Origin of the sequence: Malacoplasma penetrans HF-2 (genome assembly GCF_000011225.1) — a bacterium.
Classification (GTDB): Bacteria; Bacillota_I; Bacilli_A; order Mycoplasmatales; family Mycoplasmoidaceae; genus Malacoplasma; species Malacoplasma penetrans.
This window is the reverse complement of the sequence record NC_004432.1, coordinates 1,095,758-1,326,443: the sequence shown is the minus strand read 5'-3', so window position 1 is coordinate 1,326,443 and position 230,686 is coordinate 1,095,758. Positions and strand designations below refer to the sequence as shown.

Below are 230,686 nucleotides of genomic sequence, written 5' to 3'. Positions count from 1 at the left end.
AACAAAAACTGATAATGAGTTAGGTAATCTAATCTCTAAACTTAAAATTCAGTTATTAGAAATGAGATTTAAAATAGCTAATGGTGAAGTTGAAGGTCTTCATAAATTTAAAGAAATTAAAAAGACTATAGCAATGGCTATGACAGTTCTTTCTGAAAGAAATGTGAAAATCTCTTTCTCAACATTCAGCACTCAATTAATTAAACAAAAAAATGGGAAACAAGAAATTGTAAGCTTATCTATTGTTGATGAAAGAAAAGATGCTGTTAAATCTCAACCTAAAGCAAAACCAGTTGAGGCTAATAAACCAGCAGTTAGTGAATCTAAAAAAGAAGAACCAAAAAAAGTTGAAACTAACAACAAACCAGTTGCAAAACCTGTTGTTAAAAAAGAACAACCTGTTCAATCAAAACCAGCAGCAAAACCAACTGCAAAACCTGTAGCTAAACCAGTTGCAAAAACAACTGCATCAAACTCTAAACCAGCTACAAGCAAACCGGTTTCAAAACCAACAGGAAAACCTGTTGCAAAACCAGCTGCTTCAAATTCTAAACCAGTAGCTAGCAAGCCAATGGCTAAGCCAGCAGCAAAACCAACAGGAAAACCTGTTGCAAAACCAGCAGCTAAACCAGCTGCTTCAAACTCAAAACCTACTACAAGCAAACCTGCAAGTAAAACAACTGCTAAAGCACCAGTGAAAGGAAAGAAATAATTATGGGTCAAAAAGTTAATCCAAATGGTTTAAGACTTGGAATTAATAGAAACTGAGAATCTAGATGAGTTGCTAAAGACAACAGACAGACAGCTCTATGATTAGTTCAAGATGATAAAATCAGAAAACACATTTTCAAAGTATGTAAAGCTGCACAAGTTTCACATGTTGAAATTGAAAGAACACAAAACAAAGTAGATATCTTTATTCACTGTTCACAACCTGGTATTGTTTTAGGTAAAGAAATGAGTAACTTAAAAGTTCTAAAACAACAATTAAGTTACATAGTAGGTAGAAAAACTAAAGTAAATGTAAATGTTTTACCTTTAGATAAACCAACATTCTCAGCAAGAATAATTGCAAGAGAAATTGCTGATGCAATTGAAAACCGTTTCTCATTTAGAAATGCACAAAAGATTGCAATTAAAAAAGTTTTAGCTTCAGGAGCTAAAGGTATTAAAACAAATGTATCTGGTCGTTTAGGTGGGGTTGAAATGGCTAGAGAAGAAGGATACTCTGAGGGTATTGTTCCACTAACAACTTTAAGAGCAAATATTGATTATGCTTTAGAAGAAGCATGAACAACATATGGTTTAATTGGTGTTAAGGTTTGAATTAACCGTGGTGAATTATTCAAAAAGAATTTCTCTCAAAATACTAAATTTGAGAAAAAACCTATTGAAAAGAAAAGAGAACAACAACCAGTTCAACAACAAAAACCACAACAACCTAAACCTCAACCAAAAGTAGTTAAAGAAGTTAAACAAGAAGAACCTGCAAAACCAGTAAAAGCTGAATCTTTAAAACGTGAACAAGAAGTTTTAAAAGTAGTTGAAGCTAAACCGGCTGAAGGTGCAAAAAAAGGTAAAGTTGAAGAAACAGCAATTATTATGATTTCAACTAAGAAAGAATATGCTGACAACTTATTAAATGAAGACTTAAACAAAAATGTTTTCTTCTATAAAGTAACTCCAGTTAACCCAATTAAAAGAGTTTTAATCTATACAACAACTGGTAAAAAAGGAGTTGTAGGAGAATTTGACTTAGACAAAATTGAAATTCTAGCAGTATCAACAGCTTGAAGAAAATATGGTCAACAATCTTGTATGTCTAAAAAAGATTTTGATGAATATTATAAAGATTCAGAAAAAGCACACATTCTTATATCTAAAGAAGCATTTAGATATAGCAGACCAAAAACTTTAGAATCTTACAACATGAAAAAAGGCCCTAGTGGGTTCCAATACTTAAAATAATTTTAGAAAGGACTAAATATGAGCAGTCAAGTAAATACTACAAGAGATAGTAGAAGAAAAATTTTGCAAGGTATTGTTGTATCTGACAAAATGCAAAAAACTATCGTTGTTCAAGTTGAAAGAAAGTCAAAACATAGACTTTATAAAAAATTAGTAATTACTCACAAAAAATATCATGCACATGATGAAAAAGAAGAGTGTAAAATTGGTGATTTTGTAGAAATTATGGAAACAAGACCACTAAGCGCTACTAAAAGATGAAGATTAAATAAGATCATTCAAAAAGCTAAGTAGTTATTAAATGTTAATGAAGAGGTAAATAATATGATTCAATTTATGACAAAACTAAACGTAGCAGATAACACTGGTGCAAAACAAGTTGGAGTAATTAAAGTATTGGGTGGAACTAAAAGAAGATATGCTTCTGTTGGTGACATTGTTGTAGTTTCAGTTAAAAAAGCTCAACCTGACGGAATTGTTAGAAAAGGGCAAGTGTGCAAAGCTGTAATTGTGCGTGTAAAAAAGAACATCACTAGATCTAGTGGTAACTCATTATCTTTTGATGATAATGCTTGTGTAATTATCAAAGAAGATAAAACACCTAGAGGTTCACGTATATTTGGACCAGTAGCTAGAGAACTTAGAGATAAAGGTTTTTCTAAAATTGTATCTTTAGCTCCAGAAGTATTATAAGGAGACGAGAAAATGCAAAGATTAAAAAAAGGCGACAAAGTTAGAGTTATTTCAGGTTCTGAAAAAGGTAAAGAAGGAATTATTTTACAAGTATTTCCTGAGTTAAACACAGCACAAGTTGAAGGTGTAAATGTTAGAAAAAGACATAAAAAAGCAAATCAAGAAAACCAAGAAGGTGGAATAGTTGATATTGCAGTTCCTTTAAATATGTCTAAGTTAGCTTTGATTGATAACAAAGCAAAAGGAAAAACAACAAGAATTAAATACGGTTTTGATAAAAACAATAAAAAAGTAAGAATTTCAAAAATTTCTAATAGTGAAATAGGAAGTAAGTAGGTAATAGTATGGCAATAAAATCTGTTCTTTACGATAAATACAAAAAAGATGTAACTAAGTCTTTAATGAAAGAATTTAACTATAAATCTACTATGGAAATTCCAAGACTTGAAAAAATTGTAATTAATTCAGGATTAGGAGATGCAACTTCTGATTCAAAAATTGTTGAAATAGGTTTAAAAGAACTTCACTTAATTACTGGTCAAAAACCAATTGCAACAAAATCTAAGAAATCAATTGCTACTTTTAAATTAAGAGAAGGACAAGCAATTGGTGCAAAAGTTACACTAAGAAGAGAAAACATGTGAAACTTTTTAACAAAATTAATCTCAATTGCAATTCCTAGAATTAGAGACTTTAGAGGATTATCAACTAAGTCTTTTGATGGGAATGGAAACTATACATTTGGAATTAAAGAACAAATTATCTTTCCAGAAATTGTGTATGATGATGTTAAAAAACTAAGAGGTTTTGATATTACAATTGTAACTTCAGCTAAAACTGACAAAGAAGCAATGTTTTTATTAAAAGAATTAGGAATGCCTTTTGTAAAAACTAAGGAGGCAAAATAATATGGCAAAAAAATCATTAATTGTTAAACAAAAAAAACACCCTAAATTTAAAGTAAGAGCATACACACGTTGTGAAAGATGTGGAAGACCAAGAGCTGTAATTAGAAAATTTGGTATTTGCCGTTTATGTTTTAGAGACCTTGCTTATAAAGGTGCAATTCCTGGTGTTAAGAAAGCATCATGATAGATAGGAGAAATTAAATATGTACATGGATCCAATTTCAGATTTACTTTTAAGAATTAAAACAGGAACTAAAACAAAAAGAAATTCTGTAGTAGTTAAAACTTCTAAATTAGTTACTAACATTTTAGAAATTTTAAAAAATGAAGGATATATTGAAGGATTTAAAACTGAATCAATTGGTAAAAACAAAAACCAAACAGTTGTAAATTTAAAATATAGAAATAATGTTTCTTCAATTACAGGATTAAAACAAATTTCAAAACCAGGTCTAAGAATTTATAGTGAAGCTCAAAAATTACCAAAAGTTTTAAATGGTTTAGGGATAGCAATTATTTCTACAAGCATGGGATTAATGACTGATAAAAATGCTAAGAAAAACAATGTAGGTGGCGAAGTAATCGCTTACGTTTGATAGGAGATAGATAATGTCAAGAGTTGGAAATAGATTATTATCAATTCCAAGTGGTGTTAATGTAGAGGTTGAAAAATCTCTAGTTAAAATTACTGGAAAACTTGGAACATTATCAGTTCCATTTGATAGCAAAAAATTATCAGTATTAAACAAAGATTCAATGGTAATTGTTAAAAGAGCAAACGATGAAAAAGAAACAAAAATGTTGCATGGAACAACTAATGCAAACATTAACAATGCTCTTATTGGTGTTAATAGTGGACATACTAAAAAACTTAAAATTGTAGGTGTTGGTTATAAAGCTGCTGTTAATGGAAACAAAATCAATTTAAACTTAGGATATTCTCATCCAATTGATTTAGAAATTCCAGCAGGATTAAATGTAACTTGTCCTCAAGCTACAGAAGTTGTTATTACAGGTGCTGATAAAGCAGTTGTAGGACAATTTGCAGCAGTAATTAGAAGCAAAAGACCACCAGAACCTTATAAAGGTAAAGGTGTTGCTTATAGTAATGAAGTGATTATTAGAAAAGTTGGTAAGACTGCTGAAGGTTCTAAAAAATAAGCTAGGAGATAGATTATGAAAAATATTAATCTTAATAGAAAAGAAAAAAGAACTGAACGTCATAAAAAAGTTCTTAGAAAATTTAGAAAAATCGATAATGATTTACCAAGACTTCGTATCACTAAAACTAATCAACATATTTTTGCCCAATTATTGGATGATAATAAAAACATTGTAATTGCTTCAAGTTCTTCAGTGCAACTTAAACTAGCTAATGGAAACATTGAAAATAGTAAAAAAGTTGGAGAAGACATTGCTAAAAAAGCAATCAGTAAAAAAATTAAAGCAATCAATTTTGACTGTGGTGGATCTAAATACCATGGTAGAGTTTCAGCATTAGCAGATGCTGCTAGAAAAACAGGATTAAAATTCTAATTTAGATATTAAGGATAGAAAATGGAAGATATTAAAACAACGACTCCTGAAGTTAAAAATGAAGAAAATAAAACTTCAGAAGTAAAAGAAGGTAAAGCCTTAGAAAAAAACAACAAACCTCATTTTGTAAAAGCAAACTCTTCAAATGTAAAACCTTTTGAAAGAAGATCTAATCCAAATAACAAAAAACCTTTTTCAAAAGATGGTAGTGGAAATAAACCAAACAAAATTGTTAAACAATCAGTTACTGGTTTAGAAGAAAAAATTGTTGGTGTTAAAAAGATTTCTAAAACTACTAAGGGTGGTAGAAATATGAGATTTAGCGCACTAGCAGTAATTGGAGATAGAAAAGGAAATGTTGGTTTTGGTTTAGGAAAATCAATTGAAGTTCCAGTAGCTATTAGAAAAGCTTTAAAAAGTGCAAAGAACAACATGTATAAAGTAAAAATGAACAAAAACTTCACTTTATACCATGAAGTTATTGGTAAACATGGTGCTGGTAAAGTTTTAATTAAACCAGCTCCTAAAGGTACTGGGGTAATTGCTGGTGGTCCAATTAAAGTGGTTCTAGAACTTTGTGGATTCAAAGATGTATATTCTAAAAACTTAGGAAAAAATACTTCTTTAAACATGGTTAGAGCAACTATTAAAGGATTACAAATGCAAAAATCTCCTAAAGAATATGCTACTCTTAGAGATAAAACATTGAAAGATATTTGGGAGTAAAATATGAAATTAGAAAATTTAAAAAGTAAAGAAGGTTCTAGACACAAAACTAAAAGAGTTGGTAGAGGTTTTGGTAGTGGAATCGGAAAAACTTCAACAAGAGGTAGTAAAGGTCAAAAATCTAGAAAATCAGGACACACAAGACCTGGATTTGAAGGTGGACAAACTACTTTATATAGAAGAATACCTAAGATTGGTTTCAATAACAAAAACTTTGCAAATAACTACAATGTTGTAACTTTAAATAATATTGTTAAATTAAATTTAGCTAATGTTGATAAAAAAGTATTAGTTGAAAAAGGTTTGATTGAAGATAACAAATTACCTATTAAGGTAATTGGAACTGCAACTATTAGCAAGCCAATTTCTGTTTCAGCTCACAAATTCTCTAAAGGATCTGTTGCTACTTTAGAAAAAAGTAAGTCTAAATTTGTTGTAATTAAGTAATAATATAGTTTAATATTATTTGTATGAATAATTTATCTACATATCAAAATAAAAAATCTTTTTGAAATGAATTAAAACAAATATTTACTAATAAACAAGTGTTGGTGTCTTTTGTGGCAACACTTGTTTTATTGATTTTATTTAGAATTGGTTCTGCAATTACAATGCCAGGATTAACTATTACTGATAGTCTATCTGATAGTACTCAATCTTCATTTCTTGGAGTTTTAAACCTACTAGGTGGTGGTGGGATTTCTCGGCTTTCTTTTATGGCTATAGGGGTTTCGCCTTACATTACTGCCCAAATTATTGTCCAATTACTTTCCTCTGATTTAATTAAACCTTTAACAAGGTTATCTAAAGCTGGAGAGCGTGGAAAAAGAAAACTTGAAATCATAACTAGACTTATTACAATTCCATTTGCTATTATGCAAGCATATGCAGTACTAAGTCTTGCGGGAACTCAAGGTTTAGTTTCTTCTTTCTTTGGACAATCTGCACTAAGTAGTGTACCAGCTGGTCAAATTATCTTATTACTATTAGGGATGACTGCAGGAACTTATTTAACAATTTTCATTTCAGACATTATCTCTAAAAGAGGGGTTGGTAATGGAGTTACTCTTATTATTCTTTCAGGGATTGTGGCTTCAATTTATCCAAACTTCACAAGTGTTTTCCAAGTATTAACTGGAAGTTCACAAATTTCAAACCAATTATTAAGATACTTTAGTTTTGCAGTATATTTAGTTTTCTTCTTCTTGATCCTATTAGCAACAACATTTGTAAATGGTTCAGTTCGTAAGATTCCTATTCAACAAATTGGGCAAGGTTTATCTAAAGAAGTTGATGAAATGCCTTACTTACCAATTAAGTTAAATGCCGCTGGGGTAATTCCTGTTATTTTTGCCAGTTCAATTATGACTATTGCTCCAACAATATCTCAATTTCTACCTTCTGGTAGTGCAGGGTCAGAATTTATAAATGAATATTTATCAATTGAAAGACCAGTAGGATTAGTTATTTATACTGTGTTGATAGTTTTATTTGGATTCTTTTATTCACACATTCAAGTTAATTCTGAAAAGCTTGCTGAGAACTTTCAAAAATCTGGGAAATTTATTCCTGGAGTAAAAATGGGTGAAGAAACTCAAAAATACATTTCTAAAACTTTAAATAGAGTTAACTGTATTGGTGTTCCTTTCTTAGCTTGTTTAGCAATTGTTCCATATTTAATTACTATGACTACTGGAATTCCTAATGGGATTGCAATTGGTGGTACTGGTGTGATTATTATGGTTACAGGTTCACTAGATTTCTGATCATCACTTAAGAGTGCTCAAACAAACTATACTTATTCTAATTTGACTAAGGGTCTTAAAAAATCTAATGAAGGTCAATTATTAGGAAGTAAAGCTGAAACTGATGATGTAAAAAGATTATGGTAGGTTAAATAAAAATGAAATTAGTTTTATTAGGTGCACCAGGTTGTGGAAAGGGAACAATCTCTGATTACCTTGTTAAAAATTATGGATTAGTACATTTATCAACTGGTGATATTTTTAGACAAACAATTGATCAAAAAGGTCCTTATTGAGAAGAACTTAAAAGTTACATCTCTAAGGGGTTGTTAGTTCCGGATGAATTAACAAATAAAATTTTAAAAAATGCATTAGATAAAAACATGGATAAGTCTTTTATCTTGGATGGATGTATTAGAACAATTGCACAAGCTGATTTTTTATCAACTATCTTAGACATTGATCTTGCATTATATTTAGAAGTTCCTTTTGATGTATTAGAAAAAAGATTAACTGGAAGAAGAATTTGTAGTAAATGTAAAAGAATTTATAACATTCATTATTCTGCTCCAAAAAAGGAAGACATCTGTGATGATGATGGTGAATTCTTAATTCAAAGAAAAGATGACCAAAAAGAAATCATTGATGAAAGAATGAAAGTTTATAGAACAAATTCAGAACCTTTAATTAAGTACTATGAAAAACTTAATAAATTAGTTGCTATTAATTCTGAAAACTTAGATGATTTAGAAAAGAATATTGATGACTTATTTATTAACAAATTTAATTTAAGAAAGATTGCTTAATTATGATTTATTTAAAATCAAATTATGAAATTGAACAAATCAAAAAAGCTTGTAGTGTTTGAAAAAAAGTAAGACAAGCTTTGATTGAAAATGCAGCTGCTGGAAAGTCTCTAATTGAACTAGATGAATTGGCAAAGAAAGTAACAATTGAAAATGATTGTACAACTCCTTTTCATCAATATAGAGGCTTTCCGGGTTATAATTGTATTTCAGTGAATGATGTAGTAATTCACGGAGTCCCAACCAACTACAAATTGAAAGATAAAGATATGGTAACATTTGATGTTGGTGTTGCATATAATGGTTACATATGCGATGCTGCTTTTACAGTGATCATAGGCGAAAATGTAGAAGCTCAAAAAATTAATGATGTTTGCTACAAATCATTAATTGAAGGTATTAAACAAATTAAGCCAGGCAATAGAATTGGTGATATATCAAATGCTATCGAAGAATATGTAGTATCAAATGGATATTACATATTAGAAGATTTTGGAGGTCATGGATGTGGTAGAAAACTGCATGAAGATCCCATTATCTTAAATTATGGAGTTAAAAATAGTGGTCCTATCATTAAACCTAATATGGTTTTATGCATTGAACCCATGATCTTAACAGAAGATGCTTCATATTATATTGATAAAGACAAATGGTCAGTAATAGCTTCTAACCACAAACTATCATGCCATTGAGAACATATGGTGTTGGTTACAAATGAAGGTTATGAAATATTGACTGAATAGAGGTTAAATGTCAAAAGAAGGAAAAATAACATTAAAAGGTAAAGTAGTGACTGCCCTACAAGGTGGTCAATTTAAAGTTTTACTAGAAAATAATGTTGAGATAATAGCTAACGTATCTGGTAAAATCCGTGTTTACAAAATACAGATTTTAAAAGGTGATACTGTAGAAGTTGAGTTAAGTCCATACGACCTAACACGTGGCAGGATTATCTATAGAATATCTTAATTAAATAGAGGTGAAAACAATGAAAGTTAGATCTTCAGTAAAACCTATTTGCAAGGACTGTAAAGTTATTAACAGACACAGTCGTGTAATGGTAATTTGCAAAACTGCTAAGCACAAGCAAAGACAAGGATAATAAATTTTGGAGGAAGAATGGCTCGTATATTAGGGGTTGATATTCCAAATAATAAAAGAGTTGTAATCTCTTTAACTTATATTTTTGGAATTGGAAAATCAAGAAGTCAAGAAATTTTATCAAAAGCTAAAATAGATGAAAATAAAAAAGTTTCTGCTCTTTCTGAAGAAGAGTTAGCAACTATTAGAAAAATAGCTTCTGAATATGTAATCGAAGGTGATTTACGTAGAGAAGTTGCTATGAACATTAAAAGATTAATGGAAATCGGTTCTTATCGTGGTATTAGACATAGAAGAAATTTACCTGTAAGAGGTCAAAGAACTAAGTGTAATGCTAGAACAAGAAAAGGTCCAAGAAAAACTGTAGCAAATAAAAAAATTGAAACTAAATAATAGTTAGGAGAAATTATGGCAAAGAAAAGAAAAAAGAAATTAAGCTCTCCTGAAGGAATTTCTCACATTCATGCATCTGCTAACAATACTATTGTTACTTTAACTAACACTGGTGGGGATGCTATTACTTGATCAAGTTCTGGATCAATTGGTTATAAAGGTTCAAAAAAATCTACACCATATGCAGCTGGTATAGCAGCAGAAACTGCAGCTAAAGTTGCAATTGATTTAGGATTAAAAAAAGTAATTGTAAAAGTGAATGGGACTGGTAGTGGTAAAGATACTGCAATTAGAAGTTTACATGCAGCTGGATTAGAAATATCTGAAATTCACGATGTTACTCCAATTCCACACAATGGATGTAGACCGCCTAAGAAACCAAGATAATACAGGAGAACGAGATGGAAAAATTTTTAAGATATAATATTCAAATTGGTAAAGACCAAAATAAAGATGCAGACTATGGAGTGTTTGTTTTCAAACCTTTAGAAAGAGGATTTGGGCATACATTAGGAAATAGTTTAAGAAGAGTATTATTAAGCAATATCATTGGGCATAGCTTATTTGCTATTAAAATTCCAAATGTTTCACATGAGTTCCAATCAATTAAAGGTGTTAAAGAGGATTTAACTCAAATTATTTTAAACTTGAAAAGACTTGTTGTTAAAATTGACCAAGAAATTTTTGGTGAAGAAGAACAAAAAGAAACGAGTTTAGAAAAATGACCAACACTTAAAATTGATTTCTCAAAAGGTGGAGTTTTAAAAGCTTCTGATATTGAAACACCAGTTGGGTTTGAAATCATTAATAAAGATATGTATATTGCTACAATTGAAAGTGGTGTTAAATTCAAAATGGAACTATTTGTTAAAACTGGAAGAGGTTTTACAACATTTAGTGAAAACAAAGAATTAATCAATGCTATCAATGTAATTGCAGTAGATTCAAACTTCTCTCCTGTACTTAAAGTTGGATATAAAGTTAGTGATATTAAAACTACTAAAAATGAAATTAATGATGTTCTAGAATTAGAAGTAGCAACTAATGGTGCAGTTTCAGCTGCTGAAGCTGTTGCTATGAGTGCAAAGATTCTATTAGAACATTACAAACCAATTGTTACTGAATTATTTGATAACTATAATGACTTAAGAATTATTAATGAAGAAGCTACAGTTTCATCAAGTAAATCTTCATTAGCAATTTCAATTGATGAATTAGAATTATCAGTACGTTCATACAATTGTTTAAAAAGAGCTGGGATTCATACAATTACTCAATTAACTGACAAAACAAAAGGTGAAATTGAAAAAATTAGAAATCTTGGTAAAAAATCATTCAAAGAAATTATTAAAAAGATTCAAGACAGAAACTTGAAATTAAAAGAAGAACAAAACTAGGGAGTATTTTATGTCTTATATTAATAAAAAAGGTAAAACTACTTCTTGAAGATTAATGGTGATTCGTCAACAAGTATCTGAAGTAATAGCTAATAATCAAATTACAACAACTTTGACTAAAGCTAAAGAAACTAGAAAACATGTTGATAGAATTATCACTTTAGCTAAGAAAAATACCTTAGCTTCTAGAAGAGCTGCAGCTGCAATTCTTTTAGATACATCAATTTCAACAAAAGATCAATTAATCCAAAAATTGTTCACAGATTTACAAAAAAAATATACATCTAGAAATGGTGGATATACAAGAATCTTGAAATTGGGTAGACGTAAAGGTGATAATGTTGAAGAAGCCATTCTTCAATTAGTTTAATAACATTAAAATCTATGCATAATGCATAGATTTTTTATTTATAATCAAAATACTTGTTTCCACAATAATTGAAAGGTTTTAATATGATGGACCAAAAAAGAAAAGTAAATCTAGATGAATTGTTTGAATATCAAAAAGAATTATTAAAAGATAGTTCATTTAGAGTAAGTCAAAATGCTTTAGTAAATAATAAATTGGAAGATGTAGCAATTGATTTTGAAAGTTTAAAAAAATACAATGGTGAATACACTAATAACATTAAACCAGCATCTGCAAAAATAACTCATCAAAAAAATTCAGGAAGATGTTGAATTTTTGCTGCATTAAATATGATTAGAGATAAGTTCATTGAAGATAATAATTTAGAGAACTTTGAATTTTCTCAATCTTATTTACACTTCTATGACAAATTAGAAAAAGCTAATGTTTTTTTAAACCACATGGTTGATATGGTAGATGTAGACTCAACTGATAGAGTATTATTTAGTTTATTGTCTGAAGCTACTGGAGATGGTGGTTTCTTTGATTGAGCTAAAAATTTAATTTTAAAATATGGATTAGTACCAAAATCTGAAATGGAAGATAGTTTTTCAAGCTCTAATACTTTAACTATTAATAAATTACTTGATTTAAAGTTAAAGCAAGCTGCTATTGAAATTAGAAAATATAAAGAAGATAAATCACAAATCTTTCAAATTAAAGAAAAGTATTTATATGATGTATACAAAATTTTAGTATCTGCATATGGATTGCCTCCTAAAAAGTTTGATTTGTTTTTAAAAGATAAAAAAGAAAAAACTAAAAATTTTTATGGGTTAACACCACTTACATTCCTTAAAAAAATTAAATTTAATTTTGATGATTATGTAAGTATAGTTTATACACCTTATAGAAAAATAAAACCATTCCAAAGATATGAACTAACTTATGCAAATGCAATGCAAGAAAAAGGTAATGCAGTTTTCACTACAGTTGATCAAGCAACTTTTAGATTAATGGCACTATCAATGATGTATAAGAAAAAATCAATTTGATTTGCTTGTGATGTAGATCACTTCTCTTCTCGTCAAAAAGGAATTTGAGCAACAGATTTATATGATTTTGAAAATTTCTTTAATATTAAATTTAATAAAGACATTTCTCAACATATTGAATATTCTCAAATAGGATCAAACCATGCAATGACATTACAAGGATTTGATTTAAATACTAAATCTTGAGAGAAAGTAAAATCAGATTATTTTGCTAAAAACAAAAGTAAAAAACTTTCAATTGATGATTTTAAATCTTTAGTTAATTTAATTCCTATTAAAAAATGAAATATAGAAAATAGCTGAGGAGAAAAATTTGGAAATAAAGGTATCTTTACAATTTCAGATGATTGATTTAACAACTATGTTTATGAAATTGTTTTAAGTAAATCTTTATTTAAAGAATTTTTAAAAAACCCAGAATTCTTATCTAAAACTGAATTTGCTAAATTTAAATCTAGTTCTAGTCAAAATAAAACAGATTTCTTATATGAACAAATGTTATCTAATGCATTAGCAACTAAACCAATTAAATTAGCTTTATGAGAACCATTTAATAAATTTATGAAAGGAGTTAAATAATATGAGAAGAAATGTTGAATTTGAATTGATTGAAAAATTTGAAAAAAATTTAAATATTAAAGAAGTTAAAAAAGTTTCTAATATTTTATTTAACACATCAATTTACCAAGCAAGTTATAATGCTCAAAAGATCAATAAACTAAATCAAAATTTTTCATTGGATTTAATTGGTTTACCAGTTGAAAACCAACATAAGAGTGGAAGATGTTGATTATTTGCAGCAACTAATTTCATTAGAGAACAAATTGCTAAAAAACTAAATTTAGACAACCTTTCTTTGTCTAATGCTTATTTAGCTTTCTGAGATAAGATTGAACGTTCTAATTTCTTTTTAGAAGCAATGATTGAAAACATCAATAAACCACTAGATGATAGATTGGTAAGACACTTTTTAAGAACTGGTATTGAAGATGGTGGTCAATGAGATATGGCAGTAAACTTAATTGAAAAATATGGAGTTGTGCCATATGATGTAATGAAAGATACTGCACATGCTGCAGACACACAAACTATAAATTATTTACTTAATTGAAAATTAAGAGACTTCACAGCAGAACTAAGAAAAGATATTGATAAATCACCTGAAAATTTATCTAGAAAAAAAGAACAAATGATGAAAGAAATTTTCAAGTTATTACAAACTTTCTATGGTGAAATTCCTCAAACTTTTGATTTTGAATATTCAATTGATTTAGAAAAAGTAAAAGAAGCTGATGATAACTTGTTCTATACAGACAGTTATGACAAATATACTAGAAGATATTTTCTAGATAAAAATTTAACACCTCAAAGTTTTTATCAAAAATATGTAGATATTAAACTTGATGAATTTATAAGTATTATTCATGCTCCGCAAGATACTAAAGATTTCTTTAAATTATATACATTTAAATACTTAAACAATGTAATTGAAGGAAGACCAGTTTTGCATTGCAATGTTCCTTTAGATTTATTTAAATATTTAATTTGAGAACAACTAGAAAAAACAAAACTACCAGTTTGATTTGGTTCTGATGTTAGTTGATTTAGAGATTGAATAAGTGGTACTTGAGATGACCAACTATTTGATATTGAAAATTTATTCAATACTTCTTTCCAATTAAAAAAAGGAGAACAATTAACTTACAGAACTAGCTTTATGACTCATGCAATGGTAATAGTTGGATTAAACTCTAACCAAGAAGAAAACTATAGTTTAGATTTATCTAATTTTAGTAGTTATGAACAATGGTCTCTTGCAGCTAAGAAAATGGATTTCAATAGATGAAAGATTGAAAACAGTTGAGGAGATGATGTAGGTTATTATGGATACTGAACTATTAGTGGTTCATGATTTGATAAATATACTTATCAAGCAGTTGTTTCTAAAAAACTATTAGTTGAAGCTTTAAATAATTTAAACTTACCTTCAATTGAAGAACAAGTTACTGAAAACCTAGATCCATGAGATCCTATAGGAACTTTAGCATAATGAATTTATTTTTTAATTTTAATAATTTGGATACTTGGTTTAAAGATAATTATGATTTTAATAAACATGATTTATTTTTAAAAAATGAAAATAACAACTTCAAATTATTATTAGAAGAAGCTATTAAAAATAACAACATTAGTGAATCAAAGATTAATTCTATTAATGTTGTTATCAGTCTAAATTCTACTGATCCTATAACTCCTACCAATATTTGAAAATTTGGTGAATTTAATAAAGAGTGAAATGTTAAATTTATTGAAACCATTCAACCATTAATAACTTTTTGTAGATTGAATAATAAACTATTTAATATTATTTATATTTATTTGGATCAAGGACCTAAAAATATAGCTAATATTGCAATGGCTCAACTTTTAAAAAGTTTAGTAATTGGGTTAAATCAAGAAACTAAACCTTTTAAATTTAAATCAAAACTTTTTGTTTTAGATAAAGAAAAAAAAGAATATTTAACTAAACTAAATAAATTGTTATCTTCAAAAAGAAAAGTTATTATTTCAAATTCTAAATTATTACAACAGTTAAAATTTAGCTGAATTAGAAAAAACTTACATTATGTCTAATAAAATTGATTCAATAAATAAAGTTGTAGTAATTACAGGGGCATCATCTGGAATTGGATATGCAATAGGAAAATATTTATCTTCTAAACATTACACTGTATATTCTCTTTCTAGACAATTCAAAGAAGATAAATATATAAGATATATTGAGTGTGATATTACCAACTATGAACAAGTAGATGATTGTTTGTATACAATTTTTCAAAAACACAATCATATAGATTTAATTATTAATAACAGTGGTTTTGGAATAACTTCTGCTATTGAAGAATTAGATATTAATAAATATCAAGAAATGCTTAAAGTAAATGTAGATGCTGCTTTAAATTTATCTATACAAGCTATTAATTACTTAAAACAGTCTCATGGAAAGATAATTAATATGGGATCAATTGCATCTGAAATTATTTCTTTATTTGGTACCCACTATTCAATATCTAAACAACTTCTAAAATTATTATCTTATTGTTTATATAATGAATGTAAATATCAAAAGATTGGTATTTGTAATTTAATAATTGGTAAAACCCATTCAGATTTTGAAAAAAATAGAATTATTAATACAAAATCAGATTCTGCATATAGTAGAGATTTGAATAATTATTTAAATGTATTTAATTCTTCTACTAAACATTGAATGCAACCTATAAAGATTGCCAAACAAATTTATAAATTAGATAAGAAAAGAAAAATTCCTATTACTAAAACAATAGGATTAAAAAATAAATTAATGATTTTGTTTTTTAAATCAATATCTACTAATTTATCTAATAAAATTACTTATAACTTTTTTTGTAAAACTAAAAAATAGAATAATTACCTCAATAAGTAATTATTCTATTTTTCTGCCCTATATTCTCCCTATATATAAAAATTGGTGAAGAAAAAAGGAAGAAATTGGAAAGATTTAGTAAAGAATTTGTAAAGATTTAGGAAAGAAAAGATTTTCATAAAACCCATAAAATTACTTATGGATAGTTAACCTATAGATAAAATTGTTAGCTATCCAACCAAAGTATCATGGATAGATACGACTTGTTAGTTAATATAATAAATAATATTAACTACATGACCTCCTATTTGAAATAAGATTTTTTTGAGCAAGAGTATAGGTGTTTTTATATTTTATAATTTTTAGATATTTTAGAAAGGAGCATAGATGAAAAGCAAAAATAATGATATGCTTAAATTAATAGTAGATTTAGCTAAAAAAGTTACAAATGTTGAATTTGATAACCTTCAATTAGATGAAGATAAAAATACAGGTTCAGTTTTTGTAAGATTTGAATTGGAGCAAAACATGAGTGAAAAAATAACTTTAGCTTTAGTTTATAAAGAACTTAAAGAAATGAGAACAGACATCAGTGAATTAAAAACTGATGTTTCTCATCTAAAAACAGATATGGTTGAAGTTAAAGCAGACATTGCTGAACTAAAAACTGATGTTGCTGCAATCAAAGCTTGTCCTACTATTCAAAAAGAACTACTACTTACTAAATAAATAAATTTTAATATATCTTTTTTATTCATTGATTTCAGGAATCAGATTTAATAAATCTGATTCCTTTCTTTTATTTAACCAGTTAGATTTATTAGTGTTATTTAAAGAAGTAAAGCAAAAATAATGATATCCTTAAATTAATAGTAGATTTAGCTAAAAAAGTTACAAATGTTGAATTTGATAACCTTTTATTAGATGAAGATAAAAATACAGGTTCAGTTTTTGTAAGATTTGAATTGGAGCAAAACATGAGTGAAAAAATAACTTTAGCTTTAGTTTATAAAGAGCTTAAAGAAATGAGAACAGATATTAGTGAATTAAAAACTGATGTTTCTCAACTAAAAACTGATGTTGCTGCAATCAAGGCTTGTCCTACTATTCAAAAAGAACTACTACTTGCTAAATAAGTAAGTTTTAATATATCTTTTTTATTTATTCATTTCAGGAATCAGATTTAATAAATCTGATTCCTTTCTTTTATTTAACCAGTTAGATTTATTAGTCTTATTTAAAGAAGTAAAGTAAAAATAATGATATCCTTAAATTAATAGTAGATTTAGCTAAAAAAGTTACAAATGTTGAATTTGATAACCTTTTATTAGATGAAGATAAAAATACAGGTTCAGTTTTTGTAAGATTTGAATTGGAGCAAAACATGAGTGAAAAAATAACTTTAGCTTTAGTTTATAAAGAGCTTAAAGAAATGAGGACAGATATTAGTGAATTAAAAACTGATGTTGCTGTAATCAAGGCTTGTCCTACTATTCAAAAAGAATTAAAACTTATTAACAAGCATAAAGGTTTTTTGTTTATAAGTTGGTGAAAGAATCAGATTTATATAATCTGATTCTTTTCTTTTATTAAATTAATTAAAATTATTAAAGTTATTTAAAGAAGTAAATTAAAAATAATGATATCCTTAAAATAATAGTAGACTTAGCAAAAAAAGTTACAAATAGATTAACAAAACTATCTATAAAAATAACTCTAATATAATAAAAAAATTAAACTAATTAACTTTTAAAAGTAAATAGCAATCATTATAAATGGAACATCAATACAAATAATAAAAAAACACTAGGAATCTATTTAATGTCACTTATGTTATTATCCCCATTATATAAATACTGGTGAAAATAAGTTTTTAATTTTAATATGACACTCACTTTGATTAATTTGAATTATTTTCTTTTATAGGTTTTTCTTATTTTTGCTATTTTTTGAATTAAACTTTTTATTGGTTCTTTTAACAGGTGTTTTAAAAAAAATACTAAATATTTATATTTTATAAATTGAAAAAAGAATTATTCTTAAATTTAAATTTTTATAGAGGTAAAAATGAAAGAGAAATTTAACATACAACCTGAAGCAGGGATTCTGAGTGTATTTTCTAGATTAAACTATAAAGTTTGATATGCTATTGCTGAATTTGTTGATAATTCAACAGCATCTTTTTATGAAAATTACAAAACCATGTCTTCAGAACCATACAATATTACAAAACTTAGTGTGCATGTTACTTATAATGACATTGAAAATACACTAACAATTCAAGACGATGCTTTTGGTATGGATTTAGCAGATTTTAAAAAAGCTATTTTATTAGATCAAAAACCCCAGCAAATTGGAAGAAATGAATTTGGTATGGGATTAAAAACTGCAGCTTCATGGTTTGGAAACACTTGAACAGTAAGTAGTACAAGATTGGGTTCAGATGAAGAATATTTTACAGAAGTCAACATATCAAAAATGAAAACCCAACATTTAAATGAAATAGAAATTGAAACTAAAAAAGTACACAAAAATAAACATGGTACAACAATAACTATTTATGATTTAACTAAAAAAATTAGTGGAACAACTAAAGGTAAAGTTAAAGAAATCTTAAGCAGCATGTATAGAAGAGATATCAAAAATGGGAAAATAAACATTTATTATGATGGAGAAAAACTAGAATTTCATGATTTTGATGTTTTAGAATACCAAGGTAAAGAGTGAAAAAAAGAAATAAATTTTAATTTTGAATTTTCCGGGAACAAATATAATGTTACAGGTTTTGTAGGGATTCTTAGTGATAAAAAAACAGGTAAAGGAAGTTATAAAAATGCAGGGTTTGCATTATTTAGATATGGAAGAATTATATTGGGTGGACCAGATCTTAACTACAAACCAAAAGAAATTTTTCAACAAAGTCAAAGTCAAATATCTATAAAGTTGTTTGGAGAATTGAATATGGAAGATTTTCCAGTTAATCAAGCAAAAGATGGATTCATTTGAGATGATGGATTAGAAGAAGAATTTTTAAAAGAACTTAAACTTAACATATTGGATTATATAAAAATTGCAAAACTTTCAAAATCAGAAAGAATTTCAGATGATTTTATAAGTGATGAAAGTTCAGATGAAATACAAAAAAGTGTACAGAATGTACTGGATAGTGTTTTACTAACAAAGCAAAATGATGATAAAGATTTTCAAAAAGATAATAAAGAAATAGAAGAATTTGAAAAAATGCAAGAAGACTATAATAATTCTGCAGAAGAAACTTTTTCAAAACCTAGATTTTATAATATCCCTATAAATGGTTTAAAAGAAAGTCAAATTTCTGTAATTTGAAAAAATTCTCCAGATAGAGATTTGTTTACTTATGACAGTAAAAAGGAAGAAATATATATAAATCTAAACCATCCCTTTTTTAAACCTTTCTCAACATCTCAAGATTTTAAAGTACTTTTGGATGGTTTTGTTATTTCATACATTTATGCAGAAAAGTTTTCAATATATCCTGAAAAGGAGTATTTGATAAATAAATATGATTTTTTACAAAACTTAAATAGTTTTTTATATAAATTTGGAAGAGGGAAAAAATAGTATGCAAAATTCTGACAAATTTGAAAAACATTATATAGAAGAAGAATCAACATTAGACAATAGTAAAATAAATATTTCTGATTATTCTCAAAGAGTAAGAAACAACCATTCTTTAAAATATGGAGAAAAATCACAAAATAAGACATTTGCAAGAGTTAAAGAAATTTTTCTTGATTCTATTAAACAAATGAAAAAAGAGAATAAAAATGTATTGCTGGTTGGTAAAGTTCAATCTGGAAAAACATCTTTTTTAGAAATGTTTACTGCTTTGGCCTTAGACAATGAATTTCAGTGTGTAATTTTACTGGGCGCAACAGACAACAAATTATTAGGTCAAACAAATGAAAGGTTTATAAACACTTTTACCAAAAACATAAAAGATGTAGATGGAGAACTATATTCTATGGATGTGAAAGATTGGAATAAAAAACCTTATTTTACTTTAGCTGATTCAATTGATAGTACAAATTTTTATTCTCTTGTATCCAATAAAATTCCATTATTTTTTGTGTCCTTAAAAAGTAAAAAACAAATAGACAAAGTGTGTGATTTTATAGAAAAAAACATAGATGGTGAGGGCAATTTTCTTAAAACATTAATTATAGATGATGAGGGGGATCAAGCAAGTCTTAATAATAAATTTACAGAAAATGAAATAACTGCAACTTATGGAGCTATTTCAAGAATGAAGGAACTTTTAAAAGACCATTTATATCTTTCAATAACTGCAACACCTCATGCAAATGTTTTATTAACTGGCACCTCATTAAAACCAGGGATACTACGTCTTATTTATCCTGCTGATGGTTATAATGGTAGCGATACTTTTCACATGGCTGATGATAGTTATTTTATTACTATTCCTAATGATGAAAAAGAAAATATTCAAGAAGGTATTTTAACAAAATCTGTTCTGAATGCTTTTTATTATTTTCAAATAGCAAGTGCTATTCTAAAAATAGAGGGAATATCTGAATATTCTGAAATGATCGTTCATAACGATTTAAAGAAAATTAATCATAAAAACTTACTTAATAGCATTGAAAATAAAACAAATAATTTAAAAGAATATTGTAAAAAAAACAATAAAGAAGCTTTGGAATCACATTTTTTTGAGTTAAAAAGCGTTTATAATAAGAACTATTTTAATGAATCTATTTTAGATAAATATAAATTTAATGATCTAAAGGATGTAATTAAAAAAGTGATTATTGATACTCAGGTTATCTTATTTAATAGTGATGCAAAAGATTTCAGTAATAAAGAGCACATGTTTCATAGAATATATATAGGCGGAAATTTAATGCAAAGGGGCATAACCTTTGATTATTTAATTACAACTTTCTTTACTAGATGGCCTAAAAAAGGAGGGAATATGGACACCACTTTACAAAGGGCCAGATGATTTGGTTATCGTGAAAAATACCTATTTGTATGCAAAATTTTTATGCCGGATTCAGCACAAAAAGAGTTTAGAAATTTGACAGAAACAGATACAGAATTGTGGGAGCAATTTCAATTAGTGCAAACCAATGCTTTATCTTTAGATTCAATAGTTATTAAAACTAATTCTAAAGAATTAAATCCCACTAGAAGAGGGGTAGCACGTTGAATGAAAAATATAGGGTTTATAAAGAAATGAGTTGTGCAAAAATATGGTATCTTTTCAAAAGAAGAGAATCAAAAAAATGTTGAGTTTATTGAAGATTTTTTAAAAAAATTCAGCTTTAATGAATCCTATAAAGGGTGAAGAAAAGAAGAAATAAAGAAGACTACATGCATGTATTCAGAAATTTCAGTTAGTGATGCATTTAATTTATTAGAAAATTTAAATATATTTAATGAGGAACCTTTTGATTCAGTTGAATGAAAAAAAATTTTCTTAGATAAGAAAATTATTTTGCAAAAAATGTTTGACTTTGATAAAGACAAAGACATTATGAAAAGAGGGTTTTATGAGGATAATCAAATAAGGTACTTATTTCAAGGGGAAAATCAAAATTTTTTAGGTCATTCAATGGTTATAGAAGATAAAGATGCTATTACTATCCAAATATATAAAATTAGGCCACATTTTAATCCAAATGAAAGTCTTGATGATTTTGATCAATATATGTTTGCTATTCATGTTCCAGAGGAATGGTATGTTAAAACCTTTTATAAATAATCTAATGTGAGTAGAATATAAAATAATATGAATTTTAAAAAAGAATGTGAAGATATAGTTAATTTAAAAAATTATAATCCAAAAACATTATATTTATTGAAAGTTATAAATGATACTTCAGGTTTTTTATTTCTTGATGGATCTATACTTTTTATATCTAAATCCAAATCTAAACATAGCATCCCAGGATCTACTACAAAATTTTTAGATTTAAAAATACATCAATTTATTAGAACTGAAGAAATAAACCCTTTTTTAAAAAATGATTTTTATGATTTGTTAATTTATAAATCAATTGATGAAGATAAATATTTAAATAGTTTTATTGAACTTTGCAAGCTATATGAACAATCAGATAAGATAATATCATTTGAAGATTTTTTTAATTCATTAACTTTGTTATTTTCTCCAGAAAAAACAGACACCATTGAAGATGTTATAGGTTTATTTGGGGAACTTTATTTAATTTGATATTTAAATAAATATTTTAATTTTTCTATAAAAGAATTTTGACATAATGGATGAGGAACTAATGATCACTATGATTTTGCATTAAATAATTTTAATGTTGAGGTTAAAACAACATTAGGTCAGGATATGAGAATTCTAATTAAACATGAACAAGTGTTTAATTTTAAGAATAATTATATTTGCATAGTTAATGTTAAAAATGATAACTCAGGGGATTCCATATTTGATATCTGTAAAAAAATTAGAGAAAATAGAGAATTCAACAATGATATCCAATTTATGACAAAGTTAGAAAAAGAAATACTTAGAGTGAATAGAGATGACTATAATTCTAAAAAATTTTCAGTTGTTAAATTGAATTTTTACAAAAACAAAGATTTAAAAACATTAGAGAATATTCCGGAGATGATAGATAGCATTAAGTATTATTATGACTTTATTGGGCAACCTAAATTATCTTTAGATGAATTAAAATTGTTATTTAAAAATCATTAATTTTTTAAATTTACATAAAAATAAATATATTTAAAAATAAAAAAATACAAACTTAAAGCATGATTATAATTCTAATTCTTAAATAGTTTGCAAGTGTTAAATATATAATAAGAAGGTTAATTATATGTGTGAATTTATTTTTGAATATCATGTAATTCACAAAAATAATGTTATGGTAAGGGGGACAGTAAGATATGAAAAGCATAAAATTTATAGATTTATTTGCAGGAATAGGCGGTTTCCATAAAGCTCTTGAAAGAGTAGCTAAAAAAAATAATTTTAATATTGAGTGTGTTTTTGTTAGTGAAATTGATAATGAAGCTATAAAAACATATTCTTCAAATTTTTCAGTAGATAAAGAAAAAATTATTAATATTAGGGATTTGGATGAATCTGCATCTCAAGTTCCAGACCATGATTTTTTATTTGCTGGTTTTCCTTGTCAAACTTTTTCTAATGCCGGAAAGAAAAAAGGTTTTTTAGATGAAATTAGAGGTACATTATTTTTTGATATAGCAAAAATTTTGAAAAATAAAAAACCCAAATACATTTTGCTAGAAAATGTAAAGCATTTAGTTAATCATGATAATGGAAAAACATGAGAAATAATTATCAAAACATTGAAAGAAATAGGTTATTTGATACCTAAAGAACCTTTAATTTTGTCACCTCATGAATTTGGAATCCCTCAAGAAAGGTATAGAGTATTTATACCAGGTGTCTTAAGAGAATCAGTAAATATAAATGAAGAATACATAAATTTAGATTTACAAGAATATAAAAAAATAGGATATATAGATTATTCAAATCCCATTGAAACAAAAAATAAAATTAAAAATGATTTTTTATCACAAAGTGTGAATAAAAAATATTTTTTAGATAAAAAAAATGATAAAGATGCTTATTTACTAAGGGTTTTTGATGCATGAGATGAGTTTCTTAAAAAGGTAAAAAAACCAGAAGGAAAAACATTGCCAGTTATTTGAACTTTTGAGTTTGGGCAAAACTATAGTTTGGAAGGTTTGCCAAGTTGAAGAAAAAAATATATAAGTGACATGAGAAGTATTTATGAAAAAAATAAAGGTTTTATAGATGCTTGACTAAAAAAACATAAAGTTAGTGAATGAAACAAAAGAGAACAAAAATTTGAATGACAAGCAGGAAAAGATATAACTAGCTTAAAGGATTCTTTTATTCAGTTGAGACAGTCTGGTATTAGATGTAAAAGACCAATAAAATTTCCAACTTTAGTTGCAATGGTCCAAATACCAATAATTTTTGATTATGATGCTAAAAAGTGAAGACATTTAACACCAAGAGAAACAGCTAATCTACAAAGTTTCCCAGAAGATTTTAAAATCTATAGTGATTTATCTAAGAATAACAATGATTTTTATTCATACAAACAATTTGGTAATTCGATTAATGTAAAAATAGCTTCTTATATCCAAGAATATTTATTGAAGAACTATTAAAAATACAAGGTAAGTTATGAAAGAAAGAAAATATGATTATCTACATATTATAGATGGGAAAATTCAACATACACCAATTGCCCATATGTGTGAAAATGAGAGAGATAAAACATTTTGTATAAAAACTTTAATAGAAGATTTAGGTATTGATAATTATGATGATGTAAGCAACAATAGAAAAAATTTATTTAGAATAAATTTTGATAATTTTTATTGAAACATTTTTATTGAATTTACAGATGGTGGAGGAATGCATACTGGTTATAATAAAAAAATTAAAAAAGTTTCCATACCATTTGGTAACAATGTTGCATTTACAGCATTTATAAATAATTTTGAAAAAGTTTTAATTGTTAATATTTACATTCCTTTAAAAACTAATCTAAAAAAAGATTTGGAACTTGATTGAGAAAATAGAGTCTATGCCATAATAGACCCACGACAGGTCTATAGTTCAAAAGTTGTTAAAAATGAGAAAATGAATCCAACATCTAGATGGATAAATCTTGAAGATGTTTTAGAGGCTAATAATAATAAAAAAATTGAATATATTGAAAATAAGTCTAAAAATGTTTATATAGTTAGTTGAGTGAATATAAAATCTTTTTTTATTAATAAAATAAAACCCCTTTACAAAACAATGATTAATGAGAATTTATATTCTGAATTGGATGAATTGGACATTCAAAATCTTCAAAAAGAAGAAGAAAGATATTCTATTTTTAGAAAAATATTTAGAGATAAATTGATTGCAGAAAGGGGAGTTAAATGTGAGTTTAAGTATTGCTCTGTTAAATTACCAGAACTCCTAATAGCTTCCCATATTGAACCGGTATATTCAATTGTTCAAGATGATAAAATTGATTTAACTAAGAAAATAGAAAAAATCTCTGATTCTAACAATGGGTTTTTACTTTGTAGAAACCATGATGGACTTTTTGATAGGTGTTTAATTACATTTGATAAACACGGTTTTTTAAAATTATCGGAAACAATTAAAAATCATCAAGAAGATTTGAATTTAAAATGTGATATACAAACTATTGATATACCTAATAAAACTGTTATTGAGTATTTAAAATTTCACAATAAACTTTTTAAAAGAAAAAATGTCCCCTTTTAAACTAATTTTGAACTTATCAAAAACAATCAAGAAATAGCTTGTCTAATTTTTTTTCTATAGCAAATAAAATAAGAAAATAATAATTAGTAATCCTAAACTAATTTAGATTTATGTTTTAAGTATGTGATGAATTATCATTGTATAGATAAAATAAATATTCTTTTTTTAAAAAGAACACCATTAATTTTTTGGTGTTCCCTTAATTGAAACATGAAGTGCAACATTAATGTTAGCATAAGAAATTCTGTTACCTCAAAAAAGGGAGCAGAATTTTTTTATTTTATCAGTTTAAAGAATTCATACATTTTTTGTAGTACTGATCACTACTCATATAGTTAAACATTTTTCTAGGCATTCTATTAATTTTGTTTTGGAGATTGTTTATTTCTGCATCACTTAACAAAGAAAAATCTGTACCTTTTTTATACACTCTTCTAATCAATCCATTAACATTTTCATTTGAACCCCTTTGATATGAAGCATAAGGTTCACAATAATAAACTTTACATTTTATTCAATAAGCTGCAATTCCTATTTTTGAGAATTCTATTCCATTATCTATTGTTATTGTCTTTACATGTAAGTTGTTTTTATTAACTAAACTTTTTATTGCTGAGTTAATAGTGAAAGGATTTTTGTTCTCAACTTTAGTAATAAATGAATTTCTAGTTTTTCTTTCTACCATTACCAATAAATTACTATAACCAGATTGTCTTTTTCCTATGACTAAGTCTAGTTCCCAATGACCAAACTCTTTTCTATTAAGTATGTGTTTTGGTCTCATTCAGAAGGGATGTACATACTTTTCATCAAATTTTGAGAACATTCCTTTTTTTCTTTTTCTACCTTTTATATAAGCAGTTCTTAGTTTGTCTGATCTTTTTTTAATTCATTTATTTGTTTGTATTCAGTTATAAATTTGTTTAGTGGAAGGAACTAAAACACATGGATAATTTTCTTTTATATAGTGTCTAGTTAATTCCACACCATGTCATTTGCAATTGTATTTTTCTGCAAATAATTCTGAGAAAGTTTTGTATTTTTGTCATAGAAAAAAGTTTTTATGGTTTCTTCTTTCTATATATTTTTTCTGTGCCTTTTCAGCACTATATCCTTCAACATTATTGTTTCTTCTGATCTCTCTTAAAATTGTGGATCTATGTCTTTTTAATTCTGTTGCTATTTGGTTAATATTTTTCTTTTGAACAAAATACATATGTCCTATTATTTCTCTTTCACCATAAGACAAATGTCTGTATTTGTTAGTATCATTTAGAGTAATTGTAGTGTAAAACATAATTGGTGTTCCTTTGTGCGTTTATATGGGGGCACCTTTTTTTATCCCAATAAATAAAAAATTGAAATGTTAGGTGCTATACAAATTATACTTTGCATGTTGCACTTCACATTTCAATCGGGGGAACACCATTAATTTTTTGGTGTTCTTTTACATTTATCTATACTCTTAAAATATAATTAAACAATGATAAAAGTTTTTCTAAATAATAAGGGAATCTATGGAAAAAGATATTAAGAAAAATGAAATAGAAAACAAGAATAGAGAAAAAGCATTTGAGATTCAAAATGTTTCTTTTAGTTATGACCTTGTTAATAATGTTTTAAATGATGTAAGTTTTGATATTTATGAAAATGAATATGTTTGTATTATTGGTCATAATGGAAGTGGCAAATCTACAATCTCAAAAGTTTTAGTAGGTTTATTAAAGCCGCACCAAGGAAATTTAAAAATCTTTGGAGAAACAATTTCATATCTAAATTTTTTCCATTTAAGAACTAATGTTGGAATTATTTTCCAAAATCCAGATAGTCAATTTATAGGACTATCTGCAAAAGATGATATTGCCTTTGGGTTAGAAAACAGAAAAATCAATCCTTCTGTAATGGATGACATTATAGAAAGTGCTAGTGAGGTTGTAGACATTAAAGAATTATTAGATAAAGATTCTTCTTCACTTTCGGGTGGACAAAAGCAAAGAGTAGCAATTGCATCAGTATTAGCTACTAATCCTAGAATTATTATTTTTGATGAATCTACATCAATGCTAGATCCTAGAGGAAAAATGGAATTAAAAAAAATAATGTTAGATTTAAAAAATAAAGCTAATAAAACTGTAATTTCAATTACTCATGATATGGATGAAGTTTTAAATGCAGATAGAGTTATTGTGTTTAAAAAAGGACAGATTATTAGAACCGGAAAACCTAGTGAAATATTTACAGATGAAGAGTTTTTAGCTAGTTCTGCTTTAGATTTTCCATTTATTCTTAAATTATCTAAAGAATTAAAATCTAAAAATGTAAATGTTAATTTTACAATCAATAAAGAACAATTATTGGATCAAATATGCAAAAAGAAATAATGAGTGAAAATATTAAAAATAATACTAATGTAAATTTATCAAAAGATATCATTATGGAAGTTAATAATTTAACTTGTAAGTTTAATGAAAATCAATCAAATGAAATTACTGCAATTGACGATTTCTCATTTTCTTTTGAAAGAAATAAAATTTACTTTATTATTGGAAATTCTGGAAGTGGTAAATCAACTCTTGTTACTCATTTTAATGGCTTACTTAAATCTAAAAAAGGAACCATTAGAATAGAAGATTTTTATATTAAACCAAAACCAAAAAAAATTAAAAATGCTAAAAAACTTAGAAGATTAGTTAGTATGGTTTTCCAATTCCCGGAATATCAATTATTTAAAACAACAATTGAAAAAGATATTTCTTTTGGTCCAATTGCATTAAAAATACCAAAGATTAGATCTAATGAAATTAATAAAGAAAAATTAGATTATGAATTGTTTTTTAAATATATTTATGAAATTAAACAACAATTTAATATAACAAACTCTGAATATAAAGATTTCAATGATTTTATTTCTCAAAATAATTTATCTTTAAAATACAAAATCTATCCTAAAAAAGATTTTGCTAAAGTTACTATTACTAATAACTCAAATAAATCAAAATGAAAAAAAGTTATTAAATATGAAACTTTAACTGAAGGTGATTTCATTCATGAATTAACTAAAAAACATTTAGTAGGTATGGGATTGGATGAATCATTTTTAGACAGAAGTCCCTTTGGATTATCAGGTGGTCAAAAAAGAAGAGTTGCAATTGCTGGAATTTTAGCTATCCAACCTAAGATTTTGATCTTTGATGAACCAACAGCAGGATTAGATCCAAAAGGGGAACAAATGATGATGGATTTAATTCTAGATTCTAAAAAACAAGGACAAACTGTTATAGTAATTACTCATACAATGGATCAAGTATTGGAAGTTGGTGATTATGCAATTGTAATGGATAGGGGTAAAATCCTAATGCATGGAACTCCTTATGAGATCTTTACCAACAAAGATTTATATACTCTTTCTAAAATGGAAAAACCTAAAATCATTGATTTTATAGATAGCTTATGTGAAAAAGATCCAAAATATAAAGAACTATATAATAAAGAACCTAGAACCATAGAACAACTAAGTGAAGAAATTCAAAAGATAAATTCAGGTTCTGGTTCTAATAAAGCTAAAAGTAGAATAAGCAAAAAATAAATTAGTTTTTATAAAAAAACAACTCAAAAATAGTAAAATTTTTTTAGTATTAAATAACTTAATAAACAAAGATAAGGTAACAAAAATGAATTATAGTGGTTTTACATATAAAAAAAGTGTGATTCATAGAATGAATCCTTCTTTAAAGTTTTTAACTACTGTTTTTGTTGTTGCTTTAATTTTTATTCCTTTTGGTTTCATTTATCAAGCTTTAATCTTAGCTTTTTGTTTAACTTTATTTTTCTTAGCTAAATTACCTATTAAAAAATTATGAAGAATAATTCAATCAGTTTTAATATTAGGAACTATCCTAATATTAATAAATTGGATTACCTATAAAACACCTGGTGCTGTATTTGATTTTACAGACTCATATTCCTTTTTATATAGACCAAGCTTTTTAAATTGAACAAGTCAACATGTAACAATAAGCAGTGATGGTAAATATTTCTTACAAGGTTCTACTTATGGTGGACAAGTTATAACAACTAGTCCTGATCTAACAAATATCAAAAATGTTAATTGAATAGGTAATGGATTCTTCCAAATAACTGTTCCTGCAACTGCAAATAATAAAGATGCAGTTGTAAACACTGCAACTAAAGAAATATTAAATGCTATTCAAAATCAAAATGTAGGATGAAATGTAAAAACAATAACTAGTGGTTTATATCGGGGAGCAAATGGAGAAAGCATTTACTATGCATACTTTTGTTTAACTAAGTGATATTCATTCTCTTCATATGCAATTATTTTAATGTTGTATGTAACTATCAAAATCTTTTTAATGATTTTAATTGTTACTATTCTTACTTCTACTACTTCTTCTATTCAATTAACTTGTGCATTAGAAGATATCTTAAATCCTTTAAGATATCTAAGATTACCTGTAACTGAATGAAGTATGACAATTGCTTTAGTTTTGAGATTTATTCCTTCTTTATTAGATGAATCTAACACTATTTTAAAAGCTCAAGCTTCAAGAGGGTTAGATTTTAAAAATGGAAGTTTAAAAGATAAAGTATTCTCTTTATCATCTTTAGTTGTTCCATTATTCTCAATTGCTTTTAAAAAGGCTGGGGAATTATCAAATGCAATGGAAGCAAGAGGATATAATCCTAGAACTTCTAGAACTAGATATAGAGATTTTGATATAGCTAAAATTGATTGAATTATATTTTTAATACCAGTTTTTTTACTAGGTGTTTTATTAACTTTACTTTTTATAGCTGATAAGAAAATCTTTTTAGCTTTTGGATTCTGAGATATTTTTGCATAGAGTTTTATAAATGACTTATAAACTAAAGATTTCATATGATGGTAGTTTTTTTCGTGGATATGCCAAGCAAAAAGATGAAAACTTAATAACAGTTCAATCAGAACTAGAAAAATATTTATCTTTATTTTTTAATACTAAAATATCTACTTTTGGATCAGGCAGAACTGATAAATATGTACATGCAATTGATCAAACAGTTTCTTTTAAATGTGATTCTGATTATGATCCAAAATCAATTCAAAATTTTTTAAATTCAAAGTTAACAAACATTTATGTTAATAGCATTGAAAAAGTACCAAACTCTTTTCATGCTAGATTTTCTATTAAATCTAAAACTTACATGTATGTAATTAATACTGGTGAATTTGATGTTTTTAAACAAAGATATGAATATCAATATAACAAGAGTATAGATATCAAAAAATGTGAAGATATTATCAACTTATTTATTGGGACAAAAGACTTTTTAAGTTTTAGTACTTCTAAACTGGAAAATACAACTAGAACCATTAGATGAATTAGAATAATTAAAAAAAATAAAAAAATTTATATTTTCATTAATGGAGAAGGATTTTTAAGAAATATGGTAAGAATGATTGTTGGAATTATTCTTACATATTGTGAAAACAAAATAACATATCAAGAAGTATTAGATCTTTTTAAAAATCCTAAAAAAGGATCAGCTGTTATTAAGGTTCCAGGTTGTGGTTTATATTTATATAGAACAATTTATTAAAATTTATTTCTTTAAACTAGAAATTTTAATTAAATGTATGTTAACTCTATGTTTTATACCAATAAACCTTATATAATTAATTCATAAACATTTTTAGGAGATTTTTAAAATGCAAGACAAAACAAGAAAGCATTCAAAAATATCTGAAATTACTTTTTACGTAGGTCTTTTCTTATTTATTTTTGCAATTGTTATTTTTATTTCATTAGCAGCAAAAAATGCATTTGGGCAAACATCATCAGTTATTAATGCATTAATTGGAGTACAAGTGCTTCAATAGTTTTAGGTGTAGGATTTTTAGCAACTTCAGGAGTATTCTTCTGATTAGTTAGAAAAGCTAAATCTATGCCAGAAGCTAAAACTACTAGATCATCTGTATCTAAAGCACCATTAGTTTCAGTTGCTGCAAACTCTGAAGCTAATCCAACTGTTAATCCATCACTTAATACTAATGGTCTTCAACAAGTTAAAGTTAGTCCAACATTAACAGGTAGACCTAGTGCTCAATCAGTTAGACCAAATCCAACTATGGTAGCAAGACCAACTGCTCAACCTGCTAGACCGAACCCTACTATGCCTGCAAGACCAACTGCTCAACCAGTTAGACCAAATCCTGCAGTTAATGGTAGACCAAGTCCAGCTGTACTTAGACCAACACCTACAAGACCAACAGTAATATCACAAAGACCAAATGCTACTTATTCAAGACCTGCTGGTTCTTATTCAGGTAAATAAATAATCATTTTATAAAACAAAAACACAAATTAGATTAAATTCCCCTACTTATTAGTATGGGAATTTTTTATTCACATAGATAATAAAAAAACATTAGATTAATAAATTAATTATCTATAACAGATATTTTTTAAAATCTAATGTGTTTTAAAAGAAATTCAAATAGGATTATTAAAGTGTTTTAAAAATCTATTTCATAATTTAATCATTGTGCTATATCTATTACCTTCACTCCATCTACTATTTCTTGTTGGAATTTAGTTCTAGATAATATGATTTTTGGATAATTGTCTTTGATTTGTAAAAGTGGAGTGATTTCTCTTTTAAATGTTTCATTATTATCTATGTTTGCACCAACTTGAATATAGAATCTATTTCCTAAATAATCAGAAGCTACAAAATCAATTTCTTTTTGATAAAGTTTTCCCACATGTGTTTTATAACCTCTTCTTAACAATTCAATAGCTATTATATTTTCTAAAAGGTTTCCATAGTCTTGTTGTGATTGAAAAAAATTTGTTTCTTTTTGACTGTTAGTTAATAAAGCATATTTAAGAGAATGATCTGCCAAATAATATTTTTCTGTAGTATTTAAAATTTGCTTACCTTTTAGATCAAACCTTTTCATTTCATAAAACATAAATGAATTACAAAGATAGTTAATATATTTTGAAATCGTATTATGATTTTCATTAAAATCTTTTGTTGACAATATATTTGCTATTTTTCTAGATGATGTCAGATTGGAAATATTATCAGCTAAAAAAGTGGCTAAGTTTTTTGTTAGTTTATGATCTCTAATACCAAATTTTTTTATAATGTCCCTATCAATTAAATTGTTAAAAACATTGTTTACATAATCATTTATGGTTTTTTTATCGTTGTAATAATATGAACCTGCAAAACCACCTATTTCTATATATTTATTAAAACCTTCTTGTAAATCAGAATATTCAAAATATTGCATGAATTCATTAAATGAGAAGGGGAAAATTGAAACTTCCATAGTTCTGCCTGTAAAAAAAGTAACTAAATCACTACTTAATAAGAAAGCATTTGAACCTGTTAAATACATATCAAATAGTTTTTTTGAATGTAAGCTATTAATTGTTCTTTCAAAGTTATGGCAATTTTGAATTTCATCTATAAATAGGTAGTTTTTAACATTTTTCTTATGATTGCCTTCTATATAATTATTTAGATTGTGGTAGTCTAGTAAATTTTCATACTCTATTGATGATAAATCTATTGAGATAAAGTTAGCTTTTGGATTTTCTATTTTTAATTTTTCCATAAAACTTTTCAATAGTTCAGATTTACCAGATCTCCTAATGCCGGTAACAACTTTTATGTCTGGGGTATTTTTAACTTTGTCTAAATATTCAATATATTTTTTTCTTTCAACTAGTTTCATATAAATATTTTATTATTTTTTACCAAACTTTAAAAATTTTTATTTTTGGTAAATTTTACCAAACTTTAAAAAAATTCATTTTTGGTAAAAATATAAAAAATAAAAACCATAATAGTTTTTATCTATCATGGTTTTTATAAAGTTAAATTTTTAGTTTTATTTATTCTAGTTTATCATTAAGCATTTTAATACAACCATATAAGGCTGATGCATTTCCATGTTTACTTAAAATAATTTCACAGCTATCAATTAAATGACTTTCAATTAGAATTTTATTTTTAATGTAATTAATAACTTTTAAATTAATTAAATTAGATTCAGACAATCCTCCACCTATTATTAATTTTTGTGGATTGAATAAAGTTATTAGATTTGCTATTCCAATTGATAATCCTTTATATCAATAAGCAACTTCTTTACTATATTGTTTTAAATCATTTTTTAAAATGATTACTGGATCTAAATTATCTATATTTTGGTTTTGTTTTACTAATCTTGATAATCCTGCTGCTGAGAATCATGTACCTCATCTTCTATCTAATACATGCATATATCCAACTTCTCCAGCTGAACCTTTAAAACCTCTATAAACATTTCCATTAATTAGAATTCCACCACCAATATCTGTTCCTAATGTAATTAGGATTGCATTATCAGTGTTTTGTAAAATTCCTTTAGTATGTTCACCTAATATTGCACAGTTTGCATCATTATCTATAGCAATTGGTAATTGAGTATATTGTGATAATGCTTCTTTAATATTTGTCTTTGCATAGTTTTTATGGTTTGGTGCAGAACCTATAATTTCAGTAGTGTTTGTATCAACATCACCTGCTGTTGAAATTCCAATTCCACAAATATCTGGATATTTATTTACAAACTCTACAATTTGTTTACCAATTGCATCCATTAATTCAGTTTTACAATCTCTATTTGCACAATCAAATGCAAATTTGTTTTTTTCTATTATTTGATAATCACTTGTAGCAATAGCTCATTTAATATAAGTTCCACCAATGTCATAAATAATATATTTTTTGCTCATGTATTAAATTACCTCTTTTACAATATTAATTCTTTCACTAAAGTAAATTCTTGCTGTATATCAAATTTTGTCATTTATTTTTATTTCAACAATTGTGTTATCAATAAAAATATCTATTTTATTTTTTTCATCTTCACATTTAATTCTAGATATGTTTTGATATGGATAAAAAGATACATCATTATATCTTTTAATAACTAAGTCTATTCCCACTGCTTTAATTTCCAATCATAAAGATAATAATAGTTTTTCATTATCAAAAATATTAATTCTTTTGTTTTGAAAAATATCAGTAGAGAAATATTTAACAAAAGGATTTTTGCTACAAAGGTATTCACCTTTATATCTACTTATTTCATGAAAAATTAGTGAATTATTTGAATGATTAACACTTATTGTTTTGATCATAGATAACATACCAATTCATCCACAATCAACTTCTTTATATTTTAAATTAGTTGGTAATCCTACTCATCCAACAATTGCTCATTTATCACCTAATTTAAAAGTTTGAGGAGCATAAAATTCTAAACCATAATCAACTTGCTTAAAATCTTGAATTTGGTAATAAAAATCTAATAAGTTAAATAAACTATTGATATCAACATATGAATAAACACAAATATCTGGATTAACTCTTGGATTTCTTTTGCTTAAAGAATCTTGGTATTGTGGGCAATAAATTAAAAATGCTTTTCCATCTATAAAAATAATATTTGGACATTCAATCATTTTGTAGTTGAAGTTTAAATTAATTTGTTTAACTAAAACTGGATTTTCTAAATTATGGTCTAAGATAAACATTAATATTGCACCATAACCATCAACATGCTGTGCACCTAACAATAAATAGTAATTATTAGCAAATTGAAACACATAAGGATCTCTAAAGTGATCTGTATAGTTTGGATAATCTTCATTAGTTATTAATACTTTTTTATTCTTGAATTCTTTTGTATTAACATCAAATTCAGATTTAACAACTGAAGAAGTTCTAATTCAATCTTTGTCTCTTTTATTGCCTGTATAAAAATTAATAATTCTACCTTTGTGGATAATAGAAGAACCCGAATATACTCCATGACTTTCAAAGTCATTTTCAGGTTTATTAACCATATATGTATATTCATAATCTGTAAAGTTGCTAGTTTTTGCTAATGACATTGTTTTTAAACCGTGTAATGTATTAGCTGGATGGTGTTGAAAAAAACAATATAAATTGTCTTGTCATCAAAACACACAATTAGGATCATTAATTAATCCTCTAGTTGGGTAAATATGAAAATCAGGTTTATATGCCTGATTATCATTTCTAATATCTGTTCAATTTAAAAAATCTCTATTATATCTAATTTCTCTATCATTCATAATTTTTCTAGTCCTTATCTAGTTTTAATTGTATTGACTGATCAATTATAAATTTGAGTCAACTGTAGTTATTTTATATATTGGTTGTCCTTGTTTAATTGCACCAGGTTGTGCAATTAACTCAACTATTTGATTTTCTTTAATAGTTTCATTTAGGATTGAACAATAAATATCTTTAGAAGTTGCACCATTATTTACTAATTCATTTAATTGAACATCAACAATTTCATTTTTAATTTTAACTTTACTTAGTATTAATTTTTTAAATTTAAAATATTTTAAATTTTGTAGATCACTTGCATCTTTATTAATTTGTGCAGTTTCTAATCCTATATGCATTAATACTGAAACATTATCTTTATTTGAAATTGTAATTGCATGACCAGTATCAAATATATTAGTAATTGTTCCATCAATTGGACTGTGTAATTGTGAATGTTGAGTTTCATTAGGTCTTATAACAAATGATTTTCCTAATAATTCATTACTAAATACTTGATCACTAACTTCTGTTTTTAAATCTAGTAATTGACCATCAACTGGACTATACACATATTTAGTTTGTTTTTCTTCTATTTTCTTTTTGTAACCTTCTTCTTTATAAATTAGGTTTCCAAATGTTGTTTTAACCATGTCTTGGAATTTTGTAAATGCTAACCCCATAGTTTCAATAAATTTATAGTTTGGGATTCCCTTATTTACTTCTTGTAAATTAAGTCTTCCTTGTTTAGAAAGAGATAATATGAATGCAGCAATAAAAGCTACTAAACCACTAAATGCCATAGCTATTGCTATATTTGCAATTGGTGGTAGATTGAACCCATTCATATATTGTCCTCAAGGAGTTTGATTAGCTACTGTGTCATATCAGTTTTGGATATTAGTTCCAGTTCTTGTGAAATCAAATTGAACTAATCCTAATCAACTAGCACTACCTAAACTGTTTGCTGTAGTTTGAGTCATACCAACTCAATATCCTCCAACTGCACTTCCAATAATTGCAGCTAAAAAGTAATGTCTTACATTTAGGTTAACCCCAAACATTGCAGGTTCTGTAATTCCAAGGTTTGCAGATATTCCGCCTGAATATGCTGTTCCTTTTAATTTATTGTCTTTAATAAATAATGTTGCAGTTAAACATGCAAATCCTTGAGCGATGTTTGAAACACAAGCAATTGGAGTGATTCAACTTTCACCATATTGTGATAGTAGTTGTGCTTCAATTGGTGTGAAACCTTGATGTAATCCTGTAATTACAATAGGAGCATAAATTGCACCTAATATTGCTCCACCTAATCCAAATCCTGGGAAGTTAGTATATACAAATATACCTCTTAAAGCTTCTGCAATTACTAAACTTATTAAATATCCAATTGGACCTATTATTACAAAAGCTAAGATTACTGAAGAAATTACTGTAACTAAAGGAACTGTAATAATAGCAATAGATTCATGAGAAATCTTTTTCATTCCTTTTTCTATTTGAACCATAATAGCAATCACTATTAATGTTGGGATAAATTGAGACTTATAACTAATTAATGGAATACTAAATATTGGGAAATTTCAAACTTTAACACCATTATTTCATAATACTGGTACCACTGCACCATTTGGGTTTGTTGGTGCTGTTGTTCCAAACTGATAATAAATTGTATTGTTATTTAAATCTCCCACACTTGTATTTGCTGTTGTGAATGAAGGGAATACTAAAATCAATCCGATAGCTACACCAAATCATGGATTTCCTCCTCATCTTTTAGCAGCTGTATATCCAATAAATACAGATAGTGATCCCATTACTACTCCACCAATAGTAGTAAATAATTTTGATAAGATTTGAATTGCTAATGCAGAATTAGCAAGATTGCTATTTCCTTCTGCATCTTTTCCAACACTTTGCTCAATAATACTATTGAATGCAAGAGATAACCCTCCAACAATAAATAGAGGGATTAATGGAATAAAAATTGAAGCAAATCCTCTAACTCCAGATCTTGAAATTTGGAAGATATTAGTCTTTATAGAATAATTTTTATTTCATTTAACTTTTTCTTTATTACTTTGTTCTAGATTAGTTTGTTTAATGTTAAACATTGAAGCATATTTATCATAAACTTTATTTACCAATCCAGTACCAAAGATAATTTGTCATTGATTTCCATCTTTTGAAAAACCTTTTGACTTTTCAACTTGATTTAGCTTATCTTTATTTACTTTATTGTCATCTTTTAAAGTTACTCTAAATCTAGTTGCACAGTGAAAAGCTTCATTGATGTTATCAATACCACCTAAAGCTTCAACAAGTTGTTCAACTGTCTGCTTAAAGGTATCAATTTTAACTTTTTTCATCTTTACACCTTAATATAAATAACAAGAAAATTGTAATATCTATTTATTAGGATGTTTTTAACTTTTAGTTATTGTATATACAAGATATTATTAGTTGTTGTACTTTTCAAATAAGTAATATTCAAAATAAATTGGATTGTAGTAGTTTTTAGAATGTTCTATTACATTGTTTTCTACATCAAAAACTAAACAATCATTAAGGATACAAAAATCACTTTTAATTTCTTTTGTTGCTTCATTATCTTTTGATAATACAAATCTTTTTGTTGCATTATTAATTTTGTTATAACTATACTTTTTTAAATAATTTAAAATACCTATTTTGTTTAATAAGTCATCTGAAATATATGATGTATCTACATATTTTTTATAGATTTTAGATTTCTCATAAATGTATAAATTATTTTCATTATATCTTCTAACAATGATTTCAACTTTTGACTCATTTGAAAATACAATTTTGTATTCAGATCTATATTTATTTTTTGTTAAATCTCTAAATGATAAAAGATTAGAATCCACATCTTTTCTTCTAATGATTCTTCCTTTGTTTTTAATAGAGAAAATGTAATTTTCAGTTTCTAGTTTTGAATATATTTTTCTAATAGTTTCTCTAGATACTTTGTATTTAATACATAGTTGTTGTTCGGTTGGTAAAAAACTGTCACCTCTATATGTGCTATCTTCAATCTTATTTTTTATATCTAGATAAATTTCTTCTCATTTGAACACTTTGTTAACCCAAGTACTAATTAAATAATAACAAGTATTTTATTATTACCTGTAACAAATAAACTAACCAATATAGAGTTTAAATAATGCTTTTATATTTTGGGTTTTAAAATAAGGGATTTACTGAGAATAACAACCATTATTAATCTTTTTAAAACAGTAATTAATGAATAATGTCAAACAATTTTATAAAATAAACTTTTTTACAATTAGTAATATGTTTTGGACACTAAAAAACAAAATTACATAAAGTATGAATTAAAAGGGCAAATATAATATAATATACTTTGTTATTTAAATTATTATAAGGAGATTAATATGCCTAAAAAAGCAGAGGCTAAAACTGGATCATCTAGTAAAACAACTAAAAGAACAGTTGCTAAAAAAGATGTAAAAGCAGAAGTAAATGAAACTAATAAAACTGCTGAAAAAGTTTCATCAAAAAAAGTTAATAAGACTGCAAATTCAGTAGATACAAATGAATCTTCTTCAAATTCAACACCAAGTACTGGTTCAAAATTTGAATTAAGTTCATTTAAAGAAAAAGTAGCAGAAATTGAAAATAATATCTTACAAAAAATTAAAGAAAATCCTACTATTACAGGAAAACCTTTTAGAAAATTAGTAAGTGTTAATAAATTAATGGAAACTGGAGCTCATATTGGTTTAACTACTAGAAAATGAAATCCAAAAATGAAGAAGTTTATCTATACTAAAAAAGGTAACAACCACATTATTGATTTATTACATACAGTTATTTCTCTTAATGTTGCTTACAATTTCTTATTAGATTTAGTTAAAGCAAACAGTAATTCTGAAAGTTCACCAGTATTAATTGTTGGAACTAGAGGAAAAACTATTAAGAACCATGTTAAAGAACAAGCTAAAAGATCACATGCTTTCTATATTAATGAAAGATGATTAGGTGGTACTTTAACAAACTTCAGTACAATTACTAAGTCAGTTGCTAAATTCAACAATTTAATTCTGATCCACAAAAATGGAGAAATTAATAAATATACTAAAAAAGAACAAGTTGAATTAAAGAAGAAAACTGAAAAATATGCAAAATACTTCTCAGGAATTAGAACAATGAAAGAATTACCAAAAGTAATTATTCTAACTGACCCTGAAATTAATAAAATTGCTATTAAAGAAGCAAGAAATCTTGGAATCCCAGTAATTGCTATTTGTAACACAAATGCAAACCCAGATTTAGTAGACTATGTAATTCCTGCAAACAACCATTCAATTAAATCAGTTTACTTATTAGTTGGATTACTATGTGATGCAGTTGCAGAAGCTAAAGGATTGCCTAAAGCATTTGCTGAAAAGAAAGATGAAGAAATTCTATTACCTGAAGTAATTAAAAGAAAACCAGAAAATAGAAGACAAAACAATCATTCTTTTAATAAAAATTAATATTATTAATCAAATAAATTATAAAATTCCTACTGTATAGTAGGATTTTTTTATGTCATTAAACCAAAAGAAGAAAGCATGTATATTTCCAGGAACTTTTGAAGTTTTTCATGATGGGCATCTAAATATTTTAAAAAGAGCACTAAAACTATTTGATTTTGTATATATTGTTGTAGCAATTAATAACACTAAAACAAGTAGTGATTTAGAAAAAAGATATCAAAAAGTTGAAGAAAAAATTGACTCATTATCAATCAAAAATGTTGAAGTAATAAAATGAGATTCTAAGATTTCAGATTTTGCAAAAATAAAAACAATCTACTTTATAATAAGAGGTATAAGAGATGTAAATGATTTCAAATTTGAAAAATACATTGCTGATATTTATAAGCAAGAGTGAGATAAATTAGAAGTTGTTTATTTTTTTTCGGAAAAAAAATTAGAAAATATATCATCTCGAAAAATTATAAATTTAAATAAAGGAAAGAACGACTATGAAAACTAGAAAGGTTGTATTAATCGGCTGTGGAGCCGTAGGAACATCATTTTTGTATTCAGCATTAAACCAAGGTTTATTTGATGAATACGTTCTAATTGATGCTTTTGATAACTTATCAAAAGGAAATGCTTGAGATTTTGAAGATGCTAATGCTATTATGTCAACACCAGCTGGCATGATTAAATCTGGAACTTATGAAGATTGTGCAGATGCAGATGTTGTAGTAATTACAGCAGGTGTACCACAAAAACCAGGTGGAGAAACAAGACTTCAATTAGTTGGTAGAAATGCAAAAATTATGGAAGAAATTGCTACTAACGTAAAAGATTCAGGATTTGATGGAATTACAGTTATTGCTTCAAACCCAGTAGATATTATGGGATCTGTATATGCTAAAGTTACAGGTTTTGAACCAAACAAAGTAATTCCTTCAGGAACTATTTTAGACTCAGCAAGATTACAATGAGAAGTTGCTAAAAGAATTAAAATTAACCCAGCTTCATTAGAAGTATATGTAGTTGGAGAACATGGAGACTCTTCTGTTTCTGTTTTCTCACAAGCAAGTGTAGGATCAATTCCATTATCAAAATATAGAAAATTCTCTGATTCTCAAAAAAGAGCAATTCACAAAGATGTAATGAGAAAAGCTTACAAAATTATTAATACAAAAAGAGCAACATTCTACGGAATTGGTGCATGTTTAGCAAGAATTTGTAAAGCAGTATTAAGAGACGAAAATGTAATTTTACCAGTATCTATTAAGAAAAATGCTGACAGTGATATTTACATTGGATGACCAGCAGTTGTTGGTAAAGATGGATGACATAGTCCATTAAAATTAACTTTATTAGCTGAAGAAAAAAGAGGATTCCAAAAATCTTACAACTCATTAAAAAAAGTATTTGAAGTTACTTGAAGTGAATTAGGAAGAAGTGAATACTAATTCTTTATAAAATTAATTTTTAAAGAAGTGATTGAACTTATCAATTACTTCTTTTTTATTTTTTTAAAAATTTTGATAGTAAATATAAAAAAATAAAACTTTATATATAAATTTTTGAATATATGTAATATTTTTTTAAAAGTGCAAAAAATATTATCTATTTGCAGTTAGGCTAAATTTAGAATCAACATATAAAGAATTTATTAAAAGAAGAAAGATTATTTTATGAATAGTTTAATTAATGACCAATATCTAAATCAAGATATTTTAATTATTAAAAAATTCCAGCAAATAAAATTCCCTTTGTGAATTTTGCTTTCACCAATTTTTGGAACTTTTGTTTTTATAACTTTTTTTAGATCGTTTTTTAAAGTCTTAAGTGAGAGAGAATTTGTTCATACTTTATTTTTGAAAATTTATATTCGAAAAATGGTTGTATTGAATAGTGTAATCATTTTTATAATGGGAGTTTATTGCTTTTTAGGAATTTATGAAAATGAGTATGAATCAATTTTTATATGATTTCTAATATCTCTAGCTATTTGTTCATTAATTTTTCTATACATTTATCAATATTACACAACCAAGTGAATTGTTAAAAATATAGATAGTGAATTTCAAAAATATTATTGAGAAAAATATGGACAAGAAATTAAGGTGGATATTGATATAAATACCTCATTAGATATTGATATTAATGAAATTTTTTATCAGTTTAAATTTAAGTGGTACTGTAGCAAATTTTGGATAAACTCCATTTAGGAAATATTAAGATATTACTAACTGGAGTTTTTATTATGGCAAAAAAAGAAAAATCATCAACTGAAAAATTATTAGAAAAATTAGGTGTTGAAAACAAAGAAGATTTTGACAACCTTTTAAAAGAATTAACCAAATCATTTATAGAAAAAAGTTTAGATGTAGAAATGGATGGCCATTTAGGATATGAAAAATGAGATCAGAATTCTAGAGAGTTTTCTAATAACTACCGAAAAGGAAAAACCAAAAAAACTTTAAATACTAAATATGGAAAATTGGATGTAGAAATTCCAAGAGATGTTAATTCTACATTTGAACCACAATTAGTAAGAAAACATCAAAGAAATTTAAATGACATAGAACACAATATTATTAAACTTTATTCTAAAGGAATGTCTACTAGAGAAATACAAGATGTTTTCCTAGACATGTATGGTGTAGGAGTAGATAAAGATTTAGTATCAAGAGTTACTGACAAAATTCTTCCTGAAATACTTACATGACAGTCTAGACCTTTAGAAGATATATATCCTATTATCTTTGTTGATGGAATTAGATTTAAAGTTAGAGATGACTCTCAATTTTTAGAAAAATCAGTTTATATAATTCTTGGAGTTAATTTAGAAGGAATTAAGGAAATATTAGGTTTTTGAATAGGTGAAACAGAATCTGCTAAACAATGATTAAGTATTTTTAATGATTTAAAGAGCCGTGGTGTTAAAAAAGTATTTATTTCTTGTTCTGATAATCTAACTGGAATTAGTGATGCTTTTAAAAGTGCTTTCCCAGAAACTTACATTCAAAAATGTATTGTTCATCAAGTAAGAAACTCTACAAAATTTGTTAGATATGATCACTTAAAAGAATTTACTGCAGATATGAAAAAAATCTATCAAGCACCAAATTTTGATGTATCTATGAAAGCTTTAAAAATATTTACTGAAAAGTGATCTTCTAAATATGGCTATGCAACTAAATCTTGAAATAATAATATTGAAGAGTTAACCACTTTCTTTCAATTTCCTGCAGAAATTAGAAGACTAATTTACACTACAAATTTAATTGAAAATGTTAATAGAAATATTAGGAAGATAACAAAAGCAAAAGGTGGAATTACATCTGTTAATGCATTATCTAAATTAATTTATTTAAGATTGATTAATATTTCAGAAAATTGGAAATCAAGAGTTGCTAATTGGGGATTAATATTACAACAATTAAAAATCCTGTTTGAAAATGAAATATAGGTTATTTCAAAAACGAACAGGATATGATATAAATTAAATCACTATAAACATTAGAAATGTTTAAAACCTAAATTGGACTTTATCCAAAAATCAGTACATTACCATTTAAGTTATCAAAAATTTTTAAAAATGATTTCATCTATAAAAAATCAATTTATTTAGACCCTATAAAACACTTTCCTTTAGAAGATGCTTACCAAGCAGGGCTATTTAACCATCTTAATATTAAGAAAAATGTAATAGTGAGTTTTTCAAATTTTTGATATTTAGGAATGATTGTTTTATTAAATTCATTGAGTCCTATTTTAGATATAAAAAAATTAAAACAATTTTTATTTATTATCCACCTAAAAAATTTATTTTTTGGTGTTTTATATATACTTAATTATTTATTCATTTTGTTAATATTCATTTTTAAAGCTTTTCAAATAAATGGATTAATTAACATAATGAATCCTATTTTTCCAATATTAGTATCTGTAGGTAGTTTCTTAGTCATACTTCTTTTACATGCTTTTATTTCTAGAATAATAAATTTATTTATTAAAAAAATAGTTTTGAAAGACATTGATTAAAAAATCATTAGTACTTAAATGCTATTTTGAAAAATAAATTCAAATTAATAGAAGCAAGATAATTACCAGTCAGACAATATTGGATGTAATCACAACTTTAAATCTTTACTTTAATAAATTATAAGGATAACCTATGATCACTAATTACATGGACCAGTCATTGAAACAAGATATTTTAATTATTAAAAAATTTCAACAAATAAAACTACCTTTATGACTATTGCTTTCACCCATTTTTGGAACAATGGTTTTTATTACTTTTTTTAGATCATTTTTTAAAGCATTAAGTGAAAGAGAATTTGCTCACATGTTTTTCTTAAAGATACACTTTTATAAAACAATTGTGATGAATCTAAATCTTCTTTTATTAATATTTATATTTTCTTTATTAGGCCTTTTTACTAATGATATAGTTTATGTTTCTGTTACTATTCCTTTAATTATTATTTCAATAATTTTTCAATATATTTATCAATACAAAATGACTAAATGGGTTATTAAAAATATTGATGTAAAATTTAAAAATTATTATTTAAAAAAATATCATCAAGAAATTAATATGGATATTGATATAGACACACCATTGGATATTGATATTAATCAAATTTTTTATGAATTTAAATACAAGCTATGGCATATTTCTAAGACTGATTTTATTTATAAAAAACCCATAACTTTTGATTACACAAAATATTTTCATCAAGAATCTGCTTATAAAACTTATATAGGATTTCATCAATATTTCTATGTTACAAAAAATTTCCGAGCAAGTTTTTCTAATATTTGATATTTAGGAATGATGTATTTATTGAATTTGTTAAATCCTGTAATAGATGCAAACAAGATTAAAAAATTCTTAATTTTAGTTTATATAAAAAATTTCTTTTTCTACCTTTTGTATTTAGCTAATTATTTATTTATAGTTCTAGCTTTTCTTTTGCATATTTGAGAATTAGACTGAATCAATATAACAAATGCACTAGCTTATTCTTATCTTTTTCTTATTTTTAATTTTGCAGCAATATTTTTAGTTCATTGTTTAGTTTCTAAATTGATTAATTTAATAATTAAAAAAATAATTTTAAAAGATATTAAAAATAATCCATTGAATTAAGATTTTTAAATTTTTTAGATTTAAAAAAGGAAAGAATGAATAAATTTTTTATCAGTAAATTATTATTAAAATTTACTAAAGAGATTCATATTGATTTTAAATTTCAAACTTCTTCTTTTTAAGATTCATCTAACTATTTAATAATTAATTGTGAAAATCATATAAAATAATATAAGGTTTTAAACATTTTAAATAAAAAGGAATTTTAATTATGAGTATTAGTGCTGATAAAATTAAAGAACTAAGAAGTAGAACTCAAGCTGGTTTTATGGATTGTAAAAAAGCTTTAGAAGAATCTGATAATGATATTGAAAAAGCAATTGCTTGATTAAGAGAAAAAGGAATTTCAAAAGCTGCTAAAAAAGCAAGTGCTATTGCAGCTGAAGGACAAACAACAGTTGTTGAAAAAGGTGATAACTGTGTTGTTTTAGAAGTCAATTCTCAAACTGATTTTGTTAGTAAAAATGCAGATTTTGTTAAATTTGTTAAAGATGTAGCTGAAGTTATTTTAAAAAATAAATCAGCTGACAATGTTGATTCATTAGTTTTACCTAATAAAAAAACAGTTGCAGATACTGCAATTGATTTAACTGCTACAATTGGAGAAAAAATTTCAGTTAGAAGAGCTCAATTATTAACAAAGAAAAAAGGACAAAGTTTTGGTGTTTACCAACACTTTAACGGAAGAATATCAGCAGCTGTTTTAATTGATGGTGAAGTTAGTAGTGAAGTAGGTAAAGATGTTGCTATGCAAGTTGCATCAATGAATCCTAAATTTGTTAACAGCAGTCAAGTAGACAAAAAATGAAAAGATGAAGAAGAAAAATTATTAATTCAAAAAACAATTGAAGAAGGTAAACCTAAAGAATTTGCTGAAAAAATTGTTGCAGGTAGAATGGTTAAAATGCTTGCTGAAGTATGTTTAGAAGAACAACCTTTTATTAAAGACAACGGAATTACAATTATTAAATACCTTAAACAAAATAAGGCTAACAAAGTTCTTGAAATGGTAAGATTTGAAGTTGGTGAAGGTATTGAAAAACAAGAAGCAAACTTTGCTGATGAAGTAAAAGCACAAATGAAAAAATAGAAATATTTTTTCATTTTTACTATATATTTTCAAAAATAAAAAAGTGGGAGATTATGAACAAAGAATTAGTCATATTAAAAATTAGTGGAGCTTCTTTAAAAGGTAAAAATGATATTATTGATTTGGACTTTTTAAGAGAAATTGGTAGACAAATTAAAGTATTATCCAATAACTATAAAGTTGCAATTGTATTGGGTGGCGGAAACATTTGAAGAGGTAACATAGCAAAAGAAATTGGTATGCAAAGATATAAAGCAGACCAAATGGGGATGTTAGCTACTGTAATGAATTCATTAGCACTTCAATCTTTACTTACAAACATTAATGTCAAATCTAGAATTTTCTCTACTATTGAAATGGAAAAAATTGCAGACAGTTACATTATTAGGAATTTAGAAGAATCATTAAATAATAATGAAATTGCCATCTTATCTTGTGGAACAGGTCGTCCTTATTTCACAACAGACACTGGTGTTGCAGTTTCAGCTGCAGAGCTTGGTGCTTCATATATTATGATGGGGAAAAATAATGTAGATGGTGTATATGATAGTGATCCAAATAAAAATCCCAATGCTAAATTTTATAAACATTTAACTTATAGTAAGGCAATTGAATTGGGTTTAGAAGTGATGGATATTACAGCTGCAACTATTTGTAAACAATCAAATATAAAAACAATTGTTTTTAAGATGAATGAAAAAAATGGAATTCTTAATGCTTTTGAAAATAAGTCTAAATTTACTTTAGTATCAGAAGATGAAAAAGATTTAGATGCTTTTAAATTTGGTATAAAAAATATCAAAAACAATAGTGAAAAAAGTTCAAATAATTGAGATAATAAAGTTATTGATATTAAAACAATTAAAGAAGAAAATAGTTTAAATATTGATGATATTTTTGAAAATTCTATTGAAGAATTACAGAAGTTAAAAGAAGATGATATTCAAAAAAATCAAAAAAAATTAAATGAAATCATTAAAAGTTTTTATCAAGACAACAAAGAATAAATTATAAGAATAGGATATTTAATTAATTATGGAATGAAAAATTTATAAAGAAGAATTTGATAAAAAAGCAGAAGTTAAATTAGAATGATTAGATTCTGAATTTAATAAAATTAAATCTGGTAGACCTAATCCAAAAATCTTAGACCATGTAATGGTTGAAGCTTATGGTGATAAATCAAAATTATTTGAAATTGCAAATATGCAAGTAGTTGAAGGAAAACAAATTGTTGTTAAACCATATGACAAAACATTATTACATGATATTAACAGTGCTATTCAAAAAGAAAATTTAGGATTATCTGTTCAAGTAGATGCTGACTCTTTAAGAATTATTTTCCCTTCACCAACTGAAGAAACTAGAAAAGCATCAGTAAAAAAAGTTAAAGAATTTAGTGAACAAGTAAAAGTTGAAATTAGAAATATCAGAAAAGATGTTCATCACAAAATTAAAGATGATAAAGAACTTAGAGAAGATGAACTTAAATGATATGAAGAAGATCTAGATAAATTAACTAGAGAATGAAATGCAAAAGTAGATAAAGCTTTTGCTGAAAAAGAAAAAGAATTAATGACTATATAAAATGAATAAACTAAAACATATTGCATTCATAATGGATGGAAATGGTAGATGAGCAAAAGTTAGAAATAAGTCTAGAACTTATGGTCACTCCCAAGGAATTAAAAACTTATTAGAAATTGTGCAATGTTGTATAGAAAAGGAGATTGAACAAGTTTCCTTTTTTGCTTTCAGCATGGAAAATTGAAAAAGAGGAAAAGAAGAAGTTAATTTTTTATTAAATTTACTATTAAAAAATTTAAATGGTAAATTACTAAATAAAATGGAAGATTTAGGGATTGTTGGTAAGTGAATAGGGTTTGAAAATAATTTACCTAGAACTTTAGTTACCACACTAAAAAAGATAGAATCACAATCTTCAAAATTTGAAAAGAAAATCCAAGTTAATTTATTTTTTAATTACAGTGGTACTCTTGAAATTTTAGAAGCTCTTAAAGATGCACAATTAGATAAAGAAAAAATGAAGCCAGTTGAAGAATATTTAATTACACATTCTTTACTTCCAATAGATTTGTTAATTAGAACAAGTGGAGAACAAAGACTAAGTAACTTTTGTTTATTTAATTTAGCTTATAGTGAAATTATTTTTGAACCAAAATATTGACCTGATTACAATAGAGAAACATTATTAGATAATATAGAGCAATACTATCAAAGAGATAGAAGATTTGGTAAAGCATAAAAAAATTAATTAGGTACAATAGATACACTAATTAATTTTTTTTAAATATAAATAATATAATATGTAAATGTATTTTTATTTATGAAGATGTTATTAAAAAATAAAGAAAAATCATTGGTTATTTCAGATGTTGAAACCAAACCTTTAATTAATAAATTAGATAGTAATAAAAAGAAAAATCTTAAAAATAGAACTGTTATTTCTGTATTTATCTTTTTATATTATTTAATTATTTTAGCTTTTGCTTTTTTATCTGATAAATCTGATTATCCTGAATTTGCTTGAATACCTTCATTAAGTGAAAAGATTACTGGTATTTTTGCTATCTTATTATTTTTTATGGTTTTAATTCCTTTTGAACTAGCAGTATTTGAATCATTAAAATTGATTTTTCATAAACATGAAAAAATACCAATAATCATCATAATGATCTTATGTTCAATAGTTTATATAATTCCATTACTTGTTTATTTAATAGCTCAGTACTTTACAACTTTTCTAATGCCTAGTAATCAAGAAGGAGAAACTGTTAGTATTCAAAAATCTTATTACCTAATAGTTTTAAGTTCTGTAGGTTCACTAATTGTATTAATAGTTGCTTTAAATATCATTTTAAAAATATATAAAAAAGATAGTTTTAAAAATGTAATTACAATTAATGTTTTATTACTAGTAATTGTTTTTGGTTTCATTGGTTTTGTATTTGTTGCTTTATCAAAAGGATGAACAGTGCTATTGTTCATAATGATAAGTGTAATGTGTACAGATGTAATGTGTTACCTTTGAGGAATGTTTTTTGGAAAACATAAAATGGCTAAAGTTATTAGCCCAAATAAAACTTGAGAAGGAGCAATATTAGGAACAATAACTACTGTTGCTTTACTTCTTGTTTATTGTGGTTTATGACAATTAGATACCAAAACTTATACTGTACCTATTTTGAATTGATCTTTCACAAGAGGAAGTTATGTATTAGAAACTATCATTAGTTTTGCTACTGTTAATGACTATAGTTCATGATTAATACTTTGTTTTTTATCAGTGCTATTAGTTATCTTTTCAATATTAGGTGATTTGCTATTTAGTTATGTAAAAAGAAAGTTTGATATCAAAGACTTTAGTAACTTATTAAAAAGTCATGGTGGAATTTTAGATAGAGTAGATTCATTGCTAATGACTTCACTAGTTTACTTTTTCTATTCACTAATTGCTACTTCAACTTTTTTATTTTCAGAACTTATATAAAAAAACTATCTTGGATTTTTCTAAGATAGTTTTTTTATATTACTCAAGCTCATTGTGGATGTATAAAAACACCTTTCATTTTTTTATTAAGTCTAAGTTATCCATAAATTTTTCATTATCTACATTAATTTTAGAATATAGATTCATATATCCATTTGTAAACATAATGGAGTTTAATGGGAAGACATTAATAAATTCAGCACATAAGTTATTTATTCTTACTAGTTTATGAAAATCTGCTTCACTAATAATGATTGTTTTATCTCTTGTTGAAATAATATATTTTTTTAAGCAAGAAATTAACTCATCTTGGTAATTGTCATAATCAAAATTTTTATTTTTAACATCATACTTAAAACTTCAATTTCTTTTAATCTCAGTATTTGAAACCTCTAATACATCAAGTCCAGATAATATTTGCTTTTTTGTTTCAAAATAATCTGATAACTCAAAGTTAGGTTTTATGAAACAATATCCTTGTTTATTACTATCAATATTGTTTATTGTTAATGCAGCTTTATTAGCTTTGTTTTGGTTAGTATTAATTCTTTTAAGACCTTTTGTGTTTAGTTTATATATATCTTTAACAATGTTCTCTTCTGTTCTTTTTTGTCACTCACAAAATATTTGATATAAAACAAAAGCATCATAGTATGCATCATGTAATTCTTTTTCATTAACTTCAACATTTAAAAAATTAGCTAATTTATTTAGGGCTCAAACTTCTTTAGTCATTGAGATTTTTCTTCACTCTTCTTGAAGGTCAATATATGTAACATTAAGTTTCTTTTTGATAATCCTTTTACACATATTGTTTAAAAAGTTGTAATCAAAAGCACCATATGAAATTAAGACTGAATTGTTTAAATACTTATGAATCTTTTCAGTGATTCTAATGTGAGACATTCCTTTATCAATTTTTTTTATGTTTCTAGAAACAATCTTATATATGTGTGGAGTGATTTTACACTTAGGATTGCAAAATCAATTTTTTTTATCAATGTCACCATTTTTTTTAATTTTTATAGCACCAAATTGCAAAATTCTTTTTGGCTTATCATTTGCTTCTATATCTACAAAAACTATTTCTTTATCTTTAGGAAAATCAAACATAATTTAAACTTTATTTCTAATATATTAAATTTAAGTATTTATTCGCACTGTTAATAATTATAACAACAAGAATAATAATATCAAAAGTTACTAAGCAATTAATATTTAAATTATAATTATTTAATGATAGATAAATAAATATTAATTCAAGGTTCATATAAATCATGTCAATTACAATTAAATCATGTAAAAATTACAAAAAGATTGCGAAAGAAGTCAAAAAAATTTTAAAGCAACAATTACAATCTAAACCAAATTCACTTATAGGGATGGAGTGAAAAGATGAATTTTTAAAGGTTACTAATAATCTAAAAAAAATACTTAAATTAGATTGATTTAGCAGCTACATTTTTCCTTTAGCTACTTATCTTGAAAAACAAAATAATCAATTAGATAAAGATTTAGTTGAAAATTTTGTAAATAAAATTAATATCCCTTTTTCTCACTATGAAGATATTCATAAATTAGCAGTTAAGTATTATTTAGAAAATAGAGTTAATGATCTTTTTTTATTTGATTCACAAGGTGGAGTGGATCTTTTAATTTTTTTCATTGATTCTAGAGGTAACTTTGTTTTTAATGATTATGAATCTAAAAAGACATATTTGAATAAAGCTAACAATGGAATGGAATTAGTTTCAATTGGGATTAAGTCTATTTTAAATGCAAAAAAAATTATTTGTTTCTGCACTGAAGAAGCTTCTAAAGATGTTATTTTCAAATTAAACAAAAAAGTAATAGATGTTGATGATGTATTAACTTATTTACATTTACACAATGATGTAACGTTGTTTACTTTAAATGAAATTATTAATAAACATGAAATTAATAATGACCCAATGACTCAAGATAAATTTCAATTTATTAGAGAGTTAGACAATGCTGATGAAAATATTGATTTATCAGAAATTGTTGATAAACAAAATAAAATAGAAAATGAGCTTGAAAACACTTCATCAAATAATATTGAAAACATTGATTTAGATGATTTCAATAAGAATAAAGATAACTTAGATGAACAACTATTAGAAACATTACATGAAGAACAAGAATCAGTTGATTTAATTGAAGGTGAAAATGATAATTTACCATTTGAAGAAGAAATCAAAGAAGAAGATTTATTTGAAGATGAATTGCAACCAAGTGAATTTGTTGAAGAAACAGAAGAACAATTAGATGAAGAATTAGAACAAGAACTAGTTGATGATGAAGTTGATCATTTAAAAGATGAAGTAGAGTATAAATCTGATTATATTTATCTAGAACCAAATCAATTTGATTTTGATAAATCTACAGAAACTGCAGATAAGAAACATCAAGAATTATTAAAGAAACAAATAGAAGAATTAAAAGAAAAGCTTGAAAAAATTGAGCAAGAAAAACAAGCTATTTTGGAAAGAGCTTATAGTGAAAGTTTAGAAAACAAATTAGAACAAGAAGCTTTAGAAATAGAATCAAATGTTAAAGATGAACTTGATGATACTAACTTGTTATTAAATGATGATGAAGACTTAGATGAAATTGATTCATTATTAAATGGTGATAATGATGACCTAGATGAAATTGATTCATTATTAAGTGATGATGAACACTTTGAAAATTTAGTAATTAATTCTAATTTAGAGATTGCTGAAGATGATTTAGCTTTAGTTGATATCACAAGTGGATTAGAAGAAGAAAGTAATAAAGTAGAAGAAGAACCATATGATCCAACTAAACATATTGGGGAAGATCTTCCGAATAATAAGGATGATATCTTTAGATATATCCAAATTAAAAGCGACACTTTAAGTCATGTTGAAAAACTTTTATTAAATAATAAGTTAGCAAAAATGAAATATGACTTGATTCAAAAACATCTAGAAAACAACGAAAACAATATTGATAAAAAAATAGCAAATCATACAGCTATCAAATTCATTGATGAAAACAGACATTTAATTGATAAATCTAGTAACTTTAATTTAGAAAAATACAAACTAATTTATTTATCAGGTTTTAGACCTGTTCCAATGTTAATGGTTTGACATGACATTAATAAAAATTTCTACAACAGTATTGTAAAAGAAATGAAAGAAAACCTTAATATTGAATTTAAAAATGATGTTTTTGATGAACAAGTACAACATGTTTGAAATGATGGATGTTATTTAATTTATGATGAATCAACTTTTATGATTAGAGCACTTGCATTTAGTTCATTAGATAGATTAATATTCTTATTAAGATATGTTAATAAAAATTTGTGAATGCAATTTAATGATGAAAAAATATATAACATCTTATTAGATTTATTCCAAGAACATACTGAAGAAATAAAAGTGGAAAGAATCTAGTTATATGAAAAATATTTTTAAAAATTTATTTAATAATTCAAACAATAAAGAAAAAGCTCAACCAAATAAAACTTTTGAATCTAATAGTTTGATTAACCAAAAACAAAAATCTGAATTTGTCAGAAATCAAAACAATGAATATGACAATATGAAAATGCTAAATGATCTTTCATTAAATGAAAAAAATTATTTAGAAAGAGAATTAGATTTTAAATATGATTGCACAGATTATAAGTTACTAGAAATTATTAGAACTGATCATAATAGTTTTGAAGCAACTTGTGAAATTATGGTTGATGGTCAAAAACAAATTGTTAAAGAAAAAATTTTATATGAAGATATAAAAGACAAAAATGAGGAATTATAAATAAATAGAAAAAGACTCAAACTTGAAAAAATGTTTGAGTCTTTTTTATTATTTAAATTTATCTTCTGATTTCTGGAAACTTAGAAAAAATTTCTTCTGCAGTGCTTGGATCATGATGGTGTTTTGAAACAGTTTTATTTTGGTTGATAGTTTTTATTAAATCCATATCATCATCTGAGATTTCAAAATCAAATATATCCATATTTTCTTTCAATCTTGATTCTGTAACAGTTTTTGGAATAACAACAATGTTTTGTTGAATCAATCATCTCAATATAATTTGAGGAACAGTTTTATTATATTTTTCTGCAAGTGAAACTAAAATTGGGTTTTCCATAATTTCACTAGTTGCTCTTCCAAAACTAGCTCATGATTCTACTGCTACCCCATATTTATTATTTCAGTGAAGATCTTCAATTCTTTGACGTAAAGGATGCAATTCAATTTGATTAATTACAGGTTTAACATCTACATGTAAACAAAAATCAACTAACCTATCTGCTTCAAAATTAGAAACACCAATTGCTTTGACAATCCCTTTTTTATACAAAACCTCTAATGCTTTTCAAGCGCTATAATAATCTCCAAATGGTTGATGTAACAATACTAAATCTATATAGTTAGTTTGCAATTTTTTAAGGGATTTAGAAATTGAATACATTGTGTTGTTATATCCATAGTTAGAGATTCAAACTTTTGTAGTAATAAAGATATCTTCTCTTTTAATTTTTGTTTGTTTAATTGCATTACCGACAAATTCTTCATTAAAGTAAACTTGAGCAGTGTCTATCATCCTATAACCATAATCATCTATTGCTTTAATAATTGTGTTTTCACAGTTTTCACCCTCTGCTTTATAAACACCTAGACCAATTATTGGCATATGCAATCCATTTGCTAATTTTATGTATTTCATATTTTTCCTTTCAAAGTTAAATACAAAATAATATTAAGTATAAAAAAGTTAAAAAAAGTAAAAATATACAAAATTAGCATAAAAGAGTTGAGAGTGCTAAAATATATGCTATTATATATATTGTATTTAAAATCAATTGTTAAAATATTGAGGAGATTAAATAATATGGCAGGAAGTAATATTATTATTGGTATCGATTTAGGTACTACCAATTCTTGTGTTGCTGTTATGGAAAATGGCAAATCTAAAATATTAGAAACACCAGAAGGAAAAAGAACTATTCCATCTGTTGTTGCTTTTAAGGATAATGAAATAATTGTAGGTGATGTAGCTAAAAGACAAATGGTTACTAATAAAAACACTATTAGTTCAATCAAACGTTTAATGGGTACAGACAAAACTGTAGAAGTTAATGGTAAAAAATATACACCTGAACAAATCTCTGCTCAAATTCTAAGTTATATCAAAAAATGTGCAGAAGAAAAATTGGGTCAAACTATTACAAAAGCAGTAATTACTGTTCCAGCATACTTTAATGATGCTGAAAGAAATGCTACTAAAAATGCAGGTAAAATTGCAGGGTTAGAAGTAGAAAGAATTATTAATGAACCAACTGCTGCTGCATTAGCTTATGGAATGGATAAATCTAAAACTGAACACAAAGTTTTAGTTTATGACTTGGGTGGAGGAACATTTGATGTTTCAATCCTTGAAATTGCTGATGGTACATTTGAAGTATTATCTACATCTGGAGATAACCATTTAGGTGGTGATGACTGAGACCAAAAAATTATTAACTGAATTGTTGAAGAAGTTAAGAAGAATGATAAAGTTGATTTATCAAATGACAAAATGGCAATGCAAAGATTAAAAGATGCTGCAGAAAAAGCTAAGATTGATCTTTCGGGATTAAAAGAAGTTGAAATTAGTTTACCTTTTATTGCTATGACTGAAAGTGGCCCATTAAATGTAGATCTAAAATTAACAAGAGCTAAATTTGAAGATCTAACAAGAGACTTATTAGAAAGAACTATCAAACCAGTTGAAGATGCTTTAAAAGAAGCTAAATTATCAGCAAGTGATATTCATAAAGTTTTATTAGTTGGTGGTTCTACTAGAATGCCAGCAGTTGAAGAACTAGTTAAATCTAAGCTAGGAAAAAGTCCTGATAAAAACATCAATCCTGATGAAGTAGTTGCTGCAGGTGCTGCTATTCAAGGTGGTGTATTAATGGGGGATGTTAAAGATATTTTATTATTAGATGTAACTCCATTAACTTTAAGTATTGAAACAATGGGTGGGGTATCAACACCTTTAATTAAAAGAAATTCAACTATTCCTATTTCTAAATCTCAAATTTTCTCAACAGCAGCTGATAATCAACCAGCAGTAGATGTTCATGTATTACAAGGTGAAAGACAAATGGCAGCTGATAATAAATCACTTGGTAGATTTATATTAGATGGTATTGAACCTGCTCCTAGAGGGGTTCCTCAAATTGAAATTACATTTAACATTGATGCTAATGGTATCTTAAATGTAAAAGCAGTTGATAAGAAAACTAACAAAGAAGCAACTATTACTATTAAAGATTCAAGTGGTTTATCACAAGAAGAAATCGACAAAATGATTAAAGAAGCAGAAGAAAACAAAGAAAAAGATGCTCAATTAAAAGAACAACAAGAAATCAGATATAAAGCAGAATCTTTAATCAATATGTTTAAAACTTCTTTAAATGGTGAAGAAGGTAAAAAAGTAGATGCTAAACAAAAAGAAGAAGCTGAAAAAATGATTAATGAATTTGAAACTCTATTAAAAGAAGAAAAATGAGATGAGTTAAAAACTAAGATTAATCAATTTGAAGCAATGGCTTCTCAGTTTGCACAAGCTGCTAAACAAAATGAAGAAAAGAAAGAAGAAGATAAAAAAGATTCTGAAGAATCTAAAAACTAATTCTTTAAATTTAAATCTAAATACAAACTCTTATTTATTTGAGAGTTTGTATTTTTGTTTTTTAAATTAAAATTTAAAAAAGGATCAATAATGGATGATATTAATAAAGCTATTGAATTGTTTTTAAATAATACAAATTTTAAAAAAGAAGATATTAAAAAAATTAAAAATATTCACTTAGGATATACCAATAAATCTTTTTTGTTTATTTTAAAAAACAAAGATAAATATCAAATTAGAATTTCTAAAAATAATCAAATTATTGATAGAAACATTGAACAAAAAATATTACCTTTTTTAAAAAATAACATTTTTGTTTATATGGATAAAGATGGCAATGCAATTAAGAGATGAATTGAAGGGTATAATCCTAAGTTTTTGTTTAATAGAAAAAAATTATTATCCAAGTTAGTTAGCTCTATTATTGAATTACATAACATTGATATCAAAAAAGTTGATATTGCTATTCATGATTACTTTGAATATTGTGATAATGATACTAAAGTTAAGTATCAAGATTGATATGATTTGTATGAGAAGTTATTGAATAGATACAAAGATTTAGATTTTGTTTTTTCTCATAATGACATTAATCCTTTGAATATGATCTATGAAACTAAAACTAAAAATATTATTTTGATTGACTATGAGTGGGCAAGAATAAATTACAGATATTTTGATTTAGCCAATTTTTTTAGAGAAACAAATTTTAAAGCAAAGTGACTGAAATATATTTGTTCACTATATCCTCAACTAAAATATGAAGTTTTATTAGACTTTTGTTTTATTTGTACTTTCTTTGCTCATCTTTGATCTTTTAAAATTGAGCAATCTAAAAAAATTCTGAAGTATAGAAAAAAGAATTTAAAGAGATTAAATTATTTTTATTTGCTTGTAAGTAAATAAAAGAAATTAATAAACTTTTTAAAAACCTTTATGTGTTACACTATAAACACTTTTTTAAATATTTAAAAAGGAATTTTATGAATGCAAATTTTAATGAAATTAACTCCCTGTTAAAAAAGAGTAAAGAGTTATCAATAACCAAATGATTTAATAATTTGGTTAAAACAATTAAAAGCTATAAATGATTAGATTGATTTGCTTTATTTTGTTTTCTAATATTTACAGTTTCAACTGCATTTGTTATTGAAAATTTAGTTCAAGCGCTAAGAGGAACTAATGGTCACTTAGTTGGATGAGATACATTAGATAAATTCACTGATCAAAGTAATGTATTGCTTTGAGTATATATGTTATTTTATATCTTCTTTAAAAGACATGTTTTTCTAAAAGGTAATATGTGATTACTTTCTAATATGACTTACATTTTCTTTACATTAATTGGATACAATGTAATTCTTATTGGAATATCAGGAAATTCATATGGGGATAACTTTTTATCAATTTTCCAAAGTGCCTGATATCATGTTTTATCTCCAGTTTTATTTTTAGTTTTTGGGTTTTGTTATTTTTACTATAACCCAAACCAACAACCTAAGGTTTTGTGAAAAGCGGTTTTAAAAGCAATGATTTATCCAACAATTTATGTGATTTATGTTGCCACTATTCCTTTTGTTTTAAATGCTAATCTATATAATGGTGGTGCTACATATACAGTTTATGGAGATTTCACAAATCTAAAAGATCATTTAGGAAAAGCACTTCCAGTAATTTTGGGAATGTGATTAATATTTTTTCCAGGAAGTTATATAGCTTTTTATTATTCTTGAATTGGTTTTAATAAACTTAATAACAAAAAGAAATAAATATTATAGAAAATAGTACATAATCTATTAAGTACTATTTTTTTTATTATGTCTAAGAAATATTATGCTGTAGTGAAAGGTAAAAAACCTGGAATTTTTGAAACTTGAAAAGAATGTGAATCAAATGTTAAAGGATTCAAAGGGGCAATATACAAAAGTTTTTTCTCTTATGAAGAAGCTAAACAATATTTAGATTCAAATAATTCAAGTGATGAAATTAGAAACGATAATGAATTAAAAAAAGTTATAGAAGCAGATACATTAAATGGGATAGTAAGCATTTTTGTAGATGGATCATATAATAAGTTTTTACAACAAATAGGATATGGGATTTTGATTATTAACAGTTCTAATAAAAATGATTGAATTAAAATTAATAACAAATTAACAGAAAAAGAATTCAATGAATATAAAAAACACCTTAATATATCTGGTGAAATTATTGGAACTTTAGAAGCAATAAAATATTGTGTAAACCATAATCTTAATAAAATTAAGATTTATTATGATTATGAAGGAATTGAGAAATGGGCTAATAATTCTTGGGATGCAAAAACTCCAATTTCTTTAATGTATAAGCAATCATTATCTCAACTATTAAAATCTTTTAATATTTCTTTAATGTTTCAAAAAGTAAAAGCTCACTCTGATATAGAATATAATGACATTGCTGATTCATTAGCTAAGCAATCTGTTGGGATAAAATCTTAATCTTTTTATAATTTTCTTATTTAATGCTAAAAAAAACTACTATTATATAAATATCGATTTATATATTTAGTTATAGGTTTTTTATGATTGACAACATTAATAATTGTATAATTTTTGGATTAAGCAATGGTTATTTATATGCTAAAGAGGTAGCAGAAAAGACAAATATTCAGTTAGGAACTATAAAGACAAGCAAATTTGCAGATGGTGAAATTTTGGTTAAATCCAATTCTACTGTAAGGGGTATGCATGTTTTTTTATTTCAATCAACATGTAATCCAGTTAATGATAATTTAATGGAGTTATTGATTGCTATAGATTCTTTAAAAAGAGCATCTGCTAAAACAATTACAGTTATTATTCCTTATTTTGGATATGCCAGACAAGATAGAAAAGCAAAAGGAAGAGAACCAATTACTTGTAAGTTGGTTGCAAACTTTTTAGAAGGAGCAGGAGCTACTAAGGTTATTCTTATTGATATTCACTCTGAACAAACTCAAGGTTTTTTTGATATTCCTGTTGATACTTTAACTGCTTCTTGTGTATTGTTTAATGAATTCAGAAAAAATAATCCTAGTGTAATTAAAAATTTAACAGTAGTTGCTCCAGACTATGGTGCTGTTAAAAATGTAAGAAAAATAACAGAAACTTTAAATTTAAACTTAGCAATTATGGATAAAAGAAGACCACAACCTAATGTTGTAGAGATTTCAAATGTATTAGGTGATGTAATGGGTAGAGATTGTTTACTATTAGATGACATGATAGATACTGGTGGAACAATCTTACAAAACATTGAACTATTAAAAGAACGTGGTTGTAAAAAAATATTTGTAATGGCTACACATGGTGTTTTTTCTAATGGTGCTTTAGAAAAATTTAAATTAGCTTTAGATAAAGGTTTAATTGACCAATTATATGTTGCTGACACAATTGAAGCAAATACTAAAATAGAACATCCAAATATTAAAGTAGTTAGTTTATCTAACTTCTATGCAGAAATATTAGATGCACAGATTAACCACAAATCTGTATCTAAAATTTATGAAAAATACTGAAACATGGTTCTTTGTGGATGTTAGATTCTAAAAAAACAATTTCTGAAGTTGTTATTGTTGAAGGTAAAACAGACACTGCTAAATTAAAAAGTATTTTTAATGTTTCAACAATTGAAACTAACGGATTATCTTTATCAAATAAAAAAATAAATGAAATAATTTCTATTTCTAAAAAAAGAGGAATTATTCTTTTTTTAGACCCCGATTTACCAGGTGAAAAAATTAGAAAAAAATTAATGGAATCTTTACCTGAAGCTAAACAGTGTTTTATTGAAAAATCAGATATTAAAAAAGGTAAAAAAATTGGAGTAGCAGAAGCTAGTGTAAAAAGCATTATAAAAGCTTTTGAAAATATAACAGAATTTAAAAAAGAAAACAAATCTTTAGAGTGAAATGATTATATTGATTTAGATTTGAACTCTAAAAATAAAAGAATTTTCTTATGTAAAAAACTTAATATTTCCTACTGCAACCATAAACAATTGTATAAAAGATTAAATATGTTAAATCTAACTTATACTGAAGTTTTTAATATATTAAATAGCAATAATAAAAAAAATACTTTCTAGTTCAAAAATAAAATTAAACTATATAATTATTCTTGTTAAACATCAGTACTTAACTTTTGTTTTATTCGAATTTAATATAACATGCATTAATAATTTCTTTTTTAGTTTAATTTTAGTTTTTTATGTTGTGTTAAAATTTACAATTTTATTTTTTAAATCAAGGAGTATAAAATGAGTAAAATTACTTTTTTTCCATTAGGTGGAATGGATGAAAATGAAAAAGCTTGTTATGTTTTAGAGATTGATGGTGATTTTTACCTTATTAATTTAGGGATATCTGTACCTGTTTACAAGGTATTAGGAATTAAAAAAATCATTCCTTATATGGAATGAGTTAAAAAGAATGAAAAAAATATTAAAGGTATTTTTGTAGGTAATGCAAGCCACAGAAATATAGGAGCAATTCAGTATTGTTACAACTATATTAAAAACATTCCAATCTTTACATCAAAACTAGGGGCTGTAGTATTAAAAGCACACTTTAATAAAAAAAGTATGCAAAAGTTTTCAGACTTTAAACCACTTCAAATAAAAACTTTAGATTCATTAAAAACAGTCAGTGTTGGAAAAATTAAAGTAACTCCATTTAGGGTTACAAGTTCTATTCCTGATACATATGGTTTTATTATTTCAACTGGTGAAGAAAACATAATTTACATTGATGAATTTATTATTAATTCAGCTAATAACAATGCTTTTTTAAATGATATTAATAAGTTATCTTTATTAACTTATAAACAAAATAATTTAGTATTAATTAACAATGTAGGGAATGTTGATAAAAACCCAGGATTTACATCACCAAATCATAAAACTAAAAGTTTTTATAATGATTTATTAACTAGAAAAAATGATAGAAGAATTATTGTTGCTTGTTACTATCATGATGTTCATACAATTTTAACACTTGCTCAAATTGCGAAAGAAAGAAAACTTCCTTTCGTTATTTACAACCCTGTGTTTATTAGTATGTTTAATGAAATTGTTGCGAACAAATACTTTGATAGTTCAAACCTTCCAATGCTACCAATCAATAAAATTAATCAAATTGAAAAAGGGATTGTTGTGGTTTCTTCAACTCCAGATAGATTATTAAGCAAATTATTATCAATCAGTAATGATGAAGATGATATTTTAACTTTAAAGAAAAATGATACTGTTGTTTTAGGTTTCAAAGTTGAATCTGGTTTCGAAAAAGCACAAGCTGAAATTTTAGATGCTTATGCACAAATTAATGTAGATATCACAACTATTCCAAAAACTATTTTAAGTATGGAAGCATCAGAAGAAGATCATAAGTTCTTAGTATCTTTAATAAAACCAAAATATATTATTCCAACCCTTGGAATGTATTATCAAGTTGTTAAATATAAAAGTGTTTTAAGAGATATTGGATTTAACCCTGATAATGTAATTGCTATGAGCAATGGTGATACTGCAAATTTCTTTAAAGGAAACTATATTCCTAATAAAAAGAAAATTGATATTCATGAGATGTATGTTGGATCTCAAGGAATATTATCTGAAGGTGAAAACATCTTCCAAGAAAGAAGAATTATGTCAGAAAGTGGAATAATCTTCTGTTCATTAAAAATAACTAATAAAGATAATGTTTTTGAATTAACAAACTTTGAATTGTTACCATATGCAGTACTTCCTGAAGAAACTGAAACTAAACAATTCTTTGAAAAGTTAAATGAAGATGTTTCAAATCTTGTAAGCTCTACTCTTAAAGATGCAAAAACATTTGATTCTAAAGAATTAAAATCTATTGTTAAAAAGTACATTGCAAAACAAGTTGATAAAAACTATGAAAAAAATCCTGTAGTAATAGTTTCAATTTGCTAGTTAATTGTTTTCATTTTACTTAACAAATCATCAATATTTTTAGATCTTCCCTCTTTTGAAAAATATTGTCCATTAAGTTTTACTAAGTCACCTGTGTAGTTTACATTAATATTAATAAATGATTTACCAACACCATATAAATCAATTGGTGATTTCTCAAATTCATAATTTCTAATCATATCTAAATTGATAGATGAAGAAATTATGATTTTTGTTTGTGTGTAACCTAATTGATCTAGTTTATCTCTTACTTTTTGTATTAAGTATTTGTTAACACCATATAATGATTCATCTTTTGATAAGTGAAAAATATGTTGTAAAGATTTATCTATTAATTTTTTAGAAGTATCAATTCTTACATAATCTAATTTTTCAATATTATTTTCTTTAAGTTTTTCAATTTCACCTAAACAATCATTATGAAAATCAATTAAACCAATTACTGGGGAATTTGGATAAACTTGAGTAAATGATTTTAATGTTTGGCTTAGATCACCATTATGTTGTTGAATTAAAGCGTGTGGGATTGTTCCTAATACTTGATAATCATTAATATTTGATTCTTTTAAAAAACTAACACTCTCATTAGTTACAAATTTTCTTATTCCACCAATATAAGCACTATATCCATCATATGCTTGTAATGAATAATCATCAGTTCTATCAGCCATATAAATAATTTTGTTTGAACCAATTAAATTAACAAAATTGTAGGCATTTGTTGCTACTGAACTTCTTCTAGATAAAATACCATCAATAATATTTTCTAAAAATCCAAAAATTTTATAATCACCTTCAATTGCTAATACAGGATCATATGCATTTGTAATTGTTCCATCTTCAAGGTAATAAATTTTTATTTTTTGATAATCTTGTTCTGGTAATGCAAATTTAATTAATTGTAAAACTTCTTCAACACCAGCTACCATCACATTGTTATTAAAGTGTGTGAATCTTAATAATGAGGTGTTGTTGTTATTTTGTTGTTCTAATATTTTTTTAGATACTAAAAAGTATTTTGCAGAAAAGTCACCAGTTTTTATTTTTTCATCAAATTTAAAGTTTATTTTTAGTTTCATACTTAAATTAATTATTTATTTGAGAAAGGTTCTACAAATAATTCTCCAACTTGATATGAATTGTTTAATTCAATAATACCTTTTTTATTGTCATGAGGCATATTAAGTTCTTTTGCACTACATAACATTCCAAAAGATTCTTTACCTTGAATACTATTTTTAATAATAGGTTTACCATCTGGCATAAAAGTATTTATCATAGCAACAACCACTTTTAAATTTTGTTTAGCATTTGCAGCACCACAAACTACTTTTAATACTTTATCTTTAACATCTACATCACAATAATTTAAATGAGTGTTAGGGATAGGTTCTAATTTTACAATTTCACCTACAACAAAATTTTTATCTTCATATTTAGATAGATTAATTTTTGTTATTTTTAAAATAAAATCTAATATTTGTTTATTCGCTAATATCATCCCATCGTTTAATTTAATGTGTTTACTAACATTAAAAATATTAATACCAACTAATTCTTCATCTTTATATAATGCTGTAAATACATCTTTATGGTTCTTAGTAATGTTTGGTTTTTTCATAGAAACTGAAACCAACATAGTGTCTTTTAATGTTGTCTTGTTATAAAAAATGTTAATCATAGTTATTTATCCTTTTTACTATCTAAATACTCTTTATATTTTATTGAAATTAATTTTTTTAATTCATCTACTAATTGATCTTCAGGAACTGATTTAATAGCTTTTCCATTAGCAAAAATAATCCCTGTTCCATTTCCACCAGCTATTCCAATATCAGCTTCTTTTGCTTCGCCTGGACCATTTACTGCACAACCTAAAATTGCTACTTTTAGTGGGAAGTTCATTTTTCTAGTGAATTTTTCTATTTCTTTAACAACTGGATTCAAATCAAAATTTAATCTTCCACAAGTTGGACATGAAATTATATCCACTAAATTATCATACAAACCCAATGAATTCAGTAATTTTTTACATACTTTTACTTCACTCAAAGGATCACCTGTTAATGAGATTCTGATTGTGTTTCCAATCCCTTCATGCAATAACACTCCTAGACCTGCAGCAGATTTAATAGTTCCATTAAATAATGAACCAGCTTCTGTAATCCCTATATGCAATGGATAATTAAATTCCATAGCTGCTTTTTTATATGCTTCAATTGCTAATAATACATTTGTTGCTTTTAAAGAAACCACAATATTATTAAAACCATTTGATTCAAATAAATTTATATATCTTTTCACAGCAATCATCATTGCATCAGCTGTTACTCCATGTGACTTCATTAAATCCATTGGCAAAGAACCACTATTAACACCAACTCTTATGGGGATATTTTTTTTATTTGCTAAATCAATAATTTTTCTTAGTTGTTCTTCATCTTTGATATTTCCTGGATTTAACCTAACTTTAGCAGCTCCAGATTCTATTGCTTTAATTGCATATAAAGGATTAAAGTGAATATCTGCAATAATTGGACATGGACTATTTTTAACAACCTCACCAAAAGCTGCTGCATCTTCATCATCTAAAACTGCAATTCTTACCAACTCACAGCCCTCTCTTACTAATTCCTTTACTTGTGCAACAGTCTTTTCGACATCATGAGTTTTGGTAGTTGTCATTGATTGGATAACTACTTTGTTATTTCCACCAATTTGAACATTACCAACATAAACTGCTTTTGTTTTTTCTCTAATTGTTTTGTACATAATTTAGTCACTGATTTATTTATTAATTTTATTTCTTTTAACATAAATAAGTTTATAAATGTGATATTAAAAAAGAGGTTTAAAATAATAGAGGTTATTTCAAAAAGATATATGAACAAAAAGAATGATAAAAGACTAATAGAAAATAAGAGTTTCTCAATTAATGAAATGAATGAAACAATTAATTTTATTTTATCTTTGCTAACAAAAGTTTTTAAAAAGCACACAAGTGAAAAACTTTATAAAATCGCTTTAGAAGTTAAAAACAAAATCAAAGAAAAGAATAATAAAAATCTTTTTGAATATGTTCAAAAAATATCTAAAAAATTATCTAATTTAGACTTTACATATTTATGTAGATATTTTGCTTACCATGAATTATTAACAAATTTAGTAGAAGATATTTATCAAGCTAACTATGAAAATAAATGAGAAGATAAATATTTGGATGTTGATGATTATTTAGTTAGATTCTTCAAAGATATTAAAAAGAATAAAATTAATGTTTCAAAGCTAAAAGATATTGATATTTCAATTGTGTTAACTGCTCATCCAACTCAGGTTGTAAGAGAAACTATTTTAAGACTAACTAGAAAGATAATGGAATATCTAGATAAACAGTCTAACTATAATAGTTTGTTTAATATTCATTTATTAGATAAAGAACAGAATATTGAAGTTTTAATTGATATTTTGTGACAAGTAGCAATTTTAAGAGATGAAAAAATTACTGTAAATAATGAAATAAAAAATATCTTGAATTATTTTGACACTACATTTTTTTCTATCCTTCCTAAAATTAATTACAAATTTAATAAACTAAAAAATGAAAACTATGTATTAGATGAAAGTGACAATGTTTGTATCAAAATAGGTAGTTGAATTGGTGGGGATAGAGATGGTAATAGTTTTGTAAATGAATCATCTTTAGAAATAGCTTTTGAAGGACAAGTAAAAAAAGTTTTTAATTTTTATTTTTCAAAATTAAACAACTTATACAATGACTTATTACTACATGATTCAGTTTCAAAAATTAGTAAAAGTATTTATGAGTTCACTAAAGATGTTTATCTAAAAAACAGGGAAAGAGAACCATATTCAAAAGCAGTTGTAAAAATCATTTCTAAACTTTGAAATACACTGCAATCTTTTGGATATGATATTAGTTCTTTTTCTAATTTCAAAATTGTTGACATAGATGGGAAATATAATTCAACAAAAGATTTTTTAAATGATTTATACCTTATTTTAAATTCTTTGAAAAAGAATAATTCATATGAAATTGCTAAAAGAAATTTAGTAGATTTAATTTATTCAGTTAAAAGTTTTGAGTTCCATTTAATGTCTATTGATATTAGACAAAATTCTAAAAAGCATAAAGAATTAATTGATGAAATTTTTTCTACAAATAATATTCACCAAAACTATATATATTTGTCAAATGAAAAAAAAGAAGAATTACTTTTAAACATTTTTGAAAAAGAGATGATTTGAGATTTTGATAAATTGAATGATTTTAATAAATCTGAAATAAATATTTTTAAAAAGATAAATCAAATTAAATCATTATTAGGTAATAACTCAATCTCAAGCTATATCATTTCTAATACTGAAAGTTTTGTAGATATTTTAGAAACCTTATTTTTATATAAGATTGTTAACAATACAAATGATTTTAATTTAAATATTGTTCCATTGTTTGAAACTATTGAAGATATTTCAAATGCACCTTTAATTGTTGAAAAAATGATTACTTCTCCAATTACTAGACCAATTATAGAAAACTTTTGAAATAATAAAATTGAGGTTCTATTGGGATATTCTGACAGTTGTAAAGATGGTGGAAATTTTACATCTTCTTGAAAACTATATACTATTCAAAATGAATTAACTGCAATTGTAAAAAAACATAATATAAAAATTAGTTTCTTCCATGGTAGGGGTGGAACAATTGGTAGAGGTGGGGGACCAAGTTATTATGCAATCAACTCTCAACCAAAAGATAGCATCAATGATAAATTAAGATTTACTGAACAAGGTGAAATCATCTGAGCTAAATATTCTAACCCTAGAAAAGGGTGATTTAATTTAGAAACAATTTTAACTGCAACTGCACAAGCAATTGTTGATAAAACAAAAAATAAGTATGAAGATGATGAATTTAAAAATAATATGGAGTATTTATCAAAAGTTAGTTTTGATAAATATCAAAATCTAGTTTATAAAAACCAAAGTTTTGAATCAGTTTTTTTTGACATCACTCCAATTAATCAAATATCAAAACTAAATATAGGATCTAGACCTATTAGCAGATTAAATAATAAAAAACTTTCTGACCTTAGATCTATCCCTTGAGTTTTTTCTTGATCACAAGTTAGGGCAATGATTCCAGGCTGATATGGAATTGGGACTGCATTAGAACAGTTTATAAATCAAAATAAAAAGAATTTAAGTATTTTAAAAAAGTGATACAAAAATATATCATTTTTTAACTCATTACTTTCTAATATTGAAATGTTGTTAGCAAAAGTTAATTTAGATATTACAAAACATTATTTTGATTCATCAAATAATAAAGATGCTGATGCAATTTATTTAGATATCTTGTCTGAATATAATAAAACTTTGAAAATGATTTTATTAATCAGTGATAAAAAAGAATTATTAGAGGATTTTAGAGATCTAAAAATAAGTTTAGAAGATAGAATTCCTTATTTAAATATTCTTAACTATTTTCAATTAGAATTGATAAGAAAGAATAAGTTAAATAAAAAAAATAAATGAATCCAAGAAGCTATTTTAATTTCTATTAATGGGATAGCTACAGGACTAAGAAATAGTGGATAAAAATAGGAAGTATATGAATTTCAATAGTGTAATAATCAATGTTAATACAAGTAAAAAAAATAAATTTATTCTAAATGGTTTTAACCTTAATGGTTTATTTTCTATTAATGAAAAAACTATTATGGACAACAATATTGAATTATTTTCAGAAGCTAATCTAAATGTTTATATTGTTATTGAAAAACAATATTCAAACATTTTAAAAAAGCATTTAGTTAATATTGAAAAAGTTCAAATTTTATTAAAGGAAGATTTTTTTAATCAAAAAAACTTTATTAAATCTGATGAAAAAACATTAATTGTAGATGACAATTTTTACTTTAATCAAGAAATTTTAAATAATTTATTAACCAATGAAAAATATAGTAATTTAAGTACTTTAATAAAATTAAATTACAACACTCACTTTGACTATATTGGTATATTTGACTCAACTTCTATTAATTACATTGATTTTAAAAATAATTCAATTTCAGATGATATTAAGGTTTTAAGTAATTTAGTTGAACTAAAAGAAAAACAATACTTACCTATTAAAATTTATGATTATAAAACATTGTCTAAAATGGATTCTAAATATGAATGTGATAAAGGGTTTTTATATTTTACCCCAGGACCTGTCCAAATCAGAGAATGAGTAAAAGAAGTATTGGGTGAATATGTTAATCACCATAGATCTTTATCTATTAAAGAAATTTATAAAGAAGCTGCAGAAAACATTAAGTGAGCTTTTAATTCTAAAAAAGGTTATCCTATTGCAATGGCAAATACAGGGTTGGGAGCAATTGAATCTACTTTTGTTAATTTATTAGAACAAGGTGATGAAATATTAATTTTATCAAATGGTTTTTTTGGTGAGAATTTAATTGATATAGCAAAAAGACATCAATTAAATCAATCATTATTACAGATTAAACAAGGTGAATCTTTTGATTTAAAAGAAGTTGAAAACTTAATTAAAAATAAAAAAGCTGTTTTCATGGTTTACATGGATACATCTTGTGGGATATTAAATCCAGTAAAAAAAGTTGGAGAACTATGTAAAGATTATGGGTGTTTATTTATAGTTGATGCAATATCAGGGATTTTAAATGAAGAATTTAATTTTGATGAATATGGAGTAACTGCTGCTGTTTCCACTAGTGGAAAAGGTTTTGAAGTATCACCTGGACTTGCATTTGTATGTGTAAGTGAACAGGGTATGCAAATAAGTGCCAACATTAAAAAAAGAAAGCCAAAATTCTTAGATTGACAAACTTTTAAAGTTAGAAGTTTATATGATGGATTAACTCCATCAACTTATCCAGTAAACATCTTTGCATCATTAAATAAAGTTTGTGAAGAAATAAAAGATAATGGTGGACTAACTAGGTTAATTGATAAAAAATTTAACTTAAATTTATACCTTTCTGAAAGTTTAATTACTTTAGGTTTTAGACACATTATTGAAAATGAAAATTCTAGATCAAATTGAGTTTTAGTAATGGAAACTCCAAACATAATTAAAGCCAATGAATTAAGAGCATATTTATATGCTATGAAAAATATTTTAATTGAGTGTGGAATTGCTGATAGCAGCAACAGAATAGTAAGACTTGCTATAAGCGCTGCTCATGATATTGAAGATGTTACTCAATTGATTGAAGCAATAAAAGAATATATTGATTTAAAAATAACTAGTAAAGGAGAAGTAATGAAAAAATTTTATATAACTACACCAATCTATTATCCATCTGGTAATCCTCATATTGGGCATGCTTTTACAACTTTAATAGCAGACGTTTTAACTAGATATAAAAAGAAATTAGGGTATGAAACATTTTTTATAACTGGTATGGATGAGCATGGTCAAAAAATTGAAGAAAAAGCAAAAGAATTAAATTTAAAACCCCAAGAGCTAGTAGATAAGTATGCAAAAGTATTTGATAACTTGTGAAAACTTTTAGGAATTGAGTATTCACACTTCATTAGAACAACAGCTGAATATCACAAAAATGTTGTTCAAGAAACATTTAGTGAATTACTAAAAAAAGATTTTATTTACTTAGGCGTTTGAAAAGGTTTATACTGTGTATCTTGTGAAGAGAACTACACAAAAAATATAGCAGTTAGAAAAGAAAATGATGACAAGCTATATTGTGCACAGTTGCACCCATTAATTCAAAAAGAGGAGGAATCTTATTTTTTAAAAATCAAACAATTTAAAAAATATATTTCATCATTTTTAAAGGATCCTAATTTAGTTTATCCAATTACTAGAATTAATGAATTATTCAATAGTTTCTTAAACAATGATGATTTTGATGATTTATCAATTTCAAGATCTAACTTTTCATGAGGAATTCAAATTAAAGAAAACCCTAAACATGTTGTTTATGTTTGATTGGATGCACTATTAAATTATTTATCAGGATTAGGATATAGACAAAAAGACGATTCAAATTTCCAAAAGTTTTGAAATTCACAAGATGCTGAAATTGTTCAATTAATGTCTAAAGAGATTACAAGATTTCACTGTATTTATTGACCAATTATGCTTGAAATGTTAGGTTTAAGAAAACCAACTAAATATATTAGTCATGGTTGAATCATCACTGAACAAGGTAAAATGTCTAAATCGCTTGGGAATGTTTTAGATCCAATTTATTTCATTAACACATATGGAAGAGATGCTTTTAGATATTATTTATTAAAAGAACTTTCTTTAAAAGAAGACAGTGTCTTTTCTGAAAAATTGTTAATTAATACATTCAATAAAGACTTAGCTAATAATGTAGGGAATTTATTTAATAGATCTATTGGGATGATTAACAAATATAGAGATGGAATAATTCCAAAATATAGCAAACCTAAATTAAGTTTCAATATAGAATTTGAAAAACAATTAAAACAATTTGATGATGAAATTACAACTATTATTGAAAAACTAAATATTCAAAAAATATTAAGCAGAGTAATTGATTTAATTAATGAATGTAATTTCTTTATAGAACAAGTTAAACCTTGAGATTTAAAGAAAGAAAATAATGAAAAAGATTTAGATTGCTTCTTGAGTTTAATTTTAAATGCTGTTAAGAGAGTAATTTATTATTTAGAACCTGTTTTAATTGATGGTTCTAAAGAAGCTTTAAAACAATTTAATATTGATTCATCTAAATTTGATATTAAGTTTGTTACTGATTTCTCTTCACTAGATAATCAAAAAATAAACACTCCTGAACCCATATATTTAAGAATTGAGTCTGAAGATAAATAAATTTAATTAAAAAGATATTTAAGCAGAGAATTTAAATGATTCTCTGCTTTTTTAATAATTAAAGTTACAAAAAGTATAAAAATTATAAATAAGCATTAAAAAAATGAAAAAATTTTATATTTTTATTATTTTTTTAAAAAAATTATGTATCATTTAGATAAGTTTGAATAGATAGTAATGGGAAAGTACTTAAAGATAATCACATCAACAGTGGCTATTGCTGTACCTGTGGCTACAATCACATATTTTTCTGTTCCTTGAAATCCAAGAAACATTTTAACCCTTGTAGGTTCATCTTCATTACAACCTTTAATGACATCTTTATCTAATGCTTACACAAATTCTGATTTAATTGTGCAAGGTGGAGGTTCTGGTTTTGGTATTCAAAGTGTTGCCAAAGGAACTGCTGATATTGGATTAGCTTCTAAAGACCCCTATAGTTCTGTTAGAAAAGCTACAATTCAAAGTAATGACTATACAAAAGAAGATTGAACAAATAAAAACTTAAAAACTTTTACAGTTGCGTTTGATAGTATTGCTATTGTTTATAAAACGAGTGACAAATCTGATCAATTAAAAATTGATAGCAGCATGATGCAAAACTATATTTATCCAATGTTTGCTGGAACTAAAACTGTAAAAATTAAAGATTTAATTCCTAGTTCAACAGATGAATCTGTATTTGTTCCGTATGGAAGAACAGGTGGAGCAGATGCGAGTGGAACTGCGACTTCTTTTTTAACTCAATATCAAAACTACAAACCAGATACAAATTCTGTTGAATATGAAATTTTAAATTCTGGTGCTTATAGAGGCAATGTTAGATCTACAAATGAATCTAATGTTGAAGCATGAAATAAAATCCATGATGAAAACTTAAATGGTGGAATTATTTATCTATCATTATCTTTTGTATTGGAAAATTATAAAACAATAACAGATAGTGGTTATAGTGTTGCTACAGTTAATGGACAAAATCCTTATACTGCATATTCAACTAACAACAATTCATTAAATTCAGATTTCTTATCATCATATAATTGGTTTTCACTATATAACATTATTGTTCCTTTAAATGATGTTCAAAAGATAAGAGATTTTATGGAATGATTATACTTTGGTCAAGAATCACAAAATATTATTAATGGATTAGCATTAGTTTCTGCTTCTTCCAATAATTCATATTTACAATCAATGTTGTATGACAATACAACTTCTACTACTATAGATAAAAATAATTTCATTAGTACATTTTGAGAAGTGAAGGATGGAAAATATATTAACTCAGATGGCAATATAGCTAGCAAAAATAATTGGGATAGCAATGGTGCATTTGGAATACCAAATAGTGCAATTAAAAAGAGCCAACAAACAGGGTAAGAAAATATGAATATTAAAAAGATTTCAAGAATTGAAAAATTAAAATTCTTTTCAAATTCAAACCAAATTATAGCTGGAATAATTGCTTCTTTTTCTGGGGTTTTATTATTTGGTATACTAGGTTTTATTTTATATAGAGCAATAGAAGGTTTTAGTAGTTATGGACTAAAAGCAATTTTAGGAACAACTGATTTTAATATTGCAGGAACAGCTGGTGAACCAGGAACAGCAGTTTCATTCTGAATGCCTTTTACTGCAACTATAATAACTACTTTTATAGCATTATTGATTGCAGTTCCATTAGGAATAAAAACATCAATCTTTTTAAAGTTTAGGGTGAATAAAAAATACCAAAAAATATTAAGAGTAGCAGTTGAAACTTTAGCAGGAATTCCTTCAGTTATTTTTGGTTTATTTGCATCACAATCTTTAAAAATGATTGTTAGTTGATTTGGTGTTTCATCATATTCAGTTTTAAATTCTTCTATAATGCTAGCTTTTATGATTCTACCTACTATAATAGCAATGACATATGACTCATTACAAAGTGTAGATGATTCGTTATTGAGTAATTCAATTGCTTTAGGGTGTACTAAAACAAAAGCAATTTACAAGGTTCATAAAAAAGCGGCAAAATCTGGAATTATTGTTGGGGTTATTTTAGCAACAGGTAGAGCAATTGGTGAAACTATGGCTTTATCAATGTTACTTCAATCAGAAAATGATTATAATCAAGTTTTATCAAGTGGAAATTTACTTGCAATATTATCATCAAACATTAAAACAATTTCAGTTGTTATTTCTACTAACATGTTTACAGAAAGTAGTAATGATACTACTAAATCATTACTGTTTGCTTTTGGGTTCATTCTATTTGTAATTATCATGGTGTTAAACTTAGTTGTTCTAAGATTAACAAGAACTAAAAAAAGTGTTAAGTTACCAAAGGTACTTTTATTAGTAAAAGAATATTATCAGTTATTTTTTAGTAAGTTACTTTTAGGGATTGAATATTTATTTTTTCCTAGTTGAAGAAAAAGAAAAATAGTTACTGAAAATGACATGATTATGTATATTGAAAAAAGAAATGAAGAATACAAATTAAGAAATATTTATACATGATACAAATTCTTTTGAGAAATATTTTCTGTATTATTATGTTTTGTTTTCTTAGCTTGACTAAGTCTAAACATAATTTCAGTAGGTGTGGGAGCTTGATCTTCAACTAATTCAACTGTGTTTGAATATACAAAAAATACTACAGGACAAGCATTATTAAATACAGTGTTAATAATTCTAGTTGCTATTTTAATAGCATTACCAATTTCATTATTAACTGCAATTTATTTAAATGAGTTTGCAAAAAATAAAATTGCTAAAAAGACAATTTTCTTTTTCTTAGATTGTTTAGGTGCAACTCCTTCAATTTTATTTGGGATGTTTGGGTTACTATTCTTTATTTATACATTAGGGTGAACAAGCCAAGGAATTAAAGGGTTCTCTTTAATTGCTGGTGCATTAACAGTTTCAATTGTTATTCTTCCTTCATTTGCTAGATCTATTCAACTTGCATTAAATGAAGTTCCAAATGAAATGAGATTAAATGCATTAGCTTTAGGTTCAACAAAAAGTCAAGTTGTAAGAAGAGTTGTTTTACCAGCAGCAATTACAGGTCTTGCTACAAGTGTGGTTTTATCAATTGGAAGAATTCTTTCAGAAACTGCACCACTATATTTAACAGCAGGAATTACAGGTTCAGGACAAACAGCATTAGTAAATTCTGGTCAAACATTAACAACTAGAATATATGCCCAATTAACTAATACTAATTTAGCTGAAAGTAAAAATGTAATGTATGAATCTGCCTTTTTAACATTATTACTAATTCTGGTTTTAATAACAATTGGATATTATGTAATTCCAAATTGAAGAATTATATGTTTAGAATCTAAATTCATTTCTTATAAAATAAAAACAAAACTACAAAGTTTGTTAAATAAAAATAAAATAGCTACAGCATAGAAAGTGACCAATTAATTATGATTAAAGATATTAAAAATAAGTTTAGTAAATTAATGAGTTCTGTTACTAAAACAAGTAGTGATTTAAAAACTAAAAGAAATGATTTTAAAGAAGATTTTGATGATTCAAACATCTTTGAAATTAGAGACTTAAATTTTTATTACGAAAATGGTAAAAAACAAGCTTTGTATGATGTTAATTTAGACATTAAAAAAAATAAAGTAACTTCATTTATTGGTCCTAGTGGTTGTGGTAAATCTACATTTTTAAGACTATTAAACAGAATGAATGAATTACTACCTAATACCACTTTTGATGGGGACATATATTTTGAGAAACAAAATATATATTCTAAAAAGTTTAGTGTTTTAGATTTAAGAATTAAAGTTGGAATGGTTTTCCAAAAAGCCACTCCATTCCCTATGTCTATATATGATAATGTTGCTTTTGCATTAAAAAACCAAGGTATTAAAAATAAAAAGATTCTAGATGAAACAATTGAAAAATCATTAAGAAGTGCAGCATTATGAGATGAAGTAAAAGATAACTTAAATGATATAGCAACTGATCTTTCAGGTGGGCAACAGCAAAGATTATGTATTGCTAGAGCAATTGCTTGTAAACCTTCAGTTCTATTAATGGATGAACCTACATCTGCATTGGACCCAATTGCAACTTCTAAAATTGAAGAGTTGATAATGGAGTTAAAAGAGAAATATACTATTATTATTGTTACTCACTCAATGGCACAAGCCCAAAGAATAAGTGATGAAACAGTATTCTTTTTCCAAGGGAAAATTATTGAAAATGGGCCAACAAAAAATATTTTCTTAAAACCTAAAGAAAAGAAAACAAGAGATTACATTAATGGGAGAATCGGATAAATATGGCAATCAATTTTTACAGCTTAGAAAAATCAGAATATGAACTAAAGCAAAGTTTTTTAGAGTTTGTTGACATGTGTTATAGGTATCATGTTAAAGCATGTGAAATCTTAAAACAAGAAACAATCTCAGATGAATCTGTAAGTGTTATGCTTTCTAAAAAAACAAAAGCAAAAGAAAAGAAAAGAGATATTAAAGATGACTGTATTTGGATTATCTCTAAAGATCAGCCAAGAGCAAATCACTTAAGGTTTATTGTTGCTATTTTATATTCTTCAAGAGATTTAGAAAGAATTGCTGAACAAGCATATAACATCGTTTGATATTCAAAAAAAATATGATCTTTAGCAAATAAAAATCTTTCTAAACCAATTAAAAATATAGTGATTAAGTGTTTAGAAAATTCTAATGTTTTCTTTGAAAAGATGGCAGATGTCTTTAAGAGTCACTCAGACTATGCAAAGTATTTAGATGATGTTAAATCAACTATTGCAAAATTCAGAGCAGAATATAAATCAATTTTATCTGAAGCTTTAAAAGATTTATCTTTATCAATTGATCATCAAGTAGATTTCATTTTTTCTTTTTCTATTGTTATGAAATATATTGATAGAACAATTGACCACCTTTGATCAATTTATGATAATTTCTTAATGATTAGAAATAAAGATTAATAATTTAGTTTTTTATTATAAAGATAAGACTAATATATAGTAAATATTAGTCTTTTCTTTTATATACTATATATATTTAGTCTTTATGGAGTTTTTATGAGAATAGATAGTAATTACTTAAACAACCCAAATTTTTTTGATGTATTAATTGTAGGTGCTGGTCCTGCTGGTTTAACTGCAGCACTATATTGTAAAAGAGCAAATTTAAAAGTAGCTTTTTATGAAAAAGAAACACCAGGGGGTAAGGTTGTAAAAACTAGTTTTGTTGAAAACTATCCAGGTTTTACAAGTGTTAGTGGCCCAGATCTTGCAATGAACTTTTTTAAACAAGTAAGTGAATTAGGGGTTAAATTCATTTTTGGTGAAGTAACTAAAATTAGAAAAGTTGGAGATATATTCCATGTTTTTTCTGCTGATGGGCAAGCAAGATATGCAAAAGCTGTAATTATTGCAACTGGAATGACTGAGAAAAAAATAGGTGTTAAAAATGAAGCAGAATACTATGGTAGAGGAGTAAGTTACTGTGCAATCTGTGATGCTGCATTATATAAAGATAAACCGGTTGCTGTAATTGGTGGTGGTAATACTGCATTAGAGGAATCATTATATTTAGCTGATATAGTTTCTAAAGTTTATTTAATCCATAGAAGACAAGGTTTTAGAGCAGATGCAATGGTTGTTGAAAAAGTAAAAGCTAATAAAAAAATTGAACTAGTATTAGATGCTATTCCTCATGAATTTTTAGGTGATGGCAAAACCATTAATGGAATTATTATTAAAAATGTTAATGATAATAGGCTTTTAAAAATAAATGTGGATTGTATTTTTCCTTTCATTGGATTTGTTCCAACTAATAAAATGGTAGAAGGATTAGAAATAACTGATCCAAATACAGGCTTTATATTAGTTAATGAAAAAATGGAAACTTCAATTCCTGGATTATTTAGTACAGGTGATGTTAATAACAAAACAGTGAGACAAATTTCAACTGCTGTAGGTGATGGAACAATAGCTGCAATTGAAGCAAAAAGATATATTGAAAACAATTTTAGTGAATAACTATAAATTAATAAGTAATTTATAAAATTGATTTTCAAGTAAAATATTATTTAGTAACTATAAACTTATGAAAAGAAAAGAAAAAGAAAACAGCATCTTTGATAACAAATCCAAAAAATCTAAATCAATTTTTGATGAAATCAAAATCAGTAGCTTAAGAAAAAAATATATAAAAATATTAAAGTTTTTACAAAGTAAAAATATTAACATTAATGATATTGAATTCAAGAAAAAGATATATGGAAAAAATAATAAAGTATTAACTCCAAACTTTACTTGTTATCAACCAAATTATATTAAAGATCAAAACAATATTTTGTTAGTAGTTATATATGATGAAAACAAAGATAATTTGGATTTGCATAAAGAGATTTGTAAAGACTATTTTTACAGTTTAGATAACTTATTTTTTGTACTTATCTTTGATTGTGATTTAAATGCTTCTTTATATTTTAGAAAAGAAGAAGATAATCAAACATATTTATTAAAAGTCAAAGAAAAGAATATTGAAAAATTTCATTAATACATATTTAACATTTAATCTTGCAAATAGAACTTTGCAAGATTTTTTATTATTTATACCTTTACTTACATTTTTGTAATTTTAATAACTAAAGATAATAGAATTTATATTGATTTATTAAAGTTTTTTAAAATATGAAAATTATTAAAATTAATTTACCTTTTAACAATCAAATTGAAAATACAGAAAACCTAGTATTAGGACATTTTAATTTAATTCATTATGGTCACCATGAATTATTTAAAGAATTAAAGAACTTTAGTTTTTTAATTTTTGAAAACAATCCTTCTAAGTTTAAAAGACCTTATTCATTAGATGAAAGAATTGAAAATCTTTCAAAATTTAATCCTGAATATATTTTTGTTTATGATATTTTAAAAAATAATATTGATGCTGATGTTTTTATAAAAGAAGTGTTATTAAAAATAAAACCTAAAAATATTGTTGTTGGTTCTGATTTTTGTTTTGGTAAAAATAAGAAAGGAAATGTTGAACTTTTAAAATCTTTTTTTAATTTAAAAGAGATTTATAAAAATGAATTTTATTCTTCTAGAAATATTATTGAACTAATAGAATCTGGTTTTTTAGAAAAAGCTAATGAAATGATGATGTTTAATTTTTATTATTCAAATGTAGTAATTAAAGGAAAGGGATTAGCATCTGAACTTGATGTTCCCACAGCAAATATTGAAGACAATAAAGACATTAAAATCCCATCTGGTTCTTATAGTTCAATAACTTTAATTGATGATAAATTATATAAAAGTATTTCTTTTATTGGTATCCCAAAATCTTTTGAAAATACTAAACCAACTGTTGAGACACATATTTTTGATTTTAACCAAGACATATATAATAAAAAAATAAAAATATATCCAATAAAATTTATTAGACCAAATCAAAAATTTGATGATATAAAAACACTAATTAAATTTATAAAAAATGACTGTGATATTGCTAAAAAATTCTTAAGTGATTTTGATTTAAAGAAAATTAAATATTAATTATTAGTCGAGGTGATTACAATGAGTTTATATAGTGAAAAAGATTTAGATATTGAGCTGTTAGAAGAAAAAATAATTGAACCAGTTAACAAAACAAATGAATCAAAACATATTGTATTTATTCATGGTTTTGCTTCTAATAGTAGTTGTTGAGAATTGTTTGTTGAAAAAAATAAAAATCACTATATCCACTTAATTAATTTACCTGGTCATGGATCAAAAGAATACAAACCTTATCATTTAATTTTTAAATTTATAATTGATTTAATAAAAAAATATATTATTAGCATCTATCAAAATTATGGACCAATTATTTTGGTTGGTCATTCTTATGGTGGTGCAATTTCTGCAACAGTTACACATGAGTTAAAAGAAATAAATGAAAATATAATTGAAAAAACAATTTTACTTGCACCATATTCTAAATATTCTATTTTAAAAGTAATAGACAAAATTAAGCTATTCCAAATTAAAAACTCTGATGATTTTATGGAATTACAAAAAATGATTTTTGTTAATGCTGAAAAAACAGTTTATGAACTAGAAAAATATTTATATAAGAAATTAAGTTTAGAGTTTTTTAAAAAGAATTCTAAAAATTTAAAATGAGTTATTTTAGGGATGTCACTACCATCAACTTTTTATAAAATTGATAAGGCTTTTAAAACAATTGGTTCAAGTTTTTATTTTTTATTTGGTGAAAAAGATAAATTAATAGATAACCAAAAAACTATACAACGTTCAACTATTAACAATATCCAACCTTATTTTTCTATTTATGAAGATAAAGGTCATGCTTTTTTTGCAGAAGATAAAGATAGATTTTTTAATGAAATAGAAAATATAATTAATCTATAAAATTTAGTTATGATTAACATTTATAAAATATTTATAGGGTTTAGTTACTTTAGGTTTAAAGAAAGATATATTTCATTTAAAAGAACAAAAAGAAAAATTTTAAAAAATAAATCTATTGTAATTTTCTTGCATCCTAAATTTGATATTCCTGTAATTGAAGAATTTTTTTGTAATAAATGAAACAAGGTTTTTAACAATTTAAATTGAACAGTTAATTTTGTTGATGAAGAATCTTTTAAAAAATGATGAAATCAATTATTGGAAAGTTATAAAGACAAACCAAAAACACTAAGAAGAAAATCTTTTATTTTTATTACTGATAAACATTTAGGTAGAAAAATATATAGAAATGTTTTAATGTATAGTCCTAAAACTTTTTTACTAAAAAACCCTAAAAAAGATTTACTAAATGATAATTCAGGATCACCATTTTTATTTACAGCATCTTATATTGATAGCAATTAATTAACTTGTTTAACTAGATCAAAAAAGTCATAAGCTTGATCTAGTTTATAATTTCCCACTTCAACTCTTTTTAAATTTAATAAGTATCCATAATTATTTAGTCTTAAACCAATATCGTTAGCAAACGATCTAATATAAAAACCTTTTGAAACGTCTAATGAAACAAAAGTCTTTTGACTTATTGAATCAAAAGAAATTAATTCAACTTTATTAATATAAACTTTTTTAAAAGGAACACTAACTTCTTGGTTAGCTCTTGCATACTCATATAATTTTTTACCTTTTATTTTAACTGCAGAATAAACTGGTGGTTGTTGGTATCAATATGTAGAATTTAAAAACTTTAATTCTTCTTTTAAAGTTTTTTCATGTATTTTTCTTGTTGTGTAATTAGTTATTTCACCCTCTGCATCATATGTAGAAGTTTGATAGTTAAATTGGATTTCAGCAACATATTTTTTATTTTCTAATATTAGTTCATTCAGTTCTTTAGTTTTAGAATTTGTGGCCACTAATAATAAACCAGTTGCTAGTGGATCTAAGGTTCCGGCATGTCCTATCTTTTTTAAACCATAATATTTTTTGATAATTTGAATCACTTGGTTAGATGAAAAATTTTTAGGTTTATTTATCCCAAAAATTTTATCTTTTAAATCTAACTCTGTATTTTTTATGTATTGATATTTTTGTTTCATATGTTTTTAAATCACCCATATCTTAATTGATTTTAAATATTAATTTAATCAATTAATAAATATAACATTAAAATTAATATTGATTTATTTTAAGGAATCCACTAATGACTAAAATTGATTTTGAAAATATTAAAATTTTACAAGACAAAATAAAAGATATTGAAATTGAAAAAAATGTTTATGATGAAAGAAATATTTTCTTAAAAAATTATCTTTCTCCTTTGTACAAAGAACTTAAAGAAATGAGTGAAGAAGACAAAAAGGAATTTGGTAAACAACTAAATCAATACAAAGAAATGATTGAAGATGTTGCAGAAAAAAGAATTAATGAAATTAAAAAACAAAAAATTTTAAATATCAAATCTGAATATGATATCAATCTGCCAGCAGATTATTTTCAATCAGGTGGTATTAATCCAATAGATTTAGTAAAAAATGAAATAGTAAAGTTTTTTAAGAAAGCTAATTTCAAAATACTAACAGAAAGTGAAGTAACTTCAGTTGAATTCAATTTTGATAGTTTAAATATAAAAAAAGATCATCCAGCTAGAAGTATTTCAGATACTTTTTATATTGATGATAAGCAACTATTAAGAGTTCACAATACTGCAATTACATCAAAAGCTTTAAGAATGTTCAATAAAGAAGAAGAAATTAAAGTTCTTTCTCATGGAAATGTTTACAGAAAAGATGATGATGATGCAACACATTCTCATCAATTCAACCAAATTGATATGGTGTGAGTTAAAAAAGGTATGTCTCTAGCTAATTTAAAATGACTAACTGATAAGTTATTAAAATACTTATTTAATGAATCTATCAAGATTAGATACCGTATCTCTCACTTCCCATTTACTGAACCATCTTTTGAAGTTGATATAAATTGTTTTTTTTGTGACTCAAAAGATCATTGTTCTGTTTGTAAAAACACTAAGTGAATTGAAGTTTTAGGAGCTGGATTATTACACCCTAATGTTTTAAAAAATGCAAATGTTAAAAAAGGATTAAGTGGTATAGCATTTGGAATTGGGATAGATAGAATTGCTATGCTTAAATATCAAATTAAAGACATCAGAAGATTGTATGGTAATGATTTCTCATTAATTGAATCTTTTAAAGGAGAAAGATAATATGTTGTTATCAAGAAAACTATTAAACACTCTATTTCCTATTTTTAATAAAGTTTCAAACCAAGAATTAGAAACAATGTTAAATAGTATTGGAGTGGAAGTAGAAAATATAATTAAGTTTCCTAGAACTGAAAATTTGATTGTTGGTGAAATAAAAAAAGTTGAAAAACATCCTAATGCAGATAAATTAAATATTTGTGAAGTTTTCTTCGAAAATAAAATCCATGTGATAATTTGTGGTGCTCAAAATGTTAGACCAGGATTAAAAGTAATAGTAGCTAAAGTTGGCACTAAAATGCTAGATGGCAGACTTATTGAAGCTAAAGACCTTTTAGGTGTTAAATCTAATGGAATGATTTGTGCATATGCTGAGCTAACAACTAAAACTGATGTTTGTTCATATGATGAAATAGAAAACATCATTGAACTTGATAATGATGCAAAATTAAATGATATAGATCCTTTGAAATATATAGGATTAGATGATGAAATATTAGACCTATCAGTTCCATCAAATAGAAATGAACTTAATGGAGTAATACCAATAGCATATGATTTAATTTCTCTTTATTTCCCTAAATCTAAAATTGATTTTTCTTTAAAGAATATAGAAAACCAAAAGAAAACAAGTATCAAGATAAATATAGATAAAGAGCTTTGTAGATTCTTTGGTGTAATAGATGTTAGTAATGTTGAAATAAAAACTTCTAATTGAAAAATTAAATCATTTTTATTGAATTGTGGAATAACACCAATTAATACAATTGTGGATATTACAAATTTAAATGCAATTATTACAAGTGTTCCTTGTCATGCTTATGATAAAGATAAATTAGGGAAAGAAATTGCTGTATCTTTAAATGCTCATAAAGAAAAGTTTTTAGCTTTAAACGATAAAGAGTATGTAGTGGAAAACAAATCTGCAGTTAGTGTTATTTCAAATAATAAAATAGTTTCACTTGCAAGTGTAATTGGGTCTAAAGAAAACTCTATTTCTAATAGCACTAAAAATGTTCTGTTTGAAATTGGAAACTTTGATAATATGGCAATTAGAGATGCTTCTAATAAATTGGGTATAAAAACAAATGCTTCAACACTTGGTTCTAAAACAATTCCATTATGAATTACATATAAGTCATTTGATTACTTAATTGGATTATTAAAAGATCTAAATATTAAAGTAAGTTCAGTTAATTATGTAGGTGATAAATTAAAAGATAATTTAATTGATTTTGATAGCCAAACTATTCAAGATTTATTAGGACAAAAAACTGATGTTGAAAAAAATCTAAAATTAATGGGATTTAATTTTGTTGGCAAAAAAGTTAAAGCACCAGTTTACAGAGAAGACTTAGAAAATATTAGTGACCTTGTTGAGGAGTTAACCAAAAAGATTAATGTTAATAACTTAGAATTAAAACCAATAGAGAGTTCTTTTGTTGATTTTGAATTTGATAATTTTGAAGAAAATTGAAATTTTTTAGAGAAGTATTTTATTAATAAAGGTTTTACCTTAGTTAAAACACTAAATCTAACTTCATTAGAAAACAATAAAGCTTTTAATTTATTTGGTTCTAAAAAAAGTATTAAAATCATGAATCCTATTTCTAGTGAAAGAGAATATTTTAGAAATAATTTAATCCAACAACACTTAGAAGTATTAAGTAACAACTATGCTCATAAAATTAATCTTTACAACATCTTCGAAATTCAGGGATTAAATTATGATGGTTTATGAAATAAACACTTATGTTTAACATTACCAATTGAACACTTTAACAATAAAATTAATAATTCAAAAATAGTAATAGACCTATTATTTATTAAATCAATTCTTACAGATTTATTTAATGTATTTAATATTCCATTTGAAATTAAAGCAATTGAGAACCTATCAAATGATATTGAGTTTATTTCTACTAATAATGGATTTGAAATTTATGTAAAAAACAAATTAATAGGAATTGCTTCTCAAATTAGCCCAGAAATTTTGAATAAATATAAATTAGATAGTAGTAAACCAATTTATTTTGTTGAATTAATAATTAATGACTTATTAGACTCTAAGATTAGTAAATCAATCACTGTAAGTGATGAGAAAAAAGAACATAACATTGCAAGGTCTATAACTTTATCATTAGATAGAAACCAAAATTATAAAAAAATTGAATCAGTTTTAGATAACTATAAAAATAATTTAAATTTATTGGATAAGTTTGAAATTGAATCTGTATTTATTAAAGATAATAAACCTTCTTATACATTTTCATTAGAAATAAACCCAAGTAAATTAAATAAAAAAGAAACAAATGAAATTAATGAAATAGTTGAAAGACTAATTAAAGACCTTATTAATGAAGGTGCTGAGATTAAAAGATAACAAATAAAAAAATCTTCAAGTTATATGAAGATTTTTTTATTTTTACTTAAATGAATTAGCAGGATAGTTGTTAACATTCTCAAGTTCAATCGGTGTTGAATCTAGATCATATTTTGACATCTTACTATAAGCATAAGCTGTATTAAATAGTTTATCTAAGATATTGATATCTCTTTTGATCTTGTCTCAAGTTGTTTCAACCATAAATACATCACTTTTATCAATATTATCTTTTAAGATGTTAGGTAAAACAGTTCTAGGGATTTTAGTACCATACTTTTCAATTAGCTCTGGAAGATAAACAACAACAATCCCACATTTTTCAAAAATACCATATTTAGTCATTGCAGCTCTAACTTCTCAGTCTACCACTCTTCTTTTTTTAGTTTCATTTCCAATTAAAAAAAGAACAACATCTGCAGTTTTTAAAATGCTTTTTTTGATGAAGGGGATAATGTTTTCTTTCTTTGTTAAATAATCTTTTTCTATTCAATCAGGATTAGATTCAATTAATTGAAATAGTTTATTTCCCCTCATTTCATTGCTTTTAACAAGAATATCTTTGTATAAGTAATCACTATTTTCGTAACAACTAATATAAACTTTTTTCATATGATTTTTAACCTATAAGATTTTTTAAATACAATAATATAATATGTTAATCTCAACGATTTTTAAAGCATACGCATTAAAAATTAATGATATTTTACACACTATATGAAATAAATTATATTTAAATTTGCTAATGAAATATTGGAAATATTTTAAGTTTAATCTTTTTTTATTCTTTTTTTTATGCTTTAATTTTATATAAAGATATTTCTTTATCATGTGCCCAGTAGCTCAGTAATTTAACTAGGAGTTCTATGAATTTAACTAAAAAATTGTGAATTAAAGTAAAAGACTCTCAAACACAACAACTTATTATTTCTTCATTATTAACCGATTATTTAGAAAAAGACTTAATAGAAAGTTTTGGTATTTATGAAAAGGACATTAATCAAGAGCTTACCTTTTTAGATAACAACTCTTTCTATTTAACTTTTGATGATAATTTTGATTATTTTGCTTTTTGTAAGTTAATTTCAAAAGAATTTAAAACTAGAATGTTATGTTGAATTTCAGGTAACTTTTTCTATTTTGATGACAATGGATTCTTTTCAAATTCTAAAAATCCTTTTGAAAATGACCAAAATAGCTTCTCTAATCAAGAAGATATATCAGATTTATTTGTAAATTCTGACAGTGAAAAGGAATTTAAAGAGTCTGAAGAAAAAGATAAAAACGATGATGTTTTAGACACAATCCTAGAATCATCAGAAAATTTTTATGTTGAATTAGAAAAGAAGTTAACAGAAAATGAAGAAAAAATAGAAGATGAAATATTAAATAGTTTATCTTCTGAAAGTTTTATAGATGAGTTAAATATGTGAAATGATTTTAAAGAAAATGTTTTAAGTGGAACAGCTTTTGCTGATGATTCTGAAAATAGCAAGGAAAATGAATGTTGCAAAGATGATTGCTGTGAAGAAGTTTGTGCAGAAGATGCTTGCTGCTCTTCTTGCAGCGATGAATTTGACTTGTGTTTATCTGGTTGTTGCAATTGAAATGAATGCTGCTCTAATGATGGATGCAAAGATGAATGTTGTAACCAAGATACAGAAGAGGTTGAAGAACAAGTTATTTTAAGTGAATTTGATGATTTTGGCTTATTAGATTCTAATGATGAATTATTTGTTTTTTCAAACAATGATAGTGAATCAGAAGAAAATTGTTGTTCAACTGATGGAAGCTGTGCTTGCTCAGAAGTTGAAAATGATGACTCTTGTTGTGGAGATTCTTGTTGTAGTGAGGAAGAAAATTCTAATGAATTTGAAGAAGAATATAAATCTTACTTGGATTTATTAGATGCAAATGATGATGAAGAAAGTTGTGAAAATTGTAATTGTTCATCTTCTTCTGATGAGTTAAATCTAGAATTTTTAGATTTCTCTTCATCTGAAGACAAAAAAGAAGACTCTTCATGTTGTGATGAGGACATGTGCTCAACATGTGATGGTTGTTCATGAGATTTTGATTCAGATTTTGATCATAATGAAATTTTAAAAACTCAAATCAATAATTCTAATCAAGAAGATTTTGGTTATGTTGAATATGTAGAAGAAGACAATAAAACTGATGACAATGATTTATCTCATCATTTTGAATGTGTTTGTGAGGATAAAGTTATGGAAGAAACTCAAAATATTAGTACTATAAATAAAGAAGTAGATTTTACTGATAATGAGGAAATTAAAGAGACTGAATCTATCAGTACTCTATTTGATGAGGTAAACGAAATGAAAGCTAATGAAGAAATTTTTAACAAAGATGATGAAAAAAATGAATTAAATTTTGATGATAACTCAAATTCTTCTGTTGTTGAAGAAGAAGAATATGACCAATTATTTTCAAATTTAGAATCTTTAGATGGCAGTGATTCTATAGAAAATATTGAAGAAGAAGTGAATTTAGATTTCTTTAATACACCTTCTATTGAAGATATTAAAAACAAAGATTTAATAACTGCAGAGGAGTTAGAACTTTTATTAGAATCTAATGAAAGTAGTTCTGAACCATTAACTGAACAAAAAATTAATCAAGAATTAGACCTTGATAATCTTTCTGAAGACAAAAAGTCTCTTGATTTTGAATCTTTCTTTACTGAAATTACAAGTGATGATTTAGCAGAAGAGCCAAACTTTAATGATTTTGCAAACCAAGAAGATGCACAATCAGTTGAAGAAGAACCAATTGATTTTGAATCTTTTTTTACAGAAATTACTAATGAAACTTCTGAAAATAATGATGTAAATGTTGAAAATTTAGGGCCTTTCTTTACTGAAATTAGCAATGAAGACTTAATTGAAAAAGCTAGTTTTAGTGATTTAGTTCCAGAAGATCACTCAAGTTTTGATGAACCTGAATCTGTAGATTACAGTGCTTTCTTACCAGAAATTGGGAATGAAAATGAAGTTAAAAGTGAAGTTAAACTTGATTTAGATTCTTTATCTGATGAAAAATTTGTAGACACTGAATTTAATGTTGAAGAATTATATTCTTTCCAAACTAGTGATGATGATTCAAAACCAACAGTTGAATCTCCTTCATCTTTAGAAGAAGAAGTAAAAGAATTCTTTAGTGATTTATCTGCTGAATTATCAAATATTCCAGATGTTGTAGAAAATAAAAAAGAAAATAATGATGACATTGTAATTGAAGATATCTCTATTAATAGTGATTTAGATTCATTAGATTTAAGTTCATCACAACTTTTTGAAACAGAGTTTTTACCTAATGAACTTAAATTAGATGAAGAAATGAACAATCAATTCTCAACTTTAGTTTCTCCTTCTACTGAATCAAGCAAAGAAGCAGATGTTTATGAACCAAATATTTCAGCTGACAAAATTGTTAGCGATAAACAAATTACAAGTGATTTACAAAAATTCTTAGAAGACTTGAAAGTTGAAAAAGAAAAACTAAGAATGAGAAGAGTGAATTTAGAAAAGAAAACAGCAAAAATTAAAAATATGTTTAATGATTTAAATTCTTCATCAGATTTCAACAACTAATTATTAACTATTAATTATATGTAAAAAGCATTTATCCATTTAATGGGGTAAATGCTTTTTTAATTTTTGAACTTAATATTCTTATTTTTTTAGTATTATTAATAAAATGATTTTTTATTTATAAAAATCTTTGCTCTTATTTTTTTAAAAAAATTTTACATTATTAGAAATTAATGCTATACTTATAAAGTTGTATTTAAAAATCACAACTATATATTATGTAAATGATTTTGCATTTTATTTATTTTTAATTAATTTAAATTTATTGCATTGCATTTAATGCTTCAATAAAAAAATTAAAAAAAAGTTTAAAATTTGCTTTTTTGTATATAATATATATGCTTATTAAGAATTTTTTTAATAAGAAATTCTTAACAAGCAAACAGAAAGTTCTTTGAAAACTAAATAGAATCCGTCAATTTTAAGAGTTTGATCCTGGCTCAGGATTAACGCTAGCGGGATGCCTAATACATGCAAGTCGGACGAAGCACTTGTGCTTAGTGGCGAACGGGTGAGTAACACGTATCTAACATACCTTTTAGTGGGGGATAACTGGTTGAAAAACTAGCTAATACCGCATAGGACATTACTATCGCATGAGAAAATGTTTAAAGTTGCGTTTGCAACGCTTTAAGATTGAGGTGTGGCATATCAGATAGTTGGTAGGGTAACGGCCTACCAAGTCTATGACGTGTAGCTGTGCTGAGAGGCAAAACAGCCACAATGGAACTGAGACACGGTCCATACTTCTACGGGAGGCAGCAGTAGGGAATTTTTCACAATGGGCGCAAGCCTGATGGAGCAATCCCGCGTGAACGACGAAGGTTTTTTAAATTGTAAAGTTCTTTTATTGGGGACGAATTGTAAGAAGAGGAAATGCTTTTTATTTGACTGTACCCTTTGAATAAGTATCGGCTAACTATGTGCCAGCAGCCGCGGTAATACATAGGATGCAAGCGTTATCCGGATTTACTGGGCGTAAAGCGAGCGCAGGCGGATTTACAAGTCTGGTGTTAAATATAGCTGCCCAACAGTTATATGCATTGGAAACTGTAAGTCTAGAGTGCAGTAGAGAGTTTTGGAACTCCATGTGGAGCGGTGGAATGCGTAGATATATGGAAGAACACCAGAGGCGAAGGCGAAAACTTAGGCTGTTACTGACGCTTAGGCTCGAAAGTGTGGGGAGCAAATAGGATTAGATACCCTAGTAGTCCACACCGTAAACGATGGTAATTAAATCTTGGTACGGGATGTATCAGGATTGCAGTTAACACATTAAATTACCCGCCTGGGTAGTACATTCGCAAGAATGAAACTCAAACGGAATTGACGGGGACCCGCACAAGTGGTGGAGCATGTTGCTTAATTCGACGATACACGTAAAACCTTACCTGGGTTTGACATCCTCTGCAAAGCTATAGAGATATAGTGGAGGTTAACAGAGTGACAGGTGGTGCATGGTTGTCGTCAGCTCGTGTCGTGAGATGTTGGGTTAAGTCCCGCAACGAGCGCAACCCTTATCGTTAGTTACTTCATCTAGCGAGACTGCCAGCGTAAGCTGGAGGAAGGTGGGGATGACGTCAAATCATCATGCCCTTTATATCCAGGGCCGCAAACGTGCTACAATGGTCGGTACAAACTGTTGCCAATCAGCAATGAGGAGCTAATCAGAGAAAGCCGATCTCAGTTCGGATCGAGGGCTGCAATTCGTCCTCGTGAAGTTGGAATCACTAGTAATCGCAAATCAGCCATGTTGCGGTGAATACGTTCTCGGGTCTTGTACACACCGCCCGTCAAACTATGAGAGCTGGTAATACCTAAAACCGTTAAGCTAACCTCGTGAGGCTTGCGTCTAGGGTAGGACTGGTAATTGGAGTTAAGTCGTAACAAGGTACCCCTACGGGAATGTGGGGGTGGATCACCTCCTTTCTAACGGAGTTAATTAAATTTAATTAACAAATATTAGATATATTTGTGTACTTTATTAAAAAAATCCTAAACTGAAATTTATCTCATGTTATATAAGAGTAAGTTCTAGGTCGGATTCTATTTAGTTTTGAGAGATTTTTCTCTCAAGATAGTTCTTTGAAAACTGAATATTATAACAATCTTTTTAGTCTAATCATACTTGTTATTTTTCTATAAAAATAGCAAGAGGATACAATACAAAACAAAATAAGTTACTAAGGGCCTATGGTGGATGCCTTGGGACTGGAAGGCGATGAAGGACGTGCTAATCTGCGATAAGCTACGGGTAGTTGATAAGAGACGTTTATCCGTAGATCTCCGAATGGGGAAACCCAATAGATAGTGATATCTATTATCTTTTACTGAATAAATAGGTAATTGAAGCGATACCTGGTGAAGTGAAACATCTCAGTAACCAGAGGAAAAGAAAACGAAGTGATTCCGTAAGTAGCGGCGAGCGAAAGCGGAACAGGCCAAACCGGATTAATTTCCGGGGTTGTAGGACTACAATGTGGACTTGGGATAAATAGTAGAAGTAGTTGGGAAGCTACACCATAGAAGGTGACAGTCCTGTAAACGAAATTTATCTCATACCTAGTAGTATCCTGAGTACGGCGGGACACGTGGAATCTTGTCGGAATCTGCCCAGACCATTGGGTAAGCCTAAATACTAACCAGTCACCGATAGCGTATAGTACCGTGAGGGAAAGGTGAAAAGAACCCAGAGATGGGAGTGAAATAGAATCTGAAACCATATGCCTACAACGTGTCAGAGCACATTAATGTGTGATGGCGTGCGTTTTGAAGAATGAGCCGGCGAGTTATTGTTGCATGCAAGATTAAGTAGTAGATACGGAGTCGCAGGGAAACCGAGTCTTAATAGGGCGATTAGTATGTAGCAATAGACACGAAACGGGATGATCTAGCCATGAGCAGGTTGAAGTTTAGGTAACACTAAATGGAGGACCGAACCAACTTTCGTTGAAACGACAGTGGATGACTTGTGGCTAGGGGTGAAATTCCAATCGAATTCCGTGATAGCTTGTTCTCGCCGAAATAATTTTAGGATTAGCGTTGGATTATGAATGCATGAAGGTAAAGCACTGAATGTACAATGGCGCCACCTCGGTGTACTGAGTACAATCAAACTCTGAATGTTATGCATTTTACTCCAGCAGTCAGACTGTGGGGGATAAGCTTCATAGTCGCGAGGGAAAAAGCCCAGATCGCTAGCTAAGGTCCCTAAATTACACTAAGTGGAAAAGGATGTTGAGATACTTAAACAGCAAGGATGTTGGCTTAGAAGCAGCCATCGTTTAAAGAGTGCGTAACAGCTCACTTGTCGAGTGTTTCTGCGCCGAAGATTCAACGGGGCTAAGTGTAATACCGAAGCTGCGGGCTACGCAAGTAGCGGTAGGCGAGTGTTCTATGTGGGATGAAGGTAGATCGTGAGAACTATTGGACCGCATAGAAGTAAGAATGCCGGCATAAGTAACGTATGGAAGTGAGAATCTTCCAAGCCGTATTGACCAAGGTTTCCAGGACGAGGTTCGTCCATCCTGGGTTAGTCGGTCCTAAGGCGAGGCCGAAAGGCGTAGCTGATGGATAACAGGTTAATATTCCTGTACCAATGTATGAATGATGGAGTGACGGAGAAGGTTATTGCAGGCCGGTTATTGGATTCCGGTTTAAGTGTCAAGTTTTGTAAGTTGGCAAATCCGCTTATTGTAATGATGAGGCACGAATACGAACGAACCCTTCGGGTAGTAGTGAAGCTGCATATATCATGCTTCCAAGAAAAACTTCTAGTTTATCATGCATTGACCGTACCGAGAACGAACACACGTGGTCAAGGAGAGTATCCTAAGGCTAGCGAGTTAACTATTGTTAAGGAACTCTGCAAATTAATCCCGTAAGTTCGCAAGAAGGGATGCTCAATTTACATTGAGCCGCAGTGAAGAGCGAGGGGGGACTGTTTAACAAAAACACAGCTCTATGCTAAACCGTAAGGTGATGTATATGGGGTGACACCTGCCCAGTGCCGGAAGGTTAAGGAAGGGGGTTCATCGTAAGATGTGCTCTTAACCGAAGCCCTGGTGAACGGCGGCCGTAACTATAACGGTCCTAAGGTAGCGAAATACCTTGTCGGGTAAATTCCGTCCCGCTTGAATGGTGTAACCATCTCTTGACTGTCTCGACAATAGACTCGGTGAAATTCCGGCAAGGGTGAAGACGCCCTTTAGGTGCGGTTAGACAAAAAGACCCCATGAAGCTTTACTGTAGCTTAATATTGGAAAAATTTATTTCATTTAGAGAATAGGTGGGAGACTTTGAAGCAAGTTTGCTAAGATTTGTGGAGTCACCCGTGGAATACCACCATTGTTTTATGTTTTTTCTAACTTACTCCCGTTATCCGGTAGAAGGACAGTGTTAGGTGGGCAGTTTGACTGGGGCGGTCGCCTCCCAAAAGGTAACGGAGGCGCGCAATGGTACACTCAGCATGGTTGGAAATCATGTGCAGAGCGTAATGGTATAAGTGTGCTTGACTGTGAGACTGACAAGTCGAACAGGTAGGAAACTAGGTCATAGTGATCCGGTGGTTCGGAATGGAACGGCCATCGCTCAACGGATAAAAGCTACTCTGGGGATAACAGGCTGATACTGCCCAAGAGTTCATATCGACGGCAGTGTTTGGCACCTCGATGTCGACTCATCTCATCCTGGAGCTGAAGCAGGTTCCAAGGGTTCGGCTGTTCGCCGATTAAAGAGATACGTGAGTTGGGTTCAAACCGTCGTGAGACAGGTTGGTTTTTATCTACCGTACCCGCAAGAAGATTGAGAAGAGCTGCTCTTAGTACGAGAGGACCGGAGTGGAGATACCTCTAGTGTTCCAGTTGTCACGCCAGTGGCACAGCTGGGTAGCTACGTATCTGATGGATAAACGCTGAAAGCACCTAAGCGTGAAACTAACTTCAAGACTAATCTTCTATTAGAATCGTTATAGACTATGACGTTGATAGGTTAGGTGTGTAAGTATGGTGACATATTTAGCTAACTAATACTAATAATTCGAAAACTTATTTTTATATCCAAAGATAAGGTTGACTAATGATTGTTGTTAAAAAATAATATTCAGTTCTCAGAGAACTATCAAATAATGCAGTGTTAATATTGTAGTGGAAACACCTGTTCCCATCCCGAACACAGAAGTTAAGCACTATGAAGCCAAAGGTAGCTTTTGCAAGAATAGGAAGATGCTGCTTAAAAAGACCCATTAGGGTTTTTTTACTTTAAACTAGCAATATAAAGAAAGGAGATAATAATGGCTGTACCACAAAGAAAAGTAACTCACTCTAGAAAAGCTAAAAGAGGGAGTCATTTACATTTATCTATCCCTACTTTAGTTGCTTGTAAACGTTGTGGCAAGAAAATTACACCTCATAGAGTTTGTAATTCTTGCGGATATTACAAAAACAAAAAAGTTCCTCAAATTGAAGCTTAATTATAAAAAGGTTGTAATGATAAACTTACAACCTTTTTTTGTTATAATTATATAAATCAACTTGTGATCTAATATGAAAAAAACTGATACAGATAAAACCATTAAAACTGATATTGAAAATAACACCTCAAACCAATTTAACTTAACTAATTCAATTGATAAAATTTCTTTAGTTATGCAAAATGAAGAGAAAAATTTTAATAATATTAAAACTTCTCCTAAAAACAGATGATACAACTCAAGCATGTCATTTTTACTAGCCTCTATTTTTGCATTGCTTGGTGTAATGGTAATTTGTTTGATTATTTATTTTAATTAAATGAGTATATAAATAAAAATAAAAAAATGTGAACTAAAAATTCACATTTTTTTAATACTAATAATAGAAACTTCTTCTTTTGTTGTATTTGTTTCTTTTTTTAGCAGCAGCTTTTTCTTTTTCTTTTTTTCTTAAACCTGGTCTTAAATAGAACTCATGTTTTTTGTAAGCTTTTTCAGTTTCAGAAGTAATTCTTTTAAAACTTTTTAGTGCTGCATCTAAGTCTCCGTTTTTAACTTCAACCTTTGGCATATATAAGTAATCACCTAATTTCTTATCATTATGATATAGATTATATCATTTTATTAGTTCAAATAAAGGTAAATTATTATTTTTAATAATTGTTTTATATTGTAGTTTTGCTCTTATAATTTCATATAGTTTTTGATTATTGACTTATGTGGGGTATTATTTATGGCAGATAAAAATAGTATTTATAACTTTTTGTCAAAATTGAATTTAGTGTCTTTGGAAAATTGAAAAAATCATTTTGAAACTAATTGTGATTTTACCATTACAAGAAATAAACAAAATGATTCTATAAATATAAAAATTTCATTTAATAAAGTTTTACCTGCTGACATTTTGATTCCTTTTGTTGATTCATTAAACTTAGTAGATGATAGTGTTTTATTTAATTTAGTTTTTAATTATGACACTTACAACCAAGAAGACATTTTAAATTACTTAATTTATTTTGTTAACCACAACATAGAACAAAAGCAAAAAGGGACAAGTGAAAAAAAAGAATTATTGTATGTTCTTAAATATAATATGGGAATTAAAAAACCAATAATTTCTGAGAATGCTATTTTTTTACATTATTTAGAAAATGATCAAGAAAAATGTATAAAAAAATATTTAGAACATTTTAGAAAATTTTTGAATGATTATGGATTTTCTAAGCATCACTTATCTTACATATTAGATGAAAAAACAATAGATATAATTTCTGACCATAAAAATAAAATTCAAGAAAAAATAAAAAATGAAATAACTGAAGTCAAAAGATCAAGTAATGCTAAAAAAACTGACTCATCTTTCACTTATAAATTTAGAAAAAGTGTTACTGGTGATGTTACAAAATTATCAGATTTATTCTTTGAAATGAAGACTGCCACTATTGAGGGTGAAATTTTTAAAATAGATAAAGTAGTAACAAAAACAGGATATGAAATTTATAAATATTTTGTAACAGACTATAGTGATTCAATTGTTATAAAAGCATTATTTGGGAAAAAAATTAATAAAGATGTTTTATCAGAGTTGAAAGAAGGTGTTTGGGTAAAAGCTAAAATTAGTATCCAAATCGATATGTATGAAAACAATGATATAACAGGATTAATTGAAGAAATTAGTATCATTAGCAAACCAAAAGAATTTATAAGACATGATAATGCATTAATCAAAAGAACAGAGTTGGTAAATCACACCAATATGACTGCTTTTGAAGGTTTAGTTAACATAAAAGAATTATTCAAGTTTTCAAGTGAAATGGGCTATAGTTCAGTTGCAATTACAGATAAATTTAATTGTCAAAACTTCCCTGATTTTTATAATGAGGCAAAAAAATATTCAAAACTGAAAGCAATTTATGGTGTTCAATTTAATATTATTGACAAGAATATACCAATAGTTTTAAATGCAAATGACACTAAAATATCAGATGCCACTTATGTTATTTTTGATATTGAAACTACAGGATTGTCACCATATTATGACAAGATAATAGAATTTGGTGCAATTAAATATCATAAGGGTGTTCAGGTAGAAAGCATTCAAATGTTTATAAATCCTGAAGAAAAAATTAGTGACAAGATTTTTGCTATTACTAAGATTTCTAATGAAGATGTAAAAGATGCTTTAAAAATCAAAGAGGCATTAGTAAAGATTAAAGATTTTATAGGTGATAGTGTTTTAATAGCACATAATGGGATTAAATTTGACTTACCTTTTCTTAACTGTAAATTAGAAGAAAATAAGATGGATATTATTAAAAATCCATTAATTGATACACTTCAAATTTCACGTGCAATAAATGAACAAATTCATGGTCACTCACTTGGAGTAATAGCTAGAAAATATAAAATAGATTATGATGAAACTCAAGCCCATAGAGCAGATAAGGATGCTGAGTACTTGTTAAACATTTGAAAAAGAATGTTAGAAAACCAAAAATTACAAGACATCAAAACTCTAAATGAAATTAATTCTAATCTACAAAATGATTTCTTAAGAGAAAGAAATAGAGGTTCATTAATTACAGTTTATTGTAAGAATGAAGGTGAAATTAGGAATCTTTATAAGTTAATATCAACATCATTAACTAGTAATTTTGATGGAGGTCCTAAAGTTTATTGAGAAAACTTTAATGAATTTAACAATTCTTTTATAGTTTCAAATTCTGCAACTGAAGGTGAAATATTTGAAGCTGCAATGAGTAACACTCAACAAGTTTTAGAAGATATCATTAAAGATAAATATGATTTCATAACAATTGGATCCCCAGAGTGTTTTTTACATGATATCCATAGAGAAATTTATAAAAGAGGATGAATAGAAGATGCTATTAAAAGAATTATTAAAATAGCTAATAAATATAATAAAAAGGTTGTTGCTACATCTGACACATATTATTTAAATGAGAGTGATGAAGTATATTTTAGAGTATATGTAAATGCAAAAGTGTTGGGTGGTAAAAGAAATAGATTATTTAAATATAATGAATTAAATACAGTGTTGCCTAAATATTACTTTAGAACAACTGATGAACTAAAAGATGAATTTTCATTTTTAAATGATCCAGTTTTAGTAAATGATATTGTAGTTACAAATAGTAATTACATTGCAAGTTTAATAGATGCAAACATTAAGCCAATTAAAGAAACATTGCATTCTCCCCATATTGAAGGCGCAAGTGATAAATTAAAACAATTAATTTATCAAAAATCTTATTCTATTTTTGGTGATGCAATGAATAATGATGTAAAAGCCAGAATTGATAGAGAAATAAGTTCTGTAATTGATAATGGTTATGCAATGATTTATTGATTCTCACATTTATTAGTTAAGCAATCAGTAGATGATGGATATGTTGTTGGTTCAAGGGGTTCAGTTGGTTCTTCTGTTGCTGCATGATTGGTTGATATAACTGAAGTAAACCCATTAGAGCCACATTATATTTGTACTAATTGTAAGTATTTTAATTTTGAAAAAAATGTAGATAGTGGGTTTGATTTACCAGAATCAAATTGCCCTAAATGTAAAAGTAAATTAAAAGGTGATGGTCATAATATTCCTTTTGAAACATTCATGGGATTCAAAGGTGATAAAATTCCAGATATTGATTTAAATTTTTCAGCAGTATATCAAGGAAAAGCTCATGACTTCATTAAAAACATGTTTGGTGAAGAAAGAGTTTTTAGAGCAGGAACAATTAGTACAACTGCAGAAAAAACTGCTTATGGATATGTAAAATCATATTTTGAAGAAAGCAAAAAAATGAATGCTAGAAATGCTGAAATTACAAGAATTGCTAAAAAATGTGAAAATGTAAAAAGAACTACAGGTCAACACCCTGGTGGAATAGTTGTTGTTCCTCATGGTAAAGATGTTTATGATTTCACACCTTTTAATTATCCAGCAGACGATAAAACTCAAGATTGATTTACAACACACTTAGCATTTGAATCTTTACACGATTCTTTATTGAAATTTGACATACTGGGTCATGATAATCCCACTATATTAAAAATGCTTACTGAGCAGACTAATGTAAATGCTGATACTATTCCTAATTTTGATAATGATGTAATGGATCTATTTAATAGTACAGATAGTTTAAAAATTAAAAATCCAATGATTAATAAAATTTTAAAAACAGGATCTAGTGGAATTCCTGAATTTGGAACAAACTTTGTAAAAGAAATGTTACTAGTTACTAAGCCTCAAAAATTCTCTGATCTTATTAGAATATCAGGATTGTCTCATGGTACTAATGTGTGAAATGACAATGCAAAATATTTAATTGAAGAAAAAGGATTAACTATTTCAGATGTTATTTCTTGTAGAGATGACATTATGGTTTATTTAATTGATAAAGGAATAACTCCTATTATTGCTTTTAAAATCATGGAAGATGTTAGAAAAGGTAAAGGTTTAAATGAAGAATATCAAAAGGTATTAAATGATAATAATATCCCAACTTGATATATAGAATCATGTAATAAAATTTCTTATTTATTTCCCAAAGCACATGCTACTGCATATGTGATTATGGCTTGAAAAATAGCATGATTTAAGATTTATTATCCATTGCATTTTTATGCATCATATTTTTCTATAAGAATTAAAGTTTTTGATATCAAATCCATTTTAAATGGAGAATCAGAAATCACTAACAAGATTAATGAAATAAAAGAAAAGATGGCTAACCCTAAAACAAAAGCTTTGGTTAAAAATAAAGAATTGGATTTAATCCCTATTTATGAATTAGCTTTAGAATTACTTGGTAGAGGTTATAAATTTGCAAACATAGATCTTAAAAAATCTCTTGCTACAGATTTTTTAGTAGAAGGTGATTATTTAATTCCACCATTTTCAGCAATTGATGGATTGGGTGACTCTGTTGCTACATCAATTGTAAAAGCTAGAGAAGAGAAAATGTTTAGTTCTAAAGAAGACTTTAAGAAAAGAACTAAAGTCACTACAACTCATATGAAAATTATGGAAGAACTAGGAATAACAAGTTCACTAAATGAAGATGACCAAATTTCTTTATTTAACTTCTAATCATTAATTTTATTTATGCATTTAAAATGAACTATTACAGTTCATTTTTTGCTTCTTGGTATAAATGGAATAAGGTTGTTAAAAATCTTTAATTATATTTTTAAAATTATTAAATAATGATATTTAGATATTTTTTTATATTTTATTATTTATTTAAAAAATTTGGTAGAATATATTTTGTATAGAGAAAGTAGTTTTATTACTCACCTGATTTCTTCAATCTTTAAAAATAAAATAGAAATGGGTTAATAGCTTTAAATTATCTTTGAATTAATTTAGTAACTAACTAAATTAATTTGTGCTATTTAATGAAACACACTCTTTATATTTATATGTTGTATATAAATTTGAAAGTGTGTTTTTCTTTATACAAAAATAAGGAAAAATATGAAAAATAAATTTGTTTTAAATGAGCAAATAAGAGAAAATAGATTATTGATCATTGATGATGAAGGTAATAAGCTTGGTGAAATGTCAAAGCAAGAAGCTTTGGATTTAGCTAAAAGCAAAGGAATGGATTTAGTTCTTTTTTCATCAGGTGATAAACCAATTGCTAAAATAATTGACTATGGTAAATTTGTTTATGAAAGTAAAAAGAAGAACAAAGAAAACAAAAAGAACCAAGTTAAAGTAAAAAATAAAGAAATTAAAGTTAAACCAGCTATTGGAATGCATGATCTTCAAGTAAGAGTTAAAAATGCTAAAGAATGATTAGAAAGTGGTTATAGAATCCGTTTTGTTGTATTAACTTATGGAAGAATAGCTACTAAGGTTGATCTAGTTTATGAACTTTATAATAAGTTTATTGAAATGGTTGGAGATGTTGCTACTGTTCAACAACCACTAAAAAAAGTTAGTAATGTTCAATATGAATCATTTTTAATTTCTTCTAAAAAATAATATAGGAGTATATATTTACTATGAAAACTAAACATAAAACAAAAAAATCTGTGTCTAAAAGAGTTATAGTTACAGGATCTGGTAAGTTAAAAAGAAAACAAGCTTATAGATCACATTTAGCTCACAACAAAACAACTAAACAAAAAAGACACTCTAGAAAAGACAGTATAGTATTAAGTGTTGATTCTCAAAGATACAAACACTTAATCAATAATTAATTAAGGATTTGGAGGAATAGAGCATGAGAGTAAAAACTGGACCTACTACTAGAAGAAGAAGAAAATCTTGATTAAAAAAAGCAGAAGGAGCTTGAGGGATAAATAGTACCTCTTATAGAAATGCTAAGCAAACTGTAATGCAAGCTTCTAAATATGCTTATCGTGACCGTAAAAACAAAAAAAGAGATTTTAGAAAATTATGAATAGCTAGAATTAATGCAGCAATCAGAAAAGAAAACTATACATATTCTGCATTTATGCACAAGCTAAAACAAAAAGAAATTGCTATCAACCGTAAGATGCTATCTGAATTAGCAATCCAAAACCCTGAAGAATTCAAAAAATTTGTTCACTCAGTAATGTTGAAGTAATTACATAAAAATGTAAGTTAAATTAAACTTACATTTTTTTATTTTTATAAAACTAATATCTTTTTAAAAAAATATCTTACTTCAATTAATTAGCATATTTGAAATAATACAAAATTTTATTAAAATTAATATAGTTGTATGTTTTAATAGCACTCTATTAATTGAATACATATAATCTTATATTTAAGGTAATTAATTGTGAAAAGAAAAATTATTTTTGGAGTAGAAGTAGGTTTAGCAGCTTTATCTTTTATTATTTGAATGATAATAACAATCTTGTTTTTTGGTTCAACTGCAATTGAAGGTTTTCATGCTAATCTAGCTGTAGAACCAGATAGTACTAAAAGAATCTCAAGTATACCAGGGTTATCAACAATAAGTGATGTTGGTGTTGTTATGGTATTTATGAGTGCAGGGTTATTAACCATATATGCTGGATGTTTAGCTACAATGTATTTTGTTAAGATTAAAAGCAATAAAATATTTTATGCTAATGTTACAGTTTCAATTTTGTTAGCAGTTGGTATAATTTTAGGAATCTTATTTATTTGCTTAAGATTATAAAAATATCAAAACATTTTAAACTCTTCTATTTATATAGAAGAGTTTTTAATTTTATTAATATTGATTAATTAATTTGTATCAATTAAAGATCTATATTTTAAATAAAGCAGTTATTGATAGCCTTTGAATAATTTAATTATTTCTTAATAAATTAATAAGTTAATTTAAAAAAATGGTTTTTTTATTAAATATATTTTTATAATTTATTTGTTATGAAAATAGCTATTATATATGGATCAACTTTAGGGAACACTGAAAGAGCTGCTAATAGTATTGCTCAAGAATTTAACTTACCTAATATAGATATTTTGAATGTTGCTGAAACAAAAGCAGAACAATTAAATCAATATGACAAAATTATTTTTGGATCATCTACTTGAGGTCTTGGTGATTTACAGGATGATTGAGATGAATTTGATTTTGAAAATTTAAAAGTAGAAAACAAGACTGTAGCAATTTTTGGTATGGGAGATAGTGAGGTTTATGCATTTACATACTGTGACTCTATTTCTAAAATACATAAAATTTTAAAATCAAAGAATGCTAATATTGTTGGTTATGTTTCAGATAAAGACTATAAATATACAAAATCTGAATCTGTTGAAAATGGTATGTTTTTAGGTTTGGCATTAGATGATGATAATTATGAGGATTTAACTGAATCTAGAATTAAAAAATGAGTTAATGATATTAGAAAACATTTTGAATAAATGTTTTAATTAAATTACTATGATTAACAATGATATTAAATCATCTTGATTACCTGAATATTATTCATTATTAGAAAATAAACCACCAAAATTTTTATATAGAGTTGATTACAAAAGCCCTGAAGAAGTTTTTCAAAAAGGATTTTCAATTAATAGTCAAAATGAGTTTAGTTTTTTTGACTATTTTTTTAATATTTATTCTTGTACTAGTACTGAAAAAGAAGATTGTTTCATTAATGCTTTTGAAACAGTAAATGAAGCAATAATTAATTTTAGAAAAAATTTATATGCAATCAATGGAAATATAAAAGATCTATATTTGTATTTGATTAGATGTGATGAAAATTTTTTCAGTAAACATATAACTAGATGTACATATCCTTCTGCACTTATTGAAAACCAAGTTATATCAAATAACAAAAATGAAACAAATAAGTTAATTTTTGCATTTAGTGATTATGGTCAAAAATTTACTAATAAATTTGAATGGTTCACAACTAAAAAAATTAGTAGTAACCAAGTGTTTTCTGCTTCGCATATTAAATTAAATTTTAAAAAGAATTCAAATACTAAAAATAAAAATGACTTTACAATAATCCCGGAAATTGAAGATACTATCTTTAGAAATCCTAATTATTTAGATTTGAATACTCAAGCAAATTTAAGGGCTTTTATATATCCTGAATATTTAGCTTCAAAAAAAATTGAATTTAAAAATGAAGCTTATTATTTTGAACACAATGACAAAATATCTTCATGAATGAATGTTCAAAATAAATCATTTGATAGTAACAATATTATTAAACACAGAAAAGATAAACCAATTGTTAAACAAATTACTTTGTTTGATAAAAACAATAAAAAAAAGATTATTAAAGTTAACTTTTACAAAGAAGAATTAAGTTCACTTTTTTATGATGTGTTTATGGAAGAACAAAGATGTTTAAACTATGGTTATAAACAACCAAAACCCTTTGAACTATTATTTACTTATGAAAAATTCCAAGATAAAAGTGTTTACTTAAATGCAAGTACTACTAAAAAAAGGGGAAGAATATTTTTTGTTTCAAAAACAAAAAATAAAGAAGATATTAATAAAATTTATTTTGATAAATCAGGTAGATTTATTTTTGACTTCAATAAAGAATCTGTGCCTTTTGCAATCACACTAACAAATTATGATAAATCTAAAGATATTGCTGAATTTGATATGTTGCCAGCTTGTGAGAATAACCCTAATCAAAATTTTCACTTGGAGCACGCTCATTCAAGTCACTTCTATTTAAAACCAAGTAATAAAATATTCCAGCATTTGGAATTAGCAATTAAGCATAATAATAATTCTTTTGTTTTCTTAAACCCTAAAAAGAAATATAGTTTTGCATATGATTTAATTAACCTTAACTTATCTAAGTATTCTAAAAATACACAAAACTTTATTTATGGAATGAATGTACATGTTCCAGAATTAATTAACATTAATTTATCATGAATGTGAAAATATCAATATTTTAAACCTAATATTTTTCTTACATATAATGACGAAAAAAATGATGTCAAAATAGAACAAGCAAGATCAAATGAAAACAAAAGTGATTTATCTAACTTATTATATTGTTTAAATACTTTAAGTATTTTAATGGTTGATTACAATAACCACTATAAACTTAATACTGATATTTTTGCAATGAAGAATAATGCAAAAGATGGGAAACCATATAGATGGTTAGAATGACAGAAAGTTAATTTATCAAAATATCCAAATAAAAATAATATGTGAGTTTTGAAAAAATGTAGATATGACAAAGATAATTTTTATTGGATTATCAGTTTTTTCAATAATGATTATTTATGGGTGCAACAAAAAGGTGAAAATTGAGGTTTTTTCTTTTTAGCAAATAAAAAAAGTAAGCCTTTAAAATCATCTTCAATATTTTTTCTTAATGAAAATCATATTAAGTAATTTTATTAATATAAAATTATATAGTTTCTTGTTTTAATCTAAATAAGGAGTAATTGTATGAATAACAAAGTTAATACTAGAGATTTTATTGTTGTAAAAGGTGCAAGAGAGAATAATTTAAAAAATGTTGATATAGATATTCCTAAAAACAAATTTGTTGTAATGACTGGATTAAGTGGAAGTGGTAAATCATCTTTAGCTTTTGATACTATTTATGCTGAAGGTCAAAGAAGATACTTAGAATCACTATCTTCTTATGCTAGACAATTTTTAGGAGGGAATGAAAAGCCTGATGTTGATTCAATTGAAGGTTTATCTCCTGCAATTTCAATTGATCAAAAAACAACTTCTCATAACCCTAGATCAACAGTAGGTACAGTTACTGAAATTTATGATTATTTAAGATTATTATTTTCAAGAATTGGTAAACCTTATTGTCCTAATGGACATGGTCTAATATCTACTTTGTCTATCAAACAAATGATAGATACAGTTTATGAAAATAAAGAAGAATCAAAAATTCAAATCTTATCTCCTATTATTAGTCAAGAAAAAGGAACTTTTAAAAATAAAATAGAAGAGTTAAAAAGACAAGGTTATCTAAGACTTAGAATTGATGGAAATATTTATTCTTTAGATGATGAAATTGAATTAGAAAAAACTAAAAAACATAACATCGATATCTTAATAGACAGAATTATTTTGAATAATGATACAGTTACTAGAAGTAGAATTTATGATGCTATTGAAAAGTCTGTTAAAGAAGCAAATGGTAAAGTTATTGTTTTAGTTGATGATAAAGAATTATTCTTTTCTCAAAACCATGCATGTAATGAATGTGGCTTTTCAATCCCGGAATTAGAACCTAGATTTTTCTCTTTTAACTCTCCAGTTGGTGCTTGTAAAAGTTGTAATGGGATAGGTTTTAACTTTTTACCTGATACTGCAAAAATAGTTCCAGATCCATCTCTTTCAATTAAAGAAGGTGCAATTGCATATTTTAGAAGTGTAATGATGACACCAACAATGGATTTAAAAAGAGAGATGAGTGTTTGAAAAGAACATGACATCAATCTTGACGTCCCATTTAAAGAATTAAGTAAAAAAGAAAAAAATATTATTTTCTATGGTGATGAAGATATTGGTGAATTAAAAATAGATGTTAATGAACAATCAATATATTCAAGTTCAAGTTTTTTATATAACAATGGTTTAGTTAATCTAATCATGAGAAGATTTAGTGAAACACAGTCTGAACGTGCTAGAGAATATTATGAAAAATTCATGTCTAACTTAAGCTGTCCAAGTTGTAATGGTCAAAAACTTTCAATTGAAGCATTATCAGTAAAAATTAACAATAAAAATATAATTGATTTAACTGAAAAAAATATTAATGATTTAACTAATTTCTTTATTGAATTAGAACTAAATGAAACTGATAGAAATATTGCCCACCTTGCTTTAAAAGAAATTGTAGATAGATTATCTTTTTTAGAAAATGTTGGTTTAAATTATTTAACTTTATCTAGAAGTGCTTCTACACTTTCAGGTGGTGAATCTCAAAGAATTAGATTAGCTACTCAAATTGGATCATCTTTAACAGGTGTTTTATATGTATTGGATGAACCATCAATTGGTTTACACCAAAAAGATAATGAGAAACTAATTGAAACATTAAAGAAGATGAGAGATTTAGGAAATACTTTAATAGTTGTTGAACATGATGAAGATACTATTAGAGCATCAGATTATTTAATTGATATTGGTCCTAAAGCTGGAGACTTTGGTGGTGAAGTAGTTGCTGCTGGAACAGTTTCAGAAGTTAGTGAAAATAAAAAATCTATTACTGCTCAATATTTATCTGGAAAACTAAAAATAGAAGTTCCTAGTAAAAGAAGACATGGTAATGGAAAGACAATCGAATTAGTTGGTGCAAGTGGTAATAATTTAAAAAATGTTACTGTGAGTTTTCCATTAAATAAACTAATTGCAGTTACTGGGGTTTCAGGAAGTGGTAAATCTACTTTAATTAATGAAACATTAATTAAAGGGATAGAAAAGAAATTAACTAATCCTTTTATTGTTCCTGCTCCTTTTAAAGATATTAAAGGTCTTAAAAATGTAGATAAAATTATTAAAGTTTCTCAAGATCCAATTGGTAGAACACCTAGAAGTAATCCTGCAACTTATGTATCTGTTTTTGATGATATTAGAGATCTATTTGCAAATACAAAAGAAGCTAAAGCTAGAGGATTTCAAAAAGGAAGATTCTCTTTTAATGTTTCAGGAGGACGTTGTGAAAACTGTTCTGGTGATGGATTAATAAAAATTGAAATGCACTTTTTACCAGATGTGTTTGTTAAGTGTGAAAGTTGTAATGGTAAAAAATATAATCAAGAAACACTTCAAGTTTTATATAAAGGCAAATCAATTTATGATGTTCTTGAAATGTCGGTAGTTGAAGCAAGAGACTTCTTCTATGAAATTCCTGAAATTAAAAGAAAATTAGATTTAATGGTTGAAGTTGGAATAGATTATTTAAAACTAGGAACTTCTTCAACCCATTTATCAGGAGGAGAAGCTCAAAGAATTAAACTAGCTAAGTATCTTCAAAAAAGAGCAACTGGAAAAACAATTTATGTATTAGATGAACCAACAACTGGATTACACATCCATGACATTGCTAAGCTAATTACTGTATTAAATAGAATTGTGGACAATGGTGACACTGTAATAGTTGTTGAGCATAATCTAGATTTAATAAAATGTGCAGACTATGTAATTGATTTAGGACCAGATGGTGGAATTAATGGTGGACAATTAGTAGCTTATGGAACACCTGAAGAAATCATTGAGAAAAAAGCTGTATCTTATACTGGACTATTCTTAGAGAAAAATATGTATAAGGATAAATAGCTATGAGTAAATCCTTAATTTTCCAACTAGATTATTTACCAGCTGGAGCACATTATAATAACTTAAGATATATTTTAAAAAAAGAACACTGAAACACAATTGTAAATAATGTTAGAAAATACAAAAAATATAAATGTGAATTTTGTAATAGACAATTTGATCCTAAAAATACTAAAGTTTTAAAGTATTTACATTGTCATGAAGAATGAACATTTAATTATGAAAATAGACATCAAATATTAACTAATTTATTATTACTTTGTAATGATTGTCACAATTGTCAACATATTAATTTTGCTAGTTTACTAAATAAAGAAGATAAAACACTAAACCATTTTAAAAAAATGAATAATTTATCTCAAAGTGATTTTAATGAATTAAAAAGAAATAATTTGTTATTCAGAAACAATTGTAGTGATAAAACTCAAATCAGTAGAGAGCAATTGGATAGAGTAGAAGAGTGATCCTTTAAAATGGGAGTTAAATTATCCAACTATTTTGAAGATGTAACAACAGCTGAAAAAATGCAAGAATTTTTAGATTATATTTCTAATTTCTAATATTAAACAAATTTGCTAATTGAAATGTTTAAGTATACACATATTTATTTTGTGTGTATAACATTTCAATTTTTTTATTTAATTACCATTTTCATAATTTTGATATATTTAAATGCTTTAAATTTGATTAACTGCAAAAGAAATGGATTTAATATTTATCTATAAATGTACTTATTGGCAGCTTAAATACATATTTATTCCTTATATAGGAATTAATTTTATTAATAATATTAGTCATTTGTTTCCGCACATTGATACTTTAAGTTTTTATAAATAATAAAAGTTTTTTTGAATGACTTATTAGTTACAAGAAGGTAAAGTTCAAGCTAAAGCATTTAATAATATTGGAATAAAATAATATATAAGATGAAAGGTTATTGTTTATGTTTATCTTTCATTTACTGATGTTAAGTTTTTATTTATTGCTATTATTGAAAGATTAAAGTTTTATATTTTTTATTTTTTGTTTCCTAAAAACTAGGGAATAGAGTTTATATTAACATTGAGCAAATAAAAATACCAAATATATAGGATAGTTTATGACTAATAGTAAAGAGTTAAATGTTTTTATTGAGAGCAAAAAAAGATGAAAATTCTAGCATAAAAACTTTTATTAAGAAAATTAAAAGTGTTAGACTTGTTTCTTGAATTTATTTAGTTCTAGTATCTTTAGCTACATTTATACTTTTTTTTACATGAATACCACTAATAGTGTTACAGTTAAAACTTTATATAACCTATATAAACTATGGTATAGAAATAACACCATTTGAATATAGATTATTGATAACATTACTGCTTATATGATTTGATGATTTAGTAATTTTCTTTTTAATAACTAATATGATTTTTGGACTAATTTTATTTTTTAAAATTAGATGGTTAAAAAAGTTTTCACCCAAATATGAAAAATGCTACAAACTAGCATTAATGGGAATATTTTTTGCACCAAGACTAGTTTCAAGTATCCTTAATTTAAGAATTAATATAAAAGAGGATTTAAAACTTTTAAAAGAACAAGACAGATAGAAACTATTAAATAAAAATTTCAATGTTTTTGTTTTTTTGAACCGACTCTTTAAGGAATGTCCTACAACCAATTTTTACTTTTTTTTACCCATTATTTTTAATGATAAAACTTAGTATGGTTAACTGAATCAATGATATGACAATTAAAATTAAAATAGATATAGATCCTTTATTTTAATAACTAAGGTTTCTATAAAAATTGGAGGCAAAATAGGAAGTTCTTGTATTAACTACTTTATTTACCAACTTTTTATTTTGATTTAATAATATGGACATCAATTTATATTTGAATCATAAAGACAATTATACAGATTTTGACAAAAACTTAAACCAACATCAATATCAAGAAATATTTAACAATCAAAAACTTTTTAAAAAGATTAACAAAATTTTAAAAAGTACAAATGCACTTGCATGAGTATATATAGTCTTATATAGTTTAGCTTCAGGATTAATGTTGGTCTCTACTGCAATTTTTATTATTCTTGCTTTGAAGGCAGGGTTTTTGTATAAATATTGAAATTTAGAACCTACACTTTTAGAAGCTAATATAGCTATGACTTCATTAATTATAATGATTGATGACATCATCTTATTTTACATAATTCCTAATGCAATATTAATGATTGTTCTAACAATAAAAATAAGTAGATTAAAAAAATATTTTCCTCATTATGATAAATATTTTAAATGATCTTTAATTGGAATATTTTTCTCACCATATTCAATTATCTGTACAGTAAAAATTGTTGTTTTAATAAAAAAAGATTTAGCAAATTTAAGAAATTTTTAAATAGAAAATAAAAATTAATAAAGCAAAAAAATATTTAATAAAATAAATAAATAAATATTAAAAACTCAAACACATAAAATTTGACTTTAGCTCTTATTAGAAAGACTTCTAATAAGAGTTTTATTTTCCTAATAAGTTTTGTATAGTAAATTTTCTGTGCTGCTATTTGTTTAATAAAAAACCATTTTATAATTTAGAATTTATTCAATAAGTTAATTCTTAATGTATTTTTTATAAATGAAAAAAATTGATAATTTAGTTGGTACAACTTACTTAAATAAGTACAAAATAATTAAATTGCTTGGAACTGGTGGAATGAATTCAACAGTTTATTTAGCACAAAATATTAACTACAATGAAGAAGATAATCATTTAGAGAAATTCAAATATGTGGCTTTAAAATTTATCAAAAGAACTTTGGATACCAGTGCTGATAACTGAACTAAAATATTAGATGAAAAAGTTACAATTGGAAGATTAATGGATAATCCTTACATTGTGGAGTTAGAGCTTTGTTTCCCTAGTTCTTCAACTAGTAATTCAATTGTTTTTTCAATGGAATATGTTGATGGCCCATCACTAAAGAGTTTGATCAGAAGCAGAGGGTGCTTATCAATTGTAGAAGCTTTATCTATATTTAAAAAAATTATATTAGGTGTGAACTTTATGCATGATAGAGAAAGAACTATCATTCATAGAGATTTAAAACCTGAAAATATTTTATTATCTAAAGATTTGCTTGATGTTAAGATTTCTGACTTTGGAGTTTCTTCTGTTGTTCAAAATATAGATGATAATGACTACAATATTTTATCAAATGAGGTGGATGTATTTGGTACCATCCCTTATATTTGCCCAGATGTTATTGGTATGAACAAGGATAGACCAAGAGTTACTAAGCAATTTGATTTTCATGCTTTAGGTATTATTTTTTATGAAATGATTGTTGGTGAAAAACCTTTGGAAATAGAAAATGAAATGGACCCATCAGTAATTACATATTTTAAAAAATATGATATTACTCCTTTGAAAAAAATAAATCCTAAATTTAAAAACCAAATAGAAAATATGTTTTTAAAATTAACTGCTTCTAAGTCTCATGATATTGAATACAGATATGATGATTGTTTACAAATAATTGCAGATATTGAAAAAATAGAAAGAGTTATTTCAGGGCAAGATCAAGAAGAACCGTTATTGATACCAACAAGCAAAAGAAGTTATCAATTTGGCAACTCATTTAAAATAAGTGATAAAAAAAGTCTTCAACAAATCTTATTAAAAAAGCCAACATTTTGAGCAGTTTCTGGGATAGTTTTATTATTCTTGTTTCTACTTATATTTTCTTTATCTATATACTTATAATATGAATGCTAAAATTTTATTTAAAATTGCCAATTCCTTTTTATTGTATGATTTATCAACTAAATCACAGTTTAATGCTGTAATTAGAAAAAAACTAAAACAAGAAGACAGAATTATCACTGTTGGTGATAATGTTGAATTTGTAAAAGATCAATATGAATATGTAATTGAAAAAATAGATGAAAGAAAAAATTTATTAATAAGACCTAAAGTTGCAAACATTGATACTTTAATAATTGTGAACTCTGTAAAAGAACCAGATTTCAGCTCATATGGGTTAAATAAGTTTTTGGCTTTTTATGAAGCAAGAAACATTAATAATGTAATTATTTATTTTTCAAAAATGGATTTACTAAATAAACAAGAATCAAAAAACATGAATCAAATAATTTCACAATATGAACAAAATGGTTACATTGTTTTAAATTCATTAGATAAAGAAAAGAATAAAGAAAAAATCTTAAATATGATTAAAAATAATGTTGTTTGTTTTGCAGGTCAATCAGGGGTTGGTAAATCAACTCTTATTAATTTTTTAATACCAGATTTGGAATTAAGAACTCAAGAAATTTCACAAGCTCTAAATAGAGGTAAACATACCACAACAAGTTCTTTAATGATTCCTTTTAACGAAGGCTTTGTTATTGATACTCCTGGATTTGGATCTTTGGATTTAAATATGACTCAACTTGAATTAGCCAATTCATTTACTGATTTTAGAAATAATAGTGTTCATTGTAAGTTTAAAAATTGCTTACACACAAATGAACAAAATTGTTTTATTAAAAAAATGGTTGATGAAAATAAGATATATAAGCAAAGATATTTGGACTATCTGAAAATGTTTAGTGAAATAAAAAAATAATTTTTTAATTCTAAATTCCTATCTTGTTATAAAATTCTTTTGTTATTTATGAAAACTATAAACATTGCAGATCTTAAAGATTTTTTTTATTCTCCAGAAGTTGTTAAAGAAAGTAGTGATTTTTTAGTTAGTACTAAATTATCAGATTTTTTAATTGAAGAAAAAAATTCAAACATTATTGTAAGTTGTTACATAGACTCTTATTCAATAAAAGTTAAAATTGAAGAAGAACATGTAATTGATTGTGATTGTAGTTGTGATATTTATTTAATGTCTAAAAAAATATGTGCTCACATAGTGCATGTTATAGACTTATACAACCAATATGTTAAGCATGATTTTGCTCAATATAGAAATGCATCTGATGTTTCTTTTAGTGTAGCTCCAGTGATTAAAGAATTAAGTAATGGAAAAAAGAAAATTGAAGTAGAGTTTTACTTTGAACAGTCTTATAAAAAATTCTTTATAAATAATGTGGAAGAATTATTTTCACATGATGATAAATATTACTTTTTCCCATTATTGTTTTTTAATAAAAACCAAATTGAATACAATTCATTATTACTATTAAATGAATTAAAAAATTTCTTAAATTCAAAAGATGTTACTTACAAACAAAAAAGTATTTTGATTGATGATAATGATTTAGGCGAATGAATAGAATTTTGTTCAAAATTCAATATTTTATTTTTTTACCAATCTAACTCATTTTGAAATTCTACCACATATTATCTAGATAAATATAATTATGATTTTAATGAACAGTGTAAATCTTCTATTAACAACAAGAGAAAATTTCTTTTAAAAACATCTAGAGATTTGAACATATTTCACTTCACATCTAAAAATGATTTATTCATGTTTGTTCATTCAAAAGGTAAAAGTGATCTTTATATTTATAAATATGATTTAAGTTATTTAAATGATGTTGAATCATTTACTGAACTTATTAATAAGCAGATTTCTAAAAATGATTTTTATAAGCTTTATCTTTCTATTAAAAAACTATTTAGTAATTATGAAAGAATAATTCAATATTTATTTATTATTAAAAATAATGTTTCAAAAATTGATCCTGTTTTAGAAGTTAAAGTTTATTATGAAAAATTATTAAATGTTCTTGCTGCTAAAATATCTTTTTTTTATGGAGACATTGAATATCCTTATAAGGAAAATGAAACTAACTATTTTAAAAGAGAAAGATTTTTAGAACAAAATCTTTTAGAACCACTATTAAATTTTTTCAATTACTACAACGCTGAGTTTAGTGTATTTGAAATAGTTGATCATCAAAAATATTTAGATTTTTTAAACTGAAATAGAAAGGTTATAAAAAACGATTTATATAAAATCAAAATATCTGAGAATTTGATTTTTAAACCTAAGGTTAAAAAAGAATTTCATGTATCTGCATCTTCATTTGAAAATGATTTTTTAAAAATAGAATGATCAATTGAAGGTTTTTCCGAAGAAGATGTTTTAAAAGTTTTAGCTGCTTATAAACAAAAACTAAAATATGTAACATTATCAGATAATAAAGTTATTAACTTAGATTTAGATATTAACTTTGAAAAATTTGATGAAGATTTAAAACTTCTTAATACATCAATAGATTTTATTGATGACCGTTCAATTTTGGTTAATAGATTAAATAGTAACTATTTTTTAGAAAACTTTACTCTTGATAATTCTGATGGTTTAAAAGAATATGTTAAAAAGTTATATGATACAGAAATAGATGTAAAAAATGAATTGCCTGTTAACTTAAAAAACATATTAAAAAAATACCAAGTTGCTGGTTATTTATGACTAAAAAAATTATTGCATTTAAATGCTGGTGGAATCTTAGCAGATGAAATGGGACTAGGTAAAACTATGCAAACTATTTCTCTATTATCAGATGTTTACTACAATAATAAAACTAAGTTACCAAGTTTAATTGTTTGTCCAAGTTCATTGGTATATAACTGAAAAAAAGAATTATCTCAGTTTGCACCATTTCTTAAAATAGGAATAATTGATGGAACACAATTAGAAAGAAATGAAGTGTTAAATAATATTCATAACTATCAGATTATTGTTACAAGTTATCACTTGTTAAACAAAGATATTGAAGTGTATAGAAATATGGAATTTTATTTACAAGTGCTTGATGAAGCACAAAAAATAAAAAACCACTACACACAATTTTCTAAGGACACTAAATCAGTTAATTCTAAATATAAAATTGCTTTAACAGGAACACCAATTGAAAATAATTTATTAGAACTTTGAAGTATTTTTGATTACATAATGCCTGGGTTTTTATATGATTACAAATTATTTAAATCTCTCTTCCAAGACAAAATTATTGCTAAGGATGAAGAGGCTTTAAAAAAATTAAAAACAAAAATTTCTCCTTTTATATTAAGAAGAACAAAAGAAGAAGTGTTAAAAGAATTACCATCAAAAACTTACAAAATAATGACTTGTGAATTTGAAGATAAACAAAAAGAAATGTATTATGCAGAGTTATCTAAATCTCAAATTGCAATTAGAAAAGGAATAGAAGATAAAACAATTAATAAGCAAGGTGCTTTCATTTTTTCTGTTTTAACTAAACTAAGACAAATATGTTGTTCTCCAAAACTTTCATATGAGAACAGTGATATTAATGGTTCTAAATTTAATTTATGTATTGATTTAATTAAAGACTTAATAAAAAACAATGACAAGATTTTATTATTTTCTCAATTCACTTCAATGATTGATTTGATAGCTCAAGAACTTAAAAAATTAAAAATAAACTTTTTAGTATTAACAGGTGAAACAAACAAAAAAGAAAGAATGGAACTTGTTAATGAGTTTAACAATAAAAACAATATTAAAATTTTTCTAATATCTTTAAAAGCAGGTGGAACCGGTTTAACTTTAACTTCTGCTAATGCTGTAATTCATTATGACCCTTGATGAAATCTTAGTTTAGAAAATCAAGCAACAGATAGAGCTCATAGAATTGGTCAAGAAAAAAATGTTTTTATATATAAACTAATTGTTAAAGATTCTATTGAGGAAAAAATATTATCTCTACAAGAAAGTAAAAGAGAAATAATTAATCAAATATTTGATGAAAATTCATCTAATAAAAATTCAATAAATATTAATGAAATTTTAAAAGTGTTGGATATTGAATAATTAAAATTCTAATTTTCAATAAACTTTGTATTTGAAAATAAGCACATATTTTTACTATATTTTAGTTTTTGAAAAAGGCTATTATTGCATTTAAGAATTTTTTATAATATAAATTTATTCTAACTATCCATATTGGATTCATTATGAATATCAAAAATAATAAAAAAATTATGGTACATGCATATAAACGAAATGGATGACTTTATAGGGCATGAGAGTTTCCAGAAGTATTAGATTCTAATAAAAATTTTACTGTTGTATCTTTGGTTAACTCAAAGGTTATTACTAATGAAAAATTTTCACCTAGAAACTTTATTTCTAAAAATATTAAAAATTCATTTTGGTTTTTCTTTCCTAATAAGTGATATAACATAATAGCAACTTTATCTTCTAATAATGTAATTGCATACTATGTTAATATTGCTAGCCCATTCATTTATGAAGAAGAAGCTATTAAGTACTTTGATTTTGATTTGGATATTAAGATGAGAAATACATCGTCTGAAATTTATAAAATTTTAGATATAGATGAATATGAATCAAATCGGAAAGACTATAGATATGAAAAAGAAGTTATTGATAACTGTGAAAAAACTTTAGAACTTTTTCAATCTGAAGAGTTTCGCAAAGCAATATTTAAATTTATTTCCCCAGAGCTTTTGCGTTTATTAGCTAAAAAAAGAAAGGTCACTAACCATAATGAGTAAAAAGGAAGCAAGTAAAAAGAAACAAACTGAAAAGCCAAAAGACCAATTAACCATTTATTATGAAAACATATTATCTAAAGTTGATGCTTTAGTGAAAGATAAAAAGATAAATGAAGCTTTAGAAATGGTTAATGATGAATTGGATTCTCCTTATATTCCTTCAGAATTTGAAGAAGCTTTTATGACAATTTCTTATAACTTATCTGCAGAGATTAATTATTTAAATGAATCAGTAAAATATGAATCATTAAATAGAGAAGAATTATTTAATTCTATTCTCAATGGTAAAACAATTAACTCTGTAGCATTAAGTATTTTTTTAGAAAGATATAAAGATAATATTGAAGTTTCAGAGCTTAAGATATTTGATAGTTTCTTATCTTCTAAAAAAATTTTTGATATAGATAAACAAAACCTTATTATTGCTCTTAAACCATTGAATCTAGATTATGAATTTGATTACTACAATTCATTTGCTGATCAAATATTTAAAATTAATATTAAATCAGTAAATGTTTTACTGAGTTCACCATATTTTGTAGAACTAAATAAACTGGTTGAAGAATTTACATATAAAGAACCATCTTTACAAGAGTTTTGCTACTTAATAATTTTTGATTTATATGTTTACTATTTCCCAAATCACCCAGATTATCAAATATCAGATTTAGCATATGCAATTTTCCAATACATGTTGAATTCATTGCAAGGAAATATTAAAGAATATAAAAATCCTGAAATTATAAAGGATATTGAAAAAATTGTTGGAATTTTCTTAAGAGCTGCAGAAAATAATAATCTAAAAAGTTAATTAGTTATTTTGAAATATAAACATAAAGCAACTCAACAAAAATAAAAACTAAATATGTTAGAATATTATGGACAATTAACTAAATATGAAAAAATTTTTTTATAACAATGATTCTTCTAATTTTAAAAACAACCCATCAGCTACCATTAACCAACATGATGAAAAAGTAGTCACTACCAAAAAAGTTATGGATGATTCAAATGTTCTTGTAAGTAGAAAGAAACAAAAAAAACTTAGTAAAAGAAAATTATTTGAAAATGCATTTTTTCTTTCTGAATTTGTTTTCAGTAATGAAAATCAAAAAACATTACTTGAAGAAGAAATTGAAAAAGAATTAATTGATGAAAAAAATGAAGTAATACCATATTTAGAAAAACAAAATAACTTCTTCAAAGAGTACAAAAATATAGCAAAAAAAATGCCATATGATATTGTTTTTACTCAAGAAATAGAAGTAGAAGCTAATAATAAAATTTGTAAAAGTTTATCTTCTATTGAAACATCTGATCATGATAAGATCTTGCCAAAAAATAATAAAAAAGAAATTGAGCTATTAAAAAATAAAGAAAAATTATATTTATTGTTTCAAAAAGAAAACAGCAACTAATTCCCTTTAACATTTATTTGTTAAAGGATTTTTTATTAATACTGACCAAACTATAAATATATGAAATTTTTATTTTTTAATACAGAAAATATTTTTTACACTCAATTATTGTATTACTAACTGCTTTTTATATTATGATTATCTAGAATATTTAGTTATGAAAATATTTTTTAAAAAACCTAATAATAAAAATACTTTAGAAAAATCTCAGTTGGATAGTGCTGTTAGATTATTTGAAAATACAACTATTTTTAAATCGCTATTAAGAATTGTTTTTTTAGCTGTTACAGTTTCTTTAGCATCTGGCCTTTATGTTTTTGCAGATCAAGTTTTGATGCAACAAATATTACCACAAAATCAAAGTTATATAGATTACATTCAAGAAACTATTGGGTGATCTAGCACTATGTTTGTAGGTGACCCAACTTATGGAACAATGAAGGGTGTAGTTGATGAAATAACTAGGCTTGTTAATGCTGGCAATAGCCCAATAACAGTACTATGTACAGCAATTTCATTGGCAAGTGGTTTGGGGTCTGCAATTCTTTATTCTAAAGCTCTTGGAACTAAAAAAATTTATGATATTAATTCAATATGAAAAAACAGTTTTTATAATTGTTTATCTTTTTCTATAATTACTTCTATTGTTTTATCAGCTTGTGTTTTTATTATCATACCCCAAGAAATTCACTTAGGAGCAGCAGATAATTATTCTGAACAACAAAAAGCTATTATTATTGCTTTGCAGCAAGAATCTATTAAGCTTTGTACAAACTATTGTTTAATATTGACAATATTTAACATATTTAATAATTTTTTAATTTATTATGTTTCTTTATTAAATAGTGAAGGTAAAAATGCAATTCCTACAATTGTGGTTTTAATTTCAAATGCAATTAACATTTTAACTGACTGAGTTTTATTGAAATTTTCACCATCAAGTAGTGCTTATGTAAGTGTATATGGATCAGCAATTGCAACTGTGGTTAGTTATATATTGTCTAATTTTATGTTTACAACTTATTTGTTGTACAAAAATAAAAGAAATGATACATTTATGATTTTCAAAAATTTATCATTGAAAAATTATAAAGTTAACTGAAAAATTGTTTTAGATATTTTAAGAATTGGAACAGCTAGTTTTTTTAGAAATGCATCAACTGCAGTTTTTAGTATTGTTCAATTATCTTTATATGGATTAGCAATAAAGGGTGTATCAATATATTCAATAGCCAATCAAAATGCTACTTATTTTACTAGCATTATGGGTGCAGTTACCCCAATTTATAACTTATTTTTTAGCGCGATGATTGGAATTTTAAGAGGTGCTAGAACTGTAATTAGTTATAACCATGGTAGGGGATTAACTGAAAATATTAGAAAAGCTTTTTGAATATCAACTGGAATGGCTTTTGGGTATGGAGCAATATTTTTTATAGTTTCTGGGCCTTTATTTACATCATTTGGTTTTGGCAATGGTGGATTATTAAATTTATTTAATGTGAGTATTGATTCACCAAAATATTGGGATACTGTTAAATTATTAAATATTAATACAGCTCAACTTGTCATCTATGCTTTCTTATTATCTGGAATGTTATATTTTCAATCAGTTGCAAAACCTGTGCATGCATTAATATCTTCTATTATGTATGGATTGATATTGGGATTGCCAATGTTATTTATACTTTGAAGCATTTCTATTTCAACAAAGAACATTTGATTATATCAATGTGCTCCAATTATCATTAGTTCAATTTCAGGGTTTTTGATCTTTGGTTATACTGTTTGATATTTATACTTTAGACTTCCTAAAACAACTTGTGAAAGATAAAAAAACTATTGGTTTATTTTTTAATAAATACACCAATAGTTTTTTAAATTCTAATAAAAAAGACGCCATACACAAAAGATATTGCTTAGTGCTGCTATATTTCTATCCTGACACGATTCACTTCTAATGTTATGACGTCTATATTATTATATATTATTTGTAAAAAAGAATTAATAAAAAGATTTAGCAATATAGATTATAAGCAAAGGTGTTAACCAAATAAATTGGCTTTTTATATAAGCATTCATAAAATTGAAATTTATTTATAAAAGATGTTTTGTTAAGCGTATAAATAATAAGTGTCTCTTATTGGTTCAAGACAATAAGAGTTTAATGTAAAAAGATTTTGGGAGTTCAACATGAAAAAGAATTTATTTGATAGTTTTAAAATAGGAAATGTTGAAATAAAAAATAGAATAGTGATGCCTCCTATGTGTATGCATACAGCAAAAAATGGAGAAGTAAATGATTTTCATATCCTTCACTATGGTTCAAGAAGCATTGGTGGAGTTGGTTTAATAATAGTAGAAGCCACATCTGTTCAACAACATTACGGAAACATAACTGATCAAGATTTAGGTATTTGAGATGATTCATTTATTTTTGGTTTATCTAAAATTGCTACTGCTATACATAAATTTGGAGCAAAAGCAGCAATCCAATTAGGACATGCAGGAAGAAAATGTGAATCAAAATATGTAGATAAAATATATGGACCAAGTCCTATAAAGTTTGAAAGTAAATATGTAAATTATCTAACCCCTACTGAAATGACAATAAAAGAAATTCAAGAAGTAAAACAGCATTTTATAGATGCTGCTATAAGAGCTAAAAAAGCAGGGTTTGATATGGTAGAAATTCATGCAGCTCATGGATATTTGCTTTCTTCTTTTCTAACTCCAATTTCAAATCAAAGAGATGATGTTTATGGACAAAATAAAGCATTATTATTAGAAGAAATATTAACTGGAATAAAGAAAGCAAATGGGTCAGATTATCCTATAATAGTAAGAATTTCTGCATATGATTGACACCCTAATGGTAACAAACCACAAGATTTTATAGAAATGCTTAATCCTTTAATTAAACAAAGTCTAATTGATGCAATTGATGTTAGTACTGGTGGAACTACTGAAGATGCCAAGATAACAGCATATGATTGTTATCAAATACCTTTTTGTTTGGAAATAAAACAAAATGTTAATGTTCCTTGTATTGGTGGAGGGTTAATTGTTGATGCTAAATCTGCTAACAAAATAGTTGAGAATGAAGCAGCAGATGCTGTGTATATTGGTAGACAATTATTAAGAAATCCTTACTGACCAATACAAGCAAGTGAAGACTTAAATATTGATATAAAATTTCCTAAACAATATGAAAGAGCAAAATTAGTAAAGTAAAAAAGGTTTATAATAAACCTTTTTTCTTTTTATAAATATGAATACATTTTGGACAACTAAGATTTAAATATTTTTTTATTATCAAAATTATTTTAAAAGTTGAAGTTAATTCCAGCATAAACAAGTGAGCACTCACATATATTATTTTTAAAATTAATTATTTGATAAATATAAATTTAATGCTTTTCCTATATTGTGATACTACTGCTAACATGATATTTGCATAAGTCTGTTAATGAAATTGTTTGATGGCATACTGTTATCAGCACCAAATAACTATAATCATAAAAAAGTTATAGTTATTTAATTTGTCTATCCAATTAGTTGATTTGTTTAATTTAATAAACATTTAAAAATGAATAGTAGTAATAAAGGTTCTAAAAACAATAATTAAGAAATTTATCATATTTATTGAATAATTATTTTCAAGTTAAATGAAGTTTTAAATTTATTATTGATTAATTTTTTAATTATTTTTTTCTAATTTAGCTAACAAGTTGTTAATTGACTCACTTAATATTTTATAAGTTTCCTCAAAATTGTTTGTATACCATGGATCTGGAACTTCATTATATTTAGATTTGTTTTCTACTAAATATTCTGTTATCTTTTTAATTTTGCTTTTATTGTGAAATTCGCCTAGAACATTTGAGTAATTGCTATTATCCATTACTATAATTAAGTCATTATCATCAAACATTTTTTTAGTTAACTTTTTACTAACAAATCCTTCATGTTCAATATTATTTTCTTCTAGTTTTTTAGCTGTACCTCTATGCATGGGTTGACCCTCATTTCAATCAGAAGTACCAGCACTACTTATTTTTAAGTGTAAATTCTTATATTTTGTTTTTAATAAGTGTTTACAAATAAATTCTGCCATTGGGCTTCTACAAATATTACCCAAACAAACAAATATTACTTTCATACCTTTAACCCTCTTTTCACCCTTATTTTATGTAATTAAAATTAAGATATCTGTTGTTATTTCTACATTTCTTGTAATTTATATAGATAAAAGAAAGGTAATAATATGACAAAAAATATTTTTATAATTTGTTCTGATACTAGTTTTGGCAAATCATTGGATATAAGTAGATAGATATAGTAGATAGAATTGAAAGTCCCATCTATATTAGTCAATAAAGAACTCAATTATAATTAGTGTTTAAACTTAAACAAACTACATTAACAAGCATTTAATAAATTTAATCTAAATAATTTTGGTAGTTATACCAAGATTATTTTTTTTATTTTTTATCTTTATAATGGGTTTATTTTCATTAGCACTCATTAATTAAATGTGATAATATTTAATCTATTGAGGTATTAAATAATGTCATCTAAAAGAGATTACTATGAAGTATTGGGTGTCAGTAAAGATGCAACTGATGATCAGATAAAATCTGCCTTTAGAAAAAAAGCAATGCAATATCACCCTGATAGAAATAAAGAACCAGATGCTGAAGAAAAATTTAAAGAAGTAAATCAAGCATATGAGGTTTTATCAGATCCTGATAAAAGAGCTAATTATGATAGATTTGGTCATGAAGGTGTAGATGGACAATTTGGTGGTGGAGCTGGATTTGATCCATTTGATATCTTTAATCAATTCTTTGGTGGAGGAAGAGGTGGTGGAGCCCACTTCGAACAAAGCTTTGGAGGTTCTGGATTTGAAGACATCTTTTCAAATTTCTTTGGTGGTGGTAGAAGAGGTGCATCTTCTCAACAAAGAGAAGCTAATTTAGTTGTTTCAATAGTTTTAACTTTTGTTGAATCTGTAGTTGGTGTTAAAAAGACAATTGAATACAAGATAGAAAAAGATTGTGAATCTTGTCATGGTAGTGGTGCTGACAACAGTGAAGGTTCTATTTCTACATGTAGTAACTGTAATGGTTCTGGTGTTGAAATTACTCAAAAAAGAACAATTATGGGAATTATTCAATCTCAAAACATCTGTAGTAGATGTAACGGAGAAGGTAAAGAAATCCATAAGAAATGTAATTCTTGTAAAGGAAGAAAAGTTCATGAAGAAAGAGTTGAAATAGATGTTGAAATTCCAGGTGGTGTTTCAAATGATGAACATTTGAAAGTTAGTGGAAAAGGATCAGTGGTTGGTGGAAAAACTGGTGACTTATACATTAATATTCAAATCAAACCTAGTAAGATATTTTCTAGAAAAGGGAATGACATTTATGTGATTTTAAAGGTTGATCCAATTCTAGCAATAGTAGGTGGTGAAGCTAATATCCCAACTCCTTTTGGAATCAAATCAATAAAAATGAAACCGGGAACTAGAAATGGTGAGATTATTACTGTTCCTTCTCACGGTGTTAAATCAACAAAAAGATTTGGTAGCAATGGTGATTTATTTGCAGTTGTAGAATATACATCAGCTAAAAGATTTAGTAGTGCAGAATTAAAATCCTTATCTAAGTTTGCACAAGAAACAAATGATGAAATTGAGAAATATTTAAAAGAAGCTAGAAAGGAAATTAATTAGGGTATGGAAAATAAAAATCAAAAACATAATAATGAATTTCACGAAAAAAACCAACAGTCTCAAAAAGATAACAATAATGTAAAAAAAGAAAATTTACATGAAGATCAATCTGATTTAAATGATGCTAATTTTGATGATGGTGGTAAAAAAAATAAATTAAAAAATGATATCAAAAAATTAAACCATTTAGTTGATTCATTAAAAAATGAAAATAATAATAAACAAGCAAAGATTGAATCACTAGAAAGACAAATAAATTTATTAAACGAAAACTTTAAATCTGAAGTTATTAAAAAAGCTAGTGAAGCACAAACAAAGCTAGATGAAAAAATAAAAGAATTCCAAGCTAAATATGAAACAGAATTAAAGCATGCAAAAAAATATGCTCTTAAAAGCTCAGCTATTGAATTAATTGATATTGTTTCTAACTTTGAATTAGCAGTTAACTCAAAAGTTACAAATCCTGAAATTGCTAATTATTTAAAAGGTTTTCAAATGTTTGCAAATATGTTTAAGAACTATTTTCAACAAAATGGAATTACTGAAATTCCTGTAAATTTAAATGATGATTTTAATGCTGAAGTAATGCAAGCTTTTGAAACTCAAAAAGCTCCAAATACACAACCTAACAAAGTTATTAAAATAATTAAAAAAGGTTATAAATTGCATGACATTGTTTTAGTTCCAGCAACTGTAATAGTGTCTGAATAATAAGTAAAAAAATAACAATCAATAAAAAACACAAGTTATAAAAATTTTGTTAAATTCAATATTTTTTAATTTGTAAATGAATAATTAATTATTTTAGATATTTATATATAAAATAATGATAATGAATTCATATATTAATAAATGAAATAAAGGATAAAATATGGAAAATTTAGATAGAAAACAAATTACTTTTAAAGCTTTAGATATCAGAAGTGAATTAAATACTGATAGCAAAAAAGCATATGAAACTTTTGAAAAAGAAAATATTGTATATTTCTTAGTTGATAAAAACAAAAAAGATTTACCAAGAATTGATGACTATGTTAAAAGAGCTACAGAAAATTTCAAAAGAGATATTGATGTAGATTTAACAAGTTTCATTGAAGTTTTTGGATTGAGTGATGAATCTGAAATTGAAGATCTATTAACAGTTTTAGTGATTGCTTTTAGATTTAATCAAAAAATTCCTTTCACTATGAAACAAAAAGTTGAATCAGGATATAAATTAAAATATACAGTTAATGAAAAATACAAACAAGTAATTACAAATGCTATTGTTATAAGTGATGCTCAATACTTCTGTAGAAACTTACAAGATAGACCAAGTAGTCAAATTTACCCAGAATCATTTGTAGAAGAAGTTAAAAAATTATTTGCAGATGTACAAGATAAAGTTTCAATTTCTGTTTTAAATAAAGAAGATTTAAAAAGAGAAAAAATGAATCTTTTATTAGGTGTGAATGCTGGAAGTATTAGAGAACCTAGATTGATTTGTGTTGAATATTTAAATAACCCAAGTTCTAATGAAAAGTTTGCTTATGTAGGTAAAGGTATTACATATGACTCAGGTGGTATGAATATTAAAACTATGACTTACATGAGATGAATGAAATTTGACATGTCAGGTGCAGCTGCAGTAATGGCAACTGTATATGCATTAGCTAAAAACAATATTAGAACAAATGTTGTTGGAATTGGTGCTATGACTGAAAACTTACCTGGTGCAACAGCAATTAGACCAGATGACATTATTGTTTCACACTCAGGAAAAACAGTTGAAATTGATAACACTGATGCTGAAGGTAGATTAGTATTAGCTGATGGATTATCTTATGCAGTTAAAAAATATAATGCTACAAAATTAGTTGATATTGCAACATTAACTGGTGCAATGGTATTCTCATTAGGAGATGTTTACTCTGGTGTTTGAGCAACTAATGATAATGACTGAAAAGTATTTGAAAAAACAGCTGATAAATCTGGTGAATATGTATGAAGATTACCATTACATGAAGATTACAGAAAATCTCTAGATTCTAGAATTGCTGATATTGCAAACTGTAATAGTAATGACAGAAGAGCAGGAAGTTCTAGTGCTGCATGTTTCTTAGTTGAATTCACTCATGGTGTTGATTACATTCACTTAGATGTCGCTTTAACTACAGATGTTAAAAACATGGGTCAAGGTACAATGATTAAGACCTTATACAACTTTGCAAAAACTCAAATATAATTACATAAAGTAGAATATCTTAAATATGAAACAAGTTGATAGAAAAAATAACAATGATGATAAGAAGAAAAAATCATCTTTCTTTGATTTTCTAACTCACAAAATTGATGATGATCAATTTGGGAAACAAGAAGTTAGCAAAGAGAAGAGAAGAAACCAAATAATAATATTATGTATAACTGTTGTTATATTTATTATTTGTGTTGTTGCTGTTGGTGTATTAATATGACTAACTAAAAATAAATTAACTTCTTCTACTCAGCAAATTGATATTGTATTTGATATTACTTCTAGTAATGTTTCAAAATTTGTTTCTAATCTTACTTAATTTCTAAAATTATTTAAATTTAAATAGCAATTGAAAAATTGCTATTTTTTAATTTTTGAGTTTATCTTTAATTTATAATATTAACTGTATAATTAGGTCTAAAATATGAAAATTACATTTATTTATCATTTATATAATAATTCTGTTAATTTAGAGAAATCTATTAAATCACTGTTAGAGCAAACTAGCAATAATTTTGAAGTGATATTTATAGATGACTTTGCTTCTGATGAATGTAAAAACATTTTAAATAAATTTGACTTATCAGATAAGAAATTCAAAATTGTTAGATTGTTTGAAAACTATGGGAGATCTTTTTCATATAATTTAGGTTTAGAAAAAGCAAGTGGTGAATATGTTTATTTTGCTGAACATAGTAACTTATTTAGTCCTGATTTTGTTGAAGAAATTATCAATATTACAAAAACAAAAAAATATGACTTCATTAGTTTCAAAACAAATGTAAGTAATTTAAATGATGACATTTCAAATGATGTTGAATTGTTGAATGAAAGTAAAAATTCAGATATTTCTTCTTGAATTGTAAATTGCTCAATCACAATAAGAAATAAAGTTTTCAGAAAGAAATTTTTAGAAAAAAATAAAATCTTATTTATTAACTACAAAAATTTATATCCACTATATTTATTTGATGTTTTATTAAATTATGAAATGGCTTATTTTGCTTCTAAAAAATTAATTGATTTCCATAGAAGTGAAAATGGTGTTAGATACACTTATAATCTTTATGACATTTTAGAAGCTGCTTTTATTTTGTCATTTAAAATTAGTGAATCACAGTTAGAAAATAATATTAAAAATTGTTTTCAAGTTTGACTACCAAAATTGTGTATTGAAGATTTTTTAATTAAAATGTTTGATTCATATTCAAATGAAAAAATCTTATCAATTGCAATTACTAAAGCTTGAGAAACTCTAGAAAAAATTGATGTTTCATATAAAAAAAATAAATCGTTAAATTTATTAATTAATACTCATTTAAAAGACTATATAAAAGGATTTAAACCAACATATAGTTTTGTGAAGAAAAATTTAATTAGTTAATGGGGGATAAGTAGTGGATTATAATTTAGATAAAAATCAAAAGAAAAAATATAATTTAGCAAGTGCACTATCTAGAACATTAACTAGATTTTTAGATTTGATTTTAGTTTTTTTAATTCTAGTAGCTATATTCTTTGCTATTTTTTCAAATTATTTAAATTATAATTTTTCATCTACTAATAATCCTGATTTATGATATTCAATAGATTCATGAAGAATCTTTTTATTTACTTTTTTTGTTTTTGTTATTTTTTTATCTTATTTTGTTTTTGTGCCTTTTGTTGCACAAGGATATACTTTATTTTCCAAAATTTTTAAAATTAGAATTTATAGCACTTCTTTAAAATTAATAAATGAAAATAGAAAAATATTTAAAAACATTCACTTCTTATTTTTGGTTCAATTACTAGTTAGAGAATTACTAACTACTATATTAATTTCTTTTGCAATTCTAATTCTAGGAATAGTTGCTTTATTTGATAAAAAGGATGTAATTGATTTTTTATTAAATCAAACTAGATCTGATACATTAAATGGTTCAACAAATAATGTGGTTGCAATAGTCTTTCAAGCATTTTTTACATGTATTGGATTATTAAATATTGTTTTAATAGTTAATGTTGCATGTACAAGTAGAAAAAGATCTTTTACTGATCATATTAGCAGTACTGTTGTTGTGAAAATGGTTGAAACTTATTCAGATGAAAAAAATAATAATTTAAATTATAAAAACAAAAAACAACCAGTAATTAAATACAATTTACCTGGTGAAATTAATCCAGATGAAATTTTTGACAAGGAGACTAATTAAACATGCAAAAAACAATATATGATTCATTTAATGAAAAACAATATGAAGCAATAACTGCTCCAGATGATGTTCCTTTAATGGTGATTGCAGGAGCTGGTAGTGGTAAAACTGCAGTATTAACTTATCGTGCAGTATATTTATTAAATGAATTAAATTATGTGAGTGATAGAATTCTTGGATTTACTTTTACTAATAAAGCTGCAAATGAAATGAAAGACAGAATTACTAAAGTAATACCTAATCGTTCTTTTAAATATATTGGAACATTTCACTCAGTGTGTTTAAGAATCTTAAGAGAAGATATTAAAGAATTGAATATTGGGAAAATAAATAGCAACTTCACAATTATTGATGAAGATGACCAAAACTCAATTTTAAAAGAAATCTATAAATTAAATAATTTTGATAAACAAATTCTTAATTATAAAGTTTGTTTATCATGAATTTCTAAATTGAAATCTGACAATATCTATGATGCAAATGATGTATATGAGTGATTATCTTTTTTAGATAATACTTATGATGGTAAAGTTAAAAAAGATATTTTTGCAGCAGTTTATGAAGGTTATATAAATTTTTTAAGAGATGGGAATTTATTAGATTTTGATGACTTAATTAAATATGCTAGAAGAGTTTTAGAAATTGAAGAAATTAGAACTAAATGACAAAATAGATTTGACTATATATTAGTAGATGAGTTTCAAGATACAAACTATGATCAATACCAAATCATTAAATTGTTAAGTAAGAACTTTAAAAATATTTTTGCAGTTGGTGATCCTGATCAAATGATTTATTCATGAAGAGGTGCACAAGAAAATATTTTTGAAGTATTTAAAAAAGATTTTTCTGACTCTTTAACAATTGTTTTAGAAAAAAATTACCGTTCTACAAAAAATATTTTAAATATAGCTAATTCTCTAATTCAGAAAAACAAAAATAGAATTAAGAAAAATCTATATACTGATTCAAGCACTGAAAGTGAAATAATTTATTTTGAAGCAGATGATCAAAATTTAGAATCTAAATTTGTTTGTACAAGAATTAAAGATTTAGTTGACTCAAAAAAATATAACTACAAAGACATTGCCATTCTTTATAGGGCTAATTACTTATCTAGAAACATTGAAGAGTTTTTAAGTAATTACAGAATTCCTTATAGAATTTTTGGTGGTTTCAAATTCTACCAAAGAAAAGAAGTTAAAGATATTATTGCTTACATGAAGTTAATTGTTAATAGTGATGAAGTCAGTTTAACTAGAATTTATAACACTCCAAGAAGACAAATTAGTGAAGCAACATATTTTAAAATTAAAAATTATGCTGTATTAAATAATATTTCTACATTTGCAGCATTTAAATTTGTTGATGAAATTGAAGGAATCCAAACAAGAACTAAAAATGCAGTTAAAGCTTTTTATGATTCTATGATTGAGATTAGAGAAAAAAAATATGGATCAATTTCTGAAATGATTGATGATATTGTAGAAAAAACAAAATATTATGAAATGCTTAAAGAAGATGGTGAAGAGCATAGAACAGAAAACATTATTGAATTAAAAAATGCTTCTAAAAACTTTGAACAAAATAATCCTGGATCTAATATAAATTTCTACTTGCAAGAACTTGCTTTATTAACAAGTAATGATGAAGAAGAAAATCAAAAAAATAAACAAGACTCTGTTTCTTTAATGACAGTTCATGCTTCTAAGGGATTGGAATTTAAAATTGTTTTTATTATTCAGTTTAATGAAAACATTTTCCCTTCAATTAGATCATTAGAAGAAGGTAACTTAGATGAAGAAAGAAGAATAGCATATGTTGCTATTACAAGAGCTAAAGAAAATCTTTATATATCTTGTTGTAATGGAACTTCGTTTTTTGGGAATAGAGAAATGGAAAGAGAACCATCTAGATTTATTTCTGAAATTGGAGATGCATTAATTGAAAAAAGATTAATCACTAAAAATCAAACTAAGTTTAAAGCATCAACTCAATTTAATAATTCTAATAATGGTTCAAAAGTAGACCACTCTAAATTTCATGAATCTGAAAAAACATATTATGTTGGTGAGTTAATAATTCATGATAAATTTGGTGAAGGAATTGTTTTGAATGTAAGTGGTAACATCATTGATGTTTCATTTAAAAATCCTCAGTATGGTAAAAAATCTTTTTTAAAACAACATGTTTCAATTAGAAGTTTGAACCAAAAATAAAAATAAAAAATCTAATCAAAATAATATAAAGTGCTTGTATATAATATAGTTGTTAATAAAAACGATTTTTCATTTTTTTGTTAGAAAGATTTTTAATAATGATAAAAATTTTATTTATAGGTGATATATCAGGTGAAATGGGAAAAATAGCTGTTGAATCTGAATTACCAAAATTAAAAAAAGAGCTAAACATAGATTATGTTATTGCTAATGCTGAAAACACTACAAAGGGTAGAGGTTTAAACTGGACAGATTATAGGAAGTTATCTTCTTGTGGGATTGATTTTTTTACAATGGGAAATCATACCTGACATAAAAGAGATATCTATGATATTTTAAAAACTAAAAATAATATTATTAGACCTGCAAATCTAAAATCTGTTTTTGAAGAGTCAAAAGTTGGTTTTGGTACAAAAGTTGTAACCATTAAAAACAAAACTTTTAGAATAACTAATTTACTTGGAATCTCTGTATCTATAAGAGATATGCAAACCAATCCTTTTATAGAATTACAAAATATTATTGATAATAGTAAGAGAACAGATTTTCATATTGTGGATTTCCATTGTGAAACTACAAGTGAAAAAAATGCTTTCTTCATTAACTTCCAAGGCGCTGTTAGTGCAATATTGGGAACACATACTCATGTTCAAACTAATGATGCAAAAATCATTAATAATACTGCATATATTACAGATGTTGGAATGACAGGTGCAAGCAATGGTGTAATTGGTGCAAAACCAGATTCTATTATCTATATGTTTAAAGGTTATTCTGACCGTTTTAAATTAGAAGAACAAATTGGTCCATATCAATTTTGTGGTGTAATCTTAAGTTTTAATGAACATACTAACAAAGTAGTGCAAATTAAAAAAGTTTATTTAATACAAGATTATAAAAAAATAAGCAAATAAGATTTAATATATAAAACCATAGATGTTTCTGTGGTTTTTTATTTAGTTTAAAATATAAAATTTAATTATGAATACAAATAAAAATACTGTTTTTGATCTTAAAAGTAAATTTAAACCAAGTGGAGATCAACCACAAGCGATTGAAAAAATTGTTAAGGGTTTTAAAGAGGATAAATTCAAATCTCAAGTATTAGTTGGTGCAACAGGTACTGGGAAAACTTTTACAATGGCAAACATTATCCAATCATTGAATTGTAAAACATTGGTATTGGCCCATAATAAAACTTTAGCTGCTCAATTATATTCTGAGTTTAAAGAAATGTTTCCAGATAACAAAGTAGAATACTTTGTATCTGCTTTTGATTTTTATCAACCAGAAGCCTTTCTTCCTAAAACTAATACTTATATTGAAAAGAACTCTCAATCTAACAATGATATAGAAATGTTAAACTTATCAGCCTTAAATTCATTAATTGAAAGAGATGATGTAATAGTAGTTGCTAGTGTTGCAGCAATTTATGCTTCTTCTCCACCAGATGATTTCTTTAAAAATAGAGTTGCATATAAAAAAAATCAAGTTATCCCAATAAAACAAGTTCAATATGAATTAGTTAATTTAAACTATCAAAGAAATGATGTGGATGTAACTCATGGTAGGTTTTCAGTTAAAGGAGATTTAATGGAAATTGGTCCAGGGTTTACAGATGAGTTTAATTATAGAATTTCATTTTTTGGTGATGAAATAGAAGAGATTGCAAAAATTGATCCTTTAACTAAACAAGTAATAACTAAGCTAGATGAAATAGTTTTACCAGGTGCTGAAGTTTATTTAGCTAATAGAGATACTTTAGAAGAATCTTTAAAAAGAATTAAAGATGAGTTAACAGAAACTCATAAGAATTTTTTAAAGCAAAATAAACTAATTGAAGCTCAAAGAATTTTAGAAAGAACAAACCATGACATTGAATCTTTTAAAGAATTTGGTTTTTGTCCTGGAATTGAAAATTATTCTAGACATCTAGAACTGAGAGCACAAGGTCAAACTCCTTATACAATTTTTGATTACTTTGATAAAGATTGATTATTAATAGTTGATGAATCTCATATGATGGTTCCTCAAATTAGAGGTATGTACAATACTGATAGAAGTAGAAAAGAAACATTAGTAGAATATGGATTTAGATTACCAAGTGCTTTAGATAATAGACCATTAAACTTTAATGAATTCTTATCTAAGACAGATAAAAAATTATATGTTTCAGCTACTCCAAATGAATGAGAGATTGAAGAGTCTCAACAAATCACTGAGCAAATTATTAGACCAACTGGATTAGTAGATCCGATTATAGAAATTAGACCAACACAAGATCAGATTTTAGATATTGAGCAAGAACTAAGAAAACAAATAGCTAATAAAGAAAGAACATTTATTACTGTTATGACAATTAGACTTGCAGAAGAGTTAACTGAATACTTAAGAAATAAGAATATCAAAGTAGCATATCTTCATAATGAATTAAAAACTATTGAAAGATTTAAAATTCTTAATAACTTAAGAAAAGGGATTTATGATGTTGTTATTGGTATTAATCTTTTAAGAGAAGGATTAGATGTTCCTGAAGTTTCAAAAGTATTAATTTTAGATGCAGATAAACCGGGTTTTTTTAGAAGTGATAAATCTTTAATTCAAATTATTGGAAGAGCTTCTAGAAATGTAAATGGTAAAGTAATCATGTATGCTGACACAATTACAGAAGCAATGGATAAAGCAATCAAAGAAACTGAAAGAAGAAGAAATATTCAAATTGAGTTTAATAAAAAACATAACATCACTCCTAAAACAGTTATTAAACCAATTGCATTAGACTTAAGTAAAAATGATGCTGATATTAATATTGATGAATTAATTTCTAAAAATAAAAAATCTAAAGAGAAAATTGATAGAACAGTTAAAAAACTTAGAGAAGAAATGTTGGCTGCAGCAAAAAACCAAGAGTATGAAAGAGCTGCTTATATTAGAGATATTATTATGGAGTTAGAAGCAAATAAGAAATAATACTTAAAATATTATTTCTTTTTGTCTTATCTTATTTTATATATGCAAAAAAAATTTAGATGCAGTGTATCTGTGAATGATAAAGTTATTAATTACATATGAGTTTTATCTTCAAGAAAAATTAATACAATGTCTGCAAATGTTAACAGTAATTATGAAATAGTTGTAAGAACTCCAATTCATGTGCCTAAATCAAGTGTTGATGACTTTGTTATCAAATCTTATCCCAGTATGGTTAAAAGACTCATTTTAAAAGATAACAATGTTTACTTTAATTTGAGAAACAACTTTATTAGAATATTGGGTCATAAATATGATTTGATAGTTCAATTAGGGAATTCAAAATCAACTTATAAAATTTTAGAAAACAATATAGTTCTAAATTTGAAAAACATTGAAGATAAAGAAGTAGTTATAAAAAGATTACTAACTAAAAAAACTAAAGAAATTATTGTTGAGGCAGCGAGACATAAAGCTAACATATTAAATTTACAAGTTAATAAATTTGATGTTAGGGATATGAAAAGAGCTTGAGCATATACTAAGCATAATAAAAAAGAAATTTATTTTTCTTACAAGTTAGTAGTCTTTCAATTTCCAATTATTGATTATGTAATATGCCATGAATTAGCACATTTAATTTTTCCTAATCATTCAAAAGATTTTTGAATTTTGGTTTCAAAACTTTGTCCAAATTATAAAGAATATAAAAAAGTATTAAAATCATTTTTCTAAATTCTTGAATTAATAATTTTTTATATTTTGTAAAAAAATACATTTAAATTATTTATAGTTTATGTTGTTAATAAAAATGAAATATTTTATAATGTTTCTATTGTTATAAATCTTAGTCTATGAAATCTACAAGTAAAGTCAAAAAAAACATTTCTGAATCCTTTAGGTTTTTCAAGGGGAACAATAATACTTCTTTAGCAGATACAGAAAATAGCAATGCTGAATCTAGCACTGTTAAAACTAGTAAACAAACTAAATCTAACAAAACCCCAAAAAAAGAAAAACCCCTACCACCACCAACATATGTAATTCACCACTATAAATCTACAATTGGAATATTTTCTAAAATTTATGGAAGAAAAGATTTCAAATGAAGAGTAGGGATTGCTATTGTAGTTGGTTTAATGATGTCTTTCACTTCATTAGTTTTTATCCAAAACACAGGTGTTTATATTTCTGGAACTTCTGGGATTTTTCAGGGAATTGCTAGAGTTGCAAAAACTGCTATTGCTAAAGAAGGTGATGCAGCGTTAGCTGAAACCATGTATCAAATATTGTTTTATGTATTGTACTTGCTTACAAACATACCACTTATTGTTTTTTCATATAAGAAGATGGGAAAGAAATTTACTATTTTATCTGCTATAGTTGTAATTATTTCCAATGTGGTTCCATTGCTAATAAATTTAATCCCGGAGGTCAAAGGTGTATTTGTATTTGGTGATACAACACATGATACTAATAAAGATTTATATTTATTAGATTTCCAAGGTAATAATTTAGTAAAAGCTCCATCAATGTTTTTATATGCATTGTTTGCAGGTTTAGTTAATGGAGTTGCTTATGCAATGATTATTGCAGTAGGTGGTTCAACTGGTGGGCTAGATTTTATTAGTTTCTTTTTTGCATATAAAAAGAAAAAACCAATGGGTGCAATCCTATTATCATTCAATGCAGCTTCTGTATTTCTTTCTTCTTTTATAGGATCTTTTTTAGCTGGTGGAATTGCAGATCCAATTAATTGAAATTTCTATAACTTCTTATCTCAAAATTTTGTTGCAAGTGTAATTTATACAATTATTGTTACTATTGTAATTAATAACCTATTCCCTAAAGATAAGATAGTTAAGATTCAAATTTATGCTGAAGATATAATGGCAATTAGAAATTACTTATATTCTGTAAATTTTAATCACTCTTTAACAATCAACACAACTACTGGTGGGTACAGTTTACAAGAAAAGAAAAACATAGAAATTATTTGTCTTTTCATTGAAGTTCCAAAAATCATTAAAAGATTACAGGAATTAGATCAACAAATGATGATAACAGTTGCCCCTATAAAAGGGATAGATGGAAAATTATCTGTAGAAGAATCTTTAAATTAATATGTAAGATACTATTTTTAACAAATAGTATCTTTTTTTCATAAATAAAAATACTATATAAACCAATATTAAATATCTAAGTTTATATAGTATAAAAAGTTAATAACTTGAATTCAATTTTTACTTAATTTAAATTAAGCCAATATATTTTTAAAAGCTTTAAAGAAATACATTTTAATTACTTCACTTGGTTTATAACTTTGTTTTGATTGTGCTAAATTTTCACTATACATATCATCTTGTCTATCAACTAACTTTGTTTGAATATTATTGATTTCAAGATTTTTAGAAAGCAGATATTGATAAATGCCTTTTAATTCTTTATCTCCTTTTTCAATAAATATTTCATATTTATCATTATTAATAAATCCATATGTAAAACCTACAATTTTATTTTTATAAAACAAAGTAGATCCATAAGAAGAATTTGGATTAAATTCTAATATTTTTTTAAGAGCATCAATTTCATATTCTCTTGTTTCTTGGTTTTCTTTGTCAATTGAAACTTTAGAACAGAAATCTATTATTTCTTGTTTTAACTCTGGATTGAATTTTTCAATTCTTGATTCAGATTCATAATTTTTTTTATAAAAATTAATAAAGTTTCTTTTCTTCTGCATTTTCTTTCCAGCCATATATTTTAGTTGTTCAGTTGGGTAAAGATAAGCAGAATTAAATGTGTCTAATAATTCAATTTTTTTAAATATATTAAAATCATTTTGATTAAATGTTCCAAATTGAAGTTCACCACAATATTTACATTTTTTCAAATCTGATTCAATTAGAGATAAAGATTTTAAATAATATTCTTTAATTAATGTTTTTTCATACTTAGAAACGATAGGACTAATAACAGTAATATTAGAATTGCTATTTTGATCTTCTCAATTATTAAATAAATATAAATAGATGACTTTGTCTTCAACACGGAAATAAACTTTACTATCATAATATTTTCATGTGTATAAATTTAGTGCACTTAATGGAAAAGAAGAATCAATTCTATTGATCTCATTTTGTAAATAGTTAATATTTGAAAATGATAATTCTAATAATGCTTCATTGGTCATATATATCCTTTTGAAAGAAAGCAATATATATTCTATTCTTTTAATTAAATTTTTATTACATAATTTAGATTACAAGAAAAGATATTTAACACATACAAATATCAATTAGAGTTAAATAAAAAACATTTACTCTATTATTAATCACTTGATTAACACTACATAGTATTGTCAGTAGTTAATCAATTTAAAACTACATAGTATAACTAATAATTATCTAATCTAACACTACATAGTATTGTCAGTAGTTATAGTTTTGAATAATAAAAATATTTAGCAAAAGAAAGTAAAAAATGATATTTTTATGAATCTTTAAATTTGTAATTGGATATGAAATTAAGTATAAAAATTTTTAATATTATTTTAGTTAGTATATAATATCTACAAGTGAATAACCCATAAAATGGGTTTTTTTTATTCACACAGAAAAGTTATGGCAAAAACAGTAATAATGATATGCGAAGAATGTTTATCTAGAAACTACAAAACCAAAACTAACCCTTCTAGAAAAGAAAGGTTAGAATTAAACAAGTATTGTTCTAATTGCAAAAAGAAAACTCTTCACAAAGAGACGAGGTAGTTATATGAAAAATAAACAAGAAGAAAAAGAACTTCTAAGCAATGGTTCTGAAACAGAATTAGATTATGAATCTAACCAAGAAGTTTGAGAAGAAGTAGATAGCTTAGAAAAAGAAACTATTGTAAAAGAATCTAAATCAAAAACAAAAAATAAAAAAGATAAACAAATTAAAGCAAAAACTAAGAAAACAAATGGATTTAAAAAATTATTCTTTGGAGTTGGAAAAGAATTTGAAAGAGTTACTTGAACAACAAAAAAAGAACTAGCATCAAACTTTTTAATTACTTTAGTTGTAGTTGCTTTTTTTGCAATAATTTTTACAGTCATTAGTTTACTAATTACAGGTGCAAAATTATAGTTTTTAGATTAATTAACAAAATGAGGAACGAAAAATGGAAAACGAAAAATTTGAAAATAATAATGATACAGTAAAAAAAGATGAAGCAAAATGATATATTGTTACTTCTATTAATGGTAATGAAGATACAGTATATAAAAACATTGAAGATAAAGTAAGAGCTTATGATCTTGGAAATGTAGTTCAAGAAATGCGTTTACTTAAAACTAGAGAAATTACTATTGAAGTTTTTGATCCTATTAATAATCCACCTCCAAGTAGATTTAGAAATACTAAATCAATTACTTGAGAAACATTACCAGGTGGTAGATACAAAAAAACTAGAATTAGAGAAATTAATAGATTCCCTGGTTATATTTATATAAAAATGATCATGGAAGATGATGCATGATATGTTATTAGAAATACTTTTGGTGTAACAGGTTTTGTTGGATCTTCTGGTAAAGGTGCTAAACCTATCCCAATGTCTGACATTGAAGTAGCTAACTTATTTAATCCTGAAATGAACCAAGATATTATTATTAACAAAACTTCTGATGTGTTTGTTGAACAAACTGTTTCAAAACCTAGAGAAGCAGAAAAAAGAATTGAGTTTTTAGATAGTGGTAACAATCTAGTAGATAAAGATGGATTCTTTAATTCAAACTTAAACCAAGAAAATAAAGGTGAAGAAGCTAGTTCTGAATCTACAGAAAATGTTGAATCTTCAAATGTTGAAGAAGTTTCAGTTTCTATGGATCAATCTACTAATGTAGAGGTTGATACTAATGTGGAAAATCAATACCTATCTAATCATGATGGTGAAGTTGAAGAAGTAACTATTAATGAAGATGTAGATAATAAGCAAGAAGAAGAAACTGAAGAAGAAGTTGAATTATTTCATAAAGGGAATAGTGACAGTAAAAGTCCTTTATTTGCAGTAGGTAACACTGTTGAAATCTTAGTTGAATCTATGCAAGGTTATGAAGGTGTTATTGAAAGCATTGATTTAGAAAAAGATAAAGCCAAGGTCTTAGTTGATATATTAGGTAAAGAAACTATAGTTGATGTTCATTTTTCTGAAATAAGAAAAAAAATATAAGTTGCTAGTTTTAATTTTTCATAATTAATTTTTTAATTATGTCAAAAATATCATTAATCATTCCATTTAAAAATACTGAGTTAATTTGGATAAATAAATTATTTGATTCACTAGAAAAACAAATAAATAAAAATTTTGAAGTTATCTGTATTGATGATTCATCAGATAATGGAATTGATTACAAAACCTTAATTTTAGAAAAAGGATATCGATACTATAGAAGTAATAATGCTTCATTAGGTGATGGTGTTGGAAAATTAAGAGATTATGGAGTGTCTGTTGCAAAGGGTGATTTAATTTGATTTGTCGATAGTGATGATTGAATTACTCCTGATGCAACTGATTATCTTATTAATTCTTTTGAAGAACACAAAGATATTGATCTTGTAGTTTTTAAATATCAATGAGTTTACAAAGAAAGTGATGTTAACTTTAAAGAAAGAAAAATTACTTCTTTTGTTTCTGACAATACTCCTAACAGAAGAATGAATAAGTGATTTCATACAGATTATCAAACTGATTGAAGAGTGTGTTTTAAAAAAGAATTTCTTTTAAAAAATGAAATTCTACATAAAGAAAATTTATTATTGTATGAAGATGTATATTTTGGTTTAATCTGAAAAACTATTTATAAAAAAGCTTTGTTTTCTTCAAAGATTCTTTATTTTTATAATAGGATGAATAGGTTTTCAACTTTAAATCAAGATAAAAATTTTGACCCACATAGATTGTTATTAAATATCTTATCTAGTAAAGATAATTTAATCAAAAGAAACATATTCAATGAGAAGTGATTTTTTTATGCTAATAACTGAGCTTTTGTTGCAGCTAGCTATATTTATAAAGATAGAAAACAAAATAAAAGTTTAATTAAAGATGTTATTGGACCAAAACATTGTAGAAATTATAAGATGTTAGGATTTGGTTCAAGATGGTTTGTTTCTAACTTTTTAGTATGAAGACCATTGTTAATGATCATTCTTAGAAAGATCTTTAAATTCAAAGCAAAAGCAAATAATAACTAATAAATATACAAATAAAATATTAAGAAGTTACAAATTTCTTAATATTTTTTGTTTTTTAACCACCTTTAAAAGCTTGTTTAAAATGAATTAAATTTTTATTTTTAAATAATTTTAAAATTATATTTTGTGTTTTAATTATTTTATGTGATTTTTAGGAATTAGTAAGGAAGTATAGTATATGAGCGATTATAAAAAAACACTTTCAATGCCTAACACTAATTTTGAAATGAAGGCAAATTTATCAGTAAAAGAAACAAAAATTCAAGAAAATTGAGTTTTAGAAAAAATAGAAAAAAAGATTTTAGCTAAAAATAAATCAAATACACCATTTATTATTGCAGATGGTCCTCCATATGCAAATGGTGATTTACATACTGGACATGCTTTAAATAAGATCTTAAAAGATATTATTTTACGTTTTAAAGCATCAGTTGGTTTTTATACTAAATATATTCCAGGTTGAGATACTCATGGATTGCCAATTGAACAAGAAATGGCAAAAAGAGGATTAAATAAGAATGCTAATCAAACTATTACTGAAAAAAGAAAAAACTGCAAAAATTTTGCTATTGAAAATGTTTACAAGCAAAGAGATCAATTTAGAAGATTAGGGATTTTATCTGAAATGGATGAAATCTATGTTACTTGTGATTTAGATTATGTAATTAGACAAATTAAAATTTTTAATAAAATGCTATCAAAAGGTTTAATTTATCAAGATTTAAAACCAGTTTATTGATCTTGATCTAGTCAAACTGCTTTAGCAGATGCAGAAATTATTTATCAAGATGTAGAATCAGATTCAATTTATGTTTCTCTTGAAATATTAGATAAGAATGAATTTGTTTCTAAAGGTGATAAAGTAATAATTTGAACTACTACTCCTTGAACTCTTCCTTCAAATTTAGCAATTGCTGCAAATCCAAAAGTAACTTATTGTAGAGTACAAGTTGAAAACTCTGTTTATGTTATTTCTAAGAATTTAGTAGAGAAATTGGCTGAAACTTTAGAATGAACAAATTATGAAATATTATCAGAATTTTCAGGTAAAAAACTAGAAAACTTACCTTATAAGAGCCCTATATCTGATAAAAAATGCAAGATAATTGTTGATGGTTATGTATCTGATTCTGATGGTACAGGGTTAGTTCATAATGCACCAGGATTTGGTCATGAAGACTATTTAGCTTGTAAAAAATATAATATTAAACCATATTGTCCAATCGATAACTTAGGTAAATTTACTGGTGAAGTTAATGATAAAGAACTTGCAGGGTTATTTTATAAAGATGCAAACCCAATTATTATTGAAAGACTTGCTAAAAAGAAATTACTTTTAAAAGCTTCTAAGTTTACTCACTCTGCAGCACATGATTGAAGAACTAAAAAACCTGTAATTTATCGTGCTACTAAACAATGATTTGTTAATATTGATAAAATTTCTAAAGAAATTGTTGCTGCTTTAAACAAAGTTAAATCAATTGATAATACTATTATTAAAAAAATAAAAGAAATGGTATTAAACAGACAAGAATGATGTATTAGTAGACAAAGAATTTGAGGGGTTCCAATTTGTATTATTTATGATAAAGATTACAACCCAATCTTAGATCCTAAATTACTAAACAACATTGTTGATATATTAAATGATGAAGGTATTAATGCTTGATACAATGAAGATGCAAAATACTTTTTAACAGATTCTTACAATACATCTAAAAAATATATTAAAGAAACTGATATTATGGATGTTTGATTTGATTCTGGTACGAGTTATTCTGTTTTACAAGCTGATAAATTAGGTTATCCAGCAGATTTATATTTTGAAGGTAAAGATCAATTTAGAGGGTGATTTAATTCTTCTTTAATTACAAGTGTGGCTGCTTTTAAAAAGTCTCCTTATAAAGAATTATTAACTCATGGATTTGTATTAGATGAAAATGGAAATAAGATGTCAAAATCTTTAGGTAACATCATAGATCCTTTACAAGTTTGTAAAGAATATGGTGCAGATGTTTTAAGATTATGAGTAGCTTCAGTAGATTTTAGTAAAGATGTTTCTATCTCTAAAGATATCATTGCTCAAAATGCTGAATTATATAGAAGAATTAGAAATACTTTATTTAGATTTATCTTAGGTAATTTAAATGGTTTCAATTTAAAAAAACTTAGAGGTGCTAAATATAGTGAAGCTGACTTATATGTATTAAGTTGCTTATCTAATGACATTAAAACTATTAAAGCTTGTTATGACAAATATGACTTTAAACAAATTGTAAAAATAGTTTCTAAAAATGTAGCAGATTTATCTTCTTGATATTTTGATTACATTAAAGATCCTTTATATTGTGAAAAAGAAGATAATGAACAAAGAATTGCTATCCAAGCAACTTTATATCAATTATTAGATTCTTATTTAAGAATTCTTGCTCCTATTATTCCTCACACTTGTGAAGAAGCTTATGAATTCTTTGATAAAAAAGATAAACAAAAATCTGTTCATTTAGAAGGTTTCACTAATTTTAAAATTGATTCTAAATATAAAGTTGATTTTAAGAAGTGAGAAGAATTCTTTGATTTAAAAGATAAAGTATATTCAGAAATTGAAAAAACAAGAAATGAAAAGGTAATTAATTCTAAAGGACAAGCACATATTACTATTCATTCAAAATCTCTTCCATTTGATGAACAAACTTTAGAAAGATATTTAGGTGTTGCTAAAGTTGAATTCAAAGTTAAAGAAAAAGATGGAACAACTATTAAAGTCAAAAATTCTAAATATGCTAGATGTGAAAGATGTTGAAACTATTACCCAACTAATTTAATTGCTAATGAACTTTGTGAAAGATGTAAAAAAGTTATTGGTAATAAAAAAATATAAAATAGATGATTGAATTAAAAATACTCCTCAAAGGAGTATTTTTTCATATCACATAAAACAAACTCAAAAGATTCAAAAAATATATTGGATAAAAAATAAATTGATTTTTTTCATATAAATCAAATTTAGATTCAAAAAAAGAAATATGCTCTTTAACTATTATGTTTAAGAACTCTAAAGAAAAAATTTAAATTATAAAAATATTAAATTTAAAGGATAAAGATTTTATAATTGTTATTGTACTAATGGTTAATTTAACCAAAACTTATTATTTAAAAACTTTCTTTTAAATCAATTATCTTAGTAAATAAGAATAATTTTGTTATTAAAATATAAAAATTTATTTTGGGAAACATAATTAATGTTTAAGTTTTTATTTTTTAAACGCAGAAAAGACAGTTAATTAAAAAAAGTATTTTATAAAACAAAAATAATTAAAATAAAGGATTTTGTATGGATAAAGAAATCAAAAAAGCAATAGATGACATCATGTGTTTTATAATTGTTAAAAAAGGAATAGAAGAAAAAATTGCTTATGGCACAGACTCTTCTGGACAAAAAACAATATACAACCCAATTACTAAACAATGAATACCATTTAGATCTTATTCTAATGTTTTAAAAGACATTAAAACAGACATAGTTAATCTTTTATATCCTAGTGTTGGAGATAAATTAGAGCTTTGTGAATCATCAAGAATATTTAATGATAATTTGCCAGAATGAAGAGAAAAGTATGCTGAAAATTCCATTAATTGAATAGCTGATTCTGCAGGTGAAATTGAAACACTTTTACTTGAGGCTGCAGCTGCTAAAGGCAATCAATATGAGCCTATTAGAGAATTTATTGATTCCTATAAAAATAAAAAGAATTAAGAATTTATATAATGGAAAAAACAAAGAAAAGATCTTTATATAATAATTGCTTTTTAAATAGTTTTAAATAAACTTAATTTCAATAATATTTCGATATTTTTGAAATTAAGTTTTTTATTCAAAAGAAAAGTAATCAGATTCAGAAGAACGATAGTTTGTAGATAATTTAGTAGATTCATTAATTTTATTAAAATTACAAAATCCAGGTTTAGCAATTCAATAATATGGAATCTTTGGATTATTACTAAAATCAAATTTAATTTCAGACTCTGGAGAAATATTTTCATGAATATTAACTACTGATCAATTTGTATCAGTTTCAATTAATTCAAATTCAGTATTAAAATCTTTTGCTTTTAGAATAATGTTTGAGTTACAAAGATAAATTATGTTTCTATCAAGTGTTAATAAACCCATAACAAATTCATCTAATTGTTCTTGTTTCTTAATATGCAATACTTGCTTGTTAATATTAAGACCATTTACTCAAAGTTTGTTGTATTTATAAATAGATTTATTTAGAGCATGAAGTTTTGCTATTTTTGCGTTTTTTTCTGTTCTAAATGTTACAGGATCTAAAAGTCTATTAAAAATAAATTTTTTAATTTTTTTATAATATTTTTTCATCACTGATAATCATTAATACTTTTTGTATATTATAAAATTTATTCAACAAAAAAGATTTTATTTCTCAAACTTATTTAATTAGTGTTTTAAAAATAATTTATTTCCAATAAAACCTTTTTAAACCATATTTCTTTAAATCTATAGAAAAGATTATTAAACTTTTATGTTTTTACTAAATAGTTAAGTTGCAATAATACTGATTGTGTTATACTAAGGGTGGGTGAAAACCTATAAACAAATTAAATTATTTAACTTTTTCTAAATATTATTTTATTCTTTACATCAACCCAACCTCATTTTTAATGTACCTTTTACTTTCCCCTTTTTACAATAGATGTCTTGTGGAAAATGTTGTGAAAAAGTTAATTAATTGATAGTTCAGTGATTTTTTAAATCATTGAACTTTTTTATTTATAGTCTTTATTCTTTAGATATAAAAATTTGAAATTGTTTAGAAATTATTTTTTACAGCAAGTAAATTATTTTATTTTTTAATTAAATATTTATAAATAAAAATTTGACTTAGGCATTTTTATGACTATAAGTTAATTTTTATGTTATAAGTATTTATAAGGTAGAAATAATGAATACAAAAAATTTAAAAACAGTTTTCAAAAATACAACAGTTATGAAAAACTTTGTTTTTCAAGTTTTTTATATTCTATCAATTAAAAAATTAGTAGAAAAAACAAACCTAATTTTAATTATTAAAAAGATGTGTATGAAAAACTTCTTTTTTAATGAAAATTGATAATAATAAATTACCTCTTAACTTCATACATAAATTAATGATTGAGTTAAAGATAATGCTTACAAAGAAAAGCTAGTATTAAAGGTTCATTAAAAAGGAGTATGAGACAAAAGTCATATTCCTTTTTAAATTTTATGTAGGTCTACCCCAAAATTGTTAATAAGATAAATAGTTATTTAAAATAAAATATTACTTATTGAATATAATAAATAAAATGTTTCTTTAGAAAGGATGGATATCTAATGGCTAAATATATAATAAAAAGATTATTATTTGCTGTTTTAGCTTTATTCATATTAATGAGTATAGTATTCTTTTTGATGGCCGCTTTACCAACAATTCCAATTACACGTGTTCAAGGTGAAACAACTGAAGCTTATAATGCAAAATTGGAATCTATTGGTTGATTTGATCCAGCTATCATTAGGTACTTCAAATATTGAGGGAAGTTTTTTGATGGTTCATTTGGTGTAGTGTTCCAAAGAGAAGGTACTCCACTTGTAACTTATTTCTTCCAAAATATTCCAAATACTTTATATATTGCATTAATTGCATATATATTAGCAATTGCTTTAGGTTTCTTGTTTGGTATTGTTTCTGCAGTTTATCGTGGTAAATGACAAGATACTCTTATCAATGTAATTTCAGTTGTACTAATTAGTGTACCAAGTTTTATAGTTGGTATTCTATTATTAAAATTAGCAGGTGTTATAGGGCTGCCTCAAAATTATATGAATTTTGATCATCCATTATTTAATTTTGGAACATTTGTTGGCTCTTCAATAATGCCTATCTTATCTTTAACTTTTGGTTTGGCTTCAACTTTAACATATTATGTAAGAAATGAATTAGTAGAAGTTTTAAGTCAAGATTATATAAAAACTGCTATGTCTAAGGGATTAACAAAAACTCAAATTATTTTTAGACATGGTATAAGAAATTCTTTAATCCCAGCTTTATCTATTTTAGGACCAAGCTTCTTATCAGTTATTTCAGGTTCTATAGTTATTGAAACAATCTTTGGTGTAAAAGGGATTGCTAACATGCTATTTACATCAGTTGTTTCTAACCAATTCTATGTTGTAATGTTCCAAACATTCTTCATTTCATCATTATATTTCTTAATCAATTTATCACTAGATGTTATCTTTACATTTGTTGATCCAAGAATTAAATTAGCAGAAGCTTCTCAAGCATCAATTACAAACTTAGTTAAATCTACTGTTCTAAGATTAAACTGAATTAAAAATTTCCAAAAAGCTGCTAATAATCCAAGTTACAAACTAGTAACACCTCAAGATAGTTTATTCTTATCTTTAAATGAATTAAATGCTATTAACTACAAATCTAAAAAAGTAGTTGTAAACCAAGCAATTAAAGATAAATACAACTTAAATGATGAAACTCAATTTTTAGTAGTTGGAAAAAATATTTTAAAAATTGAAACACTTAAAACAGAAAATGCTTCAGAAGGGAGTCAAGGATAGTTTATGAACCTAAAAAATAATAAATTAAAAAGTATTCCTGAACTTGATTTTGAAGTAACAGAAAAAGATTTTGCCCGTGTTGATATTTATAAATTAAATAGAACAGATCAAGTAGTTGGTAAACCAAGTAAATATTTATTAGATATTATCAAGAGATTTGCAAGTAATAAATGAGCACTTTTCTTCTTAGTAATTTTTCTTTTGATTATTCTATTAGCTATATTTGCTCCTATTATTTCTTCAGCAATGGGGTATAGCGCTTACCTTCCATTGGCAGAAAATGCAGACTCAGCTCTTATTGCAAACTTACCAGCAAGAGTTTTAGGAAGTAATCCAACTATGACTATTTATAATGCAACAGATAGTTTTGTTAAGCAATTAAAAGAAACATACAAAATTACTATTTTAAGTAAAGAAGATTGAATTCCTGGTGTTGCTTATAAAGTAACTTATTTACCTTATAGTTATGGTCCAATTTCAAATTTCTATCCAGTATTAGGAACTGATGGTAGTGGAATTGATATTTGAACAAGACTTTGAACTGCAGTTAGAATTTCATTAGTATTAGCATTCTTAGTAGCAATAGCTTCAGTTGCTATTGGGGTAGTATATGGTTCTATTGCTGGTGCATTCGCTGGTAAAGCAGTAGATACTGTAATGATGCGTTTTGTAGAAATTATTAGTGGTGTACCTTCAATTGTTTGATTATTAATTTTAGGTATAGTATTAGTTGGTGATACTGAATCTGCTGGTACTTCAATTAACAACTCAGTACTTGCTGTTTCTTTAATCTTCATACTATGATTCTCACCTGCAATTTCAACTAGAACTTATATTTTAAAAACTAAAGATGTTGAATATGTTCAAGCTACAAGAACATTAGGTGGAAGCCAAGCAAGAATTATTTTCTCTCACATGCTTCCAGTAATTGCAGGTCGTATTGCAGTTATTTTTGTTAACTTAATTCCAACAGTTATTTTCTATGAATCTTCATTAGTATTCTTAGGATTAAAACCAACAAGTGATTTAGGATTAGGGGTAATGTTATATGAAGCTTACTCAATTTCTAATATTGCACAAATTGTTTCACCAATTGTAGTGTTTGCTTTATTCACAATCTCATCTCAAATAATTGCAAATGCATTGAATGATGCAATAGATCCAAGAGTGGTAGGTAGATAATTATGCCATTAAGTAGTAAACATTTAATTAATGACTCAAGTAAGTTATTAAAAGAAAACCAAATCATTAAAGTTAGAAATTTAAAAGTTAACTTTAAGGTTAAAGATGGTTTATTGCAAGCTGTTAGAGGAATTGATCTTTCAGTTTATAAAGGTCAAATTATTGGTATTGTTGGTGAATCTGGTAGTGGTAAATCAGTTTCAGTAAAATCTCTAATTGGATTCAATGATGGTGCAAACATAGAAGCAAACAATTTGAACTTATCAAATATAGATATCTTAAAAATTAAAAAGAAAGACTGATGTTATATTAGAGGAACATATGTTTCTTATATTCCTCAAGATCCATTGATGTCTTTAAATCCCACTAAGACAATTGGTAGACAAGTAATTGAAGCAATCTATGCTTCTGAAAAAAATAAATACAAACAAAAAGTCTATGAATTAAAAGAAAAGATGAGTTGTGGTGGAGATGAAGGAATTGAATTAAAAAGACAGTTAAATGAAAAAACTGATAAATATAATGAAATTCTTAAATCTAAAAAAGAACAATTTGATAAAGATAAAAGATCTTTAAAAGAAAGTTTAGACAATAATTCAATTGATCAAGAAGCTTACAAGTCTTCTTTAAAATCACTAGAAGAACAATACAAAGAAAGTGTTAATAATGCAACTAATGTATACAATGAAACTAAAAATACATTAAGTGAAAGAATTAAACAATTATCTCAATTAAATAAAGGTAATTATGAAGCTGAAATTCAAGAAGCAAAAAACACTTACATTAACAACACAAAAAAAGACGTTGCTAAAAAGAAAGTAATTGAAATTCTAGAATTTATTGGTATTGAAAATGCAGTATCAAGATTAAATGCTTATCCTCATGAATTCTCAGGTGGGATGAGACAAAGAATTGTAATTGCAATCGCAGTTGCAACTCAACCAGATGTAATAATTGCAGATGAACCAACAACTGCTCTTGATGTTACTATTCAAGCTAAAGTATTAAGTCTTATTAAAAAACTTAGAGAAATCTATGGAATTACAGTAATCTTCATTTCTCATAACATTGCCTTAGTTGCAAACTTCTGTGATTACATTTATGTTATGTATGCTGGTAAGATTGTTGAACAAGGTTTAACTGAAGAAATCTTCACAAATCCTTTACACCCATATACTTGAGCATTATTAGAATCAATTCCAGATAGTAGTGATGGTGCTAACCAAAAATTAAAACCAATTGATGGTACACCTCCAAATCTAGTTACACCTCCTAAGGGTGATGCATTTGCTGCTAGAAATAAATATGCAATTGCACTGGATTTTGAAAAGCAACCTCCTTTATTTGAGGTTACAGATACTCATAGAGCTGCAACTTGATTACTTCACCCTAAAGCACCAAAAGTAGAAGTGCCTAAAGAAGTACAAGAAAAAATAAATAAATCTAAAAAAGCTTTTGAAATTTACGTAAAACAAAAGAAAGAAAACCAAACTTATATAATCCCTGATAAAAATAGTAAATAAGTAGAGAATAAAAATGAACAATAGTAAAGAAAAATTAAAAGATGTTAAGACTAAAAGTAGTGTTGTTAGCAAAGAAGTTAAAGAAGTAAAACCTGTTGTTGCTAGCAAACCTTTACTAACTGTTGAAAATCTAGCAATGCTTTTTAAAGTTAGGGGATGATACTTTAAAGCATTAGATGATATTAGTTTTACTGTAAATGAAGGTGACTTTTTTGGGATTATTGGTGAGTCTGGTAGTGGTAAGTCAACAACTGGTAAATGTATTATTAAACTTTATCAACCAACTGGGGGAAAAATTGAAATAGATGGAAATCTAATTTCAAATAAAAGATTAACAAAGCCAACTAAAAAGTGATTGAGAAAAAATGTTCAAATGATTTTCCAAGATCCTATGGCTTCATTGAACCCTACTAAAAATATTCTTCAATTAATTGCTGAACCTTTAGTTATTAATAAGAGCTTGTATATTGATGCATTCAAGAGATGACAACAATTAAATAATGTTAGTAGATATTTCTATGCTGAATATACTGAAGAAAAGAATAAGATTTTTTATGAATTCCAAGAAGCTTATTACAATGTAATGATAAGTAAATTGAATGAACTGATCCAAATCTTTACTAATATTGATTTTTCAGATTCAAATTCAAGTTCAGGACGTGAAAAATTAATCTTTAACATGGATACTTTTGTTGAAAAAATTAATGAAAGTACTACAAGTATTTACTCTTACAGTGAAAGATTCAAAAAACTTGTTGATGATTTAACTAAGCAATTCTATGAAAAAGAATTTGATAAAATTGATATTCAAAAAGCTAAAAAAGAATATAAAGAAAAATTCTATCTTAGAAATGCACAATATGTAAAAAGTGCTGAAACTACAATTAAGGGTAAGATTAAATCTGTTAAACAAAACATTGAGTTTTCAAAAGATGACTTACTTTACACTTTAAACTATATTGATTTAGCTTCTAAAAAGGTTTTATTAACTTTCATTAATGTATTGAAAAAATATAAATCTTTATCAATGGATTTAATTAACAATACAACTACAGATTTATACAAGATTGTAGAAGATTGATTCAAACCATTAGTTGATCATATTAATAAATTAAACTTTGATTTTGAAAATGCTAATCTTGAAGAAAAAGCAGCAATTATATCTAATCTAAGCAAACTTAGAAAGTTAGCTGATAGTTTTTCTTTAAATACTAAAGAAAAAAATGTTGATGCTGAAGTAGCATTAAATACACAATTCAACTTACTTGTTGAAAGTGGAATTCCAGTAGAAGTTTTTGGAGGGACTCCAGAATCTTTCAATGAATTTATCATGAAGCATCGTGGTAAATTAGAGAAATTACTAGAAGAAGCAAAAGCTGAAAATGAATTCCATGTTAATCAATTTAACAAATATATTGGTGTGGTAAATTCAACAAGAAAAGAAGAAGTTAAACTTAAGATTTCATCTGAAGTTGAAAGTAAAAAGTTAACAGTAGATGAATTAAAAAAACAATATCAATCTGCTAAAAAAGACTTAAAGAAATTAATTTATTCTAAATTAGATGGATTGGGTCAAATTCTTGTTAATGAACAAAAAAGTAATGAAAAGAATATTTTCAAAAAAGCAGGTCTTTATATATTCAAAAAACCCTACAATTTCTCATACATTAAAAGAGAAATTAACTTAAGATGAAAATCATTAAGTGCAATTGAATTTGAATATAAAAATACTCTAACTGAAATTAAATACAGCTCATTTATTTGTGAACAAAGTCGTCACATTAATTGATTGGCTTTAAATAAATTTGTTAATTTAATTAAAAAAGAAAGAGTTTATAGTGCTTTAGATAGTGTTGGTTTAAAAAGAGAACATGCTTATAGATATCCGCATGAGTTTTCAGGTGGTCAAAGACAAAGAATTGTTATTGCACGTGCTTTAATCAATAATCCAAAGATTATTATTGCTGATGAACCTATTAGTGCATTAGACGTATCAATTCAAGCACAAATTATTAACATCTTACAAGACTTATGTATTAAGCAAAAAGTAACTATTTTATTCATTGCTCATGACCTGTCAATGGTAAATTATGCATGTAATAATGTTATTATTATGCACCGTGGTAGAATCTTGGAAAAAGGAAGCATCGAAAAAATCTTTGCAAACCCTATTCACCCATATACTCGTTCATTGATGAAAGCTACTCCTAAACTTTCAAGAGTTCATGTGGATTTAGCTGCATTTAATGATAACTTCACATATGATAGTGAATGAAATGCTTTTAATAAGCCAGAATTCATTAAAATTAAAAATAGTGAAGATCACCAAGTTTATGGAACATTAAAACAAGTTTCTCAATGGGAAAAAGAAAAAACTAGCAATGAATAATAAAAAAAATTCAAACTTTAATCAAGGATATTCCAAATATACTAAAGAAACAATTGATAGTAGTTTGACATTAAACAACTCAGAAAATGAAATAAATACAAAAAATAAAAAGATAAATAGATATCCTAAAGGGTATCTATATGTCTTTTTTATTTCTATTATAACTATCGCTACTTTTCTAATATGTTTTTTAGTTAAAAGACCAATTGGATTAGATCAAAGCAACCAACAAGAATCTGTATTTATTTATGGTCATATGGCATGAAATGATGCTTTATCAGTTGCTTTTGGAATAGGTTTTTTCTTAAATATTATGTGATTAATATCTAGACAAATGTTATCTTTAAGAATTAGATTCACTTCTAAAAAAATGTTTGAATATTTTACGTTTAAACAATTTAGAGAAAGAAAAAACTTGGTTGTTAGAAGTTGAGCTTCTAATGATGTAAAAAACTTTGATGAATATATAGAATACTGCACTATTAAAAAGAAAACTACAGCTTTAATGTTTTATATATCATTTTCTATATTCACACTTTTGTTTATTGTTTCAATAATCTTAGCAGTGACTATAAAGTAAGATTTATTTATAAATTAAAATCATTCTTTAATTAGAATGATTTTTTTATTATATATAATTTAATCAATACTTATTTTTACTTCATATAAAAAGGTAATGGAGAAATTATGACTAGTTTAAATTTATTTATTAAGAATTTAGAATGTAATTCATGTGCAGTAGCAATTGAAAAAACTTTGTCCTCTTTCAATAAAAATGAACTGTCTTTTTCTGTGATAATAGCTTCTAAAAAATTAAAAATTAATTTTGATGAATCAAAAATTAATAAAGAAGAAATTTTAAAAAAATTAAATGATAAAAAATTTGAATATGAAGAAATTTAAAGACTTGAATTTTAATAAAAATATTTTTCTTATTAAAAAGATTTTTAATAAGAAAGCTAAACTAATAATTTGTGGCTTTCTAACTATTTTTTTATTAATTTTATTTTTTATGATGGTTGCAGTTTATCAAAAAACTGATGCTGTAAGTGTAAATATAGATAATGTTTTAAATAGTGCATATATGCAAATCATCATGTGTATAGCTGCTTTTTTTGTCCAGTTTGTTTTTGGAGTTGAATATTATACAAATTCATACAAAGAAATCTTTAAGTGGAAAGCTTTAGGTATGAATACTTTAATAGCAAGCTCTACTTTAATTAGTTTTATTTATAGCTTTGTATTAATGTTTCTTAAAATATTTCACCCCCATCAATTTCATCATTATCACTCTATGTTTGAATCGGGTGCAACTATTATTATGGTTAGTATGATTGGTGATTTGATTACTGAATCTATTAGAAAAAAAGCTAATAGTGATTTTAATGATCTTGAAACTTTTATAGATCAATATGTATTTGTTTTAAAAGATAATATCCTTATAAAAACAAACATTAAAGATGTCAAAATTGGTGATTTAATTTCTGTACCAAAGGGTGGGAAAATCCCATTAGATTCAAAATTGATTTCTAATAACTCTTTAATCAATGAATCAATTTTAACTGGTGAATCAAGACCTGTTATTAAAAATAAAAATGATGTTTTAATGAGTGGATCAATTAACATTGGTGAGGCTATTAACATTGAAGTCACTAAATTATTAAAAGACTCATACTTAAACCAAATCATTGATAAATTAGAAGACATTCAAGGTCAAAAAGTAAAACTACAAAAAGTTGCTGATAAGATATCTAAGCACTTTATTTGAGTTATTTTCTTTTTATCAATTATTGGCTTTTTAGTGCAATTCTTTTTTGGTGGTGTTTTTCATAATTGATATTCAAATTTAGATTTAAACTATTTAATTACATGAACAAATCCTAGTGGACAAGTTGCTAATGGATTTGTATCCTTTGAACAAATTGCTCAATCAATCTATTTATTTATTACAGTTTTAATTATTGCTTGTCCTTGTGCATTGGGGTTGGCTGCACCATTAGCAATTGCAATAGGATCATCAAAAGCAGCAAAACAAGGAATCTTAATTAACAACATTGATGCTTTTGAAAAAATGAAATATGTAGATGCAATTTGCTTTGATAAAACTGGAACATTAACTACAGGTAATTTTGTAATAGAAAAAACAATTGGTGATTTAAACTCGCTTAATATTATTTATGAGTTAGAAAAAAAATCATTGCATCCACTTGCAAAATCATATGTTAGTTGATTTCAAAAAAATCATGATTCAAATAAGTCAAATAAATCAAAAGAGTTTAAAGAAGATTTAATTAAAGAAATTGCAGGGATTGGAATAGTTTATAAAGAAAACAAAGATGAATATAAAATAACTTCTTTACACTATGCACAAAACAATAAGTTTAAATTTAGTAATGAAATATTAGATAATATAAAAACTTTAGAAGATGACAAATTATATAGCCACATAGTTCTATCTAAAAATAATGTAGTTCTAACTATTGTTGTGTTATCAGATGAGTTAAGAGAAAATGTGGTTAGATCAATTGAGTTATTTAATAAATTAAAAATTAAAACTTATTTAATTACAGGTGATAATCAAAAGGCCACTAGTTATTTATCTAAACATATTAAGTTTACTAAAGTATATTCTCAAGTATCTCCAGATCAAAAAGCTGACATTATTAAAGAGATAAAAGCATCAAAATCTTTTGTTGCTTATGTTGGGGATGGGATTAATGATGTATTAGCATTAGAACAATCAGATTTAAAAATTGTTATGAATGAAGGCTCAGAAATTACTAAGTCTATAAGTGATGTAATTTTAGTAAAAAATGATATCTATAATGTTTATAAATCCATCAAAATTACTTTAGAAACAAGAAAGTTTCTTATCTTTAATTTAATGTGAGCATTTGGTTACAACATTATAACAATTCCATTAGCTATTTTTGGTTTTATTAATCCAATTTTAGCTGCTATCATAATGGCTTTTAGTTCTATTAGTGTATTAGTCAATTCACTACTATTTAAAATCAAAAAAATTAAATAGTTTTACTATAAACTTTTTAAGCTAAAAGATATAAATAAAAATAAAATCAAATTTATAAAAATAATTTTTTAAATTATTTTTTAATAAGATAATTAAAAAATACATAAATAAAAAAGGTCAAATATGAGTAATAATAATTTTAGAATTCAAGATGATTTATATGAATTTGTAAATCATGAAGATTTGAAAAAAAGAGAAATCCCAAGTGACTTACCTACAATTGGTGGTTTTAGGGATTTAGCTATTAGCACAGAAAAAAAATTAACGGCAGAATTTGAACACTTTTCAAAAAACCCTTCTGCAATTGATTCAAAGTTTGTAAAATATGCTGTTGATATTTATAACAAAGCATTATCAAATACAAAAGAACCAAGTGAAGTAAAACATTTATTAGATAGTTATATTTCAAAAATTAAAAGCATTAATTCTGTTGAAGAATTTAATGAAAACTTTTCATACTTTTATAATAATCAAATTCCACTTCCTTTTGTATTTGGAGTAGATGTAGATATGAAATCTACTAAAAATCACTGTTTAGTTATTAGTAGTTTAGGTACTATTCTTCCAGATACTAGTTACTATGAAAAAGGGAATATCAGTAAAGAACCATTATTACAATTATGAAGTAATATGACAAAAGATATTTTAGGTTTCTTCTTTGAAAATAAAGAAGAAGTTAAAACTCTAATTAAAGAAACATTACTATTTGATGAATTAATTTCTAAAATAGTTAAATCAAGAGTTGAGTGAGCAGACTATACTAAAAACTATAATCCAATGGATTTTAATGAAGTTGAAAAACTATTAAAACCAGTTAACTTTAGAAACATTGTAAGCACTGTTTACAATTCTTTACCTGAAAAGATTATTGTATTTGATCCAAGATTCTTAAAAGAATTTAGTAAATTATTTAATGATAAAACTTTCAACTTATTTAAATCATGAGCACTTGTACACTTTATTAATGAATCGAGTGAATTCTTGTGTGATAAATTAAGAATTTTAAGTGGGATATACAGTAGAGGATTATCTGGGGTTAAAGAACCTTATGAAATCAAAAAGTATTCTTTTAAATTAGCTGCTGATAGATTATTGGCTGAACCTATTGGAATTTACTATGGTCAAAAATTCTTTGGTGAAAAAGCTAAAGCAGATGTAATTAATATTGTTAAAGGTCTAATTACTTCATATAAAGAAAGACTTAGCACAAATAGTTGATTGTCTGTAGAAACTAGAGAAAAAGCAATTTTAAAATTAGACAAAATGAAAATTAAGATTGGTTATCCAGATAAATTATCAGAAGTTTATAACCATATTGAATTTGATTCAAATGCTAGTCTATTTGAAATTGTTAAAAAAATTAATCAATGCAAAATTAACTATGAAAATTCATTATTACACAAACCCGTTGATAATAGCAAATGATACATGCCTGGACACTTAGTGAATGCATGTTATAGTCCAACTTCAAATGATATTACTTTCCCAGCAGCAATTTTACAAAAACCATTCTACTCAATTGATCAATCTAGAGCTGAAAACTTTGGTGGAATAGGAGCTGTAATTGGTCATGAAATCTCACATGCTTTTGACAATAATGGTGCACAATTTGATGATGAAGGTAATCTAAATAATTGATGAAAAGAAAGAGACTATAAAAAGTTCCAAGACAAAACTCAAGAAATGATTAAGCAGTTTGATGGACTACCCCTTGGTAAAGGTAAAGTTAATGGTACATTAGTAGTTTCTGAAAATATAGCTGACCTTGGTGGAGTTGCAGCTTCTATTCAAACTATGGAAAGAGAAAAAGCTGTAGACTATAAAAAATTCTTCACTAATTTTGCTAAAATATGAGCTCAAAAAGCAAGACCAGAATATGAACAATTATTATTAACAACAGATGTTCATGCTCCAACTTATTGAAGAACTAATATGCCTCCAAGAAACTTCAAACAATGATATGACACATTTGATGTAAAACCTACTGATAAAATGTATTTACCAGAAGATAAAAGATTATTAATTTGATAGTTAGAAAATAAAAATATTAAGTCTAAATTACAAGGACTTAATATTTTTTTATTTCTATTCATATTTAAATTTGTCAAAATTAATTTTTATTTTTTTAGCATTTGGAACTTTAGGAAGCCCAGGCATTAAAAATGTTTTTGAAAAAATAGGAATTATAAATTTTACGGCATGATTAATTTCAATATCTTCTACATGTATATCATGTTTATTTGTATCCATATATTCATTTTTGATAGACGGAGAATATGGAGTTTTTGCTCCACAAACATAATAATCTTGAATTCAGTTTTCATTATCTTTTAATTTTGCTGTTGCTAAATCACTATATGTTATTGTTGCTCCATTATAAACTTTTGTAGATAAATCATTTATTTTGTTAACTGCATTATCTTTTAAATCGTAGGTTCAATTAATTGGTTTTGGTTCTTGGACTGATTCAATAATAGTTTCAAATAATGATTTATTTTTACTTGCTCCATCTTGTCACATTGTTGAAATTACAGTTTTAGTTAATTCACTTGATTTATTAAATAAATAATCTAATTCATTTTTGTTGTCATCACTAAATTTATTAATAACAATACAAACATTCAGATTTAAATTTTTTAATAAATTAAAATGATGAATTACATTATTAAATCCAATATCTATTTTTTCTTTTTCATCAGTTAAAGGTGAAGTGTTGTTAGAGTTATTTACACCATGATATTTAATAGCTTTTAATGTGATTGTTAAAACTACTAAATTTGGAACTAAGTTTGTTTCTCTACATAAAATGTTAATGAATTTTTCTGCTCCTAATTCACTTCCAAATCCAGCTTCAGTTAATACATATTCAGCTTTGTTTAATCCACATGATAAAGCAATCACACTATTACAACCATGAGCAATATTTGCAAAAGGTCCACCATGCATAATGATTGGATTATTGTCTTGTGAAAATACTAAATTAGGTTTTAGCGCATCATCAAGAATTAACATAATAGAATCAATAATATTTAAATCTTTTACATATATTGCTTTATTAGATTTTGAAAATGCTACTAATGTATTTTCAATTCTTTTTTTAAAATCTGATTTGCTTTTTGCTAAACAAAAAAGAGCCATCAAATTACTAGCGGCAGTTATAGAGAAACTACTATTTATTTTTGTGTTTTTACTTACTTGATAATTAATATCTCTTAATGATCTGTCATTAATATCAATACATCTTTTTCAGATAATTTTTTGTGGATCAATTTCTAAATCAGTATTAAAATATATTTCATTTTCAATTACTGACATAATTAGGTTATTGGCAGCTTCAATTGCATAAAAATCATTTGTGAATCCACAATTTACTTTTTCAGGGTTTTGAATTTCACATTTTCCACTTCCTGTAGCTCCACCCTTAATTCCAAAATAAGGACCCATAGAAGGTTGTCTTAAACATGCAATAGATTCTTTCCCAAAATAATTTAAACAATCATTAATTCCTATTAGTGTTGTTGTTTTTCCTTCTCCTTCAGGAGTGGGATTAATAGAGGTAACTAATATTAATTTACTCTCTAGTTTCTTTGGGATTTCATATTCTTTTTTTACTTTATAAAATTTTCCAAATTTTTCTAATTCTTTAATATTGAAGTATTTAAAAATATTGTTAGTCATAATATATCACCACCACTTTGACAGATATAAATAAAGTTTAACATTTAATAATTTATTAATTAAATGTTAAGTTTCACTTGTTTATTTTTTCTGCTGTCTTATTGATAGAATTTAGTTGTGTTTTAAAAGGAGCATTACATGTCTAAAAAAATAAGTATTAGAGTAAAAGATGTTGATAAACTAGAATTTTATATTAATGAATCTGCACAACCAAATGATTATTTTTCATTAAATGAAGTTAATGAAATTGACTTTAGTGAGATTAAAAAAATTATTGATCAAGAAAAAGATGAAATAGTTAAAAACAAAATTAAAGAAGAAGAAAAAAACTGATTAAATAAATTTAAAAACAGTGATGAATATACATCTTTATTAAAGAAAAACAATGATCTAGCAAACCAAATTAATATTTTAAATAATGAAAAAAATTACATAGAAAAAAGCGCAATAGAGAAAACAAGAAATGATTATTTTGAAAAAATAAAAAATCTGGAGTTTGAAATACAAAAACTTCAAAATGAAAAAAGTAATTTAATTAATGCAAACTCTAATAAAGTAAATGAATTAGAAAAAATTTTTCAATTAAAGCTAGATAATGAAAAAATGAGATTGGTGGATTTCTACAAAGAAGAAATAGGTAAACTGAAAGATTCATATCAAGAAGAAAAAGGGGAATTAGAAAGCAGAATACAAGACTTATTAAGAAACAAATCCACTAATTCTAAAGTTATAGGAGAAGAGTTAGAAAACTGAATTCTTAATAAATACAATGAAACTTTAGGTTTAACAGGTGATTGTGAATTTGAAAAGACAACTAAAGATATAGAAGGGACTAAGCCTGATTTCTTATTTACAGTAATTGATCCTATAACTAAATCTAAATTAGTTAGTGTAATGATTGAAGCAAAATCTGAAGGAATGGATGGAACTAAATCTAAAACTAAAAATAGTCAACATTTTGAAAGATTAGAAATTAATAGAAAAAAATGAAATGCTGATTATGCTATTTTAGTTACAGAACTAGAAAAAGAAGAAACCTTCTCTATTAAAAAAATAAATAATGAAGCCAATAAAAATTCTTTTTTAGCTAGACCCGAATACTTCACTGTCTTGCTTTCAATCATTAGATTGCTTTATATTGAAAAAATAAAAATCATTAAGCACGGTGAAAATCTAAAAGATAAACAAGAATTAATAGATGAATTTGAAAAAATGAAAAATGAAATTTTAACTAATAGTATTAAAAATATATCTGCAAACTTAGACAATATAATAAAAGAATCTGACACTATTTTTAAAGCAGCAGAAAAAATAAGAAATAATGCTAGCACTGCATTAAACTCACATATAAATACAATAAAAAATAAAATTGATAATTTTAAAATCCAAAAGATTTCTAAGACATTAGATAAAGTAAAAAATAGTGAAGAATAATTATTTTTAAATATTTAGAACATTTCTTTAAATTAAATTTAGAGAAATGTTCTTATTTATATAAGAGATAAATATATTAGTTGAATCACTAAGATTTGATATTTAATGAAATTCTAATAATCTTTTTAAAAATACGTTTCTCTTTACTTTTGAAACTGTAAAATAATTAAATAACTATTATAAGGATGTTTATATATGAATACAGAAGAATATAAAAGTACAAATGATTCAAATATAAATAATGAACCAGAAAGAGAAGTTTATAAAGCAAAAAGAATATCTAAATTTGAAAAGATAAAAAATTCTCTTTTTGGTGGTTTAGAAAATTTAAAAAAAGATAAAAAATTTTGAAACACACTTGTTTATATTTTACTAGTTGTAATTATTGCATTAGTTATTGTTGCACTGCTTCCGTTAATTATCTTGGGTTTATTGGTTTGAATAATGTATGAAGCTATCGCCAAAGTTTCTTCTCATGTTCATAAAGAATATCAGGATGTTAAAAGTTATCAGGAAGACCCTATTAACTTTGAAAAAAATAAAAATAATCAATCTGATACTAACAATCAAAATATATAAAAATAAATTTTTATATTATTAACTAATACTTAATATTTAGCTTAAATAATAATTAAATGAATTTTAATTAACAATTATATTCAATCAATTGTATAATTATTTAAGCATGTAGGGGTATAGTTCAATGGTAGAACGGCGGACTTCAAATCCGCGTGTTGTGGGTTCGAGTCCTGCTACCCCTGCCATTTAATACAATAAAAGACACCATTGTTATGTGGTGTCTTTTTTATTTGCTGATATTTCAATTTAATGAATATAATATATTCAATTGATAATATCTGTTACTGAATAAGAGAAATGTATTTATATGAAATTGAATGTCAAGAATATTAAAAGGAAAATTAGAAAACTTCACTTTTCTTTTAAAAACCACCATTTCTTCTTCTCTGATAAATGAAAAAATTTATTAATGATGCATTGAACCTATCCTAAAAAAATATTTTTAGGAATATTGTTAATCTGATTGGTTGGTGCAATTTTGCTATACACACCAATTTCATTCAATTATGAATCTTATCAATACATTAATAATGAATATGTTTTCAATTTAAAAGAAACAACTATTGATCAATATATGAATTCAGCAACTGCTATGCATGAATATCATTTTAATTTTTTAAAAGCTATTTTTACTTCTGCTTCTGCTTTTACAAATACAGGGCTATCTGTTATTCCTTCTGCTGGAACTTATTTATCTTTCTTTGGCCAATTTATTGTTTTTGTTTTAATTGAGATTGGTGGATTTGGTTATATTTCTTTGTTTTATTTAATTGGTAAATCATTAAGAAAAATAACTAAAAAAGATTTATTTGGAACATCACTATTAAATATTGAAAGAGGTGGGACTAAGGTTTCAAATTCTCCAAAAATGATTGTTAGAATCTTTTTTGTTTTTATCATTATTCAAATTGTTTTCTCTTTAATTTTTAGTGGAATGTTTTATTCTATTCCATTTTATGAACAACAATCATGAGCACATTTTATTAATACTAATTCATGAACTCAAATCCAATATAATGTTGGGGGTAAAATTATTCAAATAACACCAGGAGATGGTTTTAATGAAAAAGCAAATGATTTATTGAGTCTTACATTTGATAGCAATACATTAGTAAAAACATATCACAACTATCCTGTTTCATTATGGTATTCAATATTTTTAACAGGATCTGCCGTTAATAATGCTGGGTTTGATTTGTTTGGTTATACTTCTCTTCAATTTTTAAGAAACTCTAATGGAATATCAATTCAAGTTTTAATGTTAATTCTTATTGTAATTGGTGGAATAGGTTTTCCGATTTTATATGATTTATCTAATCAAGTTGAATGATTAATTAAATATAAAATCATGTATAAAATTTTTAAAAAGCAAGAATATGCAAGATTCTTAAAACCTAAGCTTAGCGTTTTTTCTAAACTTTGTTTATGATCTGCACTAATAGTAAGTGCAGTATCATTAGCTATTTTGTATTTAACAGAATATGTTGGTTCAAATAGTTATGTAGGTTTTGAAATGAATGATTCAAACATAATAACAGGTGGATCATTTTTTCAAAATAATATATCTTTAATTAACTACCCTATCAGTGCAAATGTACAGTGAAGTGATGGTTCTTCATCTTTGGTTTCTTTTTGACATGGAGATCCTTCATTAAACAAAAATTTTTCTATTTTCTTTAATTGTATAGCTTCAAGATCTTCAGGTTTTTCAACAGTTAACTTTCAAAACATGACAGAAGCATCAATAGTTGTTTTAGCTATTTTAATGTTTATAGGAACTTCACCTTCGTCAACTGGTGCCGGAATTAGAACTACAACATTATTTATTATGATTAAGTCATTATTAAGTTGATATAGAGGTGTTGAAAAAACAAGTATGTTTAAAAGAAAAATACCTATAAAAACTATCAAAGAATCTTATATGGTATTTTTATCAGCTGTAATTTTGGTTTTAGTTTGCACTTCTATTGTGTTTATAACTAGTGCACATTTAATTAATGGAAAAAACCTAGTTGCAGATGAATATAGTTCATCTAATAAAATATTTAATTTTTCTTCTTTCTTTTTTGAAATTTGTTCTGCTTTTGGTACATCTGGTAATTCAATGGGAATAACTGGTTCTTCTTCAATTCAATGATGGAATTTAGTAATCCTTGTAATATTGATGTATGTTGGTCAAATGAGTATGTCAGCTGCTAACTTATTATTTGCTAGAAAAGTTCCAAAGAAACAAGAATCATTCTATTTAGAAGAAGATATTAGAATTGGGTAATAAAGAGATAAAAACTTTCTTGTTATTTGCTTTAACAAGGAAGTTTTTTTCAAACTAAAAGTAATGAGTTTTTTTAAGAAGAAATATCTATGCCAAAAAAGAGAGAGAGAGATAAATATATTCCTTTTACCTTAAGTGGGAATACTTTATACTAATAAGCAATTGTAAAATTTATATTTAAATTACAATATTTTTCTAGTTGGTGAATTATTTGTTTTTAAATTTACTTGAATTTTTTATCTATAACAATCAATTGAAAACAAAAAGGATTTAAAGGAGTTATTAAATGAATACTTATAAAATTTATAGAAAATCAAAGCATATTTTTGTTTCTACATTAGGTTTTATTTTGTCTATATTTTTTGGATTAATATTTCCATTAATTTATTACAATATTTCTTTTAAAGAGTATTTCACAACAGATTTTTTTAGCACCAATCCATATTACTTTATAATATTTGCTTTATGATTTTGAGTAATGGTAATAACAAATGTAATTGAATATTGGTCTTTAAAAAAATTAACTTCAAATTTAGAAGGTGAATATGCACAAATTAAAAAGATGGGTAGATACCCTTTATTAAATGGATTTATTTGAATAAAAATTTCTAAAGAATATAAAGAATTAAAAAAGAAAACAAAATCTGAATATCCTTCAACTCTTAAAAATATTTAATTAACTAAACATGAATTAAAATTCTTCTATTTATTAATTTAAAGGAAGAATTTTTTTGCTGATTATAAAGTTATTAGCATTTCATAAAAAATAAAAATTTTTAGCATAATGAGAAATTAAAAACCTTATAGATCTAAGACTCTATAAGGTTTTTAATTTTTATATATTATTAAAAAATAATTCAACAATATTATTTGGAGTTAGTCCTTCTAATATTTCATTTAAATTGAAATTATTAGCTATGTTTTTTATTACTTCTATATTGTATTGTTGGTTAATGAATAAATTCTCAAATGTTTCTAAATCAAAACAAAATAAACCATCACTATTAAGTTTGATGTCTTTAATAATGTTATTCTCAGTTTGTAATTTAATTTCTAACAATCCATTTTCAATTCTGATTTTGTTTTGATAATTAAATTCAAAGTCTCTCCCAAAAATTCAATCTTTATTATTAAACTTTTCTAAATCTAGTTTTTTAACATCTTCATTGTTTGATAAATCTTCAATAATTTGTTTAGTTTGATATTTGTTTTCTAAAAAAGATAAAAATTGATTTTCAAATTCATCTTGCTTTATTGAGGTTAAGTTACATATATTTTCAACTCTACTTCTAACAGACTCTACACCTTTAGAAATTAATTTAGATTTATCAACAGTTAGTAATCTAACCATTTTTTCTACATCAACATTAAATAATAATGTTCCATGAATTAAATAATCATCTTTGTGAAACATTACAGCATTTCCAGAAATCTTTTTTCCATTTACTATAATGTCATTTCTTCCTGAAAATTCTGCTTTGATATTAACAGAATTTAAGAACTCAACAATGTCATATAAACAATCTTTAAAATTAAATTTACTTTTTTGGTTTCTTTTAATGAAAGTGAAACAAATATTTCCATCATCTTGAAAAACTGCACCACCACCACTCATTCTTCTAACTATCTTTGCATTTATTTCATTTGCATAAATTTGATTTACTTCATTTGCATAACTTTGGTTTTTACCTATTACTATGGTGTTTTTATTTTTTCAAAATAAAAAGATATCATCATCTTTATAATTTTGATTTGTTAAATAAAAGTATTCACTAGATAAATTTATTGATGGGTTATTGGATGTTAACTTAATGATTTTCATATAATGGAATTCCTAATTTTATAATTTTGATAATTAAGTTTATATTATAAAAAACCATTTATATTAATTTTTTTTAATTTTAAAAAAACCAATATTTTTTATTATGTGATAGCTATAACAAAATAATTAAAAAGTCAACTGCTTGCACATAAAAAAATTAATTATTTATGCACATTTGTCTATATAATGGAGTTATGACTAATTTGCAATATTAATTGGTCTACTATTTTTGAAAGGAAAAAAATCAATGGATATTAAAGGTGAAAAACAAATTCATCCTTCAGTTACTCAAACTACCATTGGTGCAACAAAGCAGACTCAGGTTCAAAAATCTGATTCTTCATCAGTAAGTATTAGTCAAAAAAGATTAGTACTGATGTGATCTCTAATTTTATTAGGATATTTCTTATTTGTTGTTCAGTGGTATTCAATTAGTAACTTTGCGGGTGGATATACACAAAACATTGGTAGTGTTCATAATAATCCTGCATTAGCAGCTATGCCAAATTGAACCATCACATTGATGCGTGGTATTGGATCAATTCTTGCTGGTTGATTATTAGCAAAAGTTGGACATAGATATGCTGTTATCACAGTGTTATCTTTAATGGTTGCAGCATTCCCATTCATTATCTTTGCTAGTGTCCCTGGAAATGAATTATTCCCTGGCGCTGAATATAACAGTGATGGTGTATATGCAGGAAGCTTTGCTTTCTTTTTAATCTTTAGATTATTCTTAGCTATTGGTGGAACTACTTTAATTACTTACACTAACTCAGTAATTGCTAAAATGCCAACAAAAGATAGACCTAAATTCATGACTATTAATCAATTTGGATTTAATGGTGGAGCATTTTTTGCTAACATCTTTTTCTGTTTTGGTATTTCTCAAGTAATTAATGGAACAGATGCTTGAATTTACATTCTTTCAGCTTTTGTAGTTTTAATTGCTGTTATTTTAGTTCTTTACTTTTTATGAGGGAAAGAAGTAATTCCAAGAGCTACTAAAGGTCAAAACCAAACTACTTTATCTTCAGATGTTTCTTATGGTAAAGTATTTAAATCTTCTTATACTTGAAAACTTGCTACAATTTTCATTATTTGATTAGTTTCAGTTGTATTTATCAACTCTTCAACTATGAGAAATGTTATTGAACAATCTCCGGCTAATTTAAAAGCTTTAGTGGAATGAAATATTGCTAATGGAAAAACTGCTACTTCTATGGCAAATTCTACTTTATCTACTTCTTCTTCAGTAGTAGTTGGTGGAGGTTATGACTGAGTGTGACCAGCATTTATTTGTTGTTTTGTTGCTGGTTTCTTTGTGGGGTTAGTATTTATTTCTCCATATAGCAAAACAATCTTCAAAAGAAAGAAATTCTTCCACACAATGTTTGCTCTTGGATTTGTGTTAGCTGCAATTTCAATTATGTGTGGTTACTTTGGTGGATATGGTAATGGTGCTGCTCTTGCATTCATGTTAATCTTTATCTTCTTCAGTGGAACTTTCTTATGAGCTGTTCAACCTGTATTGTTATCAGTTTATCAACAAGCTCCTTGATCAAGTCCTAAATATGCCGGTATTGTTTCTGGTTTAATTTGAGGAATTGGTTATGTTGGTTATACAATTGTTGAGTTATTACTTTCTGTAATATTCTCATATGCAGGTACTAATTCTTTTGCTGCAGATGTAACTAATTTAACTACTCAAATTACTTCAAACAATGGAACTTATTTAACTAATGGTGTTGTAAACTGAACTGCTATTGACGAAGCAGGCATTGCTTACAAAACATTAGCAAGTGATTATGCTGGTTCTATTGTTGTATTAGTATTCTTCTTTGTAGTTTGTGGTTTAGTATTTATCCCAATTCAATTACTAAAATCTGCAGACATGGGTACTAAGGATGCTAATGGTAATTTTGTACCGTTTAGTAAAGAATGAAATTTCTTAAACTGAAAATTCAAAGACCCAGCAGTTATGATTAAATAATCAGCCAATATTTATTCATAAAATGCTATTTAAAACATTTACTTGAAAAGGTAAATGTTTTTTATTTTTATTCATCTATGTAAAAATTGATAACTTAAATTACAAAAAATACTAGAAGTCATTTTGGGTTTCTAGTATTTTTAATTACAAATTAAAATATAAAAATGTTTATTGAATAATTCACAGTCTAAAAAAAGATCTATATTTCTTTTCTTTAATTAGTTTGCTATATAAATATAAGTTAACTATAAGTTCATTGTTATTTTGAGAAAGCTTAAACTTTATGTTTTTAACAAAGTTAGCTATATCATCATTGAAATCTTCTGTTAAATATACTGCTTTGTATATTAGGTTTGAAATATTTTTTTCTATTGCTGCTTTACTAAAATAATATCTTTGATTACTTCCATCAAATAAAGTAATAGAAGAAACATCAGTATTATTTATTAATATTTGAGCAATATCTAAATTTATAAACCCTGTGTCTTCTGGTAATGCGTTTTCTTGATTATTGTTACTGTTATTATTGCTATTTGAATTATTTGTGTCTGTAGCATCTGTGCCCAAATTAAGAGGTTTATTGAAAAATAGTGTAATAAAGCCAACTAATGAAACTAATACCAAAATAGTCACACTAAAGAAAATAAATGTTTTAATTTTTTTATTATTCTTTAATTTCATAATAAATATCTGAGTCTAATATTTTTAGATCATTTAAATTAGATTCAAAACTGATATTAAGTTTTGAAGTTTTAACAAAATTGAAAGAGTTTTTTAAAATATAAGTTCTTGAACTACCATCAATTGTAGCTTTAACTGTTAGCAAGTAACTACCACTTATGTTGTCATCAAAAAATATTCCATTATCACCGAATTCTAATTTATAAGAATTTGATAATTCATTATATGAAAGCTGATAATCATTCAAACTGTAAGTATAAAAATTACTACTAATAGTTACATTGTTATTTATATCTATTTCATTGGTTTCATATAACTTATTTTCTAAATAATATCTAATTTTGAATTTCTTTACTTCAATTTTAATAGAGGTATTATTTAGCTTTTTTATATTAAATATGTCTTTAATGGGGGTTTGAAAATTTCTATAATCATACCCTATAAATTGAAAGGGTAGATAATTATTTTTTTGACTTCCATAAGTAATGGTATTATCTAACTCTTTCACTTGAGAAGATACTCAAATAGAGTGGATTTGATTAGCTGTAGATACAAAATTTCTATCTAAATCAAATTCATTTTTTTGATATAAGTTAACATCAAATTTTAAAGATGTATTATTAATGTTTGATATGAATTCAGATAAGACATTAGGTTTTATGTCTTCTACAGAAATATGACCTAAAGAACTACTATTGATACCAAAGGTTACAAGAATTTGGTAAGATGAATTTTCATTACTAGATAAAAATTTATCTTCATTAGAATCCAAAATAATTCTCCCAGTATAGATAGAACTTGCGTCTGGAAAACCATACAAAAAATCTGCAGGGATTTTATTTTGCTGTCTAAATAAACTGATTGAACCAACTGTTTGGCCTGGCAATATTACATCAGCTGTTATGCATCCAGGGGGTAAATTAAAAGTTCCAGCTACATGAAAGGTTAAATCAATTATTACTCTATTTTCATTAAAACTTATTTTTAATTCACCATATCTAACATCAAAATAATAATTTTCTCTTGTGTTATATGGATCTTTATTTGTTTTAAATGAATTAATAAAATATGTCGAACTCTTTTCAATTGAATATCATGTATTCATGTTAGTTTAAAAATGATAAAAAGGTTTTTTCAGCTTTTTTCAATCTCTTATAAAATGCAGAATAGCTGTAGTTAAAATCTTCTCACATCTTATTTTCCAAATATACAGAAACTAAAATTTTACTATCCTCTTTGGGGATATTTTTTAAGATGTTTTCAACTGTTTCAATGAAGTTTTTTTCTTCTCAAACTTCAGACCAATTAAAGTGAACTCTTCCACTAATGTCTCTACTAGAAATTATCTTATTCTGTATTTTTACTTTTTTTATTTTGTAATCATAAAACAAATCATTTAATTTTTTTATATTAAATTCTCCTTTCTATTTCAAAAAATCAAAATGACAAAATCATTCTATAATGAGTAAAAAAAGCAAGTCAATTTTTTGACAGAAAATAAAAAAGTGATAATATCCCTATTAACAATAGGGATATTAAAACTTCAATTTATTTTTTTTAATTGTTTATAAAACAATTACTTATTTTTTTCATAATATGCAAAACCAATCATTGCAGCATTATCTGTTGAGTATTTACTTTCAGGAACAAAACTGTCTGAAAAAAGTTTTTTTATTTCTTGTTTGAAATAGTTATTGTTTGCAACTCCCCCACCAATACACACACAGTCTACACTATATTCATCTTTGTAATATTTAAGTTTTTTTATTATTAAATCAATTGAATACTTTAAAAAAGAAGAACCAATTGTAATTGTGTCTATTTCTTCATTTTTCATTTTTGAACTATTAATGATACTTAAAAATTTGTTTTTGATTCCTGAAAATGAAAAATCATTTTTAACAGGAGGGAAAGATGGTGTGATAGTTGCTTTTGAAATATCAAAATACTTATCTAATTTAGGACCGGCTGGATAGTCATATCCTAATGCTTTTCCAACTTTATCAAAAATTTCTCCAATTGCATCATCTCTTGTTTTTGTTAACTCTATTATTTCATTAGCACTTTTAACTAAAAAAATACTTGTAGTTTTTCCTGAAGCTATTAAAGACATAAAAGGATATTTAGGAACACTATTAATAAAGGGACTTAGAATGTGTCCATGAATATGATTGATTGGAACACATTCTACATCTAGTGCATATGCCATGGTTTTAGCAAAAATTTCACCAACAAATAGTGATCCAGGTAAACCTGGTTGATTAGTATAAGCAACTTTATCAATTTGATTCAAACTTATATTAGATTCTTGTAATGCTAAATCTAATGCTTTAATGATATTTTCTTCGTGGTATCTTGCTACAATTTCTGGAACTATACCACCAAATGGATTTAATTGCTTACTATCATTTTTAATAATGCAACTTAAAACTTTGTTGTCTTCTAATATTGCAACACTAGTATCATCACAGCTTGTTTCAATTGATAAAATATACATATTTTTTAACTCCTTTATTACCTTAAAAGTATTTTGATTGTACATCTAAAAATGCCCAACCCATGTTTGATTTATTTAAGTCACTAATATTAGTTTGAATCTCATTTACAGATATTTTTTTAGTAAGTTGATAAATAGAAATTAATAGATTTATGTAGTTATTATATTGCTGGTCATTTGTAAAAATATTTGAACTCATCATTGATGATTTATTATAAATATTTGTAAAGAAACCATTTCCTTTTAAACTCTCACTTAATGTATCTGAAATACTTGATAGATTTGAACTATTACTCATTCCAGCATTTTCAACACCTGTATAACTTTCTGTATTATATGTTGAGAAACTGCTTGCTGAATTTAACACATATGCATTCAAAGTAAGTGAAGGTGGAGTGTATAATACATAACTAAAGTTTTCCATTGGTCCATATAAATATTCATCTTCACCTTGACTAAAAATTGGATGAGAACTTGAATTATTTGAGTTATTATATTGAGATTTATCATCAGCTTGATATAAACTTTGATCTAACCCCTCTAATGCTATTTTTTTAATAAGGGCATAAGCTTTATTTTCTTTTTCTTGATTGTTAGAAACTTTACTTTTATTAATAACCATACAATCTAACAAGTAAAGAGAACTAGTTGTTTGAACAACTTTAATAGTTATGTCGTCTTGTTGAATGAAGTGACTAATTCAGTTTTTAAATGCACTTGGATTTTCTTCATCATATGCATAGTTATCCCCGCCCTGTGCTGAATATAAAATGTCACCATTATATGACAAGATAGAATCAGATCCTGTTAAACTTGCAAATTCATTTAAAACGTTATTTGAATCAGTATTTAAATAGAAAGTATTTTTAGGTAAGTTTTCTACAAAGTTAATATATGATTTTTCATATTCTGATCTATTAATGTTCTCATTAAACGTTTTTAACTGATTTGTTTCTATTGTTTGATTTACTGTTGCACCATCAGTTTCACTTAGCCTACTCATAGAATATAAGAATCTAAAGTCATTTTGTGATGCAATCTTAGTAACATCTCTATTGTTTATTTTATTTTTTAATTCTGGTAAAAATTGAGTTCAAGTATATGAAGAGTTAGGGAATAAATTAGCATTGTCTTTAGATTTATAAGCATATTTTGTATCTTGTAAAAAATATGGTACACAATAGTTTAATAAACCACCATAGTTATTATTTGAATCAATATTATCTCTTGCATAAGCTTCAGATAAATCATAAGATAATAAGATTGATCTGGCTTGTGGAGTGAATAAAGTTAAAGCATCAGTTGCTGTTTGAATTTTTTCATTAGTTCTATTTCCATACTTATTTAGTTTATATAAATTAAATTTAGATCAATCAATTAAAGATAATTGCCCTCTGTTTGCTCATTTTGCAACTAAATATGCTGTAGGGATTGCAACATCATAATTAGTATGAAAGTTTCTTTCTAAATCTTCATTAGTAGAAAAAGTTCTAAAACTAACATTATTAATACCAATTTCAGTTTCTGTATTATTAAGATTTAGTGTTGAACTATATTTGTTATTTTCTAAATTTGATAAAAGATTTGGACTCATGAAGTTTTCAAAGTTAGCCACATAAAATCCTTCATTATTTGCACAAGATGATGCAACTGAAGGAACAATTGAAGTAAATAATAAAAATATTCCCTTTGTTATCTTTTTCATAAAGCTTTCTTATTTTTTTCTTTATATATTTTAATACCTGCAAGGATAAATGTACCTGTAATAAATAAAATAACTAATAAAGCTCCGAAAGTTACAATTCAAGCTTTAATACCTTTTGCAGATAAATATATTTTTGTTGCTATTGTTCTAAAGTTCCCACTAACTAATAGTGTGATTACAAAATCATCAAAACTCATAGCAGTTACTATAATTGCAGCTGCAATAATTGATGGATAAACATGAGGAACAATAACTTTAAAGAAAGTTTTTAATTTAGATGCACCCAAGTCATTTGATGCATTAATTAAATTTTTATTTAATGAAGCCATTCTAGGATAGATAGCAACAATTGCATATGGAGTACAAAATGAAACATGAGAAATTACAACAGTTGTATACCCATAGTCCAATCCTAATGGAATTCAAATTATAGTTAATAATAAAGATAAACTAATCCCAGAAATAATATCAGGAATAGAAATATTTAATGAAGATGCTGTTCTTATAATATTGTTTACTTTCTTTTTTGAATTTCACATTCCAAATGCTGTAAACAATCCAATTATTACTGATATCGGTGTAACTAATAATGCTACTAAAATTGAGTTTAATAAATTAGATAAGAATCCATCACTTGAAGTATCACTAAATAGTTTGTCTCAGTTTTCTCCGGTCATTTGATTATTAGTGAAATCTAACAGGATATTTCCTCTTTCACTTTGACCATTAAAACTTAAAACAATAATAAAAATTAAAGGAATATAAATTAAAGCTAAAAGAATATAAACATAAGATCTTCTAAGAAAATTTAATACTGAACTTAATTCTAACTTATGCATTTATATTCTCCTTTCTGCTTCTTCTGATTCCTCTATAATGTTTAATTGTTTTTGGAATTAAAAAAGCTACTGTTCATAACACTAAGATAACTAAACAAATGATTAATGAAAGAGTTGCAACTCTTGCAAGCGCAATTTGACTTGATGTTGCTTCTAACCCTTTATCCAACATAATACTACCTATTAAACTTCCACTATTTGAGTTATCCATAAATTGAGTAACACCGGCTGTTGTTAGTGTTGGTAAAAATACTAGTATAGCACCACTAATTACTGCATTTTTTGTATAAGGTAAGATAACTAAAAAGAACGTTTGAAAACTATTTTTTCCTAAGTCCTTACTAGCTTGTAAAAGGTTTTTAGGAATAGTATTTAAAAATGTATAGATAGTTAAAATGAAGATTGGAAGGTTGACATATATTAAAGCAATAATAGTATAAATCATTCCATAAGTACTATTAGTAGTTCCAGCTAATGTATCAAATAATTCTTTTAATCCAACTAATTTAATTAAAAAACTTATTCACATAGGTGAAGTCATTAATGATATGGAAACAATTTTTGAAGTCATACTTTTTGATAGTGATAAAAAGTAAGCAAAAGCATATCCAAAAACCACACAAACTGCAGTTACTATAATTGCAACTAAAATTGACATTCCAATTTTTCCTCACACTGTTGCTGTTAAAAAAGATCAATTATCACTTACTGGAATTTGGCTTCCATCAATTGCATCGTTTGTTGGTTGGAAAGGTTTAATAAAAACAATAATTAGTGGAATTACTATTAACAATAAAGTGATTAAGAAGTAAGGTAATAATAAGAAAAATTTAGAAGAACTACTTTTATTAATTGAAATACCAAATTTAGTTATCATTCTTATCTCCTTTTTTACCATTTACCTTATTTTTATTTTTCTTACTTTTAATTTCTTTTATTTTCTTTTTAAATGCATTTTTTGTTAATGCTAAGAATTCACTACTTTCATCTGTGTATGTATCATTCTCATCATCTTTTTTCATAATATGCATATCTTCATCATCTCAAGTTAAATATATTTCTTGTTCTAAATTAACTTTATTAACAGCTTCTAATGTTAATAAAACACCTTCAAACTCACAAATTAATTCTCACATTAATCCTTTATATGTGGTTTCTAATACTGTAACTTTGATCTTACCTTTATCTTTACCAACTACATCAAAGTCTTCTGGTCTTATCATTACATTTACTTCTTCATTTTCTTTAAATTTATCTTTGTAACGACTATCTGCATTAAGAACATTATCAAATAATTTAATTTTGTTTCCTTTTAAATAAGTAGCATTTAAGATATTTGCTTTACCAATAAAGTTAGCTACTCAATTATTTGCTGGTAAGTCATAAATTTCATTTGGTGTACCAATTTGTTGAATCTTACCTTGAGACATAACAATAATCTTATCTGATAGTGTCAAAGCTTCTTCTTGATCGTGAGTTACTAGAATGAATGTGATTCCAAATTTTTTATGTAAGTTTTTAAGTTCTTGTTGCATTTGGGCTCTAACTTTTGCATCTAATGCACTAAGAGGTTCATCCAATAATAGTGTTTCTGGTTTAATAACTAAAGCTCTTGCAAGTGCAACTCTTTGCTGCATTCCACCAGATAAATCTGAAGGTCATTTTTTTTCTTTTCCTTCAAGACCTATAATCTTTATTATTTGTTGAACTTCTTCTTTGATTTCTTGTTTTGTTAATTTTCTTGTTAACTTCTTTTTATCAAATCATTCTTTTTCTTGATATGGATAATTTTGTCAGTAAGAAACTCAATAGTCTAAATCTGCTGCTTTATGGTTTAAATAATCTATTTCTTGTTTAGTAATTAGATTAACACGATATGCTTTTTCATATTTTAAATAAGTTTGTACTAACTCATCAGTTTCATTTGCTTTGAAATCAATATTTTTATTAATTCTAAAAAAGCTTAAAGTGTTATTAATGAATTCGATAAATTTAACTTTAACTGGGATAGATTTATGTAATTCTTTTTTATTTTTTTCAAAATATTCTTTTTCTAAAGTTTCTATTTTTTCTTCATACTCTTCTTCTGTCATAGTGTTTACTTCACTAAGGATTTTAGAGTTGTTGATTTTGTTTTCTAACTTTTGAATGTCTTTTAAAAAACCATCTCTTTTTCTTTCAATATCTTTAATTTTTGATTTTGATTTTTTTAAACAATCATTAAAATATTTTTCACTTTCCTTTTGATAATCTGCAGATACATTTTCAATAGGCTTTCTAATTTCAGTCAAACCATATGCAATATTTTTTTCTACATTCATATTAGGGAATAGTGCATAGTCTTGAAATACAGTTGCTGTTGGTCTTCTTTGGATTGGTAAATCTTTAATATCAATTTTATTTACTAAGATTTTTCCAGATGTTGGTAATTCAAAACCACCAATCATTTTTAAGATTGTGGTTTTTCCACAACCACTTGGACCAAGGATTGTAACAAATTCACCTTTTTTAATTTCAAAATTAATATTTTTTACTGCAACATATCCGTCAGGATAAGTTTTATTAATTTTTTTAATCTCAATAAAATTGGGTACATCTTTTTCAGAGAACTCTGATTCACTGTTAATTACTTCATTATCTTTTGTTTTCATTTATCTTTCCCTTTCACTTTCATAAGTCTGTTTGATAAATTTATCTAAATCACTTAATAAATTATCTAAGGTTTTTTGTTCTTTTATATTAAATTTTTTAGAAATGTTACCATTTGTTTTTTGGTTACTAATTTGGTTTGAAAATATATGATAAAAATCATTTGTTTTCACTGTCTTAAAGATTGTGTAATCTAGTTTATTTAATTCATCTAAAGAAATGCTAACAACATTATTATTAATTTCTTTTTCAACATCAAAATGGTTTAATGTTTTTATTTCTTTAAAGGCACTTAAGTTTAAATCAAAGCTGTTTAATAATTTTGTTTGATCACACACTAGAATTGAAGAATTATCCTTGTATTCTATAATCATTAAATTAATCTTGTTTTGTCTAATATATTTTTTCATTTGTTCTGTTTGAACTTCATTGAATGGTTCGTTATATTCTTTTTCTAAAAGAGTATTTTTAGATATTAATAATGGTTCAAAAATTATAGAACAAAATCAAGTTGGTAAAATGTTTTTTATTATTAGTTTATTTTGGGCAATCAAGTAGTTGTGAATTCTTTCGTATTTATATATTTCTAGATTGCTAATATTTTTACATCAATTTAATAAATCTATATAAATGGTTGTGTCTAATTTAAATTGATCTGAATCATAATTAATTACAAACTTATTAAAAGCTTCACTAAATTTTTTTTGATTGTCATAAACCACACTAGATAAACTTGTTAAATCTTTATCTTTGGCATTGAAGGCTATTTTAATATTACACAGTTTGAACATTGAGATATCATTTTGAGAATCCCCTAAAGATACTGTTTCAGATAAATCAAATTTCTCAATGTTTTGAATAAATTTAACTGCCTCACCTTTACTAGTGTTGTTTGCAGTTATTTCTAAAGTTTTTTTATTAATTCTTATAATTGATAAATGGTCTGAAAATTTTTCATCAAAAATTTTTTTAATTTTGTCTATTTCATTTTCATGAAAAGAAAACAATAAGAATTTATAAACAACATCATCTATTATTTGGTTTTCTTTTAATTCAATTATTTTTCCAGAGTTAAATTTTTGAATTATTTTTTTAATTGGAATTTTTACTGAAAAAATTTTCTTTTCTTCTATACCTTTTTTTGAATATATTCAGGCTGCTACTTTATAGTTTTTTATGATTTCTAATATTTCATTAAAAATATTTTCATCAATACTTTTACTATGAATTACTTTATCTTGTTTTAAATCATAGATATAAGCACCATTTAAAGCAATTAAGTACTTGTTTTGAATATTTGAAAATCTTTCAATATCTTTATTTATTTTTTGTGATGATACTGGTCATCTTCCTGTGGTTAATACAATGTTTCCACCATTTTTTGAATATTCTTTTAAAACCTCTAAATTATCTATAGAAACTTTTTTCTTAGAATTCAGTAAAGTCCCATCAAGGTCAATAAATGCTCATTTGGTTTTCATAAAAATTCCTTAAATAATATTTAATTTTAATAAATAATTATTAAAGTGTAATTGATTTAATGAATTATTATTTGCAATACTTACAAAGTACTTTTCAAATTAAATCATGCCCATGACATATTATCTTTAACTAAATCAGAAAGACTTCTTGTTAATAGGTTATTGTTTACATTGTTAGACACATTATAAATACTTACAAGCAAATCTATGTATTGGTTGTATAAGCTATCTTCCAATATATTTTCATCTTTTAATCAACTATAAAGATCTGTTAAATAGCCATTATTTTGCAATGTTGTTGATAATGATTTATCATTTGCATTACCAGCTGCTTGAGCTGAACTTGAATTTAATACATATGCATTTAATGTAAGAAGTGGTGAAGTGTAATTTATGTAATCAAAGTTTTGCATTGGACCATATACATAGTTGTCAGTTTCATCAACTTCTTGAATAGAGTTTTCATTGTATGTTGTTTTTGAGGCATTTGTATACAAACTTTGGTCTGACCCTTCAAGAGCTATTTTTTTAATAACTGAATATGCTGTGTTTTCATGGTTTTCATCATTCATTCTATTTTTGTTAATAACCATACAATCCATTACTGATAATGTTGATGGACTTTTAACTGCTTTTAAAGTTAATTGGTTATTCTCTATATGATTTGTTAGTCATCTAGCAAAAGTATTTTTATTGGTAGTACTAGAGAAGATATCCCCACCTTGCATAGCAAAAAATAAATCACCATTATATGAAATTATTGCTTGAGAATTATCTGCTGCAAAATCATTCAATAGTATGTTTGAATCTGAGTTAAATAAGAAAGCATTTTTCTTATTGCTGTCCCCAAACATTTCTTTAAAAGTGTTTGTTGCTTCTTCAATTGTTAAACCACCTTGATAAGGTGTTAATTGAGAACTAGTAACATGATCACCCGGATTAACTCTGTCATTATTTGTTTCAATTAATCTTCCAATAGGATATAAAGTTGAATAATCATCAACTGTTGCAACTCTTTTTATATTTCCATTATTAATATTGTTGTTCAAAGTATTTTTAATATTTAATCAACTGTAATCAGATGTATTTTGAAAAATGTTATTTTTCAAGTTGTATCCAAATGAAACATCTTGAATAAAGTAAGGCACACAATAATTTAATAAACCTGCACTTTTAAGATTCTCACTTACTTGGTCTCTTGCAAAAGCATCTGTTAAATCATATGCTGCAAGTTCTTTTCTAGCATGCAATGAAAATAAAGATAATGCATCTACTGAAGTTTTGATTTTATCTTTGGTTTGAACTCCATTTTCATCCAATTTATATAAATTGAATTTTTCTCAATTTATTAATTGTAATTCACCTTTATTTGCTAACTTTGCAGCTAAATAAGTTGACGGAATTGCAACATCATAATTGGTTTTAAAGTTTCTTTCTAAGTCCTCATTTGTAGAATAAGTTCTAAAGTTAAAATTATTAATTTCAACTTCTGTCTCTTGGTTATCAATTAATAAATTAGAAGTTGTTGCTCCATTTTCTAATTCTGCTAATAAATCATCACTAATATAGTTTTCATAATTAGCCATAAAAAAAGAGTTGTTTGAATAGCATGATGTTAATAAGGTTGGTATTGATAAACTAGCAACTGAAAATAATAAAAATTTTTTTATTGCTTTCACATTATCAATTATTAAACCTTATATCTATGCACTATATGTATTAATTTTCTTTTCAATTCGTTTACCTCATACCATAATCATTATTTTTAAATTATAAAAATTAAATTAAATAGACAATTAAAAACATCATTTTTTAAAAATGTATTTAATTGAATGTCTGGGTATCAGTTGAAATAGCAAATTTAAAATCCATTTCTTTAAATGGGTAAAAAAATACAACTAATAAATCAAATAGTAAATCTAATTGAATATTTAAATTGTAGATTAGCAAGTTTTCTTTGATTTTGAACTTTAGAAAAGCTTCTTTCAAAAAAAATGAACGTAGATGAAAAAGAGAGGCTGAATTCAAATTATGTTCAGATATTACATATTTATTTAATTTCATATTTGCCTCCATTTTTTCAATTGAAAATTATTATATAATGAACGAACTAATATAGTAACAAAAAAATATTTTTTTATTATTCTAATATTTATTCACTTTTATTAGTATATTTAACAAAATCTTTTAAATTATTGAGAAAACAATGATAATTTTAAATTTTTAAAAACTTAATAATTAAAAAATAATCTATTTTAAAATTAATACATTGATATTTATTAAGTTTAGAAATTTGGAAATAACACAATGAGTAAAAAATTAACAACTAATGAAATAAGAAAATTATGATTAGATTTTTTTAAAAGCAAAAACCACACTGAAGTAGAATCAAAATCTTTAATCCCTAAAAATGATGATTCTTTATTATGAATAAATTCTGGTGTTGCAACTTTAAAAACATTTTTTTCTGGTAAAGAAAATCCACCATCTAAAAGACTTACTAATAGTCAAAGATGTTTAAGAACCAATGATATTGAAAATGTTGGTTTAACTTCTAGACACCATACATTTTTTGAAATGCTTGGTAATTTTTCAATTGGAGATTATTTTAGAAAAGAAGCAATTGAATTTGGTGCTGAACTTGTTTTTAAAGTTTTTAAATTAGATCCTAAAAAAATTTATATTACTGTTTATGAAGAAGACCAAGAATCTTTTGATTTATGAGTAAAAAATGGTGCAATTAAAAGTCATATTTTAAAGTGTGATAAATCTAGAAATTTCTGAGAAATTGGTTCTGGTCCTTGTGGCCCTTGTACTGAAATCTATTATGATAGAGGAGAAAAATATGATTTTCAAAAATTAGGTGAAAAACTATTTTTTGAAGATATTGAAAATGATAGATACATTGAAATATGAAATATTGTTTTCAGTGAATTTAATAATGATGGTAAAAACAATTACACAAAATTAGCAAGACAAAACATTGATACAGGCGCAGGACTTGAAAGATTAGCTTGTATCTTACAAGATGTTCCAACAAACTATGATACAGATGCATTTGTAAATGTTAGAAGTGTAATAGAAAAATATAGTAATAAAAAATATGATAACAACCTATATTTTGAATCTAAAAAAGATTCTGAAAAAGTTTTTATTAATAAATGTTTTTCAGTAATTATCGATCACTTTAAAGCTGTTATTTTTGCAATTAGTGATGGTGCATTACCATCAAATAAAGATAGAGGCTACATCTTAAGAAAATTACTGAGAAGAAGTTTCTTATATCTAAATTACTTAAAAGTATCTTTTGAAAACAGTAAAGAAATTATTAATACTATTATTTCAAACAATGAAACATATTACCCATACTTAAAAGAAAACTTAAACAATGTTATTAATACTATTAAATTAGAGTATGACTTGTACTGTGAATCAATTAATAATTCATTCAAAAAATTAAATGAGTTATTAAATAAAAAACTTCTTGATGCAAGTGATTTATTTAATTTAGTTACAACATATGGATTCCCAATTGAAATTGTTCAAAGTTTACAAGAACTGTTAACTCAGTCAAAGGATGCTAAGAATTTAAAATTAGCTGAAGATATTATTAATTCAATTAATCCAAGTGATAAAAAAATATCAATCTCTAAATTAAAAATTGAGTTTGATGAATTTGAAAAACTATTTGATGAACATAGATTAATTGCTAATGCTAATGCATCGGTAAAAGGGATGGAAAATCAAAATGAAGAATTATTAAATTTACCAACTTTAGATTCTTCTTTTGATTATGAAATTGAATCAGTTAAAAATTCAAAAGTTTTAAAAATATTTGATGAGAATTGAAAACCAGTTGAAGAAATCAAAAATAAAGATTGTTGAGTTATTTTAGATAAAACTTGTTTTTTTGCTACTACTGGTGGTCAAGAACATGACACCGGTAAAATTAATAAATTTGATGTTGTAGATGTAATTAAAAGTCCACAAGGATATCACTTACATAAAGTAGTTAAAGGTACTTTTAAAATTGGTGAAAAAGTGGATGGTCAAATTAATTCTTTTGATAGAAACATTATTAGAAAGCAACACTCTTCTGAACACTTAATGCATTCTGCTTTAAAAAGAGTTGTATCACCCACTATTAAACAAGAGGGTGCTTTTAAATCAATTGAAAAAATTACATTAGACTTCAGTTTCAATAGAAAACTAACTTACAAAGAAATTTTAGGCGTTGAAAAAGAAGTTAAAAGAATTATTGCTACTAAAAATCCAACTCAAGTTTTAATGAAAACTTTAGATGAAGCAAAAGAAATGGGTGCTATTGGTTATTTTGAACAAGTTTATAAAAAAATTAGTGGGAAACTAAGAGTTTTATATTTATGTCCAGAATCTATTGAAATATGTGGTGGAACTCATGTTTACAATACTGGAGATATTGAAGACTTTATGGTTACAGGACTAACTTCTAAGGGTTCTGGTTCTTGAAGAATTGAAGCAGTTTCTTCAAATTATTTAGTAGATAAATTTAAGAATAATGTAATCAAAAAAGCAATTGATGATTTTAATAATTACTTTAAAAAATATAAAGAATTAAATATTAAAGATGATGAAGTAGAAAAATATAAAAAGACAGATATTAATTCTATCCATTATTTAGAACTTAAAGAAATTAATGAAATTTTAAAAAATAAAATTAACACTTTAGTGATTAGAAAAGAGAAAGAAAACTTAAGTAAAGAATCTAATGAAATTAAAAATAAATTTACTGAAGTAAAAGAATCAACAAAACTTTTCTTATTAAAAGATATTGATAGAAAGCTTTTATTTAATTCACTAGTTTTAGCAATCAATGAAGCTAAGTCAACTGTTTTTTTAGTGATTAATGAAGTTGATGGTGTAATCCAATATGTATTGTGTAGTAATGAATCTTTTGCTAAAAATAATAATTTAGATTTCAATTTATATGCTAAAGATTTAAATGCCAAATTAGGTGGTAAAGGTGGAGGTAGATCATATTTGGTTCAAGGTACAATTTTAAAAATTGATGAAAAAGAACTTAATAAGATTTTAGATACAATTAATGCAAAACTTAAATAGTAAGATTTTAGCAATTGATTTTGGAACTAAGATAATTGGAACTGCAATTAATGATATTAATTTAAATCTCTGTTTACCATATTGTGAAATTACAAATAATGAATTAAAGTTCAAAAAGATTCTAGAAATTGTAGAAGAAGAAAATATTAAAGAGATTGTAATTGGGTTTCCAAAAACTCAAAATTCTTATGTTTCTGAAAGACATCAACTAATTATTGATTTCAAAAATCAATTAAGTGAACTTTTGAAAAATAAAAATATTGAAATATGTTTTTTTGATGAATCTTACAGTACAAAGAGTTCAAAAGAATCTTTGATGAATTTTAATGTTAAAACAAGTAAGTTAAAAAAGAATAAAGATATGATTGCAGCTTCAATAATTTTAGAAAATTATTTAGCTAGTAAAAAATAAAAATAAGGTAAAAATTATGGAAACATTAAAAGATTATTATCTAAAAGCTTTAGAGTTTAAACCACAACATCCAATTGATGCTGAAACTGCTAACTTTATTTGTGATTTTATTAATGAGAATAAAATAACAAAAATGTTAGAAATAGGATCAGGTGTTGGATATAGTGCAAATTATTTTTCTTTAAATAGTACTATTTTTTCAATAGATACATATGAAAAACAATTTGGTTTTTATTTATATGCTAAAAGAAATTCATTAAGTAAAAAAATTAATTTTATATATGAAGATTTTCTTAATGGAAATGTAATTAATAATAAGTATCCATTAATTTTTATAGATGCTTCAAAAAGTAAGCAAACAGAAATATTTAAAAAAGCTTTAAATTATTTAACAGACAAAGGTGTTATTATTGTTGATAATATTGATTTGAAGCGTGTTAAAGATAAATATAATTCATCAAATTTATCTTTAAAATCATTAAAATCAACAGAAAAATTAATAAAAAAATTAGAAGAATTTAAAAACTATTTAGATAGTTTAAATGATTTAATTGTTACATATCATGAAATAGGGGATGGGATTGTTGTATGTCAAAAAAGATAGATTTATTTGTTCATTGTTGTAATGAAAAATTAGCTTATAGATTGGATAAAAGAGAAGTTGAATATGTTGTTGTTGGGCTTGAAAATTTCTCATGTAGATTTAATGGTTATTTTGATTTTGAAGAAATCGAAAGAGTTAAGAAATCATTTAAATATAGTAAACTTTGTGTTTTCTTAAATAATTTATATAGTGAATTTGAAATTGAAAAATTAGAAAATGCTTTAGAAAAATTAGAACAATTAAATGTTGATTTAATTATGTTTTCTGATTTTGCAGTTCCTGAAATAATTTATGAAAAAAATTTAAATTTAAAGGTTCACTATAACCCTGAAACTTTAGTTACAAGTTATGGTCAATTTAATTTCTACTTATCTAATAATATTAATAAAGTTAATTTAGCAACTGAATTGACATTAAGTGAAGTTAAAAGAATTTGTGATAATAAAGAAAATATGTATGTTTCTATCAAAGGTTTTGGACTTGGTTTTATCATGCATTCTAGATGAAAAATGATTTCAAGTTTTTTAGATTATGTTAATGCTAATAAAGCTAAATTTAATAGCATTGATTATTTATTAATCAAAGAAGATGAAAGAGTTTATCCAAATATTATTTATGAAGATCCAACAGGAACTCATATGTTAAGTGGATATTATATTTGTGCTTTAAAACAAATTAATGAATTAAAAAATATGAACATTGATGCCTTAATCATAGATTCATTATTTGTTCATGATGATGATATGACATTAGATTTTGTTTTAGAAGCTTATAAATTTGCATTAAAGAATGATTTAAATGAAAAACAATTAAACATCTTATATGAACAAGTAAGTAAAAAAAGTGAATTAGATATTTCTCCTGGATTTTTTGGTGAACATAGTGATGTTCTACATACTAAAAAATATGAGGAATAATTATGAATAGAGAAAAAAGTATTCATGAGTTATTGTTGCCAGCAGGTTCTATGGAAAAAGCAAAATATGCTTTACACTATGGAGCTGATGCTATTTATATAGGCCCTAAAGCTTATTCATTAAGAGCTAGATCTTCAAACTTTGATATTAAAGATATAAAAACAATTGTTGATTATGCCCATAGTTTAAATAAAAAAGTATATGTGGCACTAAATATTATTTGTCACAATGCTGATGTTAAAAACTTTGAAAATTATTTTAGAAAAATGATGGATACAAAAATTGATGGTGCAATAGTAGCAGATCCTTTTATTGTTCAATCAATTTCTAAAATGACTAAAGATGTTGAAGTTCATATTTCTACTCAACAATCTATTACTAATTCTAAAGCTTGTAGATTTTGAAAAAGAAACAATGCAACTAGAATAGTTTTAGGAAGAGAAGTAAGTTATGAAGAATTAAAATTATTATTAAAAAATATTAATAATGAAATAGAAATTGAATACTTTATTCATGGTGCTGTTTGTATTTCTTATTCTGGTAGATGCATGATGTCTAATAACTTTTCTTTAAGAGATGCTAATGTTGGTGGTTGTGCTCAATCTTGTAGATGAAAATATAAAATTATCAATGAAGATGTTAAAGATGAATTAAAAGACAAGTATTTCACTATGTCTCCAAAAGATATGGAGTTACTAGTTGATTTTGATAAATTATTGGAACTAAACATTGCTTCATTTAAAGTTGAAGGAAGAATGAAATCAATTCACTATGTTGCTACAGTTGCAAATTGTTATTCTCAATTTATTAAACTTTACAAACAACAAAAAGAAGTCGATAAATCTTTATTAAAACAAGATTTGGAAAAAGCTGAAAATAGGTTAGCAGATACTGCTTGGTTTCATGGGTTACCAGGCTATGAAAAGATGTTATATTTTGAATTAGAAAAAGACATTAGTCAGATTTTTGCTTTTAATTTTGAATCTAAAATAGATGACTATACTTTCATAATAAAATCTAGAAATTATTTTTCTAAAAATAATGAATTTGAAATTGTTTATTCTAATTTTGATAGAGACATTGTAAGGATTTCAAATATTTGAGAAATGAATGGAGAAATAATTGATGTGGTTAAAACTCCTATGAAACTTTATAAAGTTCAATTCAATAAACCAATAAAATTCGAAGAGTATTTAATAGCAAGAATTCTTTTAAAAAAGTAACCAATTTAATAAGCATTAATAACTACTTTATTTGTATTTGTTCAAATTGAAAAATATTTATTTTTACATAACATTAAATTAGAGATTTTTGTTCAAATTCTTTTTTGGTTTTAATAATGTCTTTTATGAAAAATAAAATAAAAAAATATGTTTTTTGTAGCTCGTTATTTGCTGCTGGAATTTCTTCAGTGGCAATAGCGAGTTTTTATAACAATGTTAATAACAAATCAGAAAAGATAGAAAAAGATTCTGATGAGTTCAATGCATCTAGCAATCAAAATACAAGATCAACTATTGCATCTCATACAAATTATTTTTCTTTGCCTGGCACAATGCCAAATAATTTTACTGAATATGACTTATTTGCTAGAACTAATAATTCTCAGTTTGTACAAACAAATTCAGGAATTCTTGGTATTTCTAAAGATAAAAAAACTTTCTTTTTAACTTCTTATTCAGGAAAAATTATTTGAGCAAATCAATTTAATACAAATGAAATAGTTAAAACATTTTATACAAGCAAAAGTTGGTCTGATTCAGACTTGAATAATCTAGTTATAAAAGAGTGAGTTTACTTAAATTCATCTAATAAAACTCTAGCTATTTTATTGAGTGATAATACCCATCAATTTATTACTTTACTTAATTTAGACAATGGTATGTTCTTATCCAAAGATATATCAAGTAATTATGAATTAGATGTTAGCAATGTTTTTCAGGATTTATCATCAACAGGTTATACCAATATTTCTAGACTTGGCAATAATTCTATTTTAGTTTGAAAAAACAACAGCACTACTGATGCTAAATTATTCAGTATAAATAATTCTACTTTAACAACTCAAAATACTGATTTTTCTAGTCTTTCTTCAACTTTTAACAATAGAAAAATTTTAAGTTTTGTTGCCTCAACTAACAAGATTTTTGCAATTTCAGTAGAAAACACCAACTATCAAAATAGTAATAACCAATATAAACATAAACAATATATAAATTTAATAAATAATTCTTCTGGTAACTTCACAAGTGGTGGTGAGGTTCAATTAAATGACTACATTATAAATAGTGCAAGTTTAGATACAACAACTTTTAAAAATATTTTCTTTTGAAATGGTAATGGCAACAATGATTCACTAATTTTCATAGATGGATCAGAAGGAAATAATTCATTAAATGTATTAACTAATTTAAATAGTTTTTCTAACTCTAATTTAAAAAGAATATCTTTTGCTGGAGATAAATTGGCATCAGTTGTTATTGGTAATGATAGAAGAAAAATATTTATTAGTAAAAATGAAACAAGTGAAAATGCTTATTTAGGATATGTAGATATTTCTCAAACGTCTTTGTCATTTACACAAATTTTGCAATCAACAGACACATCAACAAAAAACTATTTTTTTGTTCCAGTGCTTTCATATACAAATACTGAATATTTAATACTTCAAAATAATCAACCAAACACTATTGAATATTGAATAAATTCTAGTGGTAATTATCAAAATACAAAAACTAGAATGCTATCTAAAAATTGAAAGTATCAAAATGTTAATGGTAAATCAATTTGAAATGCATTTGGCAACAGTTATTTAGCAAGTAGTATTGCATTAAACAATGTTTCATCTTATATAAATGCTAGTAATATTGATCGTAATAGATTGACTTTTAATGTTGTAAATAAAGATGACAATAATGGAAGACTACATTTTTGAATAAGGTTTACTTATGCTTCTTCTTTTTTAAGTTCTTTCAATGAAACTTTTGCAGTTTATTTTTATATTAAAGATTTATATGCACTACAAACAAATTTCATTTTTAATTGGTTAGATGATGTTGCTAGTAGTAATGTAGATAATAGTAACCAATCTAAAGTTGAAGCTATTAAAAATTTGAAAAAATCTAAATATGCAACCGAAATAACAACAAAAGATATTCTTGATAATTTCATTTCTTACACTATTAAAAAAACAGATAATACAGATTTAACAATAACTGAATCAATGATAACTTTATCGACTAGTTCATCTGATAATTTAGATACTTTAAATGTGACTATTACTTTACCAACTCATGGTATGCCAAATGGTTTTGCAAATAGTGGTAAAAGAACTTTAAATAAAACTTATACTGGTTTTATGTCTCTTAAAAATTATAAAATTTCAGTTAAAAATAATAGTTATATATCAACATTTACAAAAACCATTTATCCTAGCCAATTGAAAGAAACTGAAATAATAGATAATTTCTTGACTCTTGGGGCTAGTATTCAAAAAGATTTATCTAATTGGACTGTAACAATAACAAAATATGATGATATCTTAGGTACAGCAACTTTAAGTGTTGCATATAAAGGTACTTCAAGTATTCCAAGTTTTGATCAATTACCAGAAAATGTTAAGAATAAATACTCCAATATAATAAGTTCAATTACATATAGTGGATTCAAATCTATTAATCAGTCTAGTAGTTGAAATACAACTCCTAATATTCCAAATTATTCAGGATCATATTTACCAAGTGAAATATGAAATCAGTATAGTGCCTACTTAAATGGACAAGTATCTGAAAATGAAGTTATCTTATTACAGAATTTAAACTTCTCTTTATTAACTGATAAAAAGAATCTTGTAATAACATGTTTAAACATCAATTCATGTGATGGTGATGGATATTTAGATTTAGAAATATCTATTAAAGAAAATGCTGAAACTGTTGTTGACTATAATGGTACTCAATACAAAACATCAAATGGAAAACTACTATTTGACCCAAGCTTTTTAACTGCAAGCCAAATTACATATCCTTATAACCTGAAATGAAATATTACTACTTCAAATAAATATTTTTATTTGGTAGATAAAAATAATAATGACTCAAGAATTAATCCTACTGATAATGAATATGATTTTGATATCAAAAAGAATTCACCTTTTTTAAGTTCTAGTAATTTTGCTAATAACTTTTCATCATCAGTTTCAGTTGCTGACATTGAAAGTTTAATTCAAACTGAAGGATATAATTATGAAATTACATTAGAAACAAATATAGATAATGGATCTGTTATTGCAACTATTAAATTGTCTTTAATTGACAAACCATTATTTGAATATGATTCAAATAATAGTAATTTTGTAAGAACTATCAATATTTATAACTTTAATGTTCCAATGTCGAAGACTGCAAAAATTCTAATTTACTCTTCTGGGGGTACATTAATTGCAATCTTATTGGGTGTATTAACTTGATATTTACTATGGAAATTCAAATTAATAAATTATAAAAAGAAATCTATTGGATGAAACACTCAACAAAAACACAATAAAGTTATTAATAACCTATATAAGAAAAACAGATTTTTTAAATTTAATGAAGAAGATTTAAAAAAGAAAAAATAAGATTTGTTAAAAATGAATAATCCCTTTATTGCAAAACAATATAGGGATTTTTTATGTGGAATCTGTTGCCATTCAGTGGTGGAATTTGTAAGTTTTAAATTAATAACAATCAGTAAACACAAGGTCTTTTTTCTATTGATTTAAAAAGTATCTATAAATTTATAAAAATTGTTATTTTTCCTATTAATATTTAATTTTTTATAAAAATTATTGCATTTTTTATGACATTGGCCTTAAAAATTAACATTAATATAGTGTATTGATATAGGATAGAGCAATAAAGCAATTTTTCTTAATTGTTTACTATGGTGCTTATCTTTATTGATGGTTTTGAAACATATTGTTCTTTTATAATATCCATCATTGAGTCTTTGATGTTTTAACTAAATTAAATTTAAAAGATTTGTGTCAATACAAAATCTAAATTATTAAAGTTTAATAACCTTTAGGATCACCAATTGGAAAATCATGATTTTTTTTCAATCTACAAGCACACATTATATGATTTGTAATTTATAATTAGTTTATATATTTACTAATTTCTTTACAAACCCAATTATGTGTCTTAAGAAGTCTCTTAAATTTGGTTGTTAAACAGAAAGGTATTTATATGAAAAATGATTTGAAAAAAAGCATTAAAACTAATGCTGAAAAAACAAATAAAAATTTATTTTATGACTCTTTCAGTGGAAATATGAAAACAAGTGTTTTCATCAGTAGAATTAGAGATTCTGAAACTGTAAATCTTAAAGATTATAGTGAGAAAGTGATCGATTCTTATATTGATCAAGAAACCAATGAAAGAGTTAAGACAGTGAAATTTAAAGCAAAATCAATTGAAGGGAATATCATGATTAGAGAAAATAATCCATCTCCAGACATTTTGGAAGAAATTCTTAAACAACTTAAAACTATAAGTAGTGATGTTTCTCAACTTAAAACTGACATGGTTCAAGTTAAAGCAGACATTGTTGAATTAAAAACAGATGTTGCTCAACTGAAAACTGATATGGTTGAAGTTAAGGCAGATATTGTTGAATTAAAAACAGATGTGTCTCAGTTAAAGAAAGATGTTTCTAGAATCATGAAGTGTCCAACAATTGTAAGAGAATTAGCTGAAATAGACTAATTAATCGGCACCCAATTTATTGGGTGTTTTTTGTTGCTGATGATTTGGTTTTATGAAATTGTTGAAAATCATATTGATTAATTAATGTGTATTAACATATTATTTAATAGAATATCTATTTTTAAAAAATGAATTTATATTATGACTCTTTCAGTGGAAATATGAAAACAAGTGTTTTCATCAGTAGAATTAGAGATTCTGAAACTGTAAATCTTAAAGATTATAGTGAGAAAGTGATTGATTCTTATATTGATCAAGAAACCAATGAAAGAGTTAAGACAGTGAAATTTAAAGCAAAATCAATTGAAGGGAATATCATGATTAGAGAAAACAATCCATCTCCAGACATTTTGGAAGAAATTCTTAAACAGCTTAAAACAATAAGCAGTGATGTTGCTCAACTGAAAACTGATATGGTTGAAGTTAAAGCAGATGTTGCTCAACTGAAAACTGATATGGTTGAAGTTAAAGCAGATATTGTTGAATTAAAAACAGATGTGTCTCAGTTAGAAAAAGATGTTTCTAGAATCATGAAGTGTCCAACAATTATAAGAGAATTAGCTGAAATAGACTAATTAATCGGCACCCAATTTATTGGGTGTTTTTTGTTGCTGATGATTTGGTTTTATGAAATTGTTGAAAATCATATTGATTAATAGAATATTTGTTATTGATTTTGTAATTAGAAATTATTCTATTTTTTAAATTATTGGAAAACAAAAACTAATTAAACTGTAAATTAACATAATAAAATTTAATCATTGTTTATGGTTACAGAGAGCAATAATGAATAGTTTAAAAAATAAAATTTCTAATTTAATTAATGTTAGTTTAAGAGAAAAAGCAATTTTATGTAAGGTTGATTCAACACATTTACCCATTTTAAATTTTGCTAGTAAAAAGGATATTAATAGTTTCTTTGAGAACACTCTAGATTCTCTTGCTCTAAATTTAAATATTAATGCAAAGAAAATAAGTTATGAATTACTAGAGTCTAATGATTATCAAAATTTTATAAATGTTGTTAACAAATACAATATTAATTTATCAAATACTAAATTGACTTTATTGGAAAAAAATTTCAAAGAACATAAACTTGCAACTATAGAACTATGTCTAAGTTACTTAAAAAATATTAAAAACAAATTTTTGAGTTTGAATAGAAAAGCTAAAGAAATTAAAAAAGACAAAGGTAGCTGAAACTTATATCTAACTAAATATTTTTTAAAAGGTTTAACACCAAATGATAAATCCACAATCAATGCACCATTACTAATCTATCCTGTGGAGATTACAGAGAAGAATGAAGTTATATACATTAATAAAATTAATGATGCTTTTGAATTAAATGAAAAACTTATTGTCTTTTTACAAAGAGATAGTAAAAAACAAGAAAAGAATATTTCAGATTATAAAGATATTAATACTTTGGAAAGTTTAAAAAAAGAATTAGAAACAATTGTTAATAATGAAATAAAAATTGTAAAGAATAATGAGAATGATTTTCCAAACGAAAAGAAAGATACAATTTCTCAAAAATATAAAGAATTAGTTATTGAACCCACAGTGTGTTTGGGAATTTTTGACCCAAGTGGTGGAAAGTTGAAAGAAGAACTTTCAAATTTATTAGCTTCAGGAGAAGCTAATGAGTTATTTACAGAAAACCCTAAAATCTCACTTGATCAAATAGCTATTGAAGAAGTTAGTAATAAACCCATTATACAAATTGATAAATTAGATATTTATCAAAGGTATGCAGTTAGATCTTCTTTGATTAATGACACTATTATTTATGGTCCTCCAGGAACAGGAAAATCTGAAGTAATATCAAATATTATTGCCAATATTTTAAATGAAGACAAAAGTATTTTAATGGTTTCAGAAAAAGTGGCTGCTTTGGATGTTTTAAAAGACAGACTTAAAGATTTAAGTATTTTTATGCTTTCAATTCATGACTTGAATGACAAAGAAAAATTTTATGATTCTATTAACAAAATAAACCAATTTTTAGGTAATAGTTGATTAACTAACTATCACCAAAATTTAAGTAACAGTATTTTTGTTGAAGACATAAATAGTAAATTATCACAACTTGAAAAATTCAAACAGTTAATTAGTAAGTTTGATGAATTTGAAAACTATTCTTATCAAAACTTTGATTTTAAAAAATTCACTTTATTAGTTAAAGAGGTTGGTGGATTTGAGTATCTTAATGAAATAAAAAAAGATCATGTTATTGAAAGTGTAGAAAGTTCAATATTAAAAAATAATTTACCAACAAATAACTACTTTGCAAAACTTAATTTATATAAAGATTTTGTAATAAAAAATCAAATTGTTGAGCAAGATAAATACGACTATTTTGTTTTTGAAGCAAAAGAATTAGATGAATATATAGTTAAACACAATATTGATATTTATGATAAATATACAATTAACACTTGTAGACAATCTTTGAATAATTTAACTTTGTTTTTAAATAGCAATCCAAACTACAAATTTATTTTGAAATCAAAGCCATCTAAATTTTTTGAAGATGTGATTGAATTCAAAAAGATTAAAAATGCTTTAGCTGGTTTAGTAAATAATGATTTATTTACAAATATAGATCAAAACAAAAATAAATTAAAAAGTTTTTTAAACATACTATCTAGTTCTAAGTATTCACATAAAAAATATATTTTGGATGAGTTTGTTAAAAATTTAAATATAGTTAATAAAAAACCTTTTTCAAAATTATTTTACAAAACTAAACTATCTGAAAATGATAATTTAATACTAGATAATCTAATGAAGTTGAATAACTTGCATTTAGATGAATATACAGATTTTGAATACATTATTAATAACTACTTCTTATTTAACACATTACATGTTTTGTACTATTTCAATAATAACATTTTTAATGAGTCATATATAAAGTTTATTAAGAATGGTTATGATCAATTAGATTTAAATACATTAAAAATGATTGAATATTACAAAATAAATATTGGTAGATGAGAAAGCATTAATCAAGCACTTGTTATCTATACTGATTTTGTAAGCAAATTCCCAGAATTTTTATCAGAAAATTTACTTACTCACTTCATTAATAAAAACATGGAAATTGACTGATCTGGTGTTACTAATCTAATCATGAATATTGAAAGAAACAATATTTTGAAAAAGCTTTATACATTATCTTCTAGAGATAAAGAAATGGTTAAAAGAGCTTTTAATGTTGCTGGTCTAAAAAGAAGACCATCAATTTATCAATACATATTAGATTATGTAAATGTTTTAAAATTGGTTTTTCCAATTTGAGTATCAAGACCAGAACAAGTTGCAACATTTGTTCCTTTCAAAAAGAATTTCTTCAATTATGGAATTTTTGATGAAGCAAGTCAGATGTTTTTAGAAAGAGCATATCCATTATTACATAGATGTGAAACAAATATAGTTGCGGGAGATGATAAACAATTAAGACCATCAAACTTCTTTGTTTCAAGAATGGATGATGAAGAAGATGAATATGAAATTGATGATTTAGATACTCAAGAGTCATTGCTTGATAGAGCAAAGTTAACTGCTTGAGTTGTTGTGATGTTAAAAAACCACTATCGTTCAAAATCTCAAGAGTTAATTAAATTCTCAAGTGAATTTATTTATGATGGTAAATTGAATTATGCAACTGCAAATGGATTTAATTATTTCCCTGCTGTTGAGTTAATTGAAGCAAATGGATTATTTGAAGATAGAGTTAACAAAAAAGAAGCAGAAATAGTTTTACAAACACTAGAAAAATATAAAGATGATTATAAAAAAGTATTAGTAATAACTTTTAATGTGAACCAAAAAACTTATATCCAATCACTTTTATCAGATAACAAAAATATATCAAAAGAGATATCTTCAAAGTTTTTAAATGATGAAATAGAAGTTGTAAATATTGAAAATGTTCAAGGTAATGAAGCTGATCTAGTTATTCTATCAATTGGATACGGTAGAAAAAATGACATAGATAAAATAAGATCTCAGTTTGGAGCCATCATTCAAGATGGTGGTAAAAACAGATTAAATGTGGCTATTACTAGAGCTAAATTTAAAATGATTGTAGTTAAGAGTTTAAAAGCTAGTGATATTGCAGATAGTAATAATGAAAACTTAATGGTATTCAAAAAGTTCTTATTCTTTTTAGAACAATTAAATAAAAATAAATTGGTAGATAAAGCAACTGAATATTCTAAATTATTATTTAACTCAGATTTTGAAAAGGAAGTTTATGAGTATATTAAAAATGATATTTATAAAATGAATTTAAAGATAGCTACTCAATATGATGTTGGTAATAAAAAGATTCATCTTGTGATAACTAAGCCAGATTATAATAAAGTGATTTTAGGAATTGAATTAAATCACTGAAAAAATATTCCTACTAAAATTAAAAAATATGAAGATGTAGAATCTCAATATTTTTTAGAAGCAAGAGGGTATAAAATATTCAGAATTTTGGATCATGAATGAAATTATAATAAAGAGTTAGTTATTAAATCATTATTTAATGAAATTCATCAAAATCTTATTAAATTAGGTAATTAAGTATAATTGAAAACAAAAACTAATTGGTTTTTGTTTTTTATTTTTAACTCACCTTAATTTTGTTTGAGTATAGAAAAGATAATTATTTTCCTTTAATATTAAATAGATTACTTTTTAATATTAATTATTTAAATTTGGTCATTTAAATGTCACATTTTAATAAAAAGAAAAATCTTTATTCCAAAATATTTTTTACTTCATCTTTATTAGCTGCAGGAGCTTCAGTTATTGCAACTGCAAATTTTTCTAACACTCAAAACTCTCAGATAAGTTTGTCTTCAAATGATTTAGATTCTTCAAATTCTACTAGAGCAATTACAGGAACATATGAGCACACAAACTATGCTTCTTTTCCTAGTTCGATGCCCCAAAGATTTGAAAACTACAATCTATTTGGACAAACAAATAACTCAAATTTTGTTCAAACAAATATGGGTATATTAGGTACTTCAACAGATAAAAAAACTTTCTTTTTTACTTCATATTCAGGAAAAATAATTTGAGCTCAAGAGTTTGCTTCAAATGATATTGTTAAAAAATTCTATGAAAGTAAAAATTGAACAGCAACAGATGCAAATAACATAACTATTAAAGAATGGGCATTATTTGATGAAACTGCAAAAACATTAGCTGTACTATTAGGGGATACAAGTAATCATCAGTTTGTTACTTTAATTTCTTTAGACACAGGGTTTTTTGTTACTTCAGACAATTATACAGTTGATGTAACTAAGGCTTTTCAGTCTTTACCATCATCAGATTACACTAATATTTCTAGAGCAACATCAAGTTCATTAATAGTTTGAAAAAATAATGGTGTAACAGATCTTCAATATTTTACTTTTAGTAACAATACTTTAACTCCTGTTAGCACAACTACAACATCTGCGGCTACAACTTTGGCAAATAAAAAATTAATAAGTTTTATATCTAATGAAAATCAATTATTTGCATATTATATAGATGCAAGTAGTTACTCAAATACAAATAATACAAATTACAAATATAAGCAATACTTGTCCAAAGTGTCTATTAGTAGCAATGCTTTTTCTTTTAGTGGTGAAAAATCTTTAAATGATTATGTAAGTTCATCATCAACATTAGATTTAAACAATTTTAAAAATATTGCCTTTCCTGTAGTTATTAATAATTTAAAACAATTAATTTTTATTAGTGGAGCAGGAACTTCTAGTTATTTAAATGTTTTTTCTGTAGACAACAGTGGTAATTTAACTACAAATAAAACACTTTCATTAGAAGGATATACAATTGCTTCTGTTACTAAAGGGAGTGATAATAGGATTTTTATTGCTAACAATAAATCAACTAGCGGAAATATTTATTTAGGATATGTGGATGTGTCACAAAATGCTTTAACTTTCTCACCAATTAGGCAATCTACAGATACTAGTGATAAGCAATATTTTTTATTACCAATATTATCATATGGTAGTACTCAATTTCTTGGTCTTCAGCAAAATAATAAAAACAGTATAAACTTCCTTGTTAATCAATCAGGGAATTATCAAGTTTCAAGTGGTGGAATGGTTTTAAGAAAATGAAATTATAGAACTGTAAACAATAAAACAATTTGAAATGCCTTTGGTAAAAATTATTTACCCTCAAGCTTTACATGATCTACAGTTTCTTCTTATTTTGATTTAAGTTCATTAAATGCTACTTCTACATCTTTTTCAGCTTCTCAAGTTAATAATGATAATGGTACTTTATCTTTTAGAGTAACATTCTCTTATGTTTCGAATTTTTCACTTTCATTCAATGAATCATTTAGTGTTACTTTTTACATTAATGGATTATATGATTTCTCATCTAATTTTGTTTTTAGTTGACTAGACAGCACTTCTACAGTTAATGATCAAAATAGAGATAAAATAGCACAAATAACTCAATTAAAAAGTTCTAAATATGGAAATCAAATAACTGCTAGAGATATTATTGAAAACTTTATTTCTTATACTATTAAAAAAGTTGATGGAACTACAATAACAATAGAAGAATCAATGGTGCAAGTAACATATTCACAAAATTTAGATTCAATAACAGTCACAATTAACATACCAACAACAGATATGCCTGCTGGGTTTGCATCAAGTGGAAAGCAAAGACAATCTAAAACTTATTCAAATTTTTTATCTGTTAAAGATTATCTTTCTTCTATAAAATCTTCTTCTAATGTTTCAACTTTCACAAAAACAATTTATCCAAGTCAATTAACAAAAACACAAGTTATAAACAATTTTTTAAATGTAGGATCAAGTATTTCTAAAAATGAAAATGATTGATCTATTACTATATCTGAAGCAGATGATATTAAAGGAACATTAAAATTATCAGTAAGTTACAATAAAACTTCACAAATTACTAATTTTTCTGATTTACCCACAGATATTCAAACAAAAATTACACAAATTGCAACAGAAGTTACATACTCTAGTTTTAAATCAATTTCTAGCAATAGTGGTTGGACTTCTATGCCGAATGTAACAGACTTTAATGGAACTTATTTACCAAGTGAAATTTGAGGACAATATAAAGCTTATTTAAATGGGCTAGTAAATGAATCTGATGTTATTTTATTAAAAAATATAAATTTTACATTAACTTCTATAAGCAATCTAAATATTGTTTGTTTAAATGAAAATTCATGTGATAGTGATGGTTATTTAGATTTACAAATTTCTATTAAAGATGGTTCAAAGACTGTAGTAGATTATGATGGAACACAGTATACAACAAGTGATGGCAAATTAGTTTTCTCATCAGAATTTTTAGCAAATTCAGGAATAACATATCCTTATAAAGTTCAATGAAACATTACTACTGCAAATAAATACTTTTATATTGTTGATAGAAAAACTAATTCTAGATTAGAAGCTTCTAACAATGAATATAGAATTGATATAAAATCTAACTCTCCATTTTCTAGTTCATTAACAGATGGATTCTCTTCTAAAATTACAGAATCTGATATTGTGAATTTAATAGACACACAAGGATATAACTACAATATTTCATTAGAAACTAATGTTGATAATGGTTATACAAAAGCTACAATTCAATTGTCACTGCAAGATGCTCCATTATTTGATTATGGAATTAACAATAGTAACTTCACTAGAACTATTTATATTTATAACTTTAATGTTCCAATGTCTTCTGTAGCTAAGATTACAATTATTGCACTATCAAGTGCAACAGGTGTTTTATTATTAGTGGTACTAATTTGATTCTTGTTTTGAAAAGTAAAATTAATAGATTATTTTAAAAAATCTTATAACTGAAATAAAAAGAAAGAACAAGATAGAGCATTGCAACAACTATATAAAAAGAATAGATATTTTAAAGAAGATTTGTGAAATAAAAAGATCAGTAAAAAATAATTAAGTTTAAATTCTATTTGGGTAAAACTAAATAGAATTTTTATTTATAAAGTTAAGTATAAAAATACAGCAATTATGATTTTATAAAAAGGTATATAACATGAAGATTTAATTTAAAACAATTTATGTTTTTTATTAAAAGTATTAATAAAAAATTACTAAAACATAAAACTCATATTTTCATATTAACTATGACTAACCATGGAAAAGAAAATTATTTTACTTTAATATTAGGATATCTAGTTTAGAGTTAATTATTTTAATTTGGTAATTAGAATGTCATCTTTTAATAAAAAGAAAATTCTTTATTTTAAAACTATTTTTACTTCATCTTTATTGGTGGCAGGCGCTTCTGTTATAGTGACTGCAAATTTTTCCAATAGTCAAAATATTCAAATGAGTTTATCTTCAAGTGAATTAAGTTCTTCAAATTCTACAAGAGCAATTTCTGGAAATTATGAACATACAAACTATGCTTCTTTTCCTACAAATATGCCCCAAAACTTTACTCAATATAATTTGTTTGCTCAAACTAATAATTCTAATTTTGTTCAAACAAATTCTGGTGTATTAGGAATTTCTTCCGATAAGAAAACTTTCTTCTTCACTTCTTATTCTGGAAAGATTATTTGAGCTCATGAATTTGCTTCAAATGATATAGTTAAAAAATTTTATGAAAGTGAAGGGTGAGAAGTTACACATTCAAGCAATGTTACTATCAAAGAGTGAACTTTATTTGATGAATCTTCAAGAACTTTAGCTGTATTGTTAGGTGATAGTAACAACCATCAGTTTGTAACTATAATTTCTCTAGATACAGGTTTTTTTGTTACTTCTGATAATTATACAGTTGATGTGTCTAAAGCTTTTAAAGCTTTACCAACTGCAGATTATACTAATATATCAAGGGCTACTTCTACAACATTAGTAGTTTGAAAAAGCAATGGAGTAAATTCTGCACAATATCTTTCTTTCAATAACAATGCTTTAACATTAACTTCACTGAACACAACCACTGCAGAAAATTCATTAAACAATAAAAAACTAGTTAGTTTTATTTCTAGTCAAAATTATTTATTTGCATACTATGTTGAAAGCAACAGTTATACAAACACAAATAATAATACTCAATATAAATACAAACAGTATTTAGCTAAAGTATCTATTTCAGGTAATAGTATATCTTTAAGTGGTGAAAAGCAATTAAGTGATTATATTGGTGGTTCTACTTTAGATATAACCAATTTTAAAAATATTTTCTTTGCTGTTAGTAGTAACAACACAAGACAATTAGTGTTTATTAGTGGAAGTGGCACTAATAGCCATTTAAATGCATATTTAATTGACAATAGTGGTAATTTAACAACTAATAAATCTCTTTCTTTACAAGGTTATTCATTAGCTTCAGTTACAAAGGGAAATGATAATAAAATTTATATTGCTAACAATCAATCAACTAATGGAAATATTTACTTAGCTTATGTTGATGTTTCACAAAATTCTTTATCTTTATCACCTATTAGACAATCAATTGCATCAGCAAACAAAGACTATTACTTAGTTCCTATTTTATCTGATACTAGTAATAAATATTTTGCTCTTCAACAGAACAATAAAAATAACATTAATTTCCTAATTAACTCTTCAGGTAATTATCAAGAGTCAACTGGAAAAATGGTGTCAAAACACTGAAAATATAGAACAGTAAGTAACCAAACTATTTGAACAGCTTTTGGAAGAAATTATTTACCATCAAGTTTTACTTGAGCAACAGTGTCTAATTATTTTGATTTATCTAATTTAAATAGTTCCACAAATAACTTTGCTATCCAGCAGCAAAGTAACGATAATGGTACCTTATCGTTTAGAGTAACTTTTTCATATGTTTCAAATTTCTCAACTTCTTTTACTGAATCATTTAATGTGTATTTTCATATAAAAAATTTATATGGATTTTCATCTAACTTTGTTTTTACTTGATTAGATACAACCTCAACATCAAATGATCAAAGTGATAAAAATAAAATTGCAAAAATTCAAGAATTAAAAAATTCAAAATATGGAAATCAAATTACAACCAAAGATATTGTAGATAACTTCTTTTCTTATAGTATTAAAAAAGCAGATCAAACTTCTTTAACAATTGATGAATCGATGGTTAGGTTAAGTTATTCAGAGTATTTGGATTCTATAACTGTTACTGTTAATATTCCATCAACTGGAATGCCAAATGGATTTGCTTCTAGTGGGAAACAAACATTTACTAAAACATACTCAAATTTTTTATCTATTAAAAATTATTTAACAACTACAAAATCTTCATCTGATATTACTACATCTATAAAAAACATATATCCAAGTCAGTTAACTAATAATCTAATATTGAGTAGTTTTTTAAACATTGGATCGAGCCTATCTAAAACAGAAAATGATTGAACAATAACAATAACAGAGGTTGATGATATTAAGGGAACAGCAAAAGTAACAGCAGAATATAACCAAACTTCACAAATTCCTAATTTTGATAATTTACCTGATGCTGTTAAAACAAAAATAACAAATATATTAACTGGTATTACTTACACAGGTTTTAAATCTATATCTAGTAATAGTGGTTGAACTTCTACTCCAAGTTTTACTGATTTTGATAGCAGTTATTTACCAAGTGAAATTTGAGGTCAATATAAAGCTTATTTAAATGGTATGGTAAAACAATCTGATGTTATCTTGTTACAAAAGATTAATTTTTCATTAACTTCAGTAAATGATCTTAATATCACTTGCTTAAATGAAAATTCATGTGATAGTGATGGTTATTTAAATCTACAAGTTTCAATTAAAGATGGATCAAAGACAGTAGTAGATTATGATGGTAAACAATATAAAACAGATGGTGGTAAATTAGTTTTTTCACAGGATTTCTTAGCAAATTCAGGAGTAACATATCCTTATAAAGTTCAATGAAATATTACTACTGCAAATAAATACTTTTATCTTGTTGATAGAAAAACAAATTCTAGATTAGAAGCTTCTAACAATGAATATAGAATTGATATAAAATCTAACTCTCCTTTTTCTAGTTCATTAACAGATGGATTCTCTTCTGGAATCAAAGAATCTGATATTATGAATTTAATAGATACACAAGGATATGATTACAACATTTCATTAGAAACAAATGTTGATAATGGATTTACTAAAGCTACAATACAATTATCATTAAAAGATGCTCCATTATTTGATTATGGAATCAGTAATAGTAACTTTACTAGAACAATTTATATTTATAATTTCAATGTTCCAATGTCTGCAGTTGCCAAGATAACAATAATTGCACTATCAAGTGCAACTGGTGTTTTATTATTAGTTGTACTAATCTGATTCTTGTTTTGAAAAGTAAAATTAATAGATTATTTCAAAAAATCTTATAGCTGAAATAAAAAGAAAAATCAGGATAGAGCTTTGCAACAACTATACAAAAAGAATAGATATTTTAAAGAAGATTTATGAAATAAAAAGATTAGCAAAAAATAGTTAAGTTTAAATTCTATTTGGATAAAACCAAATAAAATTTTTATTTGAATGATTTAATGCAATTTAATGAATTTATTAATTTTTTTATAAATAAAGTTTTGAGGAATAGAAAATAAGAATATTTTATTTTACTATTAATAATATGACTAAAAATTGATATTTTAAATTTGGTATTATTGATGTCTTATTTAAAAAATAAAAAAATGATTTATAAAAAAATTTTGTTCTGTTCTTCTATAATATCTGCTGCAATTTCTTTACCAATTGCATCAAATTTTTTTATTAATAATCTTGATGTCAATAGTACAGCTTTAGATTCATCAACTCTTAATGTTTCTACTAGATCTGTTACTGAGCAATACAATCATACAAATTATTTTTCTATGCCAGCTTCTTCATCACTACCTAATAATTTTGAAGGATATGATTTATTTGCAGAAACTAACAATTCTCAATTTGTTCAAACAAATTTAGGAATGTTAGGTATTTCATTAGATAAAAAAACTTTCTACTTTACTTCATATTCTGGAAAGCTTATTTGAGCACAACAATTTTCATCAAATGATATTGTTAAAAGATTTTATGAAAGTCAAAATTGAACAGTTTCAGATGCTAATAATGTAACTATCAAGGAATGAGCATTAATGGATTCTACTAATAAAACTTTAGCTGTTTTATTGGGAGACAATACACATCAATTTATTACATTAATTAATTTAGATACAGGTCTTTTTATTTCAAGTAGTGGAAATTATGAAATAGATGTAACTAAATTGTTTCAAGCATTAGACGCTGCAGACTATACTAATATTTCAAAAGCTACTTCTACATCATTATTTGTTTGAAAGAACAATAGCTTAACTGATTTGAAATACTTTACTATTAATAATAGTGTTTTAGCTTCTGCTAACATTACATCATCTTCAGTGACTAGTACTTTTGCAGATAAGAAAATTTTAAATTTCTTATCTTCTGGAAATCACTTGTTTGTTCTTTATATGGATTCAACAAGCACTTCTAATAGTGGAGCAAATTATAATTACAAACAATATATTTCAAGAGTAAGTTTATCTAGTAATAATTTTTCTCTTACTGGACCCAATATAACTTTAAGTAGTAATTATATAACTAATACAAATACATTAACTACAGTTAGTTTTAAAAACATTTTCTTTGCTTCTACTAATCAATTAATATTTCTAGATGGAGCTATTGGCAATAACCACTTACAAGTTTTTACTGTTACAACATCAGGTGGCTTAAATCCGTCATACAAAACTTTATCTTTAGAAGGACATACAATTGCCTCAGTTACAAGAAGTTCTAATGGTAATAGAATTTATGTGGCTAGTAACCAAATAACTAATAGTGGTAATACATATTTAGGTTATGTAGATATAAATCAAACATCATTAAGTTTATCTTCAATTAGACAATCAACTGATAGTCAAACAAAAAATTATTTTCTTGCACCTGTTTTATCTTACACATCTTCAGAATATGTTGTTCTTCAAGACAATGCTAAAAACCCAATTAAGTATATGCAAAATGTTAGTGGTAATTATACTAATCTATCAGACAATATGTTGTTTAATAGATGGTTTTATAAAGATGCAAACAGCACTAATTTATGAAATGCTTTTGGACAAAATTATTTAGCTAATAGTTTAACTTGATCAGCAGTTAGTCCTTATATTGACTGAACTAATATAACAAGCACCACTCCATCATTTTCACTTTCTGAATCTAATGTTGCTAATGGTACTACAAGATTTAGTTTAACTTTCACGTATGCTTCTAGATTTAATTCTTCATATAATGAATCATTTACTGTGTATTTTTACATTAAAAATTTATATGCAATATCTACTAATTTTGTATTTAATTGATTAGATGCTGGTTCAACTATTGAAACATCTAAAGTACAAAAAATAGAAGAATTGAAAAGAACTAAGTATGCAAGTCAAATAACAGCACAAGATATATTAGATAACTTCATTTCTTATACTATTAAGAAAAGTGATGGTTCTAATTTGGATATCACTACAAATATGATTTCTTTGTCTTATTCTTCATCAGCAAATTTAGATAGATTAACAGTTACTATTACCATCCCTACTAGTGGGATGCCTAATGGATTTGCAAACAGCAGTAATAGAGTTTTAACTAAAACTTATACAGGTTTTATGTCACTTGCAAATTATAGAGTTTCTACAATGGCTTCATCTAATATAAATACTTTTACAAGTAACATTTATCCTAGTCAATTAACCCAACAAAACATTCTAGATAATTTTGTAAATTCTGGAAATGGTATTGGTAAAACTTTATCTGATTGAACTATTACTATTAGTAATGCTAATGATATAAATGGAACTGTTAGTGTTTCGGTTTCTTATACTAATACTTCAAAAATTCCCAATTTTGAAGATCTACCTCAAAGTGTAAAAAACTCATATTCATCAATTATAAATAATGTTACATATTCAAACTTTAAAAGCATTGCAAGCAATAGTGGTTGATCTGCTACTCCTAGGGTAACTGATTATAGTGGTTCTTATTTACCAAGTGAAATATGAGGACAATATAATGCTTATTTAAATGGACAAGTTCAATTAGCAGATGTTATCTTGTTACAAAATATTAGTTTTTCATTAACTGATAAAAACAATCTTAATATCGTTTGTTTAAATGAAAATTCATGTGATAGTGATGGATATTTAGATTTACAAATTAGCATTAAAAATAATTCAGAAACAGTAGTAGATTATAATGGTAACCAATATACAACAAGCAATGGCAAATTGGTTTTTAATGAACAATTTTTATCAAACAGCGGAGTTACTTATCCTTATCAATTGAAATGAAATATTACAACTACAAATAAATTCTTTTATCTAGTTGATAGAAGTAGTGGTTCAAAATTAGAAGCTAATAATAATGAGTATAGTATTAACATAAAATCAAACTCTCCTTTCCCATCTTCTTTTGCTAATGGATATTCTTCTCAAATTAGTGAAAGTGATATAGCTAACTTAGTAGATACACAAGGTTATACATATTCAATATCATTAGAAACTAATGTTGATAGAGGATATACTAGAGCTACTATTCAACTAGCACTTATTGACAAACCTTTATTTGATTATGGTAATAATAATCAAAACTTCACTAGAACTGTTTATATTTATAACTTTAATGTTCCAGTATCATCAGTTGCTAAACATATAATGATTGCATCATCTGGTGGAATAGGCGCATTACTAGTGGGTGGATTAATTTGATTTTTACTTTGGAAAATTAAACTGCTTCAATACATTAAAAAATCTTATAAATGAAATAAGAAGAAAAAAGATGATGAAACACTAAAACAGTTATATAGAAAAAACAGATACTTTAAAGAAGATTTGTGAAAGAAAAAGATTAGTAGTTCTAATAAAAAGTAGTAGCAATACTACTTTTTATCTGTATTTAAAGAAAACTATTATTTAATATTTTTTTATTTTATTGATTAACATAAAACATTAATCATTAAAATAATTAATGGTTAATTTTTACTGGAGCTTTTAAAATTATGGAAAGAAAATTTAATGATCAAGAATTAATAAGAAGAGAAAAGTTAAAAAATTTACAAGAAGCAAATCAAGATCCTTATGAAATTGAAAAAGTTTCTAGAACAATGACTATAGGAGATTTTAATAGTAAGTTTGCAAAATTAAAAACTCATAACACTAATAACAATATTAAGTTAGCTGGAAGAGTTGTTGCTTTAAGACAAACTTTTGGTGTTATTAGAGATTTTTATGGAGATACTCAATTTTATTTAAATAAGAAAAAAGTAAGCAAATCAATGCTTGAGTATTTTAATAAAGTATTAGATTTAGGTGATATTGTAGAAATTTTTGGATCTCCTTTTAGAACACAAAAAGGTGAATTAACTTTAGATGTTAAAAAAATTAAAATAGTATCAAAAGCTTTAAAACCACTACCTGAAAAATGGCATGGTTTAGAAGATGAAGAATTAAGAGCAAGACACAGATATGTTGATTTAATTGTTAATAAAGATTCTATGAAAGTGTTTGTAGACAGAATTAGAATTCTTAAAATAATTCGTCAATTCATGGATTCTCAAAATTATCTAGAAGTTGAAACTCCAGTTCTTCACCCTATTTTAGGTGGTGCTAATGCTAGACCTTTTATAACTTTTCATAATACTTTGGAAAGAAACTTTTATTTAAGAATTGCTACTGAATTACCACTAAAAAAATTGATAGTTGGTGGTTTTGATAAAGTTTATGAGATTGGTAGAATATTTAGAAATGAAGGGATGGATTCAACTCATAACCCTGAGTTTACTAGTATGGAAGTTTATGCTGCATATGAAAACATGGAATATATGATGAGATTAACTGAAAACCTTTTCAAATATGTTGCTAAATCACTGAAAAAACCAGTTGTTAAAATGGGGGAAAATGAAATATATTTAACTCAAAAATTCAGAAGAATTCATATGGTTGATTTTATTAAGCAAGAAACTGGAGTAGATTTTTGAGAAGTAAAATCTAATCAAGAAGCACAAGAACTTGCTAAAAAACATAATGTAAAATTTGAAAAGCACCAATCAACATTAGGTCATATTATTAATTTATTTTTTGAAGAATTCTGTGAAGCTAAATGTATTCAACCAACATTTGTTTATGGACATCCAATTGATGTTTCTCCATTATCTAAAAAAGATTATAAAAACCCAGGGTTTACAAAAAGATTTGAATTATTTATTAATACTAAAGAATATGCAAATGCATTTGCTGAGTTAAATGATCCAATTGATCAATATGAAAGATTTGAAGCTCAAGTAAAAGAAAAATCATTAGGTAATGATGAAGCTGTTGAAATGGATATGGATTTCATTGAGGCTTTAGAATATGGTCTTCCACCAACTGCAGGATTAGGTGTGGGAATTGATAGAATGATTATGTTATTTACTGAAAAATCAAGTATTAGAGATGTATTGCTATTCCCTCACATGAAAGATAAAAAATAAAAATGAATAAGTCTAATGCTTTTATTCCTAAATTAAGTTTTAGAAAAACTGTTAATTATATTGAAAAACTTAGAGAAGTTATCTTTAATTGGTTTACTGATAATGGTTACAGAATTATTACATTAGATTTACCAGTATCTACAAATATAAGTAACAAGTTAAATTCAGATAGTCCAACAATTCGTCCAATTGATTTTGATAGTACAAAAGATTTTTCAATTTATGAAATAATTAATTCTTATGACAATCTAATAAGATATATGTACTACTATTATGAACCTGAAGATGATGTGGCTTTATTTTCAAAGTATTACTTAATAGATAGAGATGTTGTGGTAAATGGAATTTTAAAAGAAAGTTTAATATACAACTTTGAAGTTCCATTTAAAGAATCTGATAGAACTAATGATCCAAAATTAAATAATCTAGTATTAAAAGAAAAGTTGGAAAGTATTTGAAAAGTTATATTTGAGTTTGCCAAAGAAAGCCAAGATACTCAGGAAAAAGAGATTCAAAAAGATTTTGATTGATGTTCATCTCACTTGATTAATCTTTCCAATCCTTTAAGTTCATTTAATAAAGGATTATATAGATATGTAAAATCAAGAAAAATGTGTGGTATCTTTTATAAAGAAAAAAACTTTAAGGAAAAGTTTAATCACAACTTTTTACAAAGTTATGATGCTAACAATACTGTTTCTTTATATGCGTGATTTAAAGAAATTGGTGAAATAGATGAGTTAATAACTTTAGCAGTAAGACCTAACTGGGAAGTATTACAAAAGCAAAACAATAATATCTTTTCAAAAGAAGAGTTTAGAAATGATTTTATAGATATTACTGAAAATGGATTAAAGGGAATTTCTTTATCTATTAAGATTCACCTAGATAAATTAGCTATTTATTTACTATCTAAAAACTTATTAGAAGAAATTCCTAGTAAGTTATCTGGGTTTGCCTTAGGTAACTTATCAAAACTATCAAATATTAAATAGACTTATAATTAAATTTTTGTAAAAGTAGTGATATTTATTAATATTACTGCTTTTTTTATTTTTTTCTTTTTTCAGGAAATTTATTGTTATTGTATACTTATTTATTAGTTAGTGATAAATTATATATACTAGAAAGATAGTAGAAACAAAAACAAAAATAAATGCATGAGGTGTTTTTTTATGATAAATAAGAAACATTTGATCAAGATTTCTTATTTGTTTACTTTAGCAGTCCCAATTGCAATATCAGTTGCTGCTGCTACAACAACTAAGGATGTTGTCAATAATAATTCTTCAACCAACACTACCTATCCAAACTTTAACAACAATAAGAAAGGTAGTATTCCGTCATCGCTTGCTAGTTTAAACTCTAATGCAATTACTGATTTTAACTACATTTCTTCCAATGAATATGGAATACAACAAAATTTTGATGACTTCTCTCAAAACTATAATTTAGCTACTCATACTGGTAGTGAATCTGGAGTTAAAAATGATATTAACTATTTTGGTTATTTAATTTGAAACCAAAACTCTAGATCATTTACTATTTCAAGTATTGAAGTTAATAATTACCAAATTTCTGATTTGGAAAATTCAAAAGTTGTTTTTGACAAAACTAAAGTTAGCTTTGATTTAACAGTCAATATCTTAGGAATCCAAGATGCATCTATTAATGTTTTAAATAAAACTTACAATCTTTCTGCTAATAATACTTATCAACTTAAAGTAAGTGTAAAAGACCAAGTTTTAAAATCTTGTGTGAATAATTTGACCGATGAATTCCTAGTTGGATGACAAGTTGATAATGCAACAATTAGTTTTAATAATGATTCATATGTAGGAACCTTTACACCAACACTTCATAGTTTCTCTTTCTCTTTCCCTTATAAAGTAAAAGGTCTAACAGGTAAACAAAATTATTTACAACTGTATTCAAAACATGAATCAGAGATTTTAAATCTTTCTAAAAATGATTTAAAAAATCATTTAAAAACTAAATTTAATTCAGAATATCAAAACACAATGGATTACATTGAAAATGGTATTCAAATTTTAGGTATATTAGCTTCAAATCCAACTGTAAAGGATTTAATCTATAAGTCTATTCCTTATGCTACAAAAATTCTTGTTGCAGCTAATTTTTTACCTTCATACCTATCACCACTAATCAATGATGCATTAGGTGATTCTAATAAACCATTTTTAGAAGTTATTAAAGAATACAAAAGTGTTATTCTTCAATTCTTAGAAGAAATGGTTGGTAGTGTTGCATCAGTTGCTGGAACATATATTGATTTATTTAAACCTAATATTACTTCTGATAGTGCTGAATATAAAAGTATTAAATCTTTCTTTACTACTTTAGCTTTAAGTGAAGATATTCAAAATGCAATTTTTAAAGATATTATAGGAGTTGATGGTTCAAAACCTCTTAGTCTTGTAGACTTCTTATATAATAATTTGGATTTAGTTTTAAAAATCGTAGATCCTACATATACTCCTGAAACTAATACTAATACCAAAGATACTTCTGATAATTCTAGTGATTCATCAACTTCTACTACAACTTCACCAATTGTAACTATTCTGAAATTGTTGTTGTCAAAAAACACAACAACCAATCAATATAATAAATTCTTTGATGTTTTAAGTGGTCCAGAAAAAACAGAATTTTACAATGCTATTATTCAGTTAGTTGGAAGCACTGATAGTCAGATATCTCAAATCTTAGGATTAATTACTCAAAGCAATGCAAACTTTACAACTGATAATATTGTAAAATTTGTTTCTAGTTTACATGCTGCAATTCAAGAGATGTTTGCAAGAAATGAAAACTATAAAAACTTTTATGATAAAGATGCATATAAGAATTTAACTTTCCATACAAGTTTTGCTAAAGATCCAGAAATTGATAAGACTAAGAAAACAATTAGTTTTGATTATAAAATTTACTACACCTTAAATAAAAAAATAGATTTTAGTCCAGTTATTGCTGCGTTCAAAAATTTATTAACTGTAGATACTATTTCTGCATTGATTAAACAATTTACTAGCACTGATCTTGATAGCATTGTGGGTAGTATACCAGCTGTAGGTGATTTTGCGAAAGCAAGAGTTATTAAAGCTTTAATGCAATATATTCCTGATAATATTTGAATTGGTGCAAACAGCAATGAAGCTTTCTATAAACAAAATAAAACTACTGTAAGTTTTTCATCAAGTGGTTCAAATATTTGATTCTACCCAATTAGGGTTGGAACAAACTATAAATTAGGATATCAATTTGAATTTAATAAGAATGTTAAAATGGATGATCCAAGTTTTACACAATCTATTACTTCAAACTACAACTCAAAAACAAATTCTGTTTCTTTAATAAGTGTTGATATTTCAAATAGTAGTTGATCATTATCTACGGATATTGCAATTGATTTTTACTTCCGTGATTTCTGAAAAAACTTCTTAAAGAATGTTGTTTTAAGAGATTATGATTTCGCTGAAATTTTTACATCAGATCAAGTAAATGATCAAAATATAGCAACTATTGAAACTTATAGTCCAGATCTGTATACAACAGGATTTGCTTTAGAAAATACAATGTCTTCAATTGTTACTGATGATGTTTTGAAAGAATTTGAAGTAGATAAAAACACAACTCAAGTTGTCAGTGATTACATGTCTACTGGTGCTTTATATAAATGAAAAGATGGCAATGATAGTAGTTCTTTATATGGTGCTAAACCAAAACTTTCTGATGCATTAAAAACTAGTTTAACAAGTAAGATGTATAAATTGGTAAACCAAGAAAGTTTCAACAAAATGTCAGATAATACTAACTTATCAGTTAGTGCTACAATAGATCCAATTATGAACTTTAATCTACCATTAAAAGTTTACCAAGCAGATTATGGTGTTGATGTTGATATTAAGATCAGAATGACTACTGTTAGCTTTAATGTTTATTCTCCTATCAAGTTTTATGACACAACTTCTAAAACTCTTGTTAATGGATTTAGTCGTTTAATATCACACATAGGTTAAATAAAAGAATATCAGTGGCCAATTTGTTGGTTGCTGATATTTTATATCAATCCTAAAAAATATACTTGATATTTAGAAAATTAGGGTAGATAATAATTAATAAAAAATCTTTTTAAAAAAGAGAAATGAGTAGACTATGAACTACCAAAATAATAGATCTGTAAGAGATATTTATCCAGATGATTTAGAATATGGATATGATGATGGTTATGAATATGGGTATGAAGATTTAAACATACCTAATAACAATAAAAAACCTAGAAAGAATTTCTTTAAAAAACTTATAGTTGCAGGGTCTATATCTGCTTTAGTTGTTGGTGGTGTTGCTGCTGTTTCTTTTTCAATAGCTAATATTATAACTTCTAGATCAACTTCAAAAGATGATGTTAAAACAGGTGAACAAACAAGTTTAAGTTATAACACATCTTCATCTGCAAATTATTGAATCAGTCAAAGAACTGTATCTTTGCTATTTGGTTATTCTTATAGTTCTAGCAGTAATGGATTTCCACTACCATCTAGGAATGAAAGTGGAAGCACAGCTGGTACTGGATGAATTTATCAAGCTGATCAAAGTTCAAATACTTTTTATATTGCAACTAATTTACATGTGGCAAATATTTTAAGTTTTTTAGGACATAGTGTAACTTCATACTCTGAAGAAAGCAGTTCATATGTAACAAATACTTATAGTACTAGCAACTTTCAAGCATATGTTGGTATTGCAATCGGTTTAACAGAAAATGTTAATAATTACTCTAATACTATTGCATATTTTCCTGTTTCTAAACCAGAAGTTGTTTATACAACTACTAGTGATAGTAATTTTAATAATTTGTTCAATAAAACTATTAGTACTAGTTCTGCAAACTCACAAAATAGTGCATCTGCAAAAAATTATTATGGTGTTGGAAGAAGTACAACAAATGGGCAATCATTGGCAGAAAAATTTTATGGTGCTGTTGATATTGCAGTTTTAAAATATACTATTAATCCAAATACTTATACTACAAGTAGTGGTATTAGAAGTAATCAAAATGATAATTTAGATTCTTCTAGTAAAAGCACATATATTACTACTTTTAAAGATTGAATTTCAACTTACTTTAATAACCCCACAACAATTTATACAGACTATATAGACCAATTATCTAGTTTGAGTACTCAAAAACTTTATATGGCAGGATTTCCAGCATATAACTCTCAAACTCATGATACAGGTTCTTCATTATCTGATATTACTTGATTAGGGTTTTCTGATTTTACTGTAGCTACAAGTGTTAATGGAAGTAGTAATAGTTCTCTATCTACTTTAAATTATGATGGTAATGAATATCTTAGTAATAACAGTAGTAGTTATTTAAATAGCCCTATAGCTTTTTATTCTTCATCTAGTAGTGATTCTTCTAGTGGTTCTTCAACAACTAATGATTATACTGACTACAACTATATTAGTATTGGAGTATCTTCATATTTAGAAGCATCTAGTTTTTCTGGAAGTTCAGGATCTCCTGTAGTTATTCAAGATTCTAATGGATCTTTTAAAATTGCTGGAATTTATTGAGGTGGAGTTTACTTTGGGTCGTCATCTTCTTCTTATAAAAAAGGAATTATGACATGGTTTTCAACAAACAGTTATAAATTAGGAAGTAGTACTATTTCATATAATTTAACAACTTATATTAGTAGTGCCATTTCATCATCAAGTCCATCAACAAGTGAAACAGATTAATTTATTTTATTTTGTGTAGTTGATTAAATGCTCAAATAGTGTAACAATTTATTTAATAAATAATGAATCATGAAACAAAACAAATTAAATATTTATAGAAAGTTTCTATCAAACTTAAGTTTTTATAACAATAATGACTATAGTGATTTTGATGATTATTATGGTGATCAAGAATATGAAAATCAAGGTTATCAACAAAATCCTAAAATGAATTTTAATGATATCTTCAACAATAACAGGATTATGGAAATTGATGAAGAAGACTTCTTTAGAAAACCAAAAGCTAAATGAACTAAAAAGAAGAAGTTATGATTTTTTTGGTTTAATAGCAGCAGTTGGTGCAGTTACTATCTCTGGTGCTGGAGTTGGGATTTATTTTGTTATTAAGAAAAATAATACTTTGTATGATGCTAATGGTAATCCATTAGCTTATAACAAAAGTTCAAGTGCAACTAATTGAATTAGTCATAGAACTGTTTCTTTACTATTCCAATATGCTTATAGTGAAAATAGTGTAACTACTCCTGTTTTAAATTCTAGTAGTCCTTATCAAGCTGGGACTGGATGAATTTATCAAGCAGACCAAAGTTCAAATACTTTTTATATTGCAACAAATTTACATGTTGCTAACATTTTGAGTTTTATTGGCAAAAGTAATGTTCAGACAGTGGAGAGCAATACAAGGGGCACTTATTTTAGTTATAAAAACTATGCAGATTCTGTTAATGCATTTGTTGGAATAACGACAAGCGGTTCAAATAATTCAAAATATTCAAATGATATTGTCTATTTTCCTGTTACTACCCCTACTGTTACTTTTACTACAACTACAGATAGTGAATTTAAAAATAAATTTAATAGTACTGACAAACAATATTCTGGGAAGACAGCGGGCAATAGCAATACAAAATATAATGGTGCACAAGATATTGCTGTTTTAAAATATCAAATTGATCCTTCTTCATTAACTACTTCTGGGATGATGACTAATAAAAGTACAAATATTAATCAATCAACTAAAAATAGATATTTAAATACTTTTAAAGATTGGATTTCAAACTATTTTGAAAATCCCACTAATATTTATTCAGGTAATGTTGAAGATTTAGAAAATTTAAAAAATAGAAATTTATATATGGCTGGGTTTCCTTCATACAACAGAAGCAGTGGTGGCCAAGGAAGTTCATTATCAGATATTTCTTGGATTGCATTTTCAGGTTTCTCAACCTATGGAGATATTCAATTTCCCGCAAAGGCTTTTGTTAATGGAACAGACACACAATATTTACCAGTTTCTCTCCCAATTGCTTTTTATAATGATAGTAATAATTCGGATTACAAAGACTACAACTATGTAAGTATTGGGATTCAATCAATGATTAATGCATCAAGTTATGCAGGAAGTTCTGGGTCTCCTATAGTTATTCAGGATTCAAATGGTTCTTTCCAAATTGCAGGAATTTACTGGGGTGAAATTAGTAGTGGCACTGACTCAACTTTTTATAAAGGTTTAATGACTTGGTTTAACACTAGTGCTTATAAACTTAGTAATAGTTCAACAGTAAGTTACAGTTTAACAACTCAAATAAATTCCAAGATTAATACAAATTAAAACTTTAATTTTTAAAATTTAAATTTTATATAAAGTAGCAAAAAATAAACTTTATATAAAATTTTTATTTTTATTTTGTATACTTTTAGTTAAAAGATATTAAAATTAGTTATCGAATTTATTTAAATGTTTTATTTTTTAACTTAAATAGAATATTTAAATCAATAATTAAATACTTCGAGGTAAAAAATTATATGGCTAATAATAAAAATATTGTTGATAGAATTTTAGACTCAGTTAATGCTGATGAATATTTAAACAGAAAAAAAAGTTCTTTTAACAAAGAAAATTATTTATTACATGATGACAGAGAAGAAAGTAACTATAGAAACCCTAGAGATGCAAGAGAATCAGTAAGAGTTGAACATAGTACTACTCCTTTAGTTATTAAAAATGAAGATCAATATTATATTGATAACAATTCTGTAAGTAGAAAAAGTCAACAAGCTAAATCTATGCCTACAGTGGTTCAGCAACAAAACCCAGTAGCTAGAACTAATGCTGCTGAAGATGAAGAGCCAAAAATTAAAATTAAAAAAGAAATTAATATTTTACAAGAGATTAACAACTCTACATTGGTTCGTCTTCTATCTAATAGAGAAAAAACTTTCTCTAAATCTTTTAATGTAAAAATTATTGGTATTGGTGGTGCTGGTAACAATATTGTTAAATACATGGTTAACTCACGTGAATGACCAAGTTTTTGTAACATTATTGCATTAAACACTGACTATATTGCTTTAAGTAACTTAGGTGAAAATATGAAAGATATTTTCATTCTAGGTTCTGAAGAATTAAATGGTAATGGTTCAGGTGGTGATCCAGAAACTGGTAAAAGAGCAGCAGAAGCTGACATTGAAGTTTTAAAAACAATGTTAGAAGGTGTTGATGTTTTAATCTTAGTAGCAGGTCTTGGTAAAGGTACTGGAACTGGTGCAACTCCTGTAATTGCAAAAGCAGCTCAAGAGTTAGGAATTTTAACAATTGGTTTATTTAACCTTCCTTCAATTGGTGCAGAAGGTGAAAAGACTTACTCTAATGCTTTACTAGGTTTACAAAACTTAGCTTTATGTTGTAATGGTTTAACTACTGTTAACAATGACAAAATTATTAATGTAGACAAAGAAAAAATGTCTATTAAAAAAGCATATGAAAGTGCTAACAAGTACATCAAAACTATTGTTGAAGAAATTATTAACATTATTACAATGCCAAGTGACATTAATGTGGACTTTGCTGACGTTAGAAACTTCTTTGAAGATAAGAATGGATTCTTATTCATGAGAATTAATGTTACTGATTACACAAAAGATGGAATTAAAGATGCAATTGAAACTGGAATCAAAACAGGATTTAGTGATGTAAACATTAAAAATTCTGAAAAAGCATTAATTAACTTCAAGTTAAATGAAAATGTTCCAAGTTATGTTCTAGAAAATACTAGAAGTGCTTTAAAAGAAATTGTTGAATCTGGTAATGTTAACATTGTTCATGGTGTTGCTTATAATGACGTTTATGAAGATGCTGAAGTTAATATTCTATTAACAGGAAGTTTTGATATTAGTGATGTTCCATTAGTTGATATTCCTGAACCTAAGCTTGCTTCAACTGAATCTTCATATTTAGGTGGTGCTTCAAATTCTACTAATTCAGTTTATGAAACATTAAAAGAAATGGATTCAAATAGAAACCAAGAAAGTTTATGAAGTGATTCATTAGATAACACTAATGTTCAAAATTCATACCCTAGTACTGCTAAAGTTTTAGGTTTACCAGATGATGATACTGATGATGTTTCTTATGTTAGAGATAGACAACAACCTTCATCAACTTCAAGATTTTCTCAAGAATATGGTTCTGCTAGATACAATAGTCAAAACCAAGGTTACAATAGACCTAGTAGTAGATACTATGATGATGAAGATAGTTATTACTCTTCAAGAAGAACCCCAGCTCCTAAAAAGAAAAGATCATTGTTTGATAGAATTTTTAGAAGAAATAAATAAGTTTAATTAAAATTAAAATAACAAATATTTACTTTTATAAGGTATTTGTTATTTTATTTCTTATAAATAATTAGACAAATTTCATTATAATATTTATAAATTTGCTTTTGTGAATAATAATTTAAAGCTATCTAAAAGTAAAAATTAATATTTACAAAATTCAATAATTTTTTTAAATCACAAGAGGGTCATATGAAATTAAAATTAGGTAGAAAAGACAAAACTGAAAAGAAAGAAGTGAAAGGTACTTTAAATCAAGATTTTATTAGCAGTGGGATTCTTGAAGGTAATCTTCAAAAGAATATTAATAGAGATGATTTAGTAACTGCAAAAAAGAAATTTATTAAAGAACTTTCATCTAAAAAAAGAAAAAAGAATAAGGTTGTAGCTGAAGAAATTTTAATTTACTTTGATAGATTTGACTTAACAAATGATGATTATTTAGAAATTTTTGACTGACTAAAACAAGAGGGTATTGAAATTGATAGAAACCCTTTTACTTCTAACAATAGTGATGACATAAAAGAATTAAAATCAAATGTAGCTAGTAAAATTGACTACATTGTTCATGATGTTACAACTCCAATGAGTTCTACTAGAGATAAAGTAGACGATGGAATTAAGTCATTTTTAAATGTTTTAGGTTCATCTAAAATGTTAACTTCTCAAGAAGAACAAGAAATTGGGAAGATGCTTGATAGTGAAGATAAAACTATTAGAGAATATGCAATTAATCAATTAATGACTTCAAACTTAAGACTTGTAACTTCTATTGCTAAAAAATATTTAAACAGAGGTTTAGATTTAGAAGACTTATTACAAGAAGGTTCTTTAGGATTAATGAAAGCAATTACTAAATTTGATTACAAATTAGGTAATAAGTTTTCAACATATGCAACATGATGAATTAGACAAGCAATTACTAGAGCAATTGCTGATCAAGCAAGAACTATTAGAATTCCAGTTCATATGGTTGAAACTATTAATAAACTTTCAAAAGCTGAAAGACAATTAATGCAAGAATATGGAAGAGATCCAACTCCAGAAGAATTAGCAGATGCAATGGATGGAACAGCAGCTGGTTTTACTGCTAAAAAGATTTTAAATATTAAGAAATTAAATATTGACCCAGTTTCTCTTGATAAACCTGTTGGAAAAGATGAAGAATCTAAATTTGTTGACTTTGTAAAAGATGATGACAATTTAAACCCTGAACAATTTACTGAAAAAGAATTAATGGGTGAACACATTGATGACATTCTTAAAAAGTTCTTACAAGAAAAAGAAGAAGACATCATCAGAATGAGATATGGTTTACCTCCATACTCACATCCTATGACTCTTGAAGAAGTAGGAGAAAAATATGGAATTACTAGAGAAAGAGTAAGACAAATTGAGGCTAAAGCTCTTAGAAAAATCAAACACCCTTCTAAGTCTGGTATTTTAAAAGGCTTTAATGAAAATAATGACTTCTAATAGAATTCAATCAATTACGAATTTAATTAATAATGCAAAAATAGTAGTAGATGTTGGCTCTGATCATGCTAAACTCTCTACTATTTTGTCATCTAACAACAAAGCAGAAACTATTTATAATTTAGAAAAAAATGACAAGCCTTTTCTAAATTCTGTAAACAACACTAAAGGTTTTAAAAATATTATTAATATTAAGTCTGATGGTTTTGCTAACTTTGATTCAAATATTGAAATTGATTACTGCACAATTTCTGGAATGGGTGCTTTAACCATGATTGATATCTTGTGTAAATCTAGTAATAAGATTTCTAATATCATTTTGTGCCCTAATAACAATGAACATTTAATAAGACTTTTTGCTCATAATAATTTTTATAAAATTAAAAAAGATTTTATTGTTTTAGATAATGATATTTTTTACTCTGTTATTTGGCTAAGTAAAACAGATGGTATAAAGGCTTCTAAAAGTAAAAAGAATTTGTATTGTGGTAATTGAAAACTAAAAAGAGAAAATCTTTTATATAAAGAATTTTTAATTAATAAAATTAAGTTATTAAAGAATATTGATGATTTAAAAAGAAAAAATAAATCTAAATATAAAGAATTAAAAATTTATGAAAAAGAATTAAAAAAATTAGAAAAGAAAAAAGATTAAAATGACAGTTAAAGATTTCTATTATTTATTAGATAGTATTTATAAAATTGATTCTCAGGATGAATGAGATAATTCTGGAATATATGAATTTGGAAGTGATAATGTTCTTATAAACCCAATTCTTTCTCTTGATATTAATTTAGATGTTGTTGACTATGCAATTGAAAATAATTCAAATTTAATTCTTAGTCATCACCCTGTTTTTATAGATCCACTAGATCAAAAAAAGAAACATATTAAATCAATTTTTCAAAAGTTAGAAGAACATAATATTTCTGTAATTAGTTTACATACTTGCTTTGATAAAAACCCTAAAGGAACAACTTATCAAATTATAAAAAGACTTAAAGGTTTTAATATTTCACGTTCAAAAAAATCACCATACTTATTTTTTGGAGTTTCAAATAGTAAACTAACACTTGCTGATTTAGTTAAAAAAATAAAAAATAATTTGGAAATAGAATATGTTAATGTATTGTCTTCTAAATTAGATAAAAATAATAACAAACCTAAACATATTAAAATAGCAGCAGTTGGTGGTAGTGGATCAAGTGAAATTGAAACAATTATTAAAAAAGATAAAATTGATTTTTTCATTACTAGCGAAGTTAAATGACACTTATGAAATAAAAACAGTCAAGACTATTTTACTATTTTAGAAATTCCTCATTCTGTTGAAAAAGTTTTTATAAAGACAATTAAAGAGAAATTTAAAAATATTGAATTTTTAGAGTTTTATCCAAATAAAATTGAAATGTTATAGGAGGATAAATTAACATGTCATATTTTAAAGATGGATATATTCAATGTGATAATCACCAAATATATTACAAAGCCATGGGCAATCCTAATGGCATTCCTGTGGTGTTTTTACATGGTGGACCAGGTGGGGGAATTTCAGAAAAGTCTCATACATTCTTTGACTTAAATAAGTATTTTGTAATTTTATTTGATCAAAGAGGGTGTGGAAAAAGTAGACCTAAATTTAGTTTAGAAAACAATGACACTTTCTCTTTACTTAAAGATATTGAAAATATTAGAAACTATTTCCAAATAGATAAATGAATTGTTTTTGGTGGAAGCTGAGGAAGTACTCTATCTTTAGTTTATGCAATTAATTATCCTTATAGAGTTATTGCTCTTTTCTTAAGAGGAGTATTTCTAGGAACTAAAGAAGAGTGAGAGTGATTATATCAAAAAGGTAGTGACTCATTTTATAGTGAATACTTTGAGGTGTTTCAAAATTTTGTTCCTGAGCAATACAGAAACAATAACATTGAATATTACTATAAAGTACTTATAGGGAATGATTTGGAATTAAAAAAGAAAGCATCTTTTTTATGAGCTAACTGAGAAACAATAAATTGTACTTTAAACTTACCTAAAAAACTTGATAGTGACTTTGAAGACAACTATCAGATTTCATTACTTGAAGCACACTATGCATACAATAATTCTTTTTTAGAAGATAACTACATATTAAATAATGCAAATGTTATCAAAGATATCAAAACATATATTTTCCAAGGTAGATATGATTTGGTTTGTTTGCCAAAATATGCTTACTTACTTTCTAAACAATTAAATAATTGTGAAACAAATTTTGTTAAAGAGTCAGGCCACTCACCTTATGAAAAGAATATGTTCAGTATTATTAAAAAAACATTAGATGAGTTTTAATATAAAATAAGTTGATTAATAAGGATAGATAATGAATGAAGAAAAGATTAAAATAAAAGCAGATACTTACAAATCAATTTTTAAATTATCAGTGATTTGTTTACTTCTAATTATTTTTATTATTCCTTTTGCTGTATTTTCTATTTTGACTTTTTTAGATTATTTAAATATTGGATCAAAAGAAAATTTAACTTCATTTGTTTTATTAATTACTGTTTTATCTTTTTTAACTTTATTCTATGTACTATATGAAATTATTCTTTTTAAAAAGATCTATAAAAATAAAGAAATAGTTGATAAAAAATATAGTTTATTATCTTACTTAAATTTTATTTTTACTTTTATAACAATATTAATTCCTTTAATTTATTCAATTAAATCAATCCTTCAAATAAGTAAACCACAAGTTAATTTTTTTAAAAAGAAAAGTAATTAGTCAATATTTATGAATTGCTAAAGTTATTCTATTATGAAATAACTTTAGCAATTTTATTTGTCTTTGTTTACCTTTGCACTAATTGCATAGGCATATTAAATATTATAAAATTATTAGGTATTAGAAATAATATAGAACAAAAATAAAAAAAGGGGATATATTATGATTTTTAAAAAAATCAGAGATTTGCTTATCTCTTCATTAGTTATAGAAATTGTAGCTATTGCTTTAGGGCTTGCAGCTTTTTATAAAATAAAATCTGCTTTTGAATCTCAAAACATCTTTGAAGCAGTAGTAAACTCATATACTAACGACTATATTGCTTTAGGGTTATTAGGTGGATTTATAGTTTTATCTTTTATTGCTTTCTTCTTATTACCGGTAATAGCAGCATGTCAATATGGTTCTAAACTTGATGTTGCTCATAAAGGATTAAGAAACCTTACTGTTTTAACTACACCTGCTTCATTTGTGTTTTTACCACTTGTTGTTATCCTTTGACCATTACTAGTTTTATCAGGAATTATTAAATCTGATCTTTTATACAAAAGACACAGAGTAGTTAAAAATGCTAAAAACGATAACAAAGATGCAGTAAAACCACAACCTAGCAATTCAGGTAATGTAGTTGATTTAACAGCTAAAGAAGAACAAGTAGAACAACCACAAAATGGAATGAATGGTCCAATTCCAGTTGGTCCAAACGGAATGCCAAGACCTGTTCCATCAAATACAGGAGTTTATAGACCTGGGCAAGGAGCTGGTTTAAGACCAAGTTCTCCAAACACTATTTATGTTAGAGATCCAAATGGATTTCAAAGAAAAATTTAATTTATAAGCAAAGCACAAATATTAAATACTCTTTTAAAAAGAGTATTTTTTTTGTTTATTAAAATAAAAAACCAGATTTTTCAATCCAGCTTTTCAAATTTAGTAATTGGTTTTTCTATGGTTATTTAATATTTAATTATTGAGCAAGTTTTAATTCCTTTTGAATAGTAGGACAAGCTTTGATTGCTGCAATATCTGCTTTAACTTCAACCATATCGGTTTTCAGTTGAGTGACATCAACTTTTAGTTGAGCAACATCAGCTTTTAGCTCTGAAATATCAGTTCTAAACTCTGTTCTCATTTCTTTAAGTTCTTTATAAACTAAAGCTAAAGTGATTTTTTCGCTCATATCTTGCTCCAATTCAAATTTCACAAAAACTGAACCTGCTTTTTTATCTTCATTAATTGAAGATCTTCAAATTCAACATTTGTAACTTTTTTTGCTAAATCTACTACTAATTTTAGCATATAGGGTTTTAACCATTTATACTTACCACTATAAAAACCTATAAGTTAGATTTATCATATTCAATCTTTGATTTTAAACATTTATACTTGCAACTATATAAGACCATTAGTTTAATAAAAGAATAATTAGATATTTTCTTGGTGATAATAAAAAAACCGGATTTTGAAATCCAGCTTTTCAAATTTAGTAATTGTTTTTCTATGATTATTTAATATTTAATTATTGAGCAATTTTTAATTCCTTTTGAATAGTAGGGCAAGCTTTGATTGCTGCGACATCAACTTTTAGTTGAGCAACATCAGTTTTTAGCTCAGCTACATCAACTTTCAGTTGAGCAACATCAGTTTTTAGTTCTGAAATATCAGTTCTAAATTCTGTTCTCATTTCTTTAAGTTCTTTATAAACTAAAGCTAAAGTGATTTTTTCGCTCATGTCTTGCTCCAATTCAAATTTCACAAAAACTGAACCTGCTTTTTTATCTTCATTTAATTGAAGATCTTCAAATTCAACATTTGTAACTTTTTTTGCTAAATCTACTACTAATTTTAGCATATGGGTTTTAACCATTTATACTTACGACTATAAAAACCTATAAGTTAGATTTAGCATATTCAATCTTTGATTTTAAACATTTATACTTGCAACTGTTTAAGACCATTAGTTCAATAAAAGAATAATTATATATTTTGTTAGTGATAATAAAAAAACCGGATTTTGAAATCCAGCTTTTCAAATTTAGTAATTGTTTTTCTATGATTATTTAATATTTAATTATTGAGCAATTTTTAATTCCTTTTGAATAGTAGGGCAAGCTTTGATTGCTGCCACATCAACTTTTAGTTGAGCAACATCAGTTTTTAACTCAGTTACATCAACTTTCAGTTGAGCAACATCAGTTTTTAACTCAGCTACATCAACTTTCAATTGAGCAACATCAGTTTTTAGTTCTGAAATATCAGTTCTAAATTCTGTTCTCATTTCTTTAAGTTCTTTATAAACTAAAGCTAAAGTGATTTTTTCACTCATATCTTGCTCCAATTCAAATTTCACAAAAACTGAACCTGCTTTTTTATCTTCATTTAATTGAAGATCTTCAAATTCAACATTTGTAACTTTTTTTGCTAAATCTACTACTAATTTTAGCATATGGGTTTTAACCATTTATACTTACCACTATATAAAACCTATAAGTTAGATTTATCATATTCAATCTTTGATTTTAAACGTTTATACTTGCAACTATATAAAACCATTAGTTCAATAAAAGAATAATTATATATTTTGTTAGTGATAATAAAAAAACCGGATTTTGAAATCCAGCTTTTCAAATTTAGTAATTGTTTTTCTATGATTATTTAATATTTAATTATTGAGCAAGTTTTAATTCCTTTTGAATAGTAGGGCAAGCTTTGATTGCTGCCACATCAACTTTTAGTTGAGCAACATCAGTTTTTAGCTCAGCTACATCAACTTTCAGTTGAGCAACATCAGTTTTTAGTTCTGAAATATCAGTTCTAAATTCTGTTCTCATTTCTTTAAGTTCTTTATAAACTAAAGCTAAAGTGATTTTTTCGCTCATGTCTTGCTCCAATTCAAATTTCACAAAAACTGAACCTGCTTTTTTATCTTCATTTAATTGAAGATCTTCAAATTCAACATTTGTAACTTTTTTTGCTAAATCTACTACTAATTTTAGCATATCCTTATTTTTATTCATTAAAGTACCTCCTAATTTATTTCGTGTTTTTGAAAGAATAATAAGATGACATTGCATTTAAGCAATATACAATAAATTAAATTATTAATTTTGTAATAATAATCATCTATTACTAAATTTTTTTGGATAGATCAACTATCCACAAATAATTTTATTTAGTTAGTGAAAATTTTTTCTTTCCTAATTCTTTCCAAAATCTTCACTAAATCTTTCCAATTTCTTTCTTTTTTCTTCACCAATTCTTATATTTTTTAATAAGTAAAAAACTTTTAAAATAAAGAAAATATAAAAAATTATTAAAATTTTTTTAATTTTTTTTAAAAATTTAAAAAAACGTGCTCTAATTATATTGCGCGATAAGGTTTAAAATTATTTGAACTAGATGTTGCGCTTTTCGCTAATTTTTATTTTTAGTCAAAAGAATAAAAAGCTAAGTAACCTGATGACTTAGTGGCTGATGATTTAAAAGAATAATTAGTTAATGAATGATTTAAAACTATGGATTGATGATTCGCTGATTCTGTGTCGGGCAGAGTTGGTGTCATATAATGGTTATTGAACATAAAGACTATTCTTGGCCGGATAAACCTTTATGGGATATGATTAAAAATGATAAGGGCCACCTGATGAGTCATGAAGTAGGGTTATTAAGTTTGTTGATTACTTGTTTAATTAAAGATTCTGCATATTCATAATACATGCTTTAAACTTTTTAGTGAAATTTCAGCGATATCTATATTTAGATGATTGGTATTGTGCAAAAGTTACCTAGAATGGTAGCAAAAGTGAGTAGATTTAGATACACTCTTTGGGATAAAGAGTGTATCTTTTATTTTTATGTTATATTTATTTAGATATGAAAAAAGTAATTGTAGGAATTTCAGGTGGTGTAGATTCTTCAGTATCTGCATATTTATTAAAGCTTAGAGGATATGATGTAATGGGTGTTTTCATGCAAAACTGAGACCCATACATTAATAAAGAATCTAATAATGATGCTATCAAAAGCAAACTAGATACTTGTGAAGCTGAATATGATTATCAAATAGCAAGTAAAGTTTGTCAAAGATTAGGAATTAAACTTGAAAGAATAAATTTTATTAAAGAATACTGAGATATGGTGTTTGAACCATTTTTAGATGAATATAAAAAAGGGTTAACACCAAATCCAGATATTTTATGTAATAAATATATTAAGTTTGGAGCATTTCATAAATATTGCTTTGAAAATTTTGATTGTGATTATATAGCAACTGGACATTATGCAGATGTAAGGTTTAATCAAGCAAATAATATTTATGAATTGCTAGAAGCAAAAGATATAGAAAAAGATCAAACATATTTTTTATGTTCTTTAAATCAGTCACAATTATCTAAATCTATTTTTCCTTTAGCAGATTTAACTAAAAAAGAAGTTAGAGAAATAGCTAATAAAATAGGCTTAGATAATTGGGATAAAAAAGACTCAACTGGTATTTGTTTTATTGGGGAAAGAAACTTTAAAAACTTTTTACATAACTACATAGATAAAAAACCTGGAAAGATTATTGATATTGATACTTCAAAAGAAGTAGGAACCCATGAAGGAATCCACTTCTATACAATAGGACAAAGAAAAGGATTGAATTTAGGTGGTAATAGTTCAAGATACTTTGTTTGTAAAAAAGATATATCTAATAATATTTTGTATGTAACTTCTAATGAATCAAAACTTAAGAACTTAAGTTCAGTAGTTGCAACTTGTAGTTATTTTAATTGGATTGGTTATGTTCCAAATAATAACAAAGTTGAAATTAGAATTAGACATAGTAAGAACAAAATTAATGGACACTTTAAAATCTTAAAAGATAATGTAGTTCAATTTGAGTTTGATTCACCTGAAGTTATCTCTCCTGGTCAATATATAGTAGCTTATCAAAAGGGAGTTTGTTTAGGTGGTGGTCCAATAAAAGATAATATTAATGAATAATCAATATTATCTTTTAAATATTAAAAAATTATACATAATCAATTAATTTATTAATAAACCTTATTTAAAAAGGTTAATAATTATGTATAATTTTTAAGTATGGCGGTTATGGTGAAGCGGCTAACACATCTGACTGTGACTCAGACACACGCGGGTTCAATTCCCGTTAACCGCCCCATTTATATTTTTTATGAGATTCCGGCACTTCATATGGGTGCCGGAATCTTTTTTATTTTATGAATGGGTGTGAATGGTTGGTTTGTAAAAATAATTAAAAATGAAAATCAAATTAGTAAGTCTTTTATTAAAATTAAAAGTAGTGAAAATTTCTAAATATATCTATTTTATGGAGTTAACAAATGAGTGGTTCTAAAACAAAACTAAATGAAGAAGAAGTTAAATACAACTATATTACACCAGCACTTGAAAAAGCTGGATGATTGAAAAACCAAATTAGAATGGAATATTTAACTAAAGGGAAAATCATAATTCATGAAGGAAAAGCAAAAAGAGAAAACCCTAAAAAAGCAGACTATGTTCTTTTTTATAAAGACAACTTACCTTTAGCTGTAGTCGAAGCAAAAAGCGGATCTTATTCTATAAGTTATGGTATGCAGCAAGCAAAAGATTATGCAGAAAGATTAAATATTAGATTTGCTTTTAGCTCTAATGGTAAAGGTTTTTCATTTTGTGATTTAGAAAAAGGAACTGAAGTTATTATTCCAATGGACAATTTTCCTTCACCTGAGGAACTATATAACAAAAAATATAAAGAAGAATTTGAGTTATTCCCAAATCTTAAAAAAATTATTGAAACTCAATATCATTCTGGTGAAGAAACACCATCCACCACGTTACTATCAAAGAGTTGCAATAAATAAAACAGTTGAAGAAGTTGCTAAAGGTAAGAATAAATTGTTATTAGTTTTAGCTACTGGAACAGGTAAAACTTATGTTGCTTTCCAAATAATTTGGCGTTTGTGGAAATCGGGAATAAAAAAGAAAATCTTATATTTAGCAGATAGAAATATTTTGATAGACCAAACTATTGCTGGAGACTTTAAACCTTTTAAAAATAGTTTATATAAAATTGAAAAAAGAAATATGGACACTTCTTATCAAATTTACTTATCTTTATACCAACAATTAAGTGAATCGAATGAAGAAGATAATTTAGAACTTTTGAAACGAAGTTTTAAGCCTGATTTTTTTGATTTAATAATTGTTGATGAATGTCATAGAGGAAGTGCGAGAAATGATTCTAATTGAAGAAAAATATTAGAATATTTTGATTCTGCTACAAAAATTGGTATGACTGCTACCCCAAAAGAAACTAGTGAAATATCAAATATAGATTATTTTGGAGAACCTATTTATACTTACTCACTTAAAGATGGGATAAATGATGGCTACTTAGCTCCATTTGAAGTTATTAGATTTAATACAAATATTGACAGTTTTGGTTATAGACCTGAAAAAGGTAAATTGGATGTAGAGGGAAATTTGGTAGAAGATAGGTTCTATAATCCTAGAGATATTAATACAAAAATTGTTATAGAAGAAAGAGATAAATTGGTAGCCAAGTGTATAACAGATTTTTTGAAGAAAACAGATAGAAATAAAAAAACAATAGTTTTTTGTGTGGATATTGAACACGCTGAAAGAATGCGTAGAGCTTTAGCGAATGAAAACTCAGATTTATGTGCAAAAGATAGCAGGTATGTAATGCGTATAACTGGTGATGAATCAACAGGAAAAGGAGAATCGGAAAATTTTTGTGATGATGATTTAGACTACCCAACAATTGTTACAACTTCAAAATTGTTAACTACTGGTGTTAATTGCAGAACATGTAAAGTTATTGTTTTGGACAACAATTTTGGCGAAAATGGCATGACTGAATTTAAACAAATTATAGGGAGAGGGACTAGAATTCAAGAAGATAAAAATAAGTTATATTTTACTATTCTTGATTTTAATGGGGCTTCTAGATTTTTTGCTGATGAAAAATTTAATGGTCCAGAAATAAAAAGCTTAGATTATGATTTAAAAGATTTTACAGGTGATGGTTTTACTTATAATTTTCCTGAAGATGAAATCGATGACACAGAAGATGGGATTGAAACAAGAAAGAAAATTTATGTTAATAGTGAAGAAGTAAAGCTAGTTTCTGAAATTAAACAATACTATGATGAAGAAGGTAAAATCATAACACAAGACTTTAAATTATTTGAAGTTGATGCGAGAGATTATATATTAAAAGAGTTTGGTCAATATAATGATTTTTTGAATTTTTGAAAGGATAAAGACAAAAGAGTAATAATCTTAAATGAATTGGAAAATAAAGGTTTTTTTATTAAAAAAATAAGAGAATTGTTTAATTCTGATTCTAGTGTTGATGATTTTGATTTACTTTGTAAAATTGCTTATGGAATGAAACCAATAACTAGAAAAGAAAGAGCAAACAAACCAAAAGTTATTGAAATTCTAGATCAACAACCTGAAGAAAGAAGAAAAATATTAGAAGTTTTATTGGAACAATATTCAAATGGTAATTTACAAGATTTTGCAGATGAAAATAATCTTAAATTGAAGGAGATTAATAATAAATGATCCATTATAGAGGTTATTGAAATTTTTGGTGGGAAAAATAATTATACTGATGCAGTAAATGATATCCACAATGCTTTATATAGTTAATCAAAATTAAAGGAGAAAAAAATGGCAGTTAGTAATTTAGTTAAAAGGATTCAAGATATAATGAGAAAAGATCCGGGTGTTGACGGTGATGCCCAAAGAATTAGTCAAATGACTTGGATGTTCTTTTTAAAAGTTTATGATTCTAAAGAACAAGAATGGAAAATATTATCTAAGGATTACCAAAGCATTATTCCTGAACATTTGCAATGACGGAACTGAGCAATAGACAATCGTAGCAATAATGTTTTAACTGGTGATGATTTACTTAAGTTAGTTAATAATGATTTATTTCCTACTTTAAAAAATTTACAAATTAGTACTGAAACTCCATTAAGACAAAAAATTGTAAAATACGTATTTGAAGATGCAGCAAATTACATGAAGGATGGAATATTTTTAAGACAAGTTATTAATGTTATTAATGAAATTGATTTCACCAAATACAAAGAAAGACATGAATTTGGTGAAATTTATGAAACAATTTTGAAAAGTTTACAAAGTGCAGGTAATGCAGGAGAATTTTATACACCTCGCGCTTTAACTGATTTTATTGTTAAAATGATTGATCCAAAGTTAGGTGAAAGAGTTGCAGATTTTGCCTGTGGAACAGGTGGTTTTTTAACTTCTGCATTAAATCATTTAGAAAAGAATAGTAAAACAACCGAAGATAATGTAATGTATAATAATTCAATTTATGGAATTGAAAAGAAGCCATTACCATATCTATTGTGTATTACAAATGTACTGTTACACGATGTAGATGAACCTAAAATTTTTCATACAAACTCTTTAGAGAAAAATGTTAGAGATTATAAAGAAAGTGATAAATTTGAAATAATTTTAATGAACCCTCCTTATGGAGGTTCTGAAAAAGAAGCCATTAAAAATAATTTTCCTAGTACATTAAGAAGTAGTGAAACAGCAGATTTATTTATTATTTTAATGATGTATAGACTTAAAAAGAATGGAAGATGTGCAGCAATTATTCCTGATGGTTTTTTGTTTGATACTAGTAATGCAAAAGTTGCAATTAAAGAAAAATTATTAAATGAATTTAATCTTCATACAGTTATTAGATTGCCTCATAGTGTTTTTTCTCCTTATACAACAATTAATACTAATATCTTGTTTTTTGAAAATACAAAACCAACTGAGGAAACATGGTTTTATAGAATGGACATGCCAGAAGGATATAAAAATTTTTCTAAAACTAAGCCAATTAAAATAGAACATTTTAATCCTGTTATTGAGTGATGAAATAATAGGGAAGAAATAGAAGTTGATGGAAACTTTAAAGCCAAAAAATATACAAAAGAAGAATTAAAAAAAAGAAATTATGATTTAAATTTGTGTAGTTTTCCACAAATTGAGGAAGAAATACTAGAACCTAGAGAATTAATTGCTAAATATCGTGAAGAGAGATCTAGGCTTGAAAGTGATATAAAAACAACAGTGGATGAAATATTAAAAATATTAGATGAGGAAAGTAACTAATTAATTATGACAGGGGAACAATTAAGAAAATCCATACTTCAATTAGCTATTCAGGGGAAATTAGTTAAACAAGATCCAAATGATGAACCGGCAAGTGAATTAGTAAAAAAAATATATGAAGAAAAGAAAAAATTAATTGCTGAAGGAAAAATTAAAAAAGATAAAAATGAAAGCTACATTTTTAAAGGTGAAGATAACTGTTATTATGAGAAGATCAATGATGGTGAACCCCACAAGATAGAGGTTCCCTTTGAAATACCAAACAATTGAACTTGAGTGAGATTAAAAAATATATCTAATTTAAATGGAGGGTATGCTTTTGAAAGTAATTTGTTTCTTTCACATGGGATAAGAGTGGTTAGAATTTCTGATTTTGATGACAAAGGTATTTTAGAAAATGAAATAAAGAGGACAAAATATTTCAGTCGGCTTGACCCTTACAAAATTGAACTTAATGATATATTAATGTGTATGACTGGTGGAACAGTTGGTAAAAACTGCATAATTGAATACATTAATGAAGATTCATATATAAATCAAAGAATTGCCAAAATAACTTCAATTATTTTAAATTCCAAATTTTTGCATCATGTATTGAATTCAAGTTATATTATTTCAATTATAAATAATTCTAAAACAAGTACAAATGATAATATTTCAATGGATTTAATAAAGGAATTTTTAATTCCTTGCCCACCAATTTTTACACAAAATAAGATTGTGAATTTTATTGGACAAATAAGCTCTTTTATAGAAAAATATTCAGAGTTAAAAAACAAACTACAAACTCTAGATCAAAAATTTAAATTATCTTTGAAAAATTCTATATTTAAATATGCAATTGAAGGTAAATTAGTTAAACAAAATCTAAATGATGAACCAGCAAGTGAATTAGTAAAAAAAATATATGAAGAAAAACAAAAATTAATATCTGAAGGAAAAATTAAAAAAGATAAAAATGAAAGTTACATTTTTAAAGACAATAATTGCTATTATGAGAAGGTAAGCAATTTTGAACCTAAAAAGATAGATGTTCCTTTTGGTATTCCGAAAACTTGACATTGAATAAAGCTGTCTAATATTTGTGAATTGATATTGGGGAAAACACCTAAAAGATCAATTAATACCAATTGGAATTCTAATGATATTAATTGAGTAACTATTTCTGACATGAAAGACTTAGGTAAAATTTTTTCTACAAAAGAATATATAACAAATGAAGCATTTAAAAATGAGTTTACAAGAATTTCAAAAAAAGAATCTTTATTAATGAGTTTTAAATTAACTATAGGAAGAACAAGTATTTTAGAAATAGATGCAGTTCATAATGAAGCAATTGTTACAATTAATCCATATTATGATAAAGATTATGCTATTCGTGACTTTCTGTTTTATACATTGGGTACCTTTGTTTCTTTTATAGAAAAAACAAGTGCAATAAAGGGTAGTACAATAAATAAAGAAAAAATGATTAATATGTTGGTATCTTTGCCACCCATTAATGAACAAAGAAGAATAATAAAATCAATATCTAAAATACATTCATTAATTAATTCGATTGCTTAACTTAAAATGGTTTTACAATATTTGAATTTTAAAAACAAAATTTATTTTATATTGTTAATAACATATTTTTTAATAAATAATTATTTTAATTATTTATAAAACGCTTAGTGATTTTTAAAAAAACTAGCGTAGCAGAGAAATGATTTTATGTGTAATTTTAATAATTTTTTCACACTCTCTTTTTGGTGGTAAAGGAATCATGATATTTTTTAAGTTTTGAATTGAAATGCCTCCAATGATTCCTGTTGTTAACTGATTAAAAATGTTTTTAAAATAATAAGACTGAAGAAAATAAAACAAATATAGATTGTTAGAAAGAAAGTCATTAATACACACTAACTTATTACCAAAACAAACATCTTTACTTGTAATACCAATTTTTTTACCAGCACTTCCACCCTCTATACATAATAAAATTTTATTTTTCGGTGCAATTTTAAAATTTTTTTCATTTAATGGTATATAAACACCATTGTCATAATTAATAGAAAAATCAAAGTTTATATCTTTAGTTCCAATATAATCGTAACCTGAGCATTTCGTGTATTTCTTTTCTTTTTCTTCTTTACTTATGCTGTTACCATTATAAATTTCTGAAATAGTTTTTAATCTAACTCATGATCAATTTTCAGGAATTTCAAAAGGAACCTCTATATTTTGGGGTTTTCCATTATTTATCTTCTCATAATAGCAATTATTATCCTCAAAAATAAAACTTTCATTTTTATCTTTTTTAATTTTTCCTTCAGATATCAATTTTTGTTTTTCTTCAGATATTTTTTTAACTAATTCACTTACTGTTTCACTATTCAGATCTTGTTTAACTAATTTACCTTCAATTGCATATTGAATAATAGATTTTTTTAAATTTAATTTAAAAATTTTATCTAGATTAATTAAATTAATATTTAATTCATCATATTCATCAACACTTTTGTTAAGAATTATTATTTTTTGATATATAGAATTTTGTTCGTTTGATGGTGGAATTGGAATTAATTTTTCAATTGTTTCATTAACAGTAATTTGTGGTTGTGCAGAACCTGAACTTTGAAATAAGTAGGATTCAATGGATTTAAATAAAAAAAATAAAAATTTGCTATTCACAATACTAAATGGTTTCATATACATTGTTGTTTGTGTACAAGTTGCAGTTTCATCTTTTATTAAAGTAATTTTGCCAATAGATGCTCCTCTTGCTGGAATAACAAAATCATTTAATTTTAAATTTATTTTATTTTTTTCTTTTTGTATGTAACCTAATGGTTTATCTTCAATGGTTGCACTATAGACAGGATCCCCACAATCAATCATATCTTTTGTCAATATTGTTTGACCCATACCAAATATACCTAAATTCTTTAATCTCACTCAAGTTCAATTGTTTGGTATTTCAAAGGGAACCTCTATCTTGTGGGGTTCACCATCATTGATCTTCTCATAATAACAGTTATCTTTACTTTATGTATAGTGTATTTATATAAGTTTTATGGAGGGGTTGATGATGATTAAAGAATTTAAAACTTATCTAATACAACAAAATTTATCTAAAAACACAATAGATGCTTACTGCACTGCAGTTAATCAATATATTGTTAATAAAGATAAAATAGATAAAAACAATCTATTGTTATGAAAAGCTAATATGATTGAAACTTTTAAAGCTAGAACTATAAATTTAAAAATCCAAGCAATTAATAATTACTTGGATTTCATAAACTTAGGTCATCTGAAATTAAAATCAGTAAAAGTACAACAAAGACTATTTTTAGAAAATGTAATTTCAGATGCAGATTATAATTTTTTAAAAACTAAATTAAAAAAAGAAAAGAATAAAGAATGGTATTTCATTGTTAGATTTCTGGCTGCAACTGGTGCAAGGGTTAGCGAATTAATAAAAATTAAAGTAGAACATGTACACTTAGGTTATATAGATATCTATACAAAGGGTGGGAAAATTAGAAGAATATACATTCCTAGAAATCTAAGAATAGAAGCCACTGAGTGACTAAAAAAACTTAATTTAGAAAGTGGTTACATCTTTTTAAATAGATATGGAAAACTTATAACTGCTAGGGGAATTTCACAACAATTAAAAAACTATGCAATTAAATACAAATTAAATCCCAGTGTTGTTTATCCTCATTCTTTTAGACATAGATTTGCTAAAAACTTTTTAGAAAAGTATAATGACATCTCTTTGCTAGCAGATTTAATGGGTCATGAATCCATTGAAACTACTAGAATTTATTTAAGAAAAACTGCTAGTGAACAACAAGAAATAGTAGATAAAATAGTCACTTGATAATTTATATAATTAGTGCTTTTTACAAATTTTGTAAAAAGCTATTTTTAATACTTCTTATTTTTTAAATATTCTTCAAAACTTAAAACATTAAAAATCAATGAACTAACTACATAAAAAAAATCAAACTATTTTAAATTGTTTGCTAATACTATGTCTATAAAAAAATGAAAGAAATAAAAATTTTTATTACATTAAATGGTTACTAATAATCATTTGTTTTATAATTAGTTTTGGGATTTATTTATACCCATGGAGGAAATTTATGATAAAAGTTGCAATTAATGGTTTTGGTCGTATTGGTAGACTAGCACTAAGAAGAATTTTTGATGTTTGTAAGAACGTTGAAATTGTTGCAATTAATGACTTGACTGATGCTAAAACATTATGTCACTTATTAAAATATGACACGGCTCATAGAACATTTAAAGGGAAGTTATCATATGATGAAAATAACAATTTAATCATTGATGGAAAGAAAATCCCAATCTTAGCTGAAAAAGATCCAGCTAACTTACCTTGAGCAAAATTAGGTG

188 protein-coding genes, 2 tRNA genes, 3 rRNA genes, 1 other RNA gene and 2 pseudogenes (2 of these 196 cut by a window edge) are annotated in these 230,686 nt (G+C 25.5%); 160 read left to right on the top strand and 36 right to left on the bottom strand.

The annotated features are described in order from the left end of the window. From rpmC to MYPE_RS05020, 33 genes and pseudogenes are all read left to right on the top strand, one after another. A protein-coding gene (gene rpmC, locus MYPE_RS05940; RefSeq protein ID WP_052270432.1) for a 50S ribosomal protein L29 crosses the window boundary here: on the top strand, window positions 1-712 show its 3' portion. It extends 17 nt beyond the left edge of the window; only the last 712 of its 729 coding nucleotides appear in the window; its start codon lies off the left edge, out of view; the stop codon is at window positions 710-712. Window positions 713-714: 2 nt separating this feature from the next. Continuing rightward, window positions 715-1,374, top strand: a pseudogene (rpsC, locus tag MYPE_RS05860) (30S ribosomal protein S3); the annotation flags it as partial. A gap of 612 nt (window positions 1,375-1,986) precedes the next feature. Next, window positions 1,987-2,262 (top strand): 30S ribosomal protein S17, encoded by a 276-nt coding sequence (gene rpsQ / locus MYPE_RS05160; RefSeq protein ID WP_011077822.1) that lies wholly within the window; start codon window positions 1,987-1,989, stop codon window positions 2,260-2,262. Between the two features lie 30 nt (window positions 2,263-2,292). Then, on the top strand, window positions 2,293-2,661 hold the full coding sequence (gene rplN / locus MYPE_RS05155; protein ID WP_011077821.1) for a 50S ribosomal protein L14: 369 nt from the start codon (window positions 2,293-2,295) through the stop codon (window positions 2,659-2,661). 12 nt (window positions 2,662-2,673) lie between these two features. Next, entirely contained in the window at window positions 2,674-2,997 is a 324-nt protein-coding gene (gene rplX / locus MYPE_RS05150) for a 50S ribosomal protein L24 (RefSeq protein WP_011077820.1), read from the top strand. A gap of 8 nt (window positions 2,998-3,005) precedes the next feature. Continuing rightward, entirely contained in the window at window positions 3,006-3,569 is a 564-nt protein-coding gene (rplE, locus tag MYPE_RS05145; RefSeq protein ID WP_011077819.1) for a 50S ribosomal protein L5, read from the top strand. A 1-nt stretch (window position 3,570) separates the two neighbouring features. Next, window positions 3,571-3,756, top strand: coding sequence for a type Z 30S ribosomal protein S14 (locus MYPE_RS05140; RefSeq protein ID WP_011077818.1), 186 nt, complete (start codon window positions 3,571-3,573; stop codon window positions 3,754-3,756). A 16-nt stretch (window positions 3,757-3,772) separates the two neighbouring features. Next, window positions 3,773-4,168: a 30S ribosomal protein S8 gene (rpsH, locus tag MYPE_RS05135; protein ID WP_011077817.1), complete on the top strand. Its 396-nt coding sequence runs from the start codon at window positions 3,773-3,775 to the stop codon at window positions 4,166-4,168. Between the two features lie 10 nt (window positions 4,169-4,178). Then, window positions 4,179-4,730, top strand: a complete 552-nt coding sequence (gene rplF, locus MYPE_RS05130) for a 50S ribosomal protein L6 (RefSeq protein WP_011077816.1) — start codon at window positions 4,179-4,181, stop codon at window positions 4,728-4,730. Between the two features lie 15 nt (window positions 4,731-4,745). Then, entirely contained in the window at window positions 4,746-5,105 is a 360-nt protein-coding gene (rplR, locus tag MYPE_RS05125) for a 50S ribosomal protein L18 (RefSeq protein WP_011077815.1), read from the top strand. Window positions 5,106-5,126: 21 nt separating this feature from the next. Continuing rightward, complete coding sequence (gene rpsE, locus MYPE_RS05120) at window positions 5,127-5,831, top strand: 30S ribosomal protein S5 (RefSeq protein WP_011077814.1); 705 nt, start codon at window positions 5,127-5,129, stop codon at window positions 5,829-5,831. A 3-nt stretch (window positions 5,832-5,834) separates the two neighbouring features. Next, on the top strand, window positions 5,835-6,278 hold the full coding sequence (rplO, locus tag MYPE_RS05115; protein ID WP_011077813.1) for a 50S ribosomal protein L15: 444 nt from the start codon (window positions 5,835-5,837) through the stop codon (window positions 6,276-6,278). Window positions 6,279-6,301: 23 nt separating this feature from the next. Beyond that, complete coding sequence (gene secY / locus MYPE_RS05110) at window positions 6,302-7,723, top strand: preprotein translocase subunit SecY (RefSeq protein WP_011077812.1); 1,422 nt, start codon at window positions 6,302-6,304, stop codon at window positions 7,721-7,723. 11 nt (window positions 7,724-7,734) lie between these two features. Then, window positions 7,735-8,382 carry an adenylate kinase family protein gene (locus MYPE_RS05105; protein ID WP_011077811.1) on the top strand — a complete coding sequence of 216 codons (648 nt, stop codon included), beginning with the start codon at window positions 7,735-7,737 and terminating at the stop codon, window positions 8,380-8,382. Window positions 8,383-8,384: 2 nt separating this feature from the next. After that, a complete protein-coding gene (gene map, locus MYPE_RS05100) occupies window positions 8,385-9,125 on the top strand; it encodes a type I methionyl aminopeptidase (protein WP_011077810.1) in 741 nt (246 codons plus the stop codon). Between the two features lie 7 nt (window positions 9,126-9,132). Continuing rightward, complete coding sequence (infA, locus tag MYPE_RS05095; RefSeq protein ID WP_011077809.1) at window positions 9,133-9,351, top strand: translation initiation factor IF-1; 219 nt, start codon at window positions 9,133-9,135, stop codon at window positions 9,349-9,351. A gap of 19 nt (window positions 9,352-9,370) precedes the next feature. Continuing rightward, entirely contained in the window at window positions 9,371-9,484 is a 114-nt protein-coding gene (gene rpmJ / locus MYPE_RS05630; protein ID WP_083755106.1) for a 50S ribosomal protein L36, read from the top strand. Window positions 9,485-9,501: 17 nt separating this feature from the next. Further along, window positions 9,502-9,876 carry a 30S ribosomal protein S13 gene (rpsM, locus tag MYPE_RS05090; protein WP_011077808.1) on the top strand — a complete coding sequence of 125 codons (375 nt, stop codon included), beginning with the start codon at window positions 9,502-9,504 and terminating at the stop codon, window positions 9,874-9,876. 15 nt (window positions 9,877-9,891) lie between these two features. Beyond that, on the top strand, window positions 9,892-10,263 hold the full coding sequence (gene rpsK, locus MYPE_RS05085) for a 30S ribosomal protein S11 (RefSeq protein WP_011077807.1): 372 nt from the start codon (window positions 9,892-9,894) through the stop codon (window positions 10,261-10,263). 14 nt (window positions 10,264-10,277) lie between these two features. After that, the gene (locus MYPE_RS05080; RefSeq protein ID WP_011077806.1) at window positions 10,278-11,273 is read left to right on the top strand and encodes a DNA-directed RNA polymerase subunit alpha; all 996 of its coding nucleotides are present in this window, start codon (window positions 10,278-10,280) and stop codon (window positions 11,271-11,273) included. Between the two features lie 10 nt (window positions 11,274-11,283). Then, window positions 11,284-11,643: a 50S ribosomal protein L17 gene (gene rplQ / locus MYPE_RS05075; RefSeq protein WP_011077805.1), complete on the top strand. Its 360-nt coding sequence runs from the start codon at window positions 11,284-11,286 to the stop codon at window positions 11,641-11,643. An 86-nt stretch (window positions 11,644-11,729) separates the two neighbouring features. Further along, complete coding sequence (locus tag MYPE_RS05070; RefSeq protein WP_160162156.1) at window positions 11,730-13,256, top strand: C1 family peptidase; 1,527 nt, start codon at window positions 11,730-11,732, stop codon at window positions 13,254-13,256. A gap of 1 nt (window position 13,257) precedes the next feature. Continuing rightward, entirely contained in the window at window positions 13,258-14,727 is a 1,470-nt protein-coding gene (locus MYPE_RS05065; RefSeq protein WP_011077803.1) for a C1 family peptidase, read from the top strand. After that, window positions 14,727-15,311 carry a hypothetical protein gene (locus MYPE_RS05060; protein ID WP_044891320.1) on the top strand — a complete coding sequence of 195 codons (585 nt, stop codon included), beginning with the start codon at window positions 14,727-14,729 and terminating at the stop codon, window positions 15,309-15,311. The genes MYPE_RS05065 and MYPE_RS05060 overlap by 1 nt, the downstream gene beginning before the upstream one ends. Beyond that, on the top strand, window positions 15,304-16,122 hold the full coding sequence (locus MYPE_RS05055) for an SDR family oxidoreductase (RefSeq protein ID WP_011077801.1): 819 nt from the start codon (window positions 15,304-15,306) through the stop codon (window positions 16,120-16,122). The genes MYPE_RS05060 and MYPE_RS05055 overlap by 8 nt, the downstream gene beginning before the upstream one ends. Window positions 16,123-16,470: 348 nt before the next feature. Further along, complete coding sequence (locus MYPE_RS05510; RefSeq protein ID WP_011077800.1) at window positions 16,471-16,812, top strand: hypothetical protein; 342 nt, start codon at window positions 16,471-16,473, stop codon at window positions 16,810-16,812. A 248-nt stretch (window positions 16,813-17,060) separates the two neighbouring features. Beyond that, window positions 17,061-17,219 (top strand): hypothetical protein, encoded by a 159-nt coding sequence (locus MYPE_RS05855; RefSeq protein ID WP_229502223.1) that lies wholly within the window; start codon window positions 17,061-17,063, stop codon window positions 17,217-17,219. Window positions 17,220-17,467: 248 nt separating this feature from the next. Then, a complete protein-coding gene (locus MYPE_RS05850) occupies window positions 17,468-17,704 on the top strand; it encodes a hypothetical protein (RefSeq protein WP_044891319.1) in 237 nt (78 codons plus the stop codon). Window positions 17,705-18,150: 446 nt separating this feature from the next. Next, window positions 18,151-19,683, top strand: a complete 1,533-nt coding sequence (locus tag MYPE_RS05040; protein ID WP_011077797.1) for an ATP-binding protein — start codon at window positions 18,151-18,153, stop codon at window positions 19,681-19,683. A gap of 1 nt (window position 19,684) precedes the next feature. Further along, window positions 19,685-21,850 (top strand): Z1 domain-containing protein, encoded by a 2,166-nt coding sequence (locus MYPE_RS05035; RefSeq protein WP_011077796.1) that lies wholly within the window; start codon window positions 19,685-19,687, stop codon window positions 21,848-21,850. A gap of 27 nt (window positions 21,851-21,877) precedes the next feature. Continuing rightward, entirely contained in the window at window positions 21,878-22,816 is a 939-nt protein-coding gene (locus MYPE_RS05030) for a PD-(D/E)XK motif protein (protein ID WP_011077795.1), read from the top strand. A gap of 194 nt (window positions 22,817-23,010) precedes the next feature. Beyond that, window positions 23,011-24,291 carry a DNA (cytosine-5-)-methyltransferase gene (gene dcm, locus MYPE_RS05025; RefSeq protein ID WP_011077794.1) on the top strand — a complete coding sequence of 427 codons (1,281 nt, stop codon included), beginning with the start codon at window positions 23,011-23,013 and terminating at the stop codon, window positions 24,289-24,291. 16 nt (window positions 24,292-24,307) lie between these two features. Then, window positions 24,308-25,414, top strand: coding sequence for an HNH endonuclease signature motif containing protein (locus MYPE_RS05020; RefSeq protein ID WP_011077793.1), 1,107 nt, complete (start codon window positions 24,308-24,310; stop codon window positions 25,412-25,414). Window positions 25,415-25,694: 280 nt separating this feature from the next. On the opposite strand, the gene MYPE_RS05015 is transcribed toward MYPE_RS05020, so the two are convergent. Continuing rightward, complete coding sequence (locus MYPE_RS05015; RefSeq protein ID WP_011076952.1) at window positions 25,695-26,711, bottom strand: IS30 family transposase; 1,017 nt, start codon at window positions 26,709-26,711, stop codon at window positions 25,695-25,697. A 220-nt stretch (window positions 26,712-26,931) separates the two neighbouring features. Here MYPE_RS05015 and MYPE_RS05010 point away from each other — a divergent pair, with 220 nt between their 5' ends. From MYPE_RS05010 to MYPE_RS05920, 6 genes are all read left to right on the top strand, one after another. Then, window positions 26,932-27,795, top strand: coding sequence for an energy-coupling factor transporter ATPase (locus MYPE_RS05010; RefSeq protein ID WP_011077792.1), 864 nt, complete (start codon window positions 26,932-26,934; stop codon window positions 27,793-27,795). Beyond that, on the top strand, window positions 27,780-29,000 hold the full coding sequence (locus MYPE_RS05845; RefSeq protein WP_011077791.1) for an ATP-binding cassette domain-containing protein: 1,221 nt from the start codon (window positions 27,780-27,782) through the stop codon (window positions 28,998-29,000). The genes MYPE_RS05010 and MYPE_RS05845 overlap by 16 nt, the downstream gene beginning before the upstream one ends. An 85-nt stretch (window positions 29,001-29,085) precedes the next feature. Then, window positions 29,086-30,279: an energy-coupling factor transporter transmembrane component T gene (locus tag MYPE_RS04995; RefSeq protein ID WP_011077790.1), complete on the top strand. Its 1,194-nt coding sequence runs from the start codon at window positions 29,086-29,088 to the stop codon at window positions 30,277-30,279. Window positions 30,280-30,289: 10 nt separating this feature from the next. After that, window positions 30,290-31,015, top strand: coding sequence for a tRNA pseudouridine(38-40) synthase TruA (truA, locus tag MYPE_RS04990; protein WP_011077789.1), 726 nt, complete (start codon window positions 30,290-30,292; stop codon window positions 31,013-31,015). A gap of 109 nt (window positions 31,016-31,124) precedes the next feature. Next, a complete protein-coding gene (locus tag MYPE_RS05725; RefSeq protein WP_011077788.1) occupies window positions 31,125-31,295 on the top strand; it encodes a hypothetical protein in 171 nt (56 codons plus the stop codon). Between the two features lie 65 nt (window positions 31,296-31,360). Next, a complete protein-coding gene (locus MYPE_RS05920; RefSeq protein WP_011077787.1) occupies window positions 31,361-31,750 on the top strand; it encodes a hypothetical protein in 390 nt (129 codons plus the stop codon). Window positions 31,751-31,931: 181 nt separating this feature from the next. On the opposite strand, the gene MYPE_RS04980 is transcribed toward MYPE_RS05920, so the two are convergent. From MYPE_RS04980 to MYPE_RS05500, 5 genes are all read right to left on the bottom strand, one after another. Continuing rightward, the gene (locus MYPE_RS04980) at window positions 31,932-33,164 is read right to left on the bottom strand and encodes an ATP-binding protein (RefSeq protein ID WP_011077786.1); all 1,233 of its coding nucleotides are present in this window, start codon (window positions 33,162-33,164) and stop codon (window positions 31,932-31,934) included. Window positions 33,165-33,324: 160 nt separating this feature from the next. Continuing rightward, on the bottom strand, window positions 33,325-34,209 hold the full coding sequence (locus MYPE_RS04975) for an ROK family protein (protein ID WP_011077785.1): 885 nt from the start codon (window positions 34,207-34,209) through the stop codon (window positions 33,325-33,327). A 3-nt stretch (window positions 34,210-34,212) separates the two neighbouring features. After that, window positions 34,213-35,577, bottom strand: a complete 1,365-nt coding sequence (locus tag MYPE_RS04970) for a sucrose-6-phosphate hydrolase (RefSeq protein WP_011077784.1) — start codon at window positions 35,575-35,577, stop codon at window positions 34,213-34,215. Window positions 35,578-35,622: 45 nt separating this feature from the next. Continuing rightward, window positions 35,623-37,929: a PTS beta-glucoside transporter subunit IIBCA gene (locus MYPE_RS04965; RefSeq protein WP_011077783.1), complete on the bottom strand. Its 2,307-nt coding sequence runs from the start codon at window positions 37,927-37,929 to the stop codon at window positions 35,623-35,625. Between the two features lie 90 nt (window positions 37,930-38,019). Continuing rightward, window positions 38,020-38,661 carry a GntR family transcriptional regulator gene (locus MYPE_RS05500; RefSeq protein WP_011077782.1) on the bottom strand — a complete coding sequence of 214 codons (642 nt, stop codon included), beginning with the start codon at window positions 38,659-38,661 and terminating at the stop codon, window positions 38,020-38,022. 318 nt (window positions 38,662-38,979) lie between these two features. On the opposite strand from MYPE_RS05500, the gene rpsB reads away from it, so the two are divergent. The 11 genes from rpsB to MYPE_RS04900 all read left to right on the top strand — a co-directional run bounded on the left by rpsB (window position 38,980) and on the right by MYPE_RS04900 (window position 49,821). Further along, a complete protein-coding gene (gene rpsB, locus MYPE_RS04955; RefSeq protein ID WP_011077781.1) occupies window positions 38,980-40,083 on the top strand; it encodes a 30S ribosomal protein S2 in 1,104 nt (367 codons plus the stop codon). A 52-nt stretch (window positions 40,084-40,135) separates the two neighbouring features. Further along, window positions 40,136-40,588: a pantetheine-phosphate adenylyltransferase gene (gene coaD / locus MYPE_RS04950; RefSeq protein ID WP_011077780.1), complete on the top strand. Its 453-nt coding sequence runs from the start codon at window positions 40,136-40,138 to the stop codon at window positions 40,586-40,588. Beyond that, complete coding sequence (locus MYPE_RS04945) at window positions 40,578-41,525, top strand: L-lactate dehydrogenase (RefSeq protein WP_011077779.1); 948 nt, start codon at window positions 40,578-40,580, stop codon at window positions 41,523-41,525. Before coaD ends, MYPE_RS04945 begins: the two co-directional genes overlap by 11 nt. A 797-nt stretch (window positions 41,526-42,322) precedes the next feature. Then, window positions 42,323-43,531 (top strand): IS256 family transposase, encoded by a 1,209-nt coding sequence (locus MYPE_RS04935; RefSeq protein ID WP_011077777.1) that lies wholly within the window; start codon window positions 42,323-42,325, stop codon window positions 43,529-43,531. Window positions 43,532-43,803: 272 nt separating this feature from the next. Next, window positions 43,804-44,106 carry a DUF1600 domain-containing protein gene (locus MYPE_RS05960; protein WP_129374646.1) on the top strand — a complete coding sequence of 101 codons (303 nt, stop codon included), beginning with the start codon at window positions 43,804-43,806 and terminating at the stop codon, window positions 44,104-44,106. Window positions 44,107-44,254: 148 nt separating this feature from the next. Next, window positions 44,255-45,220 (top strand): DUF1600 domain-containing protein, encoded by a 966-nt coding sequence (locus tag MYPE_RS04925; RefSeq protein ID WP_152023098.1) that lies wholly within the window; start codon window positions 44,255-44,257, stop codon window positions 45,218-45,220. A 211-nt stretch (window positions 45,221-45,431) separates the two neighbouring features. Next, entirely contained in the window at window positions 45,432-46,310 is an 879-nt protein-coding gene (tsf, locus tag MYPE_RS04920; protein ID WP_011077774.1) for a translation elongation factor Ts, read from the top strand. Window positions 46,311-46,363: 53 nt separating this feature from the next. Next, complete coding sequence (gene pyrH / locus MYPE_RS04915; protein WP_011077773.1) at window positions 46,364-47,317, top strand: UMP kinase; 954 nt, start codon at window positions 46,364-46,366, stop codon at window positions 47,315-47,317. A 28-nt stretch (window positions 47,318-47,345) separates the two neighbouring features. Continuing rightward, entirely contained in the window at window positions 47,346-47,897 is a 552-nt protein-coding gene (gene frr, locus MYPE_RS04910) for a ribosome recycling factor (protein ID WP_011077772.1), read from the top strand. Window position 47,898: 1 nt separating this feature from the next. Further along, the gene (uppS, locus tag MYPE_RS04905; protein WP_011077771.1) at window positions 47,899-48,576 is read left to right on the top strand and encodes a polyprenyl diphosphate synthase; all 678 of its coding nucleotides are present in this window, start codon (window positions 47,899-47,901) and stop codon (window positions 48,574-48,576) included. 81 nt (window positions 48,577-48,657) lie between these two features. Beyond that, window positions 48,658-49,821, top strand: coding sequence for a phosphatidate cytidylyltransferase (locus MYPE_RS04900; protein ID WP_011077770.1), 1,164 nt, complete (start codon window positions 48,658-48,660; stop codon window positions 49,819-49,821). A 39-nt stretch (window positions 49,822-49,860) separates the two neighbouring features. On the opposite strand, the gene MYPE_RS04895 is transcribed toward MYPE_RS04900, so the two are convergent. Then, window positions 49,861-50,934, bottom strand: a complete 1,074-nt coding sequence (locus tag MYPE_RS04895; RefSeq protein ID WP_011077769.1) for a 3'-5' exonuclease — start codon at window positions 50,932-50,934, stop codon at window positions 49,861-49,863. Window positions 50,935-51,098: 164 nt separating this feature from the next. On the opposite strand from MYPE_RS04895, the gene MYPE_RS04890 reads away from it, so the two are divergent. Then, window positions 51,099-53,270 (top strand): hypothetical protein, encoded by a 2,172-nt coding sequence (locus tag MYPE_RS04890; protein WP_011077768.1) that lies wholly within the window; start codon window positions 51,099-51,101, stop codon window positions 53,268-53,270. Between the two features lie 4 nt (window positions 53,271-53,274). After that, entirely contained in the window at window positions 53,275-53,637 is a 363-nt protein-coding gene (locus MYPE_RS04885) for a hypothetical protein (RefSeq protein ID WP_011077767.1), read from the top strand. Between the two features lie 58 nt (window positions 53,638-53,695). Here the strand turns inward: MYPE_RS04885 and MYPE_RS04880 are convergent, their stop codons facing one another. Further along, complete coding sequence (locus MYPE_RS04880; protein WP_011077766.1) at window positions 53,696-54,553, bottom strand: aldo/keto reductase; 858 nt, start codon at window positions 54,551-54,553, stop codon at window positions 53,696-53,698. A gap of 165 nt (window positions 54,554-54,718) precedes the next feature. Here MYPE_RS04880 and dnaK point away from each other — a divergent pair, with 165 nt between their 5' ends. The 7 genes from dnaK (at window position 54,719) to MYPE_RS04845 (ending at window position 62,461) form a co-directional block, all read left to right on the top strand. Continuing rightward, on the top strand, window positions 54,719-56,506 hold the full coding sequence (gene dnaK, locus MYPE_RS04875) for a molecular chaperone DnaK (protein WP_044891317.1): 1,788 nt from the start codon (window positions 54,719-54,721) through the stop codon (window positions 56,504-56,506). A 90-nt stretch (window positions 56,507-56,596) separates the two neighbouring features. Next, window positions 56,597-57,412 carry a phosphotransferase gene (locus tag MYPE_RS04870; protein WP_011077764.1) on the top strand — a complete coding sequence of 272 codons (816 nt, stop codon included), beginning with the start codon at window positions 56,597-56,599 and terminating at the stop codon, window positions 57,410-57,412. Window positions 57,413-57,489: 77 nt separating this feature from the next. Next, window positions 57,490-58,275 (top strand): DUF1600 domain-containing protein, encoded by a 786-nt coding sequence (locus MYPE_RS04865; protein WP_011077763.1) that lies wholly within the window; start codon window positions 57,490-57,492, stop codon window positions 58,273-58,275. Window positions 58,276-58,323: 48 nt separating this feature from the next. Beyond that, window positions 58,324-58,986, top strand: coding sequence for a viroplasmin family protein (locus MYPE_RS04860; protein WP_011077762.1), 663 nt, complete (start codon window positions 58,324-58,326; stop codon window positions 58,984-58,986). Window positions 58,987-59,069: 83 nt separating this feature from the next. After that, complete coding sequence (locus tag MYPE_RS04855; protein ID WP_011077761.1) at window positions 59,070-60,068, top strand: ribose-phosphate diphosphokinase; 999 nt, start codon at window positions 59,070-59,072, stop codon at window positions 60,066-60,068. Further along, window positions 60,062-60,613 carry a ribonuclease M5 gene (gene rnmV / locus MYPE_RS04850; RefSeq protein ID WP_044891316.1) on the top strand — a complete coding sequence of 184 codons (552 nt, stop codon included), beginning with the start codon at window positions 60,062-60,064 and terminating at the stop codon, window positions 60,611-60,613. Before MYPE_RS04855 ends, rnmV begins: the two co-directional genes overlap by 7 nt. A 171-nt stretch (window positions 60,614-60,784) precedes the next feature. Then, window positions 60,785-62,461, top strand: coding sequence for a ribonuclease J (locus MYPE_RS04845; RefSeq protein ID WP_011077759.1), 1,677 nt, complete (start codon window positions 60,785-60,787; stop codon window positions 62,459-62,461). Here MYPE_RS04845 and MYPE_RS04840 read toward each other — a convergent pair. From MYPE_RS04840 to ispG, 3 genes are read right to left on the bottom strand one after another with little or no spacing between them, the layout of a single operon-like run. Next, entirely contained in the window at window positions 62,458-63,540 is a 1,083-nt protein-coding gene (locus MYPE_RS04840) for a nicotinate phosphoribosyltransferase (protein WP_011077758.1), read from the bottom strand. The genes MYPE_RS04845 and MYPE_RS04840 overlap by 4 nt on opposite strands. Before the next feature lie 11 nt (window positions 63,541-63,551). Next, the gene (ytpR, locus tag MYPE_RS04835; protein WP_011077757.1) at window positions 63,552-64,142 is read right to left on the bottom strand and encodes a YtpR family tRNA-binding protein; all 591 of its coding nucleotides are present in this window, start codon (window positions 64,140-64,142) and stop codon (window positions 63,552-63,554) included. A 2-nt stretch (window positions 64,143-64,144) separates the two neighbouring features. Then, on the bottom strand, window positions 64,145-65,233 hold the full coding sequence (gene ispG, locus MYPE_RS04830; RefSeq protein WP_011077756.1) for a flavodoxin-dependent (E)-4-hydroxy-3-methylbut-2-enyl-diphosphate synthase: 1,089 nt from the start codon (window positions 65,231-65,233) through the stop codon (window positions 64,145-64,147). A 111-nt stretch (window positions 65,234-65,344) separates the two neighbouring features. Between ispG and ppc the strand changes: the two genes are divergently transcribed. The 11 genes from ppc (at window position 65,345) to MYPE_RS04775 (ending at window position 80,205) form a co-directional block, all read left to right on the top strand. Beyond that, the gene (gene ppc, locus MYPE_RS04825; RefSeq protein ID WP_011077755.1) at window positions 65,345-68,080 is read left to right on the top strand and encodes a phosphoenolpyruvate carboxylase; all 2,736 of its coding nucleotides are present in this window, start codon (window positions 65,345-65,347) and stop codon (window positions 68,078-68,080) included. Between the two features lie 13 nt (window positions 68,081-68,093). Continuing rightward, window positions 68,094-71,336: a methionine--tRNA ligase gene (gene metG, locus MYPE_RS05610; RefSeq protein WP_083755103.1), complete on the top strand. Its 3,243-nt coding sequence runs from the start codon at window positions 68,094-68,096 to the stop codon at window positions 71,334-71,336. A gap of 177 nt (window positions 71,337-71,513) precedes the next feature. Next, window positions 71,514-72,716, top strand: coding sequence for a substrate-binding domain-containing protein (locus MYPE_RS04815; RefSeq protein WP_011077753.1), 1,203 nt, complete (start codon window positions 71,514-71,516; stop codon window positions 72,714-72,716). 6 nt (window positions 72,717-72,722) lie between these two features. Then, window positions 72,723-74,738: an ABC transporter permease subunit gene (locus MYPE_RS04810; RefSeq protein WP_011077752.1), complete on the top strand. Its 2,016-nt coding sequence runs from the start codon at window positions 72,723-72,725 to the stop codon at window positions 74,736-74,738. Window positions 74,739-74,791: 53 nt separating this feature from the next. Continuing rightward, window positions 74,792-75,622 (top strand): phosphate ABC transporter ATP-binding protein PstB, encoded by an 831-nt coding sequence (gene pstB, locus MYPE_RS04805; protein WP_044891424.1) that lies wholly within the window; start codon window positions 74,792-74,794, stop codon window positions 75,620-75,622. A gap of 2 nt (window positions 75,623-75,624) precedes the next feature. Then, entirely contained in the window at window positions 75,625-76,296 is a 672-nt protein-coding gene (locus MYPE_RS04800) for a PhoU domain-containing protein (protein ID WP_011077750.1), read from the top strand. Window positions 76,297-76,392: 96 nt separating this feature from the next. Continuing rightward, entirely contained in the window at window positions 76,393-77,355 is a 963-nt protein-coding gene (trxB, locus tag MYPE_RS04795; protein ID WP_011077749.1) for a thioredoxin-disulfide reductase, read from the top strand. 67 nt (window positions 77,356-77,422) lie between these two features. Next, a complete protein-coding gene (locus MYPE_RS04790; RefSeq protein WP_011077748.1) occupies window positions 77,423-77,878 on the top strand; it encodes a hypothetical protein in 456 nt (151 codons plus the stop codon). Window positions 77,879-78,012: 134 nt separating this feature from the next. Continuing rightward, on the top strand, window positions 78,013-78,882 hold the full coding sequence (locus MYPE_RS04785) for a riboflavin kinase (RefSeq protein WP_011077747.1): 870 nt from the start codon (window positions 78,013-78,015) through the stop codon (window positions 78,880-78,882). 21 nt (window positions 78,883-78,903) lie between these two features. Further along, window positions 78,904-79,740: an alpha/beta fold hydrolase gene (locus MYPE_RS04780; protein WP_044891315.1), complete on the top strand. Its 837-nt coding sequence runs from the start codon at window positions 78,904-78,906 to the stop codon at window positions 79,738-79,740. Window positions 79,741-79,749: 9 nt separating this feature from the next. After that, window positions 79,750-80,205 carry a hypothetical protein gene (locus tag MYPE_RS04775; RefSeq protein WP_011077745.1) on the top strand — a complete coding sequence of 152 codons (456 nt, stop codon included), beginning with the start codon at window positions 79,750-79,752 and terminating at the stop codon, window positions 80,203-80,205. Here MYPE_RS04775 and truB read toward each other — a convergent pair. Further along, window positions 80,202-80,900, bottom strand: coding sequence for a tRNA pseudouridine(55) synthase TruB (truB, locus tag MYPE_RS04770; protein ID WP_011077744.1), 699 nt, complete (start codon window positions 80,898-80,900; stop codon window positions 80,202-80,204). The genes MYPE_RS04775 and truB overlap by 4 nt on opposite strands. A 104-nt stretch (window positions 80,901-81,004) precedes the next feature. Here truB and pheS point away from each other — a divergent pair, with 104 nt between their 5' ends. Together pheS and pheT are read left to right on the top strand one after the other, a co-directional pair. Then, window positions 81,005-82,030: a phenylalanine--tRNA ligase subunit alpha gene (pheS, locus tag MYPE_RS04765; protein ID WP_011077743.1), complete on the top strand. Its 1,026-nt coding sequence runs from the start codon at window positions 81,005-81,007 to the stop codon at window positions 82,028-82,030. Between the two features lies 1 nt (window position 82,031). Beyond that, window positions 82,032-84,410, top strand: a complete 2,379-nt coding sequence (gene pheT / locus MYPE_RS04760) for a phenylalanine--tRNA ligase subunit beta (protein WP_044891314.1) — start codon at window positions 82,032-82,034, stop codon at window positions 84,408-84,410. Between the two features lie 42 nt (window positions 84,411-84,452). Here the strand turns inward: pheT and MYPE_RS04755 are convergent, their stop codons facing one another. Beyond that, window positions 84,453-85,022 (bottom strand): TIR domain-containing protein, encoded by a 570-nt coding sequence (locus MYPE_RS04755; RefSeq protein ID WP_011077741.1) that lies wholly within the window; start codon window positions 85,020-85,022, stop codon window positions 84,453-84,455. Window positions 85,023-85,276: 254 nt separating this feature from the next. Here MYPE_RS04755 and MYPE_RS04750 point away from each other — a divergent pair, with 254 nt between their 5' ends. From MYPE_RS04750 to MYPE_RS04725, 6 genes are all read left to right on the top strand, one after another. Continuing rightward, on the top strand, window positions 85,277-88,024 hold the full coding sequence (locus MYPE_RS04750; RefSeq protein ID WP_011077740.1) for a hypothetical protein: 2,748 nt from the start codon (window positions 85,277-85,279) through the stop codon (window positions 88,022-88,024). Window positions 88,025-88,441: 417 nt separating this feature from the next. Continuing rightward, a 16S ribosomal RNA gene (locus MYPE_RS04745) occupies window positions 88,442-89,953 on the top strand. A 244-nt stretch (window positions 89,954-90,197) separates the two neighbouring features. Further along, window positions 90,198-93,077: ribosomal RNA gene (locus MYPE_RS04740) — 23S ribosomal RNA — on the top strand. Between the two features lie 73 nt (window positions 93,078-93,150). Continuing rightward, window positions 93,151-93,255 (top strand): 5S ribosomal RNA (rrf, locus tag MYPE_RS04735). The 16S, 23S and 5S rRNA genes sit together here, the layout of an rRNA operon. 59 nt (window positions 93,256-93,314) lie before the next feature. Continuing rightward, a complete protein-coding gene (rpmF, locus tag MYPE_RS04730) occupies window positions 93,315-93,494 on the top strand; it encodes a 50S ribosomal protein L32 (protein WP_011077739.1) in 180 nt (59 codons plus the stop codon). Window positions 93,495-93,567: 73 nt separating this feature from the next. Then, window positions 93,568-93,813: a hypothetical protein gene (locus MYPE_RS04725; RefSeq protein ID WP_011077738.1), complete on the top strand. Its 246-nt coding sequence runs from the start codon at window positions 93,568-93,570 to the stop codon at window positions 93,811-93,813. A gap of 57 nt (window positions 93,814-93,870) precedes the next feature. Here the strand turns inward: MYPE_RS04725 and rpsU are convergent, their stop codons facing one another. Continuing rightward, window positions 93,871-94,065 carry a 30S ribosomal protein S21 gene (gene rpsU, locus MYPE_RS04720; RefSeq protein WP_011077737.1) on the bottom strand — a complete coding sequence of 65 codons (195 nt, stop codon included), beginning with the start codon at window positions 94,063-94,065 and terminating at the stop codon, window positions 93,871-93,873. 162 nt (window positions 94,066-94,227) lie between these two features. On the opposite strand from rpsU, the gene MYPE_RS04715 reads away from it, so the two are divergent. From MYPE_RS04715 to MYPE_RS04630, 17 genes are all read left to right on the top strand, one after another. Continuing rightward, complete coding sequence (locus MYPE_RS04715) at window positions 94,228-98,604, top strand: PolC-type DNA polymerase III (protein WP_011077736.1); 4,377 nt, start codon at window positions 94,228-94,230, stop codon at window positions 98,602-98,604. 387 nt (window positions 98,605-98,991) lie between these two features. Continuing rightward, window positions 98,992-99,504: a translation initiation factor IF-3 gene (infC, locus tag MYPE_RS04710; protein ID WP_011077735.1), complete on the top strand. Its 513-nt coding sequence runs from the start codon at window positions 98,992-98,994 to the stop codon at window positions 99,502-99,504. Window positions 99,505-99,524: 20 nt separating this feature from the next. After that, entirely contained in the window at window positions 99,525-99,722 is a 198-nt protein-coding gene (rpmI, locus tag MYPE_RS04705; protein WP_044891313.1) for a 50S ribosomal protein L35, read from the top strand. A gap of 23 nt (window positions 99,723-99,745) precedes the next feature. Then, window positions 99,746-100,093, top strand: coding sequence for a 50S ribosomal protein L20 (gene rplT / locus MYPE_RS04700; protein ID WP_011077734.1), 348 nt, complete (start codon window positions 99,746-99,748; stop codon window positions 100,091-100,093). 198 nt (window positions 100,094-100,291) lie between these two features. Next, window positions 100,292-100,657 carry a hypothetical protein gene (locus MYPE_RS04695; RefSeq protein WP_011077733.1) on the top strand — a complete coding sequence of 122 codons (366 nt, stop codon included), beginning with the start codon at window positions 100,292-100,294 and terminating at the stop codon, window positions 100,655-100,657. A 212-nt stretch (window positions 100,658-100,869) separates the two neighbouring features. Next, window positions 100,870-101,367 carry a flavodoxin FldA gene (gene fldA, locus MYPE_RS04690; RefSeq protein ID WP_011077732.1) on the top strand — a complete coding sequence of 166 codons (498 nt, stop codon included), beginning with the start codon at window positions 100,870-100,872 and terminating at the stop codon, window positions 101,365-101,367. 19 nt (window positions 101,368-101,386) lie between these two features. Next, window positions 101,387-103,330 carry a hypothetical protein gene (locus MYPE_RS04685; RefSeq protein WP_011077731.1) on the top strand — a complete coding sequence of 648 codons (1,944 nt, stop codon included), beginning with the start codon at window positions 101,387-101,389 and terminating at the stop codon, window positions 103,328-103,330. Between the two features lie 57 nt (window positions 103,331-103,387). Continuing rightward, a complete protein-coding gene (gene uvrA, locus MYPE_RS04680; protein ID WP_011077730.1) occupies window positions 103,388-106,246 on the top strand; it encodes an excinuclease ABC subunit UvrA in 2,859 nt (952 codons plus the stop codon). 2 nt (window positions 106,247-106,248) lie between these two features. Next, window positions 106,249-106,806, top strand: coding sequence for a hypothetical protein (locus MYPE_RS04675; RefSeq protein ID WP_011077729.1), 558 nt, complete (start codon window positions 106,249-106,251; stop codon window positions 106,804-106,806). Between the two features lie 1,297 nt (window positions 106,807-108,103). Next, a complete protein-coding gene (locus MYPE_RS04665; RefSeq protein WP_011077727.1) occupies window positions 108,104-108,628 on the top strand; it encodes a hypothetical protein in 525 nt (174 codons plus the stop codon). A 237-nt stretch (window positions 108,629-108,865) separates the two neighbouring features. Continuing rightward, the gene (locus MYPE_RS04660) at window positions 108,866-109,993 is read left to right on the top strand and encodes a serine/threonine-protein kinase (protein WP_011077726.1); all 1,128 of its coding nucleotides are present in this window, start codon (window positions 108,866-108,868) and stop codon (window positions 109,991-109,993) included. Window position 109,994: 1 nt separating this feature from the next. After that, window positions 109,995-110,858: a ribosome small subunit-dependent GTPase A gene (gene rsgA / locus MYPE_RS04655; protein ID WP_011077725.1), complete on the top strand. Its 864-nt coding sequence runs from the start codon at window positions 109,995-109,997 to the stop codon at window positions 110,856-110,858. 48 nt (window positions 110,859-110,906) lie between these two features. Further along, window positions 110,907-114,032, top strand: coding sequence for an SNF2-related protein (locus tag MYPE_RS05495; RefSeq protein ID WP_011077724.1), 3,126 nt, complete (start codon window positions 110,907-110,909; stop codon window positions 114,030-114,032). A 143-nt stretch (window positions 114,033-114,175) separates the two neighbouring features. Next, on the top strand, window positions 114,176-114,739 hold the full coding sequence (locus MYPE_RS04645) for a DUF402 domain-containing protein (protein WP_011077723.1): 564 nt from the start codon (window positions 114,176-114,178) through the stop codon (window positions 114,737-114,739). Then, the gene (locus MYPE_RS04640) at window positions 114,732-115,550 is read left to right on the top strand and encodes a DUF3196 family protein (protein WP_011077722.1); all 819 of its coding nucleotides are present in this window, start codon (window positions 114,732-114,734) and stop codon (window positions 115,548-115,550) included. Before MYPE_RS04645 ends, MYPE_RS04640 begins: the two co-directional genes overlap by 8 nt. An 85-nt stretch (window positions 115,551-115,635) precedes the next feature. Next, window positions 115,636-116,157 carry a hypothetical protein gene (locus MYPE_RS04635; protein WP_011077721.1) on the top strand — a complete coding sequence of 174 codons (522 nt, stop codon included), beginning with the start codon at window positions 115,636-115,638 and terminating at the stop codon, window positions 116,155-116,157. Between the two features lie 157 nt (window positions 116,158-116,314). Then, entirely contained in the window at window positions 116,315-117,991 is a 1,677-nt protein-coding gene (locus MYPE_RS04630) for an MATE family efflux transporter (RefSeq protein WP_011077720.1), read from the top strand. Window positions 117,992-118,045: 54 nt separating this feature from the next. Here the strand turns inward: MYPE_RS04630 and ffs are convergent. Then, window positions 118,046-118,134, bottom strand: an RNA gene (ffs, locus tag MYPE_RS05535) — signal recognition particle sRNA small type. 216 nt (window positions 118,135-118,350) lie between these two features. On the opposite strand from ffs, the gene MYPE_RS04625 reads away from it, so the two are divergent. Then, a complete protein-coding gene (locus tag MYPE_RS04625; protein ID WP_011077719.1) occupies window positions 118,351-119,391 on the top strand; it encodes an NADH:flavin oxidoreductase/NADH oxidase in 1,041 nt (346 codons plus the stop codon). Between the two features lie 466 nt (window positions 119,392-119,857). On the opposite strand, the gene MYPE_RS04620 is transcribed toward MYPE_RS04625, so the two are convergent. Then, complete coding sequence (locus MYPE_RS04620; RefSeq protein ID WP_011077718.1) at window positions 119,858-120,319, bottom strand: low molecular weight protein-tyrosine-phosphatase; 462 nt, start codon at window positions 120,317-120,319, stop codon at window positions 119,858-119,860. A 408-nt stretch (window positions 120,320-120,727) separates the two neighbouring features. On the opposite strand from MYPE_RS04620, the gene dnaJ reads away from it, so the two are divergent. The 11 genes from dnaJ to MYPE_RS04565 all read left to right on the top strand — a co-directional run bounded on the left by dnaJ (window position 120,728) and on the right by MYPE_RS04565 (window position 133,634). Continuing rightward, entirely contained in the window at window positions 120,728-121,894 is a 1,167-nt protein-coding gene (gene dnaJ / locus MYPE_RS04615) for a molecular chaperone DnaJ (protein WP_011077717.1), read from the top strand. A gap of 3 nt (window positions 121,895-121,897) precedes the next feature. Then, window positions 121,898-122,605, top strand: coding sequence for a nucleotide exchange factor GrpE (locus MYPE_RS04610; protein WP_011077716.1), 708 nt, complete (start codon window positions 121,898-121,900; stop codon window positions 122,603-122,605). Between the two features lie 160 nt (window positions 122,606-122,765). Next, window positions 122,766-124,118 carry a leucyl aminopeptidase gene (locus MYPE_RS04605; protein WP_011077715.1) on the top strand — a complete coding sequence of 451 codons (1,353 nt, stop codon included), beginning with the start codon at window positions 122,766-122,768 and terminating at the stop codon, window positions 124,116-124,118. A 25-nt stretch (window positions 124,119-124,143) separates the two neighbouring features. Then, window positions 124,144-124,446 (top strand): hypothetical protein, encoded by a 303-nt coding sequence (locus MYPE_RS04600; RefSeq protein WP_011077714.1) that lies wholly within the window; start codon window positions 124,144-124,146, stop codon window positions 124,444-124,446. 105 nt (window positions 124,447-124,551) lie between these two features. Further along, window positions 124,552-125,511: a glycosyltransferase family 2 protein gene (locus MYPE_RS04595; protein WP_011077713.1), complete on the top strand. Its 960-nt coding sequence runs from the start codon at window positions 124,552-124,554 to the stop codon at window positions 125,509-125,511. 13 nt (window positions 125,512-125,524) lie between these two features. Further along, complete coding sequence (locus tag MYPE_RS04590; RefSeq protein ID WP_011077712.1) at window positions 125,525-126,322, top strand: RDD family protein; 798 nt, start codon at window positions 125,525-125,527, stop codon at window positions 126,320-126,322. Between the two features lie 2 nt (window positions 126,323-126,324). Beyond that, complete coding sequence (locus MYPE_RS04585; RefSeq protein ID WP_011077711.1) at window positions 126,325-128,541, top strand: ATP-dependent helicase; 2,217 nt, start codon at window positions 126,325-126,327, stop codon at window positions 128,539-128,541. Window positions 128,542-128,639: 98 nt separating this feature from the next. Then, window positions 128,640-129,455 (top strand): TIGR00282 family metallophosphoesterase, encoded by an 816-nt coding sequence (locus MYPE_RS04580; protein ID WP_011077710.1) that lies wholly within the window; start codon window positions 128,640-128,642, stop codon window positions 129,453-129,455. A 67-nt stretch (window positions 129,456-129,522) separates the two neighbouring features. Beyond that, window positions 129,523-131,511 (top strand): excinuclease ABC subunit UvrB, encoded by a 1,989-nt coding sequence (gene uvrB / locus MYPE_RS04575; RefSeq protein WP_011077709.1) that lies wholly within the window; start codon window positions 129,523-129,525, stop codon window positions 131,509-131,511. A gap of 72 nt (window positions 131,512-131,583) precedes the next feature. Continuing rightward, window positions 131,584-132,246, top strand: a complete 663-nt coding sequence (locus MYPE_RS04570) for a SprT family zinc-dependent metalloprotease (RefSeq protein WP_044891311.1) — start codon at window positions 131,584-131,586, stop codon at window positions 132,244-132,246. A gap of 119 nt (window positions 132,247-132,365) precedes the next feature. Next, the gene (locus MYPE_RS04565) at window positions 132,366-133,634 is read left to right on the top strand and encodes a YitT family protein (RefSeq protein WP_011077707.1); all 1,269 of its coding nucleotides are present in this window, start codon (window positions 132,366-132,368) and stop codon (window positions 133,632-133,634) included. A gap of 134 nt (window positions 133,635-133,768) precedes the next feature. On the opposite strand, the gene MYPE_RS04560 is transcribed toward MYPE_RS04565, so the two are convergent. Further along, on the bottom strand, window positions 133,769-134,704 hold the full coding sequence (locus MYPE_RS04560; protein ID WP_044891310.1) for a phosphatidylglycerol lysyltransferase domain-containing protein: 936 nt from the start codon (window positions 134,702-134,704) through the stop codon (window positions 133,769-133,771). Window positions 134,705-135,104: 400 nt separating this feature from the next. On the opposite strand from MYPE_RS04560, the gene rpmG reads away from it, so the two are divergent. The 6 genes from rpmG (at window position 135,105) to MYPE_RS04535 (ending at window position 141,502) form a co-directional block, all read left to right on the top strand. Next, window positions 135,105-135,281, top strand: a complete 177-nt coding sequence (rpmG, locus tag MYPE_RS05605) for a 50S ribosomal protein L33 (protein WP_324293361.1) — start codon at window positions 135,105-135,107, stop codon at window positions 135,279-135,281. Window positions 135,282-135,285: 4 nt separating this feature from the next. Continuing rightward, window positions 135,286-135,639 (top strand): preprotein translocase subunit SecE, encoded by a 354-nt coding sequence (secE, locus tag MYPE_RS04555; protein WP_011077705.1) that lies wholly within the window; start codon window positions 135,286-135,288, stop codon window positions 135,637-135,639. 34 nt (window positions 135,640-135,673) lie between these two features. Continuing rightward, entirely contained in the window at window positions 135,674-136,720 is a 1,047-nt protein-coding gene (nusG, locus tag MYPE_RS05490; RefSeq protein WP_011077704.1) for a transcription termination/antitermination protein NusG, read from the top strand. 38 nt (window positions 136,721-136,758) lie between these two features. Continuing rightward, on the top strand, window positions 136,759-137,745 hold the full coding sequence (locus tag MYPE_RS04545; protein ID WP_011077703.1) for a glycosyltransferase family A protein: 987 nt from the start codon (window positions 136,759-136,761) through the stop codon (window positions 137,743-137,745). A 178-nt stretch (window positions 137,746-137,923) separates the two neighbouring features. Next, window positions 137,924-140,626, top strand: a complete 2,703-nt coding sequence (gene ileS, locus MYPE_RS04540) for an isoleucine--tRNA ligase (RefSeq protein ID WP_011077702.1) — start codon at window positions 137,924-137,926, stop codon at window positions 140,624-140,626. Between the two features lie 453 nt (window positions 140,627-141,079). Further along, on the top strand, window positions 141,080-141,502 hold the full coding sequence (locus tag MYPE_RS04535; RefSeq protein ID WP_011077701.1) for a hypothetical protein: 423 nt from the start codon (window positions 141,080-141,082) through the stop codon (window positions 141,500-141,502). Between the two features lie 114 nt (window positions 141,503-141,616). Here the strand turns inward: MYPE_RS04535 and MYPE_RS04530 are convergent, their stop codons facing one another. Further along, window positions 141,617-142,129, bottom strand: coding sequence for a hypothetical protein (locus tag MYPE_RS04530; protein ID WP_044891309.1), 513 nt, complete (start codon window positions 142,127-142,129; stop codon window positions 141,617-141,619). Window positions 142,130-142,712: 583 nt separating this feature from the next. Here MYPE_RS04530 and MYPE_RS05715 point away from each other — a divergent pair. The 9 genes and pseudogenes from MYPE_RS05715 to MYPE_RS04490 all read left to right on the top strand — a co-directional run bounded on the left by MYPE_RS05715 (window position 142,713) and on the right by MYPE_RS04490 (window position 154,523). Beyond that, complete coding sequence (locus MYPE_RS05715; RefSeq protein ID WP_011077699.1) at window positions 142,713-142,883, top strand: hypothetical protein; 171 nt, start codon at window positions 142,713-142,715, stop codon at window positions 142,881-142,883. A 239-nt stretch (window positions 142,884-143,122) separates the two neighbouring features. Next, window positions 143,123-144,367, top strand: coding sequence for an ABC transporter permease (locus MYPE_RS04525; protein ID WP_011077698.1), 1,245 nt, complete (start codon window positions 143,123-143,125; stop codon window positions 144,365-144,367). A 3-nt stretch (window positions 144,368-144,370) separates the two neighbouring features. Beyond that, window positions 144,371-145,549 (top strand): ABC transporter permease, encoded by a 1,179-nt coding sequence (locus tag MYPE_RS04520; protein ID WP_011077697.1) that lies wholly within the window; start codon window positions 144,371-144,373, stop codon window positions 145,547-145,549. A 2-nt stretch (window positions 145,550-145,551) separates the two neighbouring features. Continuing rightward, a complete protein-coding gene (locus MYPE_RS04515) occupies window positions 145,552-147,072 on the top strand; it encodes an ABC transporter ATP-binding protein (RefSeq protein ID WP_011077696.1) in 1,521 nt (506 codons plus the stop codon). Between the two features lie 184 nt (window positions 147,073-147,256). Then, a pseudogene (locus MYPE_RS04510) lies at window positions 147,257-149,461 on the top strand (ATP-binding cassette domain-containing protein); the annotation flags it as partial. Beyond that, a complete protein-coding gene (locus tag MYPE_RS04505) occupies window positions 149,454-150,041 on the top strand; it encodes a hypothetical protein (protein WP_011077694.1) in 588 nt (195 codons plus the stop codon). The pseudogene MYPE_RS04510 and the gene MYPE_RS04505, both read left to right, overlap by 8 nt. A gap of 107 nt (window positions 150,042-150,148) precedes the next feature. Further along, entirely contained in the window at window positions 150,149-150,364 is a 216-nt protein-coding gene (locus MYPE_RS04500) for a heavy-metal-associated domain-containing protein (RefSeq protein WP_011077693.1), read from the top strand. Continuing rightward, a complete protein-coding gene (locus MYPE_RS04495; RefSeq protein ID WP_160162154.1) occupies window positions 150,351-152,492 on the top strand; it encodes a heavy metal translocating P-type ATPase in 2,142 nt (713 codons plus the stop codon). The genes MYPE_RS04500 and MYPE_RS04495 overlap by 14 nt, the downstream gene beginning before the upstream one ends. Before the next feature lie 123 nt (window positions 152,493-152,615). Then, complete coding sequence (locus MYPE_RS04490; protein WP_011077691.1) at window positions 152,616-154,523, top strand: M13-type metalloendopeptidase; 1,908 nt, start codon at window positions 152,616-152,618, stop codon at window positions 154,521-154,523. Between the two features lie 54 nt (window positions 154,524-154,577). Here the strand turns inward: MYPE_RS04490 and MYPE_RS04485 are convergent, their stop codons facing one another. Continuing rightward, the gene (locus MYPE_RS04485; RefSeq protein ID WP_011077690.1) at window positions 154,578-156,170 is read right to left on the bottom strand and encodes a formate--tetrahydrofolate ligase; all 1,593 of its coding nucleotides are present in this window, start codon (window positions 156,168-156,170) and stop codon (window positions 154,578-154,580) included. 138 nt (window positions 156,171-156,308) lie between these two features. Here MYPE_RS04485 and MYPE_RS04480 point away from each other — a divergent pair, with 138 nt between their 5' ends. From MYPE_RS04480 to MYPE_RS04460, 5 genes are all read left to right on the top strand, one after another. Then, entirely contained in the window at window positions 156,309-157,604 is a 1,296-nt protein-coding gene (locus tag MYPE_RS04480) for a DUF2130 domain-containing protein (RefSeq protein WP_011077689.1), read from the top strand. 195 nt (window positions 157,605-157,799) lie between these two features. Next, a complete protein-coding gene (locus MYPE_RS04475) occupies window positions 157,800-158,183 on the top strand; it encodes a hypothetical protein (protein ID WP_011077688.1) in 384 nt (127 codons plus the stop codon). Between the two features lie 110 nt (window positions 158,184-158,293). Continuing rightward, window positions 158,294-158,368 (top strand) — tRNA-Trp (locus MYPE_RS04470). 122 nt (window positions 158,369-158,490) lie between these two features. Continuing rightward, window positions 158,491-160,455, top strand: a complete 1,965-nt coding sequence (locus MYPE_RS04465; RefSeq protein WP_011077687.1) for a potassium transporter TrkG — start codon at window positions 158,491-158,493, stop codon at window positions 160,453-160,455. A 286-nt stretch (window positions 160,456-160,741) separates the two neighbouring features. Beyond that, window positions 160,742-161,131: a hypothetical protein gene (locus tag MYPE_RS04460; protein WP_044891307.1), complete on the top strand. Its 390-nt coding sequence runs from the start codon at window positions 160,742-160,744 to the stop codon at window positions 161,129-161,131. 159 nt (window positions 161,132-161,290) lie between these two features. On the opposite strand, the gene MYPE_RS04455 is transcribed toward MYPE_RS04460, so the two are convergent. After that, window positions 161,291-162,277 carry a lipoate--protein ligase gene (locus tag MYPE_RS04455; RefSeq protein ID WP_011077686.1) on the bottom strand — a complete coding sequence of 329 codons (987 nt, stop codon included), beginning with the start codon at window positions 162,275-162,277 and terminating at the stop codon, window positions 161,291-161,293. Window positions 162,278-162,524: 247 nt separating this feature from the next. Between MYPE_RS04455 and MYPE_RS04450 the strand changes: the two genes are divergently transcribed. Beyond that, a complete protein-coding gene (locus MYPE_RS04450; protein WP_152023097.1) occupies window positions 162,525-164,270 on the top strand; it encodes an MFS transporter in 1,746 nt (581 codons plus the stop codon). A gap of 168 nt (window positions 164,271-164,438) precedes the next feature. On the opposite strand, the gene MYPE_RS04445 is transcribed toward MYPE_RS04450, so the two are convergent. From MYPE_RS04445 to MYPE_RS04395, 11 genes are all read right to left on the bottom strand, one after another. Beyond that, the gene (locus MYPE_RS04445; RefSeq protein ID WP_011077684.1) at window positions 164,439-164,951 is read right to left on the bottom strand and encodes a hypothetical protein; all 513 of its coding nucleotides are present in this window, start codon (window positions 164,949-164,951) and stop codon (window positions 164,439-164,441) included. Beyond that, window positions 164,935-166,056, bottom strand: a complete 1,122-nt coding sequence (locus MYPE_RS04440) for a hypothetical protein (RefSeq protein ID WP_011077683.1) — start codon at window positions 166,054-166,056, stop codon at window positions 164,935-164,937. Before MYPE_RS04440 ends, MYPE_RS04445 begins: the two co-directional genes overlap by 17 nt. A gap of 1 nt (window position 166,057) precedes the next feature. Continuing rightward, window positions 166,058-166,342 (bottom strand): MG284/MPN403 family protein, encoded by a 285-nt coding sequence (locus MYPE_RS04435; RefSeq protein WP_044891306.1) that lies wholly within the window; start codon window positions 166,340-166,342, stop codon window positions 166,058-166,060. Window positions 166,343-166,527: 185 nt separating this feature from the next. Next, entirely contained in the window at window positions 166,528-167,448 is a 921-nt protein-coding gene (gene tsaD, locus MYPE_RS04430; RefSeq protein ID WP_052270431.1) for a tRNA (adenosine(37)-N6)-threonylcarbamoyltransferase complex transferase subunit TsaD, read from the bottom strand. Between the two features lie 22 nt (window positions 167,449-167,470). After that, window positions 167,471-169,153: a lipoprotein gene (locus tag MYPE_RS04425; RefSeq protein ID WP_011077681.1), complete on the bottom strand. Its 1,683-nt coding sequence runs from the start codon at window positions 169,151-169,153 to the stop codon at window positions 167,471-167,473. Further along, window positions 169,141-169,992: an ABC transporter permease gene (locus MYPE_RS04420; RefSeq protein WP_011077680.1), complete on the bottom strand. Its 852-nt coding sequence runs from the start codon at window positions 169,990-169,992 to the stop codon at window positions 169,141-169,143. Before MYPE_RS04420 ends, MYPE_RS04425 begins: the two co-directional genes overlap by 13 nt. Then, entirely contained in the window at window positions 169,985-170,869 is an 885-nt protein-coding gene (locus MYPE_RS04415) for an ABC transporter permease (protein WP_229502222.1), read from the bottom strand. The genes MYPE_RS04420 and MYPE_RS04415 overlap by 8 nt, the downstream gene beginning before the upstream one ends. Next, complete coding sequence (locus MYPE_RS04410) at window positions 170,859-172,643, bottom strand: ABC transporter ATP-binding protein (protein ID WP_011077678.1); 1,785 nt, start codon at window positions 172,641-172,643, stop codon at window positions 170,859-170,861. Before MYPE_RS04410 ends, MYPE_RS04415 begins: the two co-directional genes overlap by 11 nt. Further along, window positions 172,644-174,122, bottom strand: a complete 1,479-nt coding sequence (locus MYPE_RS04405) for a Cof-type HAD-IIB family hydrolase (protein ID WP_011077677.1) — start codon at window positions 174,120-174,122, stop codon at window positions 172,644-172,646. Between the two features lie 80 nt (window positions 174,123-174,202). Then, window positions 174,203-175,801: a lipoprotein gene (locus MYPE_RS04400; protein WP_011077676.1), complete on the bottom strand. Its 1,599-nt coding sequence runs from the start codon at window positions 175,799-175,801 to the stop codon at window positions 174,203-174,205. Window positions 175,802-175,946: 145 nt separating this feature from the next. Then, complete coding sequence (locus MYPE_RS04395) at window positions 175,947-176,186, bottom strand: hypothetical protein (protein ID WP_044891305.1); 240 nt, start codon at window positions 176,184-176,186, stop codon at window positions 175,947-175,949. 243 nt (window positions 176,187-176,429) lie between these two features. On the opposite strand from MYPE_RS04395, the gene alaS reads away from it, so the two are divergent. The 24 genes from alaS (at window position 176,430) to MYPE_RS04275 (ending at window position 217,930) form a co-directional block, all read left to right on the top strand. Continuing rightward, window positions 176,430-179,222 (top strand): alanine--tRNA ligase, encoded by a 2,793-nt coding sequence (gene alaS / locus MYPE_RS04390; protein ID WP_011077675.1) that lies wholly within the window; start codon window positions 176,430-176,432, stop codon window positions 179,220-179,222. After that, window positions 179,206-179,634, top strand: a complete 429-nt coding sequence (gene ruvX, locus MYPE_RS04385) for a Holliday junction resolvase RuvX (protein WP_011077674.1) — start codon at window positions 179,206-179,208, stop codon at window positions 179,632-179,634. The genes alaS and ruvX overlap by 17 nt, the downstream gene beginning before the upstream one ends. Before the next feature lie 16 nt (window positions 179,635-179,650). Continuing rightward, entirely contained in the window at window positions 179,651-180,238 is a 588-nt protein-coding gene (locus MYPE_RS04380; RefSeq protein WP_011077673.1) for an O-methyltransferase, read from the top strand. Beyond that, a complete protein-coding gene (locus MYPE_RS04375; RefSeq protein WP_011077672.1) occupies window positions 180,223-181,155 on the top strand; it encodes a U32 family peptidase in 933 nt (310 codons plus the stop codon). Before MYPE_RS04380 ends, MYPE_RS04375 begins: the two co-directional genes overlap by 16 nt. A 2-nt stretch (window positions 181,156-181,157) precedes the next feature. Next, window positions 181,158-182,378, top strand: coding sequence for a peptidase U32 family protein (locus MYPE_RS04370; protein ID WP_011077671.1), 1,221 nt, complete (start codon window positions 181,158-181,160; stop codon window positions 182,376-182,378). A 125-nt stretch (window positions 182,379-182,503) separates the two neighbouring features. After that, entirely contained in the window at window positions 182,504-185,773 is a 3,270-nt protein-coding gene (locus MYPE_RS04365) for a hypothetical protein (RefSeq protein ID WP_229502221.1), read from the top strand. Between the two features lie 610 nt (window positions 185,774-186,383). Further along, window positions 186,384-186,902: a hypothetical protein gene (locus MYPE_RS05485; protein ID WP_052270430.1), complete on the top strand. Its 519-nt coding sequence runs from the start codon at window positions 186,384-186,386 to the stop codon at window positions 186,900-186,902. A gap of 161 nt (window positions 186,903-187,063) precedes the next feature. Next, a complete protein-coding gene (locus MYPE_RS05480) occupies window positions 187,064-187,477 on the top strand; it encodes a hypothetical protein (protein WP_229502220.1) in 414 nt (137 codons plus the stop codon). A gap of 211 nt (window positions 187,478-187,688) precedes the next feature. Further along, window positions 187,689-191,483 carry an AAA domain-containing protein gene (locus tag MYPE_RS04350; protein WP_011077667.1) on the top strand — a complete coding sequence of 1,265 codons (3,795 nt, stop codon included), beginning with the start codon at window positions 187,689-187,691 and terminating at the stop codon, window positions 191,481-191,483. 146 nt (window positions 191,484-191,629) lie between these two features. Continuing rightward, window positions 191,630-194,884 (top strand): lipoprotein 17-related variable surface protein, encoded by a 3,255-nt coding sequence (locus MYPE_RS04345; RefSeq protein WP_011077666.1) that lies wholly within the window; start codon window positions 191,630-191,632, stop codon window positions 194,882-194,884. A 276-nt stretch (window positions 194,885-195,160) separates the two neighbouring features. Continuing rightward, window positions 195,161-198,418 (top strand): lipoprotein 17-related variable surface protein, encoded by a 3,258-nt coding sequence (locus MYPE_RS04340; RefSeq protein WP_011077665.1) that lies wholly within the window; start codon window positions 195,161-195,163, stop codon window positions 198,416-198,418. Between the two features lie 203 nt (window positions 198,419-198,621). Beyond that, window positions 198,622-201,864, top strand: coding sequence for a lipoprotein 17-related variable surface protein (locus MYPE_RS04335; protein ID WP_229502219.1), 3,243 nt, complete (start codon window positions 198,622-198,624; stop codon window positions 201,862-201,864). A gap of 128 nt (window positions 201,865-201,992) precedes the next feature. After that, complete coding sequence (gene lysS, locus MYPE_RS04330) at window positions 201,993-203,462, top strand: lysine--tRNA ligase (protein ID WP_011077663.1); 1,470 nt, start codon at window positions 201,993-201,995, stop codon at window positions 203,460-203,462. Between the two features lie 2 nt (window positions 203,463-203,464). Beyond that, a complete protein-coding gene (locus MYPE_RS04325; protein ID WP_011077662.1) occupies window positions 203,465-204,457 on the top strand; it encodes a hypothetical protein in 993 nt (330 codons plus the stop codon). A 180-nt stretch (window positions 204,458-204,637) separates the two neighbouring features. Further along, on the top strand, window positions 204,638-207,502 hold the full coding sequence (locus tag MYPE_RS04320) for a P116 family lipid acquisition surface protein (RefSeq protein ID WP_044891304.1): 2,865 nt from the start codon (window positions 204,638-204,640) through the stop codon (window positions 207,500-207,502). Window positions 207,503-207,638: 136 nt separating this feature from the next. Then, window positions 207,639-209,234, top strand: a complete 1,596-nt coding sequence (locus MYPE_RS04315; protein ID WP_011077660.1) for a hypothetical protein — start codon at window positions 207,639-207,641, stop codon at window positions 209,232-209,234. 175 nt (window positions 209,235-209,409) lie between these two features. Continuing rightward, complete coding sequence (locus MYPE_RS04310; RefSeq protein WP_160162153.1) at window positions 209,410-210,846, top strand: hypothetical protein; 1,437 nt, start codon at window positions 209,410-209,412, stop codon at window positions 210,844-210,846. Between the two features lie 194 nt (window positions 210,847-211,040). Then, on the top strand, window positions 211,041-212,852 hold the full coding sequence (locus MYPE_RS04305; protein WP_229502218.1) for a cell division protein FtsZ: 1,812 nt from the start codon (window positions 211,041-211,043) through the stop codon (window positions 212,850-212,852). A gap of 192 nt (window positions 212,853-213,044) precedes the next feature. Next, the gene (locus MYPE_RS04300) at window positions 213,045-214,328 is read left to right on the top strand and encodes an RNA polymerase sigma factor (protein WP_011077657.1); all 1,284 of its coding nucleotides are present in this window, start codon (window positions 213,045-213,047) and stop codon (window positions 214,326-214,328) included. Then, entirely contained in the window at window positions 214,318-214,983 is a 666-nt protein-coding gene (locus MYPE_RS04295) for a class I SAM-dependent methyltransferase (protein WP_044891411.1), read from the top strand. Before MYPE_RS04300 ends, MYPE_RS04295 begins: the two co-directional genes overlap by 11 nt. Before the next feature lies 1 nt (window position 214,984). Beyond that, the gene (locus tag MYPE_RS04290) at window positions 214,985-215,746 is read left to right on the top strand and encodes a Nif3-like dinuclear metal center hexameric protein (RefSeq protein ID WP_011077655.1); all 762 of its coding nucleotides are present in this window, start codon (window positions 214,985-214,987) and stop codon (window positions 215,744-215,746) included. Window positions 215,747-215,760: 14 nt separating this feature from the next. Further along, window positions 215,761-216,663 (top strand): prolyl aminopeptidase, encoded by a 903-nt coding sequence (pip, locus tag MYPE_RS04285; RefSeq protein ID WP_011077654.1) that lies wholly within the window; start codon window positions 215,761-215,763, stop codon window positions 216,661-216,663. Window positions 216,664-216,694: 31 nt separating this feature from the next. Continuing rightward, window positions 216,695-217,099: a hypothetical protein gene (locus tag MYPE_RS04280; RefSeq protein WP_011077653.1), complete on the top strand. Its 405-nt coding sequence runs from the start codon at window positions 216,695-216,697 to the stop codon at window positions 217,097-217,099. Between the two features lie 162 nt (window positions 217,100-217,261). Then, window positions 217,262-217,930: a hypothetical protein gene (locus MYPE_RS04275; protein ID WP_011077652.1), complete on the top strand. Its 669-nt coding sequence runs from the start codon at window positions 217,262-217,264 to the stop codon at window positions 217,928-217,930. A gap of 136 nt (window positions 217,931-218,066) precedes the next feature. Here MYPE_RS04275 and MYPE_RS04270 read toward each other — a convergent pair whose 3' ends face one another. The 4 genes from MYPE_RS04270 to MYPE_RS05470 all read right to left on the bottom strand — a co-directional run bounded on the left by MYPE_RS04270 (window position 218,067) and on the right by MYPE_RS05470 (window position 220,116). After that, window positions 218,067-218,414 (bottom strand): hypothetical protein, encoded by a 348-nt coding sequence (locus MYPE_RS04270; RefSeq protein ID WP_011077651.1) that lies wholly within the window; start codon window positions 218,412-218,414, stop codon window positions 218,067-218,069. A gap of 204 nt (window positions 218,415-218,618) precedes the next feature. Then, a complete protein-coding gene (locus MYPE_RS05475) occupies window positions 218,619-218,951 on the bottom strand; it encodes a hypothetical protein (protein ID WP_052270429.1) in 333 nt (110 codons plus the stop codon). Between the two features lie 219 nt (window positions 218,952-219,170). Continuing rightward, window positions 219,171-219,545: a hypothetical protein gene (locus tag MYPE_RS04260; RefSeq protein ID WP_229502217.1), complete on the bottom strand. Its 375-nt coding sequence runs from the start codon at window positions 219,543-219,545 to the stop codon at window positions 219,171-219,173. 220 nt (window positions 219,546-219,765) lie between these two features. Next, window positions 219,766-220,116 (bottom strand): hypothetical protein, encoded by a 351-nt coding sequence (locus tag MYPE_RS05470; RefSeq protein WP_052270428.1) that lies wholly within the window; start codon window positions 220,114-220,116, stop codon window positions 219,766-219,768. Window positions 220,117-220,972: 856 nt separating this feature from the next. Here MYPE_RS05470 and mnmA point away from each other — a divergent pair. The 6 genes from mnmA (at window position 220,973) to MYPE_RS04230 (ending at window position 227,845) form a co-directional block, all read left to right on the top strand. Continuing rightward, window positions 220,973-222,085: a tRNA 2-thiouridine(34) synthase MnmA gene (mnmA, locus tag MYPE_RS04250; protein WP_011077646.1), complete on the top strand. Its 1,113-nt coding sequence runs from the start codon at window positions 220,973-220,975 to the stop codon at window positions 222,083-222,085. Window positions 222,086-222,187: 102 nt separating this feature from the next. Next, window positions 222,188-222,263: transfer RNA gene (locus MYPE_RS04245), tRNA-His, on the top strand. A 181-nt stretch (window positions 222,264-222,444) separates the two neighbouring features. Beyond that, window positions 222,445-222,966, top strand: coding sequence for a type I restriction enzyme HsdR N-terminal domain-containing protein (locus MYPE_RS05835; protein WP_011077645.1), 522 nt, complete (start codon window positions 222,445-222,447; stop codon window positions 222,964-222,966). Next, on the top strand, window positions 222,866-224,785 hold the full coding sequence (gene hsdR, locus MYPE_RS04240; RefSeq protein ID WP_407635188.1) for an EcoAI/FtnUII family type I restriction enzme subunit R: 1,920 nt from the start codon (window positions 222,866-222,868) through the stop codon (window positions 224,783-224,785). Before MYPE_RS05835 ends, hsdR begins: the two co-directional genes overlap by 101 nt. Window positions 224,786-224,806: 21 nt before the next feature. Beyond that, window positions 224,807-226,279 (top strand): HsdM family class I SAM-dependent methyltransferase, encoded by a 1,473-nt coding sequence (locus tag MYPE_RS04235; RefSeq protein ID WP_011077643.1) that lies wholly within the window; start codon window positions 224,807-224,809, stop codon window positions 226,277-226,279. Between the two features lie 6 nt (window positions 226,280-226,285). Further along, a complete protein-coding gene (locus MYPE_RS04230; RefSeq protein WP_011077642.1) occupies window positions 226,286-227,845 on the top strand; it encodes a restriction endonuclease subunit S in 1,560 nt (519 codons plus the stop codon). A gap of 123 nt (window positions 227,846-227,968) precedes the next feature. Here the strand turns inward: MYPE_RS04230 and MYPE_RS05465 are convergent, their stop codons facing one another. Continuing rightward, window positions 227,969-229,216, bottom strand: coding sequence for a restriction endonuclease subunit S (locus tag MYPE_RS05465; protein WP_011077641.1), 1,248 nt, complete (start codon window positions 229,214-229,216; stop codon window positions 227,969-227,971). Between the two features lie 133 nt (window positions 229,217-229,349). On the opposite strand from MYPE_RS05465, the gene MYPE_RS04220 reads away from it, so the two are divergent. Continuing rightward, the gene (locus MYPE_RS04220) at window positions 229,350-230,153 is read left to right on the top strand and encodes a tyrosine-type recombinase/integrase (RefSeq protein ID WP_324293360.1); all 804 of its coding nucleotides are present in this window, start codon (window positions 229,350-229,352) and stop codon (window positions 230,151-230,153) included. A 262-nt stretch (window positions 230,154-230,415) separates the two neighbouring features. Beyond that, window positions 230,416-230,686, top strand: the beginning of a protein-coding gene (gene gap / locus MYPE_RS04215; protein WP_011077639.1) for a type I glyceraldehyde-3-phosphate dehydrogenase. It continues 731 nt past the right edge of the window; the window shows 271 of its 1,002 coding nt (coding positions 1-271); the start codon lies at window positions 230,416-230,418; the stop codon falls past the right edge of the window.